The sequence below is a fragment of the Alcanivorax quisquiliarum genome, assembly GCF_023051175.1.
GTDB lineage: Bacteria > Pseudomonadota > Gammaproteobacteria > Pseudomonadales > Alcanivoracaceae > Isoalcanivorax > Isoalcanivorax quisquiliarum.
Map to the genome: position 1 here is coordinate 115344 of NZ_JALKII010000001.1, position 228297 is coordinate 343640.

The following is a 228297-nucleotide window of genomic DNA, read 5'->3' on the forward strand; positions in this document are numbered from 1 at the left end:
GCTGTTGTGCCTGACCGCAGCACTGCCCGGCATCAACCGGCCGGAGGCCGGGTTGCGCAGTGCAGTGCACGGCCGCCTGGCAGCAGTGATGCTGTTGCAGGCGCTGCCGCTGATGATCTTGCTGTTCGTGCTTGTTCCCCGCGTCGGCCCGTTATGGTCGCTGGAATTCAATCAGCAGCGCGCTCGCACCGGCATGAGCGATTCCATGGCGCCGGGCGAGGTGTCGAATCTGTCGCAATCCACCGAGCTGGCATTCCGGGCGGAATTTCACGGCGCCGTGCCGCCGCCGGCACAGCGTTACTGGCGTGGCCTCACTTACAGCTGGTTCGATGGCCGCCGCTGGAGCCAGGCCCGGCCGCGAGATCTGCCGCAGCGAGATTACGTCTGGTTTGCCGAGCGCGCCGGCACGCCCCCGGATTGGGCCGTCGATCTGCTGGCAGCGCGTGAGCAAGGCCCCGAGCTGGCCTATCGCTACCGAGTGGTGCAGGAGCCGTCGCGGCGCAACTGGCTGTACACCCTTGCCGTGCCATTCGCTGACGACCGCTCGCTGGGGCTGGTGCGGGATATGCGGCTGGTGAGCCAGCAGGAGCTGGAGCAACGCTTTGCCTACAGCGTCACCAGCTACCCCGGCCTGGCCGGGCAGATACCATTAGCTGATGGCGAGCGCGCCTTCATGCTCCAGTTGCCCGAGGGCTTCAACCCGCGTGCGCGCACCATGGCCCGGCAGTGGCGCGATCAGGCGGCCAGCCCGCAAGCTTACGCCCAGCGCCTGCTGAACTGGTTTCGGGAAGAGCCGTTCTACTACACCTTGCAGCCGGCGCTGCTCGGCGAGCACAGCGTGGACGAGTTTCTGTTCGACAGCCGCCGTGGTTTTTGCGAGCACTATGCCTCGGCATTCGTGTTCATGATGCGGGCGGCTGGTGTGCCGGCGCGCGTTGTGGCGGGCTATCAGGGCGGCGATCTGAACCCGCTTGGCAACCACCTGAGCGTGCACCAGTATCACGCCCACGCCTGGGCCGAGATCTGGCTGGAAGGGCACGGCTGGGTGGAGGTTGATCCCACCGCCGCAGTGGCACCGGCACGCATCGAGCAGGGGCTGGAAATGGCACTGGAAGCCAGCGACTTCAGCTTGCTGCGCCGCGCCGGTGACCGCGTGCCGGGCTTGCGGCAGCTGCGCCAGCAACTGGATTACTTGCAGTTTGCCTGGCAGAAATGGGTGCTCAGCTATGATCAGACGCAGCAGATGTCATTGTTGCAGCGCTGGTTTGGGCGCGCCTCGTTGATGACGACCGGGCTGCTGCTGGCGCTGGGCGCGGTGCTGATCGTGCTGGTGCTGGCACTGTGGGTGTTGCTGCGCCATCGTGCACCGGGGCGCACCGCCTTGCAGCGGGAATACCGGGCGATGTTGCGGCTGCTGCGCCGCCGAGGCGTTGCCGTGAGTGAAGCGCTGCCGCCGCGCAAGCTCGCCGGGCAGGTGCGACAGCAATGGCCGGCCGCCGCTGCGCTGGTGGAACAATGGGCCAGGCTTTACGAGCACAGTACCTACGCCAAAGCGCCTGGGGGTGCGAACGTGACTGGCGACACAAAGGCGCCTGGCATACGCCGCCCGAAGCGGGCTTTACGGCAACTTCGCCGGCGGTTGCGCTGGGTGCGCGGGCCGGGGGCGGCCCGCACGGTTCAGGATGCGTCGTAAAGGCAAAGATACGCGGTATCCACGGCGACCTTGAGCTGAAAGCGGGCATCGGCCTCGACGACAAATTCGTCGCCAGCGGAAAAGGTTTGCCAATCATTGCGGCCCGGCAGTTGCACGGTCAGCGCGCCTGAAATAACGCGCATGATCTCGCGCTCGCGAGTGCCGAATTCATACTCGCCCGGCGCCATCACGCCGACCGTTGCCGGCAGGGTGTCGCTCTGGAACGCGATGGACGCCACCTGGCCATCGAAATACTGGTTGATGCGAAACATGGTGAAAGACTCCCTCAGGTTGCTCAGGTTGCGCGGGGTGAAAGCGCCGGCACGCCGATTGGCGCTGGCACACAAATCGGCGCTGGCATCAAAGCGCCGCGCAGTATCGCACAGCACGGAGAGCGCGTCGTGAGTTTGCCGCAGTTGCCGATTGACGAAGTATTGCCGGCGCTGCTGGACGCCCTGGCGGCGCATGATGCCGTGGTGCTACAGGCTCCGCCGGGCGCGGGCAAGACCACCCGTGTGCCGCTGGCGTTGCTGGCTGCCCCGTGGCTTGGCGAGAGAAAAATCCTGATGCTGGAGCCGCGCCGGATCGCGGCGCGCAATGCGGCGCTATTCATGGCGCGCTTGCTCGGTGAGCCGGTCGGGCAGACCGTCGGTTTTCGCACGCGGCTGGAAAGCCGCACCAGTGCTGCAACACGCATCGAAGTGGTGACCGAGGGCATCCTGACGCGGATGTTGCAGAGCGACCCGGCGCTGGAATCGGTCGGCGTGATTCTGTTCGACGAGTTTCACGAGCGCTCGTTGCAGGCTGATCTCGGCCTGGCGCTGGCGCGGGAAAGCCAGCAGGCACTGCGCGAAGATCTGAAACTGCTGGTGATGTCAGCGACGCTGGATGGCGCCCGTATCGCCGCCTTGCTGGATGATGCCCCGGTGGTGCAGAGCGCGGGGCGGGGCTATCCCGTGGAGATTCATTACCTGCCGCCGGGGCGCGAGCCGTGGGCGCGTCACCTGGCAGCGCAGTTGCCTGTGCTGCTGCGACGGGAGCCCGGCTCGATGCTGGTGTTCCTGCCCGGCACGGCGGAGATACGCCGGCTGGCGCGGGCGCTTGAGGGCACGTTGCCGGCCGATGTGTTGCTGGCGCCGTTGTATGGCGATCTGTCCGGCCCGGCGCAGGATGCCGCCATTGCCCCAGCCCCGGACGGGCGCCGCAAGCTGGTGCTGGCCACCGCCATCGCGGAAACCTCATTGACCATCGACGGCGTGCGCGTGGTGGTGGATGCCGGTTATGCACGCCGGCCCCGCTTCGACCCTGGCAGCGCCATGACCCGGCTGGTGACCGAGCGCGTTTCCCGGGCGGCGGCTGCGCAACGCGCTGGTCGAGCGGGGCGCACGGCACCGGGCGTTTGCTACCGGTTATGGAGCGAATCCGAATCGCTGGCAGAGTTTGCGCCAGCAGAAATCCTCAATGCTGATCTGAGCGATCTGGTGCTGGAGCTGGCGGCCTGGGGCTGCCGCGATCCCGCTACGCTGTGCTGGCTAGATCCACCGCCAGTGGCTGCCTTCGAGCAGGCGCGAGCCTTGCTGGTGCGGTTCGGGGCGCTGGACGAGGCCGGTGCGATTACCGCACATGGCAAGGCGCTGCTGACGCCCGGATTGCCGGTGCGGCTGGCGCACATGCTGGTTATCGGCCGCGCACGCGGGCAGGGCCGGCTGGCAGCCGAGCTGGCAGCCTTGTTGTCGGAACGGGATTTGCTCGGCGCTCGCCACGGTGCCGATGTGGCCGCACGGCTGCAATATCTGCGGGGCGAACGCCCGGCCACCGGGATTGATCCGGGGCGCTTGGCGCGGCTGCGGCAGCTGGTTACGCGGCTGGGCGGGGCAGGCCAGGGCACGGCGGCCGATATCGGGCGCCTGCTCGCGGTGGCATTTCCAGACCGCGTGGCACTGCGGCGTCAGGGCGGCGTGCCCCGGTATCTCATGCGCAACGGCCGCGGTGCCTGGCTGGACGATGACGATGCACTGGCTGGCGAGCCTTGCCTGGCGATTGCCGAGCTGGATGGGCAACAGCGCGAGGCACGCATTTTTCTGGCGGCGCCGCTGGATAAATCTGCCCTGGCAGAGGATTTCGGCAACGAGATCGAAGCGGCCGACCGGCTCGATTGGGACGAACGCGAGGAAGCCGTGATTGCACGCCGAGAGCGGCGGCTTGACGCGCTGCTGCTGGAGAGCCGGCCACTTTCCACCGTGAGTGGTGGCGCACCAGTGGCGGCCCTGTGCATCGGTATTCGCAAGCGGGGCCTGGCCGCTTTCCCCTGGCAGCCAGCGGAGCGCCAGTGGCAGGCGCGGGTAATGCAGCTACGCGGTTTGCCGGGGCAGGGTGATTTGCCGGATGTATCCGACGCAGCACTGTTGGCGAGCCTTGAGCAATGGGCCGCACCTTGGCTGGAAGGCATTACCCGGCTGCGCCAGCTGGAGCGTTTCCCGCTGCGCGAAGCGCTGGCGAGCCTGCTCGACTATTCTCAGCAGCAACGCCTCAATGCGCAGATGCCAACGGCAATCCAGGTGCCCAGCGGCCGTGCCGTCGCACTGGATTATTGTGCCGACAACGGGCCGGTGCTGGCTGTAAAGCTACAGGAAATGTTCGGCATGACAGCCACGCCCGCCATCGCCGGGGGCGCGTTGCCGTTGATGGTGCATCTGCTCTCGCCGGCGGGGCGCCCGGTAGCCGTAACACGCGACCTGGCAAGTTTCTGGCAGCAGGGCTACCCGCAGGTACGCAAGGATTTGCGCGGCCGTTACCCCAAGCACCCGTGGCCGGAAAATCCGCTGGACGCCGCGCCGACACGCTCGGTAAAACGCCGCAGTTGAGCGAGCTGGCACGGTAGGTGGAGCGGAGTAATACGGCAGCGTTGGTATTGCTACAAAGGCTGGCCATCGTGCGCGCTCTTTGCCTGTCTTGTCTGCCAGCGCTTCCTGCCTGCCTTGTCTGATTTCACATAAGCTGATCGCAAAATGCCCTGCTGGCCAGCGCAGGGTGGCCTGTGGCATAACACAGGAAGTCGTTTTTAGCCGGGCTGCCTGTGCAGGGGCAAAACTTGGCGGATAGAACGATATCGGCAGAAAGGTAAGGTAGAGCGGCGGAAACCGACAGGTTTATACGGGCGCAGTTGGAAATTGCCCACCGACAGCAATACGGCCAGATAACACGAGTGCCAAGAAATGTGTGCAGACAGGAGGTCACGGTGAAGCGGCAACATGCGATAGCGATTGTGCTGGCCATTGTGGTGCTGGCAGTGCTGGTTTTTTTGCGCAGCCCGGAACAGGACATGGTCATGCCGGAGCAACCGCCTGCATCGGAAGGCGAAAGGCTGCCGGAAACCGCACCCACAGAGGATGAGTACCTTGGCACGGTGCATGGGGAAAATTTCTCCGAGGCGCCGGCGCTGCAAGCCTATCGCGCACGGCAGCTGTTTGCTCAGCGTGTCAGTGAATTTTTTGCGCAATCGGAAACACTTTCCGCTGCTGCACGCGAAGCCGAGGCCACCGCACTGCTGGTGCAGGTAGAGCAGTTCGAGGCGCGAGGTGAGCTGTCGGCGGCAGAGGCGGTGTCATTGCGGCTGGGCCTGCTTCGCTCAAGTGCGGATGAGGTGGAATTTACCACCCAGGCGGCGCATATCATCGAAGCCTATCAGGCGCGCCACGCGCAAGCGATGGCGGAATATCTCGCCAATCCGCCTGCGGCGTTTGTCGATTACAAGGCACGGGAGCGGGCAATTGTCGAGGAGGTGCGGCAGCTGGAAACGATCCCCGGCGGCATCAGCCGCGGCCAATATCTTCGCGAACGGTTGCAGGCTGCCAGAGAGGAAAGCTACGCTGCCGTACACCGCGATGAATGATGTCCCGGCAGCGCTGCTTATATGCCTGTCAGAGCAGTTGATCCAGTGTCCAGTAGAGCAGGTTGAAGGGTTTGAGCCGATCGGCCTGTGTATCTGTTTCCGATGCCTGCATGACAGCGCCGGAGCCCGCCATTACATTGTTCACGAAATCATCCAGCTCCAGGCCGAGCTCCTGAATATCCGCGTTGGCAAATTCGATGATGCTGGTGCAGTGGCTTTCGTTGACCGCCCGGTAGCGAGGCAGGTAATAGCCGAAATTGTCGAGGTTCGAGAGTGTGTTTTGCAGCCTCTGCGTATCCTGGTGCCAGCGCGCAAGGATCAGCGCTTCCCGGGTGGCATCGTCCGGTGCCTGGGCAATATCGGGGAAAAACCGCTCATAGGAATAAGACGAATAATTCATGTCGTCCCAGAAATGGGTATGCCCCATACGATCGCCGGGGAACTGGCTGGCCAGTGCCGGATACAGCGTAGTCAGATCATCCAGATCAAGCCCGGCCATATGCGCTGCCAGATACTCCAGCGGCCCGTCGGTTGCATCCAGCCCCCAGGCGCTGCGGATATGAGTGTGTAGCGGCAGGGACGGGTGATCGGCTGGATCGGCGCCCGCGGGCGCGCTGAAAATCGGCCCGGAATCGTTGATCAGATAGCCCCGTGTGGGCGCCAGATCCTCGCGCAGGGGGAAATAATTGGTAAAGCTGCCGGCACCACCCGCACTGCACCCGGTCGCCAGCATCTGCCCCGAGCGTTCAAGATTGTTCTTCAGCCAGGCGACCACTGCACGGGTGTTGCGCACGCCATTGTGGTGCCACACCAGCGGCTCGTTCTGGCCGGCCGGATCGTCGTAGATGGCCACCGTATCGCCAGAATAGATATCGCCGGTGCAGTAGGGCACATATACCATGTTCCAGTTCTGTGCCTTGGTGCGCGTCCAGGGGTGCAGGCGCACCACAAAGGGACTGACAAGGCTGGCGCCGGGATTGAGCAGGCTCATGTAGTCGTCAGGAATGCCATCCGCATTCCGGGCGCCACGAATCCCGAAATCACCACTGCAACTTTCATAATCCCAGCAGGCGCCGCCGCCTTCAAAGTACACCACAGTGTTGCTGGTGTTCGGCACGCGATTGACGAAAAACTTGAACGGCGAGCCGTTGCCGCAGACGGCGCCTGTTTCCGGTGCCATCTGGATGGTTTGCCAGGCGTAATAAGCGCCGGGGGAAAAGCCGTCATCGAAGCCGGCCGGATTCAGCAGCAGCGGGTAAGGCCCGGTCTGATCGGCGGCGGTTACCGGATTATCGGCCGGGCGCGGTGAGAACAGGTTGATTGCGGTTTGCCAGGCGCTGTAATCACCCAGCTCGGCCAGGGCAGGGCTGGCAAATGACAGTGCCATGAACACTGCGGTGCATTGACGGATAAAGGTCATGGAGAACTCTCCCTGATGTTTTACTGGTAGTCCGTTCACAGCGAAGCACGCAGGCACGCCGGAGCGGGGCGTTCTCTGAGTACGGCAGGGAAACAGAGGGAGGTTGGCACGGCCAAAGCATGGCTGCCGATGTCACCTTTCAGGGACGTTAGTGCAAATTCAAAAGGCCAACAATGCTGGCAAGGTGCTTTCTCAGGCGTTCTCTCAGGCTTTCTCGCACGCACTTCACTTGTGCACTGCTACTCATGCGCTGTCTGGCGCTTGCTCAAACGCTCTTTTGAGAGCGCTAACTCAAGACGCCTTCCCGGCTGGTTGTTGCGGTACGCGGGCATGAGCGGTTCGCTTCGGGATATCAAAGTGCCATGGTTCGGCGGCGCTGCTATGATGGCTGCATCAGGAAAGTATCCGCTCGCGGATGTGCCAGGACGGTCGATAACGATAAATCAACTCAGACCCGTCGCGATGCAAGACAACCTTGTTCCCCGCCGTGGCAACCGCTTTTCGCAATTGCTCGGCCTGTTACTGCTCCGGCTGCTGCGCTGGCGCATTGTCGGCACCTTGCCGAATATTCCGAAGGCAGTGGTGATCGGCGCGCCCCACAGCTCCAACTGGGATGGCCTGGTGGCCGCAGGCGTGGTGCTTACCCTGCGCGTGCGCATCGGTCTGATGGCCAAGGACAGCCTGTTTCGCTGGCCAGTAGCCGGCCTGTTTCGCTGGCTGGGCGGTATTCCGATTGACCGCCATAGCGGCAGCGGTGGTGTGGTAGCGCAGTCGGTGGCGCGTTTTCAGGAGCGCGAGCAGCTGTTTCTCGGTGTTGCGCCAGAAGGAACGCGCACGGCAGCCAGCCAGTGGCGTACCGGCTTTTGGCAGATTGCTCGTCAGGCGGGGGTGCCGATCATTGTGGTAGTGCTGGATTATGGGCGCCGAGAATTACGCATTGCCGAAACGCTGCAACCGGGCGACGATCTGGACACCGACATGCAGCGTATTCTGGCGCATTATCGCGATGCGGTGCCGCGCAGGCCGGAACGCCTCTCAGCACCGCTGGCTGCGCTGCAAGGGCAACCACCCGGCAAGCGCGAAACCGCACCCGCCCCGGCTGACCCGCCTTTTCAGAAAAGGGAGTGACAGATGAGCAACGCAACGGCTTTCGAACAGGCACAACGAGATGTCAAAACACTGACGCGCCGCCCGGACAACAACGATCTGTTGTTTCTTTATGCCCATTTCAAACAGGGCAGTGAGGGGGATGTACGCGGCAAGCGCCCCGGGATGCTGGATATGGTCGGGCGCGCCAAGTACGACGCCTGGGCCAAGCTCAAGGGGATGGATAGCGAGCAGGCCATGCAGCGTTACATCGACAAGGTCAATGCGCTGCTGGCCACGCACAAATAGAAGTTCGCGATGGCACGTGGGCTTACATGTCGTTCAGACCTTGCGCGCCACGCACCAGCTTCAGTGCTTCATGGTGCTCAAGATCGGCCAGGTTTTCGAACAGTTGTCGTGTCCTGTCGGTCGGCGCCTGCTCACGCAGTTCATTGTAAATTTCAATGATGCCGTCGTGAAATTTCAGCGCGGCCGCAGCAATTGCGTCAACGCTGTCGCCACGGATCAGTTCGCCCAGTTCGGGCAAACTCTCCGGCCCCGGTATGTCGGGCGCCTTGTCGAACCAGGTGTAGCGTATCCCCGGCTCGCTGTCTTCGCGGATCTGAGCGAGCATCTCGGCCAGCCGCCGCTGGTGCTCGGCCAGATAGCTCAGCAGCATTTCCAGGCGCTGGCGATCGTGCTGGCGCGCCAGTTGCTGGCAATGCTGCGCCAGTTCGGTGTGAAAGCGGCCAGTCCAGGCCAGTATTTCATCAATATTCTTGTAACGCATCTGCCACCTCCGGTGTCGGCTACGCACGCTGCTACTGTCAGGTACGACCGCGCTGTAACGAGAGGTTCCCGGTCGCCGCGGCCGACGAGCATCCCGGTCAGTGATCGCCACGCGCCAGTGGGGTAAGGTGCTGGCTGTCGTGGCAGCCGAGGGCGAGCCCGCTTTCTGATCCGTTTTGATACAAGGAAACCCGACTGATGACCTTTGACGAGATTCTGGCGCAAGTGACGAACGATTCTGCGGTGATGCCGGAGGGGTGGGGGCAAGGCCGCGCCTGCTTTGGCGGTGTGGTCGGTGCGGTCATGTATGCGCCGCTGGGGCGCCTGATTACGGATCGGCCGGTGCGCTCGATCACCGTGTCTTTCGTGGGGCCGGTAGCACCAGGGCCGGTGACGCTGGAAACCGAGATACTGCGCACGGGCAAATCAGTGACGCAGGCGCAGTGCCGGCTGGTCCAGAACGGCCAGGTGCAAGCGGTGTTGCTGGCGAGTTTCGGCAAGGCGCGTGAGTCCACCATCAGGGTGCCGGCAGCCAGGCCGCCGCAGATCAAAAGCCCCGATGAGGCTATGGCGCTGCCGCGTGTGAAGGGGCTGGTGCCTGATTTTGCGTTGCATTTCGATATGCGCTGGGGCGAGGGCGATGCACCATTCAGCCGCAGCGAGCGAGGCATGCTCGGTGGCTGGGTACGCTTTGTCGAACCGCAGGAAAATGACGGCATCGAAGCGCTGCTGGCACTGGTGGATGCCTGGCCACCTTCTGTGCTGCCGATGTACAGCCAGCCGGCGCCGAGCAGCAGCCTCACCTGGACCATCGAATTCCTGCAGGAGCAACCTGAGACGGATCAGTGGTGGCAGTATCACGCCGACACCGAATATGCGGCCGACGGTTATTGCCATGCGGCATCGCAGTTCTGGAATGATCGCGGAGAGTTGGTGGCCATCAGCCGCCAGACGGTAACGGTGTTTATCTGAGTTGATGAGCAAGGCGGGCCTGGCCCGCCTTGCTATTATTGATCTGGCGAGATGCGTGGGTCGCTACCTTCGCTCTCCTGCAAGTGCGTAAGCACGTTGGCGAGGCGATCCACGAGCACCTTGTTGATGGCCTTGTCGAGAATGCGGGCCAGTTCCGCGCTGACCACCATGTCGGCCAAGGGTCGGACGCGCTGGATGAAGTGCGCCAGATTAGGCACGTCTTCACCTCGGGGCAGCTCACTGTCGCCGTATTTCTTGTCGATCAGGTGGGTGGTGACCAGCCGCACAAAACCATCGGCGATGCGATCCACCTCGAGCCGTACCTTGTTCACCTCGTCCAGCAGTGCCTCCAGCGGAATGCCCGCTGCGCTCAGCTCCCGGCCGGCGTTGAGAATGCGCGGGCTGGGGACCCGCAGGCGATCCGCCTCGGGAATGATATAGCCGAGCTGTACCGCCTTGAGCAGCACATCCTGTGTCAGTTGATCGCCGAAATATTCCAGCAGCTCTTCATAACTGATGTAGGAGGGCGCTTCGTCGCTCCAGGGGCTGGTGACAACCACTTCCAGGCCGAGGATGTCGTTCAGATCACGGCCTTGTTCCCAGGCGGTGAGCAGGTCGCGGATATTGGCAAGGGTAAAACCGCGGTTCAGCAGCTGGCCGATGATGCGCAGGCGCGCCAGATGTACGTCCGAATAAATACCGGTGCGGCCACGCTTTTCCGGTGGCGGCAGCAGGCCACGATCCTGATAGGCACGCACATTGCGCACCGTGGTATCGGCGGTGCGGGCAAGCTCGTCGATGGTAAATTCCAGCCCCTCGCGGTGCTCCACCGGCGCGGCCGGCTGGCGCACGAATTTGCGCAGGCTCTGGAAGATCGCGGTTGGGGTCATTTGCGTTGGCTTCATGGCGGCGATGATAACGAGGATTGTGTTTCATCACCACCGGCACAGGCGGCCGGCCAGCCGGAAAATGCCCGGCGGCACGGCCGCGCAGGCTCAGCGGCGACGTTTTGTCGGGCGGCGCGCACCGGTGTCACGCGGGGGCAGGCCGGTATGCTGGGTCAGCATCCGGCCCCGACCAGCAGCAGGCTGGCGGGCCGGGCGACGCTCACGGCCTTCCGGCTGGCTGGCCGGGATCAGCTGGTGCTCGCCGTTGCCGATCAGATCGGCGCGCCCCAGCGCTTGCAACGCTTCGCGCAGCAGCGGCCAGTTGGCCGGATCGTGATAGCGCAAAAAGGCCTTGTGCAAGCGGCGCTGGCGCGGGTCTTTGACTGTGTGCACGCTCTCGCTCTTGTAGGTGATCTTGTTCAGCGGGTTCTTGCCGGAATGATACATGGCGGTGGCGGTGGCCATGGGCGACGGATAAAACGCCTGCACCTGATCTGCCCGGAAACCGTTACGTTTCAGCCACAGGGCGAGGTTCATCATGTCTTCGTCGCGGGTGCCCGGATGGGCGGCAATAAAATACGGAATCAGGTACTGCTTCTTGCCCGCTTCGCGAGAAAACCGCTCGAACATGCGCTTGAACTCGTCGTAGGCGCCGATGCCAGGTTTCATCATTTTTGACAATGTGGCGTCTTCGGTGTGCTCTGGCGCGATCTTCAGGTAGCCGCCGACATGGTGTGTGACCAGCTCACGTACGTACTCGGGATCGGTAATGGCGAGATCGTATCGCAGGCCGGAGGCAATCAGCACCTTGCGCACACCGGGCAATTGCCGTGCTTCGCGATAAAGCTGTGTCAGCGCCGAGTGATCGGTATCCAGATTTTCACAGATGCCGGGATAGACGCAGCTCGGTCTGCGGCACGCCGCTTCGATTTCCCGCGACTTGCAGGCAATGCGATACATGTTCGCCGTCGGACCGCCGAGATCGGAGATGATGCCGGTAAAGCCGGGCACTTTATCGCGAATATCCTCGATCTCGCGCAAAATAGATTCCTGCGAACGGTTCTGGATGATGCGCCCTTCGTGCTCGGTGATGGAGCAGAAAGTACAGCCGCCAAAACAGCCGCGCATGATATTCACCGAAAAACGGATCATGTCGTAGGCCGGGATGGTCGCATCGCCGTAGCGCGGGTGCGGCACGCGTGCGTAAGGCAGCCCGAACACGTAGTCCATTTCTTCGGTGGACAGCGGAATCGGCGGCGGGTTGATCCAGATATCCTGTTCGCCATGGCGCTGCACCAGGGCACGTGCATTGCCAGGGTTGGTTTCCAGATGCAGCACGCGGTTGGCGTGCGCGTAAAGCGCTGCATCGGCACGCACTTTTTCAAAGCTCGGCAGGCGAATCACGGTGCGATCGCGATCGTGGCGGGGGTGCCACTGCACCACCACGGCCTGTTCTGCGTTCGGGTCGATCTGTACGGCGTTGCGTTTTTCCAGCTCGCAGCTGTCCAGTTCCCGGGTGTTCACATACGGATTGATGATGCGGTCGATATGGCCGGGCCGGTCAATGCGGGTGGAATCCATTTCCAGCCAGCCGTCGGGGGTGTCCTGCCGGATAAAGGCGGTGCCGCGCACGTCGGTGAGGTGACCGATGGCTTCACCTTGCGCCAGCCGATGCGCGACTTCTACAACGGCCCGTTCGGCGTTGCCGTACAGCAACAGGTCAGCGGCGGCATCCATCAGAATCGAGCGGCGCACTTTGTCCTGCCAGTAATCGTAATGGGCGATACGGCGCAACGAGGCTTCGATACCGCCGAGCACGATCGGTACCTCCGGGAAGGCTTCCCGGCAGCGCTGACTGTACACCAGCGAGCAGCGGTCGGGGCGTTTGCCAGCTTCGCCGCCGGGCGTGTAGGCATCGTCCGAACGAGGTTTGCGGTCGGCAGTATAGCGATTGATCATCGAATCCATGTTGCCGGCGGCGACACCGAAAAACAGGTTCGGCTTGCCCAGCGCAGTGAAATCGGTGGTGTCCTGCCAGCGGGGCTGGCTGATGATGCCGACGCGAAAACCCTGCGCTTCGAGCAGCCGACCGATAATCGCCATGCCGAAGGAAGGGTGATCGACGTAAGCATCGCCGGTGACAATGATGATGTCGCAGCTGTCCCAGCCCAGCTGATCCATTTCCGCACGAGACACAGGTAGAAAGGGCGCGGTGCCGAAACACTCGGCCCAGTACAGCGGGTAATCGAACAGCGCCCTGCGGGGGCGGGGGATGGCTACAGCGGGCGAGGACATCGGCGATTTCCTGAATTGGTAAAAGCTGGGCAGCAATGCTGCCCAGTGTACCTGAAATCAGGCGCCGCAGGAGTCAGTGTGTGCGTTGACGGCGTGCCTCGCGCCAATGGGTGCGCAGTGCGCGAGCGGTCAGCGCGGGCGCCTCCAGCATCGGCAGATGGCCAACATCCTTGAAGATGCAGGTGCGTGCATGCGGGATCAGCTGCTTGAACGAGGCGGCGCAGGAGACATCAAGCACCTCGTCGCAATCGCCCCACATGATCAATGTCGGGCACTGGATCTCGCTGAACAGATCTTCCGGGTGCTCCTCAATGTGCAGGATATCCCGGAAAATACGGTGGTTGACCGGATTGCGGTGCACCATTTCCCGATACAGGATCGGCGTCAGCAGCGCGCTGAGGCTGGCCCGGTTGCGGCGAGTGGTGATACGGAACAGCCGCGCTACATCCAGCAGGCTGGCAGGGATCAGCGGATTTTCGCCGCGCATCAGTGCCGCCTCGAAATCGCTCATGTTTTCGCCGCGCATGCCGGCCGCGTTCATCAGCGTCAGGCTGAGCACTGCCTCCGGCGCGCGTGCGGCCACAATGCCGGCGATAGCGCCGCCCATGGAGTTGCCGACGATATGAACAGGCCCGGCTTTCAGCAAGCCGAGCATCCGGTGCACGCGCTCGGCCTGAGTGGCCAGCCGGTAGTTGGAGCTGGCGATGAAATGGCTTTCGCCGAAGCCGGCGAGATCGGGAATGATCAGCCGGTAGCGGCTGGCCAACAGGCCGGCAAGAAACAGCCAGTTTTCCTTGTTGGCGCCAAAGCCATGCAGTAACACCACTGCTTCGCCATCATGGCGGCCGCCCTCAAGATAGGTAATCCGATGCTGATCAAGCCACAGATGGCGGCGTTTGAGGCCGGACACCGCAACCTGGCTGCGCCGTGCGAAGTTCCAGATGGAGCGGGCAGGGCGCCATTGCGCCAATACTTCGGCATCCGGGGGGGTGCTTTGTGCCAGATAGGGCTGGCCCACGGTTTCCACGAAGGAGTGGATCAGTTCATGGCTGCTGCTGTTCTTCATATTATGCTGGCCTCGCTCGATTCTGGCCGATGTCAAAGCGCCCTGACAGGGCAATCAGCATGATAGTGGCTCAAACCGTTACATCGTTCGATGTCACATTGGGCCATAATCAGGCGAGCGCAGCGCAGCATCCTGGAGAGCGCCGTGGCGAAAAGGCAAACCGGCCACGGCGGTAAAGCAGCGTCAGGCAGCGTTTTGCGCCGGCTCCAGGCGTTCAAGCTCGGCGCGCCAATAGGCCACCAGCGCACTGTTGTCGTCCTGCCAGGGGTGAAAACCCGGCCGCAAAAACTGCAGGAAATCAGGCACTGTGCGGGTTAGCAAGCCGCGTGCGCCGAACAGGCGCCAGGCGCCCCGTGCCAGCACCAGCGGGTTGCGGTGCAGCCGATCCTGCTTCAGAAATGCCCAGGTATATTTCGAGGTATAACTGGCCAGCGCCAGTGTGGCTGCCAGCAGCACGCGCACCCGCAGCAGGTAATCTGCGCCGGTGACATCCTGGTAAAGATCGAAGGCGACCGCCTTGTGCTCGATTTCCTCAATTGCGTGCCACATCCACAGGGCGCGCACTTCCGGTGCCATGCTCTGCAACAGCTCCGCATCTTTGAGCAGCCGGTTGGCGAGAATGGCAGTGATATGCTCAAGCGCGGCGGTGGCAGCCAGCTGCCGTTTGGGCGAGAGGCGTTTGCGGCCCTCGCCGATCAGGTAGCGAGCGAGCTTTTGCCCTCCTTGCGCCTGTTCGGCATAGCCTTGCGCGGCCAGCATTTTGTTGAAGCTTTCATGTTCCAGCGAGTGCATGGCTTCCTGGCCGATAAAGCCGGCGATTTCCTGCTTGCGCTCCGGATCGGTGACGTGATCACGGAAAGCGCGCACGGAATCGACAAAGAAGCGTTCGCCGTCCGGAAAGGTCAACGATAGCGCATTGAGAAAGTGAGTGAGCACCGGGTCGTTATCGAACCAGTGTCGCGGAACCCCGGCGAAATCAAAATCCATCCGCTGTGGCGTGATGGGCAGTGCGGCGGCCGGTTTCTTGCGTGACGACATGATGCGGCTTCTCCTGCATGATTCTTGGGTGCTCGTCAACCGGCTTTACCCGGAGCGGCACTCGTCTTATGTTGGCCGCGCACGCTCAACAAGTCTGGTATTCGGAGGCCAATTACCGGTGACTTCAGGCCAACCCAAAAAACGGCTGCCCCTCAATCCGGGGGTGCCGGCCATTTATCTGTTGCTACTGTGTGATGTGGTGCGCGGCCTTGGCCACGATGACGGCACCTTGCTGCAAGGGCTGGACGTCACGCGGGCGGGGCTGTTGCAGCCGGATGCTCGGGTGCCGGTCGCCATCTGCCATACCGCCTGCCGCCGCGCGGTGGCGCTGGCCGGCCATCAGGGGCTGGGGCTGATCTATGCCCGGGCATTGAAAGTCACGTTGCATGGCCCGCTCGGCATGATGGCGCTGTCCAGCCCCTCGGTGGGCGCCGCCATCGATGCGGCGGCGCGTTATATCACTTTGCGTGCGCCTTTTCTGACGGTGCGCCATGAAACAGAAGGGGATACTGCCGTCATCACCTTCGAACCGCGCTGGGATCTCGGTGATCTGGAAGTGTTTTTGCTGGAGGTGATGCTGGTCAGCCTGGCGCATATGGCCGAACAATTACTTGGCGAGCCGGTGGCCGGCGCGCAGATTTGCTTTCGCAGCGCGCCGCCACCGTATCTGGCCGCCCAAGCGGATAGCGTGCCGGCATTGTTGTGCTACGAGCAGCCGGCAAGCCAGTTGCGGGCGCCGTTGGCCGCGTTCGACGCCGCGCCGCGCCTGGCCGATCCCGCTGTGGCAGCGTTGGCGCGTGAACAGTGCGAGCAGGAATTCCGGCAACTGGCCGAGGGTGCCGACAGTGTCGTGGAGCAGGTGGCGCAGCAACTGCGCACGATACCGGAAGGCGTGCCGCTGCCGGCGCTGGAACAAATGGCGGCGACGCTGCATTTGTCCAGCCGCACTTTCAAGCGTCGCTTGCAGCAGGAGCAGGCCAACTATCGCGATCTGCTGGAGGCAGAGCTTCAACAGCGGGCGGTGCGCTTGCTGAGCGAGGGCCGGTTGGGGATTACCGAGGTGGCGTATCAGTTGGGATACAGCGACGTTTCCAATTTTTCCCGTGCATTCCGGCGCTGGACGGGCAAGGCACCGCGCCAGTGGCGCAGCGAGCGTTCCTGAAAAGCAGATATCAGCGCAGGTGCCGGAAAGCACCCTGCCAGAGAATGACTGCGCGCAACCGGATTACCGAAAGGCGAACAATGGTGCGTGTGCGCCATAGCAACTGACATCAGAAAAATCCGTTTTAAAAAAATTGCCGGGCACCAGAAAACACTCAGGGCGGGATTTCCCGCCCTGAGTGTTTTGGTGCTGGCTGACCAAGAATGATCAGGTATCCGAGCCGCTTTGTTCCATCTCACGGCGGGCTGCTTCCTGCTGCCGGCGCAGTACACGCGGGTCGTTGGATGCACGCGCAGGGCGCCCGGCGGGCTGCTGCGGTGCTTCAGCCTTGACGACAGCTTGCTCGGCTGCTGCCGCTGCTGTCGCTGCTGGTGCAGCCTCGGTTGCCGTCGCAGCACTGTTATCCTCAGCGGGCTGCTTTTCAGTGCCGGCTACAGCGTCAGCGCCTGTCTCCGCGCTTTGCTGCTGCGTGGTGCCTTGTTGCGCAGAGTTTTGCGGAGCGGAGGCTCCGTTAGCTGCAGTGGTTGCCGGCTGGGCCAAGGGCTGTTGTGCAGCTTGCGTCGAGGGCTCTCTTGTTGATTGAGCTGAGGGCTCTTTTGCTGGCTGAGCTGATGGCTCTTTCACTGTTTGCGCTGAAGGCTCTTGTGAGGAGCGAGCTGAAGGCTCTTGTGCCGAGCGAGCTGAAGGCTCTTGCGCCGCAGCGTTCGTCGATGGCTGCGCGGTTGCGCTTTCAGTTGCCGTGGCCGCGACGCTGTCTGCTGCCGCCTCAGTTTCTGTCGCCGTTACGCTTTGTTGCTCCACAGCGCCAGCCTCGGCCTTGGCCGTGGCCTCTGCTGCGTTTTTCCCGGTAGCAGACTCAGGGGCAGGCTGTGGTGCGCTGCCTTGCGATATCGCAGCGGGCGCGTCGGCGTTGTTCGAGCTTGCAGAGACGCCCTTGCGCTCGCTGGCGCCGGTGTCTGCTTGTGCTGCTCCTGCGTGCTGTGCGGCAGCAGGTGCCGGGGCCGGCTCTGTGGTGGCGCGAGCCGCTTTTTCCTCGGCAGCGGTTTCAGCGGCCACTACCGCAGCGGCCGAGGCAGCCACGGCATCGCTCTGCTGTTCCTGTTCAGTCTGGCGGCGCGGGCGCTGCCGTTGGCGCAGGGGGCGTTCGTCGCGGGCGCCTTGCGGCCGCCGCTCGGCGCTGTCCTGCTCGCGCACGGTGTTGTGGTCATCGTGCTCGGCGTCGCCTTGTGCTGCTGCTCTATCGGCGGTTTCCTGACGCTTGTCCTGATTGTCGGCATTGCCACCGCGGCCACGGTTGCGGCGGCGACGGCGCCCGGTGCGCTCTTGCTGGCCTTCTGCCGGTGCGCCGTCGGCGCGCGGGGCTTGTTGCGGGCGCTCCTGCGCGGCGCTGCTTTCAGCGTCGGCGTCCTGACGGGCAGGGCGCTCGTTGCGGGTTTCATGCCGTGGCGCGTCGCTGCGTTCACGTTGTGGCTTGTTGCTGTCACGTTCACGCGGGGCGCGCTCATTGCGGTTACCGCCGTCATCGCGGCCATCGCGGCCGCGTGTCGGGCGCTCGTTGCGTTGCTCACGGTTTTCATCGCGATTTTCGCGACGATTGCGCGGTTCCTGGTTGCGGCGCGAGCGCTGATTATTGCGGCCATCGGCGCGACGGCCTTGCGGCGCGTTGTTCCGGCGCGGCTGCCGTGCCGGTTTCTCCGGCTTGGCATCGCTCTGGAAAATCTGCGCCAGAAATGCGAAGAAGCGGGCCCACAGGCTCGGTTCAACAGTCGGTTTGGGCTTCGGTTGTGGCGGTGCGGTATCCGGTGCGACCAGCTTGACGGCGGCTTCCTGGCGCTTGATTTCGGTGTCCTGCGCGGCAGCCAGTACCGGGTCTTGCTCGCCTTCGAGCAGGGCCACTTCATGGCTCACCAGCTCTGCCTGCACCTGATCATCGCGGATGCGCTGCACTTCAAAGTGTGGCGTTTCCAGATTCTGGTTGGGAAGGATCAGCACGCGGGCCTTGTAGCGTGCTTCGATGTCACGCAGTGCCTGGCGCTTTTCGTTCAGCAGATAGGTGGCCACGGCCACCGGCACCTGGGCATGAATCTCGCCGGTGCGCTCCTTCATGACTTCTTCTTCGACCAACCGCAGGATCGACAGCGCCAGTGATTTCACATCGCGAATGTGGCCCTGGCCGGTGCAGCGCGGGCAGACAATACTGGAGGTTTCACCCAGCGACGGACGCAGGCGCTGGCGGGACAGTTCCATCAGGCCGAAGCGCGAAATGCGGCCGATCTGCACGCGGGCACGGTCGGCTTCCAGCGCTTCGCGCATGCGCGTTTCCACATCGCGCTGGTTGCGTGACGGTCCCATGTCGATGAAATCGACCACGATCAGCCCACCGATATCACGCAACCGCAGTTGACGTGCAATCTCGTCGGCGGCTTCGAGGTTGGTCTGTAGGGCCGTCTCTTCGATATCGGCGCCTTTGGTGGCACGGGAGGAGTTGATATCAATCGACACCAGCGCTTCGGTGGGGTCGATCACGATCGAGCCACCGGAAGGCAATTTCACTTCGCGCCGGAACGCCGTCTCGATCTGGGATTCGATCTGGTAACGGGAAAACAGTGGTGTGTCGTCGCGATACAGTTTGATCTTGTGCGCGAAATCGTTCATCACCTGGCTGACAAAACCATTCGCCTCGGCGAAGGTTTCTTCGGAGTCGATCAGCACCTCGCCGATGTCCTTGCGCAGGTAATCGCGGATCGCACGGATGATGACGTTGGACTCCTGGTAGACCAGAAACGGCGCCTGCCGCTCGGCTGCCGCCGTGCTGATGGAATCCCACAGCTTCAGCAGATAGTTGAGATCCCATTGCAACTCTTCGGCGGAACGACCCAGGCCGGCAGTGCGCACGATGACGCCCATATCCTGCGGGATGGCCAGCGCGTTGAGCGCTTCCTTGAGTTCCTGCCGCTCTTCCCCTTCGATACGGCGGGAGATGCCGCCAGCGCGCGGGTTGTTCGGCATCAGCACCAGATAGCGGCCGGCAAGGCTGATGAAGGTGGAGAGGGCGGCGCCTTTGTTGCCACGCTCTTCCTTATCCACTTGCACGATCACTTCCTGGCCTTCGCGAATCACATCCTTGATGTTGACGCGGCCCTGAAGCTCTTTGGGTTCTTTGCTGAAGTACTGGCGGGAAATTTCTTTCAGAGGAAGAAAACCGTGGCGCTCTGCACCGAAGTCGACAAAGGCCGCTTCCAGGGACGGCTCGACGCGAGTGATCTTGCCTTTATAGATGTTCGCTTTTTTCTGTTCCCGGGTGCGGTGTTCGATGTCCAGGTCGTAAAGACGTTGGCCATCGACCAGCGCGACGCGCACTTCTTCGGGGTGCGTCGCATTAATGAGCATGCGTTTCATGTGTCTACCACATTCAGTGGCAGCCAGCGCAGAGTGCCCGTAACACGGGCGGCAGACCGGGGCAGGGCACAAACAGCTTGCCAATACGCCCAGTTTCCGGCGCGGGGATGGCCCCGCCGGGCTGGTCGTGGGGGCCGAAAACATGGGCCCTGACTGCTTGCATCGCTGATCCCCGTGATCTTCGCGGAGAGTCACGCCGGCTCGAACAAAAGTCTGGCTGTCAGGCCAGGGTTGCGCAAGCCGCTGGTATTGTTGCAGGCCGTGCTCGCTGTGGCGATCGTCCCGCAAGGCAACGTGTAACGTATGCTTCCGTAATGTCTGTCGCCCACGGATACAGGGCGTCTCTGCAGGCCACCAGGTTGTTGTACCGCCATCCTCGCAATAGGGCGTCTGGATGGCGCCAGGTCAGTCAATCGGTGTAATCCTGCGACGCGGCGCACAGGCGCTGCGTCCTTACTGTGTTCGCTAACAATGTGTCGGGCGGGGACGGGCCGTGTGGTCGATCACCACGCTGGAGCAACCGCAATATGCTGAGGCGGGCTCGGGGCGCGGCGCCCACAGTTGCCGGCGAATGTTCGCATCGCGTCGCCGGGGCCGTTTCCTGGCCGACAGCCGAGTGTAGCAGCAGTATGACAGTGGCATCAATCAGATAGCACGCCCGGCCTGGCCGGTGGTCGTTTCTGCCGGTTTCGGTGACAGCAGCGCTGGCAGCGCCTAGAATCGCCGCCATGCCCGAGACTCCCGCTTCCATGCCGGCCCTGCCGGCCGTCAGCCACGTGCAGATCGACGCCGAACGCGCCGGCCAGCGCCTGGATAACTTTCTTATTGCCACTCTCAAAGGGGTGCCGCGGTCCCGTATCTATCGCATCATCCGCGACGGCCAGGTGCGCGTGAACGGCCGCCGGGCAAAGCAGACCCAGCGCCTGGAGGCGGGCGACGAGGTGCGCATTCCGCCAGTGCGGGTGGCCACCAGCGATGCGCAGCCGCCGCCGGTAGGCCAGGCGCTTGCGGAGCGGCTTGAGCGCAGCCTGATCCATGAGGATGAATGGCTTTGCGTCTACAACAAGCCGGCAGGGCTGGCGGTGCACGGTGGTAGCGGCATCAGCCTGGGGCTGATCGAGACACTGCGCTTGCTGCGCCCGACCGAAGCAACGTCGCTGGAGCTGGTGCACCGGCTGGATCGCGACACCTCCGGCGCCATCATGGTCGCCCGCCAGCGCAGTTTCTTACGCCGTGTGCAGCGGCTGATGCAGGCGGGCGGCATTGAAAAGCGCTATTGGCTGCTGTGCCGTGGCTTTTCCGGCACGCAGAAAACCATCGAAGCGCCATTGCTGAAGCAGTCCTACGGCAATGAGCGGGTGGTGCGGGTATCACAGGAAGGCAAGGCCTCGCGAACGGATTTCCGCCTGCTGGAGCGTTTTGGCGACGTGGCGCTGGTGGAGGCCACGCTGGGCACCGGGCGCACCCACCAGATTCGCGTGCATGCGCGTTTTGGCGGCTTCCCGTTGCTGGGCGATGACAAATACGGCGAGCCGGCAGTCAATCAGGCGTGGAGCGAACAGGTGGGCAGCACACGCATGTTTCTGCATGCCCGCTCGCTGGTGCTGCGCCATCCCGAGACGGGTGAGCAACTGGTATTGGAAGCACCACTGGACGAAGCCTTTGACCAGGCGCTCGGTCATTTGCGTGGCGCTACGGGCGCAGCCATGACGCTGCCGGCGGCTGCGTCACAGGCGCCCCGTAGCAGCGCGAGGGATAGCCGCCCAAGGGATAGCAGTGCGCCGGCGCCCGGCAGGGCGAAGGGCGGGGCAAAGAAAGCAACCGCGCAGCCCGCGCCTGCGGCGCGCCGCGTGCCGGCCGGCAGTTCGCCCCGGCCAGCAACGGCATCGCGCCGTGGCGCCGGCGCTCCGGCTGGCCGTGGCACAAAAGGTGGCGCTGCACGAGGGGCAGGGCGGCGCAACAGGACACGAGGCTGATGAATTATTCGCTGGTTATCTTTGATTGGGACGGCACGCTGATGGATTCCACCGGGCGTATCGTCAGTTGCCTGGCCGCAGCCGCAGCCGACGTGGCATTGCCGCCGCTGCCGCCGGAGCGGCTGTGCAGCATTATCGGCCTGGGGCTGTTCGAGGCGATCCGCGAGCTGTACCCGCAGGCGCCGGAGCCGCTGGTGCAGGCCATGCGAGATCGTTATGCGGTGCATTTTATTGCCGCAGAGGCGACGCCCAGCGCCTTGTTCGAAGGAGTACTTGAGACATTGACGGCTCTGCGCGCCCACGGTGTCAGCATGGCGGTGGCGACGGGCAAAAGCCGCCGCGGGCTGGATCGGGTCTGGAGCGCCACTGGCCTGGGGCACTGGTTTGACAGCTCGCGCTGTGCCGATGAAACACGCTCCAAGCCGCACCCGGATATGGTGCTGGAGCTGGTCGCCGAACTGGGCCATGAACCTGCACGCACTTTGATGGTCGGTGATACCAGCTTTGATCTGGAAATGGCGCAACGCGCCAGTGTCGACAGGGTGGGCGTGACCTACGGTGCTCACCCGCCGGAGCAGCTGGCGCTTTATCAGCCGCTGATGCTGCTGGAGCGAATTGACGGGCTGCTGCCGCTGGTCACCGGCGCCAGGCCGCAACAGGATATAGCCACAGGAGTTGCACTGAATGAGCCAGTACAGGGATAACGAGCCGGGCATGACGCGGCCGGAAAGCCATCGCGAATGGCAATTGATCGAGAAGCTGGTGTTGTCGATGCAGGACGAGCAGCGGCGCCAGCGCCGCTGGAGCATTTTCTTTCGCGCCGCCACGTTGGGCTATCTGGTGCTGGTACTGGTGCTGTTCATGCCGTTGCGGGGTGGTTTCAGCAGCGGGCTGGCGCCGGCGACGGACGAGCACACTGCATTGGTGGATGTGTCAGGGGTGATCGCCGATGGCGCCGAGGCAAACGCCGATGCCATCAGCCGGGGCTTGCGCCGCGCCTTCGAGGCAGAGCTGTCCAAAGCCGTGCTGTTGCGCATCAACAGCCCCGGCGGCTCGCCGGTTCAGTCCGCTTATGTGTTCAACGAAATCACGCGCCTGAAAGCGGAATATCCTGAGAAAAAGGTCTACGCGGTGATTACGGATATGGGCGCCTCCGGTGCTTACTATATTGCTGCCGCCGCCGACGAGATTTATGTCGATCCGGCCAGTATCGTCGGTTCCATTGGCGTGATCATGGCCGGCTTCGGTTTCACCGAGGCGCTGGAAAAGCTCGGCATTGAGCGGCGGGTGCAAACCTCCGGCGACAACAAGGCGCTGCTGGATCCGTTCCAGCCGCAGAACGCCGAGCAGCAAGCGCATTTTCAGCATCTGCTGGATCAGGTGCATGAGCAGTTCATCAATGCAGTCAAGAAAGGCCGTGGCGAGCGCCTTGACGCGGATGCGCACCCGGAGCTGTTTTCCGGGCTGGTCTGGTCTGGCATCGAAGCGATCGAGCTGGGCCTGGCGGACGGCACCGGCAGCCCCGGCCAGGTGGCGCGTGAGGTGATCGGCGCGGAAAAAATCGTCGATTATTCGGTGCTGCCCCATCCGTTCGAGCGCCTGCTGGGTGGATTTGGTGTCAGCGTCGGGCGAGGTATCGGCAGTGTGCTGGGCCTGGATAGCGCGCCGCTGCGCTGAAGCTGCACTCCGGGAGCAGATGCGGGCGCGGTTGGCCTGGCCACTGGTGTCGGTGATGATGTTGTCACTGGTGGCCTGTGCCGGGCCGACTGAGCGCCGCGATGGTTACCGCGTCGACCATTCTCATCGTGCCGACGCCTACAATTCACGGGTTCGCCATCTGGTGCTGCATTACACCAGCCATGGTGAGCAGCGTGCGCTGGCAACGCTGACCGGCCCTCGTGTCAGCAGCCACTATCTGGTGCCGGTGCCGGCACAGCAATCGGGCAGCAAGGCGCCGCGCATTTACCAGCTGGTGCCGGAGCATGAGCGTGCCTGGCACGCAGGTGTGAGTGCCTGGGGCACCAGCAGCAATCTCAACGACACCTCGATCGGTATCGAGATCATCAACGATGGCCCGGTGGCGACAGCGGAGGGCTGGGTCTGGAGTGCGTTTCCGGCAGCGCAGATAGAAGCCGTAATCGCATTGCTGCAAGACCTCAGCCAGCGTTACCAGATTGATCCGATCAATATTGTTGGCCACGCGGATATCGCGCCGCAGCGAAAGATAGATCCCGGCCCGGCTTTTCCCTGGCAGCAATTGTACCGCGCCGGCCTGGGCACCTGGCCGGATGCCGACGCCGTGCAGCGCCATCAGGCGCAGCTTCAGCAGACCCCGCCGTCGTTGCGTGATCTGCAAGAGGGGCTGGCGGCGTGGGGTTATCCGATACACATCAGCGGTGAGGCTGATGCGCAGACCTGCGCCGTGGTGCGCGCATTCCAGATGCGCTATCGCGCCACCGATTACCGGGGCGCGCCGGATCTGGAAACCGCCGCTATCCTGTGGGCCTTGCTGGAAAAATACCGGCCAGCCTTGCTGCCGCCGACGCGAGCAGCACCCTCGATAACGGGACGAACGCTTAACCAGCAACCGCCCACCGAGGCGGCCTGGGCCAACTGGGCAGTGAGCTGTCCGGCGCTTGTGCTGTCAACTGACGGGCGGTAGCAAGACGCCTTCTGCATGAAGAAAATCGGTAAGCATGATCAGCGGCAGCCCCACCAGCGCGTTGGGATCACGGCCTTCCAGTGCCTTGAACAACACAATCCCCAAGCCCTCTGACTTGAAACTGCCGGCACAGTTGAACGGCTGTTCCTGATCCACATAGCGCTCGATGGTGGCGCTATCCAGCCGGCGAAAATGTACGGTGAAGGTTTCGCAGCCGGTCTGATCGCGGCTACTGGCGTCGTTGTAAAGGCACAGGCCGGTCTGGAACACCACGCTATTGTTGCTGCTGGCCTGCAATTGGTGGATGGCGTTCTCCCGATTGCCGGGCTTGCCGAGGATGCTGCCATCGGCGGCAATGGCCACCTGATCCGAGCCGATCACCAGTGCGCCGGGATACTGCGCCGCCACTGCGCGGGCTTTCTCCCGTGCCAGGCGCATGACCAGCTCGACGGGCGTTTCGCCGGGCTGCGTGGATTCGTCGATGTCAGGGCTGTGGCAGCTGAAAGTAAGCCCCAGCCGTTGCAGCAGGCTGCGGCGAAAGGGCGAGGACGAGGCCAGCACCAGGGGCGGGCAAGGGATGCTCATGTCGGGCTCCTGTCATACGTGGCACGGGTTGATTCGGGCCACTTGCCGGCCCGGTTTCGGGCAGTGTAACGCCTTCGTTTTCGGCGTGCAGCAAAAGTCCTTTTTCATCAATGGTTTGGCAAGTGATATACGCTTTGACAGCGGGCGGCTCCGGCCCTAGAATTGCGCGCTTATGTTTTCAGGGCAATTGCCGCACTATATCGAGCCGCGCAAGCTGGCTGAGCAGGGCGGTTCCGTCAGTGGCCAGACCACAGTATCAGCGCTTCCCCGATTGGCCGAGTTCGGCCACAGCCAGGGTGAGCAGGTCGACGTCGCGCTTGATTTCGAGCGCAGTGCCGAAGACAGCCTGTGTACCGTGCAGGGCACAGTGAAAACGCGCTTGCAGTTGGTGTGCCAGCGCTGCCTGGAGCCGGTGATGTACGATATCACTGCGCGGGTCGGGCTGGCGCTGGTCTGGAGCGAGGAAGATGCCGAGCGGCTGCCGGAGCGGTTCGACCCCTGGCTGATGAGCGATGAAAAGCTGTCGCTGGTGCCGCTCCTGGAGGAAGAATTGCTGTTGGCGCTGCCGCTGGTCGCCATGCACGAGCAATGCCCGACCCCGCTGCGAAATACAGCGGCGCCGACACCGGCGGAAACAGAAATACCGAAAGAGCAAGCGGATAACCCTTTTGCAATACTGGCGACGCTGAAAAAAGACCGCCAGGAATAACAGGAGCGAACCATGGCAGTTCAACAGAATCGGAAAACCCGTTCCAAGCGTGACATGCGTCGCTCGCACGACGCGCTGTCCGGCCCGACACTGACCGAAGACAGCACCACCGGTGAAGTGCATCGCCGCCATCACATTTCACCCGAGGGAATGTATCGTGGCCGCGAAGTCATTCGACAGGTGGACGCGGACGACGACGAAGCATAAGTCAGTACCACCGAAACGGGAGCCAAGGCTCCCGTTTTTCTTTGCCAGCCGATTTTCCGGCCAGCCGGGGCAGAACGAAAACAGAGGGCTTGCATGGCAGAGTTGACGCTTGCTGTGGATGCGATGGGCGGCGACACCGGGCTAGCGGTGACGGTGCCAGCCGTGGCACAGCTGTTGAAGCGACACGCCACAGTGCGGATACAAATGGTCGGCCAGCCGGAGCCGCTGGCGGCGGCGCTGAAAGAAGCGCGCCTGGATAGCCATGCGCGGGTATCCATTGTGCCGGCCGCCGAGGTTGTCCAGATGGATGATCCGGTTTCCGTGGCGCTGCGAAACAAGAAAAATTCCTCCATGCGAATCGCCATCAACCAATTGCGCGAGGGCAATGCGCAGGCGGTGGTCAGCGCCGGCAATACCGGTGCGCTGATGGCAGTCAGCCGGTTTGTGCTGAAGACGCTGCCAGGCATCGAGCGGCCGGCGATCTGCACAGCCATTCCCACCCGTACCGGGCATTGCCACATGCTTGATCTTGGCGCGAACGTGGATGCGGAAGCCGAGCATCTGTTGCAGTTTGCGCTGATGGGCTCGGCGGTGGTGCGTGCGCTGGATGGCAACGAGACGCCACGGGTAGCCCTTCTCAACATCGGCGAAGAAGACATCAAGGGCAATGATCTGATCAAGCAGGCTGCAACGCTGTTGCAGGAACATCCGCAGCTGAATTATTGCGGTTTTATCGAAGGCAACGGCATTTTTGCCGGTGAAGCGGATGTGGTGGTGTGCGACGGTTTTGTGGGCAACGTTGCGCTCAAGACAATGGAAGGCACCGCCACCATGATCGGCCATATGTTGCGCGCCGAGATTGCCAGCTCCTGGCTGAAACGCCTTTCCGGGCTTTTGGCGTTGCCTGTTCTGCAGGGTCTGAAACGTCGCATGGACCCCGAGCGTTATAATGGCGCCAGCCTGCTGGGCCTGAACGGCATCGTGGTAAAAAGCCACGGCGGTGCAGGGGTGCCGGGCTTTCTTGCCGCCTTGCAGGTGGCGCTTCAGGAAGCCGAGCGTAACGTGCCGGCACTGATCGGCGCCACACTCGCTGCTGACGCCGGGGGCGATATACCCACAGCATAAGATTTTGTTGCAAGCGCGGCGCGCATCCCGGCGTCGAGATGCGCATAATGCCCGCCACCAGACATCCATGACGGAGCGGATGATCCCATGAGCAAGACTGCGTTTCTGTTTCCCGGCCAGGGCTCGCAAGCAGTCGGCATGTTGGCCGACTACCGTGACGAGCCTGTGCTGCAACACACGTTCAATGAAGCGTCTGGTGCGCTCGGCTATGACCTGTGGGCACTGATTCAGGATGGCCCGGCTGAACAGCTCAACAGCACCGATAAAACCCAGCCCGCGCTGCTGACTGCCGGCGTTGCCCTGTGGCGGTTGTGGCTACATCGCGGCGGCGCTCGGCCGGCCATGCTGGCGGGCCATAGCCTGGGTGAATACACCGCGCTGTGCTGCGCCGGCGTGTTCAGCCTCGGCGATGCGGTGCGGCTGGTGGAGAAACGTGGCCAGCTGATGCAAAGTGCGGTGCCGGCAGGAGAGGGCGCGATGGCGGCCATTCTTGGCCTGGACGACGAACAGGTGCGAGCGGCCTGTGCCGAAGCGGCCGCAGGCGATGTGGTCGAAGCCGTTAACTTCAACGCACCAGGGCAGGTGGTGATCGCCGGCTCGGTTGCGGCGCTTGGCCGTGCAGTGGAGGCCTGCAAGGCGGCGGGAGCAAAACGCGCCATGCCGCTGCCGGTGAGCGTGCCCTCCCATTGCGCCCTGATGCGTCCGGCAGCGGAGCAACTGGCAGCGGTGCTGGGCGAGCTGCGCCTGCACGCGGCCGAGATTGCCGTTATCAACAATGTGGATGTAACGGTGGAGACCGACCCGGCGCGTATTACCGAGGCGTTGGTGCGACAGCTCTATTCACCGGTGAGGTGGGTGGAAACAGTCCAGAAACTGGCGGCAGAAGACGTTACCCTGGCGTATGAATGTGGCCCGGGCAAGGTGCTGGGTGGGCTGGTCAAGCGTATTGATCGCAGCGTGGAGGTGGTGGCGCTGGAGCAGATCGAGGCGTTGAAAGCCGCCACACCCAATGGTTGAACAAAATCCGAGGAGTTCACATGACTGATTCAGCGCAGGCTCGTCTGGCCCTGGTAACGGGCGCCAGCCGTGGTATCGGCAAGGCGATTGCGGCGGCGCTGGTGGAGGCCGGCTTCACGGTCGTCGGCACTGCCACTACCGAAGCAGGCGCCCAGGCTATCAGCGAAACGCTTGCCGCCGCAGGCAATGCAGGTGGCGGCGTGGTGATGGATGTCAGCGACAGCAGCTCCGTGGCCAGGGCCATGGAAGCGATCCAGAGCCGCTTTGGCGCGCCGCTGGTGCTGGTGAACAACGCCGGCATCACCCGCGACAACATCATGTTGCGCATGAAAGAAGACGAATGGGATGCGGTGATCAATACCAATCTCAATGCGCTGTTTCGCGTCACACGAGCCTGCCTCAAGGGCATGACCAAGGCACGCTGGGGGCGCATCATCACCATCAGCTCCGTAGTGGGTGTGATGGGCAACGCCGGCCAGGCGAATTACGCTGCGGCCAAGGGCGGCGCAGAAGGTTTCAGTCGGGCGCTGGCTCGTGAGCTGGGCTCGCGGGCGATCACGGTGAACACCGTGGCACCGGGTTTTATCCAGACAGACATGACAGATCAACTTGCCGGCGGACAGCGCGATGCATTGCTGTCGCAGATTCCGCTGGGTCGTCTGGGGCAGGCTGAAGAAGTGGCTGGCGCGGTGGCCTGGCTGGCCTCGGAAAGTGCCGGTTATGTCACCGGGACGACGATTCACGTCAACGGCGGCATGTTCACAGGATGAGCACTTTTTGTGCTTGGGTTACAGGTTGTTGATATCTATAGCGAATAATTCGCAACAAAGGTGCCTTTTGGCGGTGGGGATCGCGGCTTGCATGGTCAAACAGCGTTCCCCTAGAATAGCCGCCTGAGGTGCACTGACACCACAACAGGAGAGAGTCAGGATCATGAGCAGCATTGAAGAAAGGGTCGCCAAGATCATCATCGAGCAATTGGGTGTCAAGCCGGAAGACGTCAAGCCGGAAGCATCCTTCGTCGAAGACCTCGGCGCCGACTCGCTGGACACGGTGGAACTGGTGATGGCCCTCGAAGAGGAATTTGAAACCGAGATTCCCGATGAGGAAGCCGAGAAGATCAGCACCGTGCAGGCTGCCATCGACTACGTCAAGCAACACGCCTCCTGATCTGGCTCTGGCCCGATCACGAAAAAAAGCCGCAGGTTCAGGTTCTGAACTTGCGGTTTTTTTTGTCCGGGCGGAAACCGGTCGATCACTGGCAGGGCTGATCCCTGTATTTCTGCACCGGCCATCGGTGCGCCCTCGGTAGCGGCACTTTGACACAAAGTTTCCGCCGTGCGGTAACTGGTTTTTTCGTATACTGCGCGCAATCTGTGGATGGAGGAAGGACAGTGGCAAGACGTCGTGTAGTCGTCACAGGGCTGGGTATGCTGAGCCCTATGGGGACCGATGTGGTGTCGGGCTGGGAAAATATCCTGGCGGGCAAGAGCGGCATTGGCACGGTAACTCACTTTGACACCGAGGGCTTGAGTTCGCGTATTGCCGGCCTGGTGCCAGAATACGATATCGAACAATACATGCCTGCCAAAGATGCCCGCAAGATGGATGTCTTCGTGCAGTACGGCATGGTGGCCGGCATCCAGGCGATCCGCGATGCGGGGTTGACCGATCAGGAAGCCGACGCTGATCGTATCGGTATTGCCATCGGCTCCGGTATCGGCGGCCTGACCGGTATCGAGGAAAACCACCGTAAGTTGCTGGAGGGCGGGCCGCGCAAGGTGTCGCCATTTTTTGTGCCGGGCAGCATCATCAATATGATCGCAGGCAATCTCTCGATCATGTATGGCTATCGCGGGCCGAACTTCGCAACTGTGACAGCTTGCACCACTGGTGCACACAGCATCGGGTTGGCCGCCCAGCAAGTCATGTATGGCACCGCCGATGTGATGATCGCAGGTGGAGCAGAAAAAGCCTCCTGTGCCTTGGGCATGGCGGGTTTTGCTGCGGCGCGGGCAATGTCCACGCGCAACGACGAACCGCACAAAGCCAGCCGCCCCTGGGATAAGGATCGCGACGGCTTCGTGTTGTCGGACGGGGCCGGCGTGTTGGTGCTGGAGGAATACGAACATGCGAAGGCGCGCGGCGCTCGCATCTATGGGGAGCTGATCGGCTTTGGCATGAGCGGCGATGCGTTTCACATGACGTCGCCGCCCGAAGACGGCGCCGGCGCCGCGCTGGCTATGCAGTGTGCGCTGCGCGATGCCGGTATCGCACCAGAGGAGGTGGGGTATATCAACGCCCATGCCACCTCCACCAAGGCCGGTGATATTGCCGAGATTCGCGCCATCCGTTCGGTGTTCGGCAGCCATGCCGAGGCGCTGGCGGTCAGCTCGACAAAATCCATGACCGGGCACCTGCTCGGCGCCGCAGGCGCTGTGGAGGCGATCATTTCACTGCTCGCCCTGCGCGATGGTGTGCTGCCGCCGACCATCAACCTCGACAATCCGGATGAAGGCTGCGATCTGCATCTGGTTCCCAATACCGCCGAAAAGCGTGAGGTGGATATAGTACTGTCGAACTCGTTCGGTTTCGGTGGCACCAACGGCTCACTGTTGTTCCGCCGCGTGTGAGTTGCCGGTGAGGGTGCACTGGGAAGCCGAAACAGCCACCGATGACCGGGGCCTGGCGTACGGTGACGGGTGCTTTGAAACACTGCGCCTGACACCCGGCGGCGCGCCCTTGTGGCCATGGCACCGGGCACGATTGCTTGGCGGCGCTGCCCGGCTGGGCATTCCGCTCGCCGAAGCCGTGCTGGACGAGGCGTTGACACAGGCGCTGGCTCGCTGCCACGGCTCGGCCGTGCTCAAGCTGATCCTGACACGCGGCAGTGGTGGCCGGGGTTACGCCGCACCGCAAGCGGTGGCCCCCCGGCTGCTGGCCAGCCTGCACCCGCTGCCAGCGCGCCCGGACAGCGATTACCATGAAGGGATTGTCACCGGGCTGTGCCAGCAGCGCCTGGCAACGGCTCCTGCCTTGGCGGGGCTGAAACACCTGAACCGGCTGGAGCAGGTGCTGGCCCGGCAGGAGGTGCAGCGCGCCGGCTGGGCCGAGGGGCTGATGCTCGATGAGCACGGGCGGCCGGTGGAATTTACCAGCATGAATCTGTTTGCTCGCTTCGGCGATCAATTGTGGACACCGCCACTGGCTCAGGCCGGCGTGGCCGGTGTAGCGCGGGCGGTAATCATTGAGCAACTGGCGCCCGCTGCGGGGCTGTTCATCAGCCAGCAGCTGCGGCCGCTGTCACAGCTGCGGCAGGCGGATGAGGTTTTTGCGTGCAATAGTGTTGCCGGAATCCTGCCTGTCCGTACACTGGCACTCTGGCGTTGGCCGGTGGGGCCGGTCACGCTGGCACTTCAGGCCAGGCTGGCGGATCTCTTTGCATGAAAAAAATACCGGTCAAATATATTGTCCTGGCCTCGGTGCTGGGATTACTGGCAATTCCGGTGGCGATGGCGTGGCTGGCAGGGCACCTGCATCGCGAATTGCCGCTGCCGCAGGAATATGTGCTTGATGTACCACGCGGCGGCAGCCTGCATGGCGTTATGCGCCGTCTGGCGGCAGATGGCGTGCTCGGTGACGAAAATGAAGCGCGCCTGCGGCGCTGGGCGGTGCGGATGCATGTTGCCCTCCATGATTCGGCAGGCCATATCCACGCCGGCGAATATCAGCTGCTGCCGGGCGAAACGCTCGCTACCTTGCTGCCGCGGCTGGCGCAGGGAGATGTGATCCAGCGTGCTTTCACGCTGGTGGAAGGCACCCATTTCCGGGAATTGCGCCGCCAGTTGGCACTGGCGCCGGCATTGCAGTTGCTGGGTGCCGAGCTGAGTGACGCGGAAATCATGGCAGAGCTTGGGCGGCCTGAACGCCACCCGGAAGGCTGGTTTGCGCCGGATACCTATTTCTACACCCGCGATGACTCCGATCTGTCGCTGCTACGGCGGGCGCTGTTGCGCCAGGAAGCGATTCTGGAGCAAGCCTGGGCCGAGCGTGCGGAGGGGTTGCCCTACGTGGATGCCTACGATGCGCTGATCATGGCCTCGATTGTCGAACGTGAAACCGGCGTCCCGGAAGAGCGTGGGGAGATCGCCGGGGTGTTCGTGCGGCGGCTTGAGAAAGGCATGAGGCTGCAAACCGACCCGACCGTCATCTACGGCATGGGCGAGCGCTACCAGGGCCGGATTCGCAGCGCTGATCTGCGCGAGGCCACCCCTTACAATACTTATGTGATCCGCGGCATGCCGCCAACACCGATTGCCATGCCGGGCGCGGCAGCGATTCATGCTGCGGTCAATCCGGTGCGCACCGAAGCCTTGTTCTTCGTCGCCAAGGGCGATGGTTCACATGTGTTTTCCGCTACACTGGCCGAGCATCAGGCGGCGGTTCGCCGCTATCAACTCAACCGGCGCGAAGACTATCGCTCTTCGCCAGCGCCACGGCCGGCGCCAGCGCAGGAGTGACCATGCGAGGCTGTTTCATTACCTTTGAAGGGATCGAAGGCGCCGGCAAGACCAGCAATCTGGCCTGGGCGGCCGAGCTGCTGCGGGCCAGCCAGATCGAAGTGCTGATCACCCGCGAGCCGGGCGGAACACCCTGTGCCGAAGCGATTCGAGATCTGCTGCTGGTGGAACGAGAGGAAACCATCGCGCCCGTGACCGAGTTGTTGCTGATTTTCGCCGCCCGTGCGCAACACATTCATCAGGTGATCGAGCCCGCACTTGCAGCTGGCAAGTGGGTACTGTGCGATCGCTTCACCGATGCCACCTACGCCTATCAGGGCGGCGGGCGTGGCTTGCCCGAGGCACAGATCACCACGCTTGAACAACTGGTGCAGGGCACGCTGCGGCCAGATCGCACGCTGTTGTTCGACCTGCCAGTGGAGCAGGGTTTGCTTCGTGCCGGCCGGCGCGGCGCGCTGGATCGGTTCGAGCGCGAACAGGCGGATTTTTTCGAGCGTATCCGACAAACCTACCTACAGCGCCAGCAAGCCGAGCCAGCGCGTTTTCGGCTGATCGAGGCCGGTGTGGGGCTGGACCAAGTGCGCGAGCGCGTGCAAGTGCTGATTCACGAAGCCATTGCCGAGCACGGCGCTGCCACGGCTGCCAACAAGGGTAGCGCGCTGTGACCGAGCCAGCGGCCATTCAGGCGCCGTGCCCGTGGCACCGGGAAACACTGGCGCAGCTTTTCCGCAGGCGCGAGGAGGGCCGCTTGCCCCATGCGCTGCTGCTGGCCGGGCCGGCAGGCATCGGCAAATCCCGGCTGGCGCTGGCACTGGTGCAATTGCTGTTTTGCGAAGCGCCGCGTGGCGGGCTTGCCTGCGGGCGTTGCCATGGTTGTCACATGAGCACCGCTGGCACGCACCCTGATCTGTATCTGGCGGAGCCGGCCGAGCAGGGCAAGGCGATCCGCATCGACCAGGTGCGAGAGCTGGTGGATTTCGCCAGCCGCACGGCCCAGTACGGCGGTTATCGCGTGGCGCTGATCATGCCCGCCCAGGCGATGAATCGTGCCGCCCAGAACGCATTGTTGAAGACGCTGGAGGAGCCCGGCGCAAACACCCTGATCCTGCTCGTAAGTGACCAGATCAGCCAGCTGTTGCCGACGGTGCGCAGCCGCTGCCAGCGGCAGCTGTTGCCCGTGCCACCGAGTGCCCAGGCAGAGCCCTGGCTGGCTCAGCAACTGGCAGTGCCTGAGCGGGCAGCGCCGTTGCTGGTGGCAGCGGGCGGCGCACCGCTGAAAGCGCTGGCACTGGAGCAGGCCGACTGGTTCGCCAGCCGCGCCCCGCTGGTGCAGGCACTGGCGCGCCTGGCCGCTGGTCAGGCCAGCGTGGTAATAGTGGCGCGGCAGCTGGCGGAGCACGACACTACCGCAGTGCTGGAGGCATGCTACGGCTGGGTCTGGCAAGCACTGCGCATGGCTCAGGGCGATGCGCCGGTTGCCGATGCGGAGTTGCTGAAGCCGCTACAGCAGCTGGCGCGGGCGCCGGCCATGCGATTACTTGATTTTGCCCAGGCGCTGGCACGTGCGCGGCGCCTGTGGTTGTCCGGCGCCAACCCGAACCGGGAGCTGTTGCTGGAGCAGGCGCTGATGGTGTTGGCGGGGCAGCTCGACTTGCCAGCCTGATCGGCGCGGTCAGAAGACCCCGAGACACGGGGCAGGGCACGCTGGCTCGCCCGGTTTGCCCGCGAGTGGTATGTTGCGCGGTGTTCAAGGCCCGAGTTGAAACGGGCCGCCTGACTCCGCAGTTTGATCCTGATTGGGGTTGCTTATGAAAATGCCTGGTGGCCGCAGCGGCATTTTGTCGCTGACTATCAAGGACAAGGCAGTACTGTATTCGGCCTATATGCCGTTTATCCGTAACGGTGGGCTGTTTATTCCCACCACCAAGGACTACAAGCTGGGCGAGGAAATTTTTCTGCTGCTGAGCCTGATGGAAGAGTCCGAAAAAATCCCGGTGGCGGGCAAAATCGTCTGGATCACGCCGAAAGGCGCACAGGGCAACCGTACCGCCGGTATCGGCGTGCAGTTCTCGGATCAGGATGATACCGCCCGGCGCACCATTGAAAATTACCTGGCGGGTTCGCTGGAATCGGACCGGCCCACGCACACCATGTAATGGATAACGTAATGACTGCTTCACCGCGCCCGGCCGTCACTGGCCTGGTTGACTCCCATTGTCATCTCGACCGGCTGGATCTGTCGGCCTACGACGGCAACTTCGACGCCATGATGCAGGCCGCAGCGGCGGCTGGCGTCTCGCAGATGCTGTGCATCGGCGTCGGCCTGGAAAATGTCACTCCTGTGCTGGCGCTGGCTGAAGCCTGGCCCCAGGTGTATGCCACCGTGGGCGTGCATCCGCTTTATCCTGAGTCCGGCGGTGCCACGGTGGAAGAACTGGTGGCACTGGCAGCACACCCGAAAGTCGTCGGGCTGGGGGAAACCGGGCTGGATTATTTCAAGGACGGCGCCGATGTGGCCTGGCAGCACCAAAGCTTCATTGCGCATATCGAAGCGGCCCGGCAGACCGGTTTGCCGCTGGTGATTCATACGCGCAACGCGCGTGAAGATACCCTTGCGCTGCTGCGCGAACATGGCGGCGGCGAGGTGCGCGGTGTTTTGCATTGCTTCACCGAAGATCTGGCCATGGCCGAGGCCGCCATCGAGATGGGTTTTCTGATTTCCATCTCCGGCATTGTCACCTTCCGTACGGCAGAGCCGCTGCGCGACGTGGTGAGAGCGCTGCCGCTGGAGAAATTGCTGATCGAAACCGACGCGCCCTGGCTGGCGCCGGTGCCACATCGCGGCAAGCCCAATGAACCGCGCTTTGTCGCGGAAGTGGCGGCTTGTGTAGCCGAGCTGAAAGGCACCAGTGCCCAGGCCGTCGCCGCTGCCACCAGAGAAAATTTTTTCCGGCTCTTTGACAAGGCGGCAGCATGAACACAGCGATGCTTCTGGCGAGCGCATTGGCGGGGCTGGTGGGGCTGCTCATCGGTGCGGTGCTGGTCGGAATCCGCGGCCGTCGTATGGCGGGCGAACTGACCAGGCAGCAGCAACAACTTGCCGCAGCAGAGGCACAGCAGCAAGCGCTGGAGCTGCGATATCAGGAATCGGTGGCGCAACTGGGCGCCACGCAGCAGGCGCTGGGGTCAGCGCAGGCGAACGAAGCAAAATTGCTGGCCGAGCAGGCCCGACTGGAAGAGCGGCATCAGGCGCAACAAGAAAAACTGGCCTGGCTAGAGAGCAGCCGCGAGCAGCTGAAACTGGAATTCGAGCAATTGTCGGCGCGTATTTTCGAGCAGCGCAGCAAACAGTTGCAGGAGCAGAATCGCACCGGGCTGGATGATCTGCTGAAACCGTTCCGTGAACAGATTGCCGATTTTCGCCGGCGCGTGGACGCTATCCATGGCGAAGACGCCCGGCAACAGGCCACCTTGGCGGAGCAGATCCGTGGGCTGCACACATTGCACCAGCAGATGCATCAAGATGCGCGCAATCTCACCAATGCCTTGAAAGGCCAGGTCAAGACCCAGGGTAACTGGGGCGAGATGATTCTGGAGCGGATTCTGGAAGAATCCGGCCTGACACGGGGCCGGGAATACGAAACCCAGGTCACCCTCACCAGTGAGGATGGTTCTCGTCGGCAGCCGGATGTGGTGGTACACCTGCCGGACAATAAAGACGTGATCATCGACAGCAAGATGTCGCTGGTGGCCTACGAGCGGTTCTGCTCCGAGGAAGACGAACTGCTGCGTCAGCAGGCGCTGGTAGAGCATGTGCAGTCGTTGCGCACGCATATCCGCGGCCTCAGCAAGAAAAGCTACGAACAGCTGGATGGCGTGCGCACGCTGGATTTCGTGCTGCTGTTCATCCCGGTGGAGGCAGCGTTTCTGCTTGCCATGGAGCGTGCGCCGGAGCTGTATCAGGAAGCCTATGCCGATCACATCGTGCTGGTAAGCCCGACCACGCTGCTGGTGACCTTGCGCACCATCAACAATATCTGGCGCTACGAATACCAGAACCGCAATGCCATCAGCATCGCTGATCGTGCAGGGCGCATCTGCGATCAGATTTCGCTGCTGGAGGAATCCCTGCGGCAGGTGGGCGACCGGCTCAGCCAGGCTAACGATGCCTGGGAAACCAGCTACCGGCGCCTCTCGGAAGGGCGCGGCAACCTGCTGCGGCAAGCGCACCAGTTGCGTGACCTGGGCGCACGAGCGCGCCGCAACCTGCCGTCTCCGCAGGATGCAGAGGATGCAGAGGACGGGGAGAGCGGCGGCGACCTGCCGGACAAGCCTTCAGCCTGAGTGCTGGCCGGCTCTTCTGAAGGCTTTTCCTGCCTTTCCCGACCTTTTGCCGGTTTTCTTCGTTTGCTTATCATTGCTTTCCTTCGTCTTCCATTGCTTACCATGGCCGGGCCTGGCTCTTGTCGGCACTCGGGCAGGGAAAACCGTCAAGCGTCACATAATTCTTTTTTACAACTTTACACAATCCCGCCACTACGGCAGATTACCTAGCACAAAATATATAAAAACAGGATTAAAGTGCTATGTTTCGCTTGCTGGGCTTTGGCCTGGCCATGGCTTTCTGCCTGGCCAGCCAAGGGGTGGCGGGGGGCGAGCTACAGGCGCGAATCATCGGGGAAACGGATACACAACAACAAGACTGGCCCTGGATGGCTGCGGTGAATCATGTGCCTGGGGCGACAAGCACCCGGACATCTCTCGTGTGTGGGGGAACGCTGGTGGCATCCCGATGGGTGCTCACGGCGGCTCACTGTGTGATCAATGATGAGGGCCGGCAGACCTCGCCCGAACAACTGCTGGTCGTGGTGGGCAGCGCCTACCGCGATGGCACGGGCGGTGAGTATCTGCGCGTCGTGGGGGTGCATCCGCACCCCGATTACCGGCGCCAGGGCCTGCACAATGATATTGCCTTGCTGCGTCTGGCCTCCGATGCCAGGGCCGCGCCGCTCGCTATAGGTGGCCGTGAGCAGCAGCACTATCTGGCCCGGGCGGGCGCCGGGGCGACACTCACGGCGCTCGGTTGGGGCCGCGCCCGTGCTGATGATCCGCACAGCGGTGCACGGGTATTGCAGGCGCTGCGGCTGGGGCATGTGCCGGGGCGGCAATGCCGCAGCACCTGGCACTTGCTGGATGGCAGTCAGCTGTGTGCCGGCGGCGCCCCGCAGCAGGATACTTGCACGGGCGATAGCGGCGGGCCGCTCGTGCTGGAGCATCAGGGGCGCCCCTGGCTGATGGGCATCACCAGTTACGGCGCAAAGGAATGCGGCATGGCAGGTGTGCCGGGAGTGTACACCGCCGCTGGCTCGTTTACCGGCTGGATGCAGCAGACAGCGCGCAATGTGGCGCTGACACTGGCCGATAACAGGCCCGCCACGGCGCCCGATGAACCTGTAGCAACGCGCGCCAGCAGCCACACAGCAGGCATGATCCAGACCGCTGCGCTGAGCTGGCAGCCTCGTTCGGATACGCCGACGGCGGGACAGCGGCAGGCCACGATGAAATGTACCCAGGACGGCAATCTGACGCGGTGCCAGAGTCGCAGCTTGCGGCTGACTGCACCCCCTGTGGAACCCTGGCGGCCGGGAACGGCTGTTGCGGAGCAGGGGGCGGCAGCAAGGACGCCGTGACGCCCGCGCTGGGCATCACGCAGGCGGCGTGAGTCGGGACCGAGCGGAGCGAATCGACAAACGCCGGCGAGCCAACGAACACGCCACAAGAACATTGCCCGAGTGGCCGGCGCGAGGAATGGTCATCGGGGTGCGTCAGGCTGTTCCCGTGATTCGCTCGCGCTTTCGTGGGAGGCCGTGGGAGCCGGATATCACAGGCCACGATCAGGCCGCTGCAAGAAAAACCGGGCCTAGTTGCGGGGCGTCTCGCCGGGCGGTTGCTGCGCGGCCTGGCCGTCTCTGCGTACCTGCTCTTCGGCCTGGCGGGCGCTGTGTTCATCCAGCGCGCCGAGGCTGCCTTTCCAGGGCAGCAGGCGGATGTTGCGGTCGTCGTTATGATCCACGAACGGATACTTCACGATATCGAAGTAGGGGGAATGGTCGAAATCTGCCGGGTAAAACAGCCGGGGATGGCGTCGATACAGGCGGCTGATGTCGATTTCGGTTCGCTTCACCAGCGGCAGCACCGGGAACTGGATAAACGAGAAGGCTTCGCCAATGGGGCTTCCTGTCAGCGCCCGCAACATGCGCCCGGCCAGCCGCGCAAACAAACCCGCGCGCCAGCGTCGTGGCACCAGAGCCCAGGGCAGGACGAGACAAAGGGCATCCAGTACCGACAGCCGCATGACCACTGCAAGCCGGCTGATAGCGTAGCGGATCACCGTTTGGGCATCGTCGCCTTTCATGCCGCGGGGGCGGCAGATACGCAAGTGCTCTTCCTGCAACTCGGACAGCGCATCCAGACACAGGCCGCGCCGGGGCGTGGTATGCAGAATCAGCTGTGTATCGGGCTCGCAGGGAAAGTATTCGGCCACGGTAGCGCGCAGCGCCGGATCGCTGATTTCCCGCAGCCGGCCCAGATAAAGCGCTACATGCGACCAGCGGCTGGTGGTAATGCCGCTGATGCGGCGATCCACGCGGCGGCGGCCATCCACCAGCAATACATCGCACGGCTGCAATAGCTGCCGCACGCGCTCGAAATCGGACAAGCGCGGGGTAGTGCCGGGCTGCTCGGCTTCGAGCCAGCCCGCCGTGGTGGGGTAGTCGGTATCGTGATGCATGGCGGCTATGCTAGCAGCAAATCGACCGCCCGGTCGATGACTGACTGGTCAGTGTAGAAGTGTGGCGACAAGCGGATGCCGCCCGCTCGCTGCGCGCACACCACGCCAGCCGCCTGCAGGCGCGCATAGGCGGCGGCAGGGGTTTCGCGATCCGGCTGCCAGGTGATGATACCGCTGCGCCGGGTATCACAGGCAGGACTGATCATGCGCCCTCGGCCGCTTTCCCGCAGGCGCTGATCCAGATAACCGCTGCGTGCCAGCAGCGCCTCGCCGACGTGTTCCATCCCGACTTCCAGCAACAGCGACAGGCTCGCGGAAAGGGCGTGGATGGTCAGCATGTTGGGGCTGCCGCATTCAAACCGCCGTGCACTGGCGGCTGGCGCCCAGTCGGCCCGGTCGTAATTGCCGGCGTCTTCCACCATGTGCCAGCCGTACTGGGTCAGGGCGAGCTGCTCGCGTACCGGGGCGCGGCAATAGAACAGCGCCAGGCCCTCGGGGCCGAGCATCCATTTGTGCCCATCGGCGACCACGAAATCTGCGTGGCAGGCGCGAGCATCAAAGGGCAGCGCGCCAAGCGTCTGGATGGCATCGACACAGAACAGCGTGCCGTTGTCGCGGCAGGCTTCGCCCAGGCGTGTGAGATCCATGCGCAGCCCGGTGCCATATTGCACCGAGCTGATCGACAGCAGGCGCGTGCGCGGGGTCAGCGCGTCAATCAGCGCCTGCTCCGGTGCGTCGCCGCTAATATCCACCATGATCGTGCGCACGCCGCGCTGCGCCAGCGCTTGCCAGGGAATGCGGTTGGACGGGAATTCCTGGTCGCTGATGACGATCTCGTCGCCAGCTTGCCACGCGAGCCCGGCGGCGATCAGCGACAACCCTTCGGAGGTGTTTTTCAGTAACGCGATATCGGCTGCGTCCGGTGCATTGATCAACTGGCACAGCTGTGCGCGCAGCCGCGCCTGCACCGCCAGCCAGCCGGGGTAATCGCGTGCGCCCTGGCGCAGGTTTTCATCGGCAAAACGGCAGACGGCATCCCGAGTGCGGTGTGGCCAGGGGGCGACCGCCGCGTGATTGAGGTAATAGACATCTGCTGCCTGCGGAAACTCGGATGTGATAGCAGCAGGCAGCGCGGCGAAGCTGCCGGCAGACCGCAGTGGAGAGTCATTCATGCCGTTGCCCTTGCTATGAATCGGGACAACAACGGTATCATTCTGGCGCGCCGGTTGCCTTGCCGGAGCGGTGTTTTTGCCCGGTGGCGGGCAGTGGGCTAGACTTTGACACTCCTTGGCCCCCCTGTTATCGGGCATCAGTGGCGGCGCGACGCCTGCCGGGCCGCGGAATATCTTTCAGGAGAGTTGTGCAGATGGGTGACCTGGAAAAAGCCGCTCGCAAGGCGCAGGAATTCCGTCAACGTGAACGTGAGATTCTGGACGCCGCGCTGGCGTTGTTTCTGGAACAGGGGGAAGACCGCGTCACGGTCGAGATGATCGCTGACCGGGTGGGTATCGGCAAGGGGACTATCTACAAGCACTTCGAAACCAAGAACGAAATTTATCTGTTGTTGATGATTCGCTACGAGGAAGATCTGGCCGAGCTGTTTCGGCAGATATCCGGGAGCGAAGACAAGGAAACTATTGCGCGTGAATATTTCCGCTTTCGCATCAGCGATCCGCGCCGCTACCAGTTGTTCGATCGTCTCGAAAATAAAGTCATCAAGGATCAGGCAGTGCCCGAGCTGGTGGAGAAGTTGCACGCCATCCGCTCCGACAACCTCGCCAGCCTGGTGCGCACCATGGAAGCGCGCATGGATGACGGCACACTGGAAAACGTACCGGCGCCTTATCATATCGCGGCGGCCTGGGCGCTGGCGCATGGTGCTGTGGCACTGATGGAATCCCCTTATTACCAGAAGTTCATCGACGACAAAGCCGATTTCCTGGATTTTCTGGTGAGTATCGGTATCCGCATGGGCAACAAAGGCCAGCGTGGCAAGTGAGACGCAGATGACTGAGCCACGCTCGGCGGAGGATGTTCTGGCGCTGCTGGAAAAAGCCGAAAAGGACGAGCAGGGCTTGCCGCCGGTGCATCGCTGGCAGCCGGATCATCAGGCCGACATTGATATACGCATTGCTCGCGATGGCCGCTGGTATCACGAGGGCTCGGTGATCCGGCGCGAAGCGATGGTGCGGGTGTTCTCCACTATTTTGCGCCGCGAGGGCGATGATTATTTCCTGGTCACGCCAGCGGAAAAACTCCGTATTGTCGTGGAAGACGCGCCCTTTGTTGCGGTTGCTCTTGAGCAGGTTGTTGATCGGGGCGTTGCCAAGCTGGTATTCACCACAAACGTGGGAGCGACGGTGGTGGCGGATGCGCGGCACCCGCTGCGGGTCGAGACTGATCCTGCAACGGGCGAGCCGTCCCCGTACTTGCGGGTCCGCGATAATCTCGAAGCACTGCTTGGCCGTAATGTGTTTTATCAGCTGGTGGAGCTTGCCGAGCAGGTGCAGCACCAGGGCGAGCCTTGGCTGGCCGTGCGCAGCGATGGCGAACAGTTTCTTGTCGGCCCGCTCGGCTGAGTCGCCGCAAACCCCATACACAAACGCCGCTGCGTGCCCGCCATGGGCCGCGTAACAGGAGCAGTGCAGGCGATGGAGCGTCTTCGTACCTTGTTTGTTTCTCTCTATCTTCCGCTGGTGACTGCGCTGGGCACGATGGCGTTGGTGCAGGTGGCGCCAGCGCAGCCCGGCTGGTATGGCGCTGCGTTGGCCTGCCTGGCGTTGCCCGTCTGGCTGGTGCTGTTGCGGCTGCGCCATCCTCCGCGAGAGCGTGCCCATCTGCCGGTGGTGACGCTGCTGGTCTGGATCGGCGCCTGCCTGGCGTTGTGGGGCACCTTGCTGGATGACAATCCGGCCTGGCAGCCGGTTGTGTGCGCGGCGCTGGCAGCAGGCGGCTATCTGGTGTTTCTGTTGTGGCCCGGCTCACGGCACGCGTTGGCGCAGGTGCCTCAGCCGGGGAGCGCAGTGCTGCCGTTGCCGCTGGCTCTGGCCGACGGCACGCCAGTGGCGCAGGCGCTGGAGGATCGGGCTGCGCTGTGGCTGTTTTTTCGCGGCAACTGGTCGCCGTTGTGCAAAGGGCAGGTGGCGGAGCTGGTGCGATGGCAGCCAGCGTTGGCGGCACGTCGTGCACGGTTGGTGCTGGTCAGCCAGCAACCCGCTGCCCGAACACGCGCACTGCTGGGGCCGGAGGCCGCCGATGTGCTGATCTGCCAGGATCGCGAGCTTGCCGCAGCGCGGCGGCTGGGTTTGTTGCGACGAGGCGCTGTGCCACTGTGGTGGCGCTTGTTCGGCCATGGCGCCGACACGGTGCAACCAGCGCTGATGCTGACCGATGCGGAAGGTGATCTGTTGCGTCTGGCAGTCAGCGAAAACGACTATGCGCGGCCCGCGCCGGCGGCGCTATTGAACTTGCTGGGGCGGAACGAGAACAGCGGGGCGGAAGGCGGGCGGGTTGCGCCGCCTGCTCACGGCACGGACGGCGCGTAAACAGGCGGGCTGTGCATCAGGTCAGGCTGCGCTGCGCCCTGGCAGCACCGCACGCAGCTTCTCGGCCATGCTGCGGATGGCGCTTTCGGTGTCGTCCCAGCCGATGCAGCCGTCCGTCACCGAGACGCCATATTCGAGCTGGCTGAGATCGGCCGGAATGGACTGGTTGCCGTGGCGCAGGTTGGATTCCACCATCAGGCCAACGATCGACTGATTGCCTTCCAGAATCTGGTTGGTGATATTTTCCATCACCAGCGTTTGCAGCGCCGGGTCCTTGTTGGAGTTGGCATGGCTGCAATCGACCATGATGTTGGTGGAAACCTTCGCCTTGCGCAGCGCCTGCTCGGCCAGCGCCACGGACACTGAATCATAGTTCGGCTTGCCGCCGCCGCCCCGCAGCACAACGTGTGCGTAAGGGTTGCCGCGTGTGACTGTCACTGCCGCCTTGCCGTCGGCATCAATGCCGAGGAAGCGGTGCGGATGGCGCACCGACAGCATGGCATTAATGGCCACATCCAGACTGCCATCGGTGCCGTTCTTGAAACCTACGGGGCTGGACAGGCCGGAGGACATTTCCCGGTGCGTCTGCGACTCCGTGGTGCGGGCGCCGATGGCCGACCAGGTGATCAGATCCTGCAAATATTGCGGCGTGATCGGGTCGAGCGCTTCGGTGGCGGTGGGCAGGCCGGCCTCGGCCATCTCCAGCAGCAGCTTGCGCGCGATGTGCAAGCCATCCTCGATCTTGAACGTGTCGTTCATGTACGGATCGTTGATCAGGCCCTTCCAGCCCACTGTCGTGCGCGGCTTTTCAAAATAGACGCGCTGCACCAGCAGCAGGCTGTCCTGCACTTCGTCGGCCAGCTTTTTCAGGCGGACGGCGTAGTCTTTGGCAGCGTCCACATCGTGGATCGAGCAGGGGCCGATGACGATGAACAGGCGCGGGTCCTTGCGATCAAGAATGTCGCGGATCGCCTGGCGGCCAGCCGCTACCGTGCTGCGGGCGCGCTCGGAAAGCGGCAGGTGCGCTTTCAGTTCACGCGGCGTAATCAGCAACGTCTGGGATTCGATATTGAGGTTATCAACCTGTGTCTGCGCCATGATGCCGGTCTGTCCGTACGGGTAATTCAGGGACAGGCAGTCTAGCGGAATCCCCGCAGTGAAGAAACACGGCACAAAAAGCCATCATTGTTCTGCCAGCAATTCCTCGACCCAGGCTGGTACCAGTTGGGAGGCCGGGCCCTCCCGATGTTCAGCAAAAGCGGTACGCACGCGAGAGGCTTCCAGATTCAGCTCGATGGTGTGGGCACCAGCCGCATTGGCGACCTCGACAAACCCGGCTGCGGGATACACATTGCCGGAAGTACCGATGCTGGCAAACATCGTGCACTGGGACAGCGCCTGGTAAATATCATCCATTTGCAGCGGCACTTCACCGAACCAGACGATATGTGGTCGCAGCCGGCCACGCTGATCGCAGGCGCTACAATGGCTGTGCGGGCCGAGATCGGCGCTGGCCTTGCTGACATGCTGGCAGTGCAGGCAGCGCGCCTTCAGCAACTCGCCATGCATGTGGATGATTGCTTCACTGCCGGCGCGCTCGTGCAGATTGTCAACGTTCTGTGTGACCAGCAGAAAGCGGCCCGGCAACGCGCGCTCGAGGCGCGCCAGTGCCTGGTGCGCCGCATTCGGCGCAAGCTCGGGTGACAGCAATTGCTGCCGCCGGGCGTTGTAAAAGCGTTGCACCAGCGCCGGATCCCGCTGGAAGGCTTCCGGCGTTGCCACATCCTCCAGCCGATGATTTTCCCAAAGGCCGTCATCACCACGAAAAGTGCGGATGCCGGATTCGGCGGAAATTCCAGCACCGGTAAGAATGACGACACGATCATGGGGGGATAATACGGACATGCAACGAGCTCCTGGCATAGCGTATAGCGCCGGCCGGCAAAGTGCCCCGGCAGGGACTGATCAGCTTGCCCCGAGAGCGCTATAATGGCCAGCATGACCGATGCCATCATCCACTCCCATGAGCGCGCAACAGTCGCCGGCCATGGCCAGGTGAATCTGCTCCATTTTCATCACCAGAGCGTCCTGATGATCACTGCCCAGGCGGTTGGCCTGTATCGCGACCGTGCGGCACTGGACGATCCACTGGGCAATGGCGCGCTCGGGTTCGAGCTGATCCCGGCGGCCCTGCGCCCGGTGTGGGAGCAGCATTGTGGCTATGTGCGAGAGCAGATGGCCGGTTTTATCGGCCTCACATCCGGTGCGGTGCTGTTTGTCCGGCCCGATGGCATCGCTCTGTATCCGGACGCCACCCGGGCCCTGCATAATCAGGCGCGCCAGTGGCTGATCCCCTTTATCCCCTGATCTGATGCCGAGGAATGTCGATGGGCGAGGAAACTACCAAACTCCGCTTGCGCACACTGTGCGAGGACGACTACCCACAGCTCGCCGCCCTGATGGATCTGGTCTATGCCGATATCGGCGGCGCCTGGCCGGAAGAAACCATCCGCGCCCTGATGCGGCTGTTCCCGGAAGGCCAGCTGTGTATCGTCGATAACGACGAGCTGGTGGCGGCAGCACTGACCATCAAGGTGAAATACGATCGTTTCTCAAACCCCCACCGGTATGAAGAGCTGATCACCGACAATCGGGTGCATTCCCACGATGACGAGGGGGATGCCTTGTATGGCCTGGATGTGCTGGTGCACCCGGAGTTTCGCGGTTATCGCCTTGGCCGCCGTTTGTACGAAGCGCGCAAGGAGCTTTGCCGTGACGAGAACCTGCGCGCCATCCTCGCTGGCGGCCGTCTGCCCGGCTATGGCGCCCATGCGGACTCGCTGTCGGTGACGGATTACATCGAGCAAGTGGAGCGCCAGCAGCTTTATGATCCGATCCTGTCGTTCCAGCTTGCCAACGGCTTCGATGTCAAACGTCTGCTGAAACGTTATCTGCCGGAAGACGAGGATTCCCGTGGTTACGCCACGCTGCTGGAATGGGACAATATTCTCTACACGCCCGAGCCGGAAGATGAAACCGGTTATATCAGTAAAACCATGGTGCGGCTGGGTGTGGTGCAGCGGCGCATGCGCGTGGCCACCTCGGTGGAAGACCTGATCAATCAGGTCGAGTTTTTTGTTGATGCGCTGTCGGATTACCGGGCGGATTTTGCCATCCTTCCCGAGTTTTTCAGTGCACCGTTGATGGGCCTTGATGCGCAGCTGCACTCCATCGAGGCGATCCGGTTTCTGGCCGGCTTCACGGCGGAGATTCGCAGCGCAGTGTCGGATCTTGCCGTGAGCTACAACATCAATATCGTCGCCGGCTCGATGCCGCTGATCGAGGACGACAACGTCTACAACGTCGCCTACCTGTGCCGTCGTGACGGCACCGTGGAAGAGCAGCGTAAAATCCATATCACGCCGGGCGAGCGGCGTGATTGGGGTATCGAGGGTGGTGACAACTTGCAGGTGTTCGAAACCGATGCCGGGCGCATCGGCATCCTGATCTGCTACGACGTGGAGTTCCCGGAGCTGGGCCGTATTCTGGCCGAGCAGGGTATGGAAATCCTGATCGTGCCATTCTGGACCGATACCAAGAACGGCTACCTGCGCGTGCGTCATTGCGCCCAGGCGCGGGCGATTGAAAACGAATGCTACGTCGCGATTTCAGGTTCCGTAGGCAACCTGCCGCGGGTGGACAACGTGGACATTCAATATGCCCAGTCGGCAGTGTTCACGCCCAGCGATTTCTATTTCCCCCACGATGGCATTATCAGCGAGGCAGTGCCGAACACCGAGATGCTGCTGTTTGCGGATGTGGATCTGGAAAAACTGAAACTGCTGCACCAGGAAGGCTCTGTCACCAACCTCAAGGATCGCCGCCACGATCTCTATCGGCTGAAATGGCGCAGCCAGATGGCGGCCGAATAAGGCAGCGAAAGAAGCGAGCAGGGAAAGAAGCGGGCAGGGGGCGAAGCGGGGCAGCGCCGCGCCGCTTTGTCCCTGCGTATGCGGGAGACTAAGCCACCGTAGACCGTAGACCGTAGACCGTAGACCGTAGCCGTTTTGCCGGAGCGTGTTACGCCACCCGTCCGAGCGGCCTCAAGCGCAAAGTGGAAATTTTCATAAAATTCCACAGGAAAAATCCCGAGCGTTAGCCCGTTTCGTTCCAGATCAAGTGCCGAGTATATATTTCCTGCCATAATCGCCCCCTCTTCCCTTGTGGGACAAGCGAAGCGTAGAACAGCCGCAGGCTGGCCCGGAGGGTGAGCGAATCATATTTTTGCTCCCCTCTCCCCTTGTGGGAGAGGGGTTGGGGGAGAGGGGGTTACGAACTTTTAGCTGTCACGATGCCAGCTACATGCTGCACTACTTTCATTTATTTTCAGTAGGAACTTCCATAAAAAATCCACATAAAAAATTCAGAGCGTTAGCCCGTTTCGTTCCAGATCAAGTGCCTATTATATATTTTCTGCCATAATCTCCCCCTCTCCCCAACCCCTTATTCGCTTCGCTCACCCTTCGTGTTCTGCGCTTCGCTTGTCCCACAAGGGGAGAGGGGCTTAAAAAGGTTCATCGTTGGATGTCGGGGAGGGCAGCGCGGATTTTGAGGAAGAAATACTCCTGATCCCGGTAGCCGTAGGCCCTGCGTTTGATCACCTTGATGGTGTTATTGATGCCCTCGACGATGCTTATGTTCAACGGATGTCGGCAACCGGTAGCCCCGTCCCAGCCGCCGAGCGCTTCTATCGTCTTCCTGTCCAGTATGGTTCGCTCCAGAACTCACGAAGTCTGGGCTCAAGAGGACGAATCCACCGATAAAAGCTTCACGGAAATCGATGATGAACCAAAGAAAACCGGGGCCATGTTGTGCATGGCCCCGGTCGGGTGTTGCGGCGGTTACCCTTACATATTCGGGTAATTTGGCCCGCCCGTGCCTTCAGGCGCTACCCAGTTGATATTCTGGGTCGGGTCCTTGATATCGCACGTCTTGCAATGCACACAGTTCTGCGCGTTGATCTGGAAACGCTTGGAACCGTCATCATTGGCGACCACTTCATACACGCCGGCCGGGCAGTAACGCTGCGCCGGCTCATCCCATTTCGGCAGGTTCACATCAATCGGGATGGACGGGTCTTTCAGCTGCAAGTGGCAGGGCTGGTCTTCTTCATGGTTGGTGTTCGAGAGGAACACCGAATCCAGTTTGTTGAAGATCAGCACGCCGTCCGGTTTCGGGTAATCGATCTTCTTGCTTTCCGATGCCAGTTTCAGCGTTGCGTGATCCGGTGTTTCATCGCGCAGGGTGAACGGCATTTTGCCGCCCAGGAAGTTCAGATCCAGCACGGCAAGGCCGGAGCCGATAAAATTGCCGAACTTGTGCTGGAACGGGCCGAAGTTACGCTGGTAATGCAGCTCTTCGTATATCCAGCTGCTGTCGAAGGCGCTCTTGTATTCGGCCAGCTCATCGTTGGCGCGGCCGGCCTTGAGTGCTTCGGCAATCACTTCGGCAGCGATCATGCCGGATTTCATCGCCGTGTGGCTGCCCTTGATCTTGGCAAAGTTCAGCGTGCCGGCATCACAGCCGACCAGCAGGGCGCCGGGCATGGTCATCTTCGGCAAGGATTGCAGACCGCCCTTGGCAATGGCGCGGGCGCCGTAGGAAATGCGCTTGCCGCCTTCCAGATATTTTTTCACTTCCGGGTTCAGCTTCCAGCGCTGCATTTCGTCAAAGGGGCTGACGTGCGGATTGCTGTAACCAAGATCGGTAATCAGACCCAGCGCTACCTGGTTGTCTTCCACGTGATACAGGAAGCCACCGCCGTGGGAGCCGGATTCGCTCAGCGGCCAGCCGGCGCTGTGCATCACCAGGCCTTCCTTGTGCTTGGCCGGATCGATCTGCCACAGCTCCTTGATGCCGATGCCGTAATGCTGCGGATCAGCGCCTTCGCGCAAGTTGAACTTGTCCATCAGCTGCTTGCCCAGGTGGCCGCGGCAGCCTTCGGAGAAGATGGTGTACTTGGCGCGCAGCTCCATGCCGGGGGCATAGCCGGGCTTTTTCTCGCCGTTATGGCCGATGCCGAAATCGCCGGTGGCGATACCGCAGACCGCGCCGTTCTCGTCATACAGCACTTCGGTGGCGGCAAAACCGGGGAATACTTCGATGCCGAGCTGCTCCGCCTGTTCGGCAAGCCAGCGGCAGACATTGCCCAGCGAGACAATATAGTTGCCTTCGTTGTGCATGGTCTTGGGTACAAACAGACCGGGCACCTTGATGGCTTTTTCGGCGCTGGTCATGAAATAGATTTCGTCGCCGGTCACGGGCACATTCAGCGGCGCGCCACGGTCTTTCCAGTCCGGGAACAGCTCGTTCAGTGCCCGTGGCTCAAGCACTGCGCCGGAGAGGATATGTGCGCCGACTTCAGAGCCTTTCTCGACCACAACGACGCTGATTTCCTGGCCGGTTTCCTGTGCTATCTGGCCCAGGCGGCAAGCGGTTGCCAGCCCGGAGGGACCTGCGCCGACGATGACAACGTCGACTTCCATAGCTTCGCGTTCCACAGCCTGTCTCCTCTGTTACAAGGGGTTTTAAGCGAGCCTGTGCCCGTCGGGGCGGGCTATTCGGGGTGGCGCGCAGTATATAGAGCAGTGCCAGCCCCGGCTATACCGTGGCGCCGGCAGGCAAGGTGCTGGCTGCCGGTGGCTCACCGGTCATTCAAACGCCTGTTTTAATTATCGGCGTTGAACTGATTGATTTACAAGGAATTAGCCAGTTTATTTGTGACCGACGCGTCGCGACCTGCCGCTCATCGAAGCCGCTATTTGCTGTAAAATCAAAAGCTTCGGGGCTCCACAGCAAGCGCAGAACTATTGACGTGCCCCGGCTCTGAGGTCAACATACCGCACTCACTCGCGGGGGTGGCCGCAGCCGGCGCTGGCGCGCCTCCTTTCCTGTCATCACTAACGGAAAATTCCGAGGATCCTATGAAGGTTCTTGTACCGATCAAGCGGGTCGTGGATTACAACGTGAAGGTTCGCGTCAAAGCGGATCAGTCCGATGTGGATCTCGCCAACGTCAAAATGGCCATGAATCCGTTCTGCGAAATCGCAGTGGAAGAAGCAGTTCGCCTGAAGGAAAAAGGCGTGGCGACCGAGATCGTGGTTGTCACCGTGGGCACCAAGGCCGCCCAGGAGCAGCTGCGTACGGCCATGGCGCTGGGCGCCGACCGTGCCATCCTGGTCGAGACCGACGAAGCCGCGCAGCCGCTGGGCATCGCCAAGGCGCTGAAAGCCCTGGTGGACAAAGAGCAGCCGCAGCTGGTGATCCTCGGCAAGCAGGCTATTGATGGCGACAACAACCAGACCGGCCAGATGCTGGCGGCGCTGGCCGGCATGCCACAAGGCACCTTTGCTTCGGAAGTGAACGTGGCTGAAGGCAAGGTGAAAGTGACTCGTGAAATCGACGGTGGGCTGCAGACGGTCGAGCTGAACCTGCCGGCGGTAGTCACCACCGACCTGCGCCTCAACGAGCCGCGCTACGCCTCCCTGCCGAACATCATGAAGGCGAAGAAAAAGCCGCTGGATACCGTGTCCCCGGCGGACCTGGGCGTTGACCTGACACCCGGCATCAAGACCCTGAAAGTCGAGCCGCCGGCCGAGCGCCAGGCCGGTATCAAGGTGGCTTCCGTCGAGGAGCTGGTGGACAAACTGAAAAACGAAGCGAAGGTGATCTGATGAGTATCCTGGTCTACGCCGAACACGATAACGCCACGCTGAAAGGGGTCACCCTCAACGTCATCGCCGCAGCGCAAGCCATCGGTGGCGACATCACCGTGTTGGTGGCTGGTGAAGGCTGCGCCGCTGTAGCTGACGAAGCTGCCAAAGTAGCCGGCGTCAGCAAGGTGCTGCTGGCGGACAACGCCGCTTACACCCACCAGCTGGCCGAGAACGTTGCTGCGCTGGTAGCCGAAGTGGGCAAGGATTACACGCACATTCTGGCAGCCGCGACCACCAGCGGTAAAAACTTCGCACCGCGTGCCGCGGCGCTGCTGGATGTGGGTATGATCTCCGAGATTTCCTCGGTGGAGTCGGCCGACACGTTCAAGCGTCCGATCTACGCCGGTAACGCCATTGCCACCGTGCAAAGCAGTGATGCCATCAAGGTTATCACTGTGCGCGGCACCTCCTTTGATGCCGTTGCGGCTGAAGGCGGCAGTGCCGGTGTTGAAACACTGGGCAGCGCCACGGACGCGGGCATTTCCAGCTTCGTTGGCGAAGAGTTGGCGAAATCCGACCGCCCGGATCTGACTGCTGCCAAGGTAGTGATTTCCGGCGGCCGTGGCATGCAGAACGGCGACAACTTCGAGATGTTGTACACGCTTGCCGACAAGCTCGGTGCTGCGGTGGGTGCCTCCCGTGCGGCGGTGGATGCCGGCTTCGTGCCCAACGACATGCAGGTCGGCCAGACCGGCAAGATCGTGGCGCCGGAGCTGTACATTGCCATCGGGATTTCCGGTGCCATCCAGCATCTGGCCGGCATGAAGGATTCCAAGGTCATCGTGGCCATCAACAAGGACGAAGAAGCGCCCATTTTCCAGGTGGCGGACTACGGCCTGGTGGCAGACCTGTTCGACGCCGTGCCGGCGCTGCAAAGCCAGCTATAAGTTTTTCGGCATACACGAAAAAGCCTGACCCCGTACAGGGCGTCGGGCTTTTTTGTGCCTGTCATCATCTTGCGCCTGCCGCCTTCGTCCTGCGACAGGCGCTCACGTGAAGCCGACAGAATGAGCGACAGTGTTCTCTATTCACTGGCCGCGGCTGTTATGCTTGCAACCCTTTCCCGGCCACGGAGGCCCACCCATGTTTGCTGAATTGTTCACCGACTCCGCCTTGTGGCTGCTCCTCGGCTTCCTGCTGATTATTTCAGAGCTGTTCGTCACCGGGCTGGTGGCGGTGTTTTTCGGCATTGGCGCCGTGGTGGTGGGTTTGCTGGCGTTATTCGGGCTGGTCACCAGCCTCACCACGCAGCTTTGGCTATTCGGCATCATCAGTCTGTTGTCGCTGTTTGCGGCGCGGCGTCGTTTCCAACGCTGGTTGCGGGGCAGCGTAGGCGATGCGGCCTCGGGGCAGATGTCGAGCGGCGAGCGCGGCAACCGCGTCACCGTGCTGGCCGATTTTGTCGACGGTGCCGGCCCGGTGCAGCTGCGTGGCACCAAATGGGACGCTGAATCCACCGAGCCATTGAAAGCAGGCGACAGCGCCTGGGTTCAGGGCAACCGCGGTATTGTCCTCATTGTCAGTACAACCCGGCCGTAACGGCCGCAGCGCAGATTTTCACACAAGGAGCAGGGCACATGTCGATAGCGACGATACTCGCCGGTCTGGCGGTAATCTTTATTGTAGTGGCGGTGATCAAGACGGCGCGTATTGTGCCCCAGCGTTCGGCCTTCGTGGTGGAGCGCCTGGGCAAGTATGCCAAGACACTGGACGCAGGCTTTCACTTGCTGATCCCGTTTGTGGACCGGGTGGCTTACCGGCACACCTTGAAAGAAGAAGTGATCGATGTGCCGCAGCAGTCCTGTGTCACCAAGGACAATATCCAGGTGGTGGTGAACGGGGTGATCTATCTGCAAGTGATTGATCCCAAGCGCGCCAGCTATGGCATCTCGGAGTACCGCTACGCGGCGATGCAGCTTGCGCAAACGACGCTGCGTTCAGTGGTCGGCAAGATCGATCTGGACAAGACCTTCGAAGAGCGAGAGAGCATCAACGAGCAGGTGGTGCGGGCGCTGGACGAAGCCGCCCAGCCCTGGGGCGTCAAGGTGCTGCGCTACGAAATTGCCGATATCGACCTGCCGGCCACCATTCTCGATGCGTTGGAAAAGCAGATGCGTGCGGAGCGGGAGCGCCGTGCAGTCGTTGCCCAGTCGGAAGGGGAGCGGCAATCCAAGATCAACGTCTCGGAGGGGCTCAAGCAGGAGATGATCAACGTCTCCGAGGCAGAGAAACTGCGGCAGATCAACGAGGCGGAAGGTAAGGCGCGCGAGATCGAACTGATCGCCGAGGCCACCGCACGCGGTCTTGAGCGGGTGGCGGCAGCCATTGATGCCCCCGGCGGCAAGGACGCGGTGGGGCTGCGTGTTGCCGAGCAGTATGTGCAGGAATTCGGCAATCTGGCGAAGACCAACAACACCATGATCCTGCCCGCCGAGTTGAGCAATATCGGCGCAGCGGTGGCAGCAATCACGAAAACGCTGGAAACAGCCCGTAGCTGACCAGGAGAAAAATGACAATGCCCGGCACGTCCGGGCATTGTCGTTTTCGGGCAGTCTGCCCCGGTAAACATCTTGTATCGTTTTCACGCCCTGGTTTAATGTTGAGCAGTTCCACCATCGCGCCTGGAGCTACCAGCATGCTTTGGCCCTTGCCGAAGGCTGCGGTTGTCTCCCCCTGAATCGGCGAGGCCAGCATGACCAGAACAACAAACACATCTTCCTCTGCCGGCGCTGCGGCGCAGGCGGCGGCTCCCATTGTTTCTCTTGGCAGGCGGCGTTTCCTGCGCCACGCCTTACTTGGCAGCGCTGCCGTTCTGGCAGTGGCCGGCGGCGGTTTTGCCTGGCTCAGGCGCTCGCCCGTGGATCAGCTGCCAGTGCCGGAAACGATCCGGCATCTCTCCGATGCGGAATATCATTTGCTGCACCGTGCCGCACAGGTGCTGCTGCCCGTTGCCGGCTCGGCACTGGTGCCGCTCTCACAAGTGCCGGTGGTGGCCAATATTGATCATATGGTCGGTTTGCTGCCGGCGCATATTCGCAAGCAAGTGGGCATGGGCCTGACACTGTTTGATAACGCTGCCGTGATCGCGGGCTGGCACGGCCGGCGTTTTGTCGATCTGGATGATGCCGCAGCGGTGGATTATTTTGACCGCTGGGCGAGCGGCAACAGCATTCAGCGTGCGCTCTCGACATTGGTCAAGCGCTTTGTCTATATCGCCTACTGGCGCGATCCGGTGACCTGGGAAGCGGTCGAGTTCGATGGGCCGGTATCGGAAAGATGGGGCCTGGCTTATCTGGGCAATGCGCCGCTGCCTCAGGAGCAGGGGGAGGAGAGGGCATGACCATCCAGATCAATCAAGGCTTGCCCGTGGTGCAAGCCAGTGATGTTCGGCAGGCAGCGCCCGGCGGGCAGCTGTCGCTGCGTGCTGATGTGGTAGTGGTAGGCTCCGGGGCCGGTGGTGCCGTGGCTGCGTACGAGCTGGCCCGCCAAGGGCTGGATGTCATCGTGCTGGAAGCCGGGCCTTATATTCCCTCCACGGCCTTTACCGAAGATTTTGCCGACAGCCTCGAAACGCTCTACGAGGAACATGGCAGCCAGACCAACAAGGACGGTGATCTCCTGATCCTGCAGGGCCGCTGTGTTGGCGGCTCGACGGTAGTGAATGGTTGTGTGGCATTCCGGACACCAGATTTCATTCTCGATGAGTGGCGCCGTGATTTCGGCTTGAACGACATGACGCCGGACGTGCTCACGCCTTATTTCGAGCGCGTGGAAAAGCACCTCTCCATCAGCACCAATGGCCCACATGAAATCGCCCGCCATAGCCAGGTGATCAAGGCTGGAGCGGAGAAGCTGGGCTGGTCGGCCAAGCCGTTTCAGCGCAACGTGAAGCAATGCGCGCTCACCGGGCATTGCTTGTCCGGCTGCAAGACCGACCGCAAACAGTCGATGTTGGTGACTTACCTGCCCTGGGCGGCCGCACACGGTGCCCGGATTCACAGCGATACACGCGTCACGCGGCTGCTCAGCAAGAATGCCCGCGTCACCGGCATCGAGGGTGAGGTGGTAGATCGCCATGGCGAAAAAGTGGCTGACATCCGGGTGGAGGCGCCACGGGTGGTGCTGGCCGCAGGAGCGGTGCAGACGCCGGTGCTGTTGCAGCGCAGCGAGCTGGGCAACGATCAGGTGGGCCGAAATTTTGCCTGCCACCCGTCCTTTTATGTGGGCGCCCGTTACCCGCAGCCGATTCACCCCTGGCGCGGCGCCTTGCTGGGCATGTACGTGGATCAGTTCATGCGCCCGGAAGATGGCGGTTTTGTGCTTGAAGTGGGTGGGCTCGGTGTGGCCGAGATGTGCATGATCAGCGAGCCGGGCACCGGCCAGCCGTACGTGGAATTCATGGAAAATGCCCGCTACAACGCCGGCATCGTGACGTTGATCCACGATCACAACGTGGGCGAGGTGCGCTGGCGCGGGGATCACAAGACCATCGATTACCGGCTCAGCAAAAAAGATTTTCCGGCCATGATGCTGTCTTTGAAGGCGGCCATCCGGTTGCATCTGGCGTCCGGTGCGGAGGAGGTTTTCCTGCCCACCACCGAACGCCTGGCGGTGCGCGATGCGGCGGAGATCGATGCAGCAGTGGGCCGCATAGCCAACCAGCCGCACGCGCTGCGGATGGTGTCCTACCATCCGCAAGGCAGTTGCCGGATGGGCGCGGACCCGGCCAATAGCGCCGTGGATGCCAGTGGCCGCTTGCACGGCACCGAAGACGTATATGTGGCCGATGCCAGTCTGCTCCCCACCTCGCTGATCGTGAATCCACAAGTGACCGTTTATGCTCTGGCGAACTATGTCGCCGACCGGATGCTGGAAAATCCGCGCAACAGGCCCTAGACTCCAGAGTACAAAAAAAGCCAGGCCCGCAGAGGCCACCTGTGGAGACAGGTCAGATGCATAATAATAACCCCGGCCCTGATGAGCCGGGCTGGATGTCGGGCCTTGCGCCTTTGTCACGCCGGGGATTCCTACGTACTGCCTTGTTGGGTGCCGCAGCACTCAGCACGGGGTGTGCCAGCCTGATGCGACGAGGCCAGGTTGCGCCGCCTCGTTACCAGCACCTTTCCGAAGATGATGCGCTGGTGTTACAGCAGCTTGTTCGCGTACTGCTGCCCACCGCCGAGCACGGACTGCCCTCAAGTTACTCCGATGTGCCGACCTTGCAGAATATCGACGGTATGGTCGGGCAAATGTCTGACCAGACTCGCGAGCTGCTCGGGCTGGGACTGTGGCTGTTCGAACGCCGCCCGATGGCCAGTTTCCAGTTCAGCCGTTTCAGCCGCCTTGATGAGCCACAAGCGCTGCGTTATGTGCAGGCGATGCAAACTGGCAACTTCGTCGAACGCGGCCTGATGAGCACGCTCAAGACGCTGGTGTGCGTGAACTACTGGCGCGATGCACGCACCTGGCCGGCGCTTGATTATCACGGCCCGGTCACGGAGCTGTGGGGCGTGCGCCGGTTGGGCAACGCTCCTTTGCCGCAAGCCTGAAGGGAAAAAATCATGCGCATCATCAATGTGCCCCGCGAGGGCGTGCCGGTATTCACGGCAGAAGATGTTCGCCGCGATCCCGCCATGGGCCGCCGCGTTAACGTCAAGACAGAAGTGGTGGTGGTCGGCTCAGGTGCGGGCGGCGCCATGGTGGCCTATGAACTGGCGAAAGCCGGGCGACAGGTGCTAGTCCTGGAATCCGGCCGCTATTACCCCAGCGCACGCTTTACCGAGCATCTGGGCGATACCATGACCCAGGTGTACCGGGAACAGGGCAGCCAGTTCAACAGCACGGCGGACGTGTTGTTCCCCGAAGGGCAATGTATCGGTGGCTCCACCGTGATCGGTGCCGGGGTCATGCAGCGGCCGCCGGATTCGCTGTTGCAGCGGTGGGCCAACGAGCTGTCTTTGCCGCAATTTGCACCTGCGACGGTGGCGTCGGTATTCGCCGAAGTGGGCCGCGAACAGTTTGTGCATCTCAATGAAGCGCACGAGATCAACGCCACCGCGCACAAGGTGATTAAGGGCTGCGAGAAAATGGGCTTCAGCTGGAAGCCGGTGGCGCGCAATGTGCGCCAGTGTGCGCTGACCGGCCATTGCTTGGCTGGTTGCTTGTCGGATCGCAAGATGTCATCGCTGGTGACGTACTTGCCGTGGGCGGCCGCCTATGGTGCGCGACTGTTTGCCGATTGCCATGTGAGCCGGGTGCTGCTGCGTGGCGGGCGTGCTGTGGGTGTCGAGGCCGTGGTGCGCGATCCGCAGACCGGGGCAGAAGTTTCGCGCATGCGTGTGGATGCGGAAGTGGTCGTGGTGGCCGGTGGCGCCATGCAGACGCCACTGTTGCTGCAACGTAGCCAAATTCCCGACAGCAGCGGGCAGATCGGCCGCAATATGGCGGTGCAGCCGTTTGTGCAGGTGCTGGCGCAATATGAAGAGCCGCTGTACGGGTTTCGCGGGGCGCTCGTCGGGGTCGAAATTGATGAATTCATGGAAAGCGACGGCTATATGTTCTTTTCGGCACTGGCCGAGCCGGAGCAACTGATGGTGCAGGGCGAGCAGGCGGCAGGCGCGGAACATATCGAATTCATGAAGCGTTACCGCCATCTGGCCGGGCTGAATGCCTTTGCGCTGGATGAAGGGCGCGGCACAGTGAGCTGGGAAGGCGATCTGGAAACCGGCCGCAAGGTGATCAGCTGGAACCCGAGCCAGGCGGAATTCGACAAACTCAAACACGGCGCTGCGCTGGCGGCACGGGTGTTTTTCGCCGCCGGCGCGAAGCGCGTGCATATGCCAAGTTTCCGGCCACTGCATGTGGACTCGGTATTTGAGCTGGATCATACGCTGGATCAGATCAGCCACGGCCTCAAAGGCATGTATTCGTTGCGGATCAATTCCTTCAGTGCACACGGCACTTGCCGCATGGGCACGGATCGTTTTCAGAGCGTGGCCAATCCGCAAGGCGAAGTGCACGATGTGAAGGGGCTGTTTCTGGCGGACGCCAGCTTGCTGCCGGAGCCGATTCCGGCGGCGCCGCACTGGACAGTCCAGGTGATGGCAAAACAAGTGGCGCGCAATATTCTGGCCAGTGCCAGCGGCCTGTTTCTGGACGGCAACGCGTAGCGCTTGAGGGTGGGACAAGCGGAAAGTCAGAAAGCGCCCGGTCAGGTGTCCCGCGGGCGGGCTGCGGTGCGAGGTGATCGCGCCGGCCGGCCACAACCCTTGGGGGGTATGTCTGGTCGCTTTGCTGACGCACCTGGAGTGGCCGGTGTCATTCCAGATGCGTCAGCCGCGCACGCGCAGGCGTCCAGGTGCTCGCTCAGCCCTCGGTGGTTTCCGCGTCATCCGCGACGAATTCGACCAGCAGAGTGCCTTCGCTCACGGTCACGCCGGGGCCGAACGGCAAGGCGTGAACAACGCCGGGGGCAGAAGCCCGCAAGGTGTGTTCCATCTTCATCGCTTCCATGGTGATCACCGGGCTGCCAGCGTCAACTCGGGCGCCAGCCTCCACATGGTGTGCCACCACGGTGCCGTTCATGGGCGCCGCGAATGCGGCCGCAGCACCCATTGCACCACCGGCCAACGGCGCCGGGCGCAGCGACAGGGTGTCCACATGGCCATCGCAGAACAGATAAAGAACGTCGCCCTCGATTGCCCCGTGTATCTGCATGCTGGCTCCCTCTGTGCTGCGCAGTTCACCGGAGGCGGCGTGCCAGTGCAGGGCAACAGTGGTGTCGTTCCAGCGCGCTTGCAGCGCGTTGTCCGGGCCTTCGAGCTGGATTGCGTGCATCACCTCATCTTGCTGCAATGTGACGGTATAGCGCGCTGGCAGCCAGGCTTGCCAGCTGTTCAGGGTATCCCACGGATCGTTGCCGGTTTTGGCGCGTTGCCGCTCTCGCAGCAGCAAGGCGGCACCGGCCAGGCGTAGCGGCAGGGTGCCGTCGTCCGGCCCGGTGTCGGGGTTGTGCTGCTCCAGAAAACGTGTAGAAAGGTCGGCTTCCACAAATGCCGGGTGCGCCAGCACATTCAGCAGGAAGGCAATGTTGTGGCGGATGCCGGCGATATGCGTGTGCACCAATGCCTGGCGCAGGCGGCGCCGCGCCTGTTCCCGATTGCTGCCGTAGCAAATGACCTTGGCAATCATCGGATCATAATGATCGCTGACCTGATCGCCACGGCCGAAACCGGTGTCCACGCGCAGGCCGGGCAGTTCGGGCCAGTCGCAGACCGCCAGAGTGCCGGAGGAGGGCATGAACTGCCGCGCCGGATCTTCGGCATACAGCCGCACCTCGATAGCGTGGCCATTGATTGTCAGCTCGTGCTGCTCACGCGGCAGTTGGCCACCAGCGGCCACGGTCAATTGCCAGGCGACCAGATCTTCACCGGTAATCAGCTCGGTGATCGGGTGCTCCACCTGTAGCCGCGTGTTCATTTCCATAAAGTAGAACTGGCCATCCGGCGCCAGCAAAAACTCGACGGTGCCGGCACCCTGATAGTTGATCGCACGCGCTGCCCGCACAGCGGCTTCACCGAGCTGCTGCCGCAATGCCTCGCTGACACCGGGGGCGGGCGCCTCTTCGATGATTTTCTGGTGGCGCCGCTGTACCGAGCAATCCCGTTCGAACAGGTGAACGGTGTTGCCGTGCTGATCGGCAAATACCTGCACCTCCACGTGGCGGGCGCTTTCCAGATAACGCTCCAGCAGCACACGGTCGTCGTTGAACGCATTGCGCGCTTCACGGCGTGCCGCCGCCAGCGCTTCGAGAAAACTTTCGGCGTCGTTGACGATGCGCATGCCCTTGCCGCCGCCGCCGGCCACGGCCTTGATCAGCAGCGGAAAACCGATTTCAGTAGCGGCCTTGGCCAAGGCGTCGTCGCCGGGTTCTGCTTCATCAAAACCGGGCAGCACCGGTACGCCGTGCTCGGCCATCAGTTGCCGCGCAGCAGCCTTGTCGCCCATCAGGCGAATGGCATCCGCGCCGGGGCCGACAAAAATCAGCCCTGCCCTGGCGCAGGCTTCGGCGAAGGCGGCGTTCTCGGAAAGAAAGCCGTAGCCGGGGTGAATGGCATCGGCGCCGTTTTCCTGTGCGGCGCGAATGACCTTGTCGATATCCAGATAACTTTCTCGTGCCGGTGCCGGGCCCAGCCGGACAGCGCGGTCGGCGCCGCGCACATGGGGCAGGGTTGCATCCGCATCGGAGTAGACCGCAACGGTCTCGATGCCAAGCTCTCGGCAGGTGCGCTGGATGCGGCAGGCAATCTCGCCACGGTTGGCAATCAACAAACGGTTAATCATCTCGGGTTCCTCACCGGGCGGCTCAGGGCGTGCGCCACGCCGGGGCACGTTTTTCCAGAAAAGCGTTCAAGCCTTCGCGGCCTTCGTCGGTGCTGCGCAAGGTGGCAATCAATTCCGCTGTCCAGGCGACAAGCTCATCGTCCGCAGGGCGGGTGGCCACATGCCGTATCAGCGAGCGGCTTTTGATTTGTGCTTGCGGTGCGCCGGCCAGCAGGGCTTCCACGCAACGATCCACTGCCGCGTCAAGCTCGTCCTCCGGAACCGCCTCGTGCGCCATACCAATGTGCACCGCACGTTGCGCATCAATCACTTCCGCGGTCATGAAATAGCGCTGCGCCTGGCGTGTGCCGATGGCGTGTACGACGTAGGGCGAGATCACGGCCGGCAACAGCCCGAGGCGCACCTCACTGAGGCAGAATCGGGCGGTATCTGCCGCCAGCGTAATATCGCTGGCGCAGGCCAGCCCGGTTGCGCCGCCGTACGCCGCGCCTTGCACGCGGGTGATAACCGGCTTCGGTGCTCGGGCGATGGTGCTCATCAGTGCCGCCAGACGCGCCGCATCCGCACGGTTTTCTTCCCGGCTCATATCAGCCATGCGGCGCATCCAGTTGAGATCGCCACCGGCACTGAAGTGCTGGCCGGCACCAGCCAGCACCATGACGCGGGCGTCGGACTCGCCCGCCTCGGTAACGGCGCGAATAATGTCTTCGATCAGTGCATCGTCAAAAGCATTACGCTTTTCCGGGCGATTCAGTGTGATGCGCGCCAGCGGGCCGTCGTATTGCAGCAATATGCTCATGCAAGCTCCCTGTGATTACATGCGGAACACGCCGAAGCGCGTCTCCGGAATGGGGGCGTTGAGGCTGGCCGACAGCGCAAGCCCCAGCACATCGCGGGTGCTGGCCGGGTCGATGATGCCGTCATCCCACAGGCGTGCGCTGGCGTAATACGGCCGCGCCATGGTGTCGTATTGCTCGACCATGGATTGCTGAAACGCTTCCGCTTCCTGCTCGCTCCATTGCTCGCCGCGTTTGCGCAACGACGCCTGGCGCACCTGAGTCAGCACGCTGGCCGCTTGCTCGCCGCCCATCACACCAATACGCGCGTTCGGCCACATGAACATGAAACGCGGATCGTAGGCGCGCCCGCACATGCCGTAGTTGCCCGCGCCATAGCTGCCGCCGGTGACCACCGTGAGTTTTGGCACGGCGGCGCAGGCTACGGCATTGACCATTTTTGCGCCGTGCTTGGCAATGCCCTCGGCCTCATATTTGCGGCCGACCATGAAGCCGTTGATGTTCTGAAGGAACAACAGTGGAATTTTGCGTTGACAGCACAGCTCGATGAAATGCGCGCCTTTTTGCGCGGATTCGGAAAACAGAATGCCGTCGTTGGCCAGGATGCCCACCGGGAAACCGTGAATGCGGGCAAAGCCGGTGACCAGTGTGGTGCCGTAGCGGGCCTTGAATTCATCCAGCTCGGAGTTATCCACGATGCGCGCAATGATTTCCCGTGCCGGCATCGGCTGGCGCGTGCTGGCCGGGATGATGCCGTAAAGCTCTGCAGGGTCGTAAGCCGGTGGCACTGGCGCAGCAATATCCAGCTGCACGGGCTTTTGCCAGTTCAGGCGCGCCACCGCCTGGCGTGCCAGCAGCAGCGCATGTGCCTCATCTTCTGCAAGGTGATCGGCAACACCGGATTGCTCGCAATGCAGTTGCGCACCGCCCAGCTCCTCGGCGCTGACTTCTTCCCCGGTAGCGGCTTTCACCAGCGGCGGGCCAGCGAGAAAGATAGTGCCCTGATTGCGCACCATGATGGTTTCATCGGCCATGGCTGGTACGTAAGCCCCGCCGGCGGTGCAGGAGCCCAGCACCACGGCAATCTGGGGAATGCCCTGAGCTGACATATTGGCCTGATTGAAGAAAATGCGCCCGAAGTGTTCCCGGTCGGGAAAAACTTCGTCCTGACGGGGCAGGTTGGCACCGCCGGAATCGACCAGATAGATGCAGGGCAGGCGGTTTTCTGCCGCGATAGCCTGAGCGCGCAAATGTTTCTTTACGGTCAACGGATAATAACTGCCACCTTTCACGGTGGGATCGTTGGCGACGATCATGCACTCCACACCGTTTACGCGGCCGATGCCGCCCACGCAGCCTGCCGCCGGCACATCTTCGCCGTACACGTCCATGGCCGCCAGCGGCGACAGCTCCAGAAAGGGCGAGCCGGGGTCAAGCAGGCGTGCAATACGCTCGCGCACCGGCAGCTTGCCACGCTCCCGCAGGCGCGCCTCGGCGGCAGCACCGCCACCGTGCGCGATCTGCGCCAACCGCGCTTGCAGATCCGCTTTCAGCGCCAGATTATGGGCACGATTTTCGGCAAAGCTGTCGCTGCCGGTATTGATGCTGGAAATAATTCTAGGCATGGTCGCTCCGTCCTCAGGACGTTTCCTTGAACAGTTCGCGGCCGATCAGCATGCGGCGAATTTCGCTGGTGCCGGCCCCGATCTCGTAAAGCTTGGCATCGCGCAACAGACGCCCGGTGGGATATTCGTTGATATAGCCGTTGCCCCCCAGGCACTGGATCGCTTCCAGCGCCATTTGCGTGGCGTTTTCGGCGCAATACAAAATCGCACCGGCAGCATCCTTGCGGCTGGTTTCGCCACGGTCACAGGCTTGTGCTACCGCATATAGATAGGCACGGCTGGCGTTCAACGTGACGTACATATCAGCGAGTTTGCCCTGCATCAGTTGAAACTCGCCGATGCTCTGGCCGAACTGCTTGCGCTCGTGCAGATAAGGCACCACCACATCCATGCAAGCCTGCATGATGCCCACCGCGCCACCGGCCAACACGGTGCGCTCGTAATCCAGCCCGCTCATCAGCACCCGCACGCCGTCATTGAGTTTGCCGAGGATATTCTCGGCTGGCACTTCGCAATTCTCGAACACCAGCTCGCAGGTATTCGAGCCGCGCATGCCGAGCTTGTCGAGTTTCTGCGCACGGCTGAAGCCGGGTGCATCGTGTTCGACGATGAACGCGGTGATGCCGCGTGGGCCGGCGTTGATGTCGGTTTTGGCGTAGATCACATAAGTGTGTGCATCCGGGCCGTTGGTGATCCACATCTTGTTGCCGTTGAGCACGTAATGATCGCCGCGCTTGTCGGCGCGTAATTTCATGCTCACCACATCGGAGCCCGCGCCCGGTTCGCTCATGGCCAGCGCGCCAACATGCTCGCCGGAGATCAGTTTCGGCAGATAGCGGGCTTTCTGCTGTTCAGTGCCGTTCAGGGAAATCTGGTTGACGCACAGGTTCGAGTGCGCGCCGTAAGACAGGCCGATCGAGGCCGAAGCGCGGGAAATTTCCTCCATGACGATGGTGTGGGCCAGATAGCCCAGGCCGGCGCCGCCGTATTCCTCGCTGGCGGTGACGCCGAGCACGCCAAGGTCACCCAGCTTGCGCCACATTGCCGCAGGGAAAGTATTGTCACGATCAACATCCGCTGCGATCGGCATGATCTCCCGCTCGGCAAAGGCACGCACGCTGTCACGCAAGGCAACCAGCGTTTCGTCAAAATTGAATTGCAGGGTGGGGTAGTGGCTCATGGCAGGCTCCGGGCACGGTTCGGTATCGGTTATTTATTGTGGATTTTCTGCATTGCATTCAGGCAGCGTTGCTCGGCTTCATCCAGCTCCTGTTGCATCACGCGGATGTCAAGCAACTGCTGCTCAAGCAAGCTGCGCTTTTCATGAATCTTTCCCAGCAGCGCACGTAATTGCGTCTGGTTGTTGTCAGTGCCGGGGTTGTACAGATCAATCAGCTCCCGGCTTTCTGCCAGTGACAGCCCCAGCCGTTTGCCGCGCAGGATCAGCTTCAGCCGCACCCGATCGGCAGGGCTGTAAATCCGCGTCTGCCCACGGCGCGCAGGAGTTAGCAGCCCGATATCCTCGTAAAAGCGGATCGTGCGTGTGGTGATGTCCAGCTCGCGAGCCAGCTCGCCGATGCTGTACTCTCGCGGCTCTCGTGGCTCGCGCCCGTCGGCGCGCTCTGGGGTGCGATTGGGTTGTTTCATGCGCTGCAAGGTAGCCCAAGTTGACGTTAACGTAAAGTGCAGCCGATGAGCGCCATTGTAGATCGGGAGCGCTAGTTTCCGACGAGGGATGCTGGCCGCCGTAAGCCCTGGCAGCTGGGTCGCCGGCCGCCGGGTCGCCGGCCGCACGGGTCGCCGGCCGCACGGGCTACGGGGTGGCGGTCTCGGGCAAGGCAGTGGTAACTTAGCGCGGCATCACGGCGCCGCTGCGACGCCGGTGCGTAGCGGCGCGTTGGTCAGCTCGGCAGGGCACTTTCGGCGACGCTGCGATATGGAAACTCCGCCCAGGAGATAGCGCTGCATGAATTATTCCCCCGCACCGGTCAGCAAGGATCGCAAGGTACTGCGCAGGATCGATTTCGGCGCGGCTCGAACATCGGTCACCGGGGTGCTGGCTGCGTTGGCGGTGTACGTCCTGATCGCCTGGGCCGGTCGTCTTTATCAGGATTTTGAGGGGCTGGCGCTGGGCCTCGGGCTGATGGTGCTTGTCGTCAGTGCTTATCGGCTGCTGATCGTGGCGCGCTTCGACACTCTTTATGCATCCGGGCCGGCGCGCTGGCGGACGCTGTTCGGGGTCGGGCTGCTAGCGCATGCGTGCGTCTGGGGTGCGATATTCGGCAGCGTGACGGTGTTGCATGGTGTCGGTTTCAATTTCTTTGCGGTAGCGCTGTACAACATTGGCGTCACCACCGGGCTCTCGGGCGCCTGGATGGCTTCACTGCGCAGTCGGCAGGTCTATATTGCACTGATGTTCGTGCCAGCGATCATCGCATTGGCCGCCACCGATGTGCCGCAGGGCTGGTTGCTGGCGTTGTTGCTGGCAATTTATGCCGGCTATCTCTATCGCATGTTTGCCAGCCTGCACGATACCTTTTGGCATGCACTGGCACGCGTGCGGCGCCCGACGGCGTCCGCCCCGGCCGGGCTGCCACGATCCGGGCAGGATATTCAACTGAGCCTGGTGTACCGGCTGGCGCAAGAGCTGCGCACGCCGATGAATAGTATGCTGGGCATGCTTGCACTACTGGACGAAACCGAGCTGACCGACGAGCAAAAGGAATATCACCAGGTGGCGGCACAGTCAGGCCGCCTGTCGTTGTCGCTGATCGATGACGTGCTCGATTACAGCCGCATTCTTACTGGTCGTATTGCCCTCAACCCTGATTTTTTTGATGTGCGCGAAGCGCTGGAGCAGGCGCTGGACGCCTATGGTCACATCGCAGAAAGCAAAGGCGTCGAGCTGACTGCGGTGCTCAAGCATGATTTGCCGCGCCGGGTGCGAGGCGACCGCGAACGCATCATGCAAGTGCTGAACAACCTGCTGAGTAACGCGGTCAAGTTCTCCGACCAAGGCGAAATTCGGTTGGACGTGGATTTCCAGGGCGATAACGACGGGGACGGCCTGCTGCAATTGCGGGTGACAGATCAGGGAGTAGGCATGACGCCAGAGCAGGCGACCAGTCTGTTCGATGATCCGTTCCAGGCGCCGGAGGCCGATAACCCGGCGGCGCGCCGCGGCGGCTTCGGGCTGCTGGTGTGTAAAGGGTTGGCCGATGCCATGGCCGGACGTATCGGCGTGGAGAGCACGCCGGGCGAGGGCAGCTGTTTCTGGTTCGAGCTGCCAATGCAGGCGCAACCGTATATCTCGGAACGCACTGATTTGCGTCGAGTATTGCGCGATCAGCATTTGCTGGTGGTGGGCGCCGCCAGCGGCACTGCCGCCATGCTGGGCGAAGAAATGCAGGCGCTGGACGCGAATAGCGAAGTCATCGACGATTATGATGCCGTGCTGGGCGTACTGCGAGAAGGCCAGCGCGAAGGGCAGCGTCAATTGCTGTATCTGGATACCTGGGCGCGCCGTGAAGCGGCATTGAACCTGTGCCGGGCTGTGGCGGCTGATCCGGCACTGGCCGCAGTGCAGGTGATTCTGGGCGTCAGTGTCGATGAGCGTAGCCAGCCATCAGTGCAGAAACTGGTGCGTGAGCAGGGGCTGCCGGTGCTGACCCGGCCGCTGCATCGCCGTGCCCTGCGTTTGTTATTGTCGCAGTTGTATGGTCTGGATGATCCGCTGGCCACAGAACTGCAATTTGCCGAATTTGATGACCGGACGCAACGAAAGGACTATCGGCTGCTGCTGGTGGAAAACGATCACGCCAGTGAACTGGTGCTGCGGGGTATGCTGGCCAAGCTTGGCTATCCATTGAAAAGCGTCAGCGACGGCGAGGCAGCGCTGGCGCTGATGCAGCGGGAAACATTCGATCTGGTGCTGCTGGATTGCACGCTGCCGGGTATGGACGGTTTTGCCGTGGCAAGTGCAATCCGGGAACGGGAGCGGGCCGAGGCCAGCCCGCAGCAGGTGGCGCTGGATACACTACCACGGGTGCCGGTGATCGGCGTGAGCGCCGATATCATGGGTGGCGCACAAGCGCGTTGTTTTGCAGCCGGCATGGATGATGTGCTGGGCAAGCCCTTGCAGCTTGACCAGCTGGAGACGGTGCTGCGGCATTGGCTGCCGGCAACGCCCTCACAGAAGGAGAAGCAATGAGCACGCATCGTGCGCTGTTACTCGGCGCCACCGGGTTGATCGGCCAGCATCTGCTACAACGGTTGCTGACTGACCCACACTGGAGCGAGGTGCAGGTCATCACGCGCCGGCCGATCGCGACAGAGCATGAAAAACTGCACAAGATAGTGCTGCCGCTGACGCAAATGGCCAGCCGACCGGAGCTGTTTGCGGTGGATACCGTGTTCTGCTGCCTGGGCACCACGCTCCGGGCAGCCGGCTCGCGAGCCGCTTTCCGCCAGGTGGATTTTGATTTCTGTGTGCAGGCAGCGGAGCTTGCCCGTGCTCAAGGCGTAAACCATTTCCTGCTGGTGTCGGCCGTCAATGCAAGGGCCACCTCGCCAGTGTTTTACTCCCGCGTCAAAGGCGAGGCTGAAGCAGCTATCGTGTCGCTGGATTTTCCCTCTTTGAGTATTGTTCAACCGTCGCTGCTGCTGGGCCAGCGTGATACCCGCCGCCCCGGCGAGCAGGTGGCCGGGTTGCTGTTCCAGGCGGTGCGGCCATTGGCGGGCTGGAGCAATGCCAGCTGGCTGCCAGTGGAAGCGGCGCAGGTGGCCGATGCCATGGCGGTTGCCGGCCGGGCGCCGCAACCGGGTACGCGCCGGTTGCGCTATCGCGACTTGAAAACGCTGGCAGCACGCATTGACGAGCAGCCTCGCAAGCCCGTATGAAGCCGACGTTTTTTGCGCCGGCTGCCTCATCTCTTTTCTGTATAGGAGAATAAATCGTGACCTTCGTAACCTGTGATCTTTGTGACGAACATGCCGATAGCGTATCGGTGGTGACCGGGCTGCACTGGCGTAATTTTGGCGGCCGCAAGAATTTTGGCGGCCAGGTGGAGACGGTAAAATGTTTCGAGGACAACTCACGGGTGAAGGAGCATCTGGCCACGCCGGGCAAGGGCAAAGTGCTGGTGGTGGATGGCGGTGGCTCGCTGCGCAATGCGCTGATCGGTGACATGATTGCAGAAAACGCTGTGGAAAACGGCTGGGAAGGCGTGATCATCTATGGCGCCTGCCGCGATGTAGATGCACTTTTGCAGCTGGATCTGGGTGTGGTAACGCTGGGCTGCGTACCGATCAAGAGTGTGCGCCGGGGCGAAGGGCAGCTCAATATTCCGGTCAGTTTCGGCGGCGTGATTTTCCAGCCGGGGCACTGGGTTTATGCCGACAACAACGGCGTCATTGTGTCGCCTGCTGCACTGCTGTGAGCCACTCTGCGTGCTGGCCATGTCACGCACCGGCAGTTGCCGGCGCAACATGGCCACGCGAGTGAAAATGCCTGCTGCTTCGTGAATCTGAACGCCTTTGCGCGCGCTGTCGGGAACGATTCATGAACAGCGCACCTTGCTTGAGCAGCAGTTGCTCGATATCCGCTTCGATGCTCCCCGAGCCAGCGGGCCTCCCCCTTGGTGGGCTCCTCCTTCATAAAAGCAAGCCGTCAGCCGGCCGGCACGGTTCATTCCCCGTTCAGGAAGCTGACAGCGGGAGTTAAGTAAGCTGCCTCTATGCTGTGCGTGTGTTTCTTCAACCACGGAGCAGTCATGAAAAAGTTTGCAGCAACAACCCTGTGCATGGCCCTGGCGGGCACGGCCGGTCACGCTATTGCCGATGAGATGTTTGCCGGGGCCACGCTGGGCCAGAGCAGTAACAACATGCACAAATCGCGTGCGCTGGATGCACAGCTGGGCAACCCTGATCTGGATGGCGTGATCCATCGCAACAGCACCTGGGGTGCCCGAATTGGCCAGCGGGCGGGCCAGATGCGTTACTATCTCGGTTACGATCGGGTATCCAGCGAGCGCCGGGCCTACAAGCTGAGGCAGCAGACTCTGCTTGCCAGTGCCGATGCACTGATACCGGTTGGCATGCATGAAACAGCGCTGTTTGCCGGGGTGACTGGCGGGATAGTTCGTCTGAGCCAGGAAAGCAGCGGCTTCCACAGCCACAGTGACAACGGCTGGGCCGCTGGTGTGCAGGCTGGTGTGCTTCAAAACGTCGGTGACAAAGTGTCGCTGGAGGTAGGCTACCGTTACCTGCGTACCACGGTGGATACGCGCTTGCAGCCGCGGGGCGACGTGCGCGCCGGACGTATCTCGTTGCGCAGCAGCGGCCAGGCTTACCTCGGGGCCAACTACCGCTTCTGACGGCCTGATAGTAATCGGAGGCAACATGAAACTGTTGGTGGTGGAGGACGAGGCGTTGTTGCGCCACCATCTTTACAGCCGTCTGCGGGAGCAGGGGCACATGGTGGATGCCGTCCCCGACGGGCGCGAGGCGTTATATCACGCACACGAATTCCATCACGATATGGCGATTGTGGATCTGGGCTTGCCTGATATGGGCGGCCTGGATCTGATCCGAGAGCTGCGCAGCCAGGGCAAGACATTCCCGATTCTGATCCTTACTGCCCGAGGCAACTGGCAGGACAAGGTCGAGGGGCTGGCTGCCGGTGCCGACGATTACGTCGTCAAGCCGTTTCAGTTCGAAGAGCTTGAAGCACGATTGAATGCACTGTTGCGTCGCGCTGCCGGTTTTTCCCAACCGACCATCGAGGCCGGGGCGCTTTGCCTTGATCTGCATCGCCGGCAGGCGCTGGTGCGAGATGCCAGCCTCGGGCTGACAGCGTTCGAGTATCGAATACTGGAATATCTGATGCGCCACCATCAGCAGGTCGTCACCAAGGATCGCCTGATAGAGCAGCTTTATCCCGATGATCAGGATCGCGATCCGAACGTGATCGAGGTACTAGTAGGCCGGTTGCGTCGCAAACTGGCCGCGGTGCTGGAGACGCAGCCCATCGAGACGATCCGCGGCCAGGGTTATCTGTTTGCAGAGCGCTGCCAATGACCGGCTCTTTACGACTGCGCCTGATGTTCGGCGCCGCCGTCATGGCGGTGGTTTTCACGCTGGCGTTGCAACAAGGGTTGCAGCGTGGCTTCGGGGTGGCATTCGAGCACGCCATCGAGCAGCGACTGGCATCCGACGTCAGCACGCTTGTTTCCGCTGCGCGGGTGGAAAATGGCACACTGGCCATGCCGGAGCGGCTACACGCCGAGCAGTTCCATATTCTGGAAAGCAACAAGCTGCTGGGTTACATCTATGATCGCGACGGGCAGTTATTATGGCGCTCGGCGGCGACCGATGAGCTGCGGCTTGATTATCAGCCTTTTTATGAAACCGGGCAGGGGTACGAACTGCATCGCATTCAGGACGAAAATGGCGTGCCGCTGTTTGTTTATGATGCAGAAATCCGCCTGCTCGGGGGCGCGGATGTTGCCTACAGTATCGTTGTCATGCAGCCCGCCCGAGACTACGACCTGATGCTCAGTGGCTTGCGACAACAGCACTATCTATGGCTCGGTGCTGCCTTGCTCGGGCTGTTGCTGCTGTTATGGGTCGGGCTGAGCTGGGGGCTGATGTCTTTGCGCAGCGTTAGCCTTGAGCTTGATGAAGTGGAGACTGGCGAGCGCCAGCGCCTGAGCGAATCCCATCCGCGCGAGTTATTGCGTCTGACGCGCTCGGTAAACCGGTTGCTGGACAGCGAGCGGCAGCAACGGGTGCGCTATCGGCATTCACTGGCTGATCTGGCGCATGGCCTGAAGACCTCCCTGAGCTTGCTGCAAGCCACCAGCGATGTGATTGCGCGTGATCTTGGCCGGCGTGAACAGGTGCGGGTCATGGACGAGCAGATTGACCGGATGAATCAACAGATCGAATACCAGTTGCAGCGTGCGGCTGTGGGACGCAGCGGCTTGGTGCGGCATCGGGCGGCAGTGCAGCCGGTGCTGGCGCAGCTCAAGGCAACGCTGGACAAGGTTTACCACGAGAAACAGGTGCAACTGACCAGCGAGGTGCCGGCTGGGCTGACGCTGCCACTGGAGCCGGGCGCGCTACTGGAGCTGCTGGGCAATTTGCTCGAAAACGCCTACCGGCTTTGCGTCGTCCACATACGGGTGCAGGCGGAGGCGACGTCAGCCGGCTGGCGTCTGGTGGTAGAAGATGACGGGCCGGGGGTGCCGCCGGAAAAGCGGGCTGTGATCGTACAGCGCGGTGAACGGCTGGATACCCGGCATCCGGGGCAGGGTCTGGGGCTGGCCATCGTCGAGGATATTCTGGAAAGCTACGACGGCCACCTCAGCGTTACCACGTCGGAACTGGGGGGCGCACGCTTCGAGGTGCTGTTGCTGGCCTGATTCATTGTTCGACGGTGAGCGGCCGGCCGGTCAACGCACGCAATACGGCCAGCGGGCTGGTATCGGGCTGATACAGCTTTCGCGCAGGTAAATGCAGTGTCTGCTCCAGCAGATACTGCCCGGCCATGCTGGCATGTGGCACCTGATCCGAAAAACATACCCAGGTGGAGCCGGCAGGAAACGGCACCGTCACTTGCGGCGCGGTGTCCTGATAGGCAGCGTCGCGCTTCATGTTGTCATGCAGTTGTAGCATCAGATGATCGTATTCACTCCGCAAGGATTTGGTGATGCCGAGGCGCTTGAGCAAGCGCGCCTGCCAAGCGGTATAAGGGCGCAGATTCGGCAGGAACTGCCGCGCCACTTGCTCGAACGGTTCGCCGACGCGCCAGACTCGCGGCTCGCCCGCAGGGTTTATATTGGTGAAGACACGCAAAATACGCTCGCCGTTATTCGGGCGTGACGGAAAGGCATCCACATGCAGGCGGCGATCATCGGCGCGCCAGGATTGCCGCCGTTCACTCACGTCCATAGGCCGAAAGCTGGTTGCGCCCAGCGCAACGCTGGCCGTGTAGCGTGGCAATAGCGACTGGATCAGGTGCTGCGCGTGACGGCGGAAGCGTTGCATCATTGCTTCAAGCATCAACAGCGTGCCGTCACTGCCAACGGCGCCACTGAGGCCAGCGGAGGCGAAACTGATATTGCGTGTTTTCGGGCCGAGCAGGGCCGGTGTCAGCAGGGCATATTCGGTATCGTGCAGTGCGAAAGCGAGCTGCGGAAAGAACAATACTTTGCCGGTTTCCAGCGCCTGCGGGATGTCTGTGTCGGGATTATCGCAAGCCCAGCTATCCAGGCTCAGTTGCGTCACAGCATTGTTCACGGTGGGCGTTCCCCAGATTGATCACGGGAAAGCCAGTATAAGTGCGGTTATCTGAACCTGCCCTGAACACCGAGCAACTGGATAGGAAGGCGATAGTATCTGGTTGCCGACCTCCGTTAAACACCAGCATCGTCGAGGGCATCACTAACACCATCAAGGTGATCAAACGCAGGGCCTACGGCTACCGGGATCAGGAGTATTTCTTCCTTAAAATCCGTGCCGCCTTCCCCGGTATTCAACGATGAACCTTTTTTAGCCCCTCTTCCATTTTTCCACAAGGAGAGAGGGTGGCAAGAAAAGCTTGGTGTTTTTGAACAACCGATTGGTGCTTTCGCGGATACCGGAAATAGCTGCACAGAAAGCGACGACAAACCTTTTTTAGCCCCTCTCCCCTTGTGGGAGAGGGGTTGGGGAGAGGGGGAGATTATGGCAGAAAATATATACTCGGCATTTGAGCGAGAACGAAACTGGCTAGCGCTCGGGATTTTTTGATTGTGGAATTTTTATAGAAATTTCTACTGAAGAGAAGTGAAAATAGTGCAACATGTAGCAGGTATCGTGTCAGCTGCATGTCCGCAGCCCCCTCTCCCCCAACCCCTCTCCCACAAGGGGAGAGGGGGCAAAATCTGATTCGCTCACCCTTCGGGCCAGCCTGCGGCTGTTCTGCGCTTCGCTTGTCCCACAAGAGGCGAGGAGAGCAAAAAGATCGGTATTTTGGATAACCGTTTAGTGCTTTCGCGGATACCGGAAATGACTCCACGGAAATCGACGATGAACCAAAAAAACGGGGCGCAAGCCCCGTTTTTTCATGATACGTCGCGCTGTGGTGACGCGACATGTGCAAAGCCGGAAAACGGCTTATGGCAACAGGTGCTGCACGGCATCACGCTCTTCGGCCAGCTCTTGCTCGGTGGCCTGCATGCGAGCGCGGGAGAACTCATTGATCTCCAGACCCTGGACAATTTCCCAGTCGCCGTTCTTGCAGGTGCAGGGGAAGGAGTAGATCAGGCCTTCCTGAATGCCGTAGGAGCCGTCGCTGTAAATGCCCATCGATACCCAATCGCCCTCGGCGGTGCCCAGCGCCCAGCTACGCATATGGTCGACCGCAGCGGAGGCTGCCGAGGCAGCGGAAGAGGCACCACGGGCCTTGATGATGGCCGCGCCGCGCTGTTGTACTTCCGGGATGTAAGTGCCTTCGTACCAGCTCTGATCCACCAGATCGATGGCGGCCTTGCCGTCCACGGTAGCGTGGTGCAGGTCCGGGTACTGGGTGGAGGAGTGGTTGCCCCAGATCAGCATCTTTTTCACGTCATTGACGGTCTTGCCGACCTTGCCGGCCAACTGCGCCATGGCGCGGTTGTGATCCAGGCGGGTCATGGCGGTGAACTGGCGCGGGTTGATGTCCGGAGCGTTGCGCTGGGCGATCAGTGCGTTGGTGTTGGCAGGATTGCCGACCACCAGTACCTTGATGTCACGGCTGGCCACTTCGTTGATGGCCTTGCCCTGGACGGAGAAGATGGCAGCGTTGGCTTCCAGCAGATCCTTGCGCTCCATACCGGGGCCACGCGGGCGGGCGCCGACCAGCAGTGCGTACTGCGCATCCTTGAAAGCTACCTTGGGATCGTCAGTCTGGACGATGCCGGCCAGCAGCGGGAACGCGCAGTCGTCAAGCTCCATGGCGACGCCTTTCAGGGCCTCCAGCGCGGGCGTGATTTCCAGCAGTTGCAGAATCACCGGCTGGTCTTTGCCGAGCATGTCGCCGGAGGCAATGCGAAACAGCAGGGAATAGCTGATCTGGCCTGCTGCACCAGTGACTGCGACGCGTACGGGTGCTTTCATGAACAATCTCCATCTGTCGCCTGTGGGCGGTGTAAAAAGGGGAGACCGTCGCCAGTGCTTTGTGGGCGATCGGATGGGACGGAGACCCCAGGGCGGCGCGCATTATAAAGCAGTGGCGCGGGGTCCGCACCCCGCCCGCCAACGGGGCGGGTGAAAAGCAACGCAGGCAGCGCGAAACGGGCACACTGCCAGATAAAGCGTAAGGAGGTACAAGAAGGCATATGGACACTCATGCCATTGTTGTCGGAGCCGGCCCGGCTGGCGCCGCTGCGGCTTATTGCCTGGCAGCGGCGGGGCTGCCGCTGATCTGGCTGGATCGGCCGGCCCATGCCCGCGCCAAGCCCTGTGCCGGTGGCCTGACGCCGAAGGCCCTGCGGCTGCTGCCGGCTGACCCCTCCTGCGTGGTGCGCGAGCGCACCCGTGAAGTGTTGATGAGCTGGCGTGGCTATCGCACCTCTTCGTTTCAGGCGGGCAGTGATCTCTGTCTGCTGACTCACCGGCCGGAATTCGATCGCTGGCATCGCCAGCAGGCTCAACAAGCCGGCGCCGAGTTGCTGCATTGCGATGCGCTGGTGGGCGTGCGCCAGCACGACGACGGTGTTGCCTTGACGGTGCGCCACGACGGCCAGCGGCACACCTACCGGGCGCCCTGGCTGATTGCTGCCGATGGTGCGCACAGCCCGGTGCGCCGCCTGGTCTGCGGGCAACCTGTGCAGGCACCGGCTATTGCTATCGAGGGACAAGTGGCAACGCAGGACTGTGTGCGTTGGCCTGCAATGCAGTTTGATTTCGGCACCGTGGCCGGCGGCTATGGCTGGCTGTTTCCGAAAGGCGATCACATCAACGTGGGGCTCTACAGCTGGCGCCAGGGCACCGGGCTCGGGCAGGCTACGCTGGCAGCTTATGCGCGCCGGCAACTGGGCACGGATCAACTGACGGCCGTGCAGGGTTTCCCCATCGCCACGCAGGGTGCGCAATTGCGGCTGACGGCGGGCCGCGTACTGTTTACCGGCGACGCGGCCGGGTTGGCCGAGCCGTTGCTGGGGGAGGGCATCTACGGTGCGCTGCTCAGCGGTCGGCACGCCGCGCTGGCGCTCATGGAGGCCGGGGATGCGGTGCAGCGCTATGAACAGCTGATGATGCCGTGGCGCCATGAATTGGCACGCACCCGGCAGCTGACGCGGTTGTTCTACGGCAGCTTGCCGCTGGCATTTGGCGCCCTGGTGCATGGCTTGCGCCGCCCGGTTACCACTGGCATGGCCGATGGGCTGACACTGATGCAGAGCTGGCAGCGTTGGCTGAAGCCCGCTGACCGGGCCAGTGATGGATGAAATCAGGAAGGTAAGGAAGGCCAGGAAAATCTGGAACGCTGGGAACGGCGGGCTGACACGGATCAAGCCCGAGTATGTCACGCCGTGGCGAGCTCGCCATGGGCAGAGCGGGCCACGCCTGGTAAGACTGGCGTGGCCGTAAGTCTGGCGCGGAGGCTCAGGCGCTGGCGGCTTTCTCGATCTTGCGCACCTTGCGGGTGAGGCTGTCGAGCTTGCGGTTCAGCGCGGCCATGTCCTCGCGAGTGGGCACGCCCAGCAGATCGACAGTGCGCTGGCGCAGGGTGTCCAGCGTGCCCTCGGCGGCGGCTTTACCCGTGCCGGCTGATTTCTGCCGCGCTTCACCGGCTTTGACCAACTCCTCGAACAGCGCGGTGCCGCGCTCGCTCAGGCGCGTGGTCACGCCACGAGCGGCCTTGCGGGCCTGCTCCAGCGCACGGGTCAATTCTTCGCGGGCTTGTTCCAGGCGTGCGTTGATACCCGCCAGGCTTTCCTTTTCGATCTCAGGCATTATTTTGCTCCTTGGGCAGTGTGTTCTTGGTCAGGCGTCCGGTTCCCGGTGCCGGCTCACAGGTGGGAGCACCCATGATCAGCCAGCAGTCTAGCGGGCCGACGGTGCGGCTCCGGGCATAGCTGTCGGACAATTGAACACAGGCCGCGTGCCTGGGCAGGAGAAGGGCGTCGATGACACAGCAGGCGATAGAGATTGAAACCGGGCGGGTAACGGGCTTGCGCCGCGAGCAGGGTATTACCGAGTATCGTGGCATCCCCTTTGCGGCGCCGCCAGTCGGCGCTTGGCGTTGGCGCGGGCCGCAGCCGGCTTTGCCCTGGTCTGGCGTGCGTGCAGCGGAGCGGGTTGCCATGCCGGCCTGGCAAGAGCGCAACCCGATGATGGGGGTGGATGAAATCGGCGATGATTGTCTGGCGGTGAACATCTGGGTGCCGGAAGGGGATGGCCCGTTTCCGGTGATGGTCTGGTTCCATGGCGGCGGTTACACCAGCGGCTCGCCATCGCAGCTGTTGTATCATGGTGCACGGCTGGCTGCCGCGCAGCAGGTGATTGTTGTCAATGCAGCCTACCGCCTGGGCGTGTGGGGCTATGGCTGTTTTCCCGAGCTTGAGGCAGACGGCAACCTTGGCTTGCGCGATCAGATCGCCGCATTGGCCTGGGTGCAACGCAACATTGCCGGCTTCGGTGGTGATCCACGGCAGGTGACTGTGTTCGGCGAGTCCGCAGGCGGTTTCAGCGTCGCCACATTGTTGGCGACGCCCGCCGCAGATGATCTGTTTCAGCGGGCAATCGTGCAATCCGGTTCGGCCGACATGGTGCTGGCGCCGGCAGAGGCGGAGGGTGTCAGCTGCCGCGTGGCGCAGGCTCTGCCCGCCGGCATGACGCTGATGGATGCCTCGGCACGGGATATCGTTAAAGCCCAGCGCGCTGCCTACAGTAGCCCGGTGCTGCGCGGATTGCGGCAAAGCACGCCAAGCCAGAGCATGGTGTTCATGCCGGTCGTCGATGGTGATTTGCTGCCCCGGCGGCCACTTGATGCCATTGCTGCCGGCTGCGCCCGCGACCGGGCAATCATGGCGGGTGTTTGCCGTGACGAATACCACTTGTTCCAGTACGCGCCGCCGTTCAACGGCGGCAAGCAGATGGCGGCGCTGCGGGAGGTGGCCGACGCTGCCATCTTCCGCCGCTTCATGCGGGCATTGCCGGAGCACGGCGAAGCCGCGTTCGTTCACTATCAAGAGCAGGTGACGCCAGACCCCCGCCGCTGCAACCTCGACTGGTTCAGCGCCATGGAGGGCGACAACCTGTTTCGCGTGCCGACACAGCGGCTGCTTGATGCGCAGCACAGCGCGGGCGGCCAGGCCTGGGCGTTCCAATTCACCTGGGAGGCGGAAATGTTGGGCGTGCCGCTAGGCGCCTGCCATGTGGTGGATGTGCCCTTTGTGTTCGGTATTACCGATACGCCGGTAGGGCAGCTGTTTACCGGCGGCGGCGAGCAGGCCGCGGCGTTGTCCCGCCGCGTGCAGCAGGCATGGGGCGATTTTGCGCGGGGTGAATCACCCGGCTGGGCGCCGTGGCCTGCCGGGGCGGAGCTGCTGGGCCGTGAGCAGGGCATGGCACCGATTCTGGACGAAGCGAGGGCGGCATTGTGGGAGCCGATCATTCCTGCGGGCGATCCCGCCGCCGGGGCTGGCGGGGCGCACACATAGACCAACGCCGGCGAAACGGTAGAATAGCGGCCCTGGACGTGTGGCCCTGAATGTGTGGAGAGGCAGTATGAGTAGTGTCGCGGAATTGATCGAGCGCAAGGTGCGAGAGGCGTTGCCTGTGGCACACTTGGAGCTTGAGAACGAAAGCCATCAGCACAGTGGCCCGGCGACCGATTCGCACTTCAAGCTGGTGCTGGTGTCCGACGCCTTCAGCGGCCTGCGCCTGGTGCAGCGGCATCAGAAAATCTACGCGCTGGTGGCGGAAGAGCTGGCGGGGCCGGTGCATGCACTGGCGCTGCACACCTTTACCCCGGAAGAATGGCAGGCTCGCGGCGCTGAAGCCGCTGATTCGCCAAACTGCCGAGGTGGTAGCCAGAGCAGCTGATATACCCGTCTTTCCGAGCGCCTGAACAGACCGAGTACACCATGAGCCAGATTGTTGTTGCCGCCCTCTACAAGTTTGTGCAGCTGGATGATTTTGAAGCACTCCAGGCCCCGCTGCGGGCCGAAATGGAGCGGATGGGCGTGCGCGGCACGCTGCTGCTGGCCAGGGAAGGGATCAACGGCACCATTTCGGGCACCCGCGCAGGCGTGGATGGTGTGCTGGGCTGGCTGCGCAGCGATGAGCGTTTCGCCACGCTTGAGCATAAGGAGTCATTGCATGCCGAGCATCCGTTCCTGCGCTCCAAGGTCAAGCTGAAAAAAGAAATCGTCACCATGGGCGAGGAGGGCATTGATCCACGTCATGTGGTGGGTACCTATGTGACGCCGGCAGATTGGAACGCATTGATTTCCGATCCCGAGGTGTTGCTGATTGATACGCGCAACGACTACGAATATGAGGTCGGTACGTTCAAGGGCGCGGTCAATCCCAACACCCGCAGCTTTCGGGAGTTTCCCGCCTATGTGCGGGCAAACCTGGATCCGGCCCGGCATCGCAAGGTGGCAATGTTCTGTACTGGCGGGATTCGCTGCGAAAAATCCACGGCGCTGCTCAAGCAGGAGGGGTTCGAGGAGGTCTATCACTTGCAGGGCGGTATTCTGAAGTATCTGGAAGAGGTGCCCCGCGACAGCTCGCTATGGGAAGGCGAGTGCTTCGTATTCGACGAGCGTGTGACGGTGGATCATGATTTGCAGCCGGGCAGCTACGATCAGTGCCATGCGTGCCGGCGCCCGATTTCCGAAGAGGAAAAGCAATCGGCGCAATATCAGCCGGGCGTGTCATGCCCGAAGTGCTTTGACAGCTCCACCGAGGAGCAAAAACAACGCTTTGCCGAGCGTCAGAAGCAAATAGAACTGGCCAGGCGCAAAGGTGTGCCGCACCGGGGCAGCAATCCGCGTGAGGCGAAGCAGGGCAGCAAAAGCGCCTGATAGCACGTCCACCCGTTAAGCACGGACTATTCGTGCCTCCCCTTAGTGCGCTCATAGTGCACTCACAGCGCCTGCGCTGGCGAGGGCTGCTCGCGTAACCAGGGTTTTCGTCGCGGCGTCATGATGGGCGCAGGCGCAAAGGCGATGCGCCTATACGGGCTGCCGGCTTTCACCGCGTGCGGTGGCTGGTGCATCGCATCCCGCCTGGCTTTGCCAGTCGGGCGCCAGACGGAAATGCAGCTGGCTGCGAGTGATGGTGCTGCTGCCGCTATAGACAAACATCAGCACCCAGATTCCCTGTAACGCCAGCAATACCGCCGGCTGCCAGAGCATTACCATGCCGCTGCGAATATCTACCGCCACGCCGGGGGCCGGCAGGATGATGCTGATCGCCAATGCCCACAGGCAGGCACCGAGCGCCATCGCCTGATAAACCGATACCTGTTTGTGCTGGCCGCGAAAATCCGCGCGCAAGGTTTCCGAATACAGGCGCCAGAGCTGGCTGCCAAGCAGCGCAAGCAGAAACGCCAGCACAAACTGCTGATAGAAAAACAGCGCCATGCTGGCCAATGCGAGCAAGGTATAAAACAAGCAGGTGATGGCCTGGATCGGCACCACTTTGCGGCCACCGAGGCCGCCCGCGAAGTGAATCTTCTTGGTTTCCCCTTCATATATCGGCGTATGCGGCGCCAGCCAGTTGCGGAGCGTCGGCGAGACCTGTTCCAGCGGCCTGCCGTAGCAGCAACCGAAGCTGATACAGCCCAACCGGCCGATGCCTTCACCGAGCACATAAGCAATCGCCATCGCGGCCAGCAGTGGCCATACCGGCAAGGCTGTCCCGAACCATGCCCGTGCCACATCATCCATGAGCCAGAGCAGAACAGGCGCGAGAATGATGCCGACAAAACTGGCGCCGCCGACGGTAAAGCCATGGGGGTTTTTTTCTACACGCGTGGCAATGATTTTGGCTGCTGGCAAGCAGGCCGCCAGCACACAGACGGTCAGCACCAGCATCACGCTCAGATCGGCGCCAGCCGAACCGGCCAGCAAGATAAAACAGGCCACGGCAATGGCGCCGGCGGTGGCACTGAAAAACCCGTAAAAGGTGAGATTAAGCCCTGACCAGCTGCCATCGGGCAGTTTTTTGCGCGGCAGCACCGCCAGAAACTGCCAGCGTGCGCCGGGCAATATGCGAAACAGCCAGCGATAGAGCAACAGCAATATAGCGCCGGCAGAGAGCAGAAACAGGTTAGCCACTAACGTAGGGGAGCCGTCCGGGATCATGCCTTCCCTCCATTCTTACCACCCGAGTTCATGCTCACAGCGTGGCCCCTGTTTCGGTCGATGTCGTGACACCGCGATGACAGGCTGATGAACGCTGGTGCGACAGGATGCGTCGCAGATGCCGTGCTGGAAGCATCCGCCTGCCGATGCTGCCAATGCTTCCCGGCGCGGCACGGATATAGTCCGGTGTTCGGATTTTCCGGTGGCTGCAAAGCGATGGGCCATTTTTAGCAGCACGCATTGGCGGGATCGGAATGGCAGGATCGGAATGGAAAGACACGACACCATAGTAATTGGCAGCGGCTTTGGCGGTGCTGTCATGGCGTTACGCCTGGCGCAGAAAGGCGCCCGCGTGTTGGTGCTGGAGCGAGGCCGGCGCTGGCAGCGAGAAACATTTCCCAGCCTGTCCGGCAAGGATTGGTGGTGGGACGAATCCGCGCCGCACCGACGTAACGGCTGGCTGGATTTTCGCTACTTTGGTGACATGAGCGTGGTGCAAGGCGCGGCAGTGGGCGGCGGCTCGCAGATCTATGCCAACGTCAGCATTCCGGCGCCGCCCGAGCGCTTCGAGCACGGCTGGCCAGCGGCGATCAGCCATGCGGCGCTGGTGCCGCATTATCAGCAAGTGGCGCGCATGATGAACGTGCAGTTGCTGCCGGAGAATCAGCTGACCGCCCGTACGCAGCTGATGCGCGATGCCGCCGCCGCCGTCGGCGCAGCAGATCGTTTCCGCCGTGTGCCGTTGGCTGTCACCTTTGATCCCGGATGGCACTACGGACTGGCGCAGCCATTTGACCACGCACGCTCGCGCACCTGGATCAATGCGCAGGGGCAACAGCAAGGCACTTGTATTCATTGTGGCAACTGCGATATCGGCTGCCCGGTGCTGGCCAAAAATACTCTCGATCTGAATTATCTCGCCGACGCAGAGCGGCTCGGGGCCGAGATTCGGCCGCTGCACCATGTGCGGTGTATCGAGCCGCTGCCGGAAGGCGGCTACCGGGTGACTGTGCATGATCTTGCCGCACAGCGTTTCCATACACTTGACGCAAAACGCGTGGTGATCGCCGCAGGCAGCATCGGTTCCACCGAGCTGCTGCTACGGTGCCGGGATCAATACCAGACGCTGCCCGCACTGAGCGGTCAATTAGGCAAGGGCTGGTTGAGCAATGGCGATTTTCTGACGCCCGCCTTCTATCCGGATCGTGACATTTCCCCATCGCGTGGGCCGACCATTACCGCCGCGATCGACTTTCTCGATGGCAGCGAAAATGGCGCACGCTTTTTTGTCGAAGACGGTGGTTTTCCCGATTTGCTGGCAAACCGCATGCTGCGGCGAAAGCGCTTTTTCCTGCGGCTGGCACCGATAGAGCGAAACCGCCTGGCGCAAGCGCTGGCGCGCATGCGCGGCAAGCGCGATCCGCTTTCACAGATGATGCCGTGGTTCGGGCAGGCGGTAGACGAACCGGGCGGGCGACTGTCACTGGGCCGGCGCTGGTACGCCCCCTGGCGGCGTGATCGTCTCAAGCTGGCCTGGGATTACCGAGCCGCCGAGCACGCCGTCGAGGAGCTGGTCAAGATGCATTCCCGTTTAAGCGCTGCGACGGGCGGCAGGGCGGTGATTCCGCCGACCTGGCGCTGGCTGCGCAACCTGGTAACACCCCATCCACTGGGCGGCTGCAAAATGGCTGACAGTGCAGCACAAGGGGTGGTGGATCACCGGGGAGAGGTCTTCGGTTATCCGAATCTGTTTGTCATGGATGGCGCGGTGGTGCCGGTCGCGTTGGGCCTGAACCCGTCACAGACTATTGCGGCGCTGGCCGAGCATGCGGCCACGGGCATCAACTGATCCGCGAACAAATGAAAAGGCCGCCAGTAAAGGCGGCCTTTGGCCGTGAACCGAGCGCCTCGCAGGGGGGATTTGAGGCGCAACGGCACATGGGCAGGATATCGTGTCACTCAACACCTTGCTATTGCGAGATGATGATCTCCACACGACGGTTCTGCTGGCGACCAGCGGCGGTCGAGTTGTCGGCAATCGGAAAATCCTTGCTCTTGCCTTCGGTGGTGATTCGGGCGCCACTGATGCCTTGCGACACAAGGTAGTTTTTCACCGAATCGGCACGTTCCTGTGACAGGCGGCGGTTGATGGCATCGCTGCCGGTGCTGTCGGTGTGCCCTTCGATCTGTACCGTGCGGTCGGTGTACTGGTTCATGAACTGTGCCAGGCGATTGAGGTTGCTGCGGGCGCCCGACTTGAGGTCGGATTTGCCCGTCTCGAACAATACATCGCCCAGCGTCACCACCATGCCGCGATCCGTTTCACGCGCATTGAGCTGTTCGCGCAGCATATCCGCCTCGCGGGTGCGGGCCTCCAGAATGGCCCGCTCGCGATCTTCACCCAGCTTGCTGACTTCATCATTGGCCAGGCGCCGTTCGGCTTCCGTGCGTGCCAGCTCGATGCGGTTGTTGGCCAGATAGATACGGTGGTTGATCTCCTCGCGATTGGCCCCTTCACGAATGGAGGTTTCGGCGGCGTTGACGGCGCGCTCGGCCTGCACGATTGCCACCGGCGCACGTGGGCTGAGTTGCGGGTCATTTTGCAGTGCCGTGAGGCGCTCGCGCACGGCGCTCATATCCGGGTCATCCGCCGGGTTGGACGCGCAGCCCACCATGGCGCTGCCGCCCAGGATCAGTGCCATCACTGCTGCTTTGCGAAAGGTCATCATGATCAGCGGCCTCCTGCGCTATGTCGAATTTCCTGCTGCAATGTTTCGATGCTCTTGCGCATCTGCTCAGCAGACTGCTTGGCCTTGGCGGTCTCGGATTTTGCCAGTGCCAGCTCGGCATCGGCGCGTGCCTGATCAGCCAACCGTGCAGCCTCTTCGTTGTCATGGTTGCTCATCGCACGCTGCGCTGCGTCCAGCTTTTCCCGTGCGCGCGTCAGGTCAACCTGACCTTCCAGTGGCACTTCCGCCGTCTGTGCTCGGTTGACGGCAAGCTCGGCAGCCTGAACCTTTTCTGTCGGGGGCGGCGCGCTTGCACAGGCGGCCAGGAAAAGCGCCGCTGCGGATAGCATGGCCAAGCGTGCGCATCTCACGTTCCTCATGGAAATCTCCTTGTGTGCGGGTAGTAAAAGGTCAGTACCGGGACAACCTCGGTTCAGATCAGAAAACCCTTTGCAGCGCGACGACGAACCGCGCCTGCTGCAAGCCTTCAGGCCCGCTCCGTGACAAACTGCGGAACGGGCGTACAGCGCCTGAAATATCAGGACATATTTCCATCCTAAGTGAAGGTGCGCAGGTGAAACAGATGGCCGTGTTTTATTTTACATGTGGCGTGCGCGGGCTGATTTCCAGCGCGCAATGTTGATACTTTGTGCTGTAAACAAGCAGCTTCGCTTGCGGCGGATGGGCGCGCCATGCCAGTGGGCTGCCGTATCGCGTCGGGAGAAAGAAAATCGGGGTTTCGTCCGGCGATCCGGCTGCCGGGCACCTTCCGCCAGACTATTTTCAGGCCCGGCCCAATATACGCTGACAGTGGCCCGGGCGCTGTGCCGGCGCAAGGCAGTGAGGAACGCTTGTTTTACATTGGCAGAGCCTTCATGGCGTGTTCGTACGTGGGCAGACGAGGCAAAAAGAGCGGAACGGGCGCACCAGAGCTGCTAGGCTTCAGTCTGGCCGCGCCCGAGTGGGGCAAGGCCAGGGGGCAGTATCGGATGACCGATCGGGAGGGGCACCGTGAGTGATACCAGGTTGTTCAATATTATTTTTCGCGGGCGTGTCCAGCAAGGTGCAGCGCCTGAGACGGTGCGTGCCAATCTGGCGCGCTTGTTTCGCATCTCGCCGGAAAAGGTCGAAGCCCTGTTCAGCGGGCAGCGAGTGGTGCTGAAAAAAGATGCGGATCAGGCGACCACGATGAAATTTCGCGCGGCGCTGAAGCAGGCGGGTGCGCTGTGCGAGGTGGAGCCTGTTGCCGCAGGGCCGTCGGTTACCGCCACAACCCCCTCGCCGGCTTCACAGGCGGCTACTGTTCCGGTCACTTCTCTCGACGCTTCTTCCAACGCATCTCCCACCACTCATTCGGCAACGCCGGATGCTATGGCTGCGCAGGGAGATGTGCAGATGGTGGGGACGGTGCGTACCGGGGGCGCTGGTTTTCAGGGGCGTTTTGAGGTGGCAGAACCGGGCGCCGCACTGATGGAGCAGCCGGTGGCACCGCCCCCGCCTGCGCCGGATACCGGCCACTTGAGCCTGGCGCCACCGGGCACGGAGCTGGGCGAGCTGCCCCGAGCGGCGGCCATTGCGGTCCCCGATGTGGGGCATCTGACACTGGCGCCGGCCGGCGCCGATCTCGGTAAGGATTAATCGTCGCTGGCGTCGGTTTCTTCCGGGGCATCCGGTGCATGGAAGTGCAGGAACAGCTCTTCCAGCAGATCCGGCAGCCCCATGGCCATCTGGCGAACCACTTTTTCGTCCTGCCACAGCGCATCCAGTTCGGGGTCTTCATCCAGCCCGGCAATCAGCACGAAGGGCAGCAGCAGGGTAGCCATCTGCTCTTCGTCGCTGGCGTACCAGCTTTCTTCCTGCATGAAGACACCGGCCATGAACCCGGCGCACCAGGCAGCGAGATCGTTACCTTCATCATCGGCATAGGGATCAAGGCGGCAGGGCAGCAGCACGCGCTCGCCTGCGCCCAGCGTTGCAGCGATGCGCTCCCGCAGGCTGGCCAGTGCCTCGACCACGGCCGGCGGCACTTCGGCATCTTCCTCGGCGTGGCAGATCTGCTGCCAGCCTGTTGGGGGCACGGGCCCGACCGCGGTGGCACAGAGTAGCCCGTGGGTTTCCACCCAGGTCAGTGCATCTTCGCCGGCTTGCTGAATGAAGGTGTCGATCTGCTTGCGCAGCGTGGGGTTATCAAGGGCGTCCATGAAATATCCTGCTGGGAGGCGGCTGGGAGAGTATGCCGCCGAGTATAGCGGGCGCCGGCCGTCAGTCCACTGCTACCAGCTGATTGCGGCCGCCGTGTTTGGCCTGATAAAGGGCGCGGTCGGCCCGTTGTGTCAACGTATCGGCCGTATCGCCGCGCCGGTAGCTGGCTAGCCCTGCGGAAAGAGTGACCTGAAACCCCGGCGTATCACCAAACCGTGTGGTGGCCAACCCCTGGCGCAGCCGGTCCAGCACCGCCTCGATATCCGGCGCCTTGCCATCCGTGAACAACACCACGAATTCTTCGCCACCGTAGCGAGCCAGCAGGTCGGAGCGTCGCAACGTCTGCCGGGCAGTCTCGGCAAAGCCGCGCAGCACCATGTCGCCGGCCTGATGCCCGTGGCGATCATTGATCTGCTTGAAGTGATCAAGATCAATCAGCGCCAGATGCAGCGCGCTGCCACTGCGTTCTGCCCGTGCAATTTCTTCGTCGAAGCGTTCGGTAAAATGCCGGCGATTGAACAGCCCGGTCAGCGGATCACGAATGGCCACCTCTTCAAGTTTTGCCATGGCCTCCTGAAGCTTCAGGTTGATCGCCTCAAGGTGGCGCTGCTGGGCCCGCAAGGAGGCGCGCTGCTGCTGATTGCGCTGTTGCAGATTGCGGATATGCCCTCCGACATACACAAACCAGAGCAGGCCCAGCAGCAGAATGCTGAGATGACCGAAAGAAATGCTGATGATCTTCGTCTGCGGCGCCTGCTGCCATTCCCAGGCTTCCAGGCTCGCGAAACACAGCAGTACAAATGCGGACATCAGGATCATGCGGTGGCGGCTGAGTGCGAACACCCCGAATGTCATCGCCATGAAATACACCGCGATCATGGCGCCGCGCAGCTCGCGGGAATAATGCAGCAAGGCGGTAATCAGGATAATGCCGACGATCATCTGCGGGGCCGTCAGGCTCGGGTCACTCCAGCGTTCCGATATGCCATGGCGAATGATCAGGAAAAACACCAGATTGGCCGCGAGCGTCGCGCCGAATAGCAGCCAGTGCGGGGTGTCCGGTTCGAAGAAACCAATGCGGATGCCCAGCAAGGTGGCGCCCCACACCAGCAAATAGGAATACACCGCCATGCGCTGTCGGCGCAGGCGCAGCATTCTGCGCTGATGATTATCCCCGAGCTGGAGGGCTTCCGGGTTCTGGTCGGGCTGGCGTGGCATGGCTGTCCATAAATCAGTGCGGCAAAGGCGGGCTGAGAGCATGGCGTCCAGACATTGCAGCGCTGCGATGGCCCAGCGTCGTGCCGGCAGGCTTCCCTGTGCGATAGTGATTATGTGCCCTGGTTCTCATAAACCCGTTTGTCATAAGGTGCCCCTTTTCGCTGGCCGGAGGCAATCCGTTTGCACCACTCTCTGCCGAGCGGTAGGCAGGGAGCGCCGGGTGATATCAGAACGGTATCACATATTGCTCCGGTTCCCGCTGGCAGCCGCCAAGCATGCAGCGCGCGCCCGAGCAATGGCCGTTTCGGTCAGAGTGTGCTGGGCGGTTAACAGGGCGCCTTGTGTGGCTGCCTGTGGCTATGTCAGCATCCTGTTCTCAAACGAGCGTTTAAACCTTGGTTGCACGCTCGTGCAGGATTGGGCCGAACCAGCAGGAGACGTGGCCATGAGCCAGGATCGACCATTTGATCTTTCCCTTACCGAAGAGCAGCGCATCACGCGACAGAGCATGCAGCGGTTTGCCGAACAGCAGCTGCGCAGTGTGGCGAGGCCGGCCGACGAAGCCGGTTGTGTGCCGGAGGGTTTTCTGGAGCGCACCACGGAGCTGGGCCTGGCATTATTGCCGGTGCCCGAGGCCCTTGGTGGCGCTGGCGAGCCGCGCTCGCCCATGTCCAACGTGCTGAATGCGGAAGATCTGGGCTACGGCGATGTTTCCCTGGCGCTGGCAACACTGGCACCACAGGGGTTCATCAACGCGATACTGGATTTTGGTGACGAGGCCCAGCAACAAGCCTTTCTGCCGCGTCTCGCTCAGGAACATTTCGTGGCCGCCACCGTCGCGTTGATGGAAAAACGCGCCACGTTCGAACCGGCGGAGCTGGCTACCCAGGCCGTTCGAGAGGGCGACGACTATGTACTGCGCGGCGAAAAACGCATGGTGATCCTCGGCAGCAGTGCTGAGCTACTGCTGGTAATTGCAGCGTTTGACGGCGTGCCCGCCGCGTTCGTCGTGGAGCGCGGTAGCGCGGGCCTGACCACGGCCAGCGAGGAATATATGGGTTTGCGGGCTGTGGACACCGCCACCGTGACGCTGGCTGATGTGCGCGTGCCGGCCAGCCACCGGCTGGCCAATTTTGATCTTGAGCGCCTGGTGGATTTGTCCCGGCTGGGCATCGCCGCGATCGCAGTCGGGTGCTGCCAGGCGGTACTCGATTACTGCATTCCCTATGTAAAGGAACGCAAGGCTTTCGGCGAGCCGATCGCCTGGCGGCAGTCGGTGGCGTTCACCGTCGCCGACATGGCCATCGAGCTGGAAGGCATGCGCCTGCTGGTGTGGCAAGCAGCCAGCCGCGCCGAGCAGGGCCTGCCGTTTCATCGCGAGGCGTATCTGGCGCGAGTGGCCTGTGCCGAGCGCGCCATGCAGATCGGCACCGACGGCGTGCAGCTGTTTGGCGGTGCCGGGTTCATCCGGGATTACCCGCTGGAAATGTGGTACCGCAACCTGCGCGCTGTGGGCGTGCTCGAAGGCGCGGCAACGGTGTGACAGGAGATCATCATGATTAATTTCGAGCTGCCGACCAAATTGCAGAATCTGCAAAAAATGAGCCACCAGGTGGCTGCGGGCATCTTCCGGCCGATTTCGCGCAAGTACGACAAGATCGAACACGGCCCGACACCGGAAGAGCTCAAGCCACTGGCCCAGATGCGCAATGCCATGCGCGGTACAAACGACGAGAAAGCCGATAAGAAAGGTGCATCCTCATCGGCTGCGGGCAGCCGTAATGGCGCCAACCTGGCGGGCATCGTGGCCGGCGAGGAGCTGTGCTGGGGTGATGTGGGCCTGCTACTGTCGGTGCCCGGTTCCGGCCTCGGCAATGCCGCGATCCAGGCCGTGGGCACGCCGGAGCAGAAAGAAAAGTTCGGCAAGCTATATTGCGCAATGGCGATCACCGAGCCAGGCGCCGGCTCCGACTCGGCGGCGATTGCCACCACGGCAGAGCTCGATGGTGACGAATGGGTGCTCAACGGCGAAAAGATATTCTGCACGGCAGGCGAGCGGGGCGATGCCATCGTGGTCTGGGCGACGCTGGACAAAAGCAAGGGCAAGGCAGCGATCAAATCGTTTATCGTGCCGCAAGGTGCGCCAGGCATGACGCTGACGCGTGTCGAGCAGAAGATGGGCCTGCGCATCTCCGATACGGCTGCACTGTCGTTCGATAATTGCCGCATTCCCAAGGAGAACATTCTCGGTTCCGCCGAGATAGCAGACACCGAAGCAGCGCGCCGGAAAGCGTTTGGTGGCGTGATGCAGACCTTCGACAGCACACGTCCGGCGGTTGCCGCGATGGCGCTGGGGCTGGCGCGGGCGGCACTGGAGATCACCCGCGAGCTGCTCGGCAAGGAAGGCGTACAAGCGGATTACAGTCGCACGCTGTATAACAGTAGCGCTATCGAGGCCGAGCTCTATCGCATGGAGGCCGATCTGGAGGCGGCGCGCCTGATGACCTTGAAAGCGGCCTGGATGGCGGACAACGGCCAGCCGAACTCGATGCATGCCTCGATGTGCAAAGCCAAGGCCGGGCGCATGGGGAATGATGTCACGCTCAAATGCGTGGAGCTGTGTGGCGAACTGGGGTACAGCGAGCAATATTTGCTGGAAAAATTCGCCCGTGACTCGAAGATCATCGACATTTTCGAGGGCACGCAGCAAATCCAGCAGTTGATCGTCGCACGCCATCTGATCGGGTTGTCGTCGCGAGAGCTGAAGTAGCGTGCCGGCCAACTGAAAGCCGCTCCTCTGGCGCCGGGCGGGCAGAGCTGTTTTGCTCGCCTGGCGCACGTCTGCCGGCTCTAGCCGCACGATGAAGATCTGCAAAAACAGGAGCAGCCAAAGCGATCAGGTCGCGGCCGGCGTCGGTCCTGTTTTCCTGGCGGGTGTCTCGAACCTGCTGCATCCGGTCTCCCTGTGTCCAGCCTCTCTATCTCCCATCTCGGCTGTATCTCATTTCTCCTGTGTCCGGTCTGGCTTGCGTCTGCCCTGGCCGCTTGCGCTCGCCTGTCCGGGCAGCCAAAGTGTGCCATTGCAGCTTTCAGGAGAGTTTGGCGATGAGTGGCAGGCAGGCATTTTCCGGCAAGGTAGTGTGGATCACCGGCGCGTCGAGCGGCATCGGCGAGGCGCTGGCAATCGCTTTCAGCCAGCAGGGCGCAACCGTAGTGCTCTCCGCCCGCAGGCGCGAGCAGCTCGAGCGCGTCAAAGCCATGCTGGCCGAGCCTGAGCGGCACATGATAGCGCCGCTGGATCTGACCGATTCCGATAGCTTGCCCGGCATCGTCGAGGAGGTGCTCGGCACCTGCGGCAAGGTGGATATTCTTGTCAACAATGGCGGCATCAGCCAACGCTCGCACGTGCGGGATACGGCCCTGGCCGTGGACAGGCGGGTGATGGAGGTGAATTTCTTTGGTGCCATCACGCTGACCAAGCTGCTGCTGCCGACGTTTCGTGCCGCAGGCGGTGGCCAGCTTGTGGTGATTTCCAGCCTGGTGGGCGAGCTGCCGACGCCGCTACGCTCCGCCTACTGCGCCAGCAAGCATGCGCTGCATGGCTGGTTCGAAGCGCTGCGCGCCGAGGAGCACGAGCACGGCTTGCGCCTGCTGATGGTGATGCCCGGTTTTATTCGCACCGAGGTGTCCGTCAACGCCATTACCGCCGACGGCGGCCAGCACGGCCAGATGGATGACTACCAGCAGCAGGGCATGGCGCCCGAGCAGTGCGCGCAGCGTATCATCCGTGCCGTGCAGCGAGGCCGCGAGCAGGTTATCATTGGCGGCCGCGAAACAGCCGGAATCTACCTCAAGCGGTGGTTCCCGTCGCTTTATCGCCAGGTGATCCGCCGCGTGCGTGTGACCTGATCCTTTTTTGCCCGATATTGCAGATTGCCCATGGCCACCGAAGACAACCCGCTATTGCCCCGGGAACGCACCGATTTCAACAAGCTGCAAAAACGATTGCGGCGCGAAACCGGCCGCGCCATTGCTGATTACAACATGATCCAGGACGGCGACAAGGTGATGGTGTGCCTGTCCGGCGGCAAGGATTCCTACACCTTGCTGGATATGCTGCGCTCGCTGCAACTGGCCGCGCCGGTGAAATTCGAGCTGGTGGCGGTCAATCTGGATCAGAAACAGCCGGGCTTTCCCGAGCATGTGCTGCCGGAGTATCTGGAACAGGAAGGCGTGGCCTACCATATTCTGGAACGGGATACCTATTCGATCGTGCGTGAGAAAACGCCGGAGGGTAAAACCACCTGTGCGCTGTGCTCGCGCCTGCGACGGGGTAATCTCTATGGCTTTGCCGAGGAGATCGGCGCCACCAAGATCGCCCTGGGCCACCATCGTGATGATCTGGTGGAAACGCTGTTTCTGAACATGTTTTACAACGGCAAGATGAAAGCCATGCCGCCGAAGCTGCGCAGCGATGATGGTCGCAATATGGTGATCCGGCCGCTGGCCTACTGCCGCGAAAAGGACATTGCGCGGTACGCTGAATACCGGCGGTTCCCGATCATTCCCTGCAATCTCTGCGGCTCGCAGGAAAACCTGCAACGGCAAGCGGTTAAAGCGATGTTGCAACAATGGGATCGCCAGTTTCCAGGGCGCATCGAGAGCATTTTCGCCGCCACGCAGAATATCGCGCCGTCACAGCTGGCCGATGGCCGCCTGTTTGATTTTGCCGGGCTAGAGGAAGGTTTCAGCAGGGCAGGGCCGGTGCAGACGCATCGGCTTGAGGTCGTCAATCTGTTTTCGTGAGTTCGCCGGGCGGGCGCTGACCTGACAGTCGGAGCGGACAATGAATTACCTGCCGGTTTTGGCTAGAATCGCCGCTCCCCCGCACCCGCATTGTCGGCGGGCTGTTTATTGTTTCGCTTCATTGACCGAAAGGGTAGCCACATTATGACCGATCGCATCAAGAAGGGCTCACTGGAGATCGCCACCGCGCTCCACGACCTGGTCGTCAACGAGATCATCCCTGGGACCGGTGTGGACCCGGAGCACTTCTGGGCAGAGCTTGAGCAGATCCTTGCCGACCTGGCGCCGAAGAACAAGGCGCTGCTGGCCAAGCGTGACGACATCCAGGCTCGCATCGACGCCTGGCACAAGGAGCGCAAGGGCCAGCCGTTTGACCAGGCCGAGTACAAGCGCTTCCTCGGCGAGATCGGTTATCTGTTGCCCGAGGGTGAGGATTTCCAGATCACCACGGAAAATGTGGACCCGGAAATCGCCACCATTGCCGGCCCGCAGCTGGTGGTGCCGGTGATGAATGCCCGCTACGCACTGAACGCAGCCAACGCACGGTGGGGCAGTCTCTACGATGCGCTGTACGGCAGCGATGTCATTGCGGATGACGGTGGCGCGGAGCGTGGTGGTGCCTACAACCCCAAGCGTGGCGCCAAGGTAATCGAGTACGCACGCAACTTCCTGGATGAAGCAGCGCCGCTGGCGTCCGGCTCGCACAAGGACGCCACCGGCTACCTCGTGCGCGATGGCCAGCTGGTGGTGAAAACTGCCGGCGGCGAAGTGGCACTGAAAGACCCGGCCCAGTTCGTCGGCTTCCGTGGTGATGCCGGTGCGCCGGAAGGTCTGCTGCTGCGCCGCAACAACCTGCACGTGGAAATCCAGATCGATGCCAGCCATCCGATCGGCGCGGAAGACAAGGCGCACGTGAAAGATCTGCTGATGGAATCCGCGATCACCGCGATCCAGGATTGCGAAGATTCTGTCGCCGCAGTGGATGCCGAGGACAAGGTGCTGGCATACCGCAACTGGACCGGCCTGATGAAAGGCGACCTGAAGGAATCTTTCGAAAAGGGTGGCCGCACCATGACTCGTGCGCTCAACCCCGATCGTGAGTACACCGCTGCCGATGGCAGCACACTGGTGCTGCCGGGCCGCTCGATGCTGCTGGTGCGCAACGTTGGCCACCTGATGACCAACAACGCAGTGCTGTTCAACGGCGAGGAAGTACCGGAAGGCATTCTCGACGGCATGGTGACCTCCCTGGCCGCCATGCACGATCTGAAGAAAGACGCCGGCGCGCGCAACAGCCGTGCAGGCTCCGTATATATCGTCAAGCCGAAAATGCACGGCCCGGAAGAAGCGGCGTTCGCCGTGGAGTTGTTCGAGCGCGTGGAAAAGGCGCTGGGCCTGCCGCGCAATACGCTCAAGATGGGCATCATGGATGAAGAGCGCCGCACCACGGTGAATCTGAAAGAGTGCATTCGGCAGGCAAAGGAGCGGGTGATTTTCATCAACACCGGCTTCCTCGACCGTACTGGCGACGAAATCCATACTTCCATGGAAGCAGGCCCGATGGTGCGCAAGGCAGACATGCGTGCGCAGCCCTGGATCGGCGCCTACGAAAACTGGAACGTGGATATCGGCCTGGCTGCCGGGCTCAAGGGCCGGGCACAGATCGGCAAGGGTATGTGGGCCATGCCGGATGAAATGAAAGGCATGATGGACACCAAGATCGCCCATCCGAAGGCCGGTGCAAACTGTGCCTGGGTGCCCTCGCCAACCGCAGCGACCCTGCACGCCATCCATTACCATCAGGTCAACGTGGCGGAAATCCAGGAGCAGCTGGCCAGCCGCGAGCGGGCTTCACTGGATGACATCCTGACCATTCCGCTGGCCACTGACACCAACTGGTCGGAAGACGAAATCCGCGCCGAGCTGGACAACAACTGCCAGGGCATCCTCGGCTATGTGGTGCGCTGGATCGATCAGGGCGTCGGCTGCTCGAAAGTGCCGGACATCAACAGCATCGGGCTCATGGAAGACCGCGCCACGCTACGGATTTCCAGCCAGCATATCGCCAACTGGCTCTATCACGGCATCTGCACCGAAGAGCAGGTGATGGAATCCATGCAGCGGATGGCAAAAGTGGTCGACGAGCAGAACGCCGGCGACCCGCTGTACCGCAACATGGCGCCGGATTTTGAAGGCAACGTGGCCTTCGAGGCGGCCTGTGAACTGGTGTTCGAAGGCCGGGCGCAGCCGAACGGTTATACCGAGCCGGTTCTGCACCGCCGTCGCCTGGAGGCAAAAGCCAAGTACGGCTGCTGATCCCGTCGGGCATCATTGCTCCGTCAAGAAGCCCCCTGCGGTGATCCCGCAGGGGGCTTTTTTGGTGATGCCGTCCTGAATAGAGCTGGTACCTCTCATGCGGTTTCGGGAGGAAGAAGAGATGAGTCAACGAGTTAAACGAACACAACGTGGCGACACCCGGCTTTTGAACAGGCGGTAGTCGATCAGGTAGAGCCTGCGCCTGCTGCGACGGTGGCCCTGCATCCGTAACCTGTCGAGCCCGGCCGCAACACGTCTCGCGCCAGCGCCGGTGCATCAAGCCATCAGTGCGTCGATATATCTGTGCGTCAACTTGTCGGGATAGCAAGTTATCAGAGCCGGAGGACCCATGCCGACTGGGCCGACTGGCGTGCGTCAGTCCAGCACATCGACACGAATCTGTATCGGTATGCTGCTCTGCTGCCGCGTATCGCTGTGATTGCCCAGTGTGCGCTGCTGTTGCGATTCATCGCCGCCGAGATAGCCCAGGCTGCGCCACTGGCCGGGGGGAACAATCAGCGTGGTGCTGGTGCGCTGGACGCTAATCTCGCCGTCGGCCTGCCGGGCATCGTGCCGTTGGCGCACTTGTACGCGGATATCACCGTCCGGCTGGCGCCGGGGCGTGACTTCAAGGCCCTGGAGCAACGGCAGCAGCGTGGTGTTGGCAAGCCAGCCGCCGGTAATCGCGATCAGGCTGCCCCGGTCGATGAAGGCGTCATGGCCATCCAGCGTGGTGATGCTGTAATGCTGGTTGCTGCTGCGGCTGTCGTGCTCGCCAATGATCCGCACATTACCTTGCAGCCCACCGGGGTAATGCACCGAGCCACTGCTCTGGATGCCGCTTTGCTGCCGCTGGCTGTCTTCGCTGCGCCGCAGGCTGATGCGCAGGCTGCGTGGCGGAGTGTCGATCTCGGCCAGCAACGCCACGATTTCTGCATAATTTTCCGGTGTGGTGCGCACCACCAGCCGGCCCTGATAGGGCACCACGGTGCCGCCTTCCGGCAGCAGCGGGCGCAGCACCTGAGCCACACTGTCGCCATTGAGCGTATCGAGCACATAGGTGCGCAATTGCGCACTGGCGGCCCCGGCCAGGCAAAGCAGCAGTAGCGCCAGCATCGGTCGGCGCAGACAGCGCAACAGCGGCATGTGATTCTCCTTGTGCATCAAAGGCTATTCATGGCGACTTGCCTGAAACGGCGCGCCGGAGACAGCAAGTGCAAGCCTGGCAAAGAGGTCATCCGGCAAGCATATCCGTTATCATGCCGGCCGTTCATCCATGGAGAACATATCGTGTTCGGAAACAGCCCCGAAGTGGTGACCAATCAGGACGGGCCGCACCCGAATCTGGCCGAGGTGGTGAGCCGTCATCTGTTGACGCAGTGGCAGGCGCCTGTGGCTGCGCATACACAACAGGCGTTTCAGCAGGCCGCCCGGTGGCGGGCTGAACAGGGCAGTGCGCGTCCGTTGATCCTGGACAGCGGCTGCGGCACCGGGCGCTCCAGCATCTGGCTGGCCGGGCAGCACACCGACGCACTGGTGATCGGCCTGGATCAGTCGGCCGACCGGCTGCGCCGGGGCAGTGCGAGGTTTGCACCGCTGCCGCCAAATTTGCTGTTGTTGCGCGCCGAGGCGGCGGGCTTCTGGCGTCTGATGGCGGCGGCAGGCTGGCGGTTGCAGGCACACTGGCTGTGTTACCCCAACCCCTGGCCGAAAAGCGCTCACCTGCGCCGGCGCTGGCACGGCCACCCGGCATTTCCCGTGTTGCTGTCATTGGGTGGCGAATTGCGCTTGCGTAGCAATTGGGCGCTCTATTTGCAGGAAATGCACCAGGCGCTGGCGATAGCCGGGGTGCAAAGTGTCATTCGGCCGTTGCCGGGCAACATCGAGCCGATCACGGATTTCGAACAGAAATATCTGGCCAGCGGCCATCGACTGGTGGAACTGGTGGCGGTTACCACAAACGCTATTTTTATAGATGAAGCTGACGCAACTGCGGCTCAGGCTGACCCCGCTCCCAGCGCTCGTTGAAATCACGCAGCAGGGTGCGTGCCGGCAGTGCCGCATCCGCACAGGCGTAGCCAGCGGTGTACCGGCGAAACTGTGGCCGCCAGACCAGGGTGCGTTGATCGGCCAGCAGCCAGCAGGCCGGCGCCTGATCCTCCGGCTGCGCTCGCAGCAGCTGCACATAGCTGGGCAGGCGGCGAGCGAGGGTGATGAAGCGGTGGCTGCCGTGGGTATTGTCGGCGCTATTGAGCAAGAGCCGTATCCGGGCGTGGCGGCTTTGCAGCAGAAACGCTTGCAGGGCTGCACAAATACCGGCATCGCTCAACACGGCAGGATCAAGATCAGGCGCCTGGATCACCAGCTCGCGGCGGGCAGAGGCAATCGTCAGGCGGCTCGCCGCGACAAATTCCGGCAGGTTGTCCAGCGGGTGGCGCTGCATGTCGCCGGCTTGCGGCCAACTTTCCGGCAGCAGCGCCATGGGGCTCAGCTCAGCGCTTTGAACATCTGCCGGTGGGGGATATCCGCTTCCAGAAAGATCCCTCCGGTGACAGAAAATCCGGCGGCCTCATAAAAGCTGGTGGCGTGGGTCTGTGCGTGCAGGAAGATTTCGTCCCGCCCCTGAGCGCGGGCCTCTTCTTCTGCGGCGATCAGCAGCGCCTTGCCAATGCCTTGATTGCGGTGCTCGCTGAGCACGGACAGCCGGCTCATCTGCCCGCTGGGCAGCAGGCGGATGCAGCCAATGGCTTCACCGTGGCCGTCTTTGGCGAGAAAGTGCACGGATACCGCATCCTGGTCGTCCCATTCAAGCGCTTCGGGCACACGCTGTTCGCGAATGAAGACACGCTCACGGATGGCGCGCAGTGCGGCTTCATCCTCATCCCAGGTGGTTTTGATCACGGTAAATGCCATAGCTGCCTCACTGGCCGTCAAAGGGCTCACGGAGTGCGACGAAATAGCCCTGTTCAATCCATTCATGAAGTAATGCCCGTCCATTGGTGTCGAGAAGAGGGTGCAACGTAGCAGCACTGTAGAGACGCCGGCTGGCCAGATAAGTGCCCAGCGGCATTGTTTCAAGGGATAACGGCCAGTGCTCGCCGTTGATCCACAGCCCCGTGGCATCCATCACCAGGCGCGTGCTGCCATGCCGCACCAGGCTTGCATGTGGTGCAGCGCCGCGAATGTGCCCGCTATCCACTTCAAAATCAAGCGCCGACACACGCGGCTCGCTCAGCAATTGACCGATCGCTTGTTGAGTTGCTTTCGAGGTAATTAACGCAAGCGCCTGTTCACAAAGCCTTTTCGCATCGGTTTCATCCAGGCGGCCCGGCTCGGAGGTCACAGTGCGCCCGATGTCTTGAAACAATTGCTCCGGCATGTCTGCCAGCGCTTCGTCGGTGATGCGTGCCAGCACCTCGCCCAGATGAGGCGCTCGAAAGCCGACCGACCAGGTTACGCAATCGTCGTCTTCGGCCACGCCGTAGTGCGCGACGCCAGGCGGGATGTAGAGCACATCGCCCGGCCCGAGCAGATGCTCTTCGAGCACCGGCATGTCCGCCAGCAGCTTCAGGCTGTCGTGCGGCTGAAGGGCGGTTTGCTCATCGCAGTGCGGGCCGATTTTCCAGCGACGCTGGCCGCTGGCCTGGATCAGAAAGACATCATACTGATCAAAGTGCGGGCCGACGCTGCCGCCGCGCACGGCGTAGCTGATCATCACATCTTCCAGCCGCCAGCCGGGCAGAAAGGTGAAGCTGTCCAGCAGCAGCGATACGTCCGTGAGGCAGTGATCGACCGATTGCACCAGCAGCGTCCAGTCCTGCTCGGGCAGGGCTTGGAAGTCGGCTTCCGAGAACGGGCCATGGCGCACAGACCAGGGGCCGCTGCCGGCGCCTTCGATAATGCGCGATTCCACACATTCTTCCAGCGCCAGCCCGGCCAGCGTGTCAGGATCCGGCCGGGTGAGCCCGCCGGCCGCACCCCGCGCCAATAGTGGCTTTTGCTGCCAGTAGTCGCGCAGAAACGCTTCCGCCGGCAAAGGCAGGGTGAAGTGCGGCAGGTCTGTCATATCAGATATCCCGCGCTTGGCTCGGTGCATTGCCGATATAGCTGGCGGGTGTCATCGCTTTCAGACGCTCTTTGGCGTCGTCGGGTATGGCCAGCCCGTCGATGAATTCTGCCAGCGTCTCCTGCGTGATGGCCTTGCCGCGGGTCAGTGCCTTCAGCTTTTCATAGGGCTGCTCAATACCATAGCGGCGCATCACCGTCTGGATCGGCTCGGCCAGCACTTCCCAGGCGTTATCGAGATCTTCTTGCAGGCGGGCACGGTTCACTTCCAGTTTGCCCAGGCCTTTCAAGGTGGCTTCATAGGCGATCAGGCTGTGGCTCAGGCCGACGCCCACATTGCGCAGTACGGTGGAATCGGTGAGATCTCGCTGCCAGCGGGAGATCGGCAACTTGCCCGCCAGATGGTCCATGATCGCGTTGGCAAGACCGAGGTTGCCCTCGGAGTTCTCGAAATCGATCGGGTTCACTTTATGCGGCATGGTGGAGGAGCCTACCTCACCTTCCACCGGGCGTTGCTTGAAATAGCCCAGCGAGATATAGCCCCAGATATCCCGGTTGAGATCCAGCAAAATGGTATTGAAGCGCATCAGTGCGTGGAAATATTCGGCGATGCAGTCGTGTGGCTCGATCTGTGTGGTGTAAGGGTTGAAGGTGAGATCCAGTCCTTCTACAAACGCCTTGGCAAGTGCCGGCCAGTCTACGTCCGGGTAGGCGGCCAGGTGCGCGTTGTAGTTGCCGACGGCGCCGTTTGCCTTGCCCATCAATTGCACCGCAGCGAACTGTTCGCGCTGGCGTTGCAGGCGTGCAACGACGTTGGCCAGCTCCTTGCCCAGTGTAGTCGGCGAGGCAGTCTGGCCGTGCGTGCGTGACAGCTGCGGCTGGTCGGCATACTGGTGCGCGGTGCGGCGCAGCTGCTCGATCAGGCGATCCATCACCGGCAGCAGCTCTTCACGCGCATTGGTGAGCATCAGGCTGTAGGCGAGATTATTGATGTCTTCCGAGGTGCAGGCGAAATGCACGAACTCGCTGATGGCCACCAGCTCCGGCACTTCGGCAAGACGTTCCTTGATGTAATACTCGACGGCTTTGACGTCATGATTGGTGGTGCGCTCGATTTCCTTGACGCGTGCGGCCGCCGTCATGTCGAACTTGTTGGTGACCTGGCGCAGCAGGTAGGCAGCATCGGCGCTGATCAGCGGCACCTCGGGGATCTCACGGGTCTTCACCAGTGTTTCCAGCCAGCGTATCTCGACCATCACACGGTAGCGGATCAGGCCGTATTCGCTGGTAATCAGGCGCAAGGCATCACACTTGCTGGCATAGCGGCCGTCGACCGGAGAAATGGCGGTCAGCGTATCGAGGGTGGGCATGGCATCTCCTGCACATCAGGGCGAAATCAGGCGCGCATGATACATGATTCGGGCGCTGAAGTCGGCGCTGTTAAGTAACGATAAGTTGCTCGAAGTCTAGCTTGTAAGATCTTGTTTTATAATTGAATCGAGCGCCGCCGCGAGTTGTTTGCGACGCAACAGCAGGTGCCAGCGGCGACCGCCGGCCTGATGCCACAGAAAGGCCGCCCGCACACCCGCCAGGAACAGCGCCCGAATGCGCGCTGCGTTATCTTCGTTGCGAAGATGCACCGGCTCGCCCTGCACCTTGATACGAAATTTCAAGGTGCCCAGCGTGTCCACATAGACCGCTGCCAGGCGATGGCAAAACTCGCTGCTGGCCAGATCGCTGAAATGGCCGCGCTGGGCGTCCAGTGCTTCCAGACGGTTGCGCAGTACGCTCATCAGGCTGCTGTCGCGGCGCAACCGCCCGGACAGATGCACTAGCGCCAGTGCGTAGCCCAGCGCTCGCGCGTTGCCTGGCGTCTTGTCCTGCCTGCCGCTCAGTGCATCGCGCAGCATCGTCAGGCCGGGCCGCAACGAGGCGACAGATGGAAACACCTCGGCATAGGAAGCGGGTGCCAGGTTCATGGCGCCCTCCAGCAGCACACGGGCCTGATCTTCCGGGTAGCGGCCGGTGCTGGCGATGCCGTCAGCGAGCATGGCGGCCTGAAACACCGCAGCCAGCGCAAGCGCCTGATGTCGATCGGCGTCGGAAATGCTCATATTGTTCTCTCTATGACAGCGCCGCCGAGGCAGCAGGCACCATCGTAAAACACCACGGACTGGCCTGGGGTAACCGCACGCTGCGGGGTCTCGAACTCTACCTGCAAGCGCCCATCTGCTGTCGGCGTAACCAGGCATGGCTGATCTGGCTGCCGGTAACGTGTCTTGGCCGTCAGTCGACGGGGTGCGGGCGGGGCAGTGCCAGCGATCCAGTGCGCTGGCCCCGTCTCCAGCGCACGGCTGAGCAGAAGAGGGTGGTCATGGCCTTGCACGGCAATCAGCACGTTGCGCGCAAGATCCTTGCCGGCCACATACCAGGGCGATTCCGTTGCATCGGCCCGACCGCCGATGCCTAGCCCCTGACGCTGGCCGAGAGTGTAGTACATCAAGCCGGTATGTTCGCCGATGATATGGCCGTGATCGTCTTCGATCATGCCCGGCTGCGCCGGTAGATAGCGTTGCAGGAAATCGCGAAAACGGCGTTCACCGATAAAACAGATGCCGGTGGAATCCTTCTTCTTGTGATTGTCGAAGCCGCACTCGGCGGCGATGCGACGCACCTCGGGCTTGGCCAGATCGCCAAGCGGGAAGAGGGTACGATTGAATTGCTCACCGCTCACGGCATGCAAAAAGTAGGTCTGATCCTTGTTGCTGTCATGCGCACGCAGCAGCCGTGCCGGCGCGCTGGAATGATCCACCTGCGCGTAGTGGCCGGTGGCGATGCCATCGGCACCCAGCGTCAGCGCATGATCCAGAAAAGCACGGAATTTCACTTCCTTGTTGCACAGGATATCCGGGTTCGGCGTACGACCAGCGCCGTATTCGGCAAGAAAGTGCTCGAACACGCGATCCCAGTATTCCGTGGCAAAGTTGGCCGTATGCAGCTCGATCCCCAGCACACCGGCAACCTGCATGGCATCCAGCAGATCCTCGCGTGCGGTACAGTATTCGGTGCCGTCGTCCTCGTTCCAGTTCTTCATGAACAGGCCCTCGACGCGGTAGCCCGCTTGTAGCAGGCGCCAGGCTGCCACGGATGAATCAACACCGCCGGACATTCCGACGATGATGCGCGTCTCCTCGGGCGGCTTGTTCAGCGGGTGCGTCATGGGCCTCACTTTGCGTAACGTCAGCTGGCAGACAATTCAGGCCGCGCTTTCGGGGCGGCGGTGCAGGAAATGGGGGCGGCCTAGCCTCTTTGCAATGGCCAGGGGTGCTCGTAGATCACATCCAGGGGCAGGCGCCGCCCGCTCAGATAATCGTCCACACAGCGCATCACCAGCGGACTGCGGTGCTCTTCGAGGCGTTCGCGCAGCTCGTCAGGTGTCAGCCACAGCGCCTCTTCGATCCCGGTATCCAGTTTCTGGCCCGGATCATGTTTGATCGCTTCGGCAATAAAGCAGTAGCGATGGTAGACGCCGGCCCCATGGCCGGGCTGATAAACATACATCCCCAGCAGGCCCGTCACGTCGACTTGCCAGGCGGTTTCTTCCAGCGTTTCCCGAAACGCAGCTTGCACCAGGCGCTCGCCTTCCTCGGCGTGCCCAGCGGGCTGATTCAGAACCTGCATGCCATCCGCAAGTTCGCGAACTACCAGGAAGCGGCCATCCCGCTCGACAATGGTGGCCACCGTAATATGTGGCTGAAAACTGTTCATCTGGGCTCGTGCGCCTCCTCTATAGCAGTGCCGTAACCGCCGGGCATGGTACATCAGGCCCCTGTTTTTCAACAGCTTGACGCCGCAGAGGGCCGTCGCTGGCGGGGTTGTCCGCTGCACCGCCAGACGAAAATACGCTGTTTGCCGGCGTGCTGGCGAGCGCAGCGCTGATGAAAGCATTGAAGATGGGGCGCCGCACCTGACGCAACTATCGCGCCCGCTTGGGCCGGCGCGCTCCCGGTGGCAAGGCGTCGCGCTTTGCTCCGGCATCGCGCGCCCGCCGCCCCGGCCCGGCGCTGGCCTGTGCCGATGTTGCCGGTGCGTGATGCGTTGCCTTGCCGCGCCTCGCTTTATCCTGGCTGTCCCTGCTACCTCTGCTATCGCGGCCATTGCGACTGCCGCCGGGCGGCCTGGCGCCGGGGTGGCTCTCGCGGTGGGGGATTTCCTCTTGCGCAACGACTATTTCACGGTATTCGCCGGGGGCGAGGCCAGCCAGGGTCCAGTCACCTATCTGCCAGCGCACCAGCCGCAGGGTGGGGTGGCCGATGGCGGCCGTCATTCGGCGCACCTGGCGGTTGCGGCCCTCACTGATCACCAGCTTCAGCCAGCAATCAGCAACGGTCTTGCGCTCGCGCACCGGTGGATGGCGGGGCCAGAGCGCTGGCGCTGGGATGAGCTCAGCTTCTGCCGGGCGGGTGAGGCCGTCCTTGAGTGCCACACCCCGGCGCAGTTGTTGCAGCCGCGCCTCCGTGGGAATTCCCTCGACTTGCACCAGATAGGTTTTCGGCAGTCGGAACCGTGGCGAACTGATACGGGCTTGCAGAGGGCCGTCGTCGGTGAGCAGTAATAACCCCTCGGAATCCCAGTCGAGCCTGCCGGCCGGGTAGACGCCCGGCACCGGCACATGATCGGCCAGGGTGGCGCGCCCGCTGCTGTCGGTAAATTGCGACAACACCCTGAATGGCTTGTTAAGAAGGATCAGTCGTGCCATATAAGCCCCGCTGCGGCCAATCGGGTTGCCATTTCCCCTGTCGATGCGCGTGCATGTGCGTGCAGGTGAGGGATAGGCAAAGCCTTTTGTTACGACGGCCATTGAAAAGATCAGGAAACTATGCCGCGCTGATGCTATAATCGCGCCACCCAAGAAAATAGTACGATTTTTCCAGAGGGAGTAGTTAAATGGGATACCAAAAGATCGTGGTTCCGGCAGACGGCGACAAAATCACCGTTAATGCGGACCTATCCCTTAATGTCCCCAACCATCCTGTCATTCCTTATATCGAGGGCGACGGTATTGGTGTGGACATCACGCCGGTCATGATCGACGTGGTCAATGCAGCAGTAGAAAAAGCTTACGGCACCAAACGCGCCATCACCTGGATGGAGATTTACGCTGGCGAAAAAGCCACTCGAGTCTACGGGCCGGATGTGTGGCTGCCCGAAGAAACCCTCGAGGCCATGCGGGAGTTCACCGTCGGCATCAAGGGCCCGCTGACCACCCCGGTGGGCGGCGGCATTCGTTCCCTGAACGTCGCACTGCGTCAGGAGCTCGATCTTTACACCTGTATGCGCCCGGTACGCTGGTTCCCCGGTGTGCCCAGCCCGGTGACACACCCGGAGCTGACGGATATGGTGATTTTCCGTGAAAACTCGGAAGACATCTACGCCGGGATCGAGTGGGCGGCAGACAGCCCGGAAGCCACCCGGCTGATCCGGTTCCTGCGTGAAGAAATGGGTGTCACCCAGATCCGCTTCCCGGAAGGCTGCGGCATCGGTATCAAACCGGTGTCCCGCGAGGGCACGCAACGTCTGGTGCGCAAGGCGATCCAGTACGCGATCGACAACGACAAAGACTCTGTGACCCTGGTTCACAAGGGTAACATCATGAAGTTCACCGAAGGCGCGTTCAAGGACTGGGGCTATGAACTGGCCCGCGAGCGCTTCGGTGCGGAGCTGCTGGATGGCGGCCCCTGGCTGAAGATGAAAAACCCGCGCACTGGCCGCGAAATCATCATCAAGGACGTGATTGCCGATGCCTTCCTGCAACAGATTCTGATGCGCCCGGCTGAATACAGCGTCATCGCGACGCTGAACCTCAACGGTGACTACATTTCCGATGCCCTGGCAGCGGAAGTGGGCGGTATCGGTATCGCACCGGGCGCCAACATCGGCGGCTCTGTTGCGCTGTTCGAGGCTACCCACGGTACGGCGCCGAAATACGCCGGTCAGGACAAGGTAAACCCTGGCTCACTGATACTGTCCGCTGAAATGATGCTCCGTCACATGGGCTGGAACGAAGCGGCAGACCTCATCATCCAGGGCGTGGAAGGCGCCATCGCTGCGAAAACGGTTACTTACGACTTCGAGCGCCTGATGCCTGACGCAACCTTGCTGAAATGCTCCGAGTTCGGCGACGCTATCGTCAAGCACATGGACTGACGCTAGTGTTCGGTAACTGGCGCGGTGGTACGAGCCGCCGCGCTGGAAGCCGCATGCTCTGCCGGGGTTTCCGGTGCAACACTCCCGCCTGCAGGGCGCAGGTTGACGGCATGGTAGCCCTTGTTGGCCTGTTGCAATTCATATTCCACTGGTTGGCCCGCCTTGAGACTGCGGTAACCATCCATCTGAATGTAGGAATAATGCACGAACAGATCTTCACCGCCGGCATCAGGGCGGATGAAGCCATACCCTTTGGCATTATTGAACCATTTGACCTTTCCGGTAGCCATGGTGCTTCCCTCTGCCTCTCCGATGGCTGAATTGTTTGTTGTTATGATTCAGGCTCGCGCCGCCTGGGTTAGAATGACACTCAGGCACATCGCACGATGCCGTACAACTTTTAATCAACCCCGGCAGACTGTCAAGGGCCGCAGTGCGAAGATGGCGCCAGGGGCGCACAAAAGCGTCCTCTTGCCTGATTCCAAGGTGGCATGGCGATATCGCTGTAGCAGTGCGGTAATTCAGGGTTGATTCTGGCAGGGATTGAAAAAGCCTTCATGATTCACCATATCTCCATTGCCTGTGACGCATTGCAGGTATACAAACAAATTGAGAGCAGCATGAACTGGCACGTTATCCGACAGGCAGGCTCACCACCGGATGGATCACCGGAAGACCCGGATCGGCAGGGCGACCTGGCGGTGGAAGAAGCTCGCCCGAAACTGAAACGCCCATCGATGTATAAAGTGGTCATGCTGAATGACGACTACACGCCGATGGATTTTGTGGTAGAGGTGTTGGAAGTCTTTTTTGCCATGGACCGCGAAAAAGCGACGCGTGTCATGCTGACTGTTCACACCGAGGGCAAGGCGGTTTGCGGCGTATTCAGCCGCGATGTCGCAGAAACCAAGGCCGCTCAGGTGGTGGACTATGCCCGTGAGCACCAGCATCCTTTGATGTGTCTGGTGGAACGGGCCTGAACTGAAAAGGTCCAATGTACGTGGGGTGGCAGACTGCCGCCCGGTGAGGGGGTTACGGGGCACAACCTTGTTATCCTGCCTTGACCGGAAAGCGGACGCATCACACGCAGCCAAGTGAGGTGAGCCATGCTCAGCAGAGAACTGGAACTGACCCTGAACGAAGCGTTCCGCCATGCCCGCACACACCGCCATGAATTCATGACGGTGGAGCATTTATTGCTGGCATTGCTGGATAACCAGGCTGCTGTCGAAGTGCTCGAATCCTGCGGAGCAGATCTGGTGGAGTTGCGCGAGGCGCTTGATCGCTTCATCGATGACACCACGCCACTGATTCCCGAGGACGATCCAGAGCGTGATACCCAGCCGACACTCGGCTTTCAGCGCGTGTTGCAGCGCGCTGTGTTTCATGTGCAATCGTCCGGCAAGCGCGAAGTGACAGGCGCCAATGTGCTGGTCGCCATTTTCAGCGAACAGGAAAGCCAGGCGGTTTATCTGCTGCGCGCGCAGAATATCAACCGTGTCGATGTGGTGAATTTCATCAGCCACGGTATTTCTCGTATTCACGAAGGCGAAGAAACAGAGCGCCCGCAGGAAGCCTCCGAAGACGGAGCGGAAGCAGGCGCCGGCAGTGCGCTGGAGCAGTACACCACCAATCTCAACGAGCTGGCGCGTCAGGATCGGATTGATCCGCTGGTGGGCCGCGCCTTCGAGATCGAACGGGCCGCCCAGATTTTGTGCCGGCGCCGGAAAAACAACCCGCTGCTCGTGGGCGAACCTGGCGTCGGCAAGACGGCCATCGCCGAAGGGCTGGCCTGGATGATCGTGGAAGGCCGGGTGCCGGAGCCGCTCGCGGAATCGGTGGTTTATTCGCTCGACATGGGTGCGTTGCTCGCCGGCACCAAATATCGCGGCGATTTTGAAAAACGCTTCAAGGCGCTGTTGGGTGAGCTGAAAAAACAGCCGACGGCGATTTTGTTCATCGACGAGATTCACACCATCATCGGCGCTGGTGCGGCCTCGGGTGGCGTCATGGATGCCTCGAACCTGCTCAAGCCGGTGCTGGCGTCCGGCGAGATCAAGTGCATGGGCTCGACCACGTTTCAGGAGTACCGCGGTATTTTTGAAAAGGATCGGGCGCTGTCACGGCGCTTTCAGAAGATTGATGTGGTGGAGCCATCGGTTGATGAGACGGTCGGGATTCTGCGCGGCCTGAAAAAGCGCTTCGAGGCACACCATAGCGTGGAATACACGGACGAAGCCCTGCGCAGCGCGGCAGAGCTCTCCGCACGCTATATCAACGACCGTCACCTGCCCGACAAGGCAATTGATGTCATCGACGAGGTCGGCGCGTGGCAGCGCTTGCGACCGGAGGGCGAGCGCAGCACCATTATCGATGTGGCCGATGTGGAGGCCATGGTGGCGAAAATTGCACGCATCCCGCCAAAATCTGTGTCGCAATCTGACAAGGAGCTGCTGCGCAATCTCGAACGCGATCTGAAGATGACAGTGTTTGGTCAGGATCAGGCGATCGAAGCGCTTTCAGCCGCGATCAAACTCTCCCGTGCGGGCCTCAAGGCCGCCGACAAGCCGGTGGGCAGCTTCATGTTTGCCGGGCCAACGGGGGTTGGCAAAACCGAAGTCAGCCGTCAGCTGGCCCGCGCCTTGGGCGTGGAACTGGTGCGCTTCGATATGTCGGAGTACATGGAGCGGCACACCGTAAGCCGGCTGATCGGCGCACCGCCCGGCTATGTTGGTTTCGATCAGGGCGGCTTGCTGACCGAAGCGATCACCAAGACGCCGCACTGTGTGCTGTTGCTGGATGAAATCGAAAAGGCGCACCCGGAAGTCTTCAACCTGCTGTTGCAGGTGATGGATCACGCCACACTGACGGACAACAACGGCCGCAAGGCGGATTTCCGTAACGTGATTCTGATCATGACCACCAACGCCGGCGCGGAGCTGCTTAATCGCGCCTCGATCGGCTTTACCCGCCAGGATCACGCCACGGACGGCATGGAGGCGCTGAAGAAAATGTTCACGCCGGAATTCCGCAACCGGCTGGATGCCATTATCCAGTTCGGTCCGCTTGATCCGCACACCATTCTCGGTGTGGTGGACAAGTTCCTCACGGAGCTACAGGCGCAGCTGGACGAGCGCGGCGTGACCTTGCAAGTGGATGACGCGGCGCGCGCCTGGCTGGCCGAGCACGGGTACGACCGGGACATGGGCGCCCGCCCGATGGCCAGGCTGATCCAGGATCAGCTGAAGAAGCCGCTGGCAGAAAAACTGTTGTTCGGCGAGCTGGCAGAGCAGGGCGGTCGGGTGCAGGTGACGGTGCGTGACAACACACTGCACCTGGAGGCGGAAGAAACGGAGGCTGCCGCTGCCACCGGCGCGTGATGAGAGGCCTGGGTAACACCATCAAAACCCCGGATGTGAATCCGGGGTTTTTTGTTCATCACCTATTTCCGAGGCGCCTTTATGGGTGAATTCGTACTTTTGAGCCAGGACTCCATGAGTTAAGGAGCATTCCATGAGCACGCTGCTCCGCCAGCATTCCGTTGTTCAGGTGCGTGTAAAAAACGAAAAGCGCGTCAGAGCCGATCACCGTGAATGTCGGGCGGCCAGTCGAGGCGGAGGAGAGTGTTGGCCCGCGGCCGGAGCCGCGAGCGGCAATGATTACTTCATGCGGAAAGTAATACGGCCTTTGCTCAGGTCATAGGGAGACATCTCCACCTTGACCCGGTCGCCTGTCAGGATGCGGATATAGTGCTTGCGCATCTTGCCCGAGATATGGGCAATGATTTCATGCCCGTTGTCCAGACGGACACGGAACATAGTGTTGGGCAGGGTGTCGACCACCACGCCTTCGAGTTCAATCTGCTCTTCTTTGGCCATGCAATTTCGCCATGCAATCAATAAAATCCGGGAATTACGTACTTCAAGGAAGGCGCAATTGTGCCGCAAACCGGCGGGAGCTGCAAAGCCTTTGCGGGGCGCCGCGCCGGTTCAGCGTTCCGGGAGGGCCTGCCAGCGCTCGTCCAGCAATAGTTCCAGTGGCTGGAAATCCTCCTTGTAGCGCATCTTGCGGCAGCGCTGTATCCAGTAACCGAGATAGACATAAGGCAACCCCTGCTGCCGGCAATATTCGATCTGCCACAGGACGGCGAGGGTGCCCAAAGCCAGCTCCGTACGTGCCGGATCGTAAAAGGTGTAGACGGCAGACAAGCCGTCGGCCAGCACATCCACCACGGCCACCGCCAGCAAGCGGCCATCGGCATCGCGAAAGCAACAGAAGCGGGTGTCGCTCCAGCTCGACATCAAAAAGCTGGCAAACTGTTCCTGTGTCGGCGGGAACATGTCGCCATCGCCGTGCCGGAGCTCAATATAGCGGCTGTAAAGCTGATACAGCTCGTTGGTGAACACCGGCCGGATCATCTCCACCTGAATATCGGCGTTGCGGTTCAGAACGCGCCGCTGGCTCCGGCGCGGTTGAAAATCCTCTACGCGCACGCGTGCCGGGATGCACGCCTGGCAGCTGTCACAATGAGGCCGATAGAGGTAATCACCACTGCGCCGAAACCCGATGCGGGTCAGCTCTTCGTACAGCTTCGGCGTGATGCTCGCCTTGGGGTCGACAAACAGCGTGGTTGCCTGATGCTCCTCAAGATAACTGCAAGCATGGGCCGGCGTGCTGAAAAAGCGCAGTGTGGCTAGGTTGCTCATAGCGGCTGGCAAGAATGTGTCAATCGGCTGCGCACCATCTGGTGGCAGAAAACCATCATCAGGACGAGAAAAGAAACTGTCCCAACGGTGATGACTCCAGTCTATAACGTCGCCGATATTCCGCAAGAGGCGCTACCTCATGCGGCCATTGCCAACGCGACGGTGCCTCGACGCGCTCGCGCAACGCCTGCTCGAACTCCGAACGCGGCCACACGTCGGCACCCAGTGACAGCAGGTGCGGGGTTTCCATCTGGCAATCGATCAGGGTGACGCCATGCGCAGGCTGCAACAGGCAGAACATTGCCAGCGCTGCTTTGGAGGCATTGGGCCGCAGGCTGAACATCGACTCGCCAAAAAACATCGCGCCCAGATTGATGCCATAGAAGCCGCCAGCCAGTTCGCCGTCCTGCCACACCTCAAGGCTGTGGGCGTAGCCCAGCTCATGTAGCTGTTGATAGGCCACCAGCATGTCATCAGTGATCCAGGTGCCGTGCTGCCCGTGACGAGGCACACTGGCGCAGGCGTGGATCACACGGCTGAAGGCATGATCGAAGGAGAATTCGAACCGCCCCTGCCGCAGCAGCTTGCGCAACGAGCGGCTGCAATGAAACCGGGAAGGGCGGAGCACCAGGCGGGGGTCGGGGCTCCACCACAGGATTGGCTGGCCATCGCCGTACCAGGGAAAGATGCCGGCGCGGTATGCCCGCAGCAGAGTAGCCGGGCGCAGATCAGCGCCCACCGCGAGCAGACCGTCGGGGTCGTCCAGCGCTGTGCTGGTATCGGGGAACGGCGCCCCCGGCATCAACCAGGGCAGGGCGCCGCTATCATCACGCACGGGGCGCGCTGCGGTTATTGATTGTCCAGAAACTTTTCCGCATCCAGCGCGGCCATGCAACCGGCGCCTGCGGAGGTAACCGCCTGCCGGTAAACATTGTCGGCCACATCACCGGCGGCAAACACGCCGGGCACGCTGGTTGCAGTGGCATTGCCGGCAAGGCCGCTGTTGATGCGGATATAACCATCCGTCATGTCCAGCTGGCCTTCGAATATCTGTGTGTTGGGCTGGTGACCGATGGCAATGAAAACACCCTGAACATCCAGATCCTGCGTGGCGCCATCGTCGCTGGTGGCGCGCAAGCGTGCGCCCGTCACGCCAGTGTCGTCCCCCAGCACTTCGTCCAGCGTGTGGTGCCACAGGGGTGTGATGTTTTCCTTGGCCAGCAATTTGTCCTGCAGGATCTTCTCCGCCCGCAAGGTGTCGCGGCGGTGCACCAGATAAACATGGCTGGCAATGTTGGAGAGATACAGCGCCTCTTCCACGGCTGTGTTGCCGCCGCCGACTACGGCCACTTTCTGGCCACGGTAGAAGAAGCCGTCACAGGTTGCGCAGGCTGATACGCCCTTGCCCATGAAGGTTTGCTCGGAGGGCAGGCCGAGATACTTTGCCGAGGCGCCGGTGGCGATAATGAGCGCGTCGCAGGTATAGGTGCCGCTGTCACCCTTGAGGGTGAAGGGCCGCTTGCTCAGATCGGCTTCATTGATGTGATCGTAAACCAGGCGTGTGTTGAAGCGCTCGGCGTGCTGCTGCATCCGCACCATCAGATCAGGCCCTTGCAGCCCCTCCACATCCCCCGGCCAGTTATCTACCTCGGTCGTCGTGGTGAGCTGGCCGCCGGGCTGGATGCCGGTGATCACCACGGGCTCCAGATTGGCGCGCGCGGCGTACACTGCGGCAGTGTAGCCCGCAGGGCCGGAGCCAAGGATGATCAGGCGGTGGTGTTGGGCTGTGCTCATGTCGTTCTCCTGGGCGTCCTGATGCCACGTAACATCAGTGAAAAAAGCGTAAAGTGACCAAAAAATGGGGGTGTTGGCGAATACTTCAAGGGGCCAGCACGCTACACTAAATCACTTCGTCGTAGAAGCGGGCGGTTTTTCGGGCGATATGCGCAGCCAGTGTGATAACTGCGGGCAACCAGGCGCTGTCGAGAATAAATGCAGTCGGCTGGCGAGCACCGTCGCGGCCTGAAAAGAGGTAAGCTGCCCTTGGCGAAGGCAAAGTGGGCGGCGGCGCTACGCGCAAGGTAGGGGCTTTCTATAAGTCAGGGCTCGTCGTTTGAGTCAGGGCTTTTTGCAAGCCGGGAGCCTCTCGGTAAGCTACGGGCCGCTGCGCCAGACAAGGCTTCTTCGTGCGGTGAGGCCGCTTTGTAAAAGGTGAAGCCGCTTCGTGAGGTAAAGCCAGGCGCCCACTGTGCGAGGGGTGGAGCTTCACCGCTATTGCGCGTAGAATTCCTATCAATTCATCTAGTTAGCCGCCTTATTTTGTGTGACTTCTCGCCTGGCGGTGACGCGACGCATGGCCGGGCTGGTGCCCGTGCTGGCTGGGCCAGGAAAGGCGACAATGCGGGGAACAGGCAAGAACATGAGTATCGCGAAGTGAGCAAGGCCAAGATCCAGGCAGAGACGCCGGGCTGGGCGCGACATCTGCAACGGGGGCTGCTGGAAGGCACCATCATCAGTTTGCTGGCGTTATCGCTTTATCTGCTGCTGGCGCTGGCAACCTACAATTCCGCCGATCCGGGCTGGTCGTATGTGACCAGTGGCCGCGAGGTGGCCAATGCGGGCGGTCGCTTCGGCGCCTTTGCTGCCGATTTGCTGTTTCTGCTGTTCGGCTATCTCGCTTATCTGTTTCCGGTGCTGGTGGCCTTCTGGGGCGTGCGGGTGCTGCGGGAGCGGCACGCGGGGCTGGCGGGCAACTGGCCGATGTTCAGCCTGCGGCTGGTGGGCTTCATTCTGACCATGATGGCCGGCACCGGGCTGGCGTACATGCATTTTGGCGGCACCGGCAGTCCGTTGCCGGAGGACGCCGGCGGCGTGCTCGGCCAGGTCGTGGGCGCGGCGTCGATGCACGCTTTCAATTACACCGGCGGCAATCTGGTGCTGGTGACGCTGTTTCTGATCGGCATGACGATCTTCACCGATCTCTCCTGGATTCGCCTTGCCGAGCGTCTGGGCGCCTTTGCCATGGCCGCCACGCAACGTATTCCGCAGTGGATCAAGGCGCTGCGGGAGCGCCGGGAAGACCGGCGCCAGGGCAAGCTCGCGGCGGCACAACGCCGTGAAGTGGTCGAGGTGGCGAAACGCAAGGCCGTCAATCGCGTGCCGCCCAAGATCGCCGCGCCGGTAAAGAGAGTGGAAACCAGCGTGCGGGCCGAAAAAGAGAAACAGCAACCGCTGTTCCAGTCGCAGGTTACTGGCGATCTGCCATCGTTGGGCTTGCTTGATAGCGCCGACGAAGACGGCCGAGGCGGTTTTTCCGACGAGGCGCTGGATGCCATGTCACGGCTGCTGGAAATCAAGCTGCGCGATTTCAATATCGAAGCAGAAGTGGTGGCGGTGCAGCCGGGGCCGGTCATCACCCGCTTCGAGATTCAGCCCGCGGCGGGCATCAAGGTCAGCCGGATTACCAATCTGGCGAAAGATCTGGCGCGCTCGCTGGCGGTGATCTCGGTGCGCGTGGTCGAGGTAATCCCCGGCAAAACCACAGTCGGCATCGAGATTCCCAACGAGCAGCGGGAGATGATCCGCTTCACCGAAGCGGTGGCGAGCAAGGCCTTCGATGATTCGCCGTCGCCGCTGACGCTGGCGCTGGGCAAGGATATCAGCGGCCGCCCGGTGGTAGCCGATCTCTCCAGGATGCCGCACTTGCTGGTGGCCGGCACCACCGGCTCGGGCAAGTCGGTCGGCCTGAACGCGATGCTGCTGTCGATCCTGTTCAAATCCTCCCCGGAGGAAGTACGCCTGATCATGATCGACCCGAAGATGCTGGAACTGGCGGTCTATGACGGTATTCCGCACCTGCTGACGCCGGTGGTGACGGACATGAAAGAGGCCGCCAGTGCGCTGCGCTGGGGTGTTGGAGAAATGGAACGCCGCTATCGCCTGATGGCCGCGATGGGCGTGCGCAACCTGGCAGGTTTCAATCGCAAGATCGCAGAGGCCCAGAAGCAGGGTGCACCGATCAAGGATCCGCTCTGGAAGCCGAATGATCCGATGGATCTCTCGGAAGAAGCACCACTGCTGGAAAAACTGCCATACATCGTCATTGTGGTCGATGAGTTTGCCGACATGATGATGATCGTCGGCAAGAAAGTGGAAGAGCTGATTGCCCGTATCGCCCAGAAGGCACGCGCCGCCGGCATTCACCTGATCCTGGCTACACAGCGGCCGTCGGTGGATGTGATCACTGGGCTGATCAAAGCTAACGTGCCGTCGCGGATGGCGTTCCAGGTATCGTCCAAGATCGACTCCCGCACCGTGCTCGATCAGGGCGGGGCAGAGCAGTTGCTGGGTCACGGCGACATGCTTTATCTGCCAGTGGGGGTCAGCGTGCCGGAACGTGTGCACGGCGCCTTTGTCTCAGATGAAGAAGTGCACCGCGTGTGCGACGACTGGCGCAAGCGCGGCGCGCCGAATTATCTGCCGGAGATTCTGGAAAGTGCCGAAGGCAGCGGTTACGGCGGCATCGATGCAGGCGAGGGTGACGACGCCGAGCAGGACCCGCTCTACGACGAGGCCGTTGCTCATGTCATCGAAAGCCGCCGTGCATCGATTTCGGCGGTGCAGCGCAAGCTCAAGATCGGCTACAACCGCGCAGCCCGGCTGGTGGAAGCCATGGAGATGGCTGGCGTAGTCAGCGCTGCGGGGCATAATGGCCAGCGAGAAGTGATAGTGCCGGGGCGTGACTGACCCGGCCTGATGACGCAGGAGCGTTGCATGAGAAGATGGTATCTGTATGTGCTGCTGGCGCTGGCGCCAGCCGCCTGGGGCAACGCCACGGAAGAGCTGGTGCAACGCCTGGCAGGGGTGCGCAGCATGAGCTGCGATTTCGAGCAGCTGGTGCTGGATCGCAACGGCTCACGCTTGCAGGAAGCCCAAGGCGAGATGCAGGTGGCGCGCCCTCGGCAGTTTCGCTGGCACGCCGAGACACCCTATGAGCAGTTGATTGTTTCCGATGGCGATGTCGTGTGGATCTACGATATCGATCTGGAACAGGCGGTGCAGCGTGCGCTGGGCAAGGAAGTCGGCAACACACCGGCGCTGTTGTTCAGTGGCAATCCGCAGGAAGTGGCGAGCGAATTCCTCATTGAAGAAGCAGATCGCCACGCGGGCAGCGTCACCTACCGGTTGCGCCCACGCGGTGATGATCCGCTGTTCAGCCTGCTGGAAGTCACCTTCGCTGGCGATACACCGCAGGGGATGCGCCTTGAAGATGCGCTGGGCCAGATGACCACCATCGAATTTCGCAATGTACGCCTGAACCAGCCGCTGGACGCCGCGCTGTTCCGGTTCACACCGCCCGAAAATGCGGATGTCATTACCGAATCATGAACGATCTCTTCAGCAGCGACGCCAGCGCCAGCGCAGGTGAGCGCGCCCGGCACCAGCCGCTTGCTGCACGGCTGCGGCCTGCCAGCCTGGCCGACTATGTGGGCCAGCAGCATCTGGTGGGTGCCGGCACGCCGCTGCGGCGGGCGCTGGATCAGGCGCAGCTGCACTCGATGATTCTCTGGGGGCCGCCCGGCACCGGCAAGACCACCCTGGCGCTGATTCTGGCGAATCATGTGCAGGCCACCTTTGTCACGCTCTCGGCGGTGCTGGCTGGCGTCAAGGATATCCGCGCCGAGGTCGAGCGCGCTCGCGAGCGCCTGGCGCTGGGCCAGCGTACCGTGCTGTTCGTGGACGAGGTGCACCGCTTCAACAAGTCCCAGCAGGATGCCTTTTTGCCCCATGTTGAAGATGGCACGGTAATTTTCATTGGCGCCACCACGGAAAACCCGTCCTTCGAGCTCAACAACGCCTTGCTCTCCAGGGCGCGTGTCTACCGCCTGCAATCCTTGCAGCGGGACGATCTGGCGCAACTGCTTGAGCGCGCACTGGCATCAGAGCCGCTGGCCGGATTGAAAATGGGCGACGCCGCCCGTGGTTTGCTGCTGGATCAGGTGGATGGCGATGCCCGGCGCCTGTTGAACCTGCTGGAAATTGCCGGCGATCTGGCCCGGGGCGAAGAGGGCGAAATTACCGAAGCCTTGCTCAAGGAGCTGTTTCGCGACAGCCTGCGCCGTTTCGACAAAGGCGGCGACATCTTCTATGACCAGATCAGCGCGCTGCACAAATCCGTGCGCGGCTCTGATCCTGATGCAACCCTGTACTGGTTTGCGCGCATGCTCGACGGCGGTGCCGACCCGCTCTACATCGCCCGCCGCGTGGTGCGCATGGCCAGCGAAGACATCGGCAACGCTGATCCCCGCGCATTGCGTCTGGCGCTGGATGCCTGGGAGGTGCAGGAGCGGCTGGGTTCACCCGAGGGTGAGCTGGCGATTGCGCAGGCGCTGGTTTACCTGGCCGTGGCCGCCAAGAGCAATGCGGTTTATAGCGCCTATAACGAAGCGCGCCGGTTTGTCGCTGCACATCCGACCGACGAAGTGCCACTGCACTTGCGTAACGCGCCCACCAAGCTGATGAAAGAGCAAGGTTATGGCGAAAGCTATCGTTACGCGCACGATTTCCCCGATGCGTATGTGGCAGGGGAAAACTACTTTCCGACCACCATCCCCCGGCGCAGCTTTTACCAGCCTGTTCCGCGAGGGCTGGAAATCCGTATTGCCGACAAGCTCGCCTCGCTGCGGGAAAAGGACAAGCACAGCGACTGGCGCCGTGACAAGTGAGGCGGCACCACGCCAGCACTCGCATACCGGCGCCGACTTCCTGATAATGTCCGCCTTTCAACGACTACCGATCTGGATTCAGACACATGCTGGATATTCGCGAACTGCGTAAAGCGGGAGAAGAGATCAAGGCCAGGCTCGCCTTGCGAGGTTTTGAGCTGGATCTGGCTGCCTTTGAAGCCCTGGACGCCGAGCGCAAGAGCGCTGATGTGCGCTCGCAGGAGTTGCAAGCAAGCCGCAAGCAAGCCTCACGGCAGATCGGTGAGCTTGTGCAGGCGGGCAAATCCGTGGACGACGCCAAGGCCCAGGTGGCCGAAACCCTGGTGCAGATCGACGCCGAACTGGATCGCGAGGTGCAGCGGGCACAGGCGATTCAGGAGCAGCTGCGGGAGTTTCTTTCCGGCATTCCGAACATTCCCCATGAAGACGTGCCGCCCGGCAAGGACGAGCAGGACAACATCGAAGTGCGCCGCTGGGGTACGCCCCGCGAACTGGGTTTTGCGCCTCGGGATCATGTTGATCTGGGCGCAGGGCTGCGTGACGGCACGCTGGATTTTGAACGCGCCGCGAAACTGTCCGGCGCCCGCTTCGCCGTAATGACAGGCAGCCTGGCGCGGCTGCATCGAGCACTGATCGACTTCATGCTCGATACACACACCCGCGAGCACGGTTATCTGGAAACCTATGTGCCGTACATGGTTGGCCCCGAGGCGCTGTATGGCACCGGGCAGTTGCCGAAATTCGCCGATGACCTGTTCCGGCTGGAAGGGGAGCGCGAACTGTATCTGATCCCCACCGCCGAAGTGCCCGTCACCAACCTGTTCGCCGACGAAATTCTCGAAGCCGCCGAGTTGCCGCAGAAGCGGGTCTGCCACACACCTTGCTTTCGCAGCGAGGCCGGCAGCCACGGGCGCGACACCCGGGGCATGATTCGCCAGCACCAGTTCGAGAAAGTCGAGCTGGTGCAACTGGTGCCGCCCACGGAATCCGACGCGGCCCTGGAAGCCTTGACCGGCCACGCCGAACACATCCTGCAATTGCTGGAATTGCCTTATCGCGTGGTCACCCTGTGTGGTGGCGACATGGGCTTCTCGGCCGCCAAAACCTACGACATCGAAGTCTGGATTCCGAGCCAGAATACCTATCGCGAGATATCTTCCTGCTCCAATTTTCGCGATTTCCAGGCGCGCCGTATGCAGGCGCGCTGGCGCAATCCCGAAACCGGCAAGCCGGAGCTGGTGCATACGCTCAACGGCTCAGGGCTGGCCGTGGGCCGCACTCTGGTGGCGCTGCTGGAGAATGGCCAGAACGAAGACGGCAGCATCAATATTCCCTCCGCGCTGCGGCCATACTTGCGTGGCGCCGAGCGGCTGGGAGGCTGAACACATGCAGTACCTGCCAGTGTCGTGGCGAGTGGCGGAGCAGTGGGTGCTGCTGGTCGGCGGCGGCGATATTGCACTGCGCAAGGCGCGATTGCTGGCACGGGCCGGTGCGAGAATACGGCTGGTGGCGCCGTTGATCGAGCCGGCACTGGCGGAGCTGGTGCAAGCTGGCGACGGCGAATTGCGGGCGCGCACCTTCGCGCCCGCTGATCTCGACGGTGTTCAGATTGCCGTGGCGGCTACCGACGAGAAGCGCGTCAACAGAGCCGTGTCCGAGGCGGCCCAGGCGCGTAACATTCCGGTTAATGTGGTGGATGCGCCGGCACTGTGCAGTTTCATCTTTCCCGCTATCGTCGATCGTGACCCGTTGCTGGTCAGTATCAGCACTGGCGGCGCCTCGCCGGTGCTGGCCCGCTGGCTGCGCAGCCGCATCGAATCCTGGCTGCCGGCGCGCTGGGGTGAGCTGGCCAGCCTGATGGGCAGCCGCCGTGCAGCGCTGGCGAAAAAACTGCCCGTCATTTCTGCCCGCCGCCTGTTCTGGGAGCAGGTGCTGGATGGCCCGGTGGTGGAGCAAAGCCTCGCCGGCCGCGCCAAAGAGGCCGGGGCATTGCTGGATGCCGCGATCGAAAAGGCCGATGCCGACAAGTTGTCGCAAGGGGAGGTCTATCTGGTCGGCGCCGGCCCCGGCGACCCCGATTTGCTGACCTTTCGCGCACTGCGCCTGCTACAGAAAGCCGATGTAGTGCTGTACGACCGGCTGGTGTCACCGGGCGTGCTCGAACTGGCGCGACGCGATGCCGATCTGATCTACGTGGGCAAGCAGCGCTCCGAGCATGTGCTGCCGCAGGAGCAGATCAACGATCTGCTGGTGCAGTACGCACGGGCAGGTAAAAAGGTTTGCCGCCTCAAAGGCGGTGACCCGTTTATTTTTGGCCGGGGTGGCGAGGAACTCGAGCGCGTCGTGGCAGAAGGCATTCGTTTTCAGGTGGTGCCCGGCATCACTGCCGCCTCGGGCTGCGCCGCTTATGCGGGCATCCCGCTGACACACCGTGATCATGCCCAATCAGTACGGTTTGTGACCGGCCATCGCAAGGAAAACGGCGAGCTGGATTTGCCTTGGGCGGCGCTGACCACGCCACGGGAAACACTGGTGTTCTACATGGGTCTGTTGAGCCTGCCGGATATCAGCCGTGAATTGATCCGTGCAGGGAAACCGGCCGAAACACCGGCGGCGCTGGTATCGCAGGGCACGCTGGCGAGCCAGCAGGTGGTCGTGGGCACGCTTGCCAGCCTGCCGGAGCAGGCCAGAGACGCCGCTTTGCCAGCGCCCACGCTGCTGGTGATCGGCGAAGTGGTCGGGTTATACCCGGCGCTGCGCTGGTTTGGCTGAACCGCTACGGCCACCAGCTCAGGCTGCGCGGCAGTTGCTCGCTCAGTGCGATGGCTTCCACCCAGCTGATGGCGTCGATGCCGGGCACAGGGCGAATGCCGAGCGCAGTCAGATCATCCTCGATCACCTGGCAGCGGTGCCCCGCCCAGGCGGCACGGGCCTGTTCCGCCGCCACTCCGGCACCCGCCATCAGCACCGCGCTCTCCATCAGCAGCAACTGATCCTCCGGCACCAGCGTACTGCGCAGCAGCGCCAACAGATCGTGGCGTGAAGGCGGGAAAGCAATCAGATGAAGCGTGCCACTCATTACCACCCCCAGAGGTGGCGGGAGGCCGCCATCACAGCGGCGATCTCCGCCATCGATGCCGCCCGGAAAGCGCTCGGCAAATCAGCCACGGCAATGCCCGCCTCACGCAGCGCACCTTCATCCACCCAGCCCTGAATGCCGTAATCCACCAGTGAAGCCAGCGCTTCTGCGAAAGAGGAATCGGCACTTGGTGGTTGCAGATGACGGACGCCGTCGCCCACCAGCAGCAGCGCTACCGATTGCCCGAACACCGCAGTGGTCAGCGCCATGTCCAGCAGCTCCGGCAATGCCTGATCCTGGCCGGGCGCCGAGCGACACAGCAACACCACCTCTTGCGGCCCGGCCGTTATCGCTTCAGCGCCCAAAGCTCAGCACCCGATCACTGATGGCCGTTGCCTCGGCCCATTGCCCCAACCCCGACAGCGCGAATTCCGGCGCCAGATTGCCCGCACCTGCGCCCAGCCGATCCGCCTCGCCCTGATCGAGCACGCCACGGCGCAGCGCTGCGCTGACGCACACCACGGCATCCAGTTGGTGTTTATCAATGAAGGCGCGCCAGGCAGCGCAGATATCGTGTTCGTTGTCACCGACACGGGGCAAGCGGCTGGCGAGCAGCACGCCCTGGCGATAGAAAAAGATGCGGAAAATGCGGTGCCCGCGTGCCAGCACAGCTTCCGCGGCACGCAGGGCGGTGGTGGCCGCACGGGCATCAGGCCCGGCAGTCACCAGCAGGCTGTACTGCATCAGTCATCGCCGCCCAGGGCGGTGAGCAGGTGCAGCAGCGAGAGGAACAGGTTATACAGCGAAATGAACAGCACCACGGTGGCGCGAATATAATTGGTTTCGCCGCCGTTGATGATGGCGCTGGTCTGCCACAGGATCAGCAGCGAGGAGAGCAGGGCAAACATCGCAGAAACCACCAGCGACAACGTGCTCAGATTGAAGAAAAAGCTCGCCAGGCCAGCTACGAACGCGACGATCAGGCCCACCATCAGGAAGCGCCCCATGAAGGAAAAATCCTTCCGCGTTACCAGTGCAATGGCAGACATCGCAATGAACACCACCGCCGTCATGCCCAGCGCCAGAGTGACCAGCTCGGTGCCACCCGGAATCTGTGCATAGGCGTTGATCAGCGGGCCGGTGGTAAAGCCGAGCCAGCCGGTGATGCCGAACACACTGAGAATGCCCCAGGCGCTATTTTCCAGCTTTGCATTGACGAACAGCAGCGCAAAGTAAACCCCGATGACGATCAGCGGGTTCATTGGCGCCATATTGCTCGCCATCGCCAGCCAGGCTGTTGCAGCAGCCACCGCGAGCGACATGGCCAGCAGGCCGTAGGTGTTGCGCAATACGCCCGCAGCCTGTTCAGCCGGCAGCGCAGATGTGCCAGCGGACGCGGTGTAGCGGTATTCCTTATCCATAGGTGTGTTACCCCAGTCGTGTGGATTGCACCCGAATCATAGAAGCGCAGCGTGCAAATTCCAAGACAAGCCTGCATAACATGCTGTTATAAAAGGAAGGAAAGGCTGCCAGATCAAGAATCGCAGGGCTGATGAAGGCACCGCGAGGACAGGGCACCGACCAACACACGGGATGACTCGGCGCTGCGCGCCTCGCCCCTTCGGGGCCGTCTTCGCTGCGCTACGACGTTCCTCCGCCTGCTGCGCAGGCTCCGGTCGAACCCGTGGGTTCTCATCCCCCGGATGCATAAACACAAAACCCGGCTGTTAGCCGGGCTTTGTGTTTATGGCGGAGAGGGTGGGATGACTCGGCGCTGCGCGCCTCGCCCCTGCGGGGCCGTCTTCGCTGCGCTACGACGTTCCTCCGCCTGCTGCGCAGGCTCCGGTCGAACCGGTGGGTTCTCATCCCCCGGATGCATAAACACAAAACCCGGCTGTTAGCCGGGCTTTGTATTTATGGCGGAGAGGGTGGGATTCGAACCCACGGAGGAGGTTAATCCTCGACGGTTTTCAAGACCGTTGCATTCAACCGCTCTGCCACCTCTCCAGAAATCAGTCGCGGCGGTACGCGAACAGAAGCAGGCATGATAAACAGGTCAGCCGAACAGTCAACCAAAAAGGGGCAACCGGGTCTGGCTGCGGCGGCGCGTGAGATGGCTTCCCCTTGTCTGCGTTTCAAGCCACTATGCTGGCACCTCCAGATTGCAGATCGAGAGAACGCTCATGTCGCGCTGGCAATGGATCTTGTCTCATATAACGCGCAGGCTGTGGGTGCGCACCACCCTGATCGGAATGCTTGGTGTGCTCGGCGCCATTCTGGCAGCTGTGGCCGAGCGCTATGTTCCCTGGGATATCCCCGGCTCCATTGCCGCCGAGGCAGTCGATGGCATTCTCAACATCATTGCCTCCAGCATGCTGGCGGTGACCACCTTTTCTCTCAGTGTGATGGTGTCTGCCTATTCATCGGCGACCAGCAATGTCACCCCGCGGGCCACGCGCTTGCTGATGGAAGACAAGGTGACGCTTACGGTGCTGTCGACGTTCATCGGCTCGTTTCTGTTCAGCATGGTCGGCATGGTGGCGCTGAAGACTGGCGCTTATGGCGAGCGTGGCCGTGTCATTCTGTTCATCATCACCATCGGCGTGATCGTGCTGATCGTGGTGTCACTGTTGCGCTGGATAGATCATCTGACCCGGCTCGGCCGGGTGGGCGAGACGACAGAGCGCGTGGAGCAGGCCGCCAAACAGGCGATACTTGATCGCATGGCAGCGCCTTTTCTTGGCGGCACACCGCTGCACGACCCCGGAACCATACCAGCCTCGGCAGAGCCGCTGACGCTTGATCTGGTGGGTTATGTGCAGCACATCGACATGGCGGCCCTGCAACACAGTTGCGCTCACCATCAGGGCGAGATCTATATTGCCGCGTTACCGGGCACATTCATTTACCCTCACACCCCGCTTGCCTGGTTTTCGCCCAGCACAGCGATTGACGATACACCGGCTTTACGCGAAGCACTGTGCCGTGCATTTTCCATCGGCCGGGAGCGCAGCTTCGAGCAAGATCCGCGCTTCGGCCTCGCGGTGCTGAGTGAAGTGGGCTCGCGAGCGCTGTCGCCGGCGAGCAATGATCCAGGCACCGCGATTGATGTCATCGGACGGATGACCCGGCTGCTTTGTCTGTGTGCCCGTGAAAGCGAGCAGGCAAAGGACGTGGAGATAATGCATCCGGCGGTGCATGTGCCACCGCTGAGTAGCCGGGATCTGTTCGAGGATGCCTTCTTGCTGATGGCCCGTGATGGCGCAGGCTTGATCGAAATACAACTGCGCTTGCAGAAATCCCTGCACGCGCTGGCACAGCTGGGCGACGATGATTTTCGTGACGCTGCGCGCTACCAGGCCGGTCTGGCACTGGAGCGGGCGAGCGCCGTGATGACGCTGGAGGCCGATCGTCGGCGCCTGAAGGCCTTGAGCGATGCCTGGGGCGCCTGATCCCGACAATCACCGTCATACCTGTCCGATAGGCGCCACGCGAGCGTCAGGCGCAATATGACGGCAAACCAACGTGCAAGGGAGAAATCACCAGTGAAGTTTATCGTGTTGATTCTTGTTGGCAGCCTGGGCCTGATCGCCTGTGCGCCGCCGCAAAGCAGCTCGGACGCCGAGCCTGCCATGGAGATTCTTGGCCGTGCCTTTACCGAGCAGCCCCCCAACCGTGCCCGTTTCAGTGTCGAATTCGAAGAAAAAGCCGAAGCCAGCGAAGCGGCGGCTGCCCGCGTGGTGGAGCGGGCCAACCGCGCCACCGAGGCTGTACGCCTGGCCTCTGGCGATACCGTGCGCATCACCTCGGATCTGAACGTGCGGCCTTATTATCAGCAGGTGCGTCGCCGTGTTCGGGAGCATGAGGAGCAACTGGTCGAGAATGTGCACCCTGACGCCCTGTTGGGTTATGTCGCCCGCGTGACTGTCAATGTCACGGTGCTGGCGCCGGAGCAGGCCGGTACGGCACGCGGTGCAGCGCTGGCCGCCGGCCCGGTGCAATCGTCGCCGATGCAGTTTTTCCTGGAGCCCACAGCCGACAGCCAGCGGCTGGCATTTCAGGCAGCAATAGAAGACGCACATCAGCGTGCCCGGCTAGCCGCACAAGCCACCGGCGCCAAGCTGGGAGAATTGATGCTGCTTCAGGAAGGCACCGGGCCGTGCCTGGGCAGCCCCTCGGCAGCGATGGGGAGCTATGGGCAGGCCACCGTGGCAAGAGCCGCGGCTGCCGCGCCGGCCCCAGCGCTGTCTTTGCGTGACGCTACTCCCCAACAGCTGGCAGAAGCGGCAGAGCACTTCGCGCTGGCGGCGGATTTGCAGCCGCAGCGTGTGGAAGCTCGGGTTTGTGCGGTTTATGCCCTGCGGTGATATCGCTGGCCGTGCTCTATCCCCGCTCTACCGTCTGCCGTGTTGCGGGCACGGGCAAGCCCCGTGCCATCACTTCAAATAGCAGTGCGGCCGGGGTAACCTGTTCTCGCCGCTGGTTGATGTTGCAACGGTGGGCTTACCGGAACGCCAGCGGTACAACCTTATTGTTAGGGATAACAATCAAACGGAGACAACAATGATTAAGGTTATGGTAGTTGATGATCATGACCTCGTGCGCACGGGTATCGCGCGCATGTTGGGGGATGTCGACGGGATTCGGGTTCTGGCGCAGGCAGACAGCGGCGAAGAAGCTGTGCGGCTGGCGCGGGAGCTCGAGCCGGATGTGGTGTTGATGGATATCAAGATGCCGGGCATGGGGGGCCTGGAGGCGACACGCAAGATCGTGCGCGCCAATGATGCCATACGGGTTGTCGCGGTCACGGTGTGCGAAGAAGAACCATTTCCCTCGCGGCTGCTGCGCGCCGGAGCACTGGGTTACATAACAAAAGGCGCCGATATCGAGGAGATGTTGCGCGCTATCCGGGTCGTGAACGCCGGGCAGCGCTACATCAGCCCGCATATTGCCCAGACCATGGCCTTGAAACCTTACGATGCCGAGGCCACACCCTTCGAGCTGCTCTCGGAGCGGGAGTTGCAGATCATGATGATGATCGTCAACTGCCACAAGGTGCAGGACATTTCCGACAAGCTGTGCCTCTCTCCGAAAACGGTCAATACCTATCGCTATCGCATCTTCGACAAGCTGAGCATTACCAGTGATGTGGAGATGACGCTGCTTGCGGTGCGCCACGGTATGCTGGATACCAAGATGGCGGTCTGACATAATTCGGGCCGTTGACCACTTGGTAGCCGGAGTATGCCAGCCAGTACGGATTCTCCCGCAGACGGCCCCAACTCGCTGCACCCCGATTTCGATTCCGCTTCCTTCCTGCGCCATTGCAGCCGCAAGCCGGGTGTCTACCGAATGCTGGCCGGTGACGGCTCGGTGCTGTATGTCGGCAAGGCACGGGATTTGCGTGCCCGGCTGGGCAGCTACTTTCAAAAGCGCATCGACGCAGTCAAGACTCGCGCATTGATGGCCAGGCTGGCGGGGGTGCAAACCACCGTCACCAGTGATGAAACCGAAGCGCTGCTGCTGGAGCAGGCGCTGATCAAGGAGCTGCGCCCGCCCTACAATATCCTGCTGCGCGATGATAAATCCTACCCTTATATTCGCCTGAGCGTGGAGCAGACTTTCCCACGCATCGCCTTTCATCGCGGTAAGCGGCGGGCCAAAAGCCGCTACTTCGGGCCATACCCCAGCTCCGGCAGCGTACGCGAGGCACTGAACGTCGTCGAAAAAGTATTTCGCCTGCGAAACTGCACCGACAGCTTTTTCAGCAACCGCACACGGCCCTGCCTGCAATACCAGATCAAACGCTGCACCGCGCCTTGTGTCGGCCTGGTGAGCGAAGAGGATTATCGCCGCCAGGTGGCATTGGCGATTGATTTTCTCGACGGCCGCGATGGCGCCGTGACCGACGCATTGGAGCGCCGCATGGCGGCGGCTGCCGAAGCGCTGGATTTCGAGCGTGCCGCAGAACTGCGCGATCAGATTGCCGCCATTCGCCTGGTGCAGCAGAAGCAATATGTGGATACCGACCGTGGCGATGTGGACGTGCTCGCAGTGCTGGCCCGCCACGGCATTGCCGTGGTCGAGATTCTGGTGGTGCGCCAGGGCAGGGTGCTTGGCCATCACAGCTATTTTCCCAAAGTGCGCCCGGAGGATACCGAGGAGGACGTGCTGGATGCGTTCCTGTCTCAATATTACCTCGGCGACCGCGGCGATCTGGCGCTGCCGGCCGAGGTAATCCTGGATCGCCCGGTAGGCGGGCTGGAGACGCTGGCCGCTGCGCTGCGTGAAGCCCGTGGCCGCAAGGTGCGCTTTGCCAGCACTGTGCGAGGCGAGCGGCTGGCCTGGTTGCGTATGGCGAAGGAAAACGCCGAGCAGAGCCTGATTGGCAAGCTCACCAGCCGCGACAACATCAACCAGCGCTACGCCGCGCTCGCACGCTTGCTGGATGTGGAAAGCCCACCAGCGCGGATCGAATGTTTTGATATCAGCCATACCGGCGGCGAACAGGCGGTGGCCTCCTGTGTGGTATTCGGCCCGGAAGGTGCGATCAAGGGCGACTATCGCCGTTTCAATGTCTCGCCTCCCCAGGGCGGCGATGATTATGCCGCGCTGGCTGAAGCGGTCACACGCCGCTATCAGCGCATGGCGCGGGAAGGAAAGGCACTGCCGGAACTACTGTTGATCGATGGTGGAAAGGGACAGGTAGGCGCTGTTATCGCTGCACTTGCACTGATTGATCTCGCCGCGCTGCCGGTGCTCGGCATCAGCAAGGGGCCGTCGCGCAAGGCCGGGCTTGAAGTGCTACACCACGGTGACGGCCGCACCTTCGCGCCGACAGCGGACGATCCGGCGCTGCATTTGCTGCAACAGATTCGTGACGAGGCACATCGCTTCGCGCTCACCGGCCATCGCGCCCGGCGCGGCAAGGCACGCAGCGCCTCGCTGCTGGAGGAGATACCCGGCATCGGCCCGCGCCGCAGGCAGCAACTGCTGAACCATTTTGGCGGCTTGCAGCAGCTGCGCAACGCGTCGGTTGAATCGCTCGCCAGCGCACCGGGAATCAGCCGCAGCCTTGCCGAGTCGATCTATGCGTGGTTGCACGACTAGCCGGGGCCGTGATTGCCGAGCGACATTGTGGCTATAATGGCGCCCCGAAACGGAAAATAGCGGCACCCCGGCAGGGCGCCGCCCTGGCCCCGCGCCGCCACACATTGCCGATGAGCCCCATACAGAATGCCGCACAGAAATGACGCTCCACCTTCGCTGAACCTGCCCAACCTGATGACGCTGGCTCGTCTGGTTTCGATTCCTGTGCTGGTGGCGGTCTTTTATTTGCCCAACCACTGGAGCGGCTGGTTGGCAGCGGCAATATTTGTCGTGGCGGGGATCACTGACTGGCTGGACGGTTACCTCGCTCGCCGCATGAAGCTCACCAGCCGCTTCGGCGCATTTCTTGATCCGGTGGCCGACAAGCTCATGGTCGCTGCAGCATTGGTGCTGCTGGTGCAAAATCACGCCACGGCCTGGATGGCCATTCCGGCGCTGGTCATCATTTCACGCGAGATCGCCGTTTCGGCACTGCGCGAATGGATGGCCGAAATCGGCCAGCGGGCGAGGGTAGCAGTGAGCTGGGTCGGTAAAGTGAAGACGGTGGTACAGATTATCGCCATTACTGCTTTGCTGGTGCAGACACCGGGCAAAACCAAGGCCGGCGATCTGCTGATGACGTGGGATCTTTGGGTTTCCTATTCGCTGCTGTATCTGGCGACTGCCCTGACACTGCTGTCCATGGCCAGCTATCTGCGTGCGGCCTGGCCGGAGCTGTGGCCGCGCAAGTAACAGTTTGCATCTGGTATGGCAGGGCATTTGGCGAGAAACGTGCCCTTTCGAGGCATATTCGTTCAAACTTTCGGCACTTGAGCAGCAAAAGCGAATGCCTGCTTGACAGCGCAGGGTCCTGAGGTAGAATTCTCACCGCTGTCAGGGCATTGTCATCTAACGAGATAATGCAGGCAGTAAACAAAATGCGGGAATAGCTCAGTTGGTAGAGCGCAACCTTGCCAAGGTTGAGGCGGGGCGCGAAGCCTCGCGAGTTCTCGCGACCGGGCACGAAGTAGTAACAAAGTACAATGCGGGAATAGCTCAGTTGGTAGAGCGCAACCTTGCCAAGGTTGAGGTCGCGAGTTCGAGCCTCGTTTCCCGCTCCATATTCAGATCAGGTTCGCTACGGCGAGCAGATCAGAAACCTCGGATCAACCGGGGTTTTTATTTTCCGGGGCACTGAAGTTCATCAGTGAATTTATCCGGCAGTTCAGTTTTACGGCGCGGTGGCAGAGTGGTTATGCAGCGGACTGCAACTCCGTATACGCCGGTTCGATTCCGACCCGCGCCTCCATTGTTTTCCGCTCCCGCTCTCCGCAATCACCCTTTGCCCGGGTGGCGAAATTGGTAGACGCATGGGACTTAAAATCCCTTGTCCTAACGGGCGTGCGGGTTCGAGTCCCGCTCCGGGCACCAAACCCTCCCATACCACTTTCCGACCCGGGGCACAGTGGCTTGCGTTGCGCTTGTGCGCAGCAGGTGCTGCCCGCCCTGCGGCTGAGGGCAAAAAGCCATCCTGGATGCGCCGCAATTCGCAATAGCGGCAAACTGACATCATAAAAAGCCCATAAAATCAGGCAACTAAAACACTTCCTTAAAGTTTGTTCTTTATTGTGCCACCTTTATGATATCTGTTAGCCTACGACATTCGGCTGACAGGCCCTGTCACCCGCCAGAAAAACTATCAGCCGCAAAGCGGCATTCGGACGGCACTCGGCTTGCTGTGCTCAAGGGGACCTCGATGAACTGGTTTACCAATCTGTCCATCCGGCTGAAAATTCTTTCTGTCGCCGGCATGGGCATTCTGGCATTTCTGGCTTATTTCATTTACGGCTTTTATAACAATGAGGCGAATATTCGCCAGCTCAGTGTTATCGAGCAGGTCGATGTGCCTGTTCTGGAGAGCATCAATCAAAGCAACCTCGCGTATGCGGGCGTCAGAGAGGCCTTTATTGCGGCGCTGAATCAGCAAAGCCATACGTTGCTGGGCGAGGCGCATCAGCTGGCAGCACGTTACAAGCAGATTCTGGCGCGCATCTCGGAAACGGATGCAGATCTGAGCGCCGATGTAGCGCAATTGGCGGAGATGGTGGACGAGTATCTCGCCGAGGCGGATGCCCTCGCGCAGCTGACGATAGCCGCCGACGCCAGCCCGGCAGTACTGGAGAACCAGTTGCAGCGTGTCGGTGCGGTGCAGGCCCGCTACGAAGCAATGCAGCGCGCCTTCGAGCGAAACCGCTATGCCGGTTTCCGCGCCAAGCTCGAAACCTCCCGGGAAGATAGCCGCACCATGCAGTATGTGGGGCTAGGCGTCAGCATACTGACCTTCCTGTTGCTGACGCTGATCGCCTGGCGTGTCACGCGCAGCGTTACCCGCGGTCTGCGCTACGCCGTGGAAGCGGCAGACAATATCGCTCAGGGCGATTGGGACGCAGAGATCCAGGTGCGCAGCCGTGATGAAACCGGCAGGCTGTTGTACGCCATTCGCAAGATGCGCGATGCACTGAAAAAAGCGCGCGACGATGATAGCCGTGAAGAGCTGTTGAAAACACGCCTGGCGGAGCTCAACGACCGTATGCGCGGTGACATGACGCTGCAACAGCTGGGCGACAACATCTTGAACTACATGGTACCTGCCTTGCAGGCTCAGGTGGGTGCTTTCTACGTGTTCGACGACGAGGACAACCTGTTACGCCTGAACAGCTCGCACGCCATGGAGCGTCGCAAGCATCTGGCCAGCGAGTTCCAGCTTGGTGAAGGCCTGGTGGGGCAATGCGCGCTGGAGCAGAAACAGATTCTGCTCAGCCGGGTGCCGGAGGACTATCTCAGCGTTACCTCGGCAACCGGCTCTGCCTCGCCACGCAACGTAGTGGTCACCCCGATCATTCACGAGGACGAAATCAAGGGCGTGGTGGAAATTGCCGCATTCCGGGAATTTGACGATGACGATCAGGCGTTTTTGCAGCAAGCCGTGCACGCCTTGGCCATTGCCGTGCATACCGCGCAGAACCGGGTACGCCTGGCACAGATGCTGGAGCAGACACGCCTGCAAGCGCAGGAACTGGAAACCCAGAAGCACGAGCTCGCCCAGGTGAATGCGGATCTGGAACAGCAGGCGATGGATTTGTCTGCATCCGAATCCCGCTTGCAGCAGCAACAGGAAGAGCTCAAGGCCATCAATGAAGAGCTGGAGGCTCAGGCGCAGGCGTTGCGGGCATCGGAAGAAAGTTTGCAAGCGCAACAGGAAGAGCTGCGCGTGACGAACGAGGAGCTAGAGGCGCAGGCGCGGTTGATGTCGGAGCAGAAGGCCGAAGTCACACACAAGAACCAGGAGTTGGAGCTGCTGCGCCAGGAGCTGGAAGAAAAAGTGCGCGAACTTGAGCTTTCTTCCCGCTACAAATCCGAGTTTCTGTCCACCATGTCGCACGAGCTGCGCACACCGTTGAACAGTATCCTGATACTGTCCAATGCACTATCGGAGAACAAGCGCGGCAATCTGGACGAAAAACAGGTGGAGCATGCATCAGTCATCCATTCTGCCGGCACCGATTTGCTGTCGTTGATCAACGACATCCTCGATATCTCGAAGATCGAGGAAGGCAAGATGGAGCTGGTGATCGATGCTATCCGTCCCTCGGAGCTTTCCGAACACTTCCGCCGCAGCTTTTCCCATGTGGCCGAGAATCGCGGCCTGACATTTCATGCCGATGTCGCCACCGATGTACCAGAGCAGTTCTTTGCCGATCGGCAGCGCCTTGAGCAAATCATCAAGAACATGCTGTCCAATGCGCTGAAATTCACCGAGCACGGCAGCGTCACCTTCAAGATCGATCAGCCAGCAGCCGACGAACGCTTGCCGTCCCGCCATCTGATACCGGGGGAAACCCTGCGCTTCTCGGTAACTGATACCGGCATTGGTATCCCCACCGAGAAACAGCAACTGATTTTCGAGGCATTCCAGCAGGCCGACGGCACCACAAGCCGCAAATACGGCGGTACCGGCCTGGGGCTGACAATTTCCCGCGAGCTTGCGCGGCTGCTCGGCGGCGAGATTGCCATTCACAGTGATGGCGAAGGGCAGGGCGCAACCTTCATGCTCTATCTGCCGATTGGCTCCGAGGCGACAGCGCAATCACTGGACGAGCCGGTGGAACAGGAGCAATTGCCGGCACCGGGCAGCCGTATCCATGAGGTGGTGCAGCCACTGCCGGAAGATGGCTATCTGGTACGGGAGAAAAGCGTACTTATTATCGAAGACGATACCGAGTTCGCCAAGGTGCTGGTGGAACTGGCTGCCGATTACGGGCTGGAAGGCCACGTTTGCGAAGACGGCGAAAGTGGCCTGGAATACGCCCGCCATTACCGGCCCAGCGCGATCATTCTCGATATCGGCTTGCCCGGTATGGATGGCTGGGAAGTGATGGAGCGGCTCAAGGCTGATCCTCGCAGCAAGGATATCCCGGTGCACTTCCTGTCGGGCAAGGATGAACGCAAGAAAGCGCTGGATCTGGGTGCCATCGACTTCCTCACCAAGCCGGTGAACAAGAATCAGATTATTGGTGCCTTTGCCAAGATCGAGAGCGCCATTTCCAAAAACGTGCGCCGGTTGCTGGTGGTGGAAGACAGCGAAATCCAGCACGAGGGCATCCGTGAGCTGTTCGATCAGCGTGGTGTTGAAATCACCGCCGCCACCAACGGTGCGGATGCACTCGAAGCACTGCGCACGCAAGTGTTCGATTGTATGATCCTGGATCTCACGCTGCCGGATATGAGCGGCTTCGAACTGCTGGAAAAAATCAACAGCAGTGACGATTACGACAGCGTCCCGGTCATCATCTACACCGGCAAGGATCTGACCCGCGAGGAAGAAGCCCAGCTGCGCAAGTATGCCGACCGGATCATCCTGAAAACGGAGCGCTCATCCGAGCGCCTGCTCAACGAAGCCTCGCTGTTTCTCCATTGGCTGGAATCCACCTTGCCCGGCCACGCGCGTCACTCTGCCCAGGCCGCCGAGCACCGGGATGATGTGTTCGAAGACAAGAAGCTGCTGCTGGTGGACGATGACATGCGCAACATCTACGCGCTCTCGGCACAGCTGGAAGAACTCGGCTTCGATATCACCATCGCCAATAATGGTCGCGAGGCGCTGGAAGCGCTGGACGAAATGCCGGACGCGGATATCGTGTTGATGGATATCATGATGCCGGAAATGGACGGCTATCAGGCGATGGCAGAGATACGGAAACAGGAACGCTTTGCAAAGCTGCCGATTCTGGCCCTGACTGCCAAGGCGATGAAGGATGACCGTGCCAAATGTATCGAAGCAGGTGCAAACGATTACTGCTCCAAGCCGATCGACATGGCAAAACTGACCTCTCTGATGCGCGTGTGGCTGCATAAATGAGCGGCATTCCTCTCACCCCCGAGCAGGGCCTCAGCGAGCCGACGCCACCGCCCATCAGCGACGAGCAGGTGAATATCGAAGACATCGAAATTCGCCTGTTGCTGGAGGCGATATACCAGCTGTACGGCTACGATTTTCGCAGTTACAGCAAGGCGTCCCTGCGGCGGCGTGTGCTTCACCGGCTGGGCATGTCCGGCTTGCCGTCGATCATGGCGATGACCGACCGGGTGCTGCGGGATCAGGCATTTTTCGTCACCTTGCTCAATGACCTGACCGTCAACGTGACAGAAATGTTTCGCGACCCGGAATTCTACCGCGCCTTTCGCGAGGAGGTGGTGCCGGTGCTCAAGACCTTTCCGTTCATCAAGATCTGGCATGCCGGGTGCTCCACGGGTGAAGAAATCTACAGCATGGCGATCCTGCTGGAAGAAGAAGGCCTGTACGAGCGCGCCATGCTGTACGCCACGGATATCGACAAGAACGTATTGGCAGCTGCCAAGAAAGGCATCTACTCCTACGCCGCGATCAAGGTATACAGCGACAACTACCGCCGCGCTGGCGGCAAGGCATCGCTGGCGGACTATTACACTGCCAAGTACGACGGCGTGATCATGGATCAACGCCTGAAACGCAACATTGTATTTGCCGATCATGACCTGGCCACCGATCAGGTGTTCGGGGAAATGAACGTGATTGTTTGCCGTAATGTGCTGATCTATTTTGACCGTGATCTTCAACAGCGTGTCTTCAAGTTGTTTCGGGAAAGTCTGGACATGGGCGGCTACCTTTGCCTCGGTACAAAGGAGAGCCTGCGTTTTTCCGGTTGTGCGGAACATTTCGAACCGGTGGTCGGCGACCTGCGGATTTTCCGAAAGCGCCAGCTGATGAAAAGAGAAATACGATGAGTGAGATCGAGCAAAGCATACTGATGGTGGACGACCAGCCCGCCAACCTGGTCTCTCTGGATGCCATTCTGGAGCAGCCGGGGCGCCGCCTGATCAAGGCGCACTCCGGGCCGGAGGCATTGAAGGTGCTGCTCAAGGAGGAGGTGTCTCTGGTGCTGCTGGACGTGCAGATGCCGGGGATGGATGGCTTTGAGGTGGCTGAGCTGATGCGACAGCGCAAGGATACGCAGACGATCCCGATTATTTTCGTGACGGCCATCAGCAAGGAACAGAAATATGTATTCCAGGGCTATCAGGCTGGCGCGGTAGATTATCTCTTCAAGCCGCTGGACCCGCTGATCCTGCAAAGCAAGGTCAACTTCTTTCTCCAGCTGGATCGCCAGCGACGCGAGCTACAGGCAAAGCTGAAAGAGGCCCAGGCCTACAGGGCTGCTTATGAGGCCGAGAAGCTCCGCGGCAAGAGCTGAGCGGCGGCAGCATGGCCGGTTGCCCAGGGCACCCGACGATTCAGAGAAAAACATGTCCCGACAGCGAATCAAGGCAGTAGTGATGGGCGCGTCCTGGGGCGGGCTGGAAGCATACAGCACAGTGCTGAGCCGACTGCCGGCCACGTTGCCGGTGCCGGTACTGCTGGTACAGCACCAGCACCCGACCGCAGGCGACAAGTTGCCGTGGTTGCTGGACACGCGAACCGCCATGCGCGTGATGCGCGCCATGGACAAGGCAGCGTTGGAACCCGGTTGCGTGTATGTGGCGCCGCCCGGTTATCACATGCTGGTGGATAATGATCACACCCTGTGTTATTCGCTGGCGCCGCCAGTAAATTACTCGCGGCCGTCCATCGACGAACTGTTTTTTTCTGCAGGCCATGTTTATGGTCGTGGATTGCTTTCTGTAATCCTCACCGGGGCCAACGACGATGGTGCTGCGGGCACCCGGTATATAAAACAACGTGGGGGAATCACTGTTGCCCAATCACCCCAGACAGCGGAAGCAGTTATTATGCCGCAGGCAGCAATAGATACAGGCTGTGTGGACTGGACGGGCGATCTGGTACAGATCGGTGATTTCGTGGTCGAACAGGTTTTCGGGTTGCAGGAATGATCAGGCAGAACATTCTGGTAGTAGATGATCACAGGGAAAACCTTATCGCCCTTGAGGCTGTTCTTGAGGCGCCGGGGCGGCAGTTGATCATGGCATCCAGCGGCAACGAAGCGTTGCAGCTTGCGCTCAAGCATGATTTTTCATTGGTGCTGCTTGATGTACAGATGCCTGACATGGACGGCTTCGAGGTGGCAGAGCTGATGCGGCAGAACCGGCGCACGCGCAGCTTGCCGATTATTTTTGTGACGGCCATCAGCAAGGAACAGAAATACGTCTTCAAGGGCTATGAATGTGGTGCGGTGGATTATCTGTTCAAGCCGCTCGACAAACAGGTGCTGGAGGCCAAGGTCAATGTCTTCCTGGAACTGGACTTGCAAAAACGCAAGTTGCAACAGGCTGTCGTGCAAATGAAACGGCTCAAGGATGAGAATGAGCGGCTGCTGCAAGCGTTGGGCGAGGGCATTTTTGGTACGGATGCACAGGGTGCTATCTCATTCTGTAATGATGCTGCGGCAACATTACTTGCCACTACACGCAAGGCCCTGGCCGGCCGTACAATTGATGAAATATTGTGCAGTGACGATCAAGGCACGCCTTTTTCCTGGTCAGATTCGGCTTTGCTGGCTGCTTGCAGCGAAGGGCAGGGCTGGCGCAACGATATCAGTTTGTATGCACGCCGTGGCGAGGCTCTGGTGCCGCTGGAAATGACCGCAACCCCCATCAGCCCCGTTGGCGAACCTTTCAGCGGCTGCGTGATCCTGTTTCGTGAGCTGACTGGAAACGAACTTTCTGTGCAGGAACGCCACGCCCGTGAAAGCCGTCGTTATCCGCGCAAGAAAGTGTTTCGCGAGATGGTGTTGTTCGATCGCACAACTGGTGGCAATGTAGGGCGCTTGATGAACATCAGTATCGACGGATTCAAGCTCAGCAGCCGCAAGGCGATCAAAGAGGGACAAAAACTTGCTTTGAGCATGGTTCTGCCGGAACAGATCAACGGCTTGAACACTCTCAGTTTTGATGCAAGAGCCGTCTGGTGCCAGCTTTCCGGTACCGGCGAGGATTACCATACCGGTTTCCAGTTTCTGGATATGAACGATACCGGGCGCGGTATTATCCAGACTCTGATGGAAAAAATATGATGACGTGATGCCATTATAAACACGGTGGCATCAGGGGAGCACCGGCGGCGTTCGGCACAGGTGCTCCTGCAAGGGATTGATGGCCAGCGGAGCGGGGGTGCTCCAGGCCCAACAGTGAGTAGCTGCCACCATGATATCCGAGCCCGAGATTGATCTTGAAGATGACGTCATCGAAGACGCCATTTCAGCCGTCGCCTCCCGCGAGGTGCTGCCCTACAGCTATGCCCGTCGCCACCGCGTTCTGCTGCGAGGCCACAACGGCGAGCGAGAATTGTGTTGTGTGCCGCCGCTGGATATCCGCGTGCTGGCCGAGGTGCGGCGCTGGCTGGGTGATCTGCCGCGTATCGTAACCATGGATGACGGCGCGCTCGCCGGTGCCATGGCAATCACCTACGAGCAGCAACGCGGCGCCGCCGCCGAGGCCGCCGACAACCTTGAGGGACTGGATCTTGCCAGCCTGGCCGAAGCGCTGCCGGAAACCTCCGACCTGCTGGAGCAGGAAGACGACGCCCCCATCATTCGCCTGATCAACGCACTGTTGCAGGAGGCGATTCGCGAAAACGCGTCCGATATCCACATTGAAACCTTCGAGCGCCGCCTGCTGGTACGGATGCGTGTGGATGGCGTGCTGCGTGAAGTGCTGGCACCACGTCGCGAGCTGGCACCGCTGCTGGTGTCGCGCATCAAGGTCATGGCGCGGCTGGACATCGCCGAAAAGCGTGTACCACAGGATGGCCGTATATCCCTGCGCGTCGGCGGGCGCGATGTGGATGTGCGGGTTTCCACCATGCCTTCAAGCAATGGCGAGCGCGTGGTGATGCGGCTGCTGGACAAGCAGGCGGGTCGTTTGCAGCTTGGCCATCTGGGCATGGGGGATGTCTGCTACAAGGAAATGATGGAGCAGATCCACAAGCCCCACGGCATCATCCTGGTGACCGGCCCGACCGGCTCGGGCAAGACCACCACGCTGTATGCCGGGCTGACCGAACTCAATGATTCCTCGCGCAACATCCTGACCGTGGAAGACCCGGTGGAGTATCAGCTTGAGGGCATCGGCCAGACCCAGGTGAACAACAAGGTCGAGATGACCTTCGCCCGTGGCCTGCGTGCCATTCTGCGGCAAGACCCCGATGTCGTCATGATCGGTGAGATCCGCGATCTGGAAACCGCCGAGATCGCCGTGCAGGCCTCCCTCACCGGCCACCTTGTGTTGTCGACCCTGCATACCAACACCGCCGTGGGGGCCGTGACGCGGCTACAGGATATGGGTATCGAGCCGTTTCTGCTGTCATCAAGTCTGCTTGGTGTGATGGCCCAGCGGCTGGTGCGCGTGCTCTGCCCGGATTGCAAGACGCCTTATGACGCCACGCCGGGCGAACTGGCGGTAATGGGCTGCGCCGAGGGCGAGCCGATGACGCTGTATCGGCCGAACGGCTGTGAGCACTGCAACCAGCTCGGCTATCGCGGCAGGACGGGTATCTACGAGCTGGTGGTGGTGGATGACGACATGCGCGAAATGATCCATGAACGTGCCAGTGAGCAGGCGCTGGAACAACACGCCCGCAAGCGCACGCCCAGTATTCGGGCGGACGGCTGGCGCAAGGTCATGGCCGGCGACACCACCATCGAAGAAATCTTGCGCGTGACCAGGGAAAACTGATGCCGGCATTCGAGTATCGCTCTCTGGATGCGGGGGGCAAGATCAAGAAAGGGCTGATCGAAGCCGACAGCGCCCGGCAGGTACGCCAGCAGCTACGTAGCAAGGGCTGGGTGCCCATCGAGGTGCGGGAAACCAAAGACCGCAAGGGCAAGCAGTCGCTGTTTGCCGGCATGTCACGGTCCGGCAAGCTCAATACCGGCGAGCAGGCGCTGTTCACGCGTCAACTGGCGACGCTGATCCGCTCCGGCCTGCCGGTGGAACAAGCGCTGTCCGCCGTTGCCCGGCAAGCCGGACGGGTGCACATGGAGCGCATCGTGCTGGCGGTGCGCGCCAAGGTCACCGAGGGCTACAGCCTGGCACGAGCTATGGCGGAATTTCCCCGTGCGTTCCCGGAAATGTACCGGGCGACAGTGGCCGCCGGCGAATCCTCCGGCCATCTCGAACAGGTGCTTGAACAACTGGCGGACTATCTGGAAAGCCGCCACGACACAGGCCGTTCGGTGATGCAATCGCTGGCCTATCCGCTGTTTATCATGGTGTTTTCGTTACTCATCATCACCGGCATGATGACGTTCGTCGTACCGCGCATGGTCGATGTTTTTTCTCGCAACCAGGAAGCGCTGCCGGCGCTGACGCGCTTCATGATTACCCTGAGCGAGCTGTTTCGCGACTGGATGTGGCTGGTGGTGCTATTGATTGTGCTGGGGGTGATCGTGTTCGCCCGTGCCATGCGCTCGCCAGCGTTTCGCATGCGGGTGCACATTCGTCTGGCTCGGTCTCCATTGATAGGCAAACTGATCTGTACCTCGGACAGCTCCCGCCTTGCGAGCACCCTGGGCATCCTCTCACGATCGGGTGTGCCGCTGGTGGAAGCGCTGGCAATATCCAGCCAGGTAGTAAGCAATCTGGCTATTCGCGAAGCAGTACATCAGGCAGCCAATCGCGTGCGTGAAGGCGGCAACCTCAGCCGGGCGCTGGAAGCCAGCGGCTATTTCCCGCCGATGCTGGTGCAGATGATTGCCAGCGGCGAGGCCAGCGGCGAGCTGGATCGCATGCTCACCCGCGCGGCGGAATATCAGGAACGTGAAATGAGCGGTGTGGTCAATACCGTTGTCGGATTGCTAGGCCCGACCATGCTGTTGTTCATGGCCGGCCTGGTGTTGCTGATCGTGCTTGCCATGATGCAACCGATCATGCAAATGAACAGCCTGTTTGGCCTGTAAACGGACTGCGCAGGCAGGCAAGCAGGGCAGGGCTGGGCAGAGGGCGTCGGGGTTGGGCGCCGAACTTTTACTGGTGGAGACAGGGCAATGAAGAAATTGACATGGCGCACGGCCCAGCGAGGCCTGACGCTGATCGAAATCATGGTAGTGGTGGCGATCATCGGCCTGCTTGCAGCAATGATCGTGCCGAACGTGATCGGCCAGGGCGAGCAGGCAAAGGTGGATCTGGCTAAAACCAATATGGCCAGCATCGCCTCGGCGCTGGATATGTTTCGCCTGCACAACAGCCGCTACCCGACCACCGAAGAAGGGTTGCGCGGCCTGGTCGAGCGCCCGTCGTCGGCGCGCAGCTGGCCGGAAGGCGGTTACCTGTCGCGTATTCCGCAAGACCCTTGGGGCAGTGACTATATCTATATCAGCCCGGGCACCTCTGGCCCGTACGATCTGATTTCCCTTGGCGCGGATGGCATGGAAGGCGGTGAGGGCGTCAATGCAGATCTCAACTACCGCGAATTGCAACGCTAACGCGTTACACCGCGCGGCCGGATTCACGCTGGTCGAAATCCTGGTGGTGGTGGTCATGGTGGCGCTGTTCGCTGCTGTGCTAGCCCCCGGTTTTTTTCTCAGTGATGATCGCGAGCTTGATCAAGCCGGGGTTTGGCTCGAGGAACTGCTGGCGACGGTCGGTGAACAAAGCGTGTTCAGTGGCGAGCTACTGGGCATCCATCTCACCGATCAGCGCATCACGCCGATGCGCTTTGACCCCGAGCAGCAGAAATTCGTGCCCTTCGGGGGGGATTCCCGTGCGGCGCTGGAGAGCCGGGAATTCAAGGAGACGTTGCGCCTGAGCTGGGAACTGGAAACCGTGGAGCAACATCAGTACGACGCACCGCCGGGCGCCGGTTATGGCCTGGTGGAAGCCGCCGAAGCGCGGCTTGTAGCGGGCGAGGACAGGGACGATCGCGAACGCCGACCGCAACTGTTTTTTTTCCCCAGCGGCGAAGCCACGCCGGCTCGTCTGAAGATCGAACTCAGTGGCGATCATCGTAATTCGGCACCGCTGGAGATCACGCTCAATGCACTTGGCCAGGCAGAGCTGCTCAAGGAAGACGAGCCATGAAGCAACGTGGCTTCACGCTGGTCGAGGTGCTGGTGGCACTGTCGATTCTGGTGTTTGCGATCATGGCGCTGATGCAGAGTATGGGCGTAGCAGCAGTCAATACCGCCATGCTGGATGAGCGCACCGCTGCCTATATGGTCGCCGCCGACAAACTGGTGGAACTACAGGTTTATCAGCGCTGGCCGGAAAACGGCACCACCGACGAGAAGCTGGAGCCGCCCGAGGACGACGAGCACGGCCGCACCTGGCTGATCCGCACCATCATCAGCAACGGCCCCTACCCGGATACGCGCCGGGTGGATATCGAGGTTGGCCCGGAAACACGCCTCGGCAGCGAGCGGCAAGTGCTGTATATACTGACCAGCCTGCTCGGCCGGCCGGCGCCGGAAACAATGCCACTTGATGGCGGCACGGAAGGCAATGATCCGCCCCCGGAGGGAGCAGGCTGATGCGCCGTCAGGAAGGCTTCACGTTACTGGAAGTGATCGTCGCCATCGCTATTTTTGCGGTGATGTACCTGATCGCCCATGCATCGTTCAGTGAAGCGCTGAACAATCGCGAATTGCTGGCCGAGCACGCGACCCGGCAGGAATCACGGCAGCGGGCGCTGATTTTTCTGGCACAGGATATCGAACAGATTATCGCCCGGCCGGTGCGCGATGCCTTTGGCGATCAGCAGCCGGCATTGCGCGGCACGCTGGAATATTTCGAGTTTACCCGCCTGGGCTGGGCCAACCCTTTCGATCTGCGCCCCCGCAGCCAGATGCAGCGCGTCGCCTATCTGCTTGACGAAGAACAGCGGCTGGTGCGCCGTTACTGGCCGGCGCTGGATGTGAACGTCGGCACCGAGCCGGTGGACATGATCCTGCTCGAGGGGGTGGACACACTGACATTTCGCTATCTGGCGGAAGACCCCAACGGCGACTGGCAATGGTTTGATATCTGGCCGGATATTCACCTGGAGCAAACCCCGCCATTGCACCAGCCGCTACCTCGCAGCGTGGAAATGGAAATTCGCCTGGAGGATGGCAGCCGCTTGCACCGTTATTTCCGCACCGTGATCAACCCCTGGAGCCAGACATGAAGCACCGGCAACGAGGGGTAGCTCTGATAGTGGTGCTGATGATGGTAGCGCTGATGGCGGTGATCGCCACCGACATGATGGTGCGCCAGGACAGGTTTCGCGCCCGCACGGAAAACCTGACCGATTGGGACATGCGCTATCAGTATGCGATTGCCGCTGAAACGGTAGCCATCCAGGCGCTGATCGACGATATGGAAGACGACCGGCACAACAATGCCTTGCTGGATGACTGTGTTGACGAGCAGTGGGCGATCAGCCTGCCGCCGACGCCCTATGAAGACGCCGTGCTCAGTGCGACGGTGCAGGATCTTCAGGGGCGCTTCAATATCAATTGGCTGGTCAGCCAGCAGGGCACCGAGTTTCAGCGTGACGAGGGGTGGCGGGAGCGCCTGGCGCGGCTGTTGGCGGAGACACTGACCGATCCATTGAAAGCACAGACACTGTCGCATGAGCTGGCCGACTGGCTCGACACCAACAATATGGTGGATGGTGTCGAAGGTGCCGAGGATGCGGAATACCGCTGGATGCGCACCCCGAACAGCCCGGCTGCGCATGAATCGGAGTTGCGTGCCCTGCGCAGCATGAGTGCGACGGATATTCCCTCGCCGCTGTTCTGGACGCTGTTTACGGCACTGCCGCCGGGCACGCGACTGAACGTCAATACCGCACCGCTGCCGGTGCTGGATGCGCTGTTTGCCGATAACGTCGGCGAGGCCGGCACGCAGCAGATAAAAACATTGCGCGAAGAAGCTGCCATCGGTTCGATCGACGAGCTGATGGCGCAGGCACCGTTCGCGGCGCTGGAAGATGACATGCGCACCGCGCTGGCAGCCATGCTCGACGTGCGTTCAAGCTATTTTCAGGTAATGATCGATGTCGTTCATAATGACCAGCGCAGCCGCCTGGTCACACGACTGCAACGACTGGAGCAGGGGCCCACGGAGGTCTTCAGCCGGCAACTGGTGCCGGTGCTCGGCCCGCTGGAGCCACCCTGCAATACATTCTATAACGAGGCCACCACGCCCCAGAGCTCAACACAGGAAAATGGGCAGCGACCATGATGGATGACAGCACTTTGATTTACCTGCTCGCCGGCGCGTTACGCGCCGACAGCCCCAGCGACGTCGATGCAATCTGGCAACATCGAGCCGATACGATCGAGCGCGGCACGCTTGCTGAGGCGCTGGAGAGCGTCAGTGGCCGCGTGCGGGTGGTGCTCTCTGCGGGCGACGTGCTGCTCACCAGTGTCGAGCTTAGTCGCCGCCAGGCACGACATATCCAGAAAGTGCTGCCTTATCTGCTGGAGGAGTCACTGCTCAGTAGTACCGATGAGATGTGGTTTGCCCACGGCCGCCCGGTCGACAGCCATTACCCTGTCGCCGCCTGCGAGCGGGACGGGCTGGAGCAGCTGCTGGCCTGGTTCGACGAGGCCAGCGATGTGCAGCTGGCAGGTGCCTGGGTGGATGCTGATCTGCTCCAGCCCCACGCGCCTTGCCTGGTGTGGCAGGATGCAGAGTTGCTGTGCGTGCCGAGCCCGGGGCAAGCGGCAATCGTGCCGCACTCGGAGCTTGCGCAGTTGCCGCAATTGCTGGGGATCGAGACGGAGGAATTCATGCGCATCGAGCACCCGGAAGCGCTGCTCACTGCATTCCGCGAAGCCCTTGGCAGCGGCGCTGGTGTGGCGCTGCTGCATGGCGATCTGCGACCCACCGTGCAACAGGGCGCATGGAGCGAGAAGATACGCCCCTGGCGGCCCTTGGCAGGGCTTGCCGCTGGCGTCCTGGTGGCCGTATGGGGCTTGTTGTTGGCACAGCAGTGGCAGTTAAACCGGGCTGCCGAGGCACGCGCAGCAGAAGCGGTGGCGATGTATCAGGAGCTGTTCCCCGGTGCGCCGCGGCCGCAACTGCTGCAACGGGAATTCCGCACCCAGCTGGAGCGCATGGGCGGCAGTGCCGCAGGGGGCGGTTTTCTGTCATTGATGACGCCGGTCGGCGAGATTCTCGGCGGCGCAACCGATCAGGGCGTGACACCACGCCGCATCCAGTTTGATGAGCGGGAAAGTGTGTTGCTGGTGGATATTACTGCGCGGGATTTCGGGATACTGGAAAACCTGCGAGAAAAAATGCAATCGGCCGGCCTGAGCGCCGAGATCGGCACGGCACGCAGTGAAGCCAGTGGCGTAACAGCACGTATGCGAGTGGGGCAGGGCTGATTATGGGCGAGTACATCCAGCAATGGCGCGCACAAGCGCTGAAATCCATGGAGCCGGCCCGGCAGTGGTACGCCGGCTTGCAACACCGTGAACAGGTCGCGGTGGCCGTACTGGGCGTGGCAGTGGTGTTGATGCTGCTTTATCTGTTGCTCTGGAAGCCGGTTCTCAACGGCCGCAACGCCGCGGCACAACGCTATGTGGCGCAGGCACAGATCGTCGACTGGATCGCTGATAATGCCGCCGTGGTGCGCGAGGCCCAGCGCAGCCAGAACGGGCAACCGACCATGCAGGGTGACTGGATCAGCGTCATCAATGCAAGTGCCACACAAGCCGGTCTGACGCTGCGCGGCTTCACCCCGGAAGGCTCCGACGCGGCACGGGTGCAGCTGGAGCAGCAGCCTTTCGCACCAGTCATCACCTGGTTACAAAGCCTCCAGCTGGAGCAGGGAGTGCGTGCCGCAGCGGTAGAAATTTCCACCGGCCAGACGCCGGGCACTGTCAATGTGCGCGCCACCTTGCGTCGGGGTAGCTGATGTCCTTGTTTACGATGCGGCCGGCAGGGGCCGCGCTGCTGCTGTCGGCTGCGTTGTTGGTATGGCCGGCAGCGGCGACGGCGCTGGATGCGCGCCGCATCCTCGAATTGCGCGCCGATTCACTTTTCGACGAGCCGCAGGACAGTGCATCGCTCTCGGTCGTGACCTGGCAGCAGGGTGAATTACAGCCAGTGGTTTTTCAGCTTGATCCGCTCGGCGATGCTGACATGGTCTGGTTTCCGGATGGCGAGCTTGGCCGCGATCGGCCGGAGGGCGAATTCAGCGGCGCAGACCGTTTGCTGCTGCGCCTCGCTGATGCCGGGCAACGTGCGCCGGCGGATGCATCGCTACCGCAGGGCAGAGTGTTGGCCGAGGTATCCATTCAGCGGGAAGATGACAGCCGGGGGTATTTTTACCTGGCGCAGGATGATGCTCGCCGCCACCCTGGCCGTTACGTCCACCATGATCTGCGCAGCGGCACCACCGTCACCGACAGCTATCAGCTGATTGTCGATCCCGAGAATGAACTCAATTGGCAGTACCTCGGCTACCAGGGCTATCAGGGCGAGGGCTCCATCATCGACACACTGAAGATGCGTATGGCGGCCGGCTTTCTCAACCGCCATGCCCGCGTCACGCTGGACAATACCAATCTGCGCCCGACTGTGACCGGCCACCGCACGGGGCCATTACGCTCGGTCATGCATCTGGAAACCAGGGTGGTGATTGCCGGTATTTCGGTGATGAAACTACACGTGCAAGCGTATCGTTATCCGGATCATTACGAGGCACACACTTACGCCAAAGTACCGGGGCTGTACCGGCGCACGCTACGAGCACCGGAAGTGGCGGTGACCATCGACGGCAACGCCCAGTACGGCGCTACCGTACAAACCGCACGCGGCGGTGAACTGCGCGGGCTGGTTGACGGGCGACTGGACGATGAAGAACGCGAACTGATCCAGCGTGGCCTCAGCTCGGACGAAAGCTGGGTGCTGTTTGATTCGGGGCGCGATTTCATCCTGCTCGCCGAGCTGGATGTGCCGCCAAATCTGGCCGGCATTCCGCTGGCGTTGGTGTATCAGGACGATCTGCATCTGGAGCTGACGCCAGAACAGTTTCCTGGCCAACTGCCGAATCTGGGCTACGCGCTGCAAGGCTGGCCGAAGGAGCAGGAAATGCGCTTTGCCGTGCGATTACTGTTTGATAACGGATTGCAGGGTATGGCGCCGCACGCTTACGCCGAGGCGCGTACCCGCGCCCCGGCAATGACCGTTACGGCGTGGCCAGCTCCAGCGGCAGCGACTTCAGCCCTTCCTGTAGAGGCAGCGTCAACTCCCCCTGCAACCGCGCCCGGCTCCACCAGAACGACGGATTGAAGGCGTACTGCCAGCTGAAACCGTACACCACCAGGCCAACCCGGTCGCCGGCTTGCAATGGCGTTGCCACCGGCGGCAGCGTCTGACGGTGCAATCCCTTGTGCGGCAGCGGTGTCAGCTGCTCGTTGACCACCTGCACCCGGCGCGCCCCCGCACGCTGCACACCCACACCGACAAACACGCGCGTGCTGGCACGGCTGGCAGTGCCGCTCAGGCGCATGTCCAGCTCGGGCGTGCCCAGCAATATTTCATCATCACGCTCGACCACATACACCGGCACGAACTTTGGCCGGCCGCCGCCGCCATTGGGACGCAGCTGCCGCAGATCCTTGCCCTGCCAGAACCCGCGCACGATATCGCCGCCCACATCCACCGGCACCATCAACCATTCGAACATGCCGGCAAAGGGGATATGCAGGCTCGCATCACGCACGGCAAAGGTTTCGCCGTTCGAGGGCAGGGCAGCGAGATGCAGGCTTTGCTCATAATCCAGCGCCGCGCAGAATGACGGCACCTGACGCGGCGCACCGCGCAGCTTCTCATCCCACCACTGCACCACCAGCTCGGGCAATGGCACTGCGTCGGCTCCGCAACCCAGCACAGCGTCGGTATTGAACAGCGGTTTGCCGGACCAGGGCTGAATCGGCCAGGGCAGGATGTGGCCACCCTGAATGGCCAGCAGGCGCGCTTCCTGACCGCCGGCCTCGAAACAGGACTGGTTCGCTTGCGCATGTTCGATACCGAACAGCGAATCCCGGAAGCCCTGTATCAGCAGTGCATCCGCCTGCGGGTATTCGCCCCGTGCGCAAAAGCTCGACGGGCTGTGCTCGCGCAGTAGCGTCTGAGCTTCTCTGGACAAAGTGCCGGTAAAGGCGCTGCGGAACGGGCGCTGCAACGCCATGCCGAAATCAAAACCGCTGGACAGCGAGCCGAGCGTAAACAGGTGCGCGCCCCATTGGCTGCGAACGTGGCCGTTAGGCGCAAAGCCGTCGGCCAGATCGTACCAGGTGGCAATGGGCACCAGGGCCGCCAGGCGCGGATCATGAATACTGGCAAGAATCTGCGCACCGCCACCATATGACTCGCCGATCATGCCGATGGCCGCACGGCCATCCGGCAGCGTGTGCAACGCTGGCAAGTGCCGCAGTGCCCAGTCGATCACGCTGCTGACATCTTTCACTTCGTGCGCCGGGCTCATCAACTGCACATCGCCCTGGCTGCCACCGAAACCACGTTGATCGTAGAACACCACCCAGTAGCCTTGCCGCCAGGCGGCGATGGCGGCTTCGCCGGTCAGCATGGTCTGGCCATAAATGGAGAGCGGGCGCTTGGCGCGAAAACCCCCGAACCCGTGGGTGGCAATGATGACTGGCGCGGTGTCGCCGCTGGCCAGTGCAGGCTGGTAGACTGTCGCAGCCAGCGAGAGGCCGTCGTGGGTGGGGATGGCGACCTGGTAACGCCGCGCTTCAAGTGGCGCAGGCAGGGGATCGGGGGATGCTACGGGTAGTGTGGTTGTGCAGCCCCCCAGCAGTATCACAACCCAAAAGGCCAGTGCTGTACTACGCATGGCGGTGAATCCTCTTGATATCGCGCCTTTGTTAACCTGGGCGCTTGTTTTTATGTTGACCGATGCAGCGTCGGTGCCCATCAGGATTGGTTTGCAATGAACGGAGCAGCTTCTGCGTCTCAATCACCGCCAGCGTTCTGGCGCGACACCGGCCGCGGCCTGGTATGGCTGGCTTATGGCCTGTGTTGCGTGTGGCTGGCGCTGGCATTGTCCTGGTGGCTTTACGCGCGCCTGGATTATAGCTATCCGCTCTGGTATTCGCTGATGGATATCGATCAGCACATCGCCGAATACGCGCCGCACAATGCGCGTAAACCCGGCTTCGCGCAATTGCCGCCCGACCAGCATCAGCAGGCATTCGCGCAAATCAGCCAGGCGGTACATGATCGGGGGCGCGGGCTTTCCGGTATTACCTATCCGGGGCCGTCCGGTATGCCGATCCCGTTGCTGACCCTTGACGAGGTATTGCACTTGCAGGATGTCGCCGATCTGCTTGGTCTGGGTACGGCGGTTTCATGGTTCATGGCGCTACTGTGGTTGCCGCTCGCCGTGTGCTCTGCGCGTGCCGGGCCGCCCACCTACCGGGCAAGGATAGCGGCGGCCGGGGTGGCTGCTGGCCCGCTGCTGATCTGGTTGCTGGTGCAAGGCCCGAAAGCAGTGTTTTATCAGTTGCATATCTGGTTATTTCCGCCCGAACATCCCTGGTTTTTCTACTGGGAACAATCCCTGATGAGCACCTTGATGAAAGCGCCTTATCTGTTCGGCGGTATCGCGGTAGTGCTCGCGGTGGCTGCTGTGGTACTAGCGCCGGCCTTGTTTCTGCTTGGTAACACACTGATTCGTCCGCTGGCTGGAGCGCGCCCATGACGCACGCCACTGTACCGCCAGGAACAGAGCAGCCAAAGATAGCCTCGCCATGGATAGAGCGGCTGGCGGCGGATGCCCGCCCCGAGGCGGAACGCTTGCAGCGATGGGCCGCCATGGGGCTGCCGGTGCCGCCTAGCTGGCGCGTGCGGCGTGAGGTGCTGGCAGAGGATACCCAGGCGGTTACAGCAGCGCTGGCACAGGTGGCTGGCAATACCGCGGCGCGCTACTGGGTATTGCAGCAGGGCCCGGCGACTCCTGGCTCACAACGGGAGTCGCTGCTCAATCTGGATTCCGACCTTGCACTCAGTGGTGCGCTGCAACAGGTGTTTCGGCGAGCTAACGCGCCTGATTCGGTGATTATCCAATCCATGCCTGCACGCCACGCTGCCGGGGTGCTGTTCACGCGCCATCCGGTACGCCCTGATCTGGAGCATGTGGTGATCGAGGGCGTGCTGGAGCAAGGCCATGGCGAGCCTGATGCAGCACCGGATGAGCAGGGTGGAGAATGTCATGGAGATCGGCATGGAGATCGGCATGGAGATCGGCATGGAGAGCCTGCTCGCCTGATCCTGCACCGGGACGGCGCCGTCGCCTGGAGCAGTGAAAACCGCTCGCTGGTGGAGCGCATCGGTGCCGACGCCTTTGCCACGCTGGCCGGGCAACTGCGCAAGCAGTTCGAGCGCCCGCAAGCATGCGAGTGGATCTTCGATGGTCAGCAGCTCTGGGTGGTGCAGACCTTGCCGGTCGGGTCGCTGCCCCGGCCCACCGAGGCGTGGAGCCGCCGCGCCGGCTTCGGGCTCTGGCACGAGGCGGTGTCGCCGCTATGGTATACACTCGCCGGTCGCTGGCTGAAGACGGCTTTCTGGCGCCCCCTTGGCGATCAACTGGGCTGGCAGGAGCTGGCCAACGTAGAACCGTACCGGCGCCAGCACAGCCATATTTATTCCAACAGTCAGTTCTTCCTGCGGCTGCTTGAGGCGGGCGTGCCGCAGGCGCAGGCCGCCATACCGCCGGCCTGGCACCCGCAAACATCCCCGCCGCCACAGCGCTACGTTCGCAAGCGTGACGGTTTGCAGCCCTGGCTGGCCGGCCGCCGCCTACGCAAGCTGGAACGGGAGCTGGCGCGGCAAGCCGAGCAGCTCCCCGACCTGGGCGATACCGATGGGCTATGGCGTGCGCTGATGCGGCTGGACAGCATCGGAGAGCGTCTGGCCGCGCTGGAAGGCTGGCTGTGCTATGTGCGGCCGCCGCCTGTCATTTCTGCGACGACGCCCGAGCTGGCATTGGCAAACGCCTTGCCGGCCGGGCACCGAGCCGCGCTGCGGGCGCTGGGCGCTGGTACTGAGGCCGTCGCAGGCGTCCTTCCCGCGGCCGGCGCACTCGGCGCAGACCCGATGCTGGCGCGCTTCGGCGAGCTGCCATCCGAGCTGGGCCGGTTGCGTGACATGACGCCGCAGCGAGCAGCGCTTCTGGGCACGCTCCCCGAACCCAAGGCGAGCGACGCCGCGGCGGTGGCCACCGGCCTGCGAGAACAGCTCGGCACGGCCTTGCGGCAGCTGTTACAGCGCATGGCGGAGGTGCTGGTGGCACGGGGCAGGCTGGTGCGCACGGAGGATGTGTTCTTTGTCTATTTTGATGAACTGTGGCAGCTGTGGCAGCCGCAGGAGAGCACCCGGCCCGGCGCCGACACCGTTGCCCAGCGTAAGATGCGGCTGCTCAACGATGCCTGGCACGGGGCGCCGGACTGGATCATTGATCAGATTGCATATGGTGCCCGCCTGGATCAGCAGCAGCGGCCGGTGCTCAATGGTAGTGCCATCGTTCCCGCGCCCGCGCAGGGCACTGCCAGAGTGATCCACGGCAGCTGGGCGCTGGCGCATATCGAACAGGGCGATATTCTGGTGCTGGATCAGTGCGATACCGCCTGGCTGCCCTGGCTCTGCCTGGCGGGCGGGCTGGTGCTGGCCGGGCACGCTGCGGAGCAGCCAGCGGCGCTGCTCGCACAGTGGCTGGGCATTCCGTGCATTATCGGCGTGGACGACGCCATGCATTGCATCACCACCGGCAGCACCCTGGTGCTGAACCAGCCAGCCGGCAGCATCTGCCGGCCAGCGGGGTGAGTCGTCAGTCGTTATAACCGAGCAGATGCGGGATACTGCGTTCGATTTCCTGCACTGTGTAGCCTGTGCGGCGGGCGTAATCTTCAATCTGGTCACGGCCGATCTTGCCGGTGCCGAAATAACGCGCTTCCGGGTGCGCAAAATACCAGCCCGATACCGATGACGCCGGGTACATGGCGTAGCTGTCGGTAAGTGTCATGCCGATGCGTTGCTCCGGCTTGAGTAGCTGCCACAGCAACGCTTTTTCGGTGTGGTCGGGGCAGGCCGGGTAGCCGGGCGCTGGCCGGATGCCACGATAGCGCTCGCGAATCATGTCATCGTTGCTGAGATTTTCATCCGCGCCGTAGCCCCAGTATTCCTTCCTGACGCGCTCGTGCATGCGTTCGGCAAAGGCTTCCGCCAAGCGGTCTGCCAGCGCTTTCAGCATGATGCTGTTGTAGTCGTCGTGATCCGCCTCGAAACGCTCAAGATGCGGCTCGATACCGATACCGGCTGTCACGGCAAAGGCGCCCAGCCAGTCCTGCACCTCACTCTCCCGTGGCGCGATGAAATCGCTCAGGCAAAGGTTCGGCTTGTCAGCACGCGCGCCCTTGTCGCCACGGTCGGTCTGCTGGCGCAAGTGGTGCAGTGTCATGAACGGGGTGCGCTCGCCCGGCTCACGATAAAGCTCGATGTCGTCACCGATGCTGGCAGCCGGGTAAAAACCGATCACAGCCCGTGCGGTCAGCCATTTTTCGGCGATGATCTTGTCCAGCATCGCCTGCGCGTCACGGTACAACCGCTGGGCCTCGACGCCCACCACGTCATCTTCCAGGATAGCCGGGAAGCGGCCAGCAAGTTGCCAGCTGCGGAAAAATGGCGTCCAGTCTATGCGATGCACCAGATCCTCTAGCGGATAATCTTCGAATGCCCGCTCGCCGGTGAAGGTGGGGGCGGGGGGCTGGTACGCACTCCAGTCCGTGCGGAACGGATTGGCTCTGGCGGCATCCAGCGACGCCAGCTTGCGCTCCTGCTGCTGGCTGGCGCGGCGTTCACGCAGTGTCTGGTATTCCTCGCGAATGCTCGCCAGATACGCATCACGTTGTGTATCGGACAGCAGGTTACTGACGACACCGACCGCACGCGAGGCGTCCGCCACATGAATCACCGGGCCGTGATAGCGCGGCTCGATTTTCACAGCGGTATGGATGCGGCTGGTGGTGGCGCCACCGATCATCAGTGGCAGCTTGAAGCCGGTACGCTCCATTTCGCTGGCCACCTGTACCATTTCGTCCAGTGACGGGGTAATCAGGCCAGATAGCCCGATGACGTCGGCATTATGCTCGCGGGCGGCCGCCAGAATCTTCTCGCAGGGCACCATCACGCCGAGATCAATCACTTCATAGCCATTGCATTGCAATACGACGCCGACAATATTTTTGCCAATATCGTGCACATCACCTTTGACCGTTGCCATGATGATGCGGCCATTGGACTCATCCTGCGTGCCCAGCTCCTCCCGCTCCTTCTCCATGAAGGGCAGCAGATAGGCCACCGCCTTTTTCATCACGCGAGCGGACTTCACCACCTGCGGCAGGAACATCTTACCGGCGCCAAAAAGATCACCGACCACGTTCATACCGTCCATCAACGGCCCTTCGATCACATGCAGCGGCCGCTCGGCCTCCTGTCGGGCTGCTTCGGTGTCTTCTTCGATGTAATCGGCCACGCCTTTCACCAGCGCATGTTGCAGCCGCTTCTGCACGGGCCATTCACGCCAGCTGAGGTCTTCCTGGCGGCCACTGCCGCCGCTTTCGCTGTCGCGATATTTTTCCGCCAGCGTAAGCAGCGTTTCGGTGGCATCCTCGTGGCGATTGAGCACCACATCTTCGACAGCCTGTTTCAGCTCAGCGGGAATGTCTTCATAAATCGCCAGCTGCCCCGCGTTGACGATCCCCATATCCATGCCCGCCTGGATGGCGTGGTAGAGGAATACGGCGTGGATCGCTTCACGCACCGGCTCGTTGCCGCGGAACGAAAACGAAACGTTCGACACTCCGCCGGATACCAGCGCGTGGGGCAGGGTGCTTTTGATATCCTGCACCGCCTCAATGAAATCGACGGCGTAGTTGTTGTGTTCCTCGATGCCGGTTGCGATGGCAAAAATGTTCGGGTCAAAAATAATATCTTCCGGCGGGAAACCGGCTTCGTTGACCAGCAAATGATAGGCGCGGGTGCAGATTTCCGTCTTCCGAGCACGGGTGTCTGCCTGGCCGACTTCATCAAACGCCATCACGATCACAGCCGCGCCGTAACGGCGCACCAGCCTGGCTTGCTCGATGAAAGCGGCTTCGCCTTCCTTCATGGAGATCGAGTTGACGATACCTTTGCCCTGGATGCACTTGAGCCCGGCCTCGATTACCTCCCACTTGGAAGAATCGATCATCACCGGCACGCGGGAGATTTCCGGCTCGGCGGCGACCAGCTTCAGAAAGCGGCTCATGGCTTCGGGGCCATCGAGCATCCCTTCATCCATGTTGATATCGATGATCTGCGCGCCAGCCTCGACCTGTTGCCGGGCAACTTCCAGGGCGGTATCAAAATCGCCTTCCTTGATCAGCCGCAGGAAACGCTTCGAGCCGGTCACGTTGGTGCGCTCACCCACGTTTGTGAACAGCGAGTTGCTGTCGATAGTCAGCGGCTCCAGGCCGGATAACCGGCAGGCCGGTGCGATTTCCGGCAGCGCTCGGGGAGTACAATCGGCAACCGCCTCGGCCAGCGCCCGAATGTGGGCCGGGGTGGTGCCGCAGCAACCCCCGACCAGGTTCAGAAAGCCTTTCTCCGCCCATTCACGAATTTCACCTGCCATCACCTCCGGCGACTGGTCATATTCACCCATCTCGTTGGGCAGTCCGGCATTCGGGTGCGCGGAAACAAACCCTTCGCTGATGCGCGACAGCTCCGCGATATAGGGGCGCAATTCCTGTGCGCCCAGCGCACAGTTGAGGCCGATGGTGATCGGCATCGCGTGCCGCAACGAGTTGTAAAACGCTTCGGTGGTCTGCCCGGTCAGGGTACGGCCCGACGCATCGGTGATAGTGCCGGATACCATCACCGGCAAGTCCACGCCCTCCCGGGCTTTCCAGGTCTCAATGGCGAACACGGCCGCCTTGGCATTGAGGGTGTCGAACACTGTCTCGATCATGATGAGCTGCGCGCCGCCCTCAACCAGGCCATCAATGGACTCCAGGTAAGCCTCGACCAGCTCATCAAACGACACGTTGCGATAGCCGGGGTCGTTCACATCCGGGCTGATGCTCGCAGTGCGGTTGGTCGGGCCAAGCACACCCGCAACATAACGTGGGCGGGACGGATCACGCGCAGTGAACTCATCGGCCACCTCTCGGGCGATCCGGGCAGATGCCACGTTGATTTCCCGGGACAACCCCTGCATGCCGTAATCCGCCATCGCAATCGGCGTGGAGTTGAAGGAGTTTGTTTCCAGGATATCGGCGCCAGCCTCGAGGTAGGCACGATGGATCTCGCGGATGGCGTCGGGCTGTGTCAGGCACAGCAGGTCGTTGTTGCCCTTGAGATCGCTAGGCCAGTCCTTGAAACGTTCGCCACGATAGTCGGCCTCGCCAAGCTGCAGGGCCTGGATCATCGTGCCCATGCCCCCATCCAGAATCAGGATGCGGCGGCGCAATTGCTCCGTCAGGGCATCTCGCAGGTGTGGGTCAAGGCGATGGGACATGAGCAGGCTCCAGGCTGGTGTGACGTTGGGGCCGCATTATACCGGGGCGCAGCGAGAATTACCCGAGAACCGGCTGCCGCCGCACCGGCATACCTGCGTTGCGTTTTTGTAAAATAGAGGCGCTGGCGCAACAGTGTGGCTGCGCGGGCGCAGCGCGCTCTGGCATACTGCGCGTTTGCCTGTGCCCGGCGTGTCCTGTTTCCACTCTGATACGCTTGGCGGCGGCATCACGAGCGCGCGGGCGCCGGTGACGCTATGGGCCTCGGCTTACTGGAAAACGACACCAACAAGGAGTTCACGATGCATAAAACCCTTCTCGCGGCCGCTTGTGCTGTAGCGGTTCTGCCTGGCTTCGCGATGGCCCAGGAAGCCGCCGATGAAACCAATGTCTGGTCCGGCGACGCCGAGCTGGCTTACCTTCTGAAGCGTGGCAACACGAAATCGGAAACACTCTCGGCCAAGGGCAATGCAGAACGTGACGGCATCGACTGGCGCCATATCGCCAAACTGGAAGCCGCCAACGCACAGCAGCGCAATACCAGCACGCGAGAGGACGAACGTACCGCCGAGCGGTATTTCGGCTCCTACAAACTGGATCGCAAGCTCGATGAGGCCAACTATATCTTCAACGTGATCACGGCCGAAAAAGATCGTTTCACCGGCTACGATTATGAAGCCAGTTACGCGCTCGGTTATGGGCGCCGGATGTTCGATAACGATCTGCACCGGCTGGATATCGAAGCCGGCCCCGGTTATCGCTGGCGTCAGGTCGAACGCGGGCTGGTCGGCCCGGGGGAAAGCCGCAAGGAAGAAGATGCGATCCTGCGGCTTGGTCTGCGTTACCGGCTGGCCCTCTCCGAAACAGCGGAATTCAACGAAGATCTGACCACGGAAATCGGCGAGGATTCGACCGTTACTCGCGCCACCACCAGCCTCACCACCCGCGTGACAGGCTCGTTGTCGCTACGTCTGAGCCACGTTTTGCGCCACACCACTGACCCGGCGCCGGATGCGAAGAAAACCGACCAGGAGATACTGGTGGGGATCGTGTACGGTTTCTGATATCGCTTGCAGCCCTGGCTAGAGCGGGCTCCAAAGTAGCTGGCCCCCCACGATACTGCCCGGCGAGGTCGTTGAGTGTAGCGTGGGGTCACCAAGAGATGACGTAAAAAAAGGAGAGCCTCGGCTCTCCTTTTTTGTGTGGCGCATTCCGTTGCCGGAATCAACCTTCTTTCAGTGCTGTGGCGATATCGATGATCGCCTGTTTACCGTCGCCGAACAGCATCAGGGTATTGTCCATGGCGAACAGCGGGTTGGGCAAGCCGGCAAAGCCGGGGCTCAGGGAGCGCTTGACAACCACTACTGTCCGCGCCTTGTCCACGTTCAGAATCGGCATCCCGTAAATCGGGCTGCCTTTGTCTTCGCGTGCCATCGGGTTGGTAACATCGTTCGCGCCGATCACGATGGCGACATCGGTCTGCTCAAAGGTCGGGTTGATGGTGTCCATGTCCTTGAGCTTGTCGTAGGGAACTTCCGCTTCCGCCAGCAGCACGTTCATGTGGCCAGGCATCCGGCCTGCCACGGGATGGATGGCGTACTCCACTTCGCCGCCGCGGGCTTCAATGGCATTGGCGAGATCACGCACGGCATGCTGGGCCTGAGCCATGGCGAGACCGAAGCCGGGTACGATGACCACACGCTGGGCGGTTTCCAGAATCATGGCCACTTCGTCCGGGGAAGAGGACTTCACCTTACCACGATAGATTTCGTCGGCATCGATTTCAGTGCCACCCTCTGCCATGCTGCCGAACAGGACGTTCGCCAGCGACCGATTCATGGCCTTGCACATGATCTGCGTGAGAATCAGACCAGAGGCGCCCACCAGCGAGCCGGTAATGATCAGCGCATTGTTATCCATCACGAAGCCGGCTGCGGAAACTGCCAGGCCGGAGTATGAGTTGAGCAGGGCGATGACGACCGGCATGTCAGCGCCGCCAATGGGTAAGACCAACGTCAAACCGAGGAGCGCCGCTGCGCCGACAATACCCCAGAACAGCAGATCATTACCCGGCTCGACCACCAGATAGCCGATAGCCGCCAAGGCGCCAAGCAGCAGAATCAGGTTCAGGAACTTCATGCCGGGGAAGCCGATTGACTGGCCGCTGATCAACTCCTGCAGCTTGGCAAAGGCGACCAGGGAGCCGGTCAGAGTCAGGGTGCCGATCAGCACCGCAACGCCGGTGGAGATGACACCAACCGCACCGCTGATGCCAAGGAAATATTCAGCTGACGCAACCGCAACTGAAGCGCCACCACCAAAGCCGTTCAGCAAAGCGATCAGCTGCGGCATTGATGTCATCTGTACCTTCAGAGCTATCACCGCGCCAATCACGCCACCGACGAGCAGGCCAGCTATCAATATCTGGTAGCTGAGGATGCTGTGGTGCAGCAAGGTCACGACAACAGCAGCACCCATGCCTAAGGCGGCCATCTGGTTGCCGCGCACTGCTGTTTTCGGTTTGGCCAGTCCCTTGATGCCGAGCACAAAGAGGACAGCAGCCGCCAGATAAGCGATATCAATCCAGTGTTGCGCGATCTGCATGGCTTACTTCCTCTTGAACATCGCTAACATGCGGTTGGTCACCATGAAGCCGCCAACCACGTTGATAGCCGCCAGAGCGACCGCAATAAAACCGAGCACCGAAACCAGGAGGCTGTCACCGGCCCGCCCGGCGGCCAGCAGCGCACCGACCAGGATGATCCCGGAAATGGCGTTGGTGCCGGACATCAGCGGAGTGTGCAGCGTGGGCGGCACTTTGGTAATCAGTTCCACACCGAGGAAAATGGCAAGCACAAAAAGGGTTAGCTGAGATACGAAATCCATTACTTCTGCTCCTCTGCAACAGCGTCTTCAGCAGCGGCAGCCACGGCCAGCTCGGGCAGGCCAAGCAGCCCGCGCAGGCGCGCGTGCGGTACGTCTCCTTGATGGGCAACCACGGTTTCCCGAACAATCTCGTCTTCGAAATCCAGTTCGAATGTGCCTTCCCTGGTAATCAGCAGGTTGAGCAGGTTCTCCATGTTTTTACCGAACATCTGGCTGGCATGGAAAGCCAGCGTGGCCGGCACATTTTCCGGGCCGACAATGGTCACACCGTGCTTGGTCACAGTCTGCCCGGCTTCGGTCAGCTCACAGTTGCCGCCACGCTCGGCCGCCAGATCGACGATCACGGCGCCCGGCTTCATCGCCTTGACCATGTCTTCGGTAACCAGAATCGGGGATTTCGCTCCGGGCACCGCTGCGGTGGTGATGACCACATCCATGCGAGCGATAACTTCCGTCATCAACTCGCGCTGACGCTTGAGAAAGTCCTCGCCCTGGGCTGCGGCATACCCGCCGGAACCCTCGGCTGTGCCGGTATCCAGATCCAGTTCGACCGGCTTGGCGCCCACAGACAGGATCTGCTCTCGGGCCGCTGCACGCACGTCATAGGCTTCCACGACGGCGCCGAGGCGCTTTGCGGTTGCACAAGCCTGAAGGCCGGCAACACCTGCGCCCATCACGAATACGCGGGACGCATTCAGCGTGCCGGCAGCGGTCATGTTCATCGGGAACATGCGATTGCTTTCACTGGCGGCCATGAGCACGGCCTTATAGCCAGCTAGCATCGCCATGGAGGAAAGCACATCCATCGCCTGAGCACGGGTAATCCGCGGCACCAGTTCCAGCGCAAGGCCGGAAATCTGCGTTTCTGCGAGCTTAGTAGCGAACTTTGCGTTGGCCAGCGGGTCCATCATACCAATCAGCACCTGGCCTGCACGAAGCAGAGCCATATCCTGATCACCGTTGGCGTGGTTGCTGCCAGGCGTCTGCACTTGCAGCACCACGTCGGCCTTGCTGAAGACTGTGGCGCGATCGGTCAAAGTGGCGCCGGCCTCCTGGTATTCAGAATCCGTATAGCCGGCCGCCAGGCCCGCTTCTCGCTCGACAAGCAGTTCGATCTTGTGCTTCTTGAGCAATGCGGCAACGTTGGCCGGAACCAATGCTACGCGCGTCTCGCCGGGAGCAATTTCCCTGGGTACACCAATGATCACCTGCGCTACCCCCATTTACGTGGTTCGCTGGATTGGGTTACCTGCCGGATGACATAGAGCAGGCGCTACTAACTGTTAAATAACCCGCTACTGAGAACAGAACCGGCCGGTCCCGGAAGGGCCGGCCGGCGGGCAGGGTGCTACCTTATTGCGACATCGGGCGTATGGCAAATGCCGTGAGAGCCGTTCTGCTCCAAGCGGTCAATTAGTGAGCAAAAAGGTCAACATCACGGTCGTTTCTAAGAATTTCTTCTGGCAACGAGCGCCTGATCGGCCTCTTCATTCATGCTCAGGAAAGGCTCCAGGATGGTGTTGCCCCGCACTTCAGCCTGAATCACATGAAGGAAGGTGTAAGCACCGAGCAGCTTGCGTGCCAGAAAGATGAACTCTTTGGGCGGCACGTCGAAATGCCGCGACAGCGCGTTGCGGCTGGCTCGTGCGACAATTCGCGCCGGCAGGTCGCTGTTGCCCCACAGGTATTCGCCCCGCTCATTGAGCACTTCTGCCGGCGGTGGAAAGCGATCCGGGTCCTGCAACACTTCGATGGCCTCGAAGCACAGGCCGGCAAACTCGTCCAGCACCTTGCGCGCCGTCCCCTCGCCAAGAAAGCCCAGCGCATCCAGTGCCGCCACCAGGCGATTGCGGTCATGGTGCCAGGCGGCCCGTATCATCTCGCGGCCCGGCCCGAGTATCTCGTCGTCAAAATCCCGGATGGCACCGAAATCCAGCAGCACGATCTGATCCTGCTCCGGGCTTTCGCCAAGTCGCAGCAGGTAATTGCCGAAGTTCGGGTCCGTTTGCATCTTGTTCCACTCGAATACTTCACGGCAGCACAGCTCCATGATGGCGCGACCGATGAAGTTGCGGCGTGGTTGCGAAAGTTCCAGCACCGCCGGATCGCTGACATTGACGCCATGCTCGAACGACAGGCAGAGAATGTTGTGGGTGGAGTAGGCCGGAAATACCTCTGGCACGACGAAACGCGGATCATCCTGAAGCAGCTGCCGGAAGTATCGTGTGGTATAGGCCTCAAGATCGTAATCCACCTCACGTCCCAGCATGGCGCGCACCTCATCGAGCCATTGATTAAACTGCTCGGTCATGGGCACCATACGGCTCAAGCGCAGCAGTTGCACAACGGCCCGCAAATCCGAGTCGATTGCATCGGCAACGCCGGGATACTGGATCTTCAGCACCAGTTCCTTGCCATCGGATTTGCGTACGGCGCGGTGAACCTGACCCAGGGAGGCGGCACCGATCGGCTCGGGATCAATCTCAAGCTCTGCCAGCTTGAGATCGCCCAGTTCCTTTCGCAGGTGGCGCTCAATGGCCGGCCACTCGAGGGCGGTAGTGCTGTTTTCGAGCGTATGCAGAGCAGCCGTGACTTCCTCTGGCAAAAAATGCTCACCGAACAGCGCCATCATCTGGCCGATTTTGACAACCGAGCCCTTCAGCTTGCCAAGTTCGGTAACGAGCTCTTGTGCCTGGCTTGAAAGGATCGCCTTGCGTCGGCCGGCGCGCTGCTCGCGCGGTGCCAGATAAGTGCTGGCTGTCAGCGTGGCGTAACGTGCACCAGCGAGAATGCCGGCGCGCGCGAGGGAAAAGCGACGCTCAAAGGCTCCGGTCTTGACGCGTTTTACCGTTTTACGAGTCATGCAGGGGAAATACTCCGGTTCCGGGACGGGATGGGCGGAGCCGATTCTAGCGCACTTTGGCACGGGGTTTGAAAAAATGCCGCCAAAGCGCCCGGTTTTACCGGGCCGACAGGGAGGAAGCCGCATCATGAGCGAAACATGGATTCTGTTACGAGGGCTGGTACGGCAGTCTCGCCACTGGGACGATTTTCCAACGATGCTGGCCGAGGCCAGGCCACAAGCGCGCGTGCATGCGCTGGATTTGCCCGGCAATGGCAGCCTGTATCGCGAACCCAGCCCGGATACTGTCGAAGGCATGGTCGATGCTCTGCGCGGGCAGGCCGCAGCACAAGGCTTGGAGCCGCCGTATCACCTCATGGCGCTGTCGTTGGGCGGCATGATGGCCGTCAACTGGCTTAGCCGCTACCCCGAAGATATCGCCGCTGCGGTGCTGATCAACACCAGCGCGGCCGGGTTCAATCCGTTCTGGCAGCGATTGCGTGCCACTAACTACCTTGCGCTGCTGCGGCATCTGGCGTTCACCCGGAACCCGCTACCACGGGAAGAAGCGATCCTGCGGCTCACTTGCAATCTGCTTGCAGCCGATGAAGAACGGGCCATCGCCTTGCGCTGGGCTGCCCTTGCCCATGAAGCCCCGACCTCGCGCAGCAATGCGTTGCGGCAACTGCGCGCCGCCATCCGCTTTCGGGCGCCTGCGCAGCTCCCCGCATCGGTGCCGGTGCTGCTCGCCAGCGGCGCCGGTGATCGCCTCGTGCACCCAGCCTGCTCCGTGACACTTTCCGGCGCCTGGCGGTGTGCGCTGCGCGTGCACCCTCACGCCGGGCACGATCTGGCGCTGGATGCACCTCGCTGGCTCGCTGCTACGGTCACTGACTGGGTCGAGCACCTCAATAGTCAGGTCTCTCTTGCTCCGGGCTGCGCGACCGTGCCGGCCAGCTGAGCGCGGCTATACACGAATCAAGTATCCGTTGACTTCGGCTCGTCTTGCTTGACCCGTGGGCAAGGCGCTGACTAGATTGTCAGAACTCGCGGGTTCTGGCTGCAATCGGCAGTTGCTTGCATGCCACCCGCCCGGCTTTTTCCGACGAGGTAGGGCACATGGCAACTCCTGCAGAACTGGCACGGCTCAAGGCGGGCCCGGTCACGCCAAGCGAAGCTATCTGGTTTGATCGTTACTCTCATGAGCGGCTGGCACGCTATCGCCAGATGCAAGACCCCGAGGCTGATGCCTGCGCCGCGCTGATCGGTTTCAAGCGCCCGGCCGGGCTGCTGGATGAGGTGGAGCGCCGGGCGCGCACGGAAGGAGGCGTCTTTCAGGCGTTTCTGGATCATTGCCATACCGTGCCGGCATGGGTCGATTTTGAAAAAATGGAGCTGGGCCGCCGTGTCTATCGGCGTTATTCATCGCTCCAGGGCCTGGTGTTGATGTGCTCAAGCCTGGTCGAAGGCTATGCGCACAACAAACCGGCCCAGGTGCTGGTGGCAACGGGCCGGTTACAGAAAGATGTCTCACGCCGGATCTACGAAACCGGGCAAATGCTGCACAATCTGGTGGGCGAAGATGGCCTGCGGCCTGGCGGGTTGGGGCACCGCACATTGATGGAGGTGCGGTTGCTGCACGCCGCGGTACGCCAGTTTCTTGTCGACAATCCCCGTTTTGACCCCGCCTTGTACGACCTGCCGATCAACCAGGAAGACATGGCCGGCACCATCCTCGAATTCGACTTCATGGTGGTGCGTGGCCTCAAGCGTCTGGGCTTGCAGATCAACCGCCGGGAACATGAGTCGATGCATTATATGTGGCGCTACGCAGGCCATGTGCTGGGAGTACGGGAAGAGCTGCTGACCAGCACAATCGAAGAGCAGGAAATTCTCGCACTGCAACTGACCTCGCACCTTTATCAGCCCACCGAGGATAGCGAGCGCCTGGCAAAAGCCTTGCTGCGCAGCATGTCCCACAAGCCGCCTTTTCATTTGTCCTACGATGTGTTGCTGGCGTTCAGCCGCTACCTGATTGGCGATGCCGTGGCAGACGATCTCAATATTCGTAGCACGGTGCCGGCAGCGGCAGCAGTGCGCCTGGTACGGACAGCGGTCAGCACACTCAGTGTCGGCCACCGCTTGTTGCCAGACGCGGCCTTGCGTCGGCTGGAGGACATGAATTTTGCCCTCGGCCGCCGCACCTTGAAAGCCGGGCTGGGGGATAATCCTGCCCGCTGGGGCTTTCGGGCGATGGCATGATGCCGGCCATGGAAATACGGCCCGGCGCGCGGGAGGCGACGCAACAGGCGCAAATGGATAATAGAAGAAGCTGCGAGGGCAGGGCGGCAGCCTGAGGCGGGCCACATTAGGCCCGCCTAAGCCTGCATCAGTTACTTTTCGCCACCTGCTTGTCTTGCAGCAATTGCACGAGATCCGCAAGCACCTGCCCGGTTTCGAGCAAATACGGATCGGGGGAGTCGTCTTCGCCGTCGTTGGCGCTCTCCGGGTCCAGCGCGCGCTGTTCATCCAGCGCCCGCAGCTCGGCCATATCCTTGAGCAGCTCCTCGCCCGTGGCCTTGCGCCGATTGTTCTCGATCGCCAGGCGCCGGTTTTCCAGGCGCTCCTGTTCCTGACGGCGCAATTTCTCGTTCAGCGATACGGCTTTTTTCTCACGCTGCTCCTGCAACAGGGCGAGTTGCTCCCGCACATAAACGAACTCGGGATTCACTTCCAGCCGCTGATCATGTTGCTCACGCAAGGTGCTGAACAATGGTGTCAGGTTGAAGTGGGGCTTGTACTGAGTCGGATCGATCTTGTCCCAGGGCAGCGCGTTCGGCAGTGCGCTTTCACCGATTTCCTCACGATCAACCAGGTACGGCAACTCCACATCCGGCACCACACCCAGGTGCTGATTGCTCGACCCGGAAACCCGGTAGAATTTCGCTTGTGTCAGTTTCAGCTGCCCGTGGCCAAGCGGCAGGAGGGTCTGTACGGTGCCTTTGCCAAAGGTGTAATCGCCGACGATCACGGCACGGCCGTAATCCTGCATGGCACCGGCAAAAATCTCCGATGCCGACGCCGAGAACCGATTCACCAGCACCGCCATGGGGCCGCTATAGAGGCTGCCTGGCACCTTGTCGCGCTCCACCTGTACGCGGCCTCGGGCATCACGAACCTGCACGGTAGGCCCGCCACCGATAAACAGCGATACCAATTGCGTGGCTTCATGCAATGAGCCGCCGCCATTGTTGCGCAGATCAATCACCAGGCCATCAATGCCGGGCTCTTCGTCGTTGAGCGCCTGCAGCAGGCGGGAAACATCTCTTGTGGTGCTGGTGTAATTCGCATCGCCCCGGTGGTAGGCATCAAAATCGAGATAAAAGGCGGGAATACGGATGACGCCGAGACGCAGGGGCTCATCATCGCTGCGCTCGATTTCGATCACCCGCTTTTGCGCAGCCTGTTCTTCAAGCATGACTTTGTTGCGTTCAATGACGACCACGCGCGTATTGTGCTCGCTGGCACTGCCGGCCGGGATGATCTCCAGACGCACGCTGGTGCCCTTCGGCCCGCGAATCAGATTCACCACTTCATCCAGGCGCCAACCGATGACGTTGACGATCTCCTGATCTTCCTGCGCCACGCCCACGATGCGATCTGCTGGTTTCAGCTGGCCAGCTTTGGCTGCCGGCCCGCCCGGCACAAGACGCACCACCTTGGTGTATTCATCTTCTGCTTGCAGCACGGCACCAATGCCTTCCAGTGACCGGCTCATGCTGATATTGAAGTTCTCGGAATTGTGCGGCGTGAAGTAGGAGGTGTGCGGATCAAACGTCTGCGTCAGCGCGTTGATGTAAATCTGGAACACATCTTCCGGCCCGTTCTGCCGGATGCGGTTGAGCTGGCTACTGTAGCGCCGCTTCAGCCGGTCAGCGATTTCGTCGTCTTCGACACCATCCAGCCGCATGCTCAGCACGGCGTTGAGCAGCCGGCGCTCCCAGATATCGTCCATTGCTTCCGGGCTTGCCGCCCACGGCTCTTCCGAGCGATCCAGCAAAACACTGCCATCGGTACCGAAATCCAGCTCGTCCAGCCCTTTCTCCAGCTTGGCCAGCAGGTATTCCAGGCGCTCGCTGACTCGCTGCTGATAAAGGTTGAAGATATCGTATCCGGCAGCAAGATCACCTTTGCGCAGTTGATCGTCCATCACCAGCCGGTAACGATCGAACGCCTGGATATCTTCTTGCAGGAAATACAGCCGCTGCGGGTCAAGATCACGCAAATAGCGGTTGAACACTTTCTCTGACAGGCTGTCATCAAACCGCAGCTGTCGATAATGGCCTTGCAGGCGCTCGACAATACCGCGCGCCGCCGCGCCGTGCACTTCCAGAGGCGCCAGGCCGCCCGTAGACACGGGGTCGGGGCGCGGGTTGACCGTCAGCGCGCCGCTGACCTGGAGGGCTGCGGCTATAATCAGCGCCAGAATGCTGAAATTACGAATCAGAGTGGTGCGTCGCGTCATTATCAGGACCGTTCGCCATGCATGAAGCACTGAGTATAAGGTAATGATCCAGCGTACGACACGGGGTGATGGATGCACTACTTGTTTATAGGGTTTTTACTGTTGGGAATCACCGCCGCATTGGCGCGTGCGTTGCTCGGCGACCCGCAGGCACTGGCCGATACCATGCAGGCAATGTTTGGTGCCGCTAACCTCGCAGTGCAGGTGAGCATCGGCCTGATTGGTATTTTGACACTCTGGACTGGCCTGTTTCGGCTGGCCGAACGCAGCGGGCTGGCAGATTGGGTATCGGCAAAGGTGATGCCACTGCTGGGCCGGCTGATGCCGGAAAGCCGCAACAATCCAGCCGCCATGGCACCGGTTACCATGAATCTCTCCGCCAATATGCTGGGGCTGGACAATGCTGCCACGCCGCTGGGGCTGAAAGCCATGCAGGCGTTACAACAGGGCAATTCCACGCCGGATACGGCCACCAACAGCCAGATCATGTTTCTGGTGTTGAATACCTCTTCCGTCACGCTGATCCCCGTGACCGTATTGATGTACCGTGCCCAGCAGGGCGCCGCTGATCCCGCGGATATTTATTTGCCGATGCTGATGGCCACCACAGCCTCGACCTTTGTTGGCGTCTGGCTGACGGCAAGAATTCAGCGCATAAATCTGTTGAACCCGGTGGTGATGACCGCCGCAGGGCTTTGGCTGCTGATGTTGCTGGTGCTGGGAAGTGTTGCTCTGATGTTGCCACAAGGGGCTGCGGCGACGCTTTCGAGCGCTATCGGTAATGGTATTTTGCTAGCGGTGGTGGCGCTTTTTCTGCTGCTGGCCCATAGAGCGAAAGTGGACGCCTACAGCACGTTCATCGACGGCGCGAAAGAGGGCTTCGAGCTCGCAGTGCGGCTGATACCGTATCTGGTCGCCATGCTGGTAGCGATTGCCGTGCTGCGTGAAGGAGGCGTGCTCGACTGGCTGCTTGACGGGATTCGCCACCTGGCCACCTGGTTCGGCTGGGATACCCGCTTTGTTGATGCGCTGCCGGTGGCACTGCTGAAACCATTATCAGGCAGTGGTGCCCGCGCCATGATGCTTGAAGTGATGCACACCCACGGTGTGGATTCGCTGGCCGGGCGGATGGCTGCGGCAATGCAAGGCAGCACGGAAACCACGTTTTACGTGCTGGCAGTCTACTTTGGCAGCGTCGGCGTGGTGCGCATGCGGCACGCGCTGTTCTGCGGCCTGGCATCGGATTTCGCCGGCCTGAGCACCGCCATTCTGGCCACCTACCTGTTTTTCGGCTAGGGCTGGATATAGCGAAAGGTCAGGTTGATCCGGGCCTGGTGCACGCGAAGGCGGCGGGGCAGGGCGTGCTGCCAGCATTGCTGCATGGCCGGCGGCATCAGCAATAACTGATTATGGTGCAGTGGCAATAGCAGCGCAGTGCGCGTGCTGCCGGCCTGGCGCAGAGCGAAATCACGGCGGGCGCCCAGCGAGAAGGATGCAATCCAGGGCGCCTGGCCCAGTTCCGGTTCATTGTCTGCATGCCAGCCCATACTGTCGCGCCCGTCGCGGTAGAGATTGGCCAGAACACTGTTGAAGGGATGACCAACCACCTGCTGGATCTGGTCACGCAGGCGAGCCAGCGCCGTCGTCCAGGGCGCCGGCGCCATCGGCAAGCCGGAGTAACGATAATGCGCCGAACTGTCCCCATGCCAGCTCTGCAAACGCGGTATCTGCCGCAGCTTGCCGTACAAATGCACCTCGGGCTGTACCCAGGGTAGGGCCCGCTGCAAGTGAGCAAGCAGCGCATCCGCTTCCTGTGCCGGCAAAAAACCATCCCAGATGCGCAGGCCGGGCGTGCCCGCCAACGGCTGAAAAGTGAGCTTACAACCTGGTGCTGTCTGCATGATGTTCTTTGGCTCCGTCGCCGTGCAAAATGGGCGTTGGCCCTTGGCTGGCCAGGCTCATTTTACACTGCCTTCGGCAATGTGGTGGATACGCGCGCGATCAGTTAATGGAACCCACGTATGTTGTACAACTTTGATATAGAAGGCGGGGTGCTGCGCGAGCGAGCGGAGCAAGCCAGTGACGTCACGGCCCTGGAATCCGCCCGCTGGATCGATCTCGTGGCCCCGGACGAACAGGAGCTGGCGCTGTTGAATTCGATGCATGGCGGCTGGCTGCCGGATATCGAGGACGTCGAAGAAATCGAGGCTTCGGCACGCTTCTTCGTTGATGAGCAGGGCATCCACGTGCACTCGCTGTTCCTGTATCAGAGCGAGGGCCGCCACCGCACCACCACGGTGGCCTTTGTGCTCTCCAGCGATCAGCTGGTAACGGTACGCGACAATGAAATCGCCGATTTCCGGTTGATGCGCATGCGCGCCCGCCGTGGCTGGGTGAAGGTGGACGATCCTTTCGACATTCTGCTCCGCGTACTGGAGCAGAAAGTCGAGAACATGGCGGACAATCTCGAAAATATCCATCGCCAGCTGGAAAACGTCAGCCAGATGGTGCTTGAGGATGAAACCTCACAAATGGAAGAGGCCATCGACCGGCTGGCCAAACTGGAAGATAACAACGGGAAAACCCGCCTGTGCCTGATGGATACCCAGCGCTCGATCTCCTTCTTGCAACGCCACTTGCGCAATGACGTTGAGCGGCGCGCCACTTGCCTGGAAATGCAGCACGACCTCGAAACGCTGATGACGCATACCAATTTTCTGTTCGAAAAAATCAACTTCCTGATGGATACTGCGCAAGGCTTCATCAATATCGAACAGTCTCAGATCATCAAGACGTTCTCGATTGCTGCGGTGGTATTTCTGCCGCCGACCATGGTGGCCAGTGTCTACGGCATGAATTTCCGGCTGATGCCGGAGCTGGACTGGGCGCTGGGGTATCCGTTTGCGTTGCTGCTGATGTTCTTGTCGGGGTTGGCGCCGTTTCTCTACTTCAAGTACAAGGGCTGGCTCTAGGCCAGCCCTTGCTGCACAGATCAGCCCGGCACCACCAGCGACCAGCGCTCGTCGGCATCACACGCTGCCCGGTGCTCCTGCTCAAGCTTGATCAGATGCGCCAGCAGCGACATCGATGCCACACCGTGCAAGAACACCGGCACGTCATCGTAAACACTGGCGACCAGATCACTGACCGGGCGGCCGGGATGCAGCGATAGCGAACGGAGCACCTTTTCTTCACGGCGCAAGCGATGAGCAATCGTGTGGGCAATGTAGTCCATCGGCTCGCGGATCAGATCGCCGTGACCGGGCGCCATCAGCCGCACCGGCTCGCTCTGTAGCCGGCGCAGGGAATCCAGATAAGCCCCCATGGAGCCTGATGGCGGAGCGATAACCACTGTCGATCCCTGGATCAGGTGATCGCCGCTGAAGAGCAGGCCGGTGCCTTCGATCAGATAACAAAAATGGTTGGAAACATGTCCCGGCGTGGCGATGACGCGCAAGGTATCGCCTTGCGCCAGCGGCAGGGTGTCGCCATCCTTCAATATCTGATCCGGCTGCCAGCTTTCATCCTGCAAGCCATCATCTGGCGGCAATGGGCCCAGCCTGCGGGCGGAAGGAAACAGCGCTGCGCAGGGTGAATGATCACGATGGGTGTGCGTGACTACAATTTGCGTAATCGGCAGCCCGATGCTTTCTGCGCCCGCCTGGAGCTGTGCTGCATGGCGCTCATCGCTGGGGCCCGGATCCAGCAGGATCAGCCCGTCATCGGTGGCCAGCAGATAGCTGTTCGTGCCGGGGCCAGTCATCATGCCGGGGTTTTGCGCCAGTACGCGCCATACGCCAGGTGCGATAATGGTCAGCTGGCCGGGGATCAGACTGCTCATAGACTGCTCGCGCTGTTTCAGGACGGCGGCATTGTGACCCTTTCGCCCGCCAGGGGCAAAACTTCCTGCTACAGGCGCCGGGCAGAGCACGGCACAGCCCCGTACCGAAATGGCGCCAACCTTGGCAGGGCAGCCGACAGATCAGGAACCCGTGCGCCCGGCGCTCGCATAACCACTGGCCGACAACACTTCGATACGCCAGCGGCGCTGCTGCTTTGCATCGGCCTGTGGATCAGCCAGCAGGCTGGCCGGCAACCGCACGATCTGCGAATAAGGGTAGCTGCCACCGATTGGCACATGCTGGCGCACGATAAAGCTCGCCTCGCCGATTTGGCTGCACTCCGGCGTGCATTCTTCCAGCACAGCACGGCCTTGCAGCAGTGCCAGCGGCAGCGAGCTGCGATTGAACACCCGGCCGCTGAGCCGGATGCCGGTTTCCGTAGCGCGTGCCTGGCTCACCGACACCTCGATTTCCGCCGGCTCGACCGGCACCATGCCCTGTTCCGCCGAGTGCCAGTAGCCGACGCCGAACAATGTCGCACCAATTACCACCACCACAAGCACAAAGGCGAACAGGCGACGATCCACGCGCCAACTGCTCCAGAGCACGGTGGCTATGGCGATCAGCCCCGCACAAACCAGTAAAATCCGAAGCATATTTGTACCCCTTGTGTCTGTTGCCCCTTGATAAGCCGTATCCGGGAGCCTCCGCGCGCGGCCTGCTATACTCCCACCTCAGTATCGTAAGGGGTAGCTCATGCTGATAGTAGTTTCGCCTGCCAAAACGCTGGATTATGAATCGCCACTGCCACCGCTGCGCCACACCAGGCCACGCATGCTGGCGCGTAGCGCCGAACTCGTGGAAGGCTTGCGCCAGTTGACGCCCGCAGACATCGGCACCTTGATGAAGGTGAGCGATAAAATTGCCGGCCTGAACGCGGCCCGATTTGCTGAATGGCGTCCCGAGGCCAGCATGGACGATGCCCGCGCCGCAGTGTTCGCCTTCAAGGGGGATGTCTACACGGGCCTGGCCATTGAGCAATTCGATGCCGAACAGCTCAAGACGGCGCAACAGCGCCTGCGGATTCTTTCCGGCCTCTATGGGTTGCTGCGCCCGCTGGATCTGATGCGCCCTTACCGGCTGGAAATGGGCACGCGTTTTGCCAATCGCGCGGGCAAGGATTTGTACGCGTTCTGGGGTGACGAAATCACCGAGCAACTCAATGCAGATCTGAAAGCCGCTGGCGCCGATGTGCTGGTCAATCTGGCGTCCAATGAATATTTCCGGGCGGTGCGCCCGGCCAAACTTCGCGCACGCATTATCACGCCGGTTTTTCATGACGAGAAAAACGGGCAGTACAAGATCATCAGCTTTTATGCAAAGAAGGCGCGGGGCCTGATGGCAGCCTGGATACTGAAAAACGGCATTACCGAGCCGGAGGCGCTGCAAGACTTCGATGTGGCGGGCTATCGCTTCCACGCCGCAGGGTCAAACGCCGACACCTTGCTATTCAGGCGCAAAGAGTCGGCGCAATAAGGCTCAATGGCAGGTCTTGATAACAAGTTTCGATTGTAAGCCTCAGTGGTCGCTGGATTGCCACGGCGTGACGAAATCCTGTTCCTTGACCACCAGGATATCGCCGCTGGCTTCCAGCACGATCTTTTCTGCCGTGCTGCCCAGCAGAAGGCGGCGCAGCGGGCCTCGATGCACACTGCCCAATACCAACAGCAGCGGCGCATGGCGACGCTGGTACTCCGCCAGAGCAGAAGCAGGGGAGCCTTCCAGCAACACATGCTGCCCACCGCCCAGCCCGGCCTGCTCGGCCAGTGCTTGCAGGCGGCTTTGGTAATAATCACGCAGGTTGCCGGAGGTATCCAGATAGGAGGGGATCGCTTCGCCGGCGATCAGGATCAGTGCTTCGTCAGGGTGTTCGATCACATGGGCGATCTTCAGATCACCATCAAGCAGATCACTCACCTCGCGGGCGGCACGCATGATGGCTGCGTTAAGCCCTTCCAGGCGACCTTCGTCGTGATCCGGGTCGACCGCCGCGAGCACCGGCACCTCGCCACTCCACGGGGTATCACCCACGCATAGCACAGGGCAGGGCGCATTACGCAGCAGGTGCCAGTGCCGGGGCGTCAGCAGTAACCGCGACAGCGCCGCCTGCTCACTCTCCGCATGGATCACGAGTAGCTGTGGCGCGATCTCCAGAATGCTTTCGCGCAGTGCGGCGCGATCATCCTTGCCCCAGACAATACGGATATCCGCCCCCGCCGCGTCATCCCCAAGCTCCTCAAGCAACGCTTCGATGCGCGCCTGCCAGCCATGCTCCACCGATGTACGCGCCTGAATGAGCTTGCCCTGATCGTTGCCCGTGGCACGCACCAGCGGCGCGGAGTAACTGTTGACAAATACCGTTACCGGCGCGTTCATGGCACGCGCAAGCTGCACGCCCTTGGTCAGCGCCGGCTGCGCCACGGTGAGCTGATGATCCAGCACTACCAATACAGGCTGCATACACTAATCCTTGATGATCTGTAGGCGGCTGTCGCCGCAGAGGCGTTCGCTATCGAGTATCTCGATCTCCCGCCCTTGCACCCGGATCAGCCCCTGCTGCTGGAAGCGCGTAAAAATACGGCTTACGGTTTCCACCGCCAAACCCAGATAGTTGCCAATATCGTAACGCGACATCGGCAGCCGGAACAGCCGGCTGGACAGCCCGCGACGCTCCTGCCGTGCCGCCATGGTGGTGAACAGGGCAGCGATGCGGTCATCAGCGGATTTCTTGCTCAGCAGCATCAGCAGCGCACGGTCTTCCTGGATTTCGCGGCTCATCAGGCTGAAGAAATGATGCTGCAAACTGGGGATCTTGATCGAGAGCTTTTCCAGATGCGCGAACGGGATCTCGCACACTGTCGATGTTTCAAGCGCCTTGGCTGAGGAGATATGGTACGCCGTGCTGATGCCATCCATGCCGACAATCTCGCCGGGCAGATAAAAGCCGGTCACCTGCTCGTCACCGTCTTCGGACATGGCATAGGTTTTCAATGCCCCACTGCGCACCGCATACACGGCTTCAAACGAATCCGCTGCGCGGTAGAGATGCTCGCCGCGCTTGAGCGCGCGGCCGCGCCGGATAATACGGTCAAGCTCATCCAGCTGCTCGGGCTCGACCGCCAGCGGCAGGCAGATCTGGCTGAGGCTGCAATCATTACAGGATACTCGGGCGGCCAAGGGAATCTCCCGTGATGGTGGCGTGATCGCCATGCGGACGTTCATTTAACGGCTCCTGTGATCATCCCGCCCGGTCAGATAATCCGACTGAAGCGGAGAGTTTCCGAGGGGCTGTGATAACGATCAAAACATACTGCGACAGCACGAGCGGCGAGGCGACCGGGTGCGGTCAGTTGCAGGGTACGGCCATCGAACTCCACCAGCCCGTCTCGCTCCAGCGGGGCCAAAGATGCCAGCTCCGCTGCGAAATAGCTTGCTGCGTCCACCTGCCAGCGCGCACCAAGCTCCTGCAAGTCCACCTTCATGTGGCTCAGCAGTGCCATGATGACATTCCGTCGAATTTCGTCGTCCTGATCCAGCAGGTAACCTTGGGAAACCGGCATTTTCTGCCGCTGCACGGCCGTTTGCCAGCCCTCGATATGGCGGTGATTCTGGGCGTACAGCGCGCCGATCTGGCTGATTGCGGAGATACCCATGCCCAGCAGGTCGGCATCTCCGTGCAAGCTATAACCCTGGAAGTTACGGTGAAGGATACCATTTACCTGCGCTTTTGCCAGATCGTCGTCCGGCCGGGCGAAGTGATCCATGCCGATAAAGAGGTACCCGGCCTCGGCAAACATAGTCCCCGCACGAGAGAGCATACGTAGCTTTTCGGCCGGTGCCGGCAGCGCCGCTTCGGGTATCTGCCGCTGGATTTTGAACCGTGCAGGCAGATGCGCGTAGTTATATAGTGCAATCCGATCCGGTTGCAGCGCCAGCAGTTGTTCGATAGTTCTGGCCAGGCTGGATTCTGATTGCCAGGGCAGGCCATAGATCAGATCGACACTGATCGAGCGGAAGCCGAAATCGCGGCTGGCTTCGAACGCTTCACGCACCAGCTCATAGGGCTGCACGCGATTGACCGCTTGCTGCACCCGCGCATCAAGATCCTGCACGCCGAGACTGATGCGATTGAAACCGAGGCCGCGCAGCAGGCCGATCCGTGCCCGGCTGACGGTGCGCGGATCAAGCTCGATACCGTAATCACCGCGATCATTATCGAGCAGCCGAAAATGGCGCCCTGTATGATGCATCAGGCGCGTCAGCTGACCATCGTCAAAAAATGTCGGCGTACCACCACCCCAGTGAATTTGCACGACTGGCCGCTGAGCATCCACCAGCTCACTCTTCTGCGCCATCTCCGCCAGCAAAGTGTCCAGATAAGGCGCGCTGAGGCGTTTGTCGCCGGTGATGATGCGATTGCACGCGCAGTAGAAGCAGACATGCTCACAAAAAGGGAGGTGCATATAGAGCGACAGCGGCCGGCGAGCTTCGTTTCCGGCCCGCACCGCCGCCACATAATCGTCGTGGCCCACCTCCTCGTGAAAGCAGGTCGCGGCGGGGTAGGAGGTGTACCGAGGGCCCGGCCCACCATAACGTTGAATAATCTCGGTATCCCAGATGCTCATGCAGCCTCCACCAACATCGCCATATCTCCCGCTATCACAGCAAGCAGACATCATGGCATCCGGTGAAGGCTGCATATTTGATGCAAATCAAGAATGCAGACACCTATAAAAAACATTAACTTATACAGCTACCTCACTGTTATAAAAGGGGAAAACACCAATAAATGAGTAAGAATCCTCACGGCACCTCGCGGCTTGCGATGAATTCCCGCACCACTGCCACAGTCGCCGCAGCGTCCTCCTCCTGCGGCACGTGGCCCAACTCGGGGAACATGTGCAGCGTGCCGGCAGGCAAATCCCGCTCAAAACGCAACGCACTTTCCGGTGTAATCAGGCGATCCTGGCCCCCCCAGAGGATCAACGCAGGCATCTGCAACGTCGCCAGGCGCTCGGCGGCATCCGAGCGCCCCCGTGCTTGCTGGAAGCGGGCGGACAACGCCGCACGGTTACCTTCGCGCAAGGTCAGCTCGTAATAGCGATCCACCAACTCCGGCGTCACCTTGCCGGGGTCTGCGTACACATTACGGACACTGGATTCGACCATCCCGCGTGGCAGTACCCGGTTCATCACTGGCGCCAGCGCCGGAATCTGAGCGATACGAAATCCGATCGGCATGGATTCTGTTTCGAACAGATAGCCCGCCGCATCCACCAACACCAGGGCGGGAACACGCTCCGGTGCCTCGTAAGCGACCTCCCAGGCCAGGTGGCCACCGAAGGAATTCCCGGCAATGATGGCTTGCGGGATATCCAGCGTATCCATCACCGCCAGCACGAAGCGAACGTAATGCTCAATGCTGTAATCACCAGCCGGGAAGGGCCCGGTCAGCCCAAAGCCCGGCAGATCAAAGCGCACCACACGGCGCTCGGCCTGCAGCACCTCCGCCCAGCCACCCCAGGTATGGAGGCTATCCGAGGTGCCATGGAGCAGCACGATCGGCATTGCATCGGGATTGGCGCCGGCTGCCATTTCATCGCGCACATGCACCTGCATACCCATCACCTCAATGAACGTGGAGGGCGGGGCGGCCCAGCGCCCGGCCAGTTCCGAAACGGGCTTGTCCGGTGCCCAGTTGAGGCCGATATAAATGGCCACCGCCAGCACCAGTACCAGCACGGCACCCACGAGATACCTGATCACCTGAAACATACGGATTCCTTGCCCCATTTCTTGTCTGGAGGATGCTCCGCGCCGGCGCAACGCCGACGCGGAGGCGAGGGGGGCACAATACCGTTAAACTGGCTGAACTTGCCATGCGCAGGGAGCCATAATGGCAGCCCTGTACCACCTCACGGAGCCGACCATGACCACCAAAGCTTACGGCGCCCATGCCGCTGATCGTCCGCTGGAACCTCTGACCATAGAACGGCGCCAGCCGGGCCCCAACGATGTACAGATCGAGATTGCCTACTGCGGCGTCTGCCACTCGGATCTGCATCAGGTGCGCTCGGAATGGCCGGGCACCCTTTATCCTTGCGTGCCCGGCCATGAGATTGTGGGCCATGTGGCTGCGGTGGGCGATGCCGTGACCCGATTCAAGAGGGGCGATATCGTCGGTGTCGGCTGCATGGTGGATAGCTGCCGCACTTGCCCGGCCTGCGCCGAGGGGCTGGAGCAATACTGCGAGAGCGGCTTTGTCGCCACCTATAATGGCGCCACCGACGACCCGCCGGGGCATACGCTGGGCGGCTATGCGCAGCGTATCGTTGTCGACGAGCAGTTCGTGCTCCGCATCAGCCATCCGCAAGATCAACTCGCCGCCGTGGCGCCGCTGCTGTGCGCCGGCATCACCACTTACTCACCGCTGCGGCACTGGAGGGTAGGCCCGGGCCAGAAAGTCGGCATCGTCGGGATCGGCGGTCTGGGCCATATGGGCATCAAGCTTGCCCGCGCCATGGGCGCCACCACCGTGGCCATCACCAGCTCGGAGAACAAACGAGAGGCCGCCCGCGCCCTGGGCGCCGACGACGTTATCCTTTCCAGCAGCCGCGCCGAAATGGCGGCACACTCCGGCAGCTTCGATTTCATTCTCAATACGGTGGCCGCCAGCCATTCTCTGGATGCCTTGCTGAACCTGCTCAAGCGCGATGGCACCATGACCCTGGTCGGCGTGCCCGAGCATGCCCATCCGTCACCCAATATAGGCGCACTGATCTTTCGCCGCCGAGCGATTGCCGGGTCATTGATCGGTGGCATCCGCGAGACGCAGGAGATGCTGGATTTCTGCGCCGAGCACGGCATCGTCGCGGATATCGAAACCATCCCGATGCAGGATATCGAGACCGCTTACAGCCGAATGCAGCGCAACGATGTGAAGTACCGGTTCGTGATCGACTGCGCAACGCTCTGAAAGACAGCTCTGGACACGCACGGGCCAGCCACGATGAAACCAGGGTCTGGCCCGGTAGCGGTGTGAATCAGCAAGCAAGATACAGCGAGTGAGACACGAGTGAGAGAAAAACAGCGCTCTAGTGGCCGTGCGACAGGAGCTTGAATGCCCTCTTGTCCCAACAGCGAACTTCGCATAATGGTTATTATGTTAAATAACGTACAGAAACAGTAACTACGTTAACGCCGACGCCCCCTCATTCTTCCTTCATTTCCGGTGCGATCTCGTCATCTCCCGGCAGGCAGCGCTCGCTAAACAGCCACACGCTGCCGAGTCAGCAGCGTGAACGCCAGTATTGCCACAGCACTACAGCCGGCCATCACCAATGCCATCGGTAGTACCGAGCCGGTATGCAGGATCGTTACCATCGCGCCAATGGTGCCGGCCAGCAGGAACTGCAAGGCGCCACTGAGCCCGGTGGCAGCGCCGGCATCCTGCTCGAAGAATGACAGAAAGCTGGCCATGGCGTTCGGGATCACCAGCGACACAGCGCCGCAGCTGATCATGACCAGCGGCACAGTAAGCACCAATGTCAGCGCGTCAAGTAGCACCAGGATCAGCAACAGCGACGTGCCCAGCCCTTGCAGCAGCAGGCCCGCCTGCAACATCCGCGGGCTCTCGAAATGGCGCAGCAGCAGGATGTTCAGTCTGTTGAGACCGAGCATCACCACCACGTTAGCGCCAAACAACACCGGAAAAAGTCGGCTGGATATCTGAAAATGCTCCATGTAAAGAAAAGCCGAGTCGGTGATGAACACAAACATGGCGGAAAACGCGAACGCGTTGGCGAGGATGTAACCCAGCGCCACGCGGTGGCTCAACACTCGCCCGTAGGCTGCGATCATGCCTCCCCTGCCCGCGGCCGGGCGTGGCGGCCTGGGTGGCAAGGCGCGCCAAAGCAACACCACCAGCAGCACAGCGTAGGCGGCCAGCATGACGAAGATGCCCTGCCAGTGCACGCTGTGCAGTATTACAGCACCAATTGCAGGGGCCAGGAGCGGCGCCACCAGCATCACCAGACCGATGGTAGTAAGCACCCTGGCCGCTTCGCGGCCGGCATAGAAATCCCGCACAGAGGCTGCCGCGATGACCACGGTAGCACCGCCGCCGAGAGCCTGTAATATCCGCAACAATAGAAGTTGCTGAAGGTTGGTGATAAAGCAGATGGCGATGCTTGCCGCAGCAAACAGTGCAAGCCCGGCGTAAGCAACGGGATGCCGGCCATAACGATCCGATAACTGGCCGCCGAAAAGCTGCCCGAACGCTGCACCAATGAGATACAACGCCACCGAGGTTTCCACCCGCTCGACGGTGGTGCCAAGGCTTTGTGCCATGGCCGGCAGAGCCGGAAGGTAGGTATCAATTGCCAGTGGGCCGATCGCCACCAGCGTGCCGAGAATCAGGGCCAGACGGCCCGGTGTCACTGTATGCATACTGCTCCCCTGCGAAGGCACAAGGATACCTCGCTTTGCCATCGGGAGCGTAAATCCTCGATAAAAGCCGCGTCGAGCTACGTGTGGCTCAGATAGAACATGCTCGCACCAGCGTGCCCGGATAAAACATACGCAGGCATGAAGTAGCTGAAAATTAAACCGGTGCAATGTAGCTCGAGCAACCCGGCACTGAATTCCAGTGCTGAATAAAGCGCTAAATAAAGTGCCAGCCTTCGCCTCGATAAGTCGGTGTGCTGCTCTGCACAGCACCGGCACGCCACAGTAGCAAGTGTTCAAACCGCTCGCACAACTCGCCCGCCTTGGCATGCCGGAACAATACCGGTTCGCCGATCTCGGGCAGCACCGGGCCGGTAACCGGCGTCTGCACCTCCCCCGCCCCCTCGTTTGCCAGCAGAGAAAGCCCCGCCGGCCACACCGGGGTGGGCCATCTGTCCTCTCCCGCTGGCCCCGATGCAATGTAACCACCGCCCAGGCATGTGGCGATGCCGGGTTGCGGCCGGCGCACCACTTCCAACGCAAACACCATGGCCGGCTGGTGCCTGAACGCCTGGTAATGATCGAACAGGACCGGTGCATAGAGGCCGCTGCCGGCCGTCACTTCGGTAACGCTTGCGTCTGCGCTGGTGCTCTCCAGGCTGCCGGTACCACCGCCGTTGACGAACCGCAGTTCTGCGCCCGCATCGCGCAATGCGGCTACCACCTCGCTTCGCAACGCCTGCAAGCGAGGGATCGAACCTGCCTTCAAACGCCGGATGAGAGCACTGCGCAGCCGTTGCCCCGGTGTCGCGTCACCTAGCCCCGCGATTTGCGCTTCGTAGCCCATCACGCCTTCGAGCACGACGCCACGCTGTGCGCGGATTGCTGCAAAACACGACAGCGCAACCTCAACGCTCCACACCGGCGAGCGAAATACGCCGAAATTGAGCCCCGGCAGCCGCCAGGACATGTCCACATCCAGGCACAGTGGTATCCGCACCTGTTCTTCCTGTGCCACGGCGGCAATGTGCGCCACTTGCGCGGCATCATCCACCATCAGCGTGATCCGGCGGCCCTGGCGCAGCTGCTCGCAGACCTCGCGCAAGGGCTGCCGCTGCACTGTCGGATAAGCAACAACCAGATCATCGAATCCCAAGCTGGCCAGCCGCGCAGCTTCACTGGCATGGAAACACAGCAAACCCTGGCAGCGCGCATCAAAGGCCAGTGCCTCGCGCAACAACGCTACACAGCGCACGGATTTCGTTGCCAGACGCAACGGCAGCTCGCCGGAGCGCGCGAGCAGCGCGCGCAAATTGGCCTCGAACAGCTCCATGTCGACCAGCACGGCCGGCAACGTCTGCTGGCGCAGGGCGCTCTGATACTGAGCGTATCGCTGGCTCATTTGTCCTCCGGCTGCCGTGGTTTTTGTGCCGTGTTCTCCAGGGTGATCCCGGCGCGGGCAAAGCGGATCAGCGCCCCCAGCCCATGGCCAAACAGACCTCGCACCAGCTCACCGAACAGCTGATATTTGCGGCGCGTATACGGGAACCAGTTGGCTTCGATCTTGCGGCTTTGCTTGTCGATCAGAACGGCTTTCGAGCGCGTCATGCCGAGCAGCCCCTGCACGCCCTTGGTGCGGCCGTAGCCGGACTCGCCCACGCCGCCAAAGGGCAATGCCGGATTGCCTTCGGTGAGCATCACGTTATTGATCGACACCGCGCCGGCGTTCAGGGCTGCGGCCACACGCCGGGCGCGTGTCAGGTCTTTGCTCCAGACACTGGCGCTGAGGCCGAAGCGGCTGTTATTGGCGAGCCGGATCGCGTCTGCCTCATCGGTGAATGGCAGCACCGGCAGCACCGGGCCGAAGGTTTCTTCCTGCATCAGCAGCATATCGTCGGTCATCCCAGTCACCAGCGCCGGGCGCAGCATATGCGTGCCTGACACGCGCCCGCCGCCGTGCACCACGGCGCCCTTTGCGCGAGCATCGTCCAGGTGACGCTCGACGATGTCGCATTGAAAACCGGTGGTCATGGCGCCGATGTCCGCGTCACCTTCGTCGCCACTATTGACCACCAGCGCATCAATGCCGCTCCGCAGCCGACTCACCATCTCGTCGTAAATTCCTCGCTGCACATACAAGCGTTCCACTGCCGTACAGGACTGCCCGCCATTGGTGAGAGCGCCCCACAGGGCGCCGGCAGTCGTCCGGCCCAGATCCACATCGTCGAACACCAGCATCGCATCCTTGCCACCCAGCTCCAGCTCCACTGGAATCAGCAATGGTGCAGCCTGAGCAAGAATCCGGCGGCCGGTGCGGGTGCTGCCGGTAAAGCAGATCTTGTCCGGCCGCGCCTCGATCAGCGCCTGCGCACAGCTGCCGTCGCCCTGCACTACCGTCAACGCCTGCGACAGCCACGGCAGATCAGCCACCAGCTCCTCGAACAAGCCCGCCAGTGGTGTGTGCTCGGAGGGCTTCAAAAGTACCGCGTTGCCCGCCACGAAGGCCGTGGCAATAGTCGTCAAAGCAATATGTAGCGGGTAATTCCACGGCGTGATGACCAGCACGACACCTAACGGCTCGTGCCAGATGCGTGATTTTTTGCCGAACAATGCCAGTGGTGTGGAAACCCGCTGTTCGCACAGCGCACCGGGCGCCGCCCCGGCCAGCCAATGCAGGTAATCCAGCGTGCCCATCACCTCCGACACCAGCGCATCGGTGCGCGATTTGCCGGTTTCCGCCACGATCCGGTCGATCACCTCCTCGCGTTGGTCGCGCAGCTTTGCCAGCAGCCTGCGCAGTTCCTTCACGCGTGCGGCCAGAGGCACCTCGCGCAAGGCCTGCGCCACCTGGCGAGCATCAGTGAGTATCGCGGTTGCATCAATCCGTGTATTCATTCTCGCCTGTCCATTCATAGCCACTATTCAGAGCCACCATTCAAGGTCGTTATTCAGAGTCACAGGAAATGCGGTAGCCGATTGCCGTATGAATGGCGGATGCGCCTTCTGCATCGCGATCCAGCCCGGCGTAGTAGCAAGCCAGCAGCGGGCCACGCAGCCCGAGCTCAAGCAAACGGCAGGCGTTGCCGGGGAACGACCCGCCAGCACGGCCGCCGAAACGTAACAGATGCAGCACGCAGCGAATCAGAGGGCATGGCAACCACGCCAGCAGTCGCACTACGATACGCAACGCGGCCACATCATCCGGTGGGCTCGCGGCCAGCAGGCGCGGCAGCAGCTCGACGGCGCCGGTGGCGGAAAAGCGAGGCAAGCCGGCTTGAGGGTAGCCGGGCAGCAGCGCATCACCGATCCGGTTCCAGGCGCGGCGGTCGGCAGCGGTAAACGCAAACTCGGTGCGCGGCATCAGCAGACCTCCTGCCCGGCTGTGCACGGCATGCGCGATACCGGCCGCACGGTGGCGCCGAGCATGGCTTCCGCTGCGCGGTGTGCCAGCGCCATGATCGTCAGTGACGGGTTGATGCCCGGCGCATCGGGAAACAATGACCCATCCACGACATGCAAGCGTGGCAACCCGTGGACCGCGAACTCCGGATTGACCACGGAGCTCGCCTTTCGAGTGCCGAGCGCGCAACCGCCCATCAGATGCAAGCCGATATTGAACGGCGAATGGATCACGCGCCGGGCGCCTGTTGCACGGTAGATCTGCTCGATCACTGCCAGGCCGGCGCGCGCGCGGCGCCGCTCTGCACGGCCGACCGGCTTTTCCACGCGCAACCGCCCATTGCCGTGCAGCCCAATGCGGCCAGGGGTAACATCACGCACCGCCACTTCGATACACGCCAGGTGTCGATAAGCGGCCATGGTTGCCAGATGCCGCCGACCAAAGCCGGGGAGCAGGTAGGCGGCCCCCATGGGCCCGACAAACACATTCTCCAGCTTGAAGCCGGCCGCCCGAAACGCCGGATCATCGGATTTTACCGCCTGAAAACTGCCCCGGTGCGAATCGAGCAACTGATCGTAGAGCGCAAAGGTGACGAACTGCGGGTGACAGTAGAACCCCTGTCCTAAAGCAGGCAACCTGTCGCCAAGCCCGGAGCGCAGCATCAAGGCCGTGCTACCAAAACTACCTGCGGCGAGCACGCATCGAGCTGCATGAAATTGCACTCTCTCGCCACGGCGCCGGCCATAAACCGTCACGCTCCGGCTGCCATGCACGACGCCCTGCACGTCACATTCGGAGATGATATCGGCGCCCGCCTGGCGCGCCAGCGGCAAGAAGGTCACCGCCATGCTTTGCTTTGAGTCCCTCGGGCAGCCACCGAGACAGCGCAGGCAATCATTACCGTTGGCCACGGCGCAATGACGCTGCCCGCGTCGCAAGGGTGCCCAGCGGTGCCCCAGCTTCTCGAACCCCTCCACATACAGCCGTGCGTTGCCGTTCCAGTCGCGTTCACTGATTGTTTTCAGAGCGAGATGCGCCTCTGTCACCTGGTAGTGCCGGGCCATGCCAGCCGAGGAAAAGCTGGCGATGCCACTGTGCGCAGCCCAGCTACTGAAAGCATCGTCATCAAAGCGATCAAGCAGGCACTGATTGACCACCGTGCCACCACCCAGCGCACGGCCACGCAGAAACGTCAGGCGGCCGTCCCGGCTGGGCTCGGCGCCACCGTTCCACATCAGTGCCAGGCTGGCATCGAATTCGTTATCCGGGTATTGGCTGGCCTGCCATTCGCGGCCCGCCTCAAGCAACAGCACACGCTTGCCGGCTGCGGCAAGGTAACAGGCCAACGGGCTGCCGCCGGCGCCACTGCCGACAATGATGTAATCGTAAAAAGGCAGCGCACCAAGGGAGCTGGCGAGCGCCGGTGATGCGGTTTTCGGCACGTTGTGCATCCTGTCGCCAAGGAAACCTTGCCCTTGCAAGGGGCGGCCACGCCTGACCAGATTGCACTATAGTGCAACATTGGCAGGCTGCCAATCACTCGAAAGATATCATGGCACTATTCTGCTGACGCCTGATCTGGTGACCCCTGACGCGAACCTGATGAAGCCTGACGCGAGGCACCAAACACCTCTGCGCCTGCCAATGGCGCAAGAGCCGGGGCGCGTACCAGTGAATCCCCACTCCAGCTGCGGGCCGAAACGACTCTGCCCTGATGCAACATGTCCAGTGCCTGGGGCGAATCGCCTTGCGCCACCTGGCATTGAGTCAGCACCGAATACAGCGGCAGGTATTGCAGCCGGCGGCGCTGGCCGAGCACGGCCTGTCCCAGCGCCGCTGTGCAATTTTGCCGACGTAGCCAGAGGAGCTGCCGGCGAGCCAGGCCAGTGCCGGGTCGGCGCCGACGCGAACCTGCAACGGCGTCATAAGCCGATCGAAACGGCGCCGATCCCGCCTTGGCAGCGCCATATCAAGCTGCCAGAGCCCGTCGCCGCCCTGCTCGGCACACCGCTCAAGCGCCAAAGCACGGCAGCTCTCGCCGGCACAGGCGCTGACTGACTGGCAGCCGAGCGCTATCGTGCCGTTGGCAGCATAGTCGGAAGTTGCGAATGCACGCGGTGCGCGTCGCTTAACACCATTGGCAAGGCTTACCAGAAACTGCCGGCCGGCGGCAGCGCTGGCGAATGTCACCCCTGCGGCGGCCAGTGAGGGAGGCGCCTGGTCGTATCAGCCACTGAGCGGCCGCACATGCTCGGAATGCTAGCGAAGCCGCCACCAGTTTACGCCGTGAGGTGCCATTCTGCGCCAGCGCTGCCCCGGCCAGCATTGCCGGGCCAGCACCCACAGCAGCAGGATCAGGAAGCGACGGCCAGTTTCTTCGATGACCAATTCAGCATTCCCAACACCACCAGGCGCATTTGCTGCGCCGTGCGGAAGCGCAGGATTTCCAATGCTTCCGGGTTCTTCCGCAGCGCCAGCAGATCCTGGGAGGTGGTCAGTACCGCACGCACCAGCAGATCAGCGACCATGAAACGCTCCTGATCATTCAGATGGGCGGCAAAGCCGATCCTGGCGAGGTCATCCGCGAGATCGTAGCTGAAACGAACGGTGTGCAGCCGCAGCGTGTTGCGCAGAATGGAGCTGCCGCCGGTTATCTCGCGGCCGAAAAACAGGAATTCCTGAGCGTGATGCAGCACGAACTCGAAAAACACGTTCACCGACGCGGCAAGTAACTCTTCCATGTTGGAGGTGTCCTGACGGAGCTCTCGCATTCGCGTGCGCAGTTCCGGCAGTGCCTCCTCGACAATAGCCATGCCCAGCGCATCCATGGTGGGGAAGTGACGATAAAAGGCAGTCGGCACCACACCGGCAGCTCGTGTGACTTCTCGCAGGCTCAGGCTACTGAAAGAGCGGCCATCCGCCACCATTTTCAATGCCGACGCGATCAACGCGGCCCGGGTGCGTTGTTTTTGCTCTGCTCGAATACCTTTTTTTGCGCCCATCGGACAGTTCTCCCGAATTATTCTTGGCCAGGCGCCTGTGGCGGCCTGGGGGTCAAGCGAATGTGTCGAGGGGAAGCGTCCGTATTGCCAGAAAGCGCCTGATCAGGTGCCGTCAATCCTTGAATTACCCTGCTACACAGCAGTCAAGGCGCGGCAAATGCACGACAGCCTTGGGAACCGGCGCCACATAAAACGACCGGCATGTTCACTGAATACGCTGACTATACGGCAACGTCAATCCGTGCCATGTCAATTTGAGCCTTTAGAAATGTCCTGACACGAAATTTTGCAGTGTTGCCACCCCATCCTGACCCAGCGGCTCATACCAGTCCGCCAGCCGCGCCAACTGCTCCGGCAGCACATAAGGCGGGTTGAACAAGAACAATCCGGAGCCATGCATGCCGATACCCGGCCGCCGCACTTGCAACTCACTACGTAGCCAGGGCCGTTCTGATTGCTCCAGACGGCGCAATAACCCCTGATGACGGCCATCCGCCAGGACCGGGTACCACAGCATGTATACCCCGGCGGGCCATTTTTGCAACGCGCCCGCCACCGCGTCGCCCACTGCTGTGTAATCCCCGGCACGCTCATAGCTTGGATCAATCAGTACCAGACCGCGGCGGCTGGATGGCGGCAACAGCGCCCGCAAGGCTTCCAGGGCATCGCGGCGATGCAGGTGCACCCGGCGGCCCTTCCCCGCAAAGGTCTGTTGCAACGCGAGAAACTCTTGCGGATGCAGCTCACACAACACGAGATCAGTCGCCTCGCGGGTCAGGCTGTGGCTGATCATCGGCGAGCCGGGGTAATAACGAAGGCTGTCTTGCGCATTGACGGCGCGCAGTGCCTGGCGGTAATCGCCCAGCAGCGCGGGCCACGGGGCATCTGCCAGTTTCAGAATGCCCTGCTCGGCCTCGCCTGTCTTTTGCGCTTGGGTGGTATGCAGGCCATAAAGGCCGCGGCCAGCGTAGACATCAAATACTGTGAAGGGCTTGGGCTTGCGCCGGAGATAATTCAGTACCAGCGTCAATATCGAATGTTTGTGGACGTCGGCGAAATTTCCGGCGTGGTAGCCGTGCTGGTAGCTGAGCATGGTGGCCTGCCTGTAGATGGGCGCGCCATTCTACGGCCTGCGCCCGCCCCTCACCAGCGTATGGGGCGGGCCGATGTAGCCCGTTACAGACGGTTGGCAATCAGGATGCCGAGCATCCCGCTAGTCATGCCGATGATCGCCACGCGAAACGCCAAGGCACGTAGCATCTTTCCATCCACTGTGAGCAACCAGTCATCAAGTTTGCGTTGCAGGTTCATCCTCATTTTGGCCCCCCCAGACCATTGGAAAATGACATTGATGGCCGTCAGCCATCACCGAGGGCAGCACGGCGTCCGGACGTGTGCCGAGCGCCCGAGGACAATGTGACACACATCACATCTTCGGACCATGCATCTTGACGTTTGGATACAAATTCAGGACTCAGGGCTTGTCGAGTAGCAAACCGACGGGCGGCGCGCTCAGAACGAGGCGGGATAGCCGGTGATATGGCGGATACGACGATATAAAGGAGCAAGGCGTGAATAGAGGCCAGCGTAGACCTCCCGATAAAGCCGATCGTAGAGGGCTTGCCGTGCCGGATGCGGGTGAAACACCTGACCGACGCGGGACATTGCGGCCGCAGCCTCGGCGTGATCGGTGTAAAAGCCAGCCCCTACTGCGGCATTGATGGCCGCACCAAGGCCAGAGGTTTCAGTGGTATGCGGCCGCTCTGCCGGCAAGCCGAAGATGTCGGCGGTGATCTGCATCACCTGGTCACTTTGCGAACCACCCCCGGATACTCGCAGCCGCGTGACCGCTACACGATTGCGCCGCGCCAGCTGTTCCTGCCCTTGGCGTAGCGCGTAGGCAATCCCTTCGATGATGGCCCGGTACAGGTGGGCGCGAGTGTGCACGTCACCAAAACCGATGATAGCGCCCTTTGCTTCCGGCCCGGGAAAGCGTACACCGGGATTCCAGAACGGCTGCAAAACGAGGCCCATGGCGCCGGGCGGCGAGCTTTCCAGCAGCGTTTCGAACAGCGCTTCCGGCGGCACGCCCTGTTGTGCCGCTTGCTGCACTTCGGCATGGGCAAATTCACGCTTGAACCAGTTGACCATCCAGTAACCGCGCTGAACGATGATCTCTGAATTGTACAGCCCCGGCACGGCAGCCTGATAAGGCGGCACGAAAGACTGCGGCGACACATAACGATGATTGCAGGTATTGAACGTCGCCGTGGTGCCGTAACTCAGGCTCCCCGTATCCGGCGACAGTGCGCCGCTGCCGAGTACTTCACAGGCTTTGTCGGCGCCGGCGGCAAAGAATCGCGTGCCGGGTGGAATGCCGGTTGCCGCGGCGGCCGCTGCTGTGATCGCGCCTATCTCCTCGCCGGCATCGAGCAATGGCGGCAATTGCTCTCGCCGCACCCGTAGCGCCCGCCATTTGATGTCATGCGAGCCCGCCCAATCGCCGCGGCGAAAATCAAACGGCAGATAACCAACCTGCGATGCTCGTGCATCGCACAGTCGGTCGGTCAGCCGCATGGTCAGATAGCCTGAAAGCAACACGAAATGCCGGGTGCGCTGCCAGATTTCCGGCTCGTCGGCGGCCAGCCAATTGCATTCTGCTTTGGACTGGAACTGATTGAGGATGGCCTGCTGACCGATCATCGCCACCGGCATCGACAGATACCATGGCAGGCGCGGGTAATGCCGGGTGCGCCGCTGATCGAGCCAGATCACCGCCGGCCGCAAGGGCTGCCGGTTTTCATCCAGGCACACCACCGAGGCGCGCTGAGTGGTCAGCGCCGCAGCTGCAATGCGGCAACGCAAGCTGCCGTGGGTGCTCCACAGTTGCTGGCAAGCACGGCAAAGCGCTTGCCAGAAATAGTCGCAATGCTGCTCGGCGAAGCCCGGCTGTGCAGAAAAGTAGGGCTCGATCTGAACCTGTGAGCGGGCCACCAGATTACCGGCCAGATCGAACAGCATGGCCCGCACGCTCTGCGTGCCCTGGTCGATCGCCAGCAACAACGGCCCCTGATCGCTCACGGTGCCGCGCCTCAGCCCATCGCCGCAGGCGTGCGGTATGAATGCTGGAGAATCGTACGATAACGCGTCAGCTCATGCTGCCAACGCTGTTCGTCCCAACCCAGCGCGTTGCAGATGCGCTCTGCGTGAGCCGCCAGCAGGGCATCGCCGCCGTCCGCCAGCAGGTTGCCGAACCGGGTGCGGCGTAGCATCAGATCATCCAGATGCACCACCATTTCGTGCGTCAGCACCCAATCGAGCAGCGCAGCCTGCGCGCCTTGCTCTTCTCCCGGCCAGGGCTTGAGCGGGTGCCCCAGGCCAGCCGGCACAGACGCTGCTTGCCGGAACAGCCGGGGGCTGGCGAGGAGGCGCCGGTGAGCAGTCTGATCGATGAGTCCGGCAGCGAGTAGTGCATCGATGGCGATCACGCGGAACGTGGTCAGTTTCCCGCCGCTCACGGTGATGATGCCGTTCTCCTGCCACACGGCGTGATCACGCCGCTCTCGGGATGGGTCAAGCCCTTTGCCCGACGAGATCACAGGCCGCACACCAGCCATCGTCGAAATGATATCGGCTTCGCCGAGATGCACGTCCGGGAACTGGCTGTTCACCAACGCCAGCAAATAGTCGATCTCGCGCTGGCTGATCGCAGGCTCCTGATCCAGATCCTCCTTGTGATCCAGATCGGTAGTGCCGATGCAGGTCAGGCCCTGCCAAGGGAATACAAATACCGGTCTGCCATCCTGCGGATGCCTCACCGTCAGGCAGTCCGCTACGGGCAGGCGGGCGGCGGGCACCAGCAAGTGGCTGCCCCGCAGCGGGCGTACCCGTGGAGCGCTGCCGGAAAGCTTGTCCGCCCAGGCGCCGGTGGCATTGATGACGTGCTTGACGTGCAGCGTATGCAATGCGCCCGTGAGCTGATCGCGTAGCGCAACTTCATGCTCGCCCTGCGGCCCCGTGACCGCTTCCACACCGGCATAGTTGAGCATCGTCGCGCCTTCCGCCGCTGCCTCATGCAGCACTCTGAGCACCAGACGGCTGTCATCGGTGAGGGCGTCGGTATAACGCATGGCGCCGCGCAACTGCTCGCGCCCCAGCGCCGGCACCCGTTCTGCCAATTCGGCAGCGCTCATCCAGCGGTGATCCCGGATACTGGCCAGACGATCATAAAGCCATAGCACGATGGCCATCGGCCAACGGCCCGGAAATTGCCCTTTGCGAATCGGGAACAGGTAAGGCTGGCGCACCACCAGGTCCGGCAGTTCGCGCAACAACCTCTCGCGCTCTTGTAACGCCTCGCGAGTCAGCCGTACCGCGCCTTGCGCCATATAGCGCAGCCCGCCATGCACCATCTTAGAGGAGCGACTTGAGGTTCCCCATGCAAAGTCTTGTTTTTCAACCAGAAGAGTTTTTATTCCAAGCTGGGCAGCAAGCAACAACACGCCTGCCCCGGTAATCCCTCCGCCGACGACCACCAGATCCCACTGTTCGCCGGCCAGCTCGGCCAGCAACGGTCTTTTGCCCGCGATCACCTCATTACTCCTCAAGCAAACAGCCCGGGTTCAGCCGGGCCTGCGGATCAAAATGCTGCGTCAATGCCGCCAGTGCGGCCATGCCACGTTCGCCCTTCTCGGCGGCAAGCCAGGCGGCATGATCTCGCCCGACACCATGCTGATGACTGATCGTGCCGCCACCGGCGACAATCGCCTCGCACGCCGCTGTCTTCATGCGGCGCCACCGCGCCAGTGTCGTCTCATAGCTGCCAGAGCAACGAAACACATAGGTGGTATAGATACTCGAACCCTGCGGATAAAGGTGTGACAAATGGGTAAACACATGAACGCCCTCACCTTCGCCCGCCTGTGCAGCAATGGCCGCCTCGATGCGCTCGACAAGCGCCGGCACGCGCTGCCAGTCTGCGGCGGTTTCCAGCGTATCGACCACATAGCCGTGCTCCCACAGCCCATGGCGCAGGTAGGGAGAACGAAAGCGCGCTTCCTCCCATTTGCGGCCCAGCATCCGCCCGGTGTTCACACCACCTGCCCGGCGCACGCGGCGCAGCACATCCGCCAGCAGGCGCCGGGATGCGGCCCGCTCGCCTGTGACACCGAACGTCATCATGCACTTGCCGGCGCCACAGCCGCGCAAGGACAAATAGCGCTCAAGCCAGGCGACCAGGTTTCCATGGCCGGCGAGCACCAGATGCGTGCGCGTTTCTACCGCATTCGAGAGGCGCAGCATCGACAACGGTAGCCTGGCCTGCACAAGAGCGCGCACCAGCGCGACGGCGCCCTCCCAATCCGGCATGAAGGCGACATGAAACGATTCATGTTCCGGAACCGGCGTGACACGCACCGCGACCTCGCTGATGATGCCCAGCCTGCCCTCGCTGCCGAGCATCATCTCGCGGATATCCGGGCCGGCGGAGGAGGCCGGAAAGGTCGGGATATCCAGCGTCCCGTCAAGCGTCTCAACGCTGCCACCCGCGAACAGCTGCTCGATGCGGCCGTAACGCAGCGACTGCTGCCCGCTGGATCGGCTGGCGACCCAGCCCCCCACAGTGGAAAGCTCCCAGGACTGCGGAAAGTGACCGAGCACATAGCCTTGCTCGCGCAGTTGCCGCTCCAGCGCCGGGCCGGCCGTGCCGGCGCCAAACCGAGCGATCTGGCTGGTTCGATCCAGGGCCAGCAGTTTGTTCATGCGTGCCAGGCTGAGCGTCAGCACCGGGCGCTGGCTGGCTGGCGGATTAATATGCCCGGCCACCGACGTGCCGCCGCCGTAGGGAATAACGATCGCATCCTGATCAACGGCCCAGGCCAGCAGTTCGCGAATCTGGGCTGCATTTTCCGGCTCCGCGACGCCATCAGGGAAGACACCAAACTGGCCTGATCGCATCGCCAGCCAATCGGGCAGGCTCTGCCCGCGGGCGTGCCGCAGGCGCGTTTCGGCCGAGGTATCTACCAGCGGATGAGCAGCCAGCCGGGTCGGCGGCACGCTCGCGGCCACACTGGCAAGTGTGGCGTCAGGCAACGGCTGCGCCCGGCCAAGGATCTCTCGCAAGAAAGCCAGGCCCGAGGGCTCGAGCGGGAAATCATTATGTTCGTCACCCCAGCCGTTCCAGCGGCGCATAAGCCCCCTCCTTTATTCGCACGCGGCCAAGGCGGCCGCAAATTTTTCAGCGTCGAATATGCTAGCGTGCAGGCCAGCCCCTTTCACTGGCTCCGCCTGCCAATGGATGGACTTTTCGGGACACAGCAAGCGTGCGGAGTGCCGCTTGCCACGCCGAGAATACGGTCAGCACGGCACTGGCCGCTGTTGATCAGGCTCAGGTGGTCGGCAGCAGGCGGCGGCGCCAGCCCCGCAGCGCTTCACGGCGAGGGATACGCTCCTTCTTAAGCTGGCTGATCATTTCGTTGATCGCGCTGGCCGTCTGCTCGCGCACCGCCCATTGCACCGCAGGGTCTTGCGCCTGCCCTTGCAGATGTTCAGTACGGATTGGCGCGCCAATGCGAAAGTGGAAGGGCTCCGGCCGAGGCAGTGGCGTCGGCCCGATGCCCGTAGCCAACGGCATGAAAATGTCGCCGCCGCGCAAGGCGCTGGCAATGCGCGGCTGTCGTAGCAGCCACTGGCCGATGCGGGAGGCTTGCCAGTCATCGCCATCGTACCGGATGCGCCAGCTCTCATCGCAGCCCACCGAGGCGAACGGGAGGATGTCATAACCGTGTGCAATGGCCATGCGGGCAAAGCCAGTGCGCTGTTTCCACACCAGCTGATTGATTTCACCGCGCCGCTTGGCCACCTCACGCGCCCCGCCGGGAAATACCAGGATATGCTGCCGGCTCTCCATCAGCTGCCGGCACGTCTCCGGTGTGCCCGGCACCGCCCCGAAAGTGCGCAACAATCGGCCCCAGCCGGGCACCGAAAAATGGAAATGATCGCCCAGGCTGCGCGGAAAAACGCCGGTACGCCGATAAAGCTCGCTGACAAACAACGGCGAATCGACGATGCCGTAGAGCGTATGATTACCCACCAGCAAGGCAGGACGCGTCGCGCACAGATGCTCTGCACCTGATAGCACGGGCTGGAAATACCACCGCTGGGCCAGCAGCAGTTGCCGCATCAAACGCTCGGGCGGAGCGCGAAAATCAGTTACGGAAGCAGCCTGGCGCCGCATAGCGGAAATCCTGTAAATTTGCCGGGCGCGCAGCTTATCATGCCGCCCTGTCGCTTTCGCCTGCCTGGCATTTCCCCTAAAGTCTCCCTGAGTTCCACCATCCACTCAGGAGTAATCATGAAAATAATCGCGGCAAGCGCCCTGTTGGCCGGCGCTCTGGTGCTACAGGGCTGCCAAACCACCAATCCTTACACCGGCGATCGCCAGACCAGCAGAGCGACCAGCGGTGCAGCTATCGGCGCGGCGGTCGGCGCAGTGGTCGGCATTGCCACCTCCAGCAGCGCCAAAGAGCGCAAGGAACGGGCTCTCGCGGGTGCGGGCATCGGCGCAGTCGCGGGCGGTGGCGTCGGTTATTACATGGATGTGCAGGAAGCCAAACTGCGGGAAAAACTGCAGGGCAGTGGCGTATCGGTGACCCGTGACGGTGACAATATCGTCCTGAACATGCCGGGCAACGTGACTTTCGATACCGATGCCTATCAGGTCAAAAGCCAGTTTACGCCGGTGCTGGATTCGGTCTCGGAAGTGCTGAAGGAATATAAATCGACCATGATTCAGGTCGGTGGCCATACCGATAGCACCGGTAGCGTGCAGTACAACATGCTGCTGTCGCAACAACGTGCTCAGTCCGTAGCCAACACACTCGCAGGTTTCGGCGTGGAGCAGGTGCGCCTGGATATCGTTGGTTTCGGGCCACACCAGCCTATCGCCAGCAACGACACAGCCCAGGGCCGCGCGCAAAACCGCCGCGTGGAGCTGGTGCTCCTGCCCTACACTCGCTAAACCGCATCATGGCCACCCCGGCGTGCCGGGGCGGCCAACGGCTCAGGATGCGTCGTCGTAAAGCGGCCGCGACAGCTCCGCCCAGTCCACTTCGCCGTCATCCAGCAGATTCTCGAACTGAAGAATGCCCAATGCCTCGAACTTGGGCCGTACCGTGTCGGTCAACAAGCCGATACGCTTGAGGTTCGGCACAATCCGGGTGAACAGCAGGTTGCGGAATTGCGCCATGATCTGTGAAGCCAGCACCTGATCCCGCGCTTTTTCAGCATCCCAGCCGAATTCGGCAAACACTTCGGTAGCGATCAGCCGTTCGCGCATGACGACACACGCCTCATAGGCGAATTGCGCACGCTCCTCTTTTTCTTCCTCGGTCAGGGTGCCGACAAAATCTTCCAGATAGTTCACGCCAAAAGTGACATGACGCGCTTCATCGCGGATCACCAGCGTGATCAGGCGCGTCAGCAACGGATCTTTGGCGGTGAGCTTGAGCGTATTGAAGGCCGCCAACGCTAGCCCTTCGATAATGATCTGCATGCCGATGAATTTCAGATCCCAGCGCGGATCAGAGAGGATCTTGTCGAGCAGCGTTTTCAGATGTGGATTGATCGGGTAGAGAATGCCGATCTTCTCTTGCAGGTAACGCGTGAACGCTTCCACGTGCCGTGCTTCATCAAACGTCTGCGACGCCGCATACAGCTTGGCATCGTAGGTGGGCGCACAGGAGGCCAGCTGCGATGCCACCAGCAGAGCGCCCTGCTCGCCATGCATGAACTGGGCGAGCATCCAGGCCAGGTTATGCCAGCCGAAACGCAGTTTCTCGTCATCGGCAAGCGCTTCAAACGGCTCCCAGCCACTGAACGGGTTATAGCTCTGATCCAGCGGAATTTCGGATTTCGGGTACGTCTGGCTCCAGTCGAGATCCAGATCCGCGTTCCAGTTCAGTTCCTTGCCAAGCCGGTAAAGTTTGCGGATACGGCCGTCGGCGGAGCTGTAATCCCAGTTGTAATGGCCGGTAAGAGGGGTCTGGAAAATTTCGACCACATCCTCCACATGGCCAGGCTGCATCCGGTCTGCAATATCCTCCGAGCCCGGGCCATCCCAGTTCTCGTAATAATTGATGGTGGACGGAGGTGATTCAACCCGCTTGATATCCATGGTAGCGCGCCTCTTTTATTGGAATAGCTGAGCAGGTCAACGTATTGACCTGACCTTCAAGCTAGCCCGGACACGCAGGAACAACAATGTCGTGAAATGACAACAGGCCGGCCAAGTGGCGCGATTTCACAATCGCGTCGCCCGGCCGCAAGGAAAGGAAAAACCTTAAAGCACAATAAGTTACAAGGTTAATCTGAAGCAGTTTCTTCCGACAAAAGGAAGTGTGCACGGGCAATGGCGATGGGCTCGCTGCGGCGCACCTGCCATGCACTGATATGTACATTCGCTACCCGCCGCCCGAGGCGGGTAACCCGGCATTCGGCGAAGGTGTCACGAAAATGGCCTGCGCGCAGATAGTCGATGGTGAAGTCGATGGTTTTGGGCACTCGGGGCTCACCCATCTGCAGCAACAGAAAAATAATCGCCGCTTGCTCCATGAAGCCCGCCACCGCGCCGCCATGCAACGCCGGCAAGGTGGGATTGCCCAGATTGCTGGGCGATTTCGGCAACATGAACACCAGTTCCTCGCCATGGGCGGCAACTTCGATACCGAGAAAGCACGCATAAGGCACCCGCTCGATCAGGGTCTGATAGGGTGTTTCTCCGCGGCGGCAGCTCTCCACCAGGCTCTTCAACGCGTCCATCAGTTCACCACTCGACTGGCACCAGGGAGCTTCATTCGCATATAAGTAGCCAGGCCAGTGGCCAGCAGCTCGCTGGAAGCAGGCTCGTTCTCGGTGCCCTCTTCGAACACCGACATGCGCACAAAGGCAACATGCTGGCTCAGCCGATAACAATGCGCCTCGCACACCACAGCGTGCCGAGGCCGAGGCGCCCGCAGATGATCCACGCGCATATCAATGGTGGGCGTTATCTCGAAATCCGGAAATATACGACACGCATTGGCCAGCCCGCCAGCCTGATCCATCAATGCAAAAATGGCGCCACCGTGAGTAACGCCGGTTTCGGGGTTGCCCACGAGCACATCCTGATAAGGCATGCGCACCCGCACCGTCTCTTCATCGGCCTCAAGCACCTCCAGTTCAAGCAAGGTAGAATGTTTCACGGAAGCCACAAAGCGGCGGCAGATATCCAACCGGGTATACCCCGGCGCGTCTTGTGAGGTCACAGCGGTCAATTCCTTGCTAGAAACATGGGGGCATTATGCGCGCGGCGAACCTTCATAGAAACCCGCGCCCGATCTTCCAGCCCTCTCTGACGGAGCCATGATATGTCCCGAGCCGCGTTGTTGACCAGCAGCTTCAAGGCCCTGCGGCACGCTGTGGAGCGTCGCCGGCACCCCCAGCGCTTCATTCTGGTGGATCAGACGCCATGGGACGAAATCTACCGCGACGACATCATGGCCGTGCGCCGTTACAACCTGCCGGCCATGGATGAAATTACCGTAGAGGGCGAGCCGGTCACGGTGACCGATGCTATTGCGCCAACGCCGTTGCTGCTTGTCCCTGCCCTGGGCATCCATTCGTGGACATTCGATATCATGCCGGATCGCAGCATGGTGCGTTATCTGATGGCGCGAGGTTTTGATGTCTATCTGCTCGACTGGGGCCGGCCTTCCCTGTCAGAGCGCCCGCTGACGCTGGATACCTACGTCAACACCTGGCTGCCGGCCGCCGTCGAAGCAGTGCAGCGCGATGCGGCAGCGGAGCAGATCAGCCTGGTGGGTTACTGCATGGGCGGGCTGCTGTGCATGATGTATCTGGGCGGGCACGAAGATGCGCCTGTGAAGAACCTGGCGACGATTGCCAGCCCCGTTGATTTTCACCAAAGCGGTGCCTACGGCCGACTGTTCAGTCTGGTCAGCATCCCCGCCATGAAAGCGCACGATTGGTTTAGCGTACGCCTGGAGCCGCTTGATGCCAAGCTGTTTCATATTCCTGCCAACCTGCTCTCGCTCGGCTTCAAGATGACCAACCCGGCGGGCGTGGTGGCCTCATATATGGATCTGGTGCGCAACATCAGTAATCGCGATTATGTAACCGAATACATGACCATGGGCCAGTGGTTCAACGACATGCTGGACTACCCTGGCGCCATTGTGCGCGAAGTGATCGAGAAAATGGTGATCAGCAATGATATCGCTGGCGGGCGCATCCAGCTGGGCAAGCGTACCGCACGGCTGGCCAATATTCGTTGCAGCGTGCTGGCCGTGGCCGGTAGCACTGATCGCATTGTCACCATCCGCGCAGCCCGTGACATCCTGCGTGTGGTCGGCTCCCGGGACAAGCGTTTTGAAGTGGCCCCCGGCGGCCATGCCGGCGTTTTCGCCGGCAGCAAGGCGCCCACCCACACCTGGCGGCTGATCGCAGATTGGCTGTTGCCGCGTTCGGGCGCCGCAGAAACCTGATTCAGCCCGCGCGAGCGCCAGCCTGCTTCAGGGTATCGACAATCTGCTCGCTATATCGGTGCACCAGAAATGGCACGGCGTTCTCGTAGAACTTGATAAGAGACTCGCGAATAAAACCCCATTTGACGGCAGCCTGCTCCAGTGCCCGGCTGACATTTTCATTGTCGCGATAAGTCCGCCGCAGCTCGGCCAGTTGCTGCTCGAAAGCGGGCACCGCATCACGAAACTCCAGCCTTCCCTCCCCGGTATCCACCGCCATGCCCCCGGCAGGGTCGGCGGCCAGGGCCAGATATTCCGAGGCCATCCGCTGCATCTGCGCGGCCAGCGCCCATATGTCTGCCTGAGCGCCCTCGTTGCTGGCCTGAAAACCCGCCAGCCGGCCAGTGATTACTGCCGCCAACCCATTGACATCCTGAATGGCGTAGGTGTCTGCCTGCCCACGGGCGCGCCTGGCGGCACTGGCAAACGCTTCCCATTGTGGCCCGAGCTCGCGAAACAATGCCCGCTCCGGGTCGGTCGCCGCCGCCCGCGCCAATGCCTCGAAACTGCGCTGCCCCTGATCCACGCTGGCGAGCAGCCGGGAATGGTATTCCCGGTCGCCTGCCATCACTGTGTGCATGTGGAAGTCCGCACGAATGCGCCAGATATCCAGTTGCAAACGCTCCAGTGCAGCGCGATCCACCGACGCACTGGCCAGCACAGGCGCCAGCAACAGCGCTACAACAAGCAGCAAAGCATGTATTGGGCGCAGGCACTGTGCACCCCGACGGCGGGTCTTGAGGTCAGGCATGTTTATTCTCCAGACTATTATTTTTCTGCCTAGTGTTTTTCTGCCGAGCCAATGAGGTTAAACCTTGCCACCCGGGTTGTCACCCGGCATCAATAAGCTCCTGGTGCAGTGCTTGAAACTCCTGCGTCAGCTTGTGCTTGGGCGCCATATGAATCAGCGGCGTCGCCTGGCCGTGGGATTCGCGCATCACCACGCTTGCAGACAGATAACTGCCCAGGATCGGCAACCCTTCCTCAGCCAGACTGTCTACCAACTGCTGCGGCAATCGCGCACGGGGCTGGAACTGGTTGACAATGATGCCCTCGACTGCCAATTGCTCGTTGTGATCGTCACGTGCTTCACTGATATTTTCCAGCAAGGTGTAAAGGGCGTTGCGGGAAAAGGCATCGCAATCAAATGGTATCAAGACCTTGTCTGCAGCGATCAGCGCAGAGAGTGTGTAGAAATTATACGCAGGCGGCGTGTCGATATAGATAACGTCGAACTCTCGCTCCAGCGCCTTGATCAGGGACCGCAGCTTGTAAATCTTGTGCTTGCTCTCCAGCAGATGCTGAATTTCACCCAGCTCGGGATCTGACGGCAGCACGAACAGATTTTCAAACGCGGTCGCACGGATATATTCCAGTGGATCTTTTTCCTTCAGGCGGAACGACAGTGTCTGCGCAAAAAAAGTGCCAATATTCGGTTTCGGCCCTTCCCCATCGCTGTACGCATCCATGCCAAGCAGATACTGGCTGGCGTTGCATTGTGGGTCGAGATCCACCACCAGGGTACGCAACCCTTCGCTGGCGCTGATAGCGGCCAGATTGACCGTGATACTGGATTTTCCTACTCCACCTTTCTGGTTGAATACTACGCGCCGCATCCTTCGTCCTCCATTCGGCCAGCCGTGCCGCGCAATCATACAGACGCACACAGGGCGCGGCGAGAAACAGCCACCGTAACGCAACCGCATGTCAGACAAAGCGGCAGGTTATACACAGATACAGTGGATGACCCTGTGCATAACCCCGGTACAAGATGCCACAAGCCACGCCAGCCGCTTCACGCCCCCCGTGGTACAAGAACTGAACACCACGGCGCCCTTTGTATAACTTGAAGCGGTTTTTCCCGTCAGGTGTAGCCAGCTCTGTGAAAGCTGTTTACTCACACGGTGAAATGCTTGCAGCGCTTTGCAGACTCCCTATGATGAGAAAAAAGAATACACGGTGTATATCCCGTCCAGCATCAGGAGTCTCGCAATGACCAGCGCAATGCCGTTCTCCCCTGTCCCCACGGGCAGCAACCTCAAGCCGGTGCCGGGTGATCCGGGCCTGCCTCTGGTTGGCAACACGTTACGGATCATGCGCGACCCGCTGCGCATCGCCCGCGAGCGCTATGATCTCTATGGCCCCATTTCCTGGACCAACGCCTTCGGTATGCGCATGGTCAGCCTGATCGGCCCGGATGCCAACGAGTTCGTGCTGCTCAACCGTGGTGATCTGTTTTCCAATAATCAGGGTTGGGATTTCTTTATTGGTCGTTTCTTCCATCGCGGCATCATGCTGCTGGATTTCGAAGAACACCGCTGGCATCGCCGTATCATGCAGCAGGCGTTCAAACCGGAAGTGCTGCGTGAATATATTGCCCGCATGGGGCCGGCCATCCGTAGCGGGCTGAAGGCCTGGGAGCCAGGCAAAAGAGAGATGCTGCCCTCGATCAAACAGCTCACCCTCGACCTTGCCACGGATGTTTTCATGGGACAGCAGCTCGGGCAGGAAGCCGATCAGATCAACCGTGCTTTCGTGGATACGGTTCGTGCCGGCACTGCACTGGTGCGCTTCAATATGCCCGGCGGCCGCTGGTCACGCGGCCTGCGCGGCCGGCGCGTGCTGGAGGAGTTTTTCCGCCGGGAACTGCCCGCCAAGCGGCGCAGCGACGGGCCGGATCTGTTCAGTGCACTGTGCCGGGCCGAAACAGAAGATGGCGCCCGTTTCTCCGACGAAGACGTGGTCAACCACATGATCTTCCTGATGATGGCCGCCCATGACACCACCACCATCACCCTGACGGCCATGATCTACTGGCTGGCACGGCACCCCGAGTGGCAGCAGCGCTTGCGCGATGAAAGCGAAAGCCTGGGCAAAGCCCAGCTGGATTATGACGATCTGGCAAAGATGGAAGCGACCTCGCTGGTCATGAAAGAAGCACTGAGGCTGTGTGCACCAGTGCCGAGCATCCCGCGCCGCAGCGTTCGCGATGCCGAGTTTCAGGGGCATCATATCCCGGCTGGCACGCTGATCTCGATCACGCCGTTTTTTACCCACTATATGCACGAATACTGGCCGGAGCCGGAGCGCTTCGATCCGGAGCGATTTGCCGAGCATCGCCGGGAAGACAAGATTCATCCGTACGCCTGGGTGCCCTTTGGCGGCGGCGCGCACAAATGCATCGGCCTGCATTTTGCCGAGTTGCAGATCAAGGCGGTGATACACCAGCTGCTCCAGCATTTCAGCTGGACAGTGCCGGAGGATTACCGGATGAAACTGGACATGACCAGCCTGCCGGTGCCTACCGACGGTCTGCCCGTTACGCTGACACGGCGCTGAAGGCAACAAGCGCCGGGCCTGGCCCGGCGCTTGTTTCTCTCTGGCTTCGGCGCCCGGCTACGATACCGCTTCTGGCGCCATTCGCTGATTCCGGCCCTGCTTTTTCGGGTGCGCACGGCCCGCACGCTTATCGTGCTGCTCTCTTTGCTGCTTTCCTTGCTGCCTTTCTTTCTACCTCTCTTTTTGCCTCACCAGCCGTCTTTCTTGCCGCGTTCATCACTTCTCGCGCAGGCCCTAACGCATCGTCACGAACTCTTCCGCCGCTGTCGGATGAATCCCCAAGGTACGATCAAAATCTGCCTTGGTGGCCCCCATCACCAGTGCTACGGCAAAGCCCTGCACGATCTCGCCGGCATCTTCCCCCGCCATGTGCAGGCCCAGCACCTTGTCGGTCGCCTCATCGACGACCAGTTTCATCAGGGTGCGGGTCTTGCTGCTCCCGAGCGTGTAGCGCAACGGCCGGAATTCACTGCGGAACACCTTGACCGCTCCCACTTTTTCCCTTGCCTGCGCTTCGGTCATGCCCACCGTACCGATGTTGGGATGGCAAAATACCGCCGTGGCAATATTGTCGTAACTCAGCGGTGCCGGCTTCTCCGGTGCGAACAGCGTGCGTGCAAGCCACATGCCCTCGGCCAGAGCCACCGGAGTCAACTGCACCCGGTCGGTTACATCGCCTAACGCATAAATGCCGGGCACTGAGGTGGCATAGCCCTCGTCCACCTGAATGGCGCCGCTGTCCCGCAACGCAATGCCCACCTCGGGCGCAAACAGCCCCTCGGTGTTCGGCACCCGGCCCGTGGCGTAAAACACGGCATCCACATCCAGCCGCTCGCCGCCTTTCAGATGCAGGCAGCGCCGATTGCCGGGCAGCGCCTCGATCCGCTCCACATCCGTATTGAACCGGGGCCGGGCACCACTCTCGGCCATCTGAGCGGCGACAAACTGCCGAATATCATCGTCGAACCCGCGCAAGAACAGCTCGCCCCGGTACAGTTGATGCACCTCGCAGCCCAACCCATGCAGAATCGACGCAAACTCGGTGGCGATATAGCCGCCCCCCACCACCGCCACGCAGGCGGGAAGCGCCGGCAGCGAGAACAGATCATCCGAGATCAGCGCCAGCTCGCTGCCGGGCAGCTCCGGCACAAAGGGCCGCCCGCCCGTTGCCAGAATAATATTTCGCGTGTGTAGCACGCGATCGCCCGCCTGCACCTGCCCCGGCGCAAGAATCTGACCATGCGCTTCGATGACTTCCGCCCCGGCATTTTCCAGCAGCCGCCGATAAACACCGTTGAGCCGCTCAATCTCGCGTGTCTTGTTATCCCGTAGCCGCCCCCAATCAAAGCTGGCATCTCCGGTTTCAAAGCCATAGTCCTGAGCCAGAGTGAAGAGATCACGAAATTCGCTGGCATATGCGAACATCTTTTTCGGCACGCAACCGACATTGACACAGGTTCCGCCCAGAAAACGGGACTCCACCACCGCCACACGGGCGCCGAGGCTGGCCGCTATCCGGGCCGAGCGCACACCACCGGAACCCGCCCCGATGACTACCAGGTCGTACTGCTGTTCAGACATTTCCGCTCCTGTCATGTTTAGCCCGTCGCTATGCTGCCCCGGATGCCGCGGCGTCACAACTGGCAGGCAGCCCACCCATCCGGATCGCCTTCCCGCCCGCGCTCATCAGGACGACGTGCGCGAGCAGCGCTCTTCATCTTAATACCCGCCCGGCCCACCCGTCCTAACCAGCGCGTGTTCCGCGTGCGAACCTCTGACTCACCCTGCATCGCGGCAGCCATCCAGATCGCCGCCTCGCGCCTGACAGCGCGACCATTCACCTTGCACCGCCCCATCGCAAGAGAGGCACCACCGCAAGAGCGGTGCCGCCGCGCTCGATTTGTGATCAAGGCCGCACACTCCCCGGCTGGCGTGCCGGCAAAGCTGGGCGCGCAGCGTCTGATACGGCATACTCCCGCGTGCAGCCAGTATAAAGTATGGCCATACAGCTCAGAAAAGAGGCTGCCGCATCTTCAGGGGGATCGGGGCATGAACCGCATCAGGCTGATCACGCTTGTAACAGGGCTGCTGGCCGTGTGCCTGCCCGGCTACGCAGAAGCCGACACCATTTATCAGTTCCGCAGCCCGGATGGCACGCCGCTGTTCACCGATCGCAGTGTCATGCCCGGCGGCTATGAGCTGTTGAGCATTCGCAAAGGCTGGGATTTCACCCCGCGCGCGCTGAGCACTGACTTGCGCGATCTCTATGACCTGGAAATCCGCTACGCCGCTCGCAGCCATAGTGTCGAGCCGGGGCTTATCAAGGCTGTGATCCATGCAGAATCACTGTTCGACCGCCACGCCGTATCACGCGTCGGCGCACAGGGCCTGATGCAGCTGATGCCGCAGACGGCAGCTTTTCTCGATGTCAGCAATCCGTTTGATCCACGCCAGAACATCAGCGGCGGCGCGCGCTTTTTGAGCTACCTGATGGAGCGTTTCGATTCACTGGAGCATGTGCTGGCGGCGTATAATGCCGGCGAAGGGAATGTGCGCCGTTACGGCGGCGTGCCGCCGTTTGAAGAGACGCGCCGATACGTCAAAAAAGTGCAGGAGTTGTTGCCGCGGTATCGCGCTCACTTCGAGCAAGACGATCAGAGCAATACGCTGGCGGCCCGCTGACTGCCTTACGGACTTTCGTCTTTGTCTGCGTCATCTGCCATCGGCATGATTATCCGATCACAAAATCCGCTCGCTTATCCTCGACAACCTGATCCCTGCGCCGGCCCTCCGCTGGCACATATCATTGCCATGCTATCCAGCTGGCAGCTCGACGCCCACCCACTGCCCATCGTAAATCACAGGGTAACAACCTGGCTGCCCGGCCCGACCACTCTCCCGCAGATCGAACAACTGCCCATGGCCAGGGCAGCGCAGCTGATAGCCGGTGAGTGTCCCACGCGCAAGCTCGGCGCCGGCATGCGGGCACAGCGCATTGATAATAAATATCTCTTGCTCGACGCATACCAGCAGCAGTTCGTGCCGGCCGACCCGGAATCGAGCCTTCAGGCCATGGTGCAACTGATCTAGCCGCAACAACCGCTGAAACACAAACGCCCTCCATGCCATGCCCCGATATTCTCCTCGTGAGCATCTCATGGAGGGCGTGTGCAGGCTAGTCAGCCTGTCAGCACAGCTTTATTACCTGCCGTGCTTTTCCGCCAGATAGAACCAGGTGGCAAGCACCGAGTCCGGGTTCAGTGACACGCTGGAGATACCCTGCTCCATCAGCCACTTGGCCAGATCCGGGTGATCCGACGGCCCCTGCCCGCAAATACCGATGTACTTGCCGGCCTTGTTGCACGCCTCGATCGCCATGCTCAGCAGTTTCTTCACGGCCGGATCACGTTCGTCAAACAGGTGGCTGACGATACCGGAGTCCCGATCCAGGCCCAGTGTCAGCTGGGTCAGATCATTGGAGCCGATCGAGTAGCCATCGAAGTGTTTCAGGAACTCGTCGGCCAGCAGCGCGTTAGTTGGCAGCTCGCACATCATGATGATGCGCAGGCCCTCGTCACCACGCTTCAGCCCGTTGCGTGCCAGCAGGTCGATGACGTGCTCCGCCTCGCCGACTGTTCGTACGAACGGCACCATCACTTCAACGTTGGTGAAGCCCATCTGCTCGCGTACTTTCTTCAGGGCACGGCATTCCAATTCGAAGCAATCACGGAAGTTCTCGCTGATATAGCGCGAGGCGCCTCGGAAGCCGAGCATCGGGTTTTCTTCTTCCGGCTCGTACAGCTTACCGCCAATCAGGTTGGCATACTCGTTGGACTTGAAGTCCGACAGCCTCACGATCACTTTTTCCGGGTGGAAAGCTGCCGCAAGCGTACTGATACCCTCCACCAGCTTCTCGACGTAGAAGTCCACCGGCGACGCGTAGCCCGCAATACGCTTGTCCACCGTCTGTTGCAGCTCACGCGGCAGGCTGTCGTAGTTCAGCAAGGCCTTGGGGTGCACACCGATCATGCGGTTGATAATGAACTCCAGGCGGGCCAGCCCCACGCCCTGGTTCGGCAGTGTGGCAAAATCGAACGCCCGGTCCGGGTTGCCTACGTTCATCATGATCTTGAACGGCAGCTTCGGCATGGATTCGATCGAGTTGCGCTGAACCTCGAATTCCAGACGGCCTTCATAGATCTTCCCGGTGTCACCTTCTGCACAAGACGCAGTGACCAGCTGGCCATCAGTCAGCAGCTCTGTCGCGTCGCCACAGCCGACAATGGCCGGCACGCCCAGCTCGCGCGCAATAATGGCCGCGTGGCAGGTGCGCCCGCCGCGGTTGGTGATGATCGCCGCCGCTCGCTTCATCACCGGCTCCCAATCCGGATCGGTCATGTCAGTGACCAGCACATCGCCGTCCTGGACGCGATCCATCTCCTTGATATTATTGACCACTCTCACCGGGCCGGCGCCAATGCGCTGGCCGATGGCACGGCCTTCCACCAGCACCTTGCCCTTCTGCTTGAGCAGGTAACGCTCCATGACGGAGACATCGGAACGGCTCTTTACTGTCTCCGGGCGGGCCTGCACGATGTAGATCTTGCCGTCATCGCCATCCAGTGCCCACTCGATATCCATCGGATGGCCGTAGTGTTTTTCGATCTCGATCGCCTGGCGCGACAGGTCTTCGATCTGCTCCTCGGAGAGGGAGAAACGCAAGCGGTCTTCACGGCTGACGTCCACCACTTCCACCGATTTGCCGGCCGAAGCCTCCGAGCCGTAGATCATCTTTTGCAGCTTGGAGCCGAGGTTGCGCCGCAGAATCGCCGGACGCTTGTTCAGCAACGTCTTTTTATGAACGTAGAACTCGTCCGGGTTGACGGCGCCCTGCACCACCATCTCGCCCAGGCCGTAAGACGAGGTGATGAACACCACATCCCGGAAGCCAGACTCGGTATCCAGAGTGAACATGACCCCGGCGGCGCCGGTTTCCGAGCGCACCATGCGTTGGATGCCTGCGGACAGTGCCACCCCCGCGTGCTCGAAGCCCTGGTGTACACGGTAGGAAATCGCCCGATCATTGAACAACGAGGCAAACACCTCCTTGATCGCGACCAGCACATTGTCGACGCCACGAATATTGAGGAAGGTTTCCTGCTGGCCGGCAAACGAGGCATCCGGCAAGTCTTCGGCTGTGGCCGAAGAACGAACCGCCACCGCCAGCTCGGCATTGCCATCGCTGATGCGGGCAAAGGCGTCACGAATCTGCTGCTCCAGCTCGGGCTGGAACGGCGCCTCGACGACCCAGTTGCGGATCTTTGCGCCCGTCTCTGCCAGCGCCACCACGTCATTGACGTCCAGCTGGCTCAACGCCTCGTTGATCTTGCGGGTCAGGTCATTGTGCTCTAGGAAATCGCGATAGGCCTGCGCCGTGGTAGCGAATCCGCCGGGCACGGAAACGCCCGCCGCCGCCAGATTGCTGATCATTTCACCCAGGGACGCGTTCTTGCCCCCGACCGTTTCCACGTCGCCTTTGCCCAGGCGTTCAAACCAGACTACGTACTCCGCCAAGGTCCTGCTCCCTCAATTTCCGGAATGGATTGGATATGCCGGCCGCTATTCTACTCAAAAATCCTGGCAGTTTCTCGCTTCTCGTTCAGTCAGGCTGTGGATCAGCTTCTCCGCGGGCTCGCCGCCGGGCAGATATCCCCGGCGCAGGCCATCACGGGGTTGCGACTGGCAGGCGCCCTCGCTAGCCTAGGCGCTCCTGGCCGTCTGCACGCAGCACCGGCCCGACGGCCCACCCCTCGCACCGATGCCGGGAGCCTGAACCACCCATGAAGCGTACGGCCTTTTTCCTCTCGGACGGGACCGGCATTACCGCCGAGACCTTGGGCCACTCCATGCTGAGCCAGTTCAGCGGAGTGGTTTTTGAGCAGATCACCCTGCCTTTCGTGAACTCTCATGAAACCACCGCCGAAGCGGTGGCCCGCATCAACGAGGCCGCCGAACGGGATGGCGCCCGCCCTATCGTGTTTTCCACCTTGGTCAATGAAGAGCACCGCGAGATTCTGAGCCGGTGCCGGGCACTGATTCTCGACATGTTCGCGGTTTTTCTCGGCCCGTTGGAGGAAGAACTCGGCGTGCGCTCCAGCCACAAGGTTGGCCAGAGCCACTCGATACGGGATCACGAAGCCTACCGTATCCGCATGGAAGCGGTGCATTTTGCGCTGGACAACGATGATGGCGCCCGCACTCGGCACTACGATATGGCCGACATCATCCTGATTGGGGTATCGCGCAGTGGCAAAACGCCGACCAGCCTCTACCTGGCACTTCAGTTCGGTCTTTATGCGGCCAATTACCCTCTCACCGAGGATGATTTCGACGATCTCCGCCTGCCCAAGGCGCTCCTGCCCCATAAAGACAAACTGTTCGGCCTCACCATCGATACCGAGCGGCTGGCCGCCATCCGCAGCGAGCGCAAGGCGGGCAGTCGTTACGCCTCACAACGGCAATGCGACATGGAAACCCGCGCACTTGAGGCGCTGTTCAATCGTTACAATATTCCCAGCATCAACGCCACGGAACTCTCCATCGAGGAGATTTCCACGCGCATCCTGGCGAAAACCGGGCTGCAACGGCGCTTGCAGTAACGCACCCTTCGATCGCTGTGGCTATACAGTAGCCGCCCTGCTCTGGCATGCTGAAGCCACCTTGGATACAAGAGCCAGGCATGACTCAGCGCACAGTGTTTATCGTCTCCGGCGGCACCGGCATCACGGCAGAAGCCATCAGTAATTCCATGTTGAGCCAGTTCGGTGATATTCACTTTGAACAGCGCACTCTCATCTATGTCCGCAGCGATGAAGATTGTCACGACATCGTGCGTCAGATTCGCGAGGCGGCAGAGCGCAACCACAGCAAACCGGTGGTCTTTTCTACCCTCGTCAACCCCCGGCATCGAGAGATGCTGAGCAAATCCGGCGCACTGGTGCTGGATCTGTTCGGCACCTTTCTGGAGCCGCTTGAAGGCGAGCTGGGCATTCGCTCCAGCGAAAAAGTGGGCCACAGCCACGCCGTGCGCGATCCATCAGCTTATCGGCTACGCATTGATGCGGTACATTTCGCGCTGGAAAATGATGATGGCGCCCATACCCGACATTACGATCAGGCCGATATTGTGCTGATCGGCGTATCACGCAGCGGCAAGACGCCCACGAGCCTTTACCTTGCGCTCCAGCTCGGGCTTTACCCCGCCAACTATCCCTTCACGGAAGAGGATTTCGACGATTTGCGCCTGCCCGAGGCACTGGAGCCTCATAAAGACAAGCTGTTCGCGCTGCTCATCGACCCCGAGCGCCTGACCGCAATTCGCCAGGAACGCATGGCCGGCAGCCGCTACGCATCGGCGCAGCAGTGCGAGGCCGAAGTACGCGCCTTCAACGCCATTGTGGCGCGTTACGGCATCCCGTCGATCAATGTGACTGAGCGATCAATCGAAGAAATTTCGACGAAGATACTGGCGGCAACGGGGTTGAAGCGGCGGGTGTAGACGCTTTAACACTGCCGCATCAATTCAGTCACCGCATCGATTACCTGCGCCTGCTCTGTGTCGGTGAGCGCGTAATAAAGCGGCAACCGCACCAGATCGCCACAGGCTGCAAGGGTATGCTTGGCACTACCCTGAAAACGGCTGTTCAGCAGGCCGGCGGGCGCAGTGTGCAGCGGCGTATAATGACTGCAAGCCTCCACCCCTTTTTCGGCCAACGCGGCAATCCAGGCGTCACGCGAAAGGCCGGGCGGCAAGCGCAGATAGAACAAATGCCCGTTGTGGCGACAGCCTGCCGGCACCGACTGTATGCCAAACCCCTGCGACGCTCCCAGCGGGCCCAGCATTTCGGCATACCGTTGCCACAGCGCACGACGACGCTCGTTGACTTTCTCCGCTGCCGACAGTTGCGCATAAAGACAGGCCGCCTGCACCTCGCTGGGCAGATAATTGCTTCCCACTACCTGCCAGGTGTAACGATCCACGTCCCCACGCAAGAAGGCATCGCGATCCGTGCCCTTTGTGCGTATGAGCCGGGCGCGCTCCGCCATGCGCGGTTCGTTCACCAGCAACATGCCGCCTTCACCGCCGCTGGTATAGTTTTTTGTCGCATGAAAACTCAGCGCACCAAGATCGCCAATACTGCCCAGCGGCCTGCCACGCCACTGCGCCATGACGCCGTGTGCAGCGTCTTCGATGACCAGCAGACCATGCCGCTTCGCCAGCGGCAGGATGGCCTCCATCTCGCAGGCCACGCCACCGTAGTGCACCACCACCACCGCTCGCGTGCGCTCTGTGATAGCCGCTTCGATAGCCCGCTCGTCGATATTGCAGGTATCCGTGCGGATATCCACGAACACCGGCATCGCGCCGCGTAATGCAAACGCATTGGCGCTGCTGACGAAGGTGTAACCCGGCAGGATCACCTCATCACCGGGCCCGATATCCGCCACCAGTGCAGCCAGTTCCAGGGCATGGGTGCAGGATGGGGTCATCAGCGCCACACTGCCGCCCGTGTGACGATGAAACCAGCTCTCGCATTCCAGACGAAAACTTGTGCCCAGCTCCGCCCGTAACACCTCGTTCACACAGGCAAGCTCGGTTCCCAGATACAGCGGCCTATTGAAGGGGATCATGTACTCTGCCCGCCCCCGCCCTGCCCGTTCAGCACACAGTCGAGGTAACGCCCGTAGGGCGTGCCGCGCAGCTGGTCCAGGCGCGTGAGCAATGTTTGCGCATTGATCCACCCGGCATTCCACGCTATCTCTTCGAGGCAAGCGATCTTCATGCCTTGCCTGTGCTCTACAGCCTGCACAAACATGCTGGCCTCCAGCAAACTGTCAGGCGTGCCCGCATCAAGCCACGTAAACCCGCGCCCCAACAGCTGCGCCTGCAAACGGCCTTGCTGACGATACACCTCCAGCACATCAATGATTTCACGCTCGCCCCGCGCCGAAGGGGCAATGCTTACTGCGACATCCACGACATCGGCGCTGAAGAAATAAAGCCCCGTCACCGCATATTGCGAAGCCGGATTCTGCGGCTTTTCCACCAGCCCCTGAACAGCGCCATCGGCGTCAAAGCTCACCACCCCGAAGCGACGCGGGTCGTGCACAGCGTGAGCGAACAATGTGGCTCCGGTGTTGGTGGCCCTCGCCTTCTGCAACATCGGCGTAAAAGCATGCCCGTAAAAAATATTATCGCCCAGCACCAGGGACACCGGGTCTGAACCGATGAAATCCCGGCCGATATGAAACGCTTCCGCAATGCCACCCGGTTGCTGCTGAATCGCGTAGCGAATATCCATGCCCAGATGATCGCCCTGCCCCAGCACCCGCTGATACGCTGGCAGATCGTCTTTCGTGGTGATCAGCAACACATCCCGGACACCCGCCAGCATCAGCACCGAGAGCGGGTAAAAAACCATCGGCTTGTCGTACACCGGCAACAGATGCTTCGACACCCCGAGCGTTACCGGCGCGAGGCGAGAACCCGTTCCCGCCGCCATGACGATGCCACGCAAGGGCCGCATGCCTGCGAGCATCAGCGTCCCCCCCCAGGCTGGCGGCGATAGTATTCGATATAGAAACGCACCGTCTCTCGCAGCCCTTCATCAAAAGGCGTTGCGGCTTGCCAGCCCAACGCCTGGATCTTGCTGCTATCCAGCCCATAACGCCAATCATGCCCAGGACGGTCGGCCACCTGCGCAATCAGTGTCGCGTGCCCACCAGCCGGTGCAGTGCTCGGGCTCATTTCGTCCAGTATCCTGCAAACCTGGTTGACCAGATCAAAGTTATTCCGGGGGTTGTCGGCGCCAATGTTGTAATGCTCCCCTGGGGAACCCTTCTCCAGCAGCAGCCACAGCGCCCGCACATGATCTTCCACATGCAGCCAGTCGCGCACTTGCCGGCCGCTACCATACAGCGGAATGGGCTCCCCACGAAGCGCGTGGCGGATTACCACCGGAATGAGCTTCTCAGGATACTGCCAAGGCCCGTAATTATTGGTGCAATGGGACACCAGCACCGGCACACCCCAGGTTCTGAACCAGGCATCGGCAAGGTGATCAGCGGCGGCCTTGCTGGCGGCATAGGGAGAACCGGGGCGGTAGGCATCGCCCTCCCGGGCCGGCGCGCCAGTGGGGCCGAGATCGCCGTAGACTTCGTCCGTGGACACCTGCAGCATTCGAAAGTCGGCAGCCCGGGCAGGATGGCCGGCCAGCCAGCCACGCACCGCTTCAAGTACCGCGTGAGTGCCCTGAACATTGTGCCGCAAGAAAGGTTCCGGGGACTGGATCGAACGATCGACATGGGTTTCGGCCGCCAGGTGCAACAAGGCGCGCGGCTGATACAAATCGAGCAACGTGGCCAGCCCCGCCTGATCCGTGACATCGGCCTGCACGAAGGTATAGCGTGGCTGCGCCAGCCCTTTCAGCGCTACGGGCTGCGCCGCATAGGTGAGAGCATCGATGTTGATCACCCGCTCATCGGTATGCGCCAGCAGCCAATGCACAAGGTGCACCCCGATAAAGCCGCAACCGCCTGTCACCATCAATGTCATGTTGTCCAGCCCTACTGCCGACCTGTCCCGGCCAGCGCAAAAGGAGCATTGTAGTCGGGGTTAAGCCAAGGCGCGACTGGCCATATCCCATGATCCAAAAGTATTTTCAGGGGAGCTTGCAGCGGGCCCGGCGGCCATCGCTCATGGGAGAGATTTGTAGCCCCCCTGCTGAAGTTTGTTATGCTTCACTGCACGGCCAAGGCGGAAAGAGGTGTCACGCGTGCAACCGGATATATTCAAGAAGGTTGTCAGCCGCCTTGAAGAAGCCATCCGGCAGGAGAAAAACGACTTCATACGGGACTCTGTCATCCAGCGCTTCGAGTTCAGTATTGAACTGGCGTGGAAAACCGCCAAAAAATCCATGGGGGTCACCACAGCGGCCCCAAAGATGTAGTCCGTGAAATAGCCCAGAGCCGCTATATCGATGACGTGCAGCTTTGGCTGGAGGCAATCGACATGCGCAACCTGTCCTCGCACACCTATTAAGGAGCACCTGGCCGAGAAGGTGTACGGCTTTGCCTGTGCCTTCCTGCCCAGCCTGCACGCCCTCATTGCACGCCTGGAAAGCAAATGAAGTTCGACCTCACCCCTCATGAATACGACTACATCACCGAGCACCTTGTTGCCCCGCTGGCAGCCCAGGGGGCTGAGGTCTTCTGCTACGGCTCCCGGGCCAGAGGCGATCACCATCGCTTCTCCGATCTTGACCTGATGATTGAGGGGAATGGGAACTATTCCAGGCTCTTGAGCCAACTGCAAGAACAGCTGTCCGAAAGCAACTTTCCCTACAAGGTCGACCTGGTTGAATTCAGAGACTTTGCGGAGAGTTACAAGCCCGGGAATCACCGGGACCGGGGGCGCTGGCTCCACCCCAGCCCTGGTGACAGCCTGGAGCCAGGCGGTCCGGAATGAAGTAGAGGCCTGGCATCGCTCTGCCCCCCCTCCCGTCTCGCGGGGCATTCAGGTAAAATCAGCCCAAGTATTTGAGTGGATCTGCGAGATGCATCTGAAACCGAACACAGCAGAACCTGAAGAAGCGTGATTCCCGCCATGTTCCCTCGTAGCAGCACGGAGCTCCATGCCCTTGACGAGATCTCCGGCCTTGATCTAAGTGCTCTGACTATTTTCACGCGCTACCGGGGCCACCCTCAACTCAGCCATTCCGACCACCAAAGCCTTTTTCGGCACGAATTGGTTTCTGCCGTTGAAATCGGCGGCGTCTGCACTACCCTAAGCAACGAACATGGGGTGATCGCGGCTTGCGCCATCAAGCCGCTTGGCTGGGACTCCCAGCACTTTGGCTTACCCATGGCAAGGCTGAGCCTGGCTGCATCTCCAGCATGCCCCCCAACTGCCTTGGGGGGCTTTCTCCGAGACACCTTTCATGTCGCAAAGCAGAAGATTCCCAGCCTGCATGTATCCTGTGAAGTGGATATCGATGACTATCCCTGCCTAAATGCGCTGATCGACCTGGGTGCAGAGATTCTGGACGTCAAACGGGAATACCGCTGGACATCACTGAAAGGCATTAAGCCCCCCAAGTTTCTGACCCGCGTGCGCGACTACCGCCCGGAAGACAAGCCGGCGGTCATGCAACTGCTGGATAAAGTCCATTTTGAAAGCCGTTTTTCCCGCGACCCACAGCTAGACCAACAGAAAGCCGCCGACCTTTACCGCCTGTGGCTGGGGAAGCTGCTTGATGCGCCGGAAAGCGATAGAATCGCCTTGGTAATGGAAAGAGATGGCCGCGTACAAGCCTGCGGAGCCATAGAAAAGCAGGATCTGGGTTGCGCCGGAGTGGCCATACAGCTGATGAATAATGGGATTTATCTTTCATCCCCAGCTGCTACCGGCAGCTATTATCCCATAATTTACACACTGGCCGAGCGCTCACTGATCCATTTCAGCAGTGTACAAACTTGTGTTTCGCTGAATAACCATGCAGCGAGCCGGGTACTGGAGAAGATGGGTGTAGGCGCAGAATCTAGCCGATATGCCCTGCGGCTTTATCACTAAAAACTATCAATTAGCCATGTTTATCGACACAGAAACCCTGCCATTTCTCAAAAATATAGCAAACAGTTCCAATGACATTTACGAGGAGCTGGTATCGGTGCTATCAAAAGAGCCTGAAGCTCACAAAGCCATTCATGGAGAGATGGTTATGGATTTCCCCTCAAACCAGTGGGCGTGGGAGAGCGGAATCAATAGGGAGCGGGTTGGATACGATCTCCGTGACGGCAATTTCTCCATGTACGCCATTTATAAAAAAACAGGGAACGAAGTAACCCTTGACCGAACAAGCTTGTTCCCCAAGACAATGTCTCTCCTTTCTTCATTCGATAATCCCCACTACATTGCCTTTAATTTCCTACACCCTGGCTCCCACCTTAAGCCCCATTCGCATATACGAAAACACTATGTCTACCATCTACTTCTTCAGAACCTGACAGATGGCAATTGTGAAATGATTTGCGGCAAGGAAAGAAAATATTTGAAAGCCGCTGGTGACCACCTTATGTTTGATTACAGTCAGATTCATGAGACTTTTCATCGTGCATCAAATGTAAGAATCAATCTGATGGTGGATTTTTTACCAGAGAGTCGCCTTTAATGCAAAATTCAACCGTACTCGTCACAGGTGGTTCAGGCCTAATCGGCACTCACCTCATCAAGAGTCTTATTTCCGAAGGTTCAATCGTAATCAGCCTGGCCAGAAGTTACCCGCTTCAAACACTCGGCATTGTCCCAGAATACCCCGGCGCATGCTTCCAGATTGAAGGCGATATCCGCAACCAGGCACTACTCGAAGAAATCTTTGCCAACCACCAACCAACACATCTAGTACACTTGGCAGCCCAACCTATTGTTGGTAGCGCCCTTGAGAATGCTGAGCCCACCTTCGACATCAATATTCGCGGCACCTGGCTCTTGCTGGAAGCAGCACGCAAATATGGCAAGCTCCGGTCCATCGTCATCGCTTCGTCAGACAAAGCCTACGGTCAACAAAACACCCTGCCCTACCGGGAGAATTTTGAACTCAAAGCCAAATACCCCTACGACGTTAGCAAACAGGCCACAGAGCAGCTAGCCATGAGCTACTACCACACCCACGGCCTGCCTATCAGTATCACCCGCTGCGGCAATACCTTCGGTGCTTATGACCTGAACTTTAGTCGCATCGTGCCCGGCACCATTCTTTCCTGTCTGAAAAACGAAGATATCATTATCCGCAGCTCTGGGCGGCTTCAGCGCTGCTATGTCTATGCAGAGGATGTTGCAGATGCTTACCTGAGACTACTCACTGCGCCGCAAGAAAGAGTGGCCGGACAAGCCTTCAACGTCGGCAACCCCACCGCTACTTCCGTGATCGATATAGTCAAAAACATTCAGCAAACCATACCGGAAAGCCAGTCCCGGATCGTCATCCAGAATCAGGTCTTCGGCGAAATCGAGCACCAATCACTGGATTCCAGCAAGATTGCCAGCATCCTGGGCTGGCAACCTAGAAGCCCTTTGTATCAGGCACTAGAAAAAACGGTTGCCTGGTACCGCTCATACCGGTGCATGCAGAGCCAACCACCCAGGAAGCCGTAAACCTATTGAATGTTTCCCGCCCGCATCTGGCGAAACTACTGGAGGAAGGCTCTCTGCCCTATACCAAGACAGACACACATAGGCGCATCCGCTTTCATACCTTGATACACTACAAAAAAACGCACCAGGGAAAGTAAAGACGCCCTGCAAGCCCTGCTGATCAAGCTCAGATACGACATAGGGTACTAATGCGATGTACTATAAAGCCCCGGTCCTGCTTTTCACCTACAGGAAGCCGCAATTCCTAGAAGAGATCTTCCAGGCTATCAAGCAATACTCACCTCCTCGGTTGTACATTGCCAGCAATCTGCATGCCTGCGAGGAAGAAAGAGCTGTTGTTGAATCAATAAGAAGAACCATAAGAAAGTGGGAACTACCCGGTGAAATATTACTCCTGTGCCAAGATAAACACCTGCTCATCAATGAGTCTATCCATAGCGGCCTTGATCATGTATTCAGCATTGAAGAAGCGGCTATTATTCTGGAGGACGATACTGTGCCCTCAGCATCGTTTTTCTCTTTCTGTAACACAATGCTTGGGCATCACTGGAACAGCCCCGAGATTGGCAGCATCGTGGGCTGTAATCTTGGCGCTATAGATGATGACCAGGCAGCCTACCAGGTGCCTTTTGCCATTTTCTACTGGGGGTGGGCTACATGGGCAAAGACATGGCAAGCCCTGCGGGACACACCACTGCCCTTTGGGCAACACGACAACGGTGTGGTGGATAAACTGCAAGACCCTAACAGCATATTGATTCCTTTCCTCCAGCGATTGGATGATCGCTGTACCTGGGATGTACGCTGGGGATGGCAGCAAACATTACATGGCCTACACACAGTTTTGCCTGGAAAGAATATGGTTACCAATAAGGGATTTGTGCTGGAGGGATCCTATATTCGTTTCACTGACTCGGCACTCAACAGCTTGCCCTGCAATGACATGAACACCGAAGCATTAAAGCGAGTAATGCACGCCGAACATTCTGCCTGCTACGAACAACGCACGGCGGCGATGCTGACAGAAATTCTGCTATCCCGTAGCGAGCTGGATTACTACGCCAGTCTTGCCAACTAATCCTGAGAGCGGATGGTTTTAACAATCCTCAAGCCTTGCCCCGGCCTGTGCAGCGAACGGCATCGGCGGGCCAATATGCTGGCCCCCAGCAACAGCACTGCCGCGATGCCCAGCCCCAACACCGCCATGTTCCATCCTCTTTCGTTAAGCAGCATAGCCAGAGACATCAGCGCCAGGCTGAACACCAGCAAGCCCCGAGGAAGATGTAAGGAGTACCAAGCCGAGCGTGCCGCAAAGCACAGTAGTCGGGGCAGCGTATAGGACGAGGCGTTGTACTTTCGGGAGTGATGCGGGGTATCGACAAGGCTGGCGCCGGGTGCTGACCAGGAAAAAGCTTCATCAATACTGAAAATCCGTTCGCTGTCAGACCTGACCTGGACATCGAAAAACGTTCGCTCCAGCGCACGAAACGATGACGCTTGCGGCAACGATGTGCCCAAAGGCGCGACCAGCAGACGGCGCATGGTGCCCAGGGCGCGCCGGAACACACCGTGACCGTTACGATTGCTGGCATACACCAGCGGATAGTCTCCATGGGTCAAGGCGCTGAGCAACGCAGGAATCGATTCGGGCGGATGCTGCAGGTCGGCGTCCAGCGTGACCAGATAATCGCCGCAAGCCAGCAGCAAGCCCTGAAGAGTCGCCAGTGACTGGCCGTGATTGCGGTTCAGCCGCACCAGTGTCATATCCAGTTCGGGCATGGCGGCGAGCAATGCTTCTTCGCGCACCCAGATCTCTTCGCGAGAACCATCATCAACGAGGAGGACTTCCAGTGCCCAGGATTGCCGGTGAGCGGTTGCCTGCAAGCGTGCCAGCAGCTCGGGCAAGGCATCGGCGTCATTGAAAACCGGAATGATGACAGACACCTTCATGCCGACGAGTCCGGTCTGCCCTGTTCGAATGGCAAAGGGGAGCTGTCGAGTTCCACGTAATCCTTGTAGGTATCGAGACTTTTCCAGAAACCGTCGTGCAGGTACGCGCCCAGCCGACCTTGTGCGGCCAGCTCGGGCAGCGTCTGATGTTCGAAATCCGTGTCGTGGCCCAGCGTCGCGAGCACCTCACGATTCAGCACAAAAAAGCCGCCGTTGGTGCGCTGGGTCATGCGGGGCTTTTCCACAAAGGATTGCACATCGCCCCGTGGGCCGAGTTCCAGCAGGCCGAACGGCAGCCGGGGCTGTACGGCGGTCAGGGTAACGGCCTTGCCGCTGTCGCGATGTCGTGCACACAGTGCCGCAATATCGACATCGGCGATGCCGTCACCGTACGTCACCAGTACTTGATCGTCCTCGTCCAGCATCACCGCGGCCTGGGCAATCCGGGCCCCCGTCGGTGTTTCAGCGCCGGTTTGCAGTACCTGGATATCGGCGCCCGGCACCGATCCGGAACTGGCAAAGGCGCGGAACGCGGCTTCATGGTGCCCCACCAGCAGGATAAATGACGACACACCATAACGCTGATAATGGGCGATGATGTGTGCCAGTATCGGTTGGCCATGCACGGTAATCAGCGGCTTGGGCGTGGCATCCAGATTGCCGTGCAACCGCAGTGCATGACCACCGCACAGAATGACGGCCTTCATGTGCGCTTTCCGGCCTTGTCGACTTGTGAGGAAATATAACGCGCAAACAAGGGGTAGGTCAGGGACAGCGACCCGTACAAAGGTTTGCTGAGCACCCGCGCCAGTCTGCAGCGGCTGAGCATGCGCGCCGCGCTTTGCCGATAAGTCTGCGCGACATCCAGATCCGCCAGAATGGCGGCGGCAACCAGTTGCCCGGTCAACACCGCACCGTAAATGCCTTCACCGGTATGGGCATGTGCAAAGCCCCCGGCGTCGCCCGCGAACAATGCACGTCCGCTACTCATGCGCGACCCGGTGCAATCAATGCCGAGGGGAAAGCCACGAATCTCCGTCAGCCGCTGTGTGCCGAGCACTTTGTTGGCATAGGCATAAAGGTTTCGCCGATTGATGCCGGCGGCAAACCGGCTGCTGGACGTATAAAGCCCGACATTGACGTGATCTCCTTTGGGAAACACCCAGGCATAGCCGCCCGGCACCACGCCGAAGTCCACCCACGTGGGCGCTGCCGCGTCGGCGAAAACATGTTCGGCGTCCACGTCTGCCTCGATCGAAAGCGCCTGAAGGCGCGTATTCTCGTGTATCAGCTGGCGGCGAGTAGGACTGCCCGCGCCATCCGCCGCGACCACGTAGCGGCTATGCAGGGTAAAGTCCCTGTAGCGGATGGTGACGCGCTGTGCATCCTGGGTCACGGTGTGCGGGCCCGGACAGATGAACAGCGGGCAGCCGGTGGCCTCGACAGCACGAAAGCCCAGTTCGTCAAACTCGCTGCGCCGGGTCATGGCGAACACCGGGCGCTGGGCCACGGCTGTCACCGGCTGATTGAAACAATGGCTGACCTGCATGGCGGACACCTGGACACGAATCGCCGGTGCGGGATCATACTTCAGCAGACGGAGCGTGCCGTCTGACAGGCCGCCCGCGCAGGCCTTCTGTCGCGGAAACGCCTGCCGGTCGATCACGGCAATCCGCGCGCCGCCGCGCATCAGGTCCAGCGCGGCCGACACGCCAGCCGGGCCGGCGCCGATCACCACCGCATCAAAAAGGGTTTCTTTCAACGTCTGCGCCCCTGAATGTGCCCTGATCAGTCCTGGCGACTGAAACGTATGACCGCATTGCCCGATATATCGGGAAAATCCGGATGAATGTCGTTGTCCTGCAGGATCTGCGTGGAAAAACCCTGTTGTTCGAAAATACGAATAAATTCATCTTGCGACCGGGTCTGCGGTACCCAGCGATGGTATTCCACCACATAGTGCCTTGCCTTGCGCAGCGCCTGGCCTTCGGCAAGCCGCTCCACGATATCACACTCGCCGCCCTCGATATCCAGTTTGATCAGGTCGATGTCGCCCAACTCGTTGACCACGCGCAGCACGTCGGCGCCCTGCACGGTCAGCGGGCGGTTGGCCCGTGCGTTGGGATACAGCGACGCGACGGGAATTTCCATGCCCGGGGCCGAGAAGCCATAGAACGCCCGCGGACCGTCTTGTCGACCGAGTGCTTGTGCACGGATTTCCACATCCGTGAGGGCATGCAGGGCCACGTTGGCATGGGCCAGGTGAACATAAGCGGGTTCCGGCTCATACGCGACGATCCGCGCTTGCGGATAGCGGCGTTTGAAGTACAGGATGCTGAGGCCGATATTGGCGCCGCCGTCGAGGATGACAGGAGCCGACTTGTCGGTGTCGAACGCATAGAGCTCGTCGTCAAAGATCTCGTTGGCCAGGAAGCGGTTCATCTGATCATGATAATCGCTGAAAAACGACAGCGAGTTGCCCTGGTGGGGGTGGTGAAGATAATGGGGGGTCATGTTTTTTTCACCAGCACCGAGAAAGACGAAAAACGTTGCAGGCTGACTTCATCGGCCAAAGATCGCTCGTGGATAAAATCTTCGGTGGCCTCACGACAATGGACCAGGTCCAGAAAATAATCATCGATCACGATAATGCCACCGGGGAGTACCCGGTCATAGCACTTCGAGAGAGCCGCCCGGGTCGGCTCGTAAAAATCCACGTCAATATGCAAAAAGGACAGCGGCGGCAGGGTCACGCCAGCGTTGTCATCGGTGATATCGCAGCGGATAACGCGAGTGCTGTCCTGGTGACCGAAGCGTCTCAGGAGCTGCCGTGCGTGGGTTTCGTTATCCATGGGCGCGCCGCCGCCCAACGCCTGCACGAATGCGCGATCCCCGGGCCTGGACAGCGCTTCGGCATCCAGCTCGGAGAAGGCATCAAAAAGATGCAGCAGGCGATCGCCCAGGCCCAGATCATCCATCAGGGCGCGCAGGAACAGCGCGCCGCCACCGCGCCAGACACCCACCTGTGCCCAGTCGCCGCCCGGCGGCAGATTAAAGTCGCCGGCTTCCTGCAACATGGCCTCAAAAAAATCACGCGTCAGGAGCGTATGCGGCGGGAACTGCGGCAGCACGGCCTGCATCGCTTCCAGCGATGGCAGGGCTTGCAGATCCAGTGGCGACAGCCACGTCATGGCCTCGCGGGCTTGGGCCAGATCAGGCATCGGCGGCCAGCTTTTCGAGCAGCCGGTCGAGGGCAAAGGAATCACGGAAGTAGACGCCCTCCCCCGGCTCGAAATAATGAATGGAGCGGACATCCGAGCCCAGATAGCGGCCCGGGGATACCGGGATCAGGCCCAGTTCACGGGTCACCCAGGCGTGCATGGCCAGAAAGGCCGGGGAACCGGTGCGCGCCAGATAGCCTTCGGTCTCGTCCACGCTGGTCATGGCGGCGAGGATCTTTTTCCTGTGCTGGAAGGTGGAGTATTCCAGCAGATTGACCGCGTCGGGCCGGGTTTCCATGGCAAAGCGTTGCAGCAGGGTTTCGATGTTCCGGCGCTGCTTCAGGATGTAGTAATGCTTGCGGTAGCGCTTCTGGCCCGAGGCTTCAATGGCCAGATAATCGTCGACCACCTTGTCCTCGTGTTCCAGCCCCGGCTGATCAATGGCCGGATTGAGATCGCCCGGCATGCGCATGCCGAAGGTGTACATCGGTGGTTCCGTCAGAGCCAGCTTCTTCACCAGCACAAAGCCCATGCTGTCCGGGGTATAGACGCGGCTGTCCCGGTAGGTCGCGTAAGCGTCCAAGATGGCGTCGGAGCACGGGAAAAAACCGCTAAAGTGGCTAGCCGGGACCTGTCTGAAGCCCGTCACATAGAACTTGGCGTTGATTAGCCGGTCGCCGGCATAATTGATGCCCAGGTAACTGCAGAAGGGGTAGCCCGGATGATAGAGCGCCTCGCGAGACTGCCGTATGAAAGACTGCGCCGCATAAGAGCGAATCAATGCCATCAGGTCGCGTAGCATGTGATGTGCCTTCTTCTTGGATTATGCATTCCGACCATGGCACATGGTGCGCCCAGTACATGCTATTGTCAATTCTGATATTCAAGCGCTTTGATCAAGCGACGTCCGGATCGGTTGCTGCCTCCTCCTCTTTGGAACCGAATTTCGGGCCAGTCACCGAATTACCGATCATTGGCGCCTCCGATTGTTTGGTAGCCGTGGCCCCACGGTTTCGGAGCCGGTGTTTTTCAAGATAGTTGTCACTGTTTTCATGCTAAGCCGCTTGCTTCATAAGCTGTTCCTTTTCCGGGTTCAACGTCGTCGGCCCGACAGGCTCGCAGTTTCTGACGGGGCGTGTACCCCAACGTGACGGCATGCTCTGTTTGGCCTGCTCCAGCACCCGCTTGCGCCGCTCCAGCAGCACAGTATCTTCACCGTTATGCCGCTGTTCCGGCGTCACGAAGCGCAGCTTGCTGTGCCGATGCTCGGTGTTGTACCAGCGAACGAACCGATCCACCCATAGCCGAGTATCATCCAGCGAGGTGAAGCCACGGGAAGGCCACTGGGGACGGTACTTCAGTACCCGGAACAGCGATTCAACGAAGGCGTTGTCGTTGCTGACACGGGGGCGGCTGTACGAGGGCAGTACGCCCAACTCCTCCAGCTTGGCCTTCATGGTCTGCGCCTTCATCGGCGCACCGTTATCCGAGTGCAGCACCAGCGGCTGGTGCAGGCACTGCTCACGCAACTGGCTACGTTGCAGGAGCTGGGCGGCATACTCGCCACTCTCCGTCTCATGGACTTCGTAACCAACGATCTTGCGGCTGTAGAGATCCTCGAACAGGTACAGGTAATAGAACTGCCCACGCACCGTCGAAGGGCAGTAGGTAATGTCCCAGCACCAGACTTCGCAGGGGCCGCTGGCTGTGTGAGTCGTCGGCGCCGGACTGAGCCTGGGCGCCAGTGACCGTCCCCGATGATGTTGAAGATTCTCAATACAATCTACGACGCGCCAGGGCACTGGCGCAACATACTGAAATTCTCGGAACACCATCTCAGCCATGCTGCCAGTGCCTTTTATCCCTCACCGTATGAAGAAGCCGCCATTATCACGATAGATGGCGTCGGCGAATGGACAACCACCTCAATACACCATGGGCAAGGCAAAACCGTTCAACCCCTGGCTGAAATACATTTCCCACATTCTCTCGGGCTTTTATATTCTGCCTTCACACAATACCTCGGCTTCAAGGTGAACTCTGGCGAATACAAGGTCATGGGGCTGGCATCATACGGCAAACCGGTCTACGCCGGGCTCATAAAGAGCAAACTGGTTTATCTGGAGCAGGATGGCACATTCCGCTGCCGAATTCTCATCAAATATAGATCGATATACATTTACATCTGAAACACTCATACCATCCAGATTGACCGAAGTCAAATAGTACTCTTCTTCATCGTCTATTTTTGCCAATGCGTGGCCGACCTCAAAAAAAGAAGAGGACATATCCAAAACTGATGAAAGCTTGTTATCCGGGTACATCTTTGGGTAATAAAAGTAGAACTCAACGGAATACCTGCCCTCCTCCCTCCTAATTCCCCAAAGAGATTTGTTTATTCCTTGGACGCTGCGAACTGTATTAGCAAACTCCATAGCTGCTCCATCAATTTCTAGACGGAGGACAGCCTCAGGAAAAATAGCAGAATGGGGCAAAGATAGGCCGTCAATGTTATCAGGCCAATATTCAAAGAATTTAATATCGAAATACCGACCATCTGACCGAAAAAAATCAGTCATTTTATTTCTCCGAAAATCTTTCAATGAAATCCTAGTGATGGTGTTAACCATTTTCTTAATAGAGGCGATCTCATAGAGCCCAAACCCAGATGCGCAAACAAGTTAGCACAGTGCGCACCTACAAAAAAGGCCTAATTCATTGTAATTCTGCCTTGCCAAAGTGCGCCGCTGTCGCGTATCATCTTATCCTTTCACCGGTTAATAGGAAATCCATCGCATTTGATGGAAATAGCAATAACATCTACCCAAAGATTGGAACAATGAACGTAGCCATCACCGGGGGAAGCGGTTTCATTGGCAGCCACCTCACCCGCCATCTTTCCAAAAGCCAGAATATAGTAACGCGGCTAGATTGGCGCCATCTAATCATGTCCGGACGGCCTTCCCAAACGGTTGAAGACGTGCTCAAGAGTCAGGATATCGTGATTCACACCGCAGCCATTGCCCATGACACTCACAACTACTCTCCAGAGAAACTTTACCAAGCAAATCATTTGCTCACAAAGGAGCTGGCCAAACTCGCTGTTAAAACGAGCATTAAGAGAGTCATATACCTCAGCACGGCCTATGTGCATGGAACCCACGCCAGCGAACCGGTCAACGAAGAAAGCTCTCTTCGCCCCAATTCGTACTACGCTGAGTCAAAGTTACTGGGGGAGATGGCTCTGAAAGACGCCATCAAAGGTAGCACAACCACCTACACTATCATCCGGCCTCCTCCTGTATACGGGCCAGACGCTCCCGGAAACTTCGGGAAGCTTAAGAGCTCGATTAAGAATGGCGTCATTTTTCCGTACGCCCACAAGGCAGAAAAGCGAAGTTATATTTCGATTGAAAATCTCATTGCCTTCATTCTTCACTCTCTGACATGTAAAATGGCGGAGAATCAAACATACCTCGTTTCTGACAAAGTCTCCATGGCCTTTCCGGATATCCTCAGGCGATGCGCCTGCGAAACGGGCGGGCATCATCTCCGGCTTCTCCCGCTTCCCGCCTTCATGATGAAAATCCCAATGACCCTCATGGGAAGAAGCGAGCTTTACAGATCATTGTTTGAAAGATTTGAGATCAATCAAGAGAAGGCAATAAGGACAAACTGGATACCAGGATGAGAATAATAAACCGTATAGCAGATTACTTTGCCCTGATTCCGGCAAGTTGGAACTGGCCCGAGGTCGAGGTACAACACTTCCCGGCCAGGAAGGGAGGAGGCACATCATGCGACCTGTCGATCAATATCATTACAACAACCGACCCAAACGGAAGAAACATCCTCAAACTGCTTGATACCGCCGACCGAATAGCTGGCCAGTCACGAATTGATTATCACGTCACTATAATGGAAGATCTCAAGTTCTGGCCTGTTCAGGAAAAACCCGACCTTTACAGAAAACACCTGAACATTCACCTTATTCGCTATAAAGGAATCCTCACGCAGCAAAAGGCTCTTGTTCTTGGTTCACTACTTTCCCCCAAGCATGAAGCTGAGGTAGTGATTGATCCTGATATGCATCGAAGTCTGAGACACATCGAACCAGCCATGAGCAGACTTGAAAAAGGCAATCGTATCATCCATTTTTCGCGCCCGGACAGAAAGGAAGGCGGAATCCTGAGACAAGTGGCGTCTTATGTTTACACTAAGCTTTTCTGCTTCTTCGGCAGGCTAACCATTAAAGACGCCAACACACCCATGGTCATGTATCAAGGCAAGCAGCTTTCAGAGGCGACAGCAAGGCCGGCAGGGAGAATCAATCCGAGGATATACGCTTATATAACGAACAGAAGCGCAATCCACTCCATCCAGCTTCCTGAAACTGGCGAGCCGCACAAATCACACTACAAAGTTGTGCCGCTTGTGCGGATATTCATCGGCCAAATAATGAGCGCTTTTATTATAAGGTTATTTATACTTACCAATCTGGATAAATAAACTCCAACTCATCTTCACCTATACGCAGAAACTGCTCCAGATCATCACCAAACCGGGGAAATATGGTTAACCTCTCCGGCGGAGAGCTTTCGGTATAAGAAATCTCATACACCCTGAATCGAGGGTTCGAGTAAGCCTCTGGAAGGCCATACAAAGCGAGACTTCCCACGAACAGCGCCCTGGGCGCCCCCTCCTTGCTTTCAGGCAAGGAAGACACAGCGAAGAATCCGCTTCTTGGAGCATCGGGCGACATGCAGAAAAACCGGTTCTGGAACGCGATATAAACGCTCAACGTTCTGAAGGGCGCGAAACAGACCCTTACATCCCGTCGCACCTCCTGCGGGTCCAGATAGTAAAAGAAATCATGATCTTGAACGATCAGCCACGAAAATTCTTCATTTTCATCAAGGAAAGCCTCTACCCTGCGTGCCATGTCGGCTCCATATCGTGACGAGTCAAAGTGCACCGGGCCCCATGTAGGCATGGCCGCAATATGATGGCCGGTAGGCCATCGGCGCTCAGCCATGAACGCTGACCGGAATGCATCGACTTGGCCAAAGTTCTCAAGCAGCACAAACAAGATCAGGGCCGGGACCAGCTTAGGACCTGCTGAAAACTGCCTGACACGATCAAGAGAAACCGCAACCCCGGCTACCATAATTGGCAGGCAAGGAGTGAGGAAACGAGGCTCATAACCCTGTAATGGCATGACCACAGCCACATAGAATGCGATCCATACAAAAAGCGAACTGTATAGCGGCCAGAGCTTCCACCAGGAAAGCCATACACCATGGAGAAAGAAAAGGACCAATATCGGATTCAGCGTAACAGGAATAGCCAACCAGCCCCGTTCAAAAATTGGCGAAGGTAAAGCCGGATACAGTTTTGTGATGGTAAAATGGAGAGCCAGATACTCATCCAGCCTTCCCCCATAGCTGTAAAGAAGCCACAAAAAATACACGAAACCTGGCAGGCCAAGGGCAACGAAATGCCACCACAACCTTCTTTTCACAAAGTAGAGAAAGAAGGGCAATAGCATGAAAAACCCTTCCGGCTGAATCAGCGGCATCAAGGAAGCCAGCAGGCACAGCATTTTCCAATGTGACTTGATATAACAGTACACCACCAGACTAACCACCGCCGTCAGCAAGCTTTCCCCGAAAAAGCTCATTGCAACGACTACAAACAGCGGCATAAAGACCAGCAATGTCAAAGACAGTAACGCACTGAACTTGCTGATTTTAATCGAGAGACAGGCCTGATAAAGAAATGCCGCGCCAAGCAGGTTCACTGCAACGCCAGTCAAGCGCATCAAGGAAATATCTCCCCCCATCAGGAAAGAAATACCTCCCTTGTAAAGGAGATCTACAGGCAGCACATAAACCCAGCTCCACAGCGTACTACTTGACCAAGCCGCCCGCCCTTCGTAGTAGCGGTAGGCGTCGTCGATATGAAAGATTCGTCCTCCTTCTATAAAATCGAAGGGGTAAAACGTATCCATCGGGTAGGCATGAAGGAGCAGCCAGGCGGTTACAGCAAAAGAAACAACCAAAAGCCCAAGTGCTGGAATTTGCTGCTTAACCTTCATCAGATTTAAACCAGTCAGAAAAAGCACGCCGAATGTCGGAGATTGTTACAGGTTCGCGCGCCTCAATATCCAGTGATGGAGTTTTTGATGCTCGATATGAAAAAAGATAGAGGCTGCTCGGCAAGCTGCCGAAGTGCCACGTATATGGATAACCTCTCAGGGGCATCCTGTCTACATACAGCACCCGCCGTTCACTGGTACGGAAATCCGGTTCACCGAGATCAAGGTAGCGATGCATCCGATCACCGGCATGAATAATGAACACCTGCCCATTCATCAAAAGCTGGAAAGCCACATTATTGGTGGCGGGATAACCCACAACAAGGCCAGGAGGCAATCGATCAGGATCAAGATAGTAGTAGAGAAAGACATCATAAATCACTAGCGTATCAATGCCTTTATCCTGATCCAGCAGGTCATATATCCTGTTTGCCATCTCCTGACGACTGGAAAGCACCCCTGGGTCATGGCTGCGAAACACCTTGTTCAACTGCCCACTTGCCAGCCACGAGACTGCCTGGCCAACACCATGTTCGGAAATGGCATGCCTAAGCGGCAATATCAACTGGACATGGGCCATAATAGAAAATAGCGCCACAGCCGTCACCACAGCGCCTGATACATAGTGGGCCGGTCGAGTCCGCTTGAGTATGCCCATGAACCAGGCAAAGAACGAAGCCCACAAAAACGCCAACACCGGTAATGCACCATAGGCATAACGTTCCTCATAGCCCGCCAAGCCAAGAAGCACCAGCACAAACAGATATAGTATCCAGACCAACATGCCCAGCAAGATCGGCCACAGTGCTCTTGCCGGGCGATAGAGGAAGCCCGCAAGGGCAGGCAGCAGGAACAGGAGTGAATAACCTTTATGGAGCCATTGCCCCTCAATGGGCGCAACAATTTTGTTCAGGATGATTCTTAGGTCCACCCTCCATTGCCAGTAAAGGCTGATATCCGGATAAAGCGCGTAAAGCAGGTAAAGTGCGTATATGCCTCCCGGGAGTAGGGTCAGTGCGAAAAGGCGCCACATTCCTTCCCTGGAGTAGTAGATCGCCAGCGCCGTAACGATAAAGATTCCTTCGGGACGCAATAGCGGTAATAGACCTGAAACCACCGCAACCCCGGCTAGTCCCTTCTTCACAAACAGCCATAAAAGAAAACAAACTGCCGCACCGAGCCATACTTCACCGTAAAAACTCAATGCCGTAAACGAAAAGCGAGGGTGCAGCACTAAAATGAGTAGTGCCAGCAGCATCACACCGGAAGGGATCCGGATATGCCGCCCGGCTTTCCACAGACAGACCAGCGCGGCAGTGGTGGCCGCTCCGTGTGCAATACGCATCAGGAGCAGATCGCCAGATAAAACCCATGCAAGGAATCCATCCAGAAACAGAGAGCCAGGCAAGACAAAATTATACGTGTAAAGCTCGGGGCTGGAGAAAGCGCTTCTTGCCAGAAAAAAGCGGTAAGCATCATCACCGTAGAAGACGTTATAGCCTTCCATCAGATCAAGAACCCACCAAATCGTCCCCCCGCTAATCAACCAGGCAAGAGATGCATAAAAGAGAAAGACGAGCAACCAGAATGAGCAGAACGCTACATCACGCCCAATCTTTATCGCCAAAGAAGATCGCATATCAGGCAGTAATACTCAGCAGAAACGAGCTCCTCCCCAGCAATTGGGGATCACATCTTGTGCTCCAAGACGAAGATCCTCCAGTGTCATCCCCAACGGAGGCGTCCCACCCGGCACATCGTTCTGAAGATGCATGTTGGGCATGTTCACGTTCATGTAGCCCCCCATAAGGCCTGTCCAGGCCTGGCCAAAGCCCAGATCCAGTGGGTTCTCATTGAAATAGTTCTGAAGCGCCGTGGCGAGTTGCGGGAATGACTGGGTAATATCAACCAGTTCAGACGGTGAGACGTCTCCAAGCTCGACCATATCTTCAAACGACATCCACCAGCCCTGCTGAGCCACATTCGCAGCAGCCGTACCTGGCCACTTTACCGGATCTGACTGGAAAGACAGAGAGAAAGGACTATCAACCTCGATTTTGTGAATGAAGCCAAGGCTCTGATTGAAGGTCGCCGCGAGCTGCAAACCGTTCACACTGCCCTGATTGGCATATACCCAGTAAGGACCACCTGTCAAACCACAAACGGAGCCAATGCAGTCTTCGATATAGGCACGCAACTGTGTTGTTTGGTTACTGTTGGACGATGCGGGGAAAAATATCTGTGGAATAGTCCCCGTCACATCCAGACTTGTGGACGTTTGCCGTCGACCGTTAATAACAGCCCCCTGCGCACTGCTGAACGGTACACTGAGCGACGGCAAATTAATACCCGTTCCTTCCGCCGGGTTCGTTCTGACAACCAAATCACCATCGGCAAATGCTGCATTGATATGCGCGGAAATAAGAAGCTCCGTTTGAAAGGGATCGCCCGGCCCGGCAAAATTCGCCGGTGCTGTCTGTGCCGTGCCGGAAACCGGTGTGGTGGTCATATACCCGCTCAATGAATTGATACCCATTTCATTACCAGCACCGTCATTATGCCCCATCGTCAACAGGCCACTCGCATTTTCAGCACTCAGCCTGAAGCCAACTACCTCCCTGAAGGGAGTGCCGTCATTGTCGATAGCAAACTCAATAAAAGGACGAGTCAGGAGCGCGGATGAATTAGGGCGGCCTTCGTCCCAGCTTGCCCCACTCAGGCTGAGATGATCGATATCGATATCACAGTACTGGCCATTGATGGCGTTTGCTGTGCAACCGAGCTGGAGCTTCTCAATGTTCATGTTGATTTCCATAGCGGCATTCAAACCCGCCCTGTAGAACATGATATCCTGGGAAACTGTCCCTACTTCACCCGGCGTTTTCGCCATTTGCATCAGAGCCTGTCCCGATACCTCTGACATTTCATTCTCCGTCAGCTCAACCATTGCCGGCACACTTGAGAATATGCCCAAAAGAGCAATACTCATGAAGCCGGACAGTAGCAAACCAACGCGGCCAAGCTGGGCCCGTGACAAGGATTGCGTTGCACGCCGCCGGTTTGAGAAAAGTGTCTGCTGTTGTGAAACAGATAATCCAGGCAATATACTCCGGATCAGGGCGGCAGGATTCCAATACCCCCCCCCATCCCAGCCAGCGGTAACCGTGACAACTCGAATAGTCATTGACCTGCGCATCACATCACTCATGGTGTAAAGGGAACCGCCGCAGTCTGCGGCTCAAGGGTAATGCTGGAGTAGATCTGGGCAGAGGGAATGGCAATGCTGCCCAGGTTATCGGGACCTAGCATGAGGTTGTCGATCATCATCGGTCGACCGAAATCGCTGACATTCATGCGGGCATTCCAGTCTTGTGTTCCTGACTTCGCTGCTTCGCCAATCAGAATGTCATTGGAGATCTTCAAGGCTGGGTTAGCATCAAGGCCGCTACTGCCTCGTTCTCCACTGCCGATAATATCCACTTTGCCATTCTCAAAGGCGATATCACCGTGGATGTTGGCCAGCTTAACAGCGGCGTCTGGCTGGCTGGGTTCCGCCAGGGACAGGTAGGTGCCGCAACTCTGGAGACCTGTGCTCCCACAGGTCTCCAGCGTGGTAACACCGTTAATAATGCCGCTGGTTCGGTCACCGTGTTCAAGGCGCAAAGCGCCGCTGTAGCCGAGATAGTTGCTGCCAGCCGGGGAGTTCGGGTCAGCCGGAGAAAAGCGCAGGTTCACCATGCCTTCCAGATTCATGTCGAGATCGGCACCGATAACGGTTTGCGGTTTGCTGGCATCACCGTAATCCTCATGTTCCGGCAGCAGGCCGCCGCCGAAAGTGGCGCGGTAGTTGAAGCGGGCATCGGCGGAGTAGAAGTCGAGACCGCCTGAATGGAAATCAGTGATTTTCCCTGCCCCGTCCCGGTCGGCGGTCTTCACGGCAATGCGAACATCTTTACCGGCGACGATAAAGCTGGAGTCGATAAAGCCGATGCCCATCTGCGCCTCGGTATCGGCAATCATCAGGTGGGTGCCGTGGTCCCAATTGTTACCTTGCATGGTCGCATCATTGACATCAAAGGTCTGTGAGCGGACCAGCAGGTCGGCACGGAGCCCGGCATCGGCACCGGCGCCATCCGGGTAAAGATAGATATTAGCGTCCAGATTGGCCAAGGCATAGATCAGGCCCCAGTCGAATTCACGAATTGTAGTGGTGCCGTTGGCATCGGTTTCCAGATACCGCACCTTGTTGGAATAGGCCTGCAACTGGCCATCGCGCACCAGTACGGCCAGGGCGCCGTCGGCGCTGGGTTCGATACCGATTTCTACCGTTTCGCAATCGCTGGTGCCCCGGCACAGCCACTCCAGGGTATGCGGAGCGATATCACTAACGCCGTCGTTCACCACATCGATGGCGATCAACGGGAAGTAATGGGGCGAGGGCTTCGCTGCGGTGCGAGCGCCCCACATCCTCCAATCACCCAGTTCGAATTTCACGCTGGAGAGATCACTGCTGCCGACGGTAGCGGTTTCACCCAACCGCCAGACAAACTCTTCACCCATCGGGTCACCGCTGGTGACGTAGTCCCACTGCGAGCTGAAGCGCAGGCCCTGACTGTACTGGCTGTAAGGATCATCGCCATCAGCCCAGGCGCCACCGGCCATAAATCTGATTTCCGCATCGCGGATGCTGCCGTCCCAGCCGAAGTGCATCAGGCCGTAGGTGTTTTGTTCATCGGCCTGGTCACCGGGAACGTATTCCTGGATCACGAATTCCTGATCCGGATTACCTATATCGGTGGAACGACCCAGGGCGAATTCGAAATCCAGCGTCAGGTTGATCAGGTCGGATTCTGCCAATGTGGCAGCCGGGGCGCCCGGGGTGCCGGTGCGCTGCACAATGCCCTGGCTATCGATACCGATAGTGCCCTCCGGCACCTCCCATTTCAGATTGAAATCACGCATGACCAGCCAGGCGTTGCTGTCACCGCCCTGGCGATAGAACAGGTTCGCGTTATTGATTTCGCCATAGAGCCGGGCCTGATCGTAATCAATGTTGAACAAGCCCTGGTTCTGCATTTCGATGCCACCTTCAAAATCGAAGGCCCAGGTCCCCATGGAGTCTGTGCTGTTGCCGGTCGGAATAGTAAGCGAGTCGGTCCGCAAGCGAATGCGGTTATCGGTGTACAGTGAGACCCCCAGCATGCCCTCGCCTTCACTGTTGCTGCCGATATCCAGTTCAAAGGTAGCGGCGGCAACATTGGCGCCGGCAAGACCACCATCGGCGTTGACCCCTGTGAGAGTGATATCGTTAAGGCTCAACCTGGATTCGTGGGGAAGCCCTTTGTCGGTCTCCAGCACCAGGGCATCAGCATGCCAGCCGGAAGGGGCCTGAATATTGACGGCCAAGCCGTCCCGGCCGCTGACGCTGGCCATTTCACTGTCATTCAGAGGCTGCATGGCAAAGGCAGTGGCGCTGGTGGCGAAGCCACAAAGCAGGCTGAGCGTGGCCGCGTTTTTTGTTGTTTTGCGTTGCGCCATTATCAGAATCCGTACATGTAGAAGTTACCACCAAAATTAATCATGGCCTGGTGGCCGTTGTTATCGGCGATATTACCCCCCATGAAGGAGCCATTGGCGTTTTGCATAAAGCCATCTTGTACATTCAGCGCCGTGTTGCTTTCCACGGCCAAGCCTTCGAAGTACATGCCGAAGCGGACATCGCTGTAGCCGCTGCTGACACCTGTGACCGGATCATAACCGCCTGCGCCGGTGCCAGGATAATGAGCTTTAACCGCGGGCATATCGTTCAGGTAGGCGTCTGTACAGTTGCCTGAGCCAAGCAAACAGTCACCATCTTCATTACGAAACTTGTTCCAGTTGCGCGCTGTCATTGCCGAGGCTGACGATGCCTCACTCAATCTGGAAGCATCCAGACTCAAGCGATTTACGACCAGCGAGGCATGGCCGTTTTTGAATACCAACCACTCGTCCGTGCGGTTTTCCAGTTGCAAGCCGAGGCGACAGTTCGGACTGGCCAAGCCTGTACAATCAGCATGGGCGGCACCGATGTCGGTGTTGCCCAGGCCTTCATTGCCGCTGCCTTTGTGGGGGGGGATGCTGTTGTAGTAGTACTCCAGGCTGACCAGCACACCCTCCTGCCCGGTCACAGCCCCCATTTCCTGCTCAGTGAGCGGCTGCAGCCCAGCAGCATGTATACCAAGGGGGAAAACGCAAACCACCACGGACAACAAGCGACAGAATATCATCATGGCGCAGCCCCGAGAGTAGTGATCTTGAGGTGGTGGATACGCATGCCCTCAATACGGGAAATGCCGATATTGGTCACCTGCTCATTTCCCACATTCCCACCAACGAAGTAGATGCCATTATTGACGGAATCCGCTGCGGGCAACCCGGCTCCCGTCGCCGTATTCACCCCAGTGAAGTCACCCCAGTGAACATAGCCACGGGTTGCTTCGTTCGGATTATCCAGAATGCCATTGGTCATGGCACAGTCACCACTATTGTTAATATCCCCACAATAGAAATGGTTGTAGATTTCCGGGGTATTCGGGATACGGGTCAGTTCGATTACAAAATCGCCCGTGGCGTTGCCGGAGCCATCACGCACAGCATCAAAGTTGATGGTCTGGTAATGGAGTACTCCCAAGGGCAAAAAGGCATCTACATCTTTGAAGTACATGCCTTCGTTGTCGTCGAAATCCGGCACAGTATGCAGCCGGTCCGGTGAATCAGCGGTTTGCCGCACAGAGAAGCGAAAGTCGCCAGAGAGCGCGCTCTGGTAGGTAATCCCGAAGGTGTCTGCGCCCGCACCCTGCCCGGTGGTACGCATCAGGCGCAAGATGGCCGGGTCTCCGGCACGGGTCGTCGGCTTGCCGTGGATAATCGTCTGGCTTTGCAGAAAGCTCGCCCCCGCGCTGCATCCACTGGCGCTGTTGTTGCAGGCACCCTCGTGGCTCGCATTGTTGTTCCGGTCTATCTCCAATTCGCCCCAGAAGGCCCAGCGCCAGTAATCTGTATTGCTCGGACCAATCAATTCCATCACGGTAGGCATCTGATTCGCACCGCTTGGATCGTCGCGGTACTGGCCCGTGTAGTCATGCCCACTGTACTGGTAGGCGCGCATGACGTAGGGGTCATATATGGAAGCCAACGAGGTGATACCGTAATTATTATTGGTACCCAGCGGGCAAGCCAGTGCCTCGTTACCAAAGGCCGCGTTACCGCTACAACCGTTACCGTACCAGTCGGTACCGGCGACACCACCATTTGTAATGGACAAACCGTAGTAACGGGCATCACCGCGCCGCCATCCTGCAGCCTGTGCATCGGGATGGGGGGTGGCGCCGGTCAGTTCGATATAACTGGTGGGCGCCCAGCGCATGCTGAAGTCATCCATGACAAACGCCAAACCGGTCCCGGTGACGCCGGCCATTTCGTATTCATCGAGGGGAGTCATGGATGCAGGGACCGCGACGGGGCTGAAGAGCGCCATGGCCATAGCACAGCAGGATAGGAACCCCGGAACCATTTTGGTACGCACGTTTCGCCTCATTCTTATTATTGGCATGTGGGGCCGCCCTCTTTCGCCTGGCTGCCCGCCCATACCATGACCTGCCGCAAAGCAGGTTTCCTGATCTGCTCAGGCTACATTCGCTCACACAAATCAGCAACTGCAGACCAGCGGCGGTTACAATAGTCATACAAACGCGCGATCGTTGCGGCGCGGCGCCAGCAACGGCCGGGAGAGGTACCCGGCCGGCTCGTTACTTTCCTCGCCCTCGCCCTTCTTCTTCACCTCTACCCAGCGCGGTTCCCATCAGATCGAGATCCTGCGCCAAATCACGCCATAAAGGGTTGTGTGATGCCACCAGGCTGAATAACAGCCGCTTTGGCAAAGTGCGCAGATGCCGTTCTCGCTGAATGGCCTGGTAGGCAAATCGCAGTGCTTCATA

Annotated in this window: 208 protein-coding genes, 4 tRNA genes and 3 pseudogenes (2 of these 215 running past the window's edge); 115 read left to right on the top strand and 100 right to left on the bottom strand. The window is 60.8% G+C overall.

The annotated features are described in order from the left end of the window. Positions 1 to 1693, top strand: partial view of a transglutaminase TgpA family protein gene (locus tag MU846_RS00540; RefSeq protein WP_246947183.1) — the 3' portion only. It extends 407 nt beyond the left edge of the window; only the last 1693 of its 2100 coding nucleotides appear in the window; its start codon lies beyond the left edge, outside the window; it ends in the stop codon at positions 1691 to 1693. On the opposite strand, the gene ppnP is transcribed toward MU846_RS00540, so the two are convergent. Next, positions 1678 to 1965, bottom strand: a complete 288-nt coding sequence (gene ppnP / locus MU846_RS00545; RefSeq protein ID WP_246947185.1) for a pyrimidine/purine nucleoside phosphorylase — start codon at positions 1963 to 1965, stop codon at positions 1678 to 1680. The two genes, MU846_RS00540 and ppnP, sit on opposite strands and share 16 nt — an antisense overlap. Before the next feature lie 129 nt (positions 1966 to 2094). Between ppnP and hrpB the strand changes: the two genes are divergently transcribed. After that, a complete protein-coding gene (gene hrpB, locus MU846_RS00550; RefSeq protein WP_246947187.1) occupies positions 2095 to 4557 on the top strand; it encodes an ATP-dependent helicase HrpB in 2463 nt (820 codons plus the stop codon). A 374-nt stretch (positions 4558 to 4931) separates the two neighbouring features. Beyond that, positions 4932 to 5585 (top strand): hypothetical protein, encoded by a 654-nt coding sequence (locus MU846_RS00555; RefSeq protein WP_246947189.1) that lies wholly within the window; start codon positions 4932 to 4934, stop codon positions 5583 to 5585. 28 nt (positions 5586 to 5613) lie between these two features. On the opposite strand, the gene MU846_RS00560 is transcribed toward MU846_RS00555, so the two are convergent. Next, on the bottom strand, positions 5614 to 7005 hold the full coding sequence (locus tag MU846_RS00560) for a pectin acetylesterase-family hydrolase (protein WP_246947191.1): 1392 nt from the start codon (positions 7003 to 7005) through the stop codon (positions 5614 to 5616). Positions 7006 to 7467: 462 nt separating this feature from the next. On the opposite strand from MU846_RS00560, the gene MU846_RS00565 reads away from it, so the two are divergent. Further along, positions 7468 to 8133, top strand: a complete 666-nt coding sequence (locus tag MU846_RS00565) for a lysophospholipid acyltransferase family protein (RefSeq protein WP_246947193.1) — start codon at positions 7468 to 7470, stop codon at positions 8131 to 8133. Between the two features lie 3 nt (positions 8134 to 8136). Further along, the gene (locus MU846_RS00570; RefSeq protein ID WP_246947195.1) at positions 8137 to 8400 is read left to right on the top strand and encodes an acyl-CoA-binding protein; all 264 of its coding nucleotides are present in this window, start codon (positions 8137 to 8139) and stop codon (positions 8398 to 8400) included. A gap of 22 nt (positions 8401 to 8422) precedes the next feature. Here the strand turns inward: MU846_RS00570 and MU846_RS00575 are convergent, their stop codons facing one another. After that, positions 8423 to 8881, bottom strand: coding sequence for a ferritin family protein (locus MU846_RS00575; protein WP_246947196.1), 459 nt, complete (start codon positions 8879 to 8881; stop codon positions 8423 to 8425). 197 nt (positions 8882 to 9078) lie between these two features. On the opposite strand from MU846_RS00575, the gene MU846_RS00580 reads away from it, so the two are divergent. Continuing rightward, entirely contained in the window at positions 9079 to 9852 is a 774-nt protein-coding gene (locus tag MU846_RS00580) for an acyl-CoA thioesterase (protein WP_246947198.1), read from the top strand. Positions 9853 to 9887: 35 nt separating this feature from the next. Here the strand turns inward: MU846_RS00580 and MU846_RS00585 are convergent, their stop codons facing one another. The 4 genes from MU846_RS00585 to MU846_RS00600 form a co-directional block, all read right to left on the bottom strand. Beyond that, complete coding sequence (locus MU846_RS00585) at positions 9888 to 10742, bottom strand: MerR family transcriptional regulator (protein ID WP_246947200.1); 855 nt, start codon at positions 10740 to 10742, stop codon at positions 9888 to 9890. 105 nt (positions 10743 to 10847) lie between these two features. After that, positions 10848 to 13034, bottom strand: a complete 2187-nt coding sequence (locus MU846_RS00590; RefSeq protein WP_246947207.1) for a YgiQ family radical SAM protein — start codon at positions 13032 to 13034, stop codon at positions 10848 to 10850. Between the two features lie 73 nt (positions 13035 to 13107). Then, complete coding sequence (locus tag MU846_RS00595) at positions 13108 to 14100, bottom strand: alpha/beta fold hydrolase (protein ID WP_246947208.1); 993 nt, start codon at positions 14098 to 14100, stop codon at positions 13108 to 13110. A gap of 183 nt (positions 14101 to 14283) precedes the next feature. Further along, positions 14284 to 15138: a metal-dependent hydrolase gene (locus tag MU846_RS00600; RefSeq protein ID WP_246947209.1), complete on the bottom strand. Its 855-nt coding sequence runs from the start codon at positions 15136 to 15138 to the stop codon at positions 14284 to 14286. A 118-nt stretch (positions 15139 to 15256) separates the two neighbouring features. Between MU846_RS00600 and MU846_RS00605 the strand changes: the two genes are divergently transcribed. Continuing rightward, positions 15257 to 16300, top strand: coding sequence for an AraC family transcriptional regulator (locus MU846_RS00605; RefSeq protein ID WP_246947210.1), 1044 nt, complete (start codon positions 15257 to 15259; stop codon positions 16298 to 16300). 207 nt (positions 16301 to 16507) lie between these two features. Here MU846_RS00605 and MU846_RS00610 read toward each other — a convergent pair whose 3' ends face one another. Beyond that, positions 16508 to 19699 (bottom strand): Rne/Rng family ribonuclease, encoded by a 3192-nt coding sequence (locus MU846_RS00610; protein ID WP_246947211.1) that lies wholly within the window; start codon positions 19697 to 19699, stop codon positions 16508 to 16510. Between the two features lie 728 nt (positions 19700 to 20427). On the opposite strand from MU846_RS00610, the gene MU846_RS00615 reads away from it, so the two are divergent. From MU846_RS00615 to MU846_RS00630, 4 genes are read left to right on the top strand one after another with little or no spacing between them, the layout of a single operon-like run. After that, positions 20428 to 21675, top strand: coding sequence for an RluA family pseudouridine synthase (locus MU846_RS00615; RefSeq protein WP_246947212.1), 1248 nt, complete (start codon positions 20428 to 20430; stop codon positions 21673 to 21675). Continuing rightward, the gene (locus MU846_RS00620; protein ID WP_246947215.1) at positions 21675 to 22379 is read left to right on the top strand and encodes an HAD-IA family hydrolase; all 705 of its coding nucleotides are present in this window, start codon (positions 21675 to 21677) and stop codon (positions 22377 to 22379) included. Before MU846_RS00615 ends, MU846_RS00620 begins: the two co-directional genes overlap by 1 nt. Then, entirely contained in the window at positions 22360 to 23352 is a 993-nt protein-coding gene (locus MU846_RS00625) for a S49 family peptidase (protein WP_246947217.1), read from the top strand. Before MU846_RS00620 ends, MU846_RS00625 begins: the two co-directional genes overlap by 20 nt. Positions 23353 to 23371: 19 nt before the next feature. Then, a complete protein-coding gene (locus MU846_RS00630) occupies positions 23372 to 24337 on the top strand; it encodes an N-acetylmuramoyl-L-alanine amidase (RefSeq protein ID WP_246947218.1) in 966 nt (321 codons plus the stop codon). On the opposite strand, the gene MU846_RS00635 is transcribed toward MU846_RS00630, so the two are convergent. Continuing rightward, the gene (locus MU846_RS00635) at positions 24320 to 24922 is read right to left on the bottom strand and encodes a Maf family protein (protein ID WP_246947220.1); all 603 of its coding nucleotides are present in this window, start codon (positions 24920 to 24922) and stop codon (positions 24320 to 24322) included. The genes MU846_RS00630 and MU846_RS00635 overlap by 18 nt on opposite strands. 172 nt (positions 24923 to 25094) lie before the next feature. Between MU846_RS00635 and MU846_RS00640 the strand changes: the two genes are divergently transcribed. From MU846_RS00640 to MU846_RS00710, 15 genes are all read left to right on the top strand, one after another. Next, positions 25095 to 25631: a YceD family protein gene (locus MU846_RS00640; protein WP_246947222.1), complete on the top strand. Its 537-nt coding sequence runs from the start codon at positions 25095 to 25097 to the stop codon at positions 25629 to 25631. Between the two features lie 12 nt (positions 25632 to 25643). After that, positions 25644 to 25838, top strand: coding sequence for a 50S ribosomal protein L32 (rpmF, locus tag MU846_RS00645; RefSeq protein ID WP_246947228.1), 195 nt, complete (start codon positions 25644 to 25646; stop codon positions 25836 to 25838). Positions 25839 to 25931: 93 nt separating this feature from the next. Beyond that, positions 25932 to 26963, top strand: coding sequence for a phosphate acyltransferase PlsX (gene plsX, locus MU846_RS00650; protein ID WP_246947232.1), 1032 nt, complete (start codon positions 25932 to 25934; stop codon positions 26961 to 26963). Positions 26964 to 27050: 87 nt separating this feature from the next. Beyond that, the gene (fabD, locus tag MU846_RS00655) at positions 27051 to 27980 is read left to right on the top strand and encodes an ACP S-malonyltransferase (RefSeq protein ID WP_246947234.1); all 930 of its coding nucleotides are present in this window, start codon (positions 27051 to 27053) and stop codon (positions 27978 to 27980) included. Positions 27981 to 28000: 20 nt separating this feature from the next. Then, on the top strand, positions 28001 to 28750 hold the full coding sequence (gene fabG, locus MU846_RS00660; protein ID WP_246947236.1) for a 3-oxoacyl-ACP reductase FabG: 750 nt from the start codon (positions 28001 to 28003) through the stop codon (positions 28748 to 28750). Positions 28751 to 28913: 163 nt separating this feature from the next. Next, a complete protein-coding gene (acpP, locus tag MU846_RS00665; protein ID WP_246947238.1) occupies positions 28914 to 29150 on the top strand; it encodes an acyl carrier protein in 237 nt (78 codons plus the stop codon). A gap of 224 nt (positions 29151 to 29374) precedes the next feature. After that, on the top strand, positions 29375 to 30613 hold the full coding sequence (fabF, locus tag MU846_RS00670; protein ID WP_246947251.1) for a beta-ketoacyl-ACP synthase II: 1239 nt from the start codon (positions 29375 to 29377) through the stop codon (positions 30611 to 30613). Between the two features lie 7 nt (positions 30614 to 30620). After that, positions 30621 to 31427 (top strand): aminodeoxychorismate lyase, encoded by an 807-nt coding sequence (gene pabC, locus MU846_RS00675; RefSeq protein WP_246947253.1) that lies wholly within the window; start codon positions 30621 to 30623, stop codon positions 31425 to 31427. After that, positions 31424 to 32500, top strand: coding sequence for an endolytic transglycosylase MltG (mltG, locus tag MU846_RS00680; RefSeq protein ID WP_246947255.1), 1077 nt, complete (start codon positions 31424 to 31426; stop codon positions 32498 to 32500). Before pabC ends, mltG begins: the two co-directional genes overlap by 4 nt. A gap of 2 nt (positions 32501 to 32502) precedes the next feature. Then, on the top strand, positions 32503 to 33165 hold the full coding sequence (tmk, locus tag MU846_RS00685; RefSeq protein ID WP_246947257.1) for a dTMP kinase: 663 nt from the start codon (positions 32503 to 32505) through the stop codon (positions 33163 to 33165). Continuing rightward, on the top strand, positions 33162 to 34163 hold the full coding sequence (locus MU846_RS00690) for a DNA polymerase III subunit delta' (protein ID WP_246947262.1): 1002 nt from the start codon (positions 33162 to 33164) through the stop codon (positions 34161 to 34163). The genes tmk and MU846_RS00690 overlap by 4 nt, the downstream gene beginning before the upstream one ends. Positions 34164 to 34308: 145 nt before the next feature. Continuing rightward, a complete protein-coding gene (locus MU846_RS00695) occupies positions 34309 to 34656 on the top strand; it encodes a PilZ domain-containing protein (protein WP_246947265.1) in 348 nt (115 codons plus the stop codon). 11 nt (positions 34657 to 34667) lie between these two features. Continuing rightward, complete coding sequence (locus tag MU846_RS00700) at positions 34668 to 35477, top strand: TatD family hydrolase (RefSeq protein ID WP_246947268.1); 810 nt, start codon at positions 34668 to 34670, stop codon at positions 35475 to 35477. Then, the gene (locus MU846_RS00705) at positions 35474 to 36844 is read left to right on the top strand and encodes a DNA recombination protein RmuC (RefSeq protein ID WP_246947270.1); all 1371 of its coding nucleotides are present in this window, start codon (positions 35474 to 35476) and stop codon (positions 36842 to 36844) included. The genes MU846_RS00700 and MU846_RS00705 overlap by 4 nt, the downstream gene beginning before the upstream one ends. 242 nt (positions 36845 to 37086) lie before the next feature. Next, complete coding sequence (locus tag MU846_RS00710) at positions 37087 to 38190, top strand: S1 family peptidase (RefSeq protein WP_246947271.1); 1104 nt, start codon at positions 37087 to 37089, stop codon at positions 38188 to 38190. A gap of 230 nt (positions 38191 to 38420) precedes the next feature. Here MU846_RS00710 and MU846_RS00715 read toward each other — a convergent pair whose 3' ends face one another. Both MU846_RS00715 and MU846_RS00720 read right to left on the bottom strand, forming a co-directional pair. Continuing rightward, positions 38421 to 39290 (bottom strand): hypothetical protein, encoded by an 870-nt coding sequence (locus tag MU846_RS00715; protein WP_246947272.1) that lies wholly within the window; start codon positions 39288 to 39290, stop codon positions 38421 to 38423. Between the two features lie 5 nt (positions 39291 to 39295). Next, the gene (locus tag MU846_RS00720) at positions 39296 to 40462 is read right to left on the bottom strand and encodes an aminotransferase class V-fold PLP-dependent enzyme (RefSeq protein ID WP_246947273.1); all 1167 of its coding nucleotides are present in this window, start codon (positions 40460 to 40462) and stop codon (positions 39296 to 39298) included. Between the two features lie 194 nt (positions 40463 to 40656). Between MU846_RS00720 and MU846_RS00725 the strand changes: the two genes are divergently transcribed. The 3 genes from MU846_RS00725 (at position 40657) to MU846_RS00735 (ending at position 42835) form a co-directional block, all read left to right on the top strand. Beyond that, positions 40657 to 41289 carry a TetR/AcrR family transcriptional regulator gene (locus tag MU846_RS00725; protein WP_246947274.1) on the top strand — a complete coding sequence of 211 codons (633 nt, stop codon included), beginning with the start codon at positions 40657 to 40659 and terminating at the stop codon, positions 41287 to 41289. A 7-nt stretch (positions 41290 to 41296) separates the two neighbouring features. Continuing rightward, positions 41297 to 41869 (top strand): DUF1285 domain-containing protein, encoded by a 573-nt coding sequence (locus MU846_RS00730; protein ID WP_246947275.1) that lies wholly within the window; start codon positions 41297 to 41299, stop codon positions 41867 to 41869. Positions 41870 to 41941: 72 nt separating this feature from the next. Continuing rightward, positions 41942 to 42835, top strand: a complete 894-nt coding sequence (locus MU846_RS00735) for a thioredoxin domain-containing protein (RefSeq protein ID WP_246947276.1) — start codon at positions 41942 to 41944, stop codon at positions 42833 to 42835. A 21-nt stretch (positions 42836 to 42856) separates the two neighbouring features. Here the strand turns inward: MU846_RS00735 and MU846_RS00740 are convergent, their stop codons facing one another. Both MU846_RS00740 and cobB read right to left on the bottom strand, forming a co-directional pair. Then, positions 42857 to 43933, bottom strand: a complete 1077-nt coding sequence (locus MU846_RS00740) for a 3-deoxy-7-phosphoheptulonate synthase (RefSeq protein ID WP_246947278.1) — start codon at positions 43931 to 43933, stop codon at positions 42857 to 42859. A gap of 84 nt (positions 43934 to 44017) precedes the next feature. After that, the gene (cobB, locus tag MU846_RS00745; protein WP_246947280.1) at positions 44018 to 44740 is read right to left on the bottom strand and encodes a Sir2 family NAD+-dependent deacetylase; all 723 of its coding nucleotides are present in this window, start codon (positions 44738 to 44740) and stop codon (positions 44018 to 44020) included. A gap of 84 nt (positions 44741 to 44824) precedes the next feature. On the opposite strand from cobB, the gene MU846_RS00750 reads away from it, so the two are divergent. Further along, the gene (locus MU846_RS00750; RefSeq protein ID WP_246947281.1) at positions 44825 to 45202 is read left to right on the top strand and encodes a hypothetical protein; all 378 of its coding nucleotides are present in this window, start codon (positions 44825 to 44827) and stop codon (positions 45200 to 45202) included. 20 nt (positions 45203 to 45222) lie between these two features. Continuing rightward, the gene (locus MU846_RS00755) at positions 45223 to 46767 is read left to right on the top strand and encodes a bifunctional GNAT family N-acetyltransferase/carbon-nitrogen hydrolase family protein (RefSeq protein WP_246947282.1); all 1545 of its coding nucleotides are present in this window, start codon (positions 45223 to 45225) and stop codon (positions 46765 to 46767) included. Between the two features lie 642 nt (positions 46768 to 47409). Here the strand turns inward: MU846_RS00755 and MU846_RS00760 are convergent. Both MU846_RS00760 and MU846_RS00765 read right to left on the bottom strand, forming a co-directional pair. After that, positions 47410 to 47553 (bottom strand): annotated as a pseudogene (locus MU846_RS00760) (transposase); the annotation flags it as partial. Between the two features lie 189 nt (positions 47554 to 47742). Continuing rightward, a complete protein-coding gene (locus MU846_RS00765; protein ID WP_246947283.1) occupies positions 47743 to 49395 on the bottom strand; it encodes an electron transfer flavoprotein-ubiquinone oxidoreductase in 1653 nt (550 codons plus the stop codon). A gap of 423 nt (positions 49396 to 49818) precedes the next feature. Here MU846_RS00765 and MU846_RS00770 point away from each other — a divergent pair, with 423 nt between their 5' ends. The 4 genes from MU846_RS00770 to MU846_RS00785 all read left to right on the top strand — a co-directional run bounded on the left by MU846_RS00770 (position 49819) and on the right by MU846_RS00785 (position 53108). Beyond that, positions 49819 to 50568, top strand: a complete 750-nt coding sequence (locus tag MU846_RS00770) for an electron transfer flavoprotein subunit beta/FixA family protein (protein WP_246947284.1) — start codon at positions 49819 to 49821, stop codon at positions 50566 to 50568. Beyond that, on the top strand, positions 50568 to 51497 hold the full coding sequence (locus tag MU846_RS00775; protein ID WP_246947285.1) for an electron transfer flavoprotein subunit alpha/FixB family protein: 930 nt from the start codon (positions 50568 to 50570) through the stop codon (positions 51495 to 51497). The genes MU846_RS00770 and MU846_RS00775 overlap by 1 nt, the downstream gene beginning before the upstream one ends. A 196-nt stretch (positions 51498 to 51693) precedes the next feature. Continuing rightward, complete coding sequence (locus tag MU846_RS00780) at positions 51694 to 52149, top strand: NfeD family protein (RefSeq protein WP_246947286.1); 456 nt, start codon at positions 51694 to 51696, stop codon at positions 52147 to 52149. Positions 52150 to 52187: 38 nt separating this feature from the next. Beyond that, entirely contained in the window at positions 52188 to 53108 is a 921-nt protein-coding gene (locus MU846_RS00785) for an SPFH domain-containing protein (protein ID WP_246947287.1), read from the top strand. Here MU846_RS00785 and MU846_RS00790 read toward each other — a convergent pair. Then, positions 53077 to 53364 (bottom strand): hypothetical protein, encoded by a 288-nt coding sequence (locus MU846_RS00790; protein ID WP_246947288.1) that lies wholly within the window; start codon positions 53362 to 53364, stop codon positions 53077 to 53079. The genes MU846_RS00785 and MU846_RS00790 overlap by 32 nt on opposite strands. A gap of 103 nt (positions 53365 to 53467) precedes the next feature. Here MU846_RS00790 and MU846_RS00795 point away from each other — a divergent pair, with 103 nt between their 5' ends. The 4 genes from MU846_RS00795 to MU846_RS00810 all read left to right on the top strand — a co-directional run bounded on the left by MU846_RS00795 (position 53468) and on the right by MU846_RS00810 (position 57779). Then, complete coding sequence (locus tag MU846_RS00795; RefSeq protein WP_246947289.1) at positions 53468 to 53950, top strand: hypothetical protein; 483 nt, start codon at positions 53468 to 53470, stop codon at positions 53948 to 53950. Then, positions 53947 to 55506, top strand: a complete 1560-nt coding sequence (locus MU846_RS00800) for an FAD-dependent oxidoreductase (RefSeq protein ID WP_246947291.1) — start codon at positions 53947 to 53949, stop codon at positions 55504 to 55506. The genes MU846_RS00795 and MU846_RS00800 overlap by 4 nt, the downstream gene beginning before the upstream one ends. A gap of 185 nt (positions 55507 to 55691) precedes the next feature. Further along, positions 55692 to 56159, top strand: a complete 468-nt coding sequence (locus tag MU846_RS00805) for a transcriptional initiation protein Tat (RefSeq protein WP_246947292.1) — start codon at positions 55692 to 55694, stop codon at positions 56157 to 56159. Between the two features lie 12 nt (positions 56160 to 56171). Then, positions 56172 to 57779, top strand: a complete 1608-nt coding sequence (locus tag MU846_RS00810; protein WP_246947293.1) for a GMC family oxidoreductase — start codon at positions 56172 to 56174, stop codon at positions 57777 to 57779. A gap of 196 nt (positions 57780 to 57975) precedes the next feature. Here MU846_RS00810 and MU846_RS00815 read toward each other — a convergent pair whose 3' ends face one another. From MU846_RS00815 to MU846_RS00835, 5 genes are read right to left on the bottom strand one after another with little or no spacing between them, the layout of a single operon-like run. Beyond that, on the bottom strand, positions 57976 to 59952 hold the full coding sequence (locus tag MU846_RS00815) for an acetyl/propionyl/methylcrotonyl-CoA carboxylase subunit alpha (RefSeq protein ID WP_246947295.1): 1977 nt from the start codon (positions 59950 to 59952) through the stop codon (positions 57976 to 57978). A 22-nt stretch (positions 59953 to 59974) separates the two neighbouring features. Next, a complete protein-coding gene (locus tag MU846_RS00820) occupies positions 59975 to 60751 on the bottom strand; it encodes an enoyl-CoA hydratase/isomerase family protein (RefSeq protein WP_246947297.1) in 777 nt (258 codons plus the stop codon). A 15-nt stretch (positions 60752 to 60766) separates the two neighbouring features. Next, positions 60767 to 62374 (bottom strand): carboxyl transferase domain-containing protein, encoded by a 1608-nt coding sequence (locus MU846_RS00825; protein WP_246947299.1) that lies wholly within the window; start codon positions 62372 to 62374, stop codon positions 60767 to 60769. A 13-nt stretch (positions 62375 to 62387) separates the two neighbouring features. After that, complete coding sequence (locus MU846_RS00830) at positions 62388 to 63554, bottom strand: isovaleryl-CoA dehydrogenase (protein WP_246947301.1); 1167 nt, start codon at positions 63552 to 63554, stop codon at positions 62388 to 62390. Between the two features lie 29 nt (positions 63555 to 63583). Further along, a complete protein-coding gene (locus tag MU846_RS00835) occupies positions 63584 to 64021 on the bottom strand; it encodes a MerR family transcriptional regulator (RefSeq protein ID WP_246947302.1) in 438 nt (145 codons plus the stop codon). 319 nt (positions 64022 to 64340) lie between these two features. On the opposite strand from MU846_RS00835, the gene MU846_RS00840 reads away from it, so the two are divergent. The 6 genes from MU846_RS00840 (at position 64341) to MU846_RS00865 (ending at position 70797) form a co-directional block, all read left to right on the top strand. Then, positions 64341 to 66584, top strand: coding sequence for an ATP-binding protein (locus MU846_RS00840; protein WP_246947304.1), 2244 nt, complete (start codon positions 64341 to 64343; stop codon positions 66582 to 66584). Continuing rightward, complete coding sequence (locus MU846_RS00845; RefSeq protein ID WP_246947306.1) at positions 66581 to 67273, top strand: NAD(P)H-binding protein; 693 nt, start codon at positions 66581 to 66583, stop codon at positions 67271 to 67273. The genes MU846_RS00840 and MU846_RS00845 overlap by 4 nt, the downstream gene beginning before the upstream one ends. Before the next feature lie 56 nt (positions 67274 to 67329). After that, the gene (gene rraA / locus MU846_RS00850; protein WP_246947308.1) at positions 67330 to 67812 is read left to right on the top strand and encodes a ribonuclease E activity regulator RraA; all 483 of its coding nucleotides are present in this window, start codon (positions 67330 to 67332) and stop codon (positions 67810 to 67812) included. A gap of 333 nt (positions 67813 to 68145) precedes the next feature. Next, a complete protein-coding gene (locus MU846_RS00855; RefSeq protein ID WP_246947310.1) occupies positions 68146 to 68748 on the top strand; it encodes an outer membrane protein in 603 nt (200 codons plus the stop codon). A 25-nt stretch (positions 68749 to 68773) separates the two neighbouring features. Beyond that, the gene (locus tag MU846_RS00860) at positions 68774 to 69451 is read left to right on the top strand and encodes a response regulator (protein ID WP_246947311.1); all 678 of its coding nucleotides are present in this window, start codon (positions 68774 to 68776) and stop codon (positions 69449 to 69451) included. Next, on the top strand, positions 69448 to 70797 hold the full coding sequence (locus MU846_RS00865; RefSeq protein ID WP_246947313.1) for an ATP-binding protein: 1350 nt from the start codon (positions 69448 to 69450) through the stop codon (positions 70795 to 70797). The genes MU846_RS00860 and MU846_RS00865 overlap by 4 nt, the downstream gene beginning before the upstream one ends. Before the next feature lies 1 nt (position 70798). Here MU846_RS00865 and kdoO read toward each other — a convergent pair whose 3' ends face one another. Beyond that, a complete protein-coding gene (gene kdoO, locus MU846_RS00870; protein ID WP_246947315.1) occupies positions 70799 to 71674 on the bottom strand; it encodes a Kdo hydroxylase KdoO in 876 nt (291 codons plus the stop codon). A gap of 92 nt (positions 71675 to 71766) precedes the next feature. Between kdoO and MU846_RS00875 the strand changes: the two are divergent. Beyond that, positions 71767 to 71919: pseudogene (locus MU846_RS00875) on the top strand (transposase); the annotation flags it as partial. A 613-nt stretch (positions 71920 to 72532) separates the two neighbouring features. Here MU846_RS00875 and MU846_RS00880 read toward each other — a convergent pair. Then, positions 72533 to 73513 (bottom strand): malate dehydrogenase, encoded by a 981-nt coding sequence (locus tag MU846_RS00880; protein WP_246947317.1) that lies wholly within the window; start codon positions 73511 to 73513, stop codon positions 72533 to 72535. Between the two features lie 221 nt (positions 73514 to 73734). Between MU846_RS00880 and MU846_RS00885 the strand changes: the two genes are divergently transcribed. Beyond that, positions 73735 to 74844: an NAD(P)/FAD-dependent oxidoreductase gene (locus MU846_RS00885; protein WP_246947318.1), complete on the top strand. Its 1110-nt coding sequence runs from the start codon at positions 73735 to 73737 to the stop codon at positions 74842 to 74844. Positions 74845 to 75001: 157 nt separating this feature from the next. Here the strand turns inward: MU846_RS00885 and MU846_RS00890 are convergent, their stop codons facing one another. Further along, positions 75002 to 75352, bottom strand: coding sequence for a phasin family protein (locus tag MU846_RS00890; RefSeq protein ID WP_246947321.1), 351 nt, complete (start codon positions 75350 to 75352; stop codon positions 75002 to 75004). Between the two features lie 173 nt (positions 75353 to 75525). Here MU846_RS00890 and MU846_RS00895 point away from each other — a divergent pair, with 173 nt between their 5' ends. From MU846_RS00895 to trhO, 3 genes are all read left to right on the top strand, one after another. Further along, entirely contained in the window at positions 75526 to 77061 is a 1536-nt protein-coding gene (locus MU846_RS00895) for a carboxylesterase/lipase family protein (protein WP_246947322.1), read from the top strand. A gap of 67 nt (positions 77062 to 77128) precedes the next feature. Beyond that, positions 77129 to 77446, top strand: a complete 318-nt coding sequence (locus MU846_RS00900; RefSeq protein ID WP_246947324.1) for a BolA family protein — start codon at positions 77129 to 77131, stop codon at positions 77444 to 77446. Positions 77447 to 77487: 41 nt separating this feature from the next. Then, positions 77488 to 78432: an oxygen-dependent tRNA uridine(34) hydroxylase TrhO gene (gene trhO, locus MU846_RS00905; RefSeq protein WP_246947326.1), complete on the top strand. Its 945-nt coding sequence runs from the start codon at positions 77488 to 77490 to the stop codon at positions 78430 to 78432. A 150-nt stretch (positions 78433 to 78582) separates the two neighbouring features. On the opposite strand, the gene MU846_RS00910 is transcribed toward trhO, so the two are convergent. Continuing rightward, positions 78583 to 79716, bottom strand: coding sequence for a prolipoprotein diacylglyceryl transferase family protein (locus MU846_RS00910; protein WP_246947328.1), 1134 nt, complete (start codon positions 79714 to 79716; stop codon positions 78583 to 78585). Between the two features lie 268 nt (positions 79717 to 79984). Here MU846_RS00910 and MU846_RS00915 point away from each other — a divergent pair, with 268 nt between their 5' ends. After that, complete coding sequence (locus MU846_RS00915) at positions 79985 to 81565, top strand: GMC oxidoreductase (RefSeq protein ID WP_246947330.1); 1581 nt, start codon at positions 79985 to 79987, stop codon at positions 81563 to 81565. Positions 81566 to 81686: 121 nt separating this feature from the next. Here MU846_RS00915 and MU846_RS00920 read toward each other — a convergent pair whose 3' ends face one another. Both MU846_RS00920 and MU846_RS00925 read right to left on the bottom strand, forming a co-directional pair. Beyond that, positions 81687 to 82445 carry an OmpA family protein gene (locus MU846_RS00920; RefSeq protein WP_246947332.1) on the bottom strand — a complete coding sequence of 253 codons (759 nt, stop codon included), beginning with the start codon at positions 82443 to 82445 and terminating at the stop codon, positions 81687 to 81689. Positions 82446 to 82447: 2 nt separating this feature from the next. Continuing rightward, a complete protein-coding gene (locus tag MU846_RS00925) occupies positions 82448 to 82825 on the bottom strand; it encodes a DUF4398 domain-containing protein (RefSeq protein ID WP_246947334.1) in 378 nt (125 codons plus the stop codon). A gap of 631 nt (positions 82826 to 83456) precedes the next feature. On the opposite strand from MU846_RS00925, the gene MU846_RS00930 reads away from it, so the two are divergent. Next, complete coding sequence (locus MU846_RS00930) at positions 83457 to 84083, top strand: hypothetical protein (protein ID WP_246947336.1); 627 nt, start codon at positions 83457 to 83459, stop codon at positions 84081 to 84083. On the opposite strand, the gene MU846_RS00935 is transcribed toward MU846_RS00930, so the two are convergent. Further along, positions 84080 to 84646: a YecA/YgfB family protein gene (locus MU846_RS00935; protein WP_246947338.1), complete on the bottom strand. Its 567-nt coding sequence runs from the start codon at positions 84644 to 84646 to the stop codon at positions 84080 to 84082. The genes MU846_RS00930 and MU846_RS00935 overlap by 4 nt on opposite strands. A 61-nt stretch (positions 84647 to 84707) precedes the next feature. Next, positions 84708 to 85865 carry a GGDEF domain-containing protein gene (locus MU846_RS00940; protein ID WP_246947340.1) on the bottom strand — a complete coding sequence of 386 codons (1158 nt, stop codon included), beginning with the start codon at positions 85863 to 85865 and terminating at the stop codon, positions 84708 to 84710. A 445-nt stretch (positions 85866 to 86310) separates the two neighbouring features. Here MU846_RS00940 and MU846_RS00945 point away from each other — a divergent pair, with 445 nt between their 5' ends. The 5 genes from MU846_RS00945 to MU846_RS00965 all read left to right on the top strand — a co-directional run bounded on the left by MU846_RS00945 (position 86311) and on the right by MU846_RS00965 (position 92987). Next, the gene (locus MU846_RS00945) at positions 86311 to 87408 is read left to right on the top strand and encodes an acyl-CoA dehydrogenase family protein (RefSeq protein WP_246947342.1); all 1098 of its coding nucleotides are present in this window, start codon (positions 86311 to 86313) and stop codon (positions 87406 to 87408) included. A 12-nt stretch (positions 87409 to 87420) separates the two neighbouring features. Beyond that, a complete protein-coding gene (locus tag MU846_RS00950; protein WP_246947344.1) occupies positions 87421 to 88635 on the top strand; it encodes an acyl-CoA dehydrogenase family protein in 1215 nt (404 codons plus the stop codon). Between the two features lie 335 nt (positions 88636 to 88970). Continuing rightward, positions 88971 to 89774 carry an SDR family oxidoreductase gene (locus tag MU846_RS00955; RefSeq protein WP_246947346.1) on the top strand — a complete coding sequence of 268 codons (804 nt, stop codon included), beginning with the start codon at positions 88971 to 88973 and terminating at the stop codon, positions 89772 to 89774. Between the two features lie 30 nt (positions 89775 to 89804). Then, on the top strand, positions 89805 to 90671 hold the full coding sequence (gene ttcA, locus MU846_RS00960) for a tRNA 2-thiocytidine(32) synthetase TtcA (protein ID WP_246947349.1): 867 nt from the start codon (positions 89805 to 89807) through the stop codon (positions 90669 to 90671). A 144-nt stretch (positions 90672 to 90815) separates the two neighbouring features. Further along, entirely contained in the window at positions 90816 to 92987 is a 2172-nt protein-coding gene (locus tag MU846_RS00965) for a malate synthase G (protein WP_246947350.1), read from the top strand. Positions 92988 to 93362: 375 nt separating this feature from the next. Here the strand turns inward: MU846_RS00965 and MU846_RS00970 are convergent, their stop codons facing one another. After that, the gene (locus tag MU846_RS00970) at positions 93363 to 94133 is read right to left on the bottom strand and encodes a secretin N-terminal domain-containing protein (RefSeq protein WP_246947352.1); all 771 of its coding nucleotides are present in this window, start codon (positions 94131 to 94133) and stop codon (positions 93363 to 93365) included. A 144-nt stretch (positions 94134 to 94277) separates the two neighbouring features. Between MU846_RS00970 and trmB the strand changes: the two genes are divergently transcribed. After that, positions 94278 to 95015: a tRNA (guanine(46)-N(7))-methyltransferase TrmB gene (trmB, locus tag MU846_RS00975; RefSeq protein WP_246947354.1), complete on the top strand. Its 738-nt coding sequence runs from the start codon at positions 94278 to 94280 to the stop codon at positions 95013 to 95015. On the opposite strand, the gene MU846_RS00980 is transcribed toward trmB, so the two are convergent. The 8 genes from MU846_RS00980 to MU846_RS01015 form a co-directional block, all read right to left on the bottom strand. Further along, a complete protein-coding gene (locus tag MU846_RS00980) occupies positions 94957 to 95469 on the bottom strand; it encodes a DUF7931 domain-containing protein (RefSeq protein WP_246947356.1) in 513 nt (170 codons plus the stop codon). The two genes, trmB and MU846_RS00980, sit on opposite strands and share 59 nt — an antisense overlap. A 5-nt stretch (positions 95470 to 95474) precedes the next feature. Continuing rightward, positions 95475 to 95900: a GNAT family N-acetyltransferase gene (locus MU846_RS00985; protein WP_246947358.1), complete on the bottom strand. Its 426-nt coding sequence runs from the start codon at positions 95898 to 95900 to the stop codon at positions 95475 to 95477. Between the two features lie 7 nt (positions 95901 to 95907). Then, on the bottom strand, positions 95908 to 97053 hold the full coding sequence (locus MU846_RS00990; RefSeq protein ID WP_246947359.1) for a JmjC domain-containing protein: 1146 nt from the start codon (positions 97051 to 97053) through the stop codon (positions 95908 to 95910). A 1-nt stretch (position 97054) separates the two neighbouring features. Next, entirely contained in the window at positions 97055 to 98422 is a 1368-nt protein-coding gene (purB, locus tag MU846_RS00995) for an adenylosuccinate lyase (RefSeq protein ID WP_246947360.1), read from the bottom strand. A gap of 96 nt (positions 98423 to 98518) precedes the next feature. Beyond that, positions 98519 to 99166 carry a high frequency lysogenization protein HflD gene (hflD, locus tag MU846_RS01000; protein WP_246947361.1) on the bottom strand — a complete coding sequence of 216 codons (648 nt, stop codon included), beginning with the start codon at positions 99164 to 99166 and terminating at the stop codon, positions 98519 to 98521. Beyond that, positions 99163 to 100272 (bottom strand): tRNA 2-thiouridine(34) synthase MnmA, encoded by a 1110-nt coding sequence (gene mnmA / locus MU846_RS01005; protein ID WP_306799173.1) that lies wholly within the window; start codon positions 100270 to 100272, stop codon positions 99163 to 99165. Before mnmA ends, hflD begins: the two co-directional genes overlap by 4 nt. A gap of 80 nt (positions 100273 to 100352) precedes the next feature. After that, positions 100353 to 100820, bottom strand: coding sequence for an NUDIX hydrolase (locus MU846_RS01010; RefSeq protein WP_246947363.1), 468 nt, complete (start codon positions 100818 to 100820; stop codon positions 100353 to 100355). Positions 100821 to 101028: 208 nt separating this feature from the next. Then, a complete protein-coding gene (locus MU846_RS01015; RefSeq protein ID WP_371738452.1) occupies positions 101029 to 101913 on the bottom strand; it encodes a pseudouridine synthase in 885 nt (294 codons plus the stop codon). A gap of 86 nt (positions 101914 to 101999) precedes the next feature. Between MU846_RS01015 and icd the strand changes: the two genes are divergently transcribed. Continuing rightward, complete coding sequence (gene icd / locus MU846_RS01020; protein ID WP_246947365.1) at positions 102000 to 103259, top strand: NADP-dependent isocitrate dehydrogenase; 1260 nt, start codon at positions 102000 to 102002, stop codon at positions 103257 to 103259. A gap of 2 nt (positions 103260 to 103261) precedes the next feature. On the opposite strand, the gene cspD is transcribed toward icd, so the two are convergent. Continuing rightward, positions 103262 to 103549 carry a cold shock domain-containing protein CspD gene (cspD, locus tag MU846_RS01025; protein ID WP_306799174.1) on the bottom strand — a complete coding sequence of 96 codons (288 nt, stop codon included), beginning with the start codon at positions 103547 to 103549 and terminating at the stop codon, positions 103262 to 103264. Positions 103550 to 103879: 330 nt separating this feature from the next. Here cspD and clpS point away from each other — a divergent pair, with 330 nt between their 5' ends. Both clpS and clpA read left to right on the top strand, forming a co-directional pair. Next, complete coding sequence (gene clpS / locus MU846_RS01030; protein ID WP_246947367.1) at positions 103880 to 104239, top strand: ATP-dependent Clp protease adapter ClpS; 360 nt, start codon at positions 103880 to 103882, stop codon at positions 104237 to 104239. Positions 104240 to 104365: 126 nt separating this feature from the next. Next, the gene (gene clpA / locus MU846_RS01035; RefSeq protein ID WP_246947369.1) at positions 104366 to 106639 is read left to right on the top strand and encodes an ATP-dependent Clp protease ATP-binding subunit ClpA; all 2274 of its coding nucleotides are present in this window, start codon (positions 104366 to 104368) and stop codon (positions 106637 to 106639) included. A 279-nt stretch (positions 106640 to 106918) separates the two neighbouring features. Here clpA and infA read toward each other — a convergent pair whose 3' ends face one another. From infA to trxB, 4 genes are all read right to left on the bottom strand, one after another. Beyond that, on the bottom strand, positions 106919 to 107137 hold the full coding sequence (gene infA, locus MU846_RS01040) for a translation initiation factor IF-1 (RefSeq protein WP_246947371.1): 219 nt from the start codon (positions 107135 to 107137) through the stop codon (positions 106919 to 106921). A 111-nt stretch (positions 107138 to 107248) separates the two neighbouring features. Continuing rightward, complete coding sequence (locus tag MU846_RS01045; protein ID WP_246947373.1) at positions 107249 to 107965, bottom strand: arginyltransferase; 717 nt, start codon at positions 107963 to 107965, stop codon at positions 107249 to 107251. Positions 107966 to 108023: 58 nt separating this feature from the next. Then, positions 108024 to 108800 (bottom strand): leucyl/phenylalanyl-tRNA--protein transferase, encoded by a 777-nt coding sequence (gene aat, locus MU846_RS01050; RefSeq protein WP_246947374.1) that lies wholly within the window; start codon positions 108798 to 108800, stop codon positions 108024 to 108026. A gap of 14 nt (positions 108801 to 108814) precedes the next feature. Continuing rightward, positions 108815 to 109759 (bottom strand): thioredoxin-disulfide reductase, encoded by a 945-nt coding sequence (trxB, locus tag MU846_RS01055; protein ID WP_246947375.1) that lies wholly within the window; start codon positions 109757 to 109759, stop codon positions 108815 to 108817. Positions 109760 to 110398: 639 nt separating this feature from the next. Between trxB and MU846_RS01060 the strand changes: the two genes are divergently transcribed. The 5 genes from MU846_RS01060 (at position 110399) to cysG (ending at position 117462) form a co-directional block, all read left to right on the top strand. Continuing rightward, a complete protein-coding gene (locus MU846_RS01060; RefSeq protein WP_246947376.1) occupies positions 110399 to 112711 on the top strand; it encodes a DNA translocase FtsK in 2313 nt (770 codons plus the stop codon). Between the two features lie 27 nt (positions 112712 to 112738). Next, positions 112739 to 113353 carry an outer membrane lipoprotein periplasmic chaperone LolA gene (gene lolA, locus MU846_RS01065; protein ID WP_246947377.1) on the top strand — a complete coding sequence of 205 codons (615 nt, stop codon included), beginning with the start codon at positions 112739 to 112741 and terminating at the stop codon, positions 113351 to 113353. Beyond that, positions 113350 to 114690 (top strand): replication-associated recombination protein A, encoded by a 1341-nt coding sequence (locus tag MU846_RS01070; protein ID WP_246947379.1) that lies wholly within the window; start codon positions 113350 to 113352, stop codon positions 114688 to 114690. The genes lolA and MU846_RS01070 overlap by 4 nt, the downstream gene beginning before the upstream one ends. An 86-nt stretch (positions 114691 to 114776) precedes the next feature. After that, a complete protein-coding gene (gene serS, locus MU846_RS01075) occupies positions 114777 to 116072 on the top strand; it encodes a serine--tRNA ligase (RefSeq protein WP_246947381.1) in 1296 nt (431 codons plus the stop codon). Positions 116073 to 116076: 4 nt separating this feature from the next. Next, complete coding sequence (cysG, locus tag MU846_RS01080; RefSeq protein WP_246947387.1) at positions 116077 to 117462, top strand: siroheme synthase CysG; 1386 nt, start codon at positions 116077 to 116079, stop codon at positions 117460 to 117462. A gap of 4 nt (positions 117463 to 117466) precedes the next feature. On the opposite strand, the gene MU846_RS01085 is transcribed toward cysG, so the two are convergent. From MU846_RS01085 to MU846_RS01105, 5 genes are all read right to left on the bottom strand, one after another. Next, positions 117467 to 117769 carry a DsrH/TusB family sulfur metabolism protein gene (locus tag MU846_RS01085; RefSeq protein WP_246947388.1) on the bottom strand — a complete coding sequence of 101 codons (303 nt, stop codon included), beginning with the start codon at positions 117767 to 117769 and terminating at the stop codon, positions 117467 to 117469. Then, positions 117769 to 118134 (bottom strand): DsrE family protein, encoded by a 366-nt coding sequence (locus tag MU846_RS01090; protein ID WP_246947389.1) that lies wholly within the window; start codon positions 118132 to 118134, stop codon positions 117769 to 117771. The genes MU846_RS01085 and MU846_RS01090 overlap by 1 nt, the downstream gene beginning before the upstream one ends. Then, positions 118124 to 118513, bottom strand: coding sequence for a sulfurtransferase complex subunit TusD (gene tusD / locus MU846_RS01095; protein WP_246947390.1), 390 nt, complete (start codon positions 118511 to 118513; stop codon positions 118124 to 118126). The genes MU846_RS01090 and tusD overlap by 11 nt, the downstream gene beginning before the upstream one ends. After that, a complete protein-coding gene (locus MU846_RS01100; protein WP_246947392.1) occupies positions 118513 to 119190 on the bottom strand; it encodes a Bax inhibitor-1/YccA family protein in 678 nt (225 codons plus the stop codon). The genes tusD and MU846_RS01100 overlap by 1 nt, the downstream gene beginning before the upstream one ends. A gap of 496 nt (positions 119191 to 119686) precedes the next feature. Then, positions 119687 to 119776 (bottom strand) — tRNA-Ser (locus MU846_RS01105). 176 nt (positions 119777 to 119952) lie between these two features. On the opposite strand from MU846_RS01105, the gene MU846_RS01110 reads away from it, so the two are divergent. From MU846_RS01110 to MU846_RS01220, 23 genes are all read left to right on the top strand, one after another. Continuing rightward, positions 119953 to 121221, top strand: coding sequence for a DUF2254 domain-containing protein (locus MU846_RS01110; protein WP_246947395.1), 1269 nt, complete (start codon positions 119953 to 119955; stop codon positions 121219 to 121221). 93 nt (positions 121222 to 121314) lie between these two features. Then, complete coding sequence (locus MU846_RS01115) at positions 121315 to 122136, top strand: SIMPL domain-containing protein (RefSeq protein WP_246947397.1); 822 nt, start codon at positions 121315 to 121317, stop codon at positions 122134 to 122136. Between the two features lie 196 nt (positions 122137 to 122332). Then, positions 122333 to 122977 carry a UvrY/SirA/GacA family response regulator transcription factor gene (gene uvrY / locus MU846_RS01120; protein ID WP_246947399.1) on the top strand — a complete coding sequence of 215 codons (645 nt, stop codon included), beginning with the start codon at positions 122333 to 122335 and terminating at the stop codon, positions 122975 to 122977. 36 nt (positions 122978 to 123013) lie between these two features. Next, on the top strand, positions 123014 to 124879 hold the full coding sequence (gene uvrC, locus MU846_RS01125; RefSeq protein WP_371738453.1) for an excinuclease ABC subunit UvrC: 1866 nt from the start codon (positions 123014 to 123016) through the stop codon (positions 124877 to 124879). A gap of 126 nt (positions 124880 to 125005) precedes the next feature. Further along, on the top strand, positions 125006 to 125611 hold the full coding sequence (gene pgsA, locus MU846_RS01130) for a CDP-diacylglycerol--glycerol-3-phosphate 3-phosphatidyltransferase (protein WP_246947401.1): 606 nt from the start codon (positions 125006 to 125008) through the stop codon (positions 125609 to 125611). Positions 125612 to 125903: 292 nt separating this feature from the next. Further along, a tRNA-Gly gene (locus MU846_RS01135) sits at positions 125904 to 125979 on the top strand. Between the two features lie 114 nt (positions 125980 to 126093). Next, positions 126094 to 126167 (top strand) — tRNA-Cys (locus MU846_RS01140). 35 nt (positions 126168 to 126202) lie between these two features. Beyond that, a tRNA-Leu gene (locus tag MU846_RS01145) sits at positions 126203 to 126289 on the top strand. Between the two features lie 325 nt (positions 126290 to 126614). After that, complete coding sequence (locus MU846_RS01150) at positions 126615 to 130277, top strand: response regulator (protein ID WP_246947403.1); 3663 nt, start codon at positions 126615 to 126617, stop codon at positions 130275 to 130277. Further along, positions 130274 to 131182 carry a CheR family methyltransferase gene (locus MU846_RS01155; RefSeq protein WP_246947405.1) on the top strand — a complete coding sequence of 303 codons (909 nt, stop codon included), beginning with the start codon at positions 130274 to 130276 and terminating at the stop codon, positions 131180 to 131182. Before MU846_RS01150 ends, MU846_RS01155 begins: the two co-directional genes overlap by 4 nt. Further along, positions 131179 to 131649: a response regulator gene (locus tag MU846_RS01160; protein ID WP_246947407.1), complete on the top strand. Its 471-nt coding sequence runs from the start codon at positions 131179 to 131181 to the stop codon at positions 131647 to 131649. The genes MU846_RS01155 and MU846_RS01160 overlap by 4 nt, the downstream gene beginning before the upstream one ends. 52 nt (positions 131650 to 131701) lie before the next feature. Beyond that, complete coding sequence (locus MU846_RS01165) at positions 131702 to 132286, top strand: chemotaxis protein CheB (protein WP_246947409.1); 585 nt, start codon at positions 131702 to 131704, stop codon at positions 132284 to 132286. After that, complete coding sequence (locus MU846_RS01170) at positions 132283 to 133425, top strand: response regulator (protein WP_246947411.1); 1143 nt, start codon at positions 132283 to 132285, stop codon at positions 133423 to 133425. The genes MU846_RS01165 and MU846_RS01170 overlap by 4 nt, the downstream gene beginning before the upstream one ends. A gap of 130 nt (positions 133426 to 133555) precedes the next feature. Further along, entirely contained in the window at positions 133556 to 135085 is a 1530-nt protein-coding gene (gene gspE / locus MU846_RS01175; RefSeq protein ID WP_246947413.1) for a type II secretion system ATPase GspE, read from the top strand. Further along, the gene (gene gspF, locus MU846_RS01180; protein ID WP_246947414.1) at positions 135085 to 136308 is read left to right on the top strand and encodes a type II secretion system inner membrane protein GspF; all 1224 of its coding nucleotides are present in this window, start codon (positions 135085 to 135087) and stop codon (positions 136306 to 136308) included. Before gspE ends, gspF begins: the two co-directional genes overlap by 1 nt. A gap of 87 nt (positions 136309 to 136395) precedes the next feature. Continuing rightward, the gene (gene gspG / locus MU846_RS01185; RefSeq protein ID WP_246947415.1) at positions 136396 to 136833 is read left to right on the top strand and encodes a type II secretion system major pseudopilin GspG; all 438 of its coding nucleotides are present in this window, start codon (positions 136396 to 136398) and stop codon (positions 136831 to 136833) included. Continuing rightward, entirely contained in the window at positions 136799 to 137428 is a 630-nt protein-coding gene (locus MU846_RS01190) for a prepilin-type N-terminal cleavage/methylation domain-containing protein (RefSeq protein WP_246947416.1), read from the top strand. The genes gspG and MU846_RS01190 overlap by 35 nt, the downstream gene beginning before the upstream one ends. Next, positions 137425 to 137877 (top strand): type II secretion system minor pseudopilin GspI, encoded by a 453-nt coding sequence (gene gspI / locus MU846_RS01195; RefSeq protein WP_246947417.1) that lies wholly within the window; start codon positions 137425 to 137427, stop codon positions 137875 to 137877. The genes MU846_RS01190 and gspI overlap by 4 nt, the downstream gene beginning before the upstream one ends. Further along, positions 137877 to 138512 (top strand): type II secretion system minor pseudopilin GspJ, encoded by a 636-nt coding sequence (gene gspJ, locus MU846_RS01200; RefSeq protein ID WP_246947418.1) that lies wholly within the window; start codon positions 137877 to 137879, stop codon positions 138510 to 138512. The genes gspI and gspJ overlap by 1 nt, the downstream gene beginning before the upstream one ends. Next, positions 138509 to 139573 carry a type II secretion system minor pseudopilin GspK gene (gene gspK, locus MU846_RS01205; protein ID WP_246947420.1) on the top strand — a complete coding sequence of 355 codons (1065 nt, stop codon included), beginning with the start codon at positions 138509 to 138511 and terminating at the stop codon, positions 139571 to 139573. The genes gspJ and gspK overlap by 4 nt, the downstream gene beginning before the upstream one ends. Beyond that, positions 139570 to 140724, top strand: a complete 1155-nt coding sequence (gene gspL / locus MU846_RS01210; protein WP_246947422.1) for a type II secretion system protein GspL — start codon at positions 139570 to 139572, stop codon at positions 140722 to 140724. The genes gspK and gspL overlap by 4 nt, the downstream gene beginning before the upstream one ends. A 2-nt stretch (positions 140725 to 140726) precedes the next feature. After that, positions 140727 to 141257, top strand: a complete 531-nt coding sequence (locus MU846_RS01215) for a type II secretion system protein M (RefSeq protein WP_246947424.1) — start codon at positions 140727 to 140729, stop codon at positions 141255 to 141257. Beyond that, on the top strand, positions 141257 to 142636 hold the full coding sequence (locus MU846_RS01220) for a hypothetical protein (RefSeq protein WP_246947426.1): 1380 nt from the start codon (positions 141257 to 141259) through the stop codon (positions 142634 to 142636). Before MU846_RS01215 ends, MU846_RS01220 begins: the two co-directional genes overlap by 1 nt. On the opposite strand, the gene MU846_RS01225 is transcribed toward MU846_RS01220, so the two are convergent. Beyond that, positions 142533 to 144203 carry an alpha/beta hydrolase gene (locus tag MU846_RS01225; protein ID WP_246947428.1) on the bottom strand — a complete coding sequence of 557 codons (1671 nt, stop codon included), beginning with the start codon at positions 144201 to 144203 and terminating at the stop codon, positions 142533 to 142535. The genes MU846_RS01220 and MU846_RS01225 overlap by 104 nt on opposite strands. 96 nt (positions 144204 to 144299) lie before the next feature. Here MU846_RS01225 and MU846_RS01230 point away from each other — a divergent pair, with 96 nt between their 5' ends. Then, positions 144300 to 145070, top strand: a complete 771-nt coding sequence (locus MU846_RS01230; protein WP_246947430.1) for a DUF1461 domain-containing protein — start codon at positions 144300 to 144302, stop codon at positions 145068 to 145070. After that, positions 145067 to 147190, top strand: coding sequence for a PEP-utilizing enzyme (locus MU846_RS01235; RefSeq protein ID WP_246947433.1), 2124 nt, complete (start codon positions 145067 to 145069; stop codon positions 147188 to 147190). The genes MU846_RS01230 and MU846_RS01235 overlap by 4 nt, the downstream gene beginning before the upstream one ends. Before the next feature lie 4 nt (positions 147191 to 147194). Here MU846_RS01235 and metH read toward each other — a convergent pair whose 3' ends face one another. Continuing rightward, complete coding sequence (gene metH, locus MU846_RS01240) at positions 147195 to 150923, bottom strand: methionine synthase (protein WP_246947434.1); 3729 nt, start codon at positions 150921 to 150923, stop codon at positions 147195 to 147197. 300 nt (positions 150924 to 151223) lie between these two features. Between metH and MU846_RS01245 the strand changes: the two genes are divergently transcribed. After that, positions 151224 to 151985, top strand: coding sequence for a DUF481 domain-containing protein (locus MU846_RS01245; RefSeq protein WP_246947435.1), 762 nt, complete (start codon positions 151224 to 151226; stop codon positions 151983 to 151985). A gap of 160 nt (positions 151986 to 152145) precedes the next feature. Here MU846_RS01245 and MU846_RS01250 read toward each other — a convergent pair whose 3' ends face one another. From MU846_RS01250 to MU846_RS01265, 4 genes are all read right to left on the bottom strand, one after another. After that, positions 152146 to 153525 (bottom strand): NAD(P)(+) transhydrogenase (Re/Si-specific) subunit beta, encoded by a 1380-nt coding sequence (locus MU846_RS01250; RefSeq protein ID WP_246947436.1) that lies wholly within the window; start codon positions 153523 to 153525, stop codon positions 152146 to 152148. 3 nt (positions 153526 to 153528) lie between these two features. After that, the gene (locus MU846_RS01255; protein ID WP_246947437.1) at positions 153529 to 153807 is read right to left on the bottom strand and encodes an NAD(P) transhydrogenase subunit alpha part 2; all 279 of its coding nucleotides are present in this window, start codon (positions 153805 to 153807) and stop codon (positions 153529 to 153531) included. Beyond that, positions 153807 to 155030, bottom strand: coding sequence for a Re/Si-specific NAD(P)(+) transhydrogenase subunit alpha (locus MU846_RS01260; protein WP_246947439.1), 1224 nt, complete (start codon positions 155028 to 155030; stop codon positions 153807 to 153809). Before MU846_RS01260 ends, MU846_RS01255 begins: the two co-directional genes overlap by 1 nt. A 224-nt stretch (positions 155031 to 155254) precedes the next feature. Further along, the gene (locus MU846_RS01265; protein WP_246947444.1) at positions 155255 to 156670 is read right to left on the bottom strand and encodes an ABC1 kinase family protein; all 1416 of its coding nucleotides are present in this window, start codon (positions 156668 to 156670) and stop codon (positions 155255 to 155257) included. A gap of 127 nt (positions 156671 to 156797) precedes the next feature. On the opposite strand from MU846_RS01265, the gene MU846_RS01270 reads away from it, so the two are divergent. Both MU846_RS01270 and MU846_RS01275 read left to right on the top strand, forming a co-directional pair. Continuing rightward, entirely contained in the window at positions 156798 to 157610 is an 813-nt protein-coding gene (locus MU846_RS01270) for an alpha/beta fold hydrolase (protein WP_246947447.1), read from the top strand. Positions 157611 to 157768: 158 nt separating this feature from the next. Continuing rightward, complete coding sequence (locus MU846_RS01275) at positions 157769 to 158911, top strand: oxygenase MpaB family protein (RefSeq protein WP_246947449.1); 1143 nt, start codon at positions 157769 to 157771, stop codon at positions 158909 to 158911. 127 nt (positions 158912 to 159038) lie between these two features. Here MU846_RS01275 and MU846_RS01280 read toward each other — a convergent pair whose 3' ends face one another. After that, positions 159039 to 161174: a carboxy terminal-processing peptidase gene (locus tag MU846_RS01280; RefSeq protein ID WP_246947450.1), complete on the bottom strand. Its 2136-nt coding sequence runs from the start codon at positions 161172 to 161174 to the stop codon at positions 159039 to 159041. Between the two features lie 72 nt (positions 161175 to 161246). On the opposite strand from MU846_RS01280, the gene MU846_RS01285 reads away from it, so the two are divergent. Continuing rightward, positions 161247 to 162470 (top strand): spore maturation protein, encoded by a 1224-nt coding sequence (locus MU846_RS01285; RefSeq protein ID WP_246947452.1) that lies wholly within the window; start codon positions 161247 to 161249, stop codon positions 162468 to 162470. Here the strand turns inward: MU846_RS01285 and MU846_RS01290 are convergent. Then, positions 162467 to 163075, bottom strand: coding sequence for an alpha-ketoglutarate-dependent dioxygenase AlkB family protein (locus tag MU846_RS01290; RefSeq protein ID WP_246947453.1), 609 nt, complete (start codon positions 163073 to 163075; stop codon positions 162467 to 162469). The two genes, MU846_RS01285 and MU846_RS01290, sit on opposite strands and share 4 nt — an antisense overlap. Before the next feature lie 120 nt (positions 163076 to 163195). On the opposite strand from MU846_RS01290, the gene corA reads away from it, so the two are divergent. After that, positions 163196 to 164146 (top strand): magnesium/cobalt transporter CorA, encoded by a 951-nt coding sequence (gene corA, locus MU846_RS01295; protein ID WP_246947454.1) that lies wholly within the window; start codon positions 163196 to 163198, stop codon positions 164144 to 164146. Between the two features lie 20 nt (positions 164147 to 164166). Here corA and MU846_RS01300 read toward each other — a convergent pair whose 3' ends face one another. Both MU846_RS01300 and MU846_RS01305 read right to left on the bottom strand, forming a co-directional pair. Then, entirely contained in the window at positions 164167 to 165015 is an 849-nt protein-coding gene (locus tag MU846_RS01300) for an MBL fold metallo-hydrolase (protein ID WP_246947455.1), read from the bottom strand. Between the two features lie 141 nt (positions 165016 to 165156). Further along, positions 165157 to 165672, bottom strand: a complete 516-nt coding sequence (locus MU846_RS01305) for a hypothetical protein (protein WP_246947456.1) — start codon at positions 165670 to 165672, stop codon at positions 165157 to 165159. 100 nt (positions 165673 to 165772) lie between these two features. On the opposite strand from MU846_RS01305, the gene yaaA reads away from it, so the two are divergent. Then, on the top strand, positions 165773 to 166552 hold the full coding sequence (gene yaaA / locus MU846_RS01310) for a peroxide stress protein YaaA (RefSeq protein WP_246947457.1): 780 nt from the start codon (positions 165773 to 165775) through the stop codon (positions 166550 to 166552). A 42-nt stretch (positions 166553 to 166594) separates the two neighbouring features. Here the strand turns inward: yaaA and MU846_RS01315 are convergent, their stop codons facing one another. From MU846_RS01315 to MU846_RS01330, 4 genes are all read right to left on the bottom strand, one after another. Next, a complete protein-coding gene (locus tag MU846_RS01315; RefSeq protein ID WP_246947459.1) occupies positions 166595 to 167536 on the bottom strand; it encodes a universal stress protein in 942 nt (313 codons plus the stop codon). A gap of 3 nt (positions 167537 to 167539) precedes the next feature. After that, positions 167540 to 168298, bottom strand: coding sequence for a fumarate/nitrate reduction transcriptional regulator Fnr (gene fnr, locus MU846_RS01320; protein WP_306799175.1), 759 nt, complete (start codon positions 168296 to 168298; stop codon positions 167540 to 167542). Positions 168299 to 168327: 29 nt separating this feature from the next. Next, on the bottom strand, positions 168328 to 169701 hold the full coding sequence (hemN, locus tag MU846_RS01325) for an oxygen-independent coproporphyrinogen III oxidase (protein ID WP_246947460.1): 1374 nt from the start codon (positions 169699 to 169701) through the stop codon (positions 168328 to 168330). A gap of 178 nt (positions 169702 to 169879) precedes the next feature. Continuing rightward, entirely contained in the window at positions 169880 to 170851 is a 972-nt protein-coding gene (locus MU846_RS01330; RefSeq protein WP_246947463.1) for an alpha/beta fold hydrolase, read from the bottom strand. Between the two features lie 154 nt (positions 170852 to 171005). Here MU846_RS01330 and MU846_RS01335 point away from each other — a divergent pair, with 154 nt between their 5' ends. Next, positions 171006 to 172052, top strand: coding sequence for an NAD(P)-dependent alcohol dehydrogenase (locus MU846_RS01335; RefSeq protein WP_246947465.1), 1047 nt, complete (start codon positions 171006 to 171008; stop codon positions 172050 to 172052). Between the two features lie 290 nt (positions 172053 to 172342). Here MU846_RS01335 and MU846_RS01340 read toward each other — a convergent pair whose 3' ends face one another. The 12 genes from MU846_RS01340 to MU846_RS01395 form a co-directional block, all read right to left on the bottom strand. Further along, a complete protein-coding gene (locus MU846_RS01340; protein WP_246947467.1) occupies positions 172343 to 173524 on the bottom strand; it encodes a multidrug effflux MFS transporter in 1182 nt (393 codons plus the stop codon). Between the two features lie 214 nt (positions 173525 to 173738). Continuing rightward, positions 173739 to 174923, bottom strand: a complete 1185-nt coding sequence (locus MU846_RS01345) for an amino acid deaminase/aldolase (protein ID WP_246947469.1) — start codon at positions 174921 to 174923, stop codon at positions 173739 to 173741. Then, the gene (locus MU846_RS01350; RefSeq protein WP_246947471.1) at positions 174920 to 176416 is read right to left on the bottom strand and encodes an aldehyde dehydrogenase family protein; all 1497 of its coding nucleotides are present in this window, start codon (positions 176414 to 176416) and stop codon (positions 174920 to 174922) included. The genes MU846_RS01345 and MU846_RS01350 overlap by 4 nt, the downstream gene beginning before the upstream one ends. A gap of 49 nt (positions 176417 to 176465) precedes the next feature. Then, positions 176466 to 176882 carry a hypothetical protein gene (locus tag MU846_RS01355; RefSeq protein WP_246947473.1) on the bottom strand — a complete coding sequence of 139 codons (417 nt, stop codon included), beginning with the start codon at positions 176880 to 176882 and terminating at the stop codon, positions 176466 to 176468. Then, the gene (locus tag MU846_RS01360; protein WP_246947475.1) at positions 176882 to 178363 is read right to left on the bottom strand and encodes a GMC family oxidoreductase N-terminal domain-containing protein; all 1482 of its coding nucleotides are present in this window, start codon (positions 178361 to 178363) and stop codon (positions 176882 to 176884) included. Before MU846_RS01360 ends, MU846_RS01355 begins: the two co-directional genes overlap by 1 nt. Positions 178364 to 179275: 912 nt before the next feature. Then, positions 179276 to 179923 (bottom strand): TetR family transcriptional regulator, encoded by a 648-nt coding sequence (locus MU846_RS01365; RefSeq protein ID WP_246947476.1) that lies wholly within the window; start codon positions 179921 to 179923, stop codon positions 179276 to 179278. Positions 179924 to 180185: 262 nt separating this feature from the next. Then, positions 180186 to 181016, bottom strand: a complete 831-nt coding sequence (locus MU846_RS01370; RefSeq protein ID WP_246947484.1) for a 23S rRNA (adenine(2030)-N(6))-methyltransferase RlmJ — start codon at positions 181014 to 181016, stop codon at positions 180186 to 180188. Positions 181017 to 181099: 83 nt separating this feature from the next. Further along, positions 181100 to 181240 carry a hypothetical protein gene (locus MU846_RS01375; RefSeq protein ID WP_246947488.1) on the bottom strand — a complete coding sequence of 47 codons (141 nt, stop codon included), beginning with the start codon at positions 181238 to 181240 and terminating at the stop codon, positions 181100 to 181102. A gap of 195 nt (positions 181241 to 181435) precedes the next feature. Continuing rightward, entirely contained in the window at positions 181436 to 183004 is a 1569-nt protein-coding gene (locus MU846_RS01380; RefSeq protein WP_371738454.1) for an FGGY-family carbohydrate kinase, read from the bottom strand. 11 nt (positions 183005 to 183015) lie between these two features. Next, positions 183016 to 184515: a glycerol-3-phosphate dehydrogenase/oxidase gene (locus MU846_RS01385; RefSeq protein WP_246947490.1), complete on the bottom strand. Its 1500-nt coding sequence runs from the start codon at positions 184513 to 184515 to the stop codon at positions 183016 to 183018. A gap of 4 nt (positions 184516 to 184519) precedes the next feature. Further along, a complete protein-coding gene (locus MU846_RS01390; protein WP_246947492.1) occupies positions 184520 to 186112 on the bottom strand; it encodes an FAD-binding oxidoreductase in 1593 nt (530 codons plus the stop codon). Between the two features lie 196 nt (positions 186113 to 186308). Next, on the bottom strand, positions 186309 to 187103 hold the full coding sequence (locus MU846_RS01395) for a lysophospholipid acyltransferase family protein (protein WP_246947493.1): 795 nt from the start codon (positions 187101 to 187103) through the stop codon (positions 186309 to 186311). A 171-nt stretch (positions 187104 to 187274) separates the two neighbouring features. Between MU846_RS01395 and MU846_RS01400 the strand changes: the two genes are divergently transcribed. Then, complete coding sequence (locus MU846_RS01400) at positions 187275 to 187940, top strand: YiaD family glycine zipper/OmpA-like lipoprotein (protein WP_246947494.1); 666 nt, start codon at positions 187275 to 187277, stop codon at positions 187938 to 187940. A 42-nt stretch (positions 187941 to 187982) separates the two neighbouring features. Here the strand turns inward: MU846_RS01400 and MU846_RS01405 are convergent, their stop codons facing one another. The 3 genes from MU846_RS01405 to MU846_RS01415 form a co-directional block, all read right to left on the bottom strand. Continuing rightward, positions 187983 to 189095 carry a ferritin-like domain-containing protein gene (locus MU846_RS01405; protein WP_246947495.1) on the bottom strand — a complete coding sequence of 371 codons (1113 nt, stop codon included), beginning with the start codon at positions 189093 to 189095 and terminating at the stop codon, positions 187983 to 187985. A 188-nt stretch (positions 189096 to 189283) separates the two neighbouring features. After that, the gene (locus MU846_RS01410) at positions 189284 to 189739 is read right to left on the bottom strand and encodes a PaaI family thioesterase (protein WP_246947496.1); all 456 of its coding nucleotides are present in this window, start codon (positions 189737 to 189739) and stop codon (positions 189284 to 189286) included. Further along, positions 189739 to 190224 carry a PaaI family thioesterase gene (locus MU846_RS01415; protein ID WP_246947497.1) on the bottom strand — a complete coding sequence of 162 codons (486 nt, stop codon included), beginning with the start codon at positions 190222 to 190224 and terminating at the stop codon, positions 189739 to 189741. Before MU846_RS01415 ends, MU846_RS01410 begins: the two co-directional genes overlap by 1 nt. 102 nt (positions 190225 to 190326) lie before the next feature. Between MU846_RS01415 and MU846_RS01420 the strand changes: the two genes are divergently transcribed. Continuing rightward, positions 190327 to 191463, top strand: a complete 1137-nt coding sequence (locus MU846_RS01420; RefSeq protein WP_246947498.1) for an alpha/beta fold hydrolase — start codon at positions 190327 to 190329, stop codon at positions 191461 to 191463. A gap of 1 nt (position 191464) precedes the next feature. Here MU846_RS01420 and MU846_RS01425 read toward each other — a convergent pair whose 3' ends face one another. Both MU846_RS01425 and MU846_RS01430 read right to left on the bottom strand, forming a co-directional pair. Next, a complete protein-coding gene (locus MU846_RS01425) occupies positions 191465 to 192253 on the bottom strand; it encodes a hypothetical protein (protein WP_246947501.1) in 789 nt (262 codons plus the stop codon). A gap of 79 nt (positions 192254 to 192332) precedes the next feature. Beyond that, the gene (locus MU846_RS01430; RefSeq protein ID WP_246947503.1) at positions 192333 to 193118 is read right to left on the bottom strand and encodes a ParA family protein; all 786 of its coding nucleotides are present in this window, start codon (positions 193116 to 193118) and stop codon (positions 192333 to 192335) included. A gap of 376 nt (positions 193119 to 193494) precedes the next feature. On the opposite strand from MU846_RS01430, the gene MU846_RS01435 reads away from it, so the two are divergent. Next, on the top strand, positions 193495 to 194841 hold the full coding sequence (locus MU846_RS01435) for a cytochrome P450 (protein ID WP_246947509.1): 1347 nt from the start codon (positions 193495 to 193497) through the stop codon (positions 194839 to 194841). Positions 194842 to 195075: 234 nt separating this feature from the next. Here MU846_RS01435 and gorA read toward each other — a convergent pair whose 3' ends face one another. Continuing rightward, complete coding sequence (gorA, locus tag MU846_RS01440; protein ID WP_246947516.1) at positions 195076 to 196422, bottom strand: glutathione-disulfide reductase; 1347 nt, start codon at positions 196420 to 196422, stop codon at positions 195076 to 195078. 468 nt (positions 196423 to 196890) lie between these two features. On the opposite strand from gorA, the gene MU846_RS01445 reads away from it, so the two are divergent. Beyond that, positions 196891 to 197523: a lytic transglycosylase domain-containing protein gene (locus MU846_RS01445; protein ID WP_246947517.1), complete on the top strand. Its 633-nt coding sequence runs from the start codon at positions 196891 to 196893 to the stop codon at positions 197521 to 197523. A gap of 132 nt (positions 197524 to 197655) precedes the next feature. On the opposite strand, the gene MU846_RS14715 is transcribed toward MU846_RS01445, so the two are convergent. After that, positions 197656 to 198000, bottom strand: a complete 345-nt coding sequence (locus MU846_RS14715; protein WP_371738455.1) for a Rieske (2Fe-2S) protein — start codon at positions 197998 to 198000, stop codon at positions 197656 to 197658. A 42-nt stretch (positions 198001 to 198042) separates the two neighbouring features. Then, the gene (gene ppsA / locus MU846_RS01455; RefSeq protein ID WP_246947521.1) at positions 198043 to 200415 is read right to left on the bottom strand and encodes a phosphoenolpyruvate synthase; all 2373 of its coding nucleotides are present in this window, start codon (positions 200413 to 200415) and stop codon (positions 198043 to 198045) included. Positions 200416 to 200681: 266 nt separating this feature from the next. Here ppsA and ppsR (MU846_RS01460) point away from each other — a divergent pair, with 266 nt between their 5' ends. Together ppsR (MU846_RS01460) and ppsR (MU846_RS01465) are read left to right on the top strand one after the other, a co-directional pair. Then, entirely contained in the window at positions 200682 to 201500 is an 819-nt protein-coding gene (gene ppsR / locus MU846_RS01460; RefSeq protein ID WP_246947524.1) for a posphoenolpyruvate synthetase regulatory kinase/phosphorylase PpsR, read from the top strand. Between the two features lie 80 nt (positions 201501 to 201580). After that, positions 201581 to 202399, top strand: coding sequence for a posphoenolpyruvate synthetase regulatory kinase/phosphorylase PpsR (ppsR, locus tag MU846_RS01465; protein WP_246947528.1), 819 nt, complete (start codon positions 201581 to 201583; stop codon positions 202397 to 202399). 5 nt (positions 202400 to 202404) lie between these two features. Here the strand turns inward: ppsR (MU846_RS01465) and rffA are convergent, their stop codons facing one another. From rffA to rfbB, 3 genes are read right to left on the bottom strand one after another with little or no spacing between them, the layout of a single operon-like run. After that, a complete protein-coding gene (rffA, locus tag MU846_RS01470) occupies positions 202405 to 203532 on the bottom strand; it encodes a dTDP-4-amino-4,6-dideoxygalactose transaminase (protein WP_246947530.1) in 1128 nt (375 codons plus the stop codon). Continuing rightward, positions 203529 to 204440, bottom strand: a complete 912-nt coding sequence (gene rfbA, locus MU846_RS01475; protein WP_246947533.1) for a glucose-1-phosphate thymidylyltransferase RfbA — start codon at positions 204438 to 204440, stop codon at positions 203529 to 203531. Before rfbA ends, rffA begins: the two co-directional genes overlap by 4 nt. Further along, complete coding sequence (gene rfbB / locus MU846_RS01480; RefSeq protein WP_246947535.1) at positions 204440 to 205456, bottom strand: dTDP-glucose 4,6-dehydratase; 1017 nt, start codon at positions 205454 to 205456, stop codon at positions 204440 to 204442. Before rfbB ends, rfbA begins: the two co-directional genes overlap by 1 nt. 211 nt (positions 205457 to 205667) lie before the next feature. On the opposite strand from rfbB, the gene MU846_RS01485 reads away from it, so the two are divergent. The 8 genes from MU846_RS01485 to MU846_RS01515 all read left to right on the top strand — a co-directional run bounded on the left by MU846_RS01485 (position 205668) and on the right by MU846_RS01515 (position 210131). After that, positions 205668 to 205850, top strand: coding sequence for a nucleotidyltransferase substrate binding protein (locus MU846_RS01485; RefSeq protein ID WP_246947536.1), 183 nt, complete (start codon positions 205668 to 205670; stop codon positions 205848 to 205850). Further along, the gene (locus MU846_RS14720; protein ID WP_371738456.1) at positions 205796 to 205942 is read left to right on the top strand and encodes a nucleotidyltransferase substrate binding protein; all 147 of its coding nucleotides are present in this window, start codon (positions 205796 to 205798) and stop codon (positions 205940 to 205942) included. The genes MU846_RS01485 and MU846_RS14720 overlap by 55 nt, the downstream gene beginning before the upstream one ends. A gap of 84 nt (positions 205943 to 206026) precedes the next feature. Next, positions 206027 to 206368 carry a nucleotidyltransferase family protein gene (locus MU846_RS01490; protein ID WP_246947537.1) on the top strand — a complete coding sequence of 114 codons (342 nt, stop codon included), beginning with the start codon at positions 206027 to 206029 and terminating at the stop codon, positions 206366 to 206368. Between the two features lie 138 nt (positions 206369 to 206506). Continuing rightward, positions 206507 to 207472, top strand: coding sequence for a hypothetical protein (locus tag MU846_RS01495; protein WP_246947539.1), 966 nt, complete (start codon positions 206507 to 206509; stop codon positions 207470 to 207472). Positions 207473 to 207488: 16 nt separating this feature from the next. Further along, a complete protein-coding gene (locus MU846_RS01500) occupies positions 207489 to 208070 on the top strand; it encodes an aspartyl/asparaginyl beta-hydroxylase domain-containing protein (protein WP_246947542.1) in 582 nt (193 codons plus the stop codon). Beyond that, positions 208070 to 209053: an NAD-dependent epimerase/dehydratase family protein gene (locus tag MU846_RS01505; RefSeq protein WP_246947543.1), complete on the top strand. Its 984-nt coding sequence runs from the start codon at positions 208070 to 208072 to the stop codon at positions 209051 to 209053. Before MU846_RS01500 ends, MU846_RS01505 begins: the two co-directional genes overlap by 1 nt. Continuing rightward, positions 209020 to 209190: an excisionase family DNA-binding protein gene (locus MU846_RS01510; RefSeq protein WP_246947546.1), complete on the top strand. Its 171-nt coding sequence runs from the start codon at positions 209020 to 209022 to the stop codon at positions 209188 to 209190. Before MU846_RS01505 ends, MU846_RS01510 begins: the two co-directional genes overlap by 34 nt. Before the next feature lie 56 nt (positions 209191 to 209246). Then, positions 209247 to 210131, top strand: a complete 885-nt coding sequence (locus tag MU846_RS01515; RefSeq protein WP_246947547.1) for a hypothetical protein — start codon at positions 209247 to 209249, stop codon at positions 210129 to 210131. On the opposite strand, the gene MU846_RS01520 is transcribed toward MU846_RS01515, so the two are convergent. From MU846_RS01520 to MU846_RS01550, 7 genes and pseudogenes are all read right to left on the bottom strand, one after another. Then, positions 210128 to 211003, bottom strand: coding sequence for a glycosyltransferase (locus tag MU846_RS01520; protein ID WP_246947548.1), 876 nt, complete (start codon positions 211001 to 211003; stop codon positions 210128 to 210130). The two genes, MU846_RS01515 and MU846_RS01520, sit on opposite strands and share 4 nt — an antisense overlap. Further along, a complete protein-coding gene (locus MU846_RS01525) occupies positions 211000 to 211710 on the bottom strand; it encodes a sugar phosphate nucleotidyltransferase (protein WP_246947553.1) in 711 nt (236 codons plus the stop codon). Before MU846_RS01525 ends, MU846_RS01520 begins: the two co-directional genes overlap by 4 nt. Further along, positions 211707 to 212765: a geranylgeranyl reductase family protein gene (locus tag MU846_RS01530; protein WP_246947556.1), complete on the bottom strand. Its 1059-nt coding sequence runs from the start codon at positions 212763 to 212765 to the stop codon at positions 211707 to 211709. Before MU846_RS01530 ends, MU846_RS01525 begins: the two co-directional genes overlap by 4 nt. Positions 212766 to 212791: 26 nt before the next feature. Next, entirely contained in the window at positions 212792 to 213517 is a 726-nt protein-coding gene (locus MU846_RS01535; protein ID WP_246947557.1) for an FkbM family methyltransferase, read from the bottom strand. Next, positions 213514 to 214224 (bottom strand): TylF/MycF/NovP-related O-methyltransferase, encoded by a 711-nt coding sequence (locus MU846_RS01540; protein WP_246947559.1) that lies wholly within the window; start codon positions 214222 to 214224, stop codon positions 213514 to 213516. The genes MU846_RS01535 and MU846_RS01540 overlap by 4 nt, the downstream gene beginning before the upstream one ends. Beyond that, positions 214217 to 215026, bottom strand: coding sequence for a hypothetical protein (locus MU846_RS01545; RefSeq protein ID WP_246947561.1), 810 nt, complete (start codon positions 215024 to 215026; stop codon positions 214217 to 214219). The genes MU846_RS01540 and MU846_RS01545 overlap by 8 nt, the downstream gene beginning before the upstream one ends. Positions 215027 to 215279: 253 nt before the next feature. After that, positions 215280 to 215990: pseudogene (locus tag MU846_RS01550) on the bottom strand (transposase); the annotation flags it as partial. Between MU846_RS01550 and MU846_RS01555 the strand changes: the two are divergent. After that, positions 215985 to 216413, top strand: coding sequence for a carbamoyltransferase N-terminal domain-containing protein (locus MU846_RS01555; RefSeq protein ID WP_246948261.1), 429 nt, complete (start codon positions 215985 to 215987; stop codon positions 216411 to 216413). The pseudogene MU846_RS01550 and the gene MU846_RS01555 sit on opposite strands and share 6 nt — an antisense overlap. Here MU846_RS01555 and MU846_RS01560 read toward each other — a convergent pair. Continuing rightward, positions 216294 to 216803, bottom strand: a complete 510-nt coding sequence (locus MU846_RS01560) for a hypothetical protein (RefSeq protein WP_246948302.1) — start codon at positions 216801 to 216803, stop codon at positions 216294 to 216296. The two genes, MU846_RS01555 and MU846_RS01560, sit on opposite strands and share 120 nt — an antisense overlap. A gap of 260 nt (positions 216804 to 217063) precedes the next feature. On the opposite strand from MU846_RS01560, the gene MU846_RS01565 reads away from it, so the two are divergent. Further along, a complete protein-coding gene (locus tag MU846_RS01565) occupies positions 217064 to 217915 on the top strand; it encodes an NAD-dependent epimerase/dehydratase family protein (RefSeq protein WP_246947563.1) in 852 nt (283 codons plus the stop codon). Next, positions 217912 to 218733: a hypothetical protein gene (locus MU846_RS01570; RefSeq protein WP_246947572.1), complete on the top strand. Its 822-nt coding sequence runs from the start codon at positions 217912 to 217914 to the stop codon at positions 218731 to 218733. Before MU846_RS01565 ends, MU846_RS01570 begins: the two co-directional genes overlap by 4 nt. On the opposite strand, the gene MU846_RS01575 is transcribed toward MU846_RS01570, so the two are convergent. From MU846_RS01575 to MU846_RS01605, 7 genes are all read right to left on the bottom strand, one after another. Then, positions 218714 to 220321: a hypothetical protein gene (locus MU846_RS01575; RefSeq protein ID WP_246947574.1), complete on the bottom strand. Its 1608-nt coding sequence runs from the start codon at positions 220319 to 220321 to the stop codon at positions 218714 to 218716. The two genes, MU846_RS01570 and MU846_RS01575, sit on opposite strands and share 20 nt — an antisense overlap. Beyond that, a complete protein-coding gene (locus tag MU846_RS01580; RefSeq protein ID WP_246947576.1) occupies positions 220311 to 221948 on the bottom strand; it encodes a hypothetical protein in 1638 nt (545 codons plus the stop codon). Before MU846_RS01580 ends, MU846_RS01575 begins: the two co-directional genes overlap by 11 nt. 27 nt (positions 221949 to 221975) lie before the next feature. After that, entirely contained in the window at positions 221976 to 223529 is a 1554-nt protein-coding gene (locus tag MU846_RS01585) for a hypothetical protein (RefSeq protein WP_246947578.1), read from the bottom strand. Continuing rightward, a complete protein-coding gene (locus MU846_RS01590) occupies positions 223526 to 225859 on the bottom strand; it encodes a DUF6160 family protein (RefSeq protein ID WP_246947580.1) in 2334 nt (777 codons plus the stop codon). Before MU846_RS01590 ends, MU846_RS01585 begins: the two co-directional genes overlap by 4 nt. Before the next feature lie 2 nt (positions 225860 to 225861). Next, positions 225862 to 226590, bottom strand: coding sequence for a hypothetical protein (locus MU846_RS01595; RefSeq protein ID WP_246947581.1), 729 nt, complete (start codon positions 226588 to 226590; stop codon positions 225862 to 225864). Then, complete coding sequence (locus MU846_RS01600) at positions 226587 to 227801, bottom strand: hypothetical protein (protein WP_246947583.1); 1215 nt, start codon at positions 227799 to 227801, stop codon at positions 226587 to 226589. Before MU846_RS01600 ends, MU846_RS01595 begins: the two co-directional genes overlap by 4 nt. 307 nt (positions 227802 to 228108) lie before the next feature. Next, positions 228109 to 228297, bottom strand: partial view of a GIY-YIG nuclease family protein gene (locus MU846_RS01605; RefSeq protein ID WP_246947585.1) — the 3' portion only. The gene runs 162 nt beyond the window's last position; 189 of the gene's 351 nt are visible here — the last part of the coding sequence; the start codon falls outside the window, past its right edge; the stop codon is at positions 228109 to 228111.

Excerpts from the sequence above, each read along its gene's own strand:
- MU846_RS01390 (WP_246947492.1), bottom strand. The coding sequence starts at position 186,112 with ATGCGCCGCTGGAACGGCTGGGGTGACGAACATAATGATTTCCCGCTC.
- MU846_RS00565 (WP_246947193.1), top strand. The coding sequence starts at position 7,468 with ATGCAAGACAACCTTGTTCCCCGCCGTGGCAACCGCTTTTCGCAATTG.
- gspJ (WP_246947418.1), top strand. The coding sequence starts at position 137,877 with ATGCGCCGTCAGGAAGGCTTCACGTTACTGGAAGTGATCGTCGCCATC.
- MU846_RS00845 (WP_246947306.1), top strand. The coding sequence starts at position 66,581 with ATGAGCACGCATCGTGCGCTGTTACTCGGCGCCACCGGGTTGATCGGC.
- MU846_RS00575 (WP_246947196.1), bottom strand. The coding sequence starts at position 8,881 with ATGCGTTACAAGAATATTGATGAAATACTGGCCTGGACTGGCCGCTTT.
- MU846_RS01280 (WP_246947450.1), bottom strand. The coding sequence starts at position 161,174 with ATGACGCGACGCACCACTCTGATTCGTAATTTCAGCATTCTGGCGCTG.
- trxB (WP_246947375.1), bottom strand. The coding sequence starts at position 109,759 with ATGAGCACAGCCCAACACCACCGCCTGATCATCCTTGGCTCCGGCCCT.
- gspK (WP_246947420.1), top strand. The coding sequence starts at position 138,509 with ATGAAGCACCGGCAACGAGGGGTAGCTCTGATAGTGGTGCTGATGATG.
- MU846_RS01435 (WP_246947509.1), top strand. The coding sequence starts at position 193,495 with ATGACCAGCGCAATGCCGTTCTCCCCTGTCCCCACGGGCAGCAACCTC.
- MU846_RS00615 (WP_246947212.1), top strand. The coding sequence starts at position 20,428 with ATGCCCGAGACTCCCGCTTCCATGCCGGCCCTGCCGGCCGTCAGCCAC.
- MU846_RS00705 (WP_246947270.1), top strand. The coding sequence starts at position 35,474 with ATGAACACAGCGATGCTTCTGGCGAGCGCATTGGCGGGGCTGGTGGGG.
- MU846_RS00825 (WP_246947299.1), bottom strand. The coding sequence starts at position 62,374 with ATGCCTAGAATTATTTCCAGCATCAATACCGGCAGCGACAGCTTTGCC.
- MU846_RS01300 (WP_246947455.1), bottom strand. The coding sequence starts at position 165,015 with ATGAGCAGTCTGATCCCCGGCCAGCTGACCATTATCGCACCTGGCGTA.
- tmk (WP_246947257.1), top strand. The coding sequence starts at position 32,503 with ATGCGAGGCTGTTTCATTACCTTTGAAGGGATCGAAGGCGCCGGCAAG.
- MU846_RS00785 (WP_246947287.1), top strand. The coding sequence starts at position 52,188 with ATGTCGATAGCGACGATACTCGCCGGTCTGGCGGTAATCTTTATTGTA.
- MU846_RS00610 (WP_246947211.1), bottom strand. The coding sequence starts at position 19,699 with ATGAAACGCATGCTCATTAATGCGACGCACCCCGAAGAAGTGCGCGTC.
- MU846_RS01575 (WP_246947574.1), bottom strand. The coding sequence starts at position 220,321 with ATGAAGGTTAAGCAGCAAATTCCAGCACTTGGGCTTTTGGTTGTTTCT.
- purB (WP_246947360.1), bottom strand. The coding sequence starts at position 98,422 with ATGCCCACCCTCGATACGCTGACCGCCATTTCTCCGGTCGACGGCCGC.
- corA (WP_246947454.1), top strand. The coding sequence starts at position 163,196 with ATGTTGTACAACTTTGATATAGAAGGCGGGGTGCTGCGCGAGCGAGCG.
- MU846_RS01230 (WP_246947430.1), top strand. The coding sequence starts at position 144,300 with ATGAACGGAGCAGCTTCTGCGTCTCAATCACCGCCAGCGTTCTGGCGC.
- MU846_RS01045 (WP_246947373.1), bottom strand. The coding sequence starts at position 107,965 with ATGAGCAACCTAGCCACACTGCGCTTTTTCAGCACGCCGGCCCATGCT.
- fabD (WP_246947234.1), top strand. The coding sequence starts at position 27,051 with ATGAGCAAGACTGCGTTTCTGTTTCCCGGCCAGGGCTCGCAAGCAGTC.
- infA (WP_246947371.1), bottom strand. The coding sequence starts at position 107,137 with ATGGCCAAAGAAGAGCAGATTGAACTCGAAGGCGTGGTGGTCGACACC.
- MU846_RS01425 (WP_246947501.1), bottom strand. The coding sequence starts at position 192,253 with ATGCCTGACCTCAAGACCCGCCGTCGGGGTGCACAGTGCCTGCGCCCA.
- MU846_RS01225 (WP_246947428.1), bottom strand. The coding sequence starts at position 144,203 with ATGCGTAGTACAGCACTGGCCTTTTGGGTTGTGATACTGCTGGGGGGC.
- plsX (WP_246947232.1), top strand. The coding sequence starts at position 25,932 with ATGGCAGAGTTGACGCTTGCTGTGGATGCGATGGGCGGCGACACCGGG.
- MU846_RS01265 (WP_246947444.1), bottom strand. The coding sequence starts at position 156,670 with ATGACTCGTAAAACGGTAAAACGCGTCAAGACCGGAGCCTTTGAGCGT.
- MU846_RS00720 (WP_246947273.1), bottom strand. The coding sequence starts at position 40,462 with ATGAATGACTCTCCACTGCGGTCTGCCGGCAGCTTCGCCGCGCTGCCT.
- MU846_RS01155 (WP_246947405.1), top strand. The coding sequence starts at position 130,274 with ATGAGCGGCATTCCTCTCACCCCCGAGCAGGGCCTCAGCGAGCCGACG.
- gorA (WP_246947516.1), bottom strand. The coding sequence starts at position 196,422 with ATGTCTGAACAGCAGTACGACCTGGTAGTCATCGGGGCGGGTTCCGGT.
- MU846_RS00820 (WP_246947297.1), bottom strand. The coding sequence starts at position 60,751 with ATGAGCATATTGCTGCAATACGACGGCCCGCTGGCGCGCATCACACTG.
- MU846_RS01275 (WP_246947449.1), top strand. The coding sequence starts at position 157,769 with ATGGCAACTCCTGCAGAACTGGCACGGCTCAAGGCGGGCCCGGTCACG.
- MU846_RS00990 (WP_246947359.1), bottom strand. The coding sequence starts at position 97,053 with ATGACAGACCTGCCGCACTTCACCCTGCCTTTGCCGGCGGAAGCGTTT.
- MU846_RS00740 (WP_246947278.1), bottom strand. The coding sequence starts at position 43,933 with ATGGCGCAGACACAGGTTGATAACCTCAATATCGAATCCCAGACGTTG.
- MU846_RS00695 (WP_246947265.1), top strand. The coding sequence starts at position 34,309 with ATGAAAATGCCTGGTGGCCGCAGCGGCATTTTGTCGCTGACTATCAAG.
- MU846_RS01345 (WP_246947469.1), bottom strand. The coding sequence starts at position 174,923 with ATGAGCCAGCGATACGCTCAGTATCAGAGCGCCCTGCGCCAGCAGACG.
- MU846_RS01110 (WP_246947395.1), top strand. The coding sequence starts at position 119,953 with ATGTCGCGCTGGCAATGGATCTTGTCTCATATAACGCGCAGGCTGTGG.
- MU846_RS01285 (WP_246947452.1), top strand. The coding sequence starts at position 161,247 with ATGCACTACTTGTTTATAGGGTTTTTACTGTTGGGAATCACCGCCGCA.
- MU846_RS00885 (WP_246947318.1), top strand. The coding sequence starts at position 73,735 with ATGGACACTCATGCCATTGTTGTCGGAGCCGGCCCGGCTGGCGCCGCT.
- MU846_RS01365 (WP_246947476.1), bottom strand. The coding sequence starts at position 179,923 with ATGGGCGCAAAAAAAGGTATTCGAGCAGAGCAAAAACAACGCACCCGG.
- MU846_RS01410 (WP_246947496.1), bottom strand. The coding sequence starts at position 189,739 with ATGGACGCGTTGAAGAGCCTGGTGGAGAGCTGCCGCCGCGGAGAAACA.
- MU846_RS00955 (WP_246947346.1), top strand. The coding sequence starts at position 88,971 with ATGAGTGGCAGGCAGGCATTTTCCGGCAAGGTAGTGTGGATCACCGGC.
- MU846_RS00590 (WP_246947207.1), bottom strand. The coding sequence starts at position 13,034 with ATGTCCTCGCCCGCTGTAGCCATCCCCCGCCCCCGCAGGGCGCTGTTC.
- MU846_RS00865 (WP_246947313.1), top strand. The coding sequence starts at position 69,448 with ATGACCGGCTCTTTACGACTGCGCCTGATGTTCGGCGCCGCCGTCATG.
- MU846_RS00805 (WP_246947292.1), top strand. The coding sequence starts at position 55,692 with ATGCGACGAGGCCAGGTTGCGCCGCCTCGTTACCAGCACCTTTCCGAA.
- MU846_RS01600 (WP_246947583.1), bottom strand. The coding sequence starts at position 227,801 with ATGACTCCCCTCGATGAATACGAAATGGCCGGCGTCACCGGGACCGGT.
- MU846_RS01270 (WP_246947447.1), top strand. The coding sequence starts at position 156,798 with ATGAGCGAAACATGGATTCTGTTACGAGGGCTGGTACGGCAGTCTCGC.
- MU846_RS00920 (WP_246947332.1), bottom strand. The coding sequence starts at position 82,445 with ATGATGACCTTTCGCAAAGCAGCAGTGATGGCACTGATCCTGGGCGGC.
- MU846_RS00965 (WP_246947350.1), top strand. The coding sequence starts at position 90,816 with ATGACCGATCGCATCAAGAAGGGCTCACTGGAGATCGCCACCGCGCTC.
- trhO (WP_246947326.1), top strand. The coding sequence starts at position 77,488 with ATGAGCCAGATTGTTGTTGCCGCCCTCTACAAGTTTGTGCAGCTGGAT.
- MU846_RS00860 (WP_246947311.1), top strand. The coding sequence starts at position 68,774 with ATGAAACTGTTGGTGGTGGAGGACGAGGCGTTGTTGCGCCACCATCTT.
- MU846_RS00770 (WP_246947284.1), top strand. The coding sequence starts at position 49,819 with ATGAAGGTTCTTGTACCGATCAAGCGGGTCGTGGATTACAACGTGAAG.
- MU846_RS01500 (WP_246947542.1), top strand. The coding sequence starts at position 207,489 with ATGTTTATCGACACAGAAACCCTGCCATTTCTCAAAAATATAGCAAAC.
- MU846_RS00880 (WP_246947317.1), bottom strand. The coding sequence starts at position 73,513 with ATGAAAGCACCCGTACGCGTCGCAGTCACTGGTGCAGCAGGCCAGATC.
- fabG (WP_246947236.1), top strand. The coding sequence starts at position 28,001 with ATGACTGATTCAGCGCAGGCTCGTCTGGCCCTGGTAACGGGCGCCAGC.
- ttcA (WP_246947349.1), top strand. The coding sequence starts at position 89,805 with ATGGCCACCGAAGACAACCCGCTATTGCCCCGGGAACGCACCGATTTC.
- icd (WP_246947365.1), top strand. The coding sequence starts at position 102,000 with ATGGGATACCAAAAGATCGTGGTTCCGGCAGACGGCGACAAAATCACC.
- MU846_RS01520 (WP_246947548.1), bottom strand. The coding sequence starts at position 211,003 with ATGAAGGTGTCTGTCATCATTCCGGTTTTCAATGACGCCGATGCCTTG.
- metH (WP_246947434.1), bottom strand. The coding sequence starts at position 150,923 with ATGTCCCATCGCCTTGACCCACACCTGCGAGATGCCCTGACGGAGCAA.
- MU846_RS00700 (WP_246947268.1), top strand. The coding sequence starts at position 34,668 with ATGACTGCTTCACCGCGCCCGGCCGTCACTGGCCTGGTTGACTCCCAT.
- lolA (WP_246947377.1), top strand. The coding sequence starts at position 112,739 with ATGAGAAGATGGTATCTGTATGTGCTGCTGGCGCTGGCGCCAGCCGCC.
- MU846_RS00780 (WP_246947286.1), top strand. The coding sequence starts at position 51,694 with ATGTTTGCTGAATTGTTCACCGACTCCGCCTTGTGGCTGCTCCTCGGC.
- mltG (WP_246947255.1), top strand. The coding sequence starts at position 31,424 with ATGAAAAAAATACCGGTCAAATATATTGTCCTGGCCTCGGTGCTGGGA.
- MU846_RS01590 (WP_246947580.1), bottom strand. The coding sequence starts at position 225,859 with ATGGCGCAACGCAAAACAACAAAAAACGCGGCCACGCTCAGCCTGCTT.
- MU846_RS01340 (WP_246947467.1), bottom strand. The coding sequence starts at position 173,524 with ATGCATACAGTGACACCGGGCCGTCTGGCCCTGATTCTCGGCACGCTG.
- MU846_RS00595 (WP_246947208.1), bottom strand. The coding sequence starts at position 14,100 with ATGAAGAACAGCAGCAGCCATGAACTGATCCACTCCTTCGTGGAAACC.
- MU846_RS01560 (WP_246948302.1), bottom strand. The coding sequence starts at position 216,803 with ATGACTGATTTTTTTCGGTCAGATGGTCGGTATTTCGATATTAAATTC.
- MU846_RS01260 (WP_246947439.1), bottom strand. The coding sequence starts at position 155,030 with ATGGGGGTAGCGCAGGTGATCATTGGTGTACCCAGGGAAATTGCTCCC.
- MU846_RS00755 (WP_246947282.1), top strand. The coding sequence starts at position 45,223 with ATGGGCGAGGAAACTACCAAACTCCGCTTGCGCACACTGTGCGAGGAC.
- MU846_RS01150 (WP_246947403.1), top strand. The coding sequence starts at position 126,615 with ATGAACTGGTTTACCAATCTGTCCATCCGGCTGAAAATTCTTTCTGTC.
- MU846_RS00915 (WP_246947330.1), top strand. The coding sequence starts at position 79,985 with ATGGAAAGACACGACACCATAGTAATTGGCAGCGGCTTTGGCGGTGCT.
- MU846_RS00620 (WP_246947215.1), top strand. The coding sequence starts at position 21,675 with ATGAATTATTCGCTGGTTATCTTTGATTGGGACGGCACGCTGATGGAT.
- MU846_RS01525 (WP_246947553.1), bottom strand. The coding sequence starts at position 211,710 with ATGAAGGCCGTCATTCTGTGCGGTGGTCATGCACTGCGGTTGCACGGC.
- MU846_RS01375 (WP_246947488.1), bottom strand. The coding sequence starts at position 181,240 with ATGAGGATGAACCTGCAACGCAAACTTGATGACTGGTTGCTCACAGTG.
- MU846_RS01190 (WP_246947416.1), top strand. The coding sequence starts at position 136,799 with ATGCAGATCTCAACTACCGCGAATTGCAACGCTAACGCGTTACACCGC.
- MU846_RS00750 (WP_246947281.1), top strand. The coding sequence starts at position 44,825 with ATGGCCAGCATGACCGATGCCATCATCCACTCCCATGAGCGCGCAACA.
- MU846_RS00600 (WP_246947209.1), bottom strand. The coding sequence starts at position 15,138 with ATGTCGTCACGCAAGAAACCGGCCGCCGCACTGCCCATCACGCCACAG.
- MU846_RS01100 (WP_246947392.1), bottom strand. The coding sequence starts at position 119,190 with ATGGATAAGGAATACCGCTACACCGCGTCCGCTGGCACATCTGCGCTG.
- MU846_RS00985 (WP_246947358.1), bottom strand. The coding sequence starts at position 95,900 with ATGGCATTTACCGTGATCAAAACCACCTGGGATGAGGATGAAGCCGCA.
- MU846_RS01255 (WP_246947437.1), bottom strand. The coding sequence starts at position 153,807 with ATGGATTTCGTATCTCAGCTAACCCTTTTTGTGCTTGCCATTTTCCTC.
- MU846_RS00840 (WP_246947304.1), top strand. The coding sequence starts at position 64,341 with ATGAATTATTCCCCCGCACCGGTCAGCAAGGATCGCAAGGTACTGCGC.
- rpmF (WP_246947228.1), top strand. The coding sequence starts at position 25,644 with ATGGCAGTTCAACAGAATCGGAAAACCCGTTCCAAGCGTGACATGCGT.
- MU846_RS00640 (WP_246947222.1), top strand. The coding sequence starts at position 25,095 with ATGTTTTCAGGGCAATTGCCGCACTATATCGAGCCGCGCAAGCTGGCT.
- MU846_RS01010 (WP_246947363.1), bottom strand. The coding sequence starts at position 100,820 with ATGAACAGTTTTCAGCCACATATTACGGTGGCCACCATTGTCGAGCGG.
- MU846_RS01540 (WP_246947559.1), bottom strand. The coding sequence starts at position 214,224 with ATGCCTGATCTGGCCCAAGCCCGCGAGGCCATGACGTGGCTGTCGCCA.
- acpP (WP_246947238.1), top strand. The coding sequence starts at position 28,914 with ATGAGCAGCATTGAAGAAAGGGTCGCCAAGATCATCATCGAGCAATTG.
- MU846_RS01515 (WP_246947547.1), top strand. The coding sequence starts at position 209,247 with ATGTACTATAAAGCCCCGGTCCTGCTTTTCACCTACAGGAAGCCGCAA.
- MU846_RS01585 (WP_246947578.1), bottom strand. The coding sequence starts at position 223,529 with ATGAGTGATGTGATGCGCAGGTCAATGACTATTCGAGTTGTCACGGTT.
- MU846_RS01235 (WP_246947433.1), top strand. The coding sequence starts at position 145,067 with ATGACGCACGCCACTGTACCGCCAGGAACAGAGCAGCCAAAGATAGCC.
- cysG (WP_246947387.1), top strand. The coding sequence starts at position 116,077 with ATGCAGTACCTGCCAGTGTCGTGGCGAGTGGCGGAGCAGTGGGTGCTG.
- MU846_RS00895 (WP_246947322.1), top strand. The coding sequence starts at position 75,526 with ATGACACAGCAGGCGATAGAGATTGAAACCGGGCGGGTAACGGGCTTG.
- MU846_RS00715 (WP_246947272.1), bottom strand. The coding sequence starts at position 39,290 with ATGCATCACGATACCGACTACCCCACCACGGCGGGCTGGCTCGAAGCC.
- rfbB (WP_246947535.1), bottom strand. The coding sequence starts at position 205,456 with ATGACATTGATGGTGACAGGCGGTTGCGGCTTTATCGGGGTGCACCTT.
- MU846_RS01350 (WP_246947471.1), bottom strand. The coding sequence starts at position 176,416 with ATGAATACACGGATTGATGCAACCGCGATACTCACTGATGCTCGCCAG.
- MU846_RS01595 (WP_246947581.1), bottom strand. The coding sequence starts at position 226,590 with ATGATGATATTCTGTCGCTTGTTGTCCGTGGTGGTTTGCGTTTTCCCC.
- MU846_RS01545 (WP_246947561.1), bottom strand. The coding sequence starts at position 215,026 with ATGCTACGCGACCTGATGGCATTGATTCGCTCTTATGCGGCGCAGTCT.
- MU846_RS01160 (WP_246947407.1), top strand. The coding sequence starts at position 131,179 with ATGAGTGAGATCGAGCAAAGCATACTGATGGTGGACGACCAGCCCGCC.
- MU846_RS01490 (WP_246947537.1), top strand. The coding sequence starts at position 206,027 with ATGAAGTTCGACCTCACCCCTCATGAATACGACTACATCACCGAGCAC.
- MU846_RS01070 (WP_246947379.1), top strand. The coding sequence starts at position 113,350 with ATGAACGATCTCTTCAGCAGCGACGCCAGCGCCAGCGCAGGTGAGCGC.
- MU846_RS00730 (WP_246947275.1), top strand. The coding sequence starts at position 41,297 with ATGACTGAGCCACGCTCGGCGGAGGATGTTCTGGCGCTGCTGGAAAAA.
- MU846_RS01170 (WP_246947411.1), top strand. The coding sequence starts at position 132,283 with ATGATCAGGCAGAACATTCTGGTAGTAGATGATCACAGGGAAAACCTT.
- yaaA (WP_246947457.1), top strand. The coding sequence starts at position 165,773 with ATGCTGATAGTAGTTTCGCCTGCCAAAACGCTGGATTATGAATCGCCA.
- MU846_RS00625 (WP_246947217.1), top strand. The coding sequence starts at position 22,360 with ATGAGCCAGTACAGGGATAACGAGCCGGGCATGACGCGGCCGGAAAGC.
- MU846_RS00735 (WP_246947276.1), top strand. The coding sequence starts at position 41,942 with ATGGAGCGTCTTCGTACCTTGTTTGTTTCTCTCTATCTTCCGCTGGTG.
- MU846_RS01335 (WP_246947465.1), top strand. The coding sequence starts at position 171,006 with ATGACCACCAAAGCTTACGGCGCCCATGCCGCTGATCGTCCGCTGGAA.
- MU846_RS00935 (WP_246947338.1), bottom strand. The coding sequence starts at position 84,646 with ATGGACGCCCTTGATAACCCCACGCTGCGCAAGCAGATCGACACCTTC.
- MU846_RS01315 (WP_246947459.1), bottom strand. The coding sequence starts at position 167,536 with ATGCAGCCTGTATTGGTAGTGCTGGATCATCAGCTCACCGTGGCGCAG.
- MU846_RS01305 (WP_246947456.1), bottom strand. The coding sequence starts at position 165,672 with ATGCTTCGGATTTTACTGGTTTGTGCGGGGCTGATCGCCATAGCCACC.
- rfbA (WP_246947533.1), bottom strand. The coding sequence starts at position 204,440 with ATGCTCGCAGGCATGCGGCCCTTGCGTGGCATCGTCATGGCGGCGGGA.
- MU846_RS01570 (WP_246947572.1), top strand. The coding sequence starts at position 217,912 with ATGAGAATAATAAACCGTATAGCAGATTACTTTGCCCTGATTCCGGCA.
- MU846_RS00775 (WP_246947285.1), top strand. The coding sequence starts at position 50,568 with ATGAGTATCCTGGTCTACGCCGAACACGATAACGCCACGCTGAAAGGG.
- MU846_RS00910 (WP_246947328.1), bottom strand. The coding sequence starts at position 79,716 with ATGATCCCGGACGGCTCCCCTACGTTAGTGGCTAACCTGTTTCTGCTC.
- MU846_RS00710 (WP_246947271.1), top strand. The coding sequence starts at position 37,087 with ATGTTTCGCTTGCTGGGCTTTGGCCTGGCCATGGCTTTCTGCCTGGCC.
- MU846_RS00970 (WP_246947352.1), bottom strand. The coding sequence starts at position 94,133 with ATGCCGCTGTTGCGCTGTCTGCGCCGACCGATGCTGGCGCTACTGCTG.
- fnr (WP_306799175.1), bottom strand. The coding sequence starts at position 168,298 with ATGAACGTCCGCATGGCGATCACGCCACCATCACGGGAGATTCCCTTG.
- ppsR (WP_246947528.1), top strand. The coding sequence starts at position 201,581 with ATGACTCAGCGCACAGTGTTTATCGTCTCCGGCGGCACCGGCATCACG.
- clpA (WP_246947369.1), top strand. The coding sequence starts at position 104,366 with ATGCTCAGCAGAGAACTGGAACTGACCCTGAACGAAGCGTTCCGCCAT.
- cobB (WP_246947280.1), bottom strand. The coding sequence starts at position 44,740 with ATGTCCGTATTATCCCCCCATGATCGTGTCGTCATTCTTACCGGTGCT.
- rffA (WP_246947530.1), bottom strand. The coding sequence starts at position 203,532 with ATGATCCCCTTCAATAGGCCGCTGTATCTGGGAACCGAGCTTGCCTGT.
- hemN (WP_246947460.1), bottom strand. The coding sequence starts at position 169,701 with ATGAGCATCTGGGATACCGAGATTATTCAACGTTATGGTGGGCCGGGC.
- hflD (WP_246947361.1), bottom strand. The coding sequence starts at position 99,166 with ATGAGCATTTCCGACGCCGATCGACATCAGGCGCTTGCGCTGGCTGCG.
- serS (WP_246947381.1), top strand. The coding sequence starts at position 114,777 with ATGCTGGATATTCGCGAACTGCGTAAAGCGGGAGAAGAGATCAAGGCC.
- MU846_RS01220 (WP_246947426.1), top strand. The coding sequence starts at position 141,257 with ATGTCCTTGTTTACGATGCGGCCGGCAGGGGCCGCGCTGCTGCTGTCG.
- MU846_RS00980 (WP_246947356.1), bottom strand. The coding sequence starts at position 95,469 with ATGGCGCTGCTGCCGGAAAGTTGGCCGCAAGCCGGCGACATGCAGCGC.
- MU846_RS00570 (WP_246947195.1), top strand. The coding sequence starts at position 8,137 with ATGAGCAACGCAACGGCTTTCGAACAGGCACAACGAGATGTCAAAACA.
- MU846_RS01215 (WP_246947424.1), top strand. The coding sequence starts at position 140,727 with ATGGGCGAGTACATCCAGCAATGGCGCGCACAAGCGCTGAAATCCATG.
- uvrY (WP_246947399.1), top strand. The coding sequence starts at position 122,333 with ATGATTAAGGTTATGGTAGTTGATGATCATGACCTCGTGCGCACGGGT.
- MU846_RS01355 (WP_246947473.1), bottom strand. The coding sequence starts at position 176,882 with ATGCCGCGCACCGAGTTTGCGTTTACCGCTGCCGACCGCCGCGCCTGG.
- MU846_RS01245 (WP_246947435.1), top strand. The coding sequence starts at position 151,224 with ATGCATAAAACCCTTCTCGCGGCCGCTTGTGCTGTAGCGGTTCTGCCT.
- MU846_RS01290 (WP_246947453.1), bottom strand. The coding sequence starts at position 163,075 with ATGCAGACAGCACCAGGTTGTAAGCTCACTTTTCAGCCGTTGGCGGGC.
- MU846_RS01250 (WP_246947436.1), bottom strand. The coding sequence starts at position 153,525 with ATGCAGATCGCGCAACACTGGATTGATATCGCTTATCTGGCGGCTGCT.
- MU846_RS00900 (WP_246947324.1), top strand. The coding sequence starts at position 77,129 with ATGAGTAGTGTCGCGGAATTGATCGAGCGCAAGGTGCGAGAGGCGTTG.
- MU846_RS00940 (WP_246947340.1), bottom strand. The coding sequence starts at position 85,865 with ATGCCACGCCAGCCCGACCAGAACCCGGAAGCCCTCCAGCTCGGGGAT.
- MU846_RS01330 (WP_246947463.1), bottom strand. The coding sequence starts at position 170,851 with ATGTTTCAGGTGATCAGGTATCTCGTGGGTGCCGTGCTGGTACTGGTG.
- gspF (WP_246947414.1), top strand. The coding sequence starts at position 135,085 with ATGCCGGCATTCGAGTATCGCTCTCTGGATGCGGGGGGCAAGATCAAG.
- gspG (WP_246947415.1), top strand. The coding sequence starts at position 136,396 with ATGAAGAAATTGACATGGCGCACGGCCCAGCGAGGCCTGACGCTGATC.
- MU846_RS00790 (WP_246947288.1), bottom strand. The coding sequence starts at position 53,364 with ATGGGAGCCGCCGCCTGCGCCGCAGCGCCGGCAGAGGAAGATGTGTTT.
- MU846_RS00725 (WP_246947274.1), top strand. The coding sequence starts at position 40,657 with ATGGGTGACCTGGAAAAAGCCGCTCGCAAGGCGCAGGAATTCCGTCAA.
- MU846_RS01445 (WP_246947517.1), top strand. The coding sequence starts at position 196,891 with ATGAACCGCATCAGGCTGATCACGCTTGTAACAGGGCTGCTGGCCGTG.
- gspE (WP_246947413.1), top strand. The coding sequence starts at position 133,556 with ATGATATCCGAGCCCGAGATTGATCTTGAAGATGACGTCATCGAAGAC.
- MU846_RS01555 (WP_246948261.1), top strand. The coding sequence starts at position 215,985 with ATGTTGAAGATTCTCAATACAATCTACGACGCGCCAGGGCACTGGCGC.
- MU846_RS01430 (WP_246947503.1), bottom strand. The coding sequence starts at position 193,118 with ATGCGGCGCGTAGTATTCAACCAGAAAGGTGGAGTAGGAAAATCCAGT.
- MU846_RS00580 (WP_246947198.1), top strand. The coding sequence starts at position 9,079 with ATGACCTTTGACGAGATTCTGGCGCAAGTGACGAACGATTCTGCGGTG.
- MU846_RS00835 (WP_246947302.1), bottom strand. The coding sequence starts at position 64,021 with ATGAAACAACCCAATCGCACCCCAGAGCGCGCCGACGGGCGCGAGCCA.
- tusD (WP_246947390.1), bottom strand. The coding sequence starts at position 118,513 with ATGCAGTACAGCCTGCTGGTGACTGCCGGGCCTGATGCCCGTGCGGCC.
- ppsR (WP_246947524.1), top strand. The coding sequence starts at position 200,682 with ATGAAGCGTACGGCCTTTTTCCTCTCGGACGGGACCGGCATTACCGCC.
- gspL (WP_246947422.1), top strand. The coding sequence starts at position 139,570 with ATGATGGATGACAGCACTTTGATTTACCTGCTCGCCGGCGCGTTACGC.
- clpS (WP_246947367.1), top strand. The coding sequence starts at position 103,880 with ATGAACTGGCACGTTATCCGACAGGCAGGCTCACCACCGGATGGATCA.
- MU846_RS00945 (WP_246947342.1), top strand. The coding sequence starts at position 86,311 with ATGAGCCAGGATCGACCATTTGATCTTTCCCTTACCGAAGAGCAGCGC.
- MU846_RS00950 (WP_246947344.1), top strand. The coding sequence starts at position 87,421 with ATGATTAATTTCGAGCTGCCGACCAAATTGCAGAATCTGCAAAAAATG.
- gspI (WP_246947417.1), top strand. The coding sequence starts at position 137,425 with ATGAAGCAACGTGGCTTCACGCTGGTCGAGGTGCTGGTGGCACTGTCG.
- mnmA (WP_306799173.1), bottom strand. The coding sequence starts at position 100,272 with ATGACGCACCCGCTGAACAAGCCGCCCGAGGAGACGCGCATCATCGTC.
- MU846_RS01405 (WP_246947495.1), bottom strand. The coding sequence starts at position 189,095 with ATGGATATCAAGCGGGTTGAATCACCTCCGTCCACCATCAATTATTAC.
- MU846_RS01015 (WP_371738452.1), bottom strand. The coding sequence starts at position 101,913 with ATGGCCGTCGTAACAAAAGGCTTTGCCTATCCCTCACCTGCACGCACA.
- MU846_RS00810 (WP_246947293.1), top strand. The coding sequence starts at position 56,172 with ATGCGCATCATCAATGTGCCCCGCGAGGGCGTGCCGGTATTCACGGCA.
- MU846_RS01400 (WP_246947494.1), top strand. The coding sequence starts at position 187,275 with ATGAAAATAATCGCGGCAAGCGCCCTGTTGGCCGGCGCTCTGGTGCTA.
- MU846_RS00560 (WP_246947191.1), bottom strand. The coding sequence starts at position 7,005 with ATGACCTTTATCCGTCAATGCACCGCAGTGTTCATGGCACTGTCATTT.
- MU846_RS00890 (WP_246947321.1), bottom strand. The coding sequence starts at position 75,352 with ATGCCTGAGATCGAAAAGGAAAGCCTGGCGGGTATCAACGCACGCCTG.
- MU846_RS01085 (WP_246947388.1), bottom strand. The coding sequence starts at position 117,769 with ATGAGTGGCACGCTTCATCTGATTGCTTTCCCGCCTTCACGCCACGAT.
- MU846_RS01505 (WP_246947543.1), top strand. The coding sequence starts at position 208,070 with ATGCAAAATTCAACCGTACTCGTCACAGGTGGTTCAGGCCTAATCGGC.
- MU846_RS01535 (WP_246947557.1), bottom strand. The coding sequence starts at position 213,517 with ATGACCCCCCATTATCTTCACCACCCCCACCAGGGCAACTCGCTGTCG.
- MU846_RS00815 (WP_246947295.1), bottom strand. The coding sequence starts at position 59,952 with ATGATTAACCGTTTGTTGATTGCCAACCGTGGCGAGATTGCCTGCCGC.
- MU846_RS00585 (WP_246947200.1), bottom strand. The coding sequence starts at position 10,742 with ATGACCCCAACCGCGATCTTCCAGAGCCTGCGCAAATTCGTGCGCCAG.
- MU846_RS01495 (WP_246947539.1), top strand. The coding sequence starts at position 206,507 with ATGTTCCCTCGTAGCAGCACGGAGCTCCATGCCCTTGACGAGATCTCC.
- MU846_RS00925 (WP_246947334.1), bottom strand. The coding sequence starts at position 82,825 with ATGAGGAACGTGAGATGCGCACGCTTGGCCATGCTATCCGCAGCGGCG.
- ppnP (WP_246947185.1), bottom strand. The coding sequence starts at position 1,965 with ATGTTTCGCATCAACCAGTATTTCGATGGCCAGGTGGCGTCCATCGCG.
- MU846_RS00635 (WP_246947220.1), bottom strand. The coding sequence starts at position 24,922 with ATGAGCATCCCTTGCCCGCCCCTGGTGCTGGCCTCGTCCTCGCCCTTT.
- MU846_RS00855 (WP_246947310.1), top strand. The coding sequence starts at position 68,146 with ATGAAAAAGTTTGCAGCAACAACCCTGTGCATGGCCCTGGCGGGCACG.
- MU846_RS14715 (WP_371738455.1), bottom strand. The coding sequence starts at position 198,000 with ATGAGATGCTCACGAGGAGAATATCGGGGCATGGCATGGAGGGCGTTT.
- MU846_RS01370 (WP_246947484.1), bottom strand. The coding sequence starts at position 181,016 with ATGCTCAGCTACCAGCACGGCTACCACGCCGGAAATTTCGCCGACGTC.
- MU846_RS00800 (WP_246947291.1), top strand. The coding sequence starts at position 53,947 with ATGACCATCCAGATCAATCAAGGCTTGCCCGTGGTGCAAGCCAGTGAT.
- MU846_RS01420 (WP_246947498.1), top strand. The coding sequence starts at position 190,327 with ATGTCCCGAGCCGCGTTGTTGACCAGCAGCTTCAAGGCCCTGCGGCAC.
- cspD (WP_306799174.1), bottom strand. The coding sequence starts at position 103,549 with ATGGCTACCGGAAAGGTCAAATGGTTCAATAATGCCAAAGGGTATGGC.
- MU846_RS00630 (WP_246947218.1), top strand. The coding sequence starts at position 23,372 with ATGCGGGCGCGGTTGGCCTGGCCACTGGTGTCGGTGATGATGTTGTCA.
- MU846_RS01165 (WP_246947409.1), top strand. The coding sequence starts at position 131,702 with ATGTCCCGACAGCGAATCAAGGCAGTAGTGATGGGCGCGTCCTGGGGC.
- MU846_RS01395 (WP_246947493.1), bottom strand. The coding sequence starts at position 187,103 with ATGCGGCAACTGCTGCTGGCCCAGCGGTGGTATTTCCAGCCCGTGCTA.
- MU846_RS01565 (WP_246947563.1), top strand. The coding sequence starts at position 217,064 with ATGAACGTAGCCATCACCGGGGGAAGCGGTTTCATTGGCAGCCACCTC.
- uvrC (WP_371738453.1), top strand. The coding sequence starts at position 123,014 with ATGCCAGCCAGTACGGATTCTCCCGCAGACGGCCCCAACTCGCTGCAC.
- MU846_RS00830 (WP_246947301.1), bottom strand. The coding sequence starts at position 63,554 with ATGAGCCACTACCCCACCCTGCAATTCAATTTTGACGAAACGCTGGTT.
- pgsA (WP_246947401.1), top strand. The coding sequence starts at position 125,006 with ATGCCGCACAGAAATGACGCTCCACCTTCGCTGAACCTGCCCAACCTG.